The sequence below is a fragment of the Ruegeria sp. AD11(2025) genome, assembly GCF_056542405.1.
The window spans coordinates 111580-333110 of sequence record NZ_JBQFZU010000001.1 but is presented as its reverse complement, the minus strand read 5'-3'; the positions used below and the strand labels follow the sequence as shown (position 1 = coordinate 333110).

The 221531-nt window shown below is 58.9% G+C and carries 227 protein-coding genes and 6 tRNA genes (2 of these 233 only partly in view); 113 read left to right on the top strand and 120 right to left on the bottom strand.

The features are described 5' to 3' along the window. The 6 genes from argS to ACR1XY_RS01725 form a co-directional block, all read left to right on the top strand. Positions 1–1726: the 3' portion of an arginine--tRNA ligase gene (gene argS, locus ACR1XY_RS01750; protein WP_480589483.1), read on the top strand. Its footprint begins 20 nt before the window's first position; only the last 1726 of its 1746 coding nucleotides appear in the window; the start codon falls outside the window, past its left edge; its stop codon occupies positions 1724–1726. A 39-nt stretch (positions 1727–1765) separates the two neighbouring features. Further along, positions 1766–2878, top strand: a complete 1113-nt coding sequence (locus tag ACR1XY_RS01745) for an SPOR domain-containing protein (RefSeq protein WP_480589482.1) — start codon at positions 1766–1768, stop codon at positions 2876–2878. After that, entirely contained in the window at positions 2875–3882 is a 1008-nt protein-coding gene (gene nagZ / locus ACR1XY_RS01740; RefSeq protein ID WP_480589481.1) for a beta-N-acetylhexosaminidase, read from the top strand. The genes ACR1XY_RS01745 and nagZ overlap by 4 nt, the downstream gene beginning before the upstream one ends. Continuing rightward, on the top strand, positions 3872–4666 hold the full coding sequence (locus ACR1XY_RS01735; RefSeq protein WP_480589480.1) for a segregation and condensation protein A: 795 nt from the start codon (positions 3872–3874) through the stop codon (positions 4664–4666). Before nagZ ends, ACR1XY_RS01735 begins: the two co-directional genes overlap by 11 nt. Continuing rightward, positions 4659–5315 (top strand): SMC-Scp complex subunit ScpB, encoded by a 657-nt coding sequence (gene scpB / locus ACR1XY_RS01730; RefSeq protein WP_480589479.1) that lies wholly within the window; start codon positions 4659–4661, stop codon positions 5313–5315. The genes ACR1XY_RS01735 and scpB overlap by 8 nt, the downstream gene beginning before the upstream one ends. Positions 5316–5379: 64 nt before the next feature. Next, positions 5380–5604 (top strand): hypothetical protein, encoded by a 225-nt coding sequence (locus ACR1XY_RS01725; protein WP_480589478.1) that lies wholly within the window; start codon positions 5380–5382, stop codon positions 5602–5604. On the opposite strand, the gene ACR1XY_RS01720 is transcribed toward ACR1XY_RS01725, so the two are convergent. The 8 genes from ACR1XY_RS01720 to ACR1XY_RS01685 all read right to left on the bottom strand — a co-directional run bounded on the left by ACR1XY_RS01720 (position 5601) and on the right by ACR1XY_RS01685 (position 10973). Beyond that, positions 5601–6680: a 2'-deoxycytidine 5'-triphosphate deaminase gene (locus tag ACR1XY_RS01720; RefSeq protein ID WP_480589477.1), complete on the bottom strand. Its 1080-nt coding sequence runs from the start codon at positions 6678–6680 to the stop codon at positions 5601–5603. The genes ACR1XY_RS01725 and ACR1XY_RS01720 overlap by 4 nt on opposite strands. A 61-nt stretch (positions 6681–6741) precedes the next feature. Then, a tRNA-Pro gene (locus ACR1XY_RS01715) sits at positions 6742–6818 on the bottom strand. 61 nt (positions 6819–6879) lie between these two features. Next, entirely contained in the window at positions 6880–7500 is a 621-nt protein-coding gene (locus tag ACR1XY_RS01710) for a MerR family transcriptional regulator (protein WP_480589476.1), read from the bottom strand. An 18-nt stretch (positions 7501–7518) separates the two neighbouring features. Further along, entirely contained in the window at positions 7519–7821 is a 303-nt protein-coding gene (gene ihfA / locus ACR1XY_RS01705; protein WP_008755922.1) for an integration host factor subunit alpha, read from the bottom strand. A 96-nt stretch (positions 7822–7917) separates the two neighbouring features. Continuing rightward, positions 7918–8889: a beta-ketoacyl-ACP synthase III gene (locus ACR1XY_RS01700; protein ID WP_480589475.1), complete on the bottom strand. Its 972-nt coding sequence runs from the start codon at positions 8887–8889 to the stop codon at positions 7918–7920. A 21-nt stretch (positions 8890–8910) separates the two neighbouring features. Continuing rightward, positions 8911–9999, bottom strand: a complete 1089-nt coding sequence (plsX, locus tag ACR1XY_RS01695; RefSeq protein ID WP_480589474.1) for a phosphate acyltransferase PlsX — start codon at positions 9997–9999, stop codon at positions 8911–8913. Between the two features lie 24 nt (positions 10000–10023). Continuing rightward, a complete protein-coding gene (rpmF, locus tag ACR1XY_RS01690) occupies positions 10024–10230 on the bottom strand; it encodes a 50S ribosomal protein L32 (protein ID WP_008756996.1) in 207 nt (68 codons plus the stop codon). Positions 10231–10436: 206 nt separating this feature from the next. Continuing rightward, complete coding sequence (locus ACR1XY_RS01685; protein ID WP_480589473.1) at positions 10437–10973, bottom strand: YceD family protein; 537 nt, start codon at positions 10971–10973, stop codon at positions 10437–10439. Between the two features lie 85 nt (positions 10974–11058). Here ACR1XY_RS01685 and ACR1XY_RS01680 point away from each other — a divergent pair, with 85 nt between their 5' ends. The 3 genes from ACR1XY_RS01680 to ACR1XY_RS01670 all read left to right on the top strand — a co-directional run bounded on the left by ACR1XY_RS01680 (position 11059) and on the right by ACR1XY_RS01670 (position 14217). Continuing rightward, entirely contained in the window at positions 11059–11535 is a 477-nt protein-coding gene (locus ACR1XY_RS01680) for an outer membrane protein assembly factor BamE (protein WP_480589472.1), read from the top strand. A gap of 97 nt (positions 11536–11632) precedes the next feature. After that, positions 11633–12367, top strand: a complete 735-nt coding sequence (locus tag ACR1XY_RS01675) for a GNAT family N-acetyltransferase (protein WP_480589471.1) — start codon at positions 11633–11635, stop codon at positions 12365–12367. A 41-nt stretch (positions 12368–12408) separates the two neighbouring features. After that, on the top strand, positions 12409–14217 hold the full coding sequence (locus tag ACR1XY_RS01670) for an ABC-F family ATP-binding cassette domain-containing protein (protein ID WP_480589470.1): 1809 nt from the start codon (positions 12409–12411) through the stop codon (positions 14215–14217). On the opposite strand, the gene ACR1XY_RS01665 is transcribed toward ACR1XY_RS01670, so the two are convergent. Both ACR1XY_RS01665 and ACR1XY_RS01660 read right to left on the bottom strand, forming a co-directional pair. Continuing rightward, positions 14214–14765 (bottom strand): sugar O-acetyltransferase, encoded by a 552-nt coding sequence (locus ACR1XY_RS01665; protein ID WP_480589469.1) that lies wholly within the window; start codon positions 14763–14765, stop codon positions 14214–14216. The genes ACR1XY_RS01670 and ACR1XY_RS01665 overlap by 4 nt on opposite strands. A gap of 9 nt (positions 14766–14774) precedes the next feature. After that, positions 14775–15530, bottom strand: coding sequence for an SDR family NAD(P)-dependent oxidoreductase (locus ACR1XY_RS01660; RefSeq protein ID WP_480589468.1), 756 nt, complete (start codon positions 15528–15530; stop codon positions 14775–14777). Between the two features lie 209 nt (positions 15531–15739). On the opposite strand from ACR1XY_RS01660, the gene ACR1XY_RS01655 reads away from it, so the two are divergent. Then, entirely contained in the window at positions 15740–16582 is an 843-nt protein-coding gene (locus ACR1XY_RS01655) for a hypothetical protein (RefSeq protein ID WP_480589467.1), read from the top strand. Positions 16583–16668: 86 nt separating this feature from the next. On the opposite strand, the gene tyrS is transcribed toward ACR1XY_RS01655, so the two are convergent. Both tyrS and ACR1XY_RS01645 read right to left on the bottom strand, forming a co-directional pair. Continuing rightward, entirely contained in the window at positions 16669–17922 is a 1254-nt protein-coding gene (gene tyrS, locus ACR1XY_RS01650) for a tyrosine--tRNA ligase (RefSeq protein ID WP_480589466.1), read from the bottom strand. A 92-nt stretch (positions 17923–18014) separates the two neighbouring features. Further along, positions 18015–19280, bottom strand: coding sequence for an MFS transporter (locus tag ACR1XY_RS01645; protein ID WP_480589465.1), 1266 nt, complete (start codon positions 19278–19280; stop codon positions 18015–18017). A gap of 211 nt (positions 19281–19491) precedes the next feature. On the opposite strand from ACR1XY_RS01645, the gene ACR1XY_RS01640 reads away from it, so the two are divergent. Continuing rightward, entirely contained in the window at positions 19492–20595 is a 1104-nt protein-coding gene (locus tag ACR1XY_RS01640; protein WP_480589464.1) for an anhydro-N-acetylmuramic acid kinase, read from the top strand. Between the two features lie 490 nt (positions 20596–21085). Here ACR1XY_RS01640 and ACR1XY_RS01635 read toward each other — a convergent pair whose 3' ends face one another. Beyond that, on the bottom strand, positions 21086–21973 hold the full coding sequence (locus tag ACR1XY_RS01635) for a fatty acid desaturase (RefSeq protein WP_480589463.1): 888 nt from the start codon (positions 21971–21973) through the stop codon (positions 21086–21088). A 3-nt stretch (positions 21974–21976) separates the two neighbouring features. Beyond that, on the bottom strand, positions 21977–22396 hold the full coding sequence (locus tag ACR1XY_RS01630) for a cupin domain-containing protein (protein ID WP_480589462.1): 420 nt from the start codon (positions 22394–22396) through the stop codon (positions 21977–21979). Between the two features lie 87 nt (positions 22397–22483). Between ACR1XY_RS01630 and ACR1XY_RS01625 the strand changes: the two genes are divergently transcribed. The 9 genes from ACR1XY_RS01625 to ACR1XY_RS01585 all read left to right on the top strand — a co-directional run bounded on the left by ACR1XY_RS01625 (position 22484) and on the right by ACR1XY_RS01585 (position 30138). Beyond that, positions 22484–23902 (top strand): protein adenylyltransferase SelO, encoded by a 1419-nt coding sequence (locus ACR1XY_RS01625; protein WP_480589499.1) that lies wholly within the window; start codon positions 22484–22486, stop codon positions 23900–23902. Positions 23903–23981: 79 nt separating this feature from the next. Then, positions 23982–24821: an isocitrate lyase/PEP mutase family protein gene (locus tag ACR1XY_RS01620; RefSeq protein ID WP_480589461.1), complete on the top strand. Its 840-nt coding sequence runs from the start codon at positions 23982–23984 to the stop codon at positions 24819–24821. Positions 24822–25012: 191 nt separating this feature from the next. Continuing rightward, the gene (locus tag ACR1XY_RS01615; RefSeq protein ID WP_480589460.1) at positions 25013–25375 is read left to right on the top strand and encodes a cupin domain-containing protein; all 363 of its coding nucleotides are present in this window, start codon (positions 25013–25015) and stop codon (positions 25373–25375) included. Between the two features lie 47 nt (positions 25376–25422). Beyond that, a complete protein-coding gene (locus ACR1XY_RS01610) occupies positions 25423–26145 on the top strand; it encodes an endonuclease/exonuclease/phosphatase family protein (RefSeq protein ID WP_480589458.1) in 723 nt (240 codons plus the stop codon). Between the two features lie 55 nt (positions 26146–26200). Continuing rightward, positions 26201–26614, top strand: coding sequence for a Fur family transcriptional regulator (locus tag ACR1XY_RS01605; RefSeq protein ID WP_480589456.1), 414 nt, complete (start codon positions 26201–26203; stop codon positions 26612–26614). A 137-nt stretch (positions 26615–26751) separates the two neighbouring features. Then, on the top strand, positions 26752–27633 hold the full coding sequence (locus ACR1XY_RS01600; protein WP_480589454.1) for a DMT family transporter: 882 nt from the start codon (positions 26752–26754) through the stop codon (positions 27631–27633). Positions 27634–27778: 145 nt separating this feature from the next. Next, positions 27779–29056, top strand: coding sequence for a phosphopyruvate hydratase (gene eno / locus ACR1XY_RS01595; RefSeq protein ID WP_480589452.1), 1278 nt, complete (start codon positions 27779–27781; stop codon positions 29054–29056). A 59-nt stretch (positions 29057–29115) separates the two neighbouring features. Then, positions 29116–29793: a haloacid dehalogenase type II gene (locus ACR1XY_RS01590; RefSeq protein WP_480589450.1), complete on the top strand. Its 678-nt coding sequence runs from the start codon at positions 29116–29118 to the stop codon at positions 29791–29793. A 177-nt stretch (positions 29794–29970) separates the two neighbouring features. Beyond that, positions 29971–30138: a hypothetical protein gene (locus ACR1XY_RS01585; protein WP_480589448.1), complete on the top strand. Its 168-nt coding sequence runs from the start codon at positions 29971–29973 to the stop codon at positions 30136–30138. Positions 30139–30187: 49 nt separating this feature from the next. Here ACR1XY_RS01585 and ACR1XY_RS01580 read toward each other — a convergent pair whose 3' ends face one another. From ACR1XY_RS01580 to mazG, 3 genes are all read right to left on the bottom strand, one after another. Further along, entirely contained in the window at positions 30188–30637 is a 450-nt protein-coding gene (locus ACR1XY_RS01580; RefSeq protein WP_480589446.1) for a GNAT family N-acetyltransferase, read from the bottom strand. Next, entirely contained in the window at positions 30634–31575 is a 942-nt protein-coding gene (locus ACR1XY_RS01575) for a nucleoside hydrolase (RefSeq protein WP_480589444.1), read from the bottom strand. The genes ACR1XY_RS01580 and ACR1XY_RS01575 overlap by 4 nt, the downstream gene beginning before the upstream one ends. Before the next feature lie 63 nt (positions 31576–31638). Next, the gene (gene mazG / locus ACR1XY_RS01570; protein WP_480589442.1) at positions 31639–32496 is read right to left on the bottom strand and encodes a nucleoside triphosphate pyrophosphohydrolase; all 858 of its coding nucleotides are present in this window, start codon (positions 32494–32496) and stop codon (positions 31639–31641) included. Between the two features lie 66 nt (positions 32497–32562). On the opposite strand from mazG, the gene ACR1XY_RS01565 reads away from it, so the two are divergent. The 5 genes from ACR1XY_RS01565 (at position 32563) to ACR1XY_RS01545 (ending at position 36566) form a co-directional block, all read left to right on the top strand. After that, the gene (locus tag ACR1XY_RS01565) at positions 32563–33726 is read left to right on the top strand and encodes a M20 aminoacylase family protein (RefSeq protein ID WP_480589440.1); all 1164 of its coding nucleotides are present in this window, start codon (positions 32563–32565) and stop codon (positions 33724–33726) included. 12 nt (positions 33727–33738) lie between these two features. Next, positions 33739–34704, top strand: a complete 966-nt coding sequence (speB, locus tag ACR1XY_RS01560; RefSeq protein ID WP_480589438.1) for an agmatinase — start codon at positions 33739–33741, stop codon at positions 34702–34704. Positions 34705–34767: 63 nt separating this feature from the next. Next, complete coding sequence (gene speB / locus ACR1XY_RS01555; protein WP_480589436.1) at positions 34768–35715, top strand: agmatinase; 948 nt, start codon at positions 34768–34770, stop codon at positions 35713–35715. A 63-nt stretch (positions 35716–35778) separates the two neighbouring features. Further along, positions 35779–36183, top strand: a complete 405-nt coding sequence (locus ACR1XY_RS01550; RefSeq protein WP_480589434.1) for a DUF1499 domain-containing protein — start codon at positions 35779–35781, stop codon at positions 36181–36183. Between the two features lie 35 nt (positions 36184–36218). Beyond that, positions 36219–36566, top strand: coding sequence for a DUF6404 family protein (locus ACR1XY_RS01545; protein WP_480589432.1), 348 nt, complete (start codon positions 36219–36221; stop codon positions 36564–36566). A 3-nt stretch (positions 36567–36569) separates the two neighbouring features. Here ACR1XY_RS01545 and ACR1XY_RS01540 read toward each other — a convergent pair whose 3' ends face one another. Further along, a complete protein-coding gene (locus ACR1XY_RS01540; protein WP_480589430.1) occupies positions 36570–36860 on the bottom strand; it encodes a hypothetical protein in 291 nt (96 codons plus the stop codon). Between the two features lie 63 nt (positions 36861–36923). Here ACR1XY_RS01540 and prfA point away from each other — a divergent pair, with 63 nt between their 5' ends. The 3 genes from prfA to ACR1XY_RS01525 all read left to right on the top strand — a co-directional run bounded on the left by prfA (position 36924) and on the right by ACR1XY_RS01525 (position 39640). Further along, the gene (gene prfA / locus ACR1XY_RS01535) at positions 36924–37979 is read left to right on the top strand and encodes a peptide chain release factor 1 (RefSeq protein ID WP_480589428.1); all 1056 of its coding nucleotides are present in this window, start codon (positions 36924–36926) and stop codon (positions 37977–37979) included. Continuing rightward, positions 37976–38818 (top strand): peptide chain release factor N(5)-glutamine methyltransferase, encoded by an 843-nt coding sequence (gene prmC / locus ACR1XY_RS01530; protein WP_480589427.1) that lies wholly within the window; start codon positions 37976–37978, stop codon positions 38816–38818. Before prfA ends, prmC begins: the two co-directional genes overlap by 4 nt. A 243-nt stretch (positions 38819–39061) precedes the next feature. Continuing rightward, positions 39062–39640 (top strand): DUF4167 domain-containing protein, encoded by a 579-nt coding sequence (locus ACR1XY_RS01525; RefSeq protein ID WP_480589425.1) that lies wholly within the window; start codon positions 39062–39064, stop codon positions 39638–39640. A gap of 56 nt (positions 39641–39696) precedes the next feature. Here the strand turns inward: ACR1XY_RS01525 and rsmA are convergent, their stop codons facing one another. The 5 genes from rsmA to lptG all read right to left on the bottom strand — a co-directional run bounded on the left by rsmA (position 39697) and on the right by lptG (position 46092). Continuing rightward, the gene (gene rsmA / locus ACR1XY_RS01520; RefSeq protein WP_480589423.1) at positions 39697–40539 is read right to left on the bottom strand and encodes a 16S rRNA (adenine(1518)-N(6)/adenine(1519)-N(6))-dimethyltransferase RsmA; all 843 of its coding nucleotides are present in this window, start codon (positions 40537–40539) and stop codon (positions 39697–39699) included. 84 nt (positions 40540–40623) lie between these two features. Beyond that, the gene (gene pdxA / locus ACR1XY_RS01515; protein ID WP_480589421.1) at positions 40624–41589 is read right to left on the bottom strand and encodes a 4-hydroxythreonine-4-phosphate dehydrogenase PdxA; all 966 of its coding nucleotides are present in this window, start codon (positions 41587–41589) and stop codon (positions 40624–40626) included. Then, positions 41586–42839, bottom strand: coding sequence for a peptidylprolyl isomerase (locus ACR1XY_RS01510; protein ID WP_480589419.1), 1254 nt, complete (start codon positions 42837–42839; stop codon positions 41586–41588). The genes pdxA and ACR1XY_RS01510 overlap by 4 nt, the downstream gene beginning before the upstream one ends. After that, the gene (locus ACR1XY_RS01505) at positions 42830–44992 is read right to left on the bottom strand and encodes an LPS-assembly protein LptD (RefSeq protein ID WP_480589417.1); all 2163 of its coding nucleotides are present in this window, start codon (positions 44990–44992) and stop codon (positions 42830–42832) included. Before ACR1XY_RS01505 ends, ACR1XY_RS01510 begins: the two co-directional genes overlap by 10 nt. Continuing rightward, positions 44992–46092, bottom strand: coding sequence for an LPS export ABC transporter permease LptG (gene lptG / locus ACR1XY_RS01500; RefSeq protein ID WP_480589415.1), 1101 nt, complete (start codon positions 46090–46092; stop codon positions 44992–44994). The genes ACR1XY_RS01505 and lptG overlap by 1 nt, the downstream gene beginning before the upstream one ends. A 240-nt stretch (positions 46093–46332) precedes the next feature. Here lptG and ACR1XY_RS01495 point away from each other — a divergent pair, with 240 nt between their 5' ends. From ACR1XY_RS01495 to ACR1XY_RS01485, 3 genes are read left to right on the top strand one after another with little or no spacing between them, the layout of a single operon-like run. Beyond that, positions 46333–47799: a leucyl aminopeptidase gene (locus ACR1XY_RS01495; protein ID WP_480589413.1), complete on the top strand. Its 1467-nt coding sequence runs from the start codon at positions 46333–46335 to the stop codon at positions 47797–47799. A 4-nt stretch (positions 47800–47803) separates the two neighbouring features. Then, entirely contained in the window at positions 47804–48262 is a 459-nt protein-coding gene (locus ACR1XY_RS01490) for a DNA polymerase III subunit chi (RefSeq protein WP_480589411.1), read from the top strand. Positions 48263–48298: 36 nt separating this feature from the next. Further along, positions 48299–49345, top strand: coding sequence for an aldo/keto reductase (locus tag ACR1XY_RS01485; protein WP_480589409.1), 1047 nt, complete (start codon positions 48299–48301; stop codon positions 49343–49345). Between the two features lie 67 nt (positions 49346–49412). On the opposite strand, the gene ACR1XY_RS01480 is transcribed toward ACR1XY_RS01485, so the two are convergent. Then, positions 49413–50399 (bottom strand): GlxA family transcriptional regulator, encoded by a 987-nt coding sequence (locus tag ACR1XY_RS01480; protein WP_480589407.1) that lies wholly within the window; start codon positions 50397–50399, stop codon positions 49413–49415. Between the two features lie 131 nt (positions 50400–50530). Between ACR1XY_RS01480 and bcoG the strand changes: the two genes are divergently transcribed. From bcoG to ACR1XY_RS01465, 3 genes are all read left to right on the top strand, one after another. Further along, positions 50531–51442, top strand: a complete 912-nt coding sequence (gene bcoG, locus ACR1XY_RS01475) for a 3-dehydrocarnitine:acetyl-CoA trimethylamine transferase BcoG (RefSeq protein WP_480589405.1) — start codon at positions 50531–50533, stop codon at positions 51440–51442. Positions 51443–51680: 238 nt separating this feature from the next. Continuing rightward, positions 51681–53147, top strand: coding sequence for a carnitine 3-dehydrogenase (locus ACR1XY_RS01470; RefSeq protein WP_480589403.1), 1467 nt, complete (start codon positions 51681–51683; stop codon positions 53145–53147). Then, a complete protein-coding gene (locus tag ACR1XY_RS01465) occupies positions 53144–53905 on the top strand; it encodes an SDR family oxidoreductase (RefSeq protein WP_480589402.1) in 762 nt (253 codons plus the stop codon). Before ACR1XY_RS01470 ends, ACR1XY_RS01465 begins: the two co-directional genes overlap by 4 nt. A gap of 6 nt (positions 53906–53911) precedes the next feature. Here ACR1XY_RS01465 and ACR1XY_RS01460 read toward each other — a convergent pair whose 3' ends face one another. Together ACR1XY_RS01460 and ACR1XY_RS01455 are read right to left on the bottom strand one after the other, a co-directional pair. Continuing rightward, complete coding sequence (locus tag ACR1XY_RS01460) at positions 53912–54094, bottom strand: hypothetical protein (RefSeq protein ID WP_480589400.1); 183 nt, start codon at positions 54092–54094, stop codon at positions 53912–53914. Positions 54095–54177: 83 nt separating this feature from the next. Then, a complete protein-coding gene (locus ACR1XY_RS01455) occupies positions 54178–55053 on the bottom strand; it encodes a helix-turn-helix domain-containing protein (RefSeq protein WP_480589398.1) in 876 nt (291 codons plus the stop codon). 107 nt (positions 55054–55160) lie between these two features. Here ACR1XY_RS01455 and ACR1XY_RS01450 point away from each other — a divergent pair, with 107 nt between their 5' ends. Genes ACR1XY_RS01450 through ACR1XY_RS01440 form a run of 3 tightly spaced genes read left to right on the top strand, consistent with a single transcriptional unit; the run spans position 55161 to position 57153 of the window. Beyond that, positions 55161–55364 carry a DUF2061 domain-containing protein gene (locus ACR1XY_RS01450; protein ID WP_480589396.1) on the top strand — a complete coding sequence of 68 codons (204 nt, stop codon included), beginning with the start codon at positions 55161–55163 and terminating at the stop codon, positions 55362–55364. Continuing rightward, complete coding sequence (locus tag ACR1XY_RS01445) at positions 55357–56229, top strand: fatty acid desaturase (protein ID WP_480589394.1); 873 nt, start codon at positions 55357–55359, stop codon at positions 56227–56229. The genes ACR1XY_RS01450 and ACR1XY_RS01445 overlap by 8 nt, the downstream gene beginning before the upstream one ends. A 21-nt stretch (positions 56230–56250) precedes the next feature. After that, positions 56251–57153 (top strand): EamA family transporter, encoded by a 903-nt coding sequence (locus ACR1XY_RS01440; protein ID WP_480589392.1) that lies wholly within the window; start codon positions 56251–56253, stop codon positions 57151–57153. Positions 57154–57250: 97 nt separating this feature from the next. On the opposite strand, the gene ACR1XY_RS01435 is transcribed toward ACR1XY_RS01440, so the two are convergent. The 4 genes from ACR1XY_RS01435 to ACR1XY_RS01420 form a co-directional block, all read right to left on the bottom strand. After that, on the bottom strand, positions 57251–58609 hold the full coding sequence (locus ACR1XY_RS01435; protein WP_480589390.1) for a DEAD/DEAH box helicase: 1359 nt from the start codon (positions 58607–58609) through the stop codon (positions 57251–57253). Between the two features lie 183 nt (positions 58610–58792). Further along, positions 58793–59722: a glycosyltransferase family 2 protein gene (locus ACR1XY_RS01430; protein WP_480589388.1), complete on the bottom strand. Its 930-nt coding sequence runs from the start codon at positions 59720–59722 to the stop codon at positions 58793–58795. Then, complete coding sequence (locus tag ACR1XY_RS01425; protein WP_480589387.1) at positions 59719–60474, bottom strand: hypothetical protein; 756 nt, start codon at positions 60472–60474, stop codon at positions 59719–59721. The genes ACR1XY_RS01430 and ACR1XY_RS01425 overlap by 4 nt, the downstream gene beginning before the upstream one ends. Before the next feature lie 49 nt (positions 60475–60523). After that, positions 60524–62128, bottom strand: coding sequence for a peptide chain release factor 3 (locus ACR1XY_RS01420; protein ID WP_480589385.1), 1605 nt, complete (start codon positions 62126–62128; stop codon positions 60524–60526). A gap of 109 nt (positions 62129–62237) precedes the next feature. On the opposite strand from ACR1XY_RS01420, the gene ACR1XY_RS01415 reads away from it, so the two are divergent. The 9 genes from ACR1XY_RS01415 to ACR1XY_RS01375 all read left to right on the top strand — a co-directional run bounded on the left by ACR1XY_RS01415 (position 62238) and on the right by ACR1XY_RS01375 (position 70281). Further along, complete coding sequence (locus ACR1XY_RS01415) at positions 62238–62600, top strand: SnoaL-like domain-containing protein (protein WP_480589384.1); 363 nt, start codon at positions 62238–62240, stop codon at positions 62598–62600. Between the two features lie 163 nt (positions 62601–62763). After that, positions 62764–62892: a hypothetical protein gene (locus ACR1XY_RS01410; RefSeq protein WP_480589382.1), complete on the top strand. Its 129-nt coding sequence runs from the start codon at positions 62764–62766 to the stop codon at positions 62890–62892. Between the two features lie 397 nt (positions 62893–63289). Next, positions 63290–64069, top strand: coding sequence for an SDR family oxidoreductase (locus ACR1XY_RS01405; RefSeq protein WP_480589380.1), 780 nt, complete (start codon positions 63290–63292; stop codon positions 64067–64069). 2 nt (positions 64070–64071) lie between these two features. After that, positions 64072–65184, top strand: a complete 1113-nt coding sequence (locus ACR1XY_RS01400) for a DNA alkylation repair protein (protein ID WP_480589379.1) — start codon at positions 64072–64074, stop codon at positions 65182–65184. A 102-nt stretch (positions 65185–65286) separates the two neighbouring features. Then, the gene (locus ACR1XY_RS01395) at positions 65287–66333 is read left to right on the top strand and encodes a methyltransferase domain-containing protein (RefSeq protein ID WP_480589378.1); all 1047 of its coding nucleotides are present in this window, start codon (positions 65287–65289) and stop codon (positions 66331–66333) included. Positions 66334–66379: 46 nt separating this feature from the next. After that, the gene (locus ACR1XY_RS01390) at positions 66380–67501 is read left to right on the top strand and encodes an ABC transporter ATP-binding protein (protein ID WP_480589377.1); all 1122 of its coding nucleotides are present in this window, start codon (positions 66380–66382) and stop codon (positions 67499–67501) included. A 121-nt stretch (positions 67502–67622) separates the two neighbouring features. Next, positions 67623–68405, top strand: a complete 783-nt coding sequence (gene surE / locus ACR1XY_RS01385; RefSeq protein WP_480589376.1) for a 5'/3'-nucleotidase SurE — start codon at positions 67623–67625, stop codon at positions 68403–68405. After that, entirely contained in the window at positions 68402–69052 is a 651-nt protein-coding gene (locus ACR1XY_RS01380) for a protein-L-isoaspartate(D-aspartate) O-methyltransferase (protein WP_480589375.1), read from the top strand. The genes surE and ACR1XY_RS01380 overlap by 4 nt, the downstream gene beginning before the upstream one ends. A gap of 62 nt (positions 69053–69114) precedes the next feature. Then, positions 69115–70281: a peptidoglycan DD-metalloendopeptidase family protein gene (locus tag ACR1XY_RS01375; RefSeq protein ID WP_480589374.1), complete on the top strand. Its 1167-nt coding sequence runs from the start codon at positions 69115–69117 to the stop codon at positions 70279–70281. Between the two features lie 63 nt (positions 70282–70344). Here ACR1XY_RS01375 and ACR1XY_RS01370 read toward each other — a convergent pair whose 3' ends face one another. Next, positions 70345–71016, bottom strand: coding sequence for a helix-turn-helix transcriptional regulator (locus tag ACR1XY_RS01370; protein ID WP_480589372.1), 672 nt, complete (start codon positions 71014–71016; stop codon positions 70345–70347). Between the two features lie 21 nt (positions 71017–71037). Continuing rightward, positions 71038–71343: a hypothetical protein gene (locus tag ACR1XY_RS01365; protein ID WP_480589371.1), complete on the bottom strand. Its 306-nt coding sequence runs from the start codon at positions 71341–71343 to the stop codon at positions 71038–71040. A 219-nt stretch (positions 71344–71562) separates the two neighbouring features. Here ACR1XY_RS01365 and ACR1XY_RS01360 point away from each other — a divergent pair, with 219 nt between their 5' ends. From ACR1XY_RS01360 to ACR1XY_RS01345, 4 genes are all read left to right on the top strand, one after another. Beyond that, positions 71563–71778: a twin-arginine translocase TatA/TatE family subunit gene (locus ACR1XY_RS01360; protein WP_170325152.1), complete on the top strand. Its 216-nt coding sequence runs from the start codon at positions 71563–71565 to the stop codon at positions 71776–71778. A 6-nt stretch (positions 71779–71784) separates the two neighbouring features. Beyond that, positions 71785–72243: a Sec-independent protein translocase protein TatB gene (tatB, locus tag ACR1XY_RS01355; RefSeq protein ID WP_480589369.1), complete on the top strand. Its 459-nt coding sequence runs from the start codon at positions 71785–71787 to the stop codon at positions 72241–72243. Next, on the top strand, positions 72240–73118 hold the full coding sequence (tatC, locus tag ACR1XY_RS01350) for a twin-arginine translocase subunit TatC (RefSeq protein ID WP_170399418.1): 879 nt from the start codon (positions 72240–72242) through the stop codon (positions 73116–73118). Before tatB ends, tatC begins: the two co-directional genes overlap by 4 nt. Positions 73119–73235: 117 nt before the next feature. Beyond that, positions 73236–74078, top strand: a complete 843-nt coding sequence (locus ACR1XY_RS01345) for an ATP-binding protein (RefSeq protein ID WP_480589368.1) — start codon at positions 73236–73238, stop codon at positions 74076–74078. 61 nt (positions 74079–74139) lie between these two features. Here ACR1XY_RS01345 and ACR1XY_RS01340 read toward each other — a convergent pair whose 3' ends face one another. The 11 genes from ACR1XY_RS01340 to alr all read right to left on the bottom strand — a co-directional run bounded on the left by ACR1XY_RS01340 (position 74140) and on the right by alr (position 83968). Then, on the bottom strand, positions 74140–74784 hold the full coding sequence (locus tag ACR1XY_RS01340) for an SDR family NAD(P)-dependent oxidoreductase (RefSeq protein WP_480589367.1): 645 nt from the start codon (positions 74782–74784) through the stop codon (positions 74140–74142). A 41-nt stretch (positions 74785–74825) separates the two neighbouring features. Beyond that, positions 74826–75074, bottom strand: a complete 249-nt coding sequence (locus tag ACR1XY_RS01335) for a hypothetical protein (protein ID WP_480589366.1) — start codon at positions 75072–75074, stop codon at positions 74826–74828. A gap of 267 nt (positions 75075–75341) precedes the next feature. Next, positions 75342–76865 (bottom strand): amidophosphoribosyltransferase, encoded by a 1524-nt coding sequence (gene purF / locus ACR1XY_RS01330; protein WP_480589364.1) that lies wholly within the window; start codon positions 76863–76865, stop codon positions 75342–75344. A gap of 631 nt (positions 76866–77496) precedes the next feature. Beyond that, positions 77497–78096, bottom strand: a complete 600-nt coding sequence (locus ACR1XY_RS01325) for a CvpA family protein (RefSeq protein WP_480589363.1) — start codon at positions 78094–78096, stop codon at positions 77497–77499. Between the two features lie 41 nt (positions 78097–78137). Continuing rightward, positions 78138–79499, bottom strand: coding sequence for a DNA repair protein RadA (gene radA / locus ACR1XY_RS01320; protein ID WP_480589362.1), 1362 nt, complete (start codon positions 79497–79499; stop codon positions 78138–78140). Positions 79500–79622: 123 nt separating this feature from the next. Next, complete coding sequence (locus ACR1XY_RS01315) at positions 79623–80408, bottom strand: DNA repair protein (protein ID WP_480589361.1); 786 nt, start codon at positions 80406–80408, stop codon at positions 79623–79625. Between the two features lie 148 nt (positions 80409–80556). After that, on the bottom strand, positions 80557–81009 hold the full coding sequence (locus ACR1XY_RS01310) for a paraquat-inducible protein A (RefSeq protein ID WP_480589360.1): 453 nt from the start codon (positions 81007–81009) through the stop codon (positions 80557–80559). A gap of 10 nt (positions 81010–81019) precedes the next feature. Beyond that, positions 81020–81412, bottom strand: a complete 393-nt coding sequence (locus tag ACR1XY_RS01305; RefSeq protein ID WP_480589359.1) for a hypothetical protein — start codon at positions 81410–81412, stop codon at positions 81020–81022. Beyond that, positions 81412–82158, bottom strand: a complete 747-nt coding sequence (locus ACR1XY_RS01300; protein ID WP_480589357.1) for an ABC transporter ATP-binding protein — start codon at positions 82156–82158, stop codon at positions 81412–81414. Before ACR1XY_RS01300 ends, ACR1XY_RS01305 begins: the two co-directional genes overlap by 1 nt. After that, positions 82155–82937 carry an MlaE family ABC transporter permease gene (locus tag ACR1XY_RS01295; RefSeq protein WP_480589355.1) on the bottom strand — a complete coding sequence of 261 codons (783 nt, stop codon included), beginning with the start codon at positions 82935–82937 and terminating at the stop codon, positions 82155–82157. Before ACR1XY_RS01295 ends, ACR1XY_RS01300 begins: the two co-directional genes overlap by 4 nt. Further along, positions 82934–83968: an alanine racemase gene (alr, locus tag ACR1XY_RS01290; RefSeq protein ID WP_480589353.1), complete on the bottom strand. Its 1035-nt coding sequence runs from the start codon at positions 83966–83968 to the stop codon at positions 82934–82936. Before alr ends, ACR1XY_RS01295 begins: the two co-directional genes overlap by 4 nt. 216 nt (positions 83969–84184) lie before the next feature. On the opposite strand from alr, the gene ACR1XY_RS01285 reads away from it, so the two are divergent. Beyond that, positions 84185–84724 carry a GNAT family N-acetyltransferase gene (locus ACR1XY_RS01285; RefSeq protein WP_480589351.1) on the top strand — a complete coding sequence of 180 codons (540 nt, stop codon included), beginning with the start codon at positions 84185–84187 and terminating at the stop codon, positions 84722–84724. Between the two features lies 1 nt (position 84725). Here the strand turns inward: ACR1XY_RS01285 and ACR1XY_RS01280 are convergent, their stop codons facing one another. From ACR1XY_RS01280 to ACR1XY_RS01255, 6 genes are all read right to left on the bottom strand, one after another. Further along, positions 84726–86216, bottom strand: coding sequence for a replicative DNA helicase (locus ACR1XY_RS01280; RefSeq protein WP_480589348.1), 1491 nt, complete (start codon positions 86214–86216; stop codon positions 84726–84728). A 199-nt stretch (positions 86217–86415) separates the two neighbouring features. Next, on the bottom strand, positions 86416–87093 hold the full coding sequence (locus ACR1XY_RS01275) for an orotate phosphoribosyltransferase (protein ID WP_480589346.1): 678 nt from the start codon (positions 87091–87093) through the stop codon (positions 86416–86418). A gap of 143 nt (positions 87094–87236) precedes the next feature. Next, positions 87237–88418, bottom strand: a complete 1182-nt coding sequence (locus tag ACR1XY_RS01270; protein ID WP_480589343.1) for an ammonium transporter — start codon at positions 88416–88418, stop codon at positions 87237–87239. Positions 88419–88561: 143 nt separating this feature from the next. After that, positions 88562–89044: a CinA family protein gene (locus tag ACR1XY_RS01265; RefSeq protein ID WP_480589341.1), complete on the bottom strand. Its 483-nt coding sequence runs from the start codon at positions 89042–89044 to the stop codon at positions 88562–88564. Then, positions 89041–89538: a phosphatidylglycerophosphatase A family protein gene (locus ACR1XY_RS01260; protein WP_480589338.1), complete on the bottom strand. Its 498-nt coding sequence runs from the start codon at positions 89536–89538 to the stop codon at positions 89041–89043. Before ACR1XY_RS01260 ends, ACR1XY_RS01265 begins: the two co-directional genes overlap by 4 nt. After that, positions 89535–90665 (bottom strand): bifunctional 2-C-methyl-D-erythritol 4-phosphate cytidylyltransferase/2-C-methyl-D-erythritol 2,4-cyclodiphosphate synthase, encoded by a 1131-nt coding sequence (locus tag ACR1XY_RS01255; protein ID WP_480589335.1) that lies wholly within the window; start codon positions 90663–90665, stop codon positions 89535–89537. The genes ACR1XY_RS01260 and ACR1XY_RS01255 overlap by 4 nt, the downstream gene beginning before the upstream one ends. A 185-nt stretch (positions 90666–90850) precedes the next feature. Between ACR1XY_RS01255 and dusB the strand changes: the two genes are divergently transcribed. The 5 genes from dusB (at position 90851) to ntrX (ending at position 98098) form a co-directional block, all read left to right on the top strand. Further along, positions 90851–91834 carry a tRNA dihydrouridine synthase DusB gene (dusB, locus tag ACR1XY_RS01250; RefSeq protein ID WP_480589333.1) on the top strand — a complete coding sequence of 328 codons (984 nt, stop codon included), beginning with the start codon at positions 90851–90853 and terminating at the stop codon, positions 91832–91834. Further along, the gene (locus ACR1XY_RS01245; protein ID WP_480589330.1) at positions 91831–92898 is read left to right on the top strand and encodes a two-component system sensor histidine kinase NtrB; all 1068 of its coding nucleotides are present in this window, start codon (positions 91831–91833) and stop codon (positions 92896–92898) included. The genes dusB and ACR1XY_RS01245 overlap by 4 nt, the downstream gene beginning before the upstream one ends. 38 nt (positions 92899–92936) lie before the next feature. Further along, positions 92937–94304, top strand: a complete 1368-nt coding sequence (locus ACR1XY_RS01240; protein ID WP_480589327.1) for a response regulator — start codon at positions 92937–92939, stop codon at positions 94302–94304. 99 nt (positions 94305–94403) lie between these two features. Continuing rightward, positions 94404–96692, top strand: a complete 2289-nt coding sequence (locus tag ACR1XY_RS01235) for a sensor histidine kinase NtrY-like (protein WP_480589325.1) — start codon at positions 94404–94406, stop codon at positions 96690–96692. Then, positions 96689–98098, top strand: coding sequence for a nitrogen assimilation response regulator NtrX (gene ntrX / locus ACR1XY_RS01230; RefSeq protein WP_480589322.1), 1410 nt, complete (start codon positions 96689–96691; stop codon positions 98096–98098). Before ACR1XY_RS01235 ends, ntrX begins: the two co-directional genes overlap by 4 nt. A gap of 12 nt (positions 98099–98110) precedes the next feature. On the opposite strand, the gene ACR1XY_RS01225 is transcribed toward ntrX, so the two are convergent. Beyond that, a complete protein-coding gene (locus ACR1XY_RS01225; RefSeq protein ID WP_480589320.1) occupies positions 98111–98593 on the bottom strand; it encodes a hypothetical protein in 483 nt (160 codons plus the stop codon). Between the two features lie 96 nt (positions 98594–98689). Between ACR1XY_RS01225 and trkA the strand changes: the two genes are divergently transcribed. From trkA to hflX, 4 genes are all read left to right on the top strand, one after another. Next, the gene (gene trkA / locus ACR1XY_RS01220; protein WP_480589318.1) at positions 98690–100066 is read left to right on the top strand and encodes a Trk system potassium transporter TrkA; all 1377 of its coding nucleotides are present in this window, start codon (positions 98690–98692) and stop codon (positions 100064–100066) included. After that, on the top strand, positions 100066–101604 hold the full coding sequence (locus tag ACR1XY_RS01215; RefSeq protein WP_480589316.1) for a TrkH family potassium uptake protein: 1539 nt from the start codon (positions 100066–100068) through the stop codon (positions 101602–101604). Before trkA ends, ACR1XY_RS01215 begins: the two co-directional genes overlap by 1 nt. Positions 101605–101728: 124 nt before the next feature. Further along, positions 101729–101968: an RNA chaperone Hfq gene (gene hfq / locus ACR1XY_RS01210; protein WP_010440340.1), complete on the top strand. Its 240-nt coding sequence runs from the start codon at positions 101729–101731 to the stop codon at positions 101966–101968. After that, on the top strand, positions 101968–103239 hold the full coding sequence (hflX, locus tag ACR1XY_RS01205) for a GTPase HflX (protein WP_480589313.1): 1272 nt from the start codon (positions 101968–101970) through the stop codon (positions 103237–103239). Before hfq ends, hflX begins: the two co-directional genes overlap by 1 nt. Positions 103240–103242: 3 nt before the next feature. On the opposite strand, the gene ACR1XY_RS01200 is transcribed toward hflX, so the two are convergent. The 4 genes from ACR1XY_RS01200 to hemB all read right to left on the bottom strand — a co-directional run bounded on the left by ACR1XY_RS01200 (position 103243) and on the right by hemB (position 108095). Next, complete coding sequence (locus ACR1XY_RS01200) at positions 103243–103638, bottom strand: nuclear transport factor 2 family protein (protein ID WP_480589310.1); 396 nt, start codon at positions 103636–103638, stop codon at positions 103243–103245. A 108-nt stretch (positions 103639–103746) separates the two neighbouring features. Further along, positions 103747–106209, bottom strand: coding sequence for a penicillin acylase family protein (locus ACR1XY_RS01195; RefSeq protein ID WP_480589308.1), 2463 nt, complete (start codon positions 106207–106209; stop codon positions 103747–103749). A 174-nt stretch (positions 106210–106383) separates the two neighbouring features. Beyond that, positions 106384–106956: a lipid-binding SYLF domain-containing protein gene (locus ACR1XY_RS01190; RefSeq protein WP_480589306.1), complete on the bottom strand. Its 573-nt coding sequence runs from the start codon at positions 106954–106956 to the stop codon at positions 106384–106386. A 140-nt stretch (positions 106957–107096) separates the two neighbouring features. After that, complete coding sequence (hemB, locus tag ACR1XY_RS01185) at positions 107097–108095, bottom strand: porphobilinogen synthase (protein WP_480589303.1); 999 nt, start codon at positions 108093–108095, stop codon at positions 107097–107099. A gap of 120 nt (positions 108096–108215) precedes the next feature. Between hemB and ACR1XY_RS01180 the strand changes: the two genes are divergently transcribed. Together ACR1XY_RS01180 and mfd are read left to right on the top strand one after the other, a co-directional pair. Beyond that, positions 108216–108740, top strand: a complete 525-nt coding sequence (locus ACR1XY_RS01180; protein ID WP_480589301.1) for a component of SufBCD complex — start codon at positions 108216–108218, stop codon at positions 108738–108740. 21 nt (positions 108741–108761) lie between these two features. Next, positions 108762–112217, top strand: coding sequence for a transcription-repair coupling factor (gene mfd, locus ACR1XY_RS01175; protein WP_480589299.1), 3456 nt, complete (start codon positions 108762–108764; stop codon positions 112215–112217). On the opposite strand, the gene ACR1XY_RS01170 is transcribed toward mfd, so the two are convergent. The 5 genes from ACR1XY_RS01170 to ACR1XY_RS01150 form a co-directional block, all read right to left on the bottom strand. Continuing rightward, on the bottom strand, positions 112214–112888 hold the full coding sequence (locus tag ACR1XY_RS01170) for an SH3 domain-containing protein (RefSeq protein WP_480589297.1): 675 nt from the start codon (positions 112886–112888) through the stop codon (positions 112214–112216). The genes mfd and ACR1XY_RS01170 overlap by 4 nt on opposite strands. Then, positions 112885–114549 (bottom strand): hypothetical protein, encoded by a 1665-nt coding sequence (locus ACR1XY_RS01165; protein ID WP_480589295.1) that lies wholly within the window; start codon positions 114547–114549, stop codon positions 112885–112887. Before ACR1XY_RS01165 ends, ACR1XY_RS01170 begins: the two co-directional genes overlap by 4 nt. A 56-nt stretch (positions 114550–114605) precedes the next feature. After that, entirely contained in the window at positions 114606–115814 is a 1209-nt protein-coding gene (locus tag ACR1XY_RS01160; RefSeq protein ID WP_480589293.1) for a multidrug effflux MFS transporter, read from the bottom strand. Positions 115815–115889: 75 nt separating this feature from the next. Continuing rightward, positions 115890–116549, bottom strand: coding sequence for a DsbA family oxidoreductase (locus ACR1XY_RS01155; RefSeq protein WP_480589291.1), 660 nt, complete (start codon positions 116547–116549; stop codon positions 115890–115892). Further along, positions 116546–118063, bottom strand: a complete 1518-nt coding sequence (locus tag ACR1XY_RS01150) for a class I adenylate-forming enzyme family protein (RefSeq protein WP_480589289.1) — start codon at positions 118061–118063, stop codon at positions 116546–116548. The genes ACR1XY_RS01155 and ACR1XY_RS01150 overlap by 4 nt, the downstream gene beginning before the upstream one ends. 65 nt (positions 118064–118128) lie before the next feature. Here ACR1XY_RS01150 and ACR1XY_RS01145 point away from each other — a divergent pair, with 65 nt between their 5' ends. Continuing rightward, positions 118129–118752: a helix-turn-helix domain-containing protein gene (locus ACR1XY_RS01145; RefSeq protein WP_480589287.1), complete on the top strand. Its 624-nt coding sequence runs from the start codon at positions 118129–118131 to the stop codon at positions 118750–118752. Here ACR1XY_RS01145 and ACR1XY_RS01140 read toward each other — a convergent pair. Both ACR1XY_RS01140 and ACR1XY_RS01135 read right to left on the bottom strand, forming a co-directional pair. Continuing rightward, the gene (locus ACR1XY_RS01140) at positions 118741–118977 is read right to left on the bottom strand and encodes a hypothetical protein (protein WP_170325112.1); all 237 of its coding nucleotides are present in this window, start codon (positions 118975–118977) and stop codon (positions 118741–118743) included. The genes ACR1XY_RS01145 and ACR1XY_RS01140 overlap by 12 nt on opposite strands. Before the next feature lie 538 nt (positions 118978–119515). After that, on the bottom strand, positions 119516–121330 hold the full coding sequence (locus ACR1XY_RS01135) for an extracellular solute-binding protein (protein WP_480589285.1): 1815 nt from the start codon (positions 121328–121330) through the stop codon (positions 119516–119518). Positions 121331–121622: 292 nt separating this feature from the next. Between ACR1XY_RS01135 and ACR1XY_RS01130 the strand changes: the two genes are divergently transcribed. Genes ACR1XY_RS01130 through ACR1XY_RS01120 form a run of 3 tightly spaced genes read left to right on the top strand, consistent with a single transcriptional unit; the run spans position 121623 to position 123782 of the window. Then, the gene (locus ACR1XY_RS01130) at positions 121623–122396 is read left to right on the top strand and encodes a 3-hydroxybutyrate dehydrogenase (protein ID WP_480589283.1); all 774 of its coding nucleotides are present in this window, start codon (positions 121623–121625) and stop codon (positions 122394–122396) included. A 36-nt stretch (positions 122397–122432) separates the two neighbouring features. Further along, the gene (locus ACR1XY_RS01125) at positions 122433–122744 is read left to right on the top strand and encodes a hypothetical protein (protein WP_480589281.1); all 312 of its coding nucleotides are present in this window, start codon (positions 122433–122435) and stop codon (positions 122742–122744) included. 9 nt (positions 122745–122753) lie between these two features. Next, a complete protein-coding gene (locus tag ACR1XY_RS01120) occupies positions 122754–123782 on the top strand; it encodes a patatin-like phospholipase family protein (RefSeq protein WP_480589498.1) in 1029 nt (342 codons plus the stop codon). Here ACR1XY_RS01120 and ACR1XY_RS01115 read toward each other — a convergent pair whose 3' ends face one another. The 4 genes from ACR1XY_RS01115 to ACR1XY_RS01100 all read right to left on the bottom strand — a co-directional run bounded on the left by ACR1XY_RS01115 (position 123783) and on the right by ACR1XY_RS01100 (position 126990). Then, positions 123783–124460: a DUF502 domain-containing protein gene (locus ACR1XY_RS01115; protein ID WP_480589279.1), complete on the bottom strand. Its 678-nt coding sequence runs from the start codon at positions 124458–124460 to the stop codon at positions 123783–123785. A gap of 68 nt (positions 124461–124528) precedes the next feature. Beyond that, entirely contained in the window at positions 124529–125437 is a 909-nt protein-coding gene (locus ACR1XY_RS01110; RefSeq protein ID WP_480589277.1) for a pseudouridine-5'-phosphate glycosidase, read from the bottom strand. Continuing rightward, complete coding sequence (locus tag ACR1XY_RS01105; RefSeq protein ID WP_480589275.1) at positions 125434–126327, bottom strand: PfkB family carbohydrate kinase; 894 nt, start codon at positions 126325–126327, stop codon at positions 125434–125436. Before ACR1XY_RS01105 ends, ACR1XY_RS01110 begins: the two co-directional genes overlap by 4 nt. A 45-nt stretch (positions 126328–126372) precedes the next feature. Then, the gene (locus ACR1XY_RS01100) at positions 126373–126990 is read right to left on the bottom strand and encodes a thiamine phosphate synthase (protein ID WP_480589273.1); all 618 of its coding nucleotides are present in this window, start codon (positions 126988–126990) and stop codon (positions 126373–126375) included. Positions 126991–127143: 153 nt separating this feature from the next. On the opposite strand from ACR1XY_RS01100, the gene ACR1XY_RS01095 reads away from it, so the two are divergent. The 4 genes from ACR1XY_RS01095 (at position 127144) to ACR1XY_RS01080 (ending at position 131667) form a co-directional block, all read left to right on the top strand. Continuing rightward, positions 127144–127887, top strand: a complete 744-nt coding sequence (locus ACR1XY_RS01095; protein ID WP_480589271.1) for an RNA methyltransferase — start codon at positions 127144–127146, stop codon at positions 127885–127887. Between the two features lie 60 nt (positions 127888–127947). Continuing rightward, positions 127948–129093: a heme A synthase gene (gene ctaA, locus ACR1XY_RS01090; RefSeq protein WP_480589269.1), complete on the top strand. Its 1146-nt coding sequence runs from the start codon at positions 127948–127950 to the stop codon at positions 129091–129093. Positions 129094–129098: 5 nt separating this feature from the next. Then, positions 129099–130568: a carboxypeptidase M32 gene (locus tag ACR1XY_RS01085; protein WP_480589267.1), complete on the top strand. Its 1470-nt coding sequence runs from the start codon at positions 129099–129101 to the stop codon at positions 130566–130568. A 295-nt stretch (positions 130569–130863) separates the two neighbouring features. Next, on the top strand, positions 130864–131667 hold the full coding sequence (locus tag ACR1XY_RS01080) for a hypothetical protein (protein WP_480589265.1): 804 nt from the start codon (positions 130864–130866) through the stop codon (positions 131665–131667). A 248-nt stretch (positions 131668–131915) separates the two neighbouring features. On the opposite strand, the gene gyrA is transcribed toward ACR1XY_RS01080, so the two are convergent. Beyond that, entirely contained in the window at positions 131916–134639 is a 2724-nt protein-coding gene (gene gyrA / locus ACR1XY_RS01075; RefSeq protein ID WP_480589263.1) for a DNA gyrase subunit A, read from the bottom strand. A gap of 194 nt (positions 134640–134833) precedes the next feature. Here gyrA and ACR1XY_RS01070 point away from each other — a divergent pair, with 194 nt between their 5' ends. After that, the gene (locus ACR1XY_RS01070; protein ID WP_424833538.1) at positions 134834–135103 is read left to right on the top strand and encodes an usg protein; all 270 of its coding nucleotides are present in this window, start codon (positions 134834–134836) and stop codon (positions 135101–135103) included. A 104-nt stretch (positions 135104–135207) separates the two neighbouring features. Beyond that, positions 135208–135903 carry a lipid-binding SYLF domain-containing protein gene (locus ACR1XY_RS01065; RefSeq protein ID WP_480589261.1) on the top strand — a complete coding sequence of 232 codons (696 nt, stop codon included), beginning with the start codon at positions 135208–135210 and terminating at the stop codon, positions 135901–135903. On the opposite strand, the gene ACR1XY_RS01060 is transcribed toward ACR1XY_RS01065, so the two are convergent. Then, the gene (locus ACR1XY_RS01060) at positions 135904–136857 is read right to left on the bottom strand and encodes a radical SAM protein (RefSeq protein WP_480589259.1); all 954 of its coding nucleotides are present in this window, start codon (positions 136855–136857) and stop codon (positions 135904–135906) included. A gap of 163 nt (positions 136858–137020) precedes the next feature. Here ACR1XY_RS01060 and zwf point away from each other — a divergent pair, with 163 nt between their 5' ends. The 4 genes from zwf (at position 137021) to ACR1XY_RS01040 (ending at position 142554) form a co-directional block, all read left to right on the top strand. Beyond that, a complete protein-coding gene (zwf, locus tag ACR1XY_RS01055) occupies positions 137021–138469 on the top strand; it encodes a glucose-6-phosphate dehydrogenase (protein WP_480589257.1) in 1449 nt (482 codons plus the stop codon). Next, on the top strand, positions 138466–139137 hold the full coding sequence (pgl, locus tag ACR1XY_RS01050; protein ID WP_480589255.1) for a 6-phosphogluconolactonase: 672 nt from the start codon (positions 138466–138468) through the stop codon (positions 139135–139137). The genes zwf and pgl overlap by 4 nt, the downstream gene beginning before the upstream one ends. A 5-nt stretch (positions 139138–139142) precedes the next feature. Next, positions 139143–140753 carry a glucose-6-phosphate isomerase gene (gene pgi / locus ACR1XY_RS01045; protein WP_480589253.1) on the top strand — a complete coding sequence of 537 codons (1611 nt, stop codon included), beginning with the start codon at positions 139143–139145 and terminating at the stop codon, positions 140751–140753. Positions 140754–140934: 181 nt separating this feature from the next. After that, a complete protein-coding gene (locus tag ACR1XY_RS01040) occupies positions 140935–142554 on the top strand; it encodes a long-chain-fatty-acid--CoA ligase (RefSeq protein ID WP_480589251.1) in 1620 nt (539 codons plus the stop codon). Positions 142555–142573: 19 nt separating this feature from the next. Here the strand turns inward: ACR1XY_RS01040 and ACR1XY_RS01035 are convergent. After that, positions 142574–142648: transfer RNA gene (locus ACR1XY_RS01035), tRNA-Asn, on the bottom strand. Positions 142649–142999: 351 nt separating this feature from the next. Here ACR1XY_RS01035 and ACR1XY_RS01030 point away from each other — a divergent pair. After that, entirely contained in the window at positions 143000–143599 is a 600-nt protein-coding gene (locus ACR1XY_RS01030) for a hypothetical protein (RefSeq protein WP_480589249.1), read from the top strand. Positions 143600–143813: 214 nt separating this feature from the next. Here ACR1XY_RS01030 and ACR1XY_RS01025 read toward each other — a convergent pair. Further along, positions 143814–143888: transfer RNA gene (locus ACR1XY_RS01025), tRNA-Asn, on the bottom strand. Between the two features lie 77 nt (positions 143889–143965). Beyond that, entirely contained in the window at positions 143966–144880 is a 915-nt protein-coding gene (locus ACR1XY_RS01020) for an MBL fold metallo-hydrolase (RefSeq protein WP_480589246.1), read from the bottom strand. A gap of 44 nt (positions 144881–144924) precedes the next feature. On the opposite strand from ACR1XY_RS01020, the gene ACR1XY_RS01015 reads away from it, so the two are divergent. Beyond that, positions 144925–146244: an ATP-binding protein gene (locus ACR1XY_RS01015; protein WP_480589244.1), complete on the top strand. Its 1320-nt coding sequence runs from the start codon at positions 144925–144927 to the stop codon at positions 146242–146244. A gap of 11 nt (positions 146245–146255) precedes the next feature. Here the strand turns inward: ACR1XY_RS01015 and ACR1XY_RS01010 are convergent, their stop codons facing one another. From ACR1XY_RS01010 to ACR1XY_RS00980, 7 genes are all read right to left on the bottom strand, one after another. Further along, positions 146256–147182 (bottom strand): 3-hydroxyacyl-CoA dehydrogenase NAD-binding domain-containing protein, encoded by a 927-nt coding sequence (locus ACR1XY_RS01010; protein WP_480589242.1) that lies wholly within the window; start codon positions 147180–147182, stop codon positions 146256–146258. After that, entirely contained in the window at positions 147182–147922 is a 741-nt protein-coding gene (locus ACR1XY_RS01005) for an SDR family NAD(P)-dependent oxidoreductase (protein WP_480589240.1), read from the bottom strand. Before ACR1XY_RS01005 ends, ACR1XY_RS01010 begins: the two co-directional genes overlap by 1 nt. Beyond that, positions 147922–149340 (bottom strand): gamma-aminobutyraldehyde dehydrogenase, encoded by a 1419-nt coding sequence (locus ACR1XY_RS01000; RefSeq protein ID WP_480589238.1) that lies wholly within the window; start codon positions 149338–149340, stop codon positions 147922–147924. The genes ACR1XY_RS01005 and ACR1XY_RS01000 overlap by 1 nt, the downstream gene beginning before the upstream one ends. Positions 149341–149365: 25 nt before the next feature. Next, positions 149366–150157: an SDR family NAD(P)-dependent oxidoreductase gene (locus ACR1XY_RS00995; RefSeq protein ID WP_480589236.1), complete on the bottom strand. Its 792-nt coding sequence runs from the start codon at positions 150155–150157 to the stop codon at positions 149366–149368. Further along, positions 150154–151689, bottom strand: a complete 1536-nt coding sequence (betC, locus tag ACR1XY_RS00990) for a choline-sulfatase (protein WP_480589234.1) — start codon at positions 151687–151689, stop codon at positions 150154–150156. Before betC ends, ACR1XY_RS00995 begins: the two co-directional genes overlap by 4 nt. Next, complete coding sequence (locus tag ACR1XY_RS00985; protein WP_480589232.1) at positions 151686–152825, bottom strand: aromatic ring-hydroxylating oxygenase subunit alpha; 1140 nt, start codon at positions 152823–152825, stop codon at positions 151686–151688. The genes betC and ACR1XY_RS00985 overlap by 4 nt, the downstream gene beginning before the upstream one ends. A gap of 131 nt (positions 152826–152956) precedes the next feature. Continuing rightward, on the bottom strand, positions 152957–153973 hold the full coding sequence (locus ACR1XY_RS00980; protein ID WP_480589230.1) for a GlxA family transcriptional regulator: 1017 nt from the start codon (positions 153971–153973) through the stop codon (positions 152957–152959). 330 nt (positions 153974–154303) lie between these two features. Here ACR1XY_RS00980 and ACR1XY_RS00975 point away from each other — a divergent pair, with 330 nt between their 5' ends. Then, positions 154304–154489, top strand: a complete 186-nt coding sequence (locus ACR1XY_RS00975) for a hypothetical protein (RefSeq protein WP_480589228.1) — start codon at positions 154304–154306, stop codon at positions 154487–154489. Between the two features lie 568 nt (positions 154490–155057). Here ACR1XY_RS00975 and ACR1XY_RS00970 read toward each other — a convergent pair. From ACR1XY_RS00970 to ACR1XY_RS00960, 3 genes are all read right to left on the bottom strand, one after another. Further along, entirely contained in the window at positions 155058–155357 is a 300-nt protein-coding gene (locus tag ACR1XY_RS00970; RefSeq protein WP_480589226.1) for a hypothetical protein, read from the bottom strand. Between the two features lie 180 nt (positions 155358–155537). Continuing rightward, entirely contained in the window at positions 155538–155873 is a 336-nt protein-coding gene (locus tag ACR1XY_RS00965; RefSeq protein ID WP_480589224.1) for a hypothetical protein, read from the bottom strand. A gap of 492 nt (positions 155874–156365) precedes the next feature. Beyond that, positions 156366–158045 (bottom strand): BCCT family transporter, encoded by a 1680-nt coding sequence (locus ACR1XY_RS00960; RefSeq protein WP_480589222.1) that lies wholly within the window; start codon positions 158043–158045, stop codon positions 156366–156368. A 335-nt stretch (positions 158046–158380) separates the two neighbouring features. On the opposite strand from ACR1XY_RS00960, the gene ACR1XY_RS00955 reads away from it, so the two are divergent. Then, positions 158381–159313, top strand: a complete 933-nt coding sequence (locus tag ACR1XY_RS00955; RefSeq protein WP_480589220.1) for a LysR family transcriptional regulator — start codon at positions 158381–158383, stop codon at positions 159311–159313. Between the two features lie 288 nt (positions 159314–159601). Here the strand turns inward: ACR1XY_RS00955 and ACR1XY_RS00950 are convergent, their stop codons facing one another. Then, complete coding sequence (locus ACR1XY_RS00950) at positions 159602–160213, bottom strand: DUF1194 domain-containing protein (protein WP_480589218.1); 612 nt, start codon at positions 160211–160213, stop codon at positions 159602–159604. A 328-nt stretch (positions 160214–160541) separates the two neighbouring features. Here ACR1XY_RS00950 and ACR1XY_RS00945 point away from each other — a divergent pair, with 328 nt between their 5' ends. From ACR1XY_RS00945 to ACR1XY_RS00935, 3 genes are all read left to right on the top strand, one after another. Next, positions 160542–161036 (top strand): hypothetical protein, encoded by a 495-nt coding sequence (locus ACR1XY_RS00945; RefSeq protein WP_480589216.1) that lies wholly within the window; start codon positions 160542–160544, stop codon positions 161034–161036. Between the two features lie 761 nt (positions 161037–161797). After that, positions 161798–162211: a hypothetical protein gene (locus ACR1XY_RS00940; RefSeq protein WP_480589214.1), complete on the top strand. Its 414-nt coding sequence runs from the start codon at positions 161798–161800 to the stop codon at positions 162209–162211. 133 nt (positions 162212–162344) lie between these two features. After that, complete coding sequence (locus ACR1XY_RS00935) at positions 162345–162758, top strand: phage upper tail fiber protein (RefSeq protein WP_480589212.1); 414 nt, start codon at positions 162345–162347, stop codon at positions 162756–162758. A gap of 312 nt (positions 162759–163070) precedes the next feature. Here the strand turns inward: ACR1XY_RS00935 and ACR1XY_RS00930 are convergent. After that, positions 163071–163147: transfer RNA gene (locus tag ACR1XY_RS00930), tRNA-Ile, on the bottom strand. A 107-nt stretch (positions 163148–163254) separates the two neighbouring features. On the opposite strand from ACR1XY_RS00930, the gene purM reads away from it, so the two are divergent. The 3 genes from purM to rnd all read left to right on the top strand — a co-directional run bounded on the left by purM (position 163255) and on the right by rnd (position 166163). After that, positions 163255–164301, top strand: a complete 1047-nt coding sequence (gene purM, locus ACR1XY_RS00925) for a phosphoribosylformylglycinamidine cyclo-ligase (RefSeq protein WP_480589210.1) — start codon at positions 163255–163257, stop codon at positions 164299–164301. Then, positions 164298–164894, top strand: a complete 597-nt coding sequence (gene purN / locus ACR1XY_RS00920; protein WP_480589208.1) for a phosphoribosylglycinamide formyltransferase — start codon at positions 164298–164300, stop codon at positions 164892–164894. Before purM ends, purN begins: the two co-directional genes overlap by 4 nt. A gap of 111 nt (positions 164895–165005) precedes the next feature. Next, the gene (rnd, locus tag ACR1XY_RS00915) at positions 165006–166163 is read left to right on the top strand and encodes a ribonuclease D (RefSeq protein ID WP_480589206.1); all 1158 of its coding nucleotides are present in this window, start codon (positions 165006–165008) and stop codon (positions 166161–166163) included. A 6-nt stretch (positions 166164–166169) separates the two neighbouring features. Here rnd and ACR1XY_RS00910 read toward each other — a convergent pair whose 3' ends face one another. Then, positions 166170–166688: a hypothetical protein gene (locus ACR1XY_RS00910; RefSeq protein WP_480589204.1), complete on the bottom strand. Its 519-nt coding sequence runs from the start codon at positions 166686–166688 to the stop codon at positions 166170–166172. A 139-nt stretch (positions 166689–166827) separates the two neighbouring features. On the opposite strand from ACR1XY_RS00910, the gene ACR1XY_RS00905 reads away from it, so the two are divergent. After that, the gene (locus tag ACR1XY_RS00905; protein ID WP_480589202.1) at positions 166828–167238 is read left to right on the top strand and encodes a SufE family protein; all 411 of its coding nucleotides are present in this window, start codon (positions 166828–166830) and stop codon (positions 167236–167238) included. A gap of 6 nt (positions 167239–167244) precedes the next feature. Here ACR1XY_RS00905 and ACR1XY_RS00900 read toward each other — a convergent pair whose 3' ends face one another. Together ACR1XY_RS00900 and ACR1XY_RS00895 are read right to left on the bottom strand one after the other, a co-directional pair. Further along, entirely contained in the window at positions 167245–167910 is a 666-nt protein-coding gene (locus ACR1XY_RS00900) for a DUF1638 domain-containing protein (protein ID WP_480589200.1), read from the bottom strand. A 101-nt stretch (positions 167911–168011) separates the two neighbouring features. Next, a complete protein-coding gene (locus ACR1XY_RS00895) occupies positions 168012–168710 on the bottom strand; it encodes a corrinoid protein (RefSeq protein WP_480589198.1) in 699 nt (232 codons plus the stop codon). A gap of 301 nt (positions 168711–169011) precedes the next feature. Between ACR1XY_RS00895 and ACR1XY_RS00890 the strand changes: the two genes are divergently transcribed. Continuing rightward, complete coding sequence (locus ACR1XY_RS00890; protein ID WP_480589196.1) at positions 169012–170076, top strand: PA0069 family radical SAM protein; 1065 nt, start codon at positions 169012–169014, stop codon at positions 170074–170076. 49 nt (positions 170077–170125) lie between these two features. On the opposite strand, the gene gltA is transcribed toward ACR1XY_RS00890, so the two are convergent. After that, entirely contained in the window at positions 170126–171418 is a 1293-nt protein-coding gene (gene gltA, locus ACR1XY_RS00885; RefSeq protein WP_480589194.1) for a citrate synthase, read from the bottom strand. A 121-nt stretch (positions 171419–171539) separates the two neighbouring features. Next, on the bottom strand, positions 171540–172940 hold the full coding sequence (gene gltX / locus ACR1XY_RS00880; RefSeq protein ID WP_480589192.1) for a glutamate--tRNA ligase: 1401 nt from the start codon (positions 172938–172940) through the stop codon (positions 171540–171542). Positions 172941–173018: 78 nt separating this feature from the next. Here gltX and ACR1XY_RS00875 point away from each other — a divergent pair, with 78 nt between their 5' ends. Beyond that, positions 173019–175070 (top strand): ComEC/Rec2 family competence protein, encoded by a 2052-nt coding sequence (locus ACR1XY_RS00875; RefSeq protein WP_480589190.1) that lies wholly within the window; start codon positions 173019–173021, stop codon positions 175068–175070. Here the strand turns inward: ACR1XY_RS00875 and lexA are convergent. The 6 genes from lexA to ACR1XY_RS00845 form a co-directional block, all read right to left on the bottom strand. Further along, a complete protein-coding gene (gene lexA, locus ACR1XY_RS00870; RefSeq protein WP_480589188.1) occupies positions 175064–175762 on the bottom strand; it encodes a transcriptional repressor LexA in 699 nt (232 codons plus the stop codon). The genes ACR1XY_RS00875 and lexA overlap by 7 nt on opposite strands. Positions 175763–175840: 78 nt before the next feature. Continuing rightward, the gene (locus ACR1XY_RS00865; protein ID WP_480589186.1) at positions 175841–177013 is read right to left on the bottom strand and encodes a molybdopterin molybdotransferase MoeA; all 1173 of its coding nucleotides are present in this window, start codon (positions 177011–177013) and stop codon (positions 175841–175843) included. Beyond that, the gene (gene moaC, locus ACR1XY_RS00860; protein WP_480589184.1) at positions 177010–177483 is read right to left on the bottom strand and encodes a cyclic pyranopterin monophosphate synthase MoaC; all 474 of its coding nucleotides are present in this window, start codon (positions 177481–177483) and stop codon (positions 177010–177012) included. The genes ACR1XY_RS00865 and moaC overlap by 4 nt, the downstream gene beginning before the upstream one ends. Continuing rightward, entirely contained in the window at positions 177483–178295 is an 813-nt protein-coding gene (trpC, locus tag ACR1XY_RS00855; RefSeq protein ID WP_480589182.1) for an indole-3-glycerol phosphate synthase TrpC, read from the bottom strand. The genes moaC and trpC overlap by 1 nt, the downstream gene beginning before the upstream one ends. Further along, positions 178292–179311, bottom strand: coding sequence for an anthranilate phosphoribosyltransferase (trpD, locus tag ACR1XY_RS00850; RefSeq protein WP_480589180.1), 1020 nt, complete (start codon positions 179309–179311; stop codon positions 178292–178294). Before trpD ends, trpC begins: the two co-directional genes overlap by 4 nt. Continuing rightward, complete coding sequence (locus ACR1XY_RS00845; protein WP_480589178.1) at positions 179308–179889, bottom strand: anthranilate synthase component II; 582 nt, start codon at positions 179887–179889, stop codon at positions 179308–179310. Before ACR1XY_RS00845 ends, trpD begins: the two co-directional genes overlap by 4 nt. A 195-nt stretch (positions 179890–180084) precedes the next feature. Here ACR1XY_RS00845 and ACR1XY_RS00840 point away from each other — a divergent pair, with 195 nt between their 5' ends. Next, on the top strand, positions 180085–181578 hold the full coding sequence (locus tag ACR1XY_RS00840) for a divergent polysaccharide deacetylase family protein (protein WP_480589176.1): 1494 nt from the start codon (positions 180085–180087) through the stop codon (positions 181576–181578). Between the two features lie 44 nt (positions 181579–181622). Here ACR1XY_RS00840 and trpE read toward each other — a convergent pair whose 3' ends face one another. From trpE to fabI, 5 genes are all read right to left on the bottom strand, one after another. After that, positions 181623–183134 (bottom strand): anthranilate synthase component I, encoded by a 1512-nt coding sequence (gene trpE, locus ACR1XY_RS00835; protein WP_480589174.1) that lies wholly within the window; start codon positions 183132–183134, stop codon positions 181623–181625. Between the two features lie 12 nt (positions 183135–183146). Next, positions 183147–184988, bottom strand: a complete 1842-nt coding sequence (locus tag ACR1XY_RS00830) for a SurA N-terminal domain-containing protein (RefSeq protein WP_480589172.1) — start codon at positions 184986–184988, stop codon at positions 183147–183149. A 79-nt stretch (positions 184989–185067) separates the two neighbouring features. Then, entirely contained in the window at positions 185068–186243 is a 1176-nt protein-coding gene (locus tag ACR1XY_RS00825) for an aminotransferase (RefSeq protein ID WP_480589170.1), read from the bottom strand. Positions 186244–186270: 27 nt separating this feature from the next. Continuing rightward, positions 186271–186780: a xanthine phosphoribosyltransferase gene (gene gpt, locus ACR1XY_RS00820; protein ID WP_480589168.1), complete on the bottom strand. Its 510-nt coding sequence runs from the start codon at positions 186778–186780 to the stop codon at positions 186271–186273. Positions 186781–186785: 5 nt separating this feature from the next. Continuing rightward, positions 186786–187592 (bottom strand): enoyl-ACP reductase FabI, encoded by an 807-nt coding sequence (fabI, locus tag ACR1XY_RS00815; RefSeq protein ID WP_170325040.1) that lies wholly within the window; start codon positions 187590–187592, stop codon positions 186786–186788. Between the two features lie 135 nt (positions 187593–187727). Here fabI and pdxH point away from each other — a divergent pair, with 135 nt between their 5' ends. The 4 genes from pdxH (at position 187728) to ACR1XY_RS00795 (ending at position 189576) form a co-directional block, all read left to right on the top strand. After that, positions 187728–188333 carry a pyridoxamine 5'-phosphate oxidase gene (pdxH, locus tag ACR1XY_RS00810; protein WP_480589166.1) on the top strand — a complete coding sequence of 202 codons (606 nt, stop codon included), beginning with the start codon at positions 187728–187730 and terminating at the stop codon, positions 188331–188333. A gap of 142 nt (positions 188334–188475) precedes the next feature. Beyond that, the gene (locus tag ACR1XY_RS00805) at positions 188476–188982 is read left to right on the top strand and encodes a cold-shock protein (RefSeq protein WP_174822655.1); all 507 of its coding nucleotides are present in this window, start codon (positions 188476–188478) and stop codon (positions 188980–188982) included. A 6-nt stretch (positions 188983–188988) separates the two neighbouring features. Continuing rightward, a complete protein-coding gene (locus ACR1XY_RS00800; RefSeq protein WP_480589164.1) occupies positions 188989–189456 on the top strand; it encodes a DUF192 domain-containing protein in 468 nt (155 codons plus the stop codon). Positions 189457–189499: 43 nt separating this feature from the next. Further along, positions 189500–189576 (top strand) — tRNA-Pro (locus tag ACR1XY_RS00795). Positions 189577–189586: 10 nt separating this feature from the next. Here the strand turns inward: ACR1XY_RS00795 and ACR1XY_RS00790 are convergent. Beyond that, positions 189587–190021 (bottom strand): hypothetical protein, encoded by a 435-nt coding sequence (locus ACR1XY_RS00790; RefSeq protein ID WP_480589162.1) that lies wholly within the window; start codon positions 190019–190021, stop codon positions 189587–189589. Between the two features lie 534 nt (positions 190022–190555). Between ACR1XY_RS00790 and ACR1XY_RS00785 the strand changes: the two genes are divergently transcribed. Both ACR1XY_RS00785 and ACR1XY_RS00780 read left to right on the top strand, forming a co-directional pair. Continuing rightward, complete coding sequence (locus ACR1XY_RS00785) at positions 190556–194176, top strand: vitamin B12-dependent ribonucleotide reductase (protein WP_480589160.1); 3621 nt, start codon at positions 190556–190558, stop codon at positions 194174–194176. Between the two features lie 543 nt (positions 194177–194719). After that, positions 194720–194965, top strand: a complete 246-nt coding sequence (locus ACR1XY_RS00780) for an EF-hand domain-containing protein (protein WP_480589158.1) — start codon at positions 194720–194722, stop codon at positions 194963–194965. A gap of 52 nt (positions 194966–195017) precedes the next feature. On the opposite strand, the gene ACR1XY_RS00775 is transcribed toward ACR1XY_RS00780, so the two are convergent. Further along, entirely contained in the window at positions 195018–196559 is a 1542-nt protein-coding gene (locus ACR1XY_RS00775; protein ID WP_480589156.1) for a trimethylamine methyltransferase family protein, read from the bottom strand. Positions 196560–196978: 419 nt separating this feature from the next. On the opposite strand from ACR1XY_RS00775, the gene ACR1XY_RS00770 reads away from it, so the two are divergent. Next, positions 196979–197497 (top strand): outer membrane protein, encoded by a 519-nt coding sequence (locus tag ACR1XY_RS00770; RefSeq protein ID WP_480589154.1) that lies wholly within the window; start codon positions 196979–196981, stop codon positions 197495–197497. 6 nt (positions 197498–197503) lie between these two features. Here the strand turns inward: ACR1XY_RS00770 and ACR1XY_RS00765 are convergent, their stop codons facing one another. Then, on the bottom strand, positions 197504–198694 hold the full coding sequence (locus ACR1XY_RS00765) for a pyridoxal phosphate-dependent aminotransferase (protein WP_480589152.1): 1191 nt from the start codon (positions 198692–198694) through the stop codon (positions 197504–197506). A gap of 265 nt (positions 198695–198959) precedes the next feature. Here ACR1XY_RS00765 and cysS point away from each other — a divergent pair, with 265 nt between their 5' ends. From cysS to ACR1XY_RS00750, 3 genes are read left to right on the top strand one after another with little or no spacing between them, the layout of a single operon-like run. Further along, positions 198960–200357: a cysteine--tRNA ligase gene (gene cysS / locus ACR1XY_RS00760; protein WP_480589150.1), complete on the top strand. Its 1398-nt coding sequence runs from the start codon at positions 198960–198962 to the stop codon at positions 200355–200357. Continuing rightward, positions 200357–201991, top strand: a complete 1635-nt coding sequence (gene cimA, locus ACR1XY_RS00755; protein ID WP_480589148.1) for a citramalate synthase — start codon at positions 200357–200359, stop codon at positions 201989–201991. The genes cysS and cimA overlap by 1 nt, the downstream gene beginning before the upstream one ends. 2 nt (positions 201992–201993) lie before the next feature. Beyond that, the gene (locus ACR1XY_RS00750) at positions 201994–202770 is read left to right on the top strand and encodes a phytoene/squalene synthase family protein (RefSeq protein WP_480589497.1); all 777 of its coding nucleotides are present in this window, start codon (positions 201994–201996) and stop codon (positions 202768–202770) included. Between the two features lie 3 nt (positions 202771–202773). Here the strand turns inward: ACR1XY_RS00750 and ACR1XY_RS00745 are convergent, their stop codons facing one another. After that, positions 202774–204000 (bottom strand): MFS transporter, encoded by a 1227-nt coding sequence (locus ACR1XY_RS00745; RefSeq protein WP_480589146.1) that lies wholly within the window; start codon positions 203998–204000, stop codon positions 202774–202776. 98 nt (positions 204001–204098) lie between these two features. On the opposite strand from ACR1XY_RS00745, the gene ACR1XY_RS00740 reads away from it, so the two are divergent. The 4 genes from ACR1XY_RS00740 to ACR1XY_RS00725 are packed head-to-tail and all read left to right on the top strand — an operon-like array spanning position 204099 to position 206195. Next, positions 204099–204731 (top strand): DNA-3-methyladenine glycosylase family protein, encoded by a 633-nt coding sequence (locus ACR1XY_RS00740; RefSeq protein ID WP_480589144.1) that lies wholly within the window; start codon positions 204099–204101, stop codon positions 204729–204731. Further along, positions 204728–205393, top strand: a complete 666-nt coding sequence (locus ACR1XY_RS00735) for an alpha/beta hydrolase (protein ID WP_480589142.1) — start codon at positions 204728–204730, stop codon at positions 205391–205393. Before ACR1XY_RS00740 ends, ACR1XY_RS00735 begins: the two co-directional genes overlap by 4 nt. A gap of 2 nt (positions 205394–205395) precedes the next feature. Next, a complete protein-coding gene (locus ACR1XY_RS00730; RefSeq protein WP_480589140.1) occupies positions 205396–205899 on the top strand; it encodes an N-acetyltransferase family protein in 504 nt (167 codons plus the stop codon). After that, positions 205893–206195: a putative quinol monooxygenase gene (locus ACR1XY_RS00725; protein WP_480589138.1), complete on the top strand. Its 303-nt coding sequence runs from the start codon at positions 205893–205895 to the stop codon at positions 206193–206195. The genes ACR1XY_RS00730 and ACR1XY_RS00725 overlap by 7 nt, the downstream gene beginning before the upstream one ends. 4 nt (positions 206196–206199) lie before the next feature. Here the strand turns inward: ACR1XY_RS00725 and ACR1XY_RS00720 are convergent, their stop codons facing one another. Both ACR1XY_RS00720 and ACR1XY_RS00715 read right to left on the bottom strand, forming a co-directional pair. After that, the gene (locus ACR1XY_RS00720; protein ID WP_480589136.1) at positions 206200–206625 is read right to left on the bottom strand and encodes a VOC family protein; all 426 of its coding nucleotides are present in this window, start codon (positions 206623–206625) and stop codon (positions 206200–206202) included. Between the two features lie 31 nt (positions 206626–206656). After that, complete coding sequence (locus tag ACR1XY_RS00715; RefSeq protein ID WP_480589134.1) at positions 206657–207262, bottom strand: pseudouridine synthase; 606 nt, start codon at positions 207260–207262, stop codon at positions 206657–206659. 213 nt (positions 207263–207475) lie between these two features. Between ACR1XY_RS00715 and ACR1XY_RS00710 the strand changes: the two genes are divergently transcribed. Then, positions 207476–208063 carry an HNH endonuclease gene (locus tag ACR1XY_RS00710; RefSeq protein ID WP_480589132.1) on the top strand — a complete coding sequence of 196 codons (588 nt, stop codon included), beginning with the start codon at positions 207476–207478 and terminating at the stop codon, positions 208061–208063. On the opposite strand, the gene ACR1XY_RS00705 is transcribed toward ACR1XY_RS00710, so the two are convergent. Together ACR1XY_RS00705 and ACR1XY_RS00700 are read right to left on the bottom strand one after the other, a co-directional pair. Next, positions 208060–208527: a disulfide bond formation protein B gene (locus tag ACR1XY_RS00705; protein WP_480589130.1), complete on the bottom strand. Its 468-nt coding sequence runs from the start codon at positions 208525–208527 to the stop codon at positions 208060–208062. The two genes, ACR1XY_RS00710 and ACR1XY_RS00705, sit on opposite strands and share 4 nt — an antisense overlap. Continuing rightward, the gene (locus ACR1XY_RS00700) at positions 208524–209102 is read right to left on the bottom strand and encodes a YqaA family protein (RefSeq protein ID WP_480589128.1); all 579 of its coding nucleotides are present in this window, start codon (positions 209100–209102) and stop codon (positions 208524–208526) included. The genes ACR1XY_RS00705 and ACR1XY_RS00700 overlap by 4 nt, the downstream gene beginning before the upstream one ends. Positions 209103–209247: 145 nt before the next feature. Here ACR1XY_RS00700 and ACR1XY_RS00695 point away from each other — a divergent pair. Then, positions 209248–209333: transfer RNA gene (locus ACR1XY_RS00695), tRNA-Leu, on the top strand. Between the two features lie 76 nt (positions 209334–209409). Here the strand turns inward: ACR1XY_RS00695 and ACR1XY_RS00690 are convergent. The 7 genes from ACR1XY_RS00690 to ACR1XY_RS00660 all read right to left on the bottom strand — a co-directional run bounded on the left by ACR1XY_RS00690 (position 209410) and on the right by ACR1XY_RS00660 (position 213999). Beyond that, positions 209410–209706 carry a hypothetical protein gene (locus ACR1XY_RS00690; protein WP_480589126.1) on the bottom strand — a complete coding sequence of 99 codons (297 nt, stop codon included), beginning with the start codon at positions 209704–209706 and terminating at the stop codon, positions 209410–209412. 90 nt (positions 209707–209796) lie between these two features. Next, positions 209797–210207, bottom strand: a complete 411-nt coding sequence (locus ACR1XY_RS00685) for a hypothetical protein (RefSeq protein WP_480589124.1) — start codon at positions 210205–210207, stop codon at positions 209797–209799. After that, complete coding sequence (locus tag ACR1XY_RS00680; RefSeq protein WP_480589122.1) at positions 210197–210490, bottom strand: helix-turn-helix domain-containing protein; 294 nt, start codon at positions 210488–210490, stop codon at positions 210197–210199. Before ACR1XY_RS00680 ends, ACR1XY_RS00685 begins: the two co-directional genes overlap by 11 nt. Then, positions 210491–211303 carry a Lar family restriction alleviation protein gene (locus ACR1XY_RS00675; protein ID WP_480589120.1) on the bottom strand — a complete coding sequence of 271 codons (813 nt, stop codon included), beginning with the start codon at positions 211301–211303 and terminating at the stop codon, positions 210491–210493. Next, entirely contained in the window at positions 211300–211575 is a 276-nt protein-coding gene (locus tag ACR1XY_RS00670) for a hypothetical protein (RefSeq protein WP_480589118.1), read from the bottom strand. The genes ACR1XY_RS00675 and ACR1XY_RS00670 overlap by 4 nt, the downstream gene beginning before the upstream one ends. A 13-nt stretch (positions 211576–211588) precedes the next feature. Next, positions 211589–213769 (bottom strand): DNA cytosine methyltransferase, encoded by a 2181-nt coding sequence (locus ACR1XY_RS00665; protein ID WP_480589116.1) that lies wholly within the window; start codon positions 213767–213769, stop codon positions 211589–211591. After that, the gene (locus tag ACR1XY_RS00660; protein WP_480589114.1) at positions 213769–213999 is read right to left on the bottom strand and encodes a hypothetical protein; all 231 of its coding nucleotides are present in this window, start codon (positions 213997–213999) and stop codon (positions 213769–213771) included. The genes ACR1XY_RS00665 and ACR1XY_RS00660 overlap by 1 nt, the downstream gene beginning before the upstream one ends. Positions 214000–214217: 218 nt before the next feature. Between ACR1XY_RS00660 and ACR1XY_RS00655 the strand changes: the two genes are divergently transcribed. Then, on the top strand, positions 214218–214595 hold the full coding sequence (locus tag ACR1XY_RS00655; RefSeq protein WP_480589112.1) for a hypothetical protein: 378 nt from the start codon (positions 214218–214220) through the stop codon (positions 214593–214595). A 14-nt stretch (positions 214596–214609) separates the two neighbouring features. Here the strand turns inward: ACR1XY_RS00655 and ACR1XY_RS00650 are convergent, their stop codons facing one another. From ACR1XY_RS00650 to ACR1XY_RS00620, 7 genes are all read right to left on the bottom strand, one after another. After that, the gene (locus tag ACR1XY_RS00650) at positions 214610–214927 is read right to left on the bottom strand and encodes a hypothetical protein (RefSeq protein WP_480589110.1); all 318 of its coding nucleotides are present in this window, start codon (positions 214925–214927) and stop codon (positions 214610–214612) included. Between the two features lie 13 nt (positions 214928–214940). Continuing rightward, entirely contained in the window at positions 214941–215156 is a 216-nt protein-coding gene (locus tag ACR1XY_RS00645; RefSeq protein WP_480589108.1) for a hypothetical protein, read from the bottom strand. Next, complete coding sequence (locus tag ACR1XY_RS00640) at positions 215153–215902, bottom strand: methyltransferase (protein ID WP_480589106.1); 750 nt, start codon at positions 215900–215902, stop codon at positions 215153–215155. The genes ACR1XY_RS00645 and ACR1XY_RS00640 overlap by 4 nt, the downstream gene beginning before the upstream one ends. A 72-nt stretch (positions 215903–215974) precedes the next feature. Continuing rightward, positions 215975–216307, bottom strand: coding sequence for a hypothetical protein (locus ACR1XY_RS00635; RefSeq protein ID WP_480589104.1), 333 nt, complete (start codon positions 216305–216307; stop codon positions 215975–215977). Between the two features lie 104 nt (positions 216308–216411). Next, complete coding sequence (locus tag ACR1XY_RS00630) at positions 216412–216603, bottom strand: hypothetical protein (protein WP_480589102.1); 192 nt, start codon at positions 216601–216603, stop codon at positions 216412–216414. A 71-nt stretch (positions 216604–216674) separates the two neighbouring features. Continuing rightward, positions 216675–216986: a hypothetical protein gene (locus ACR1XY_RS00625; protein ID WP_480589100.1), complete on the bottom strand. Its 312-nt coding sequence runs from the start codon at positions 216984–216986 to the stop codon at positions 216675–216677. A 720-nt stretch (positions 216987–217706) separates the two neighbouring features. Further along, a complete protein-coding gene (locus ACR1XY_RS00620) occupies positions 217707–218162 on the bottom strand; it encodes a hypothetical protein (RefSeq protein ID WP_480589098.1) in 456 nt (151 codons plus the stop codon). Between ACR1XY_RS00620 and ACR1XY_RS00615 the strand changes: the two genes are divergently transcribed. From ACR1XY_RS00615 to ACR1XY_RS00590, 6 genes are all read left to right on the top strand, one after another. After that, positions 218155–218373, top strand: a complete 219-nt coding sequence (locus tag ACR1XY_RS00615; protein WP_480589096.1) for a hypothetical protein — start codon at positions 218155–218157, stop codon at positions 218371–218373. The two genes, ACR1XY_RS00620 and ACR1XY_RS00615, sit on opposite strands and share 8 nt — an antisense overlap. Before the next feature lie 195 nt (positions 218374–218568). Further along, positions 218569–219003: a hypothetical protein gene (locus tag ACR1XY_RS00610; protein WP_480589094.1), complete on the top strand. Its 435-nt coding sequence runs from the start codon at positions 218569–218571 to the stop codon at positions 219001–219003. Between the two features lie 232 nt (positions 219004–219235). Beyond that, positions 219236–219427, top strand: coding sequence for a hypothetical protein (locus ACR1XY_RS00605; RefSeq protein WP_480589092.1), 192 nt, complete (start codon positions 219236–219238; stop codon positions 219425–219427). Between the two features lie 2 nt (positions 219428–219429). Continuing rightward, positions 219430–219660, top strand: coding sequence for a hypothetical protein (locus tag ACR1XY_RS00600; protein ID WP_480589090.1), 231 nt, complete (start codon positions 219430–219432; stop codon positions 219658–219660). Further along, complete coding sequence (locus tag ACR1XY_RS00595) at positions 219657–220061, top strand: hypothetical protein (RefSeq protein ID WP_480589088.1); 405 nt, start codon at positions 219657–219659, stop codon at positions 220059–220061. Before ACR1XY_RS00600 ends, ACR1XY_RS00595 begins: the two co-directional genes overlap by 4 nt. After that, positions 220058–221531 carry the 5' portion of a DNA primase family protein gene (locus tag ACR1XY_RS00590; RefSeq protein WP_480589086.1) on the top strand. Its footprint extends 332 nt past the window's final position, so only the first 1474 of its 1806 coding nucleotides appear in the window; it begins with the start codon at positions 220058–220060; its stop codon lies beyond the right edge, outside the window. Before ACR1XY_RS00595 ends, ACR1XY_RS00590 begins: the two co-directional genes overlap by 4 nt.

Below are 221531 nucleotides of genomic sequence, written 5' to 3'. Positions count from 1 at the left end.
CCGCGGCCTTGTATTGGACGCGCTGGCACAGATGCAGTCTGAAGGCGCGCTGCCCGAGGGGCTGAGCTTTGACAACGTGGCGGTCGAACCGCCGCGCGACGCCGCGCATGGCGACATGGCAACCAACGCTGCGATGGTGCTGGCGAAACCGGCCAAGATGAAACCGCGCGACATTGCCGATGTGCTGGCCGGGAAGCTGGCGGCGGATGACCGGATCACCAGCGCCGAGGTGGCGGGGCCCGGCTTTTTGAACCTGCGGCTTGCGCCGTCGGTCTGGCAGGGTGTGCTGGCAGCGGTGCTGGGGAAGGGCACCGACTATGGCCGCTCGACCATGGGTCATGGCCAGAGGGTGAACGTGGAATATGTCTCGGCCAACCCGACCGGTCCGCTGCATGTGGGCCATACGCGGGGCGCTGTGTTCGGTGATGCTCTGGCGAGCCTGCTGGCCTATTCCGGCCATGACGTGACCCGCGAATACTACATCAACGACGGCGGCGCGCAGGTGGATGTGCTGGCGCGGTCAGCGTACGAACGATATCGCGAGGCCAATGGCCTAAGCCCTGAGATTGCCGAAGGTCTCTATCCCGGTGACTACCTGATCCCGATCGGTGAGGCGCTGAAAGAGAAATACGGCGACAGCCTGATCGACAAGCCCGAGGCCGAGTGGCTGGATGAACTGCGTGAGTTCTCGACCGACGCGATGATGGATCTGATCCGGGCCGACCTGAAGGCGCTGGGTGTCGAGATGGATGTGTTCTTCTCGGAGAAATCTCTTTATGGCACGGGCCGGATCGAGGCTGCGCTTCAGTCCCTGACCGAAAAGGGCCTGATTTACGAAGGCGTGCTGGAACCACCCAAAGGCAAAAAGCCCGAGGATTGGGAGCCGCGCGAGCAGACCCTTTTCAAGTCCACCGAGCATGGTGACGACGTCGATCGTCCGGTCAAGAAATCGGACGGCAGCTGGACCTATTTCGCGCCGGATATCGCCTATCACTATGACAAGGTGACCCGCGGATTTGATGCTTTGATCGACGTGTTTGGCGCGGATCACGGCGGCTATGTCAAACGGATGAAGGCAGCCGTTTCGGCTCTGTCTGATGGTAAGGTGCCGTTGGATATCAAGCTGACCCAGTTGGTGAAGCTGTGGAAAAATGGCGAGCCGTTCAAGATGTCCAAGCGGGCAGGGAACTTTGTTACCCTACGCGATGTGGTTGATGCGGTCGGACCAGACGTTACCCGCTTTGTCATGTTGACTCGTAAGAATGACGCGCCTCTGGATTTCGATTTTGACCAGGTACTAGCAGGCAACAACGAGAACCCAGTTTACTACGTGCAATACGCACACGCGCGAGTCATGAGTGTATTGAGAAAAGCAGAATCTGCATCAATTCCTGCGGATGATGCTACCTTGGCGTCCGCTGATCTCAGTCGTTTGTCTCACGATGCTGAACTGACGTTAACCAAGAAAATTGCAGAATGGCCTCGTTTAGTTGAGGCTGCCGCCAAAGCTAATGAGCCTCATCGAGTGGTCTTCTACCTCATCGAGTTGGTAAATGACTTTAGTTATCTGTACAATTTGGGCTTTGACGATGAATCTGTACGCTTCATCCAGGATGGCGATGTTGCCACAAGCCAGTCAAAAATCGCATTGGCCCGGGCTGTTTCTGTTGTGATTTCAGCGGGCTTGGATATTCTTGGCGTCACTCCGGCGCAGGAGATGCGGTAACTAACACCGCCCGAACCGCCGGAACGAGGCAGACAAGAAATGACCCGCGCGCCATGTTTTAAGGCGCTATCGGGCGGTGAGGCGGATATGGCAAGTTACGATTACTCGGGGCAGATGCGCCCCGAGCAGATGCATTACACGAATCAACCGAATCCTGAGGATGGGTACGAGTATTCCGACGACATGCACGGATATGAAGAGGCTCCGCGCGCAGCGGGGCTGAGCCGTATCGTCAATGCGATGGGCGCGGTTGCGTCCCTTGCTCTGGTCGCCGGGATCGGCGTTTGGGGCTACAAGTTGGTGATGCGCGATGTGTCCGGTGTGCCGGTCGTGCGGGCCATCGAGGGGCCGATGCGCGTTCAGCCCGATAACCCCGGCGGAACGCCTGCGGATCATCAGGGTCTGGCCGTCAACGCCGTGGCTGCGGTGGGAACCGCCGCACCGCCTGCGGACCGTCTGATCCTTGCGCCGCGCCCGGTGTCGCTGACCGATGAAGACACGCCAGTTGAACCGCTGAGGCCCACCCCGGCCGTGCATGTGGTTCAGGAAGAGATATCCAACCAAGAGGCCGCCGAGCTGCGTCAGGATACGGTGGATGCTCTGGTTTCCGAGCTGGCAGGGGACGCGGCCCAGATTGACGAACCGACGGAAGAAGGCGTGCAACTGGCTGCCTTGTCCTTGCTCGAAGAAGAGCCTGCAATCGATCCCACCGATCTGGCCGCACAACTGCCCGATCCAGAACTGGCTGCATTGCCTGGGGTCCGCCGGTCTTTGCGCCCGATCACGCGCCCGGCCCGCGCAACGCCCAGCCGCATCACTCCGAACAGCAGCACCGAAGACGCGATCAATGCCGCCGTCAAAGCGGCTGTTGGGGTGGATATTGATCCTGACACGCTGTCCAAAGGCACCCGCATGGCGCAGCTTGGCGCTTATGAAAGCTCGGACGTGGCGCGCGCAGAATGGGATCGACTGAATGGTCAGTTTGGGGATTATATGGATGGAAAACAGCGTGTTATCCAGAAAACCTCACGCGGCGGACGGACCTTTTATCGGTTGCGCGTTCTGGGGTTTGACGACCTGAGCGACTCGCGTCAGTTCTGTGCTGCGCTTGAGGCGAGCGGTGCCGATTGCATCCCGGTGGCCGCTCGGTGAGTTTTGGTGCGGCCATTACCGACGCCGAAGGCCTGCGCCTGACGCCACAGGAAAAGAGACTGTTTCGCGAGATGAACCCGTTCGGGTTCATTTTGTTTGCGCGCAATATCGACACTGCCGATCAGGTCCGGACCCTATGCGATGAATTCCGCGATGCCGTGGGCCGCAATTGCCCCATCACAATCGATCAGGAGGGCGGTCGGGTCCAGCGCCTGCGCGCACCACTGGCCCGCGAATGGCTGCCACCACTGGATCACGTTGCGCGGGCCGGGGAACAGGCCGAACGGGCGATGTATCTGCGGTATCGTCTGATCGCCGATGAGCTATTCGGGCTGGGCATTGACAGCAATTGCGCCCCGATGGTTGATCTGGCGCGGGACAATACGCACGCGTTTCTGAAAAACCGCTGCTATGGCTCTGATCCCAAACAGGTTTCGCGGCTGGGAAAGGCCGTTGCCAGGGGCCATCTGGATGGCGGCGTTTTGCCCGTCATCAAGCATATGCCGGGCCATGGTCTGTCCACGCTCGACAGTCACCACGACCTACCACACGTGGACCTGACACAGGACGCGCTGGAACAGGTCGATTTCGTTCCGTTCCGCGATCTGAACGATCTGCCGATGGGGATGACGGCGCACCTGGTCTATGACCGGATCGACCCGCAACCAGCGACGATCTCGCCGACTATGATCGGCCTGATCCGCGACAAGATCGGGTTCGACGGGTTGATTATGACCGACGATATCTCGATGAAGGCCCTGAGCGGTGCGCCCGAGGACATTGCCCGTCAGGCGCTGGACGCGGGGTGTGATGTGGTTTTGCACTGCAATGGCACGTTTGACGCGCGCGCCAAGGTGCTGGACGCGGCCGGACAAATGACCGAGCAGGCCGCGAAGCGCGCAGAAAAGGCGCTGACGATGCGGCAAAAGCCTGCGGAACTTGACATCCAGGCCGCCGAGGCGGAACTATCTGCCCTAATGGGCGGGCAGGTATATGAACGATAATCTTTTCAGAGAAGACCCGGTCTCGGTCGCGGATCGCCTTGCGGCCGAAGCACTGATCGTTGACGTCGACGGCTTCGAAGGCCCGCTGGACGTGCTGCTGACCCTGTCGCGCACACAAAAGGTTGACCTGCGGAAAATCTCGGTACTGGCGCTGGCGCAACAATATCTGGCCTTTGTCGAAAAGGCCCGAGCACTGCGGATTGAACTAGCGGCTGATTATCTGGTGATGGCGGCCTGGCTGGCTTTCCTGAAATCCCGTCTGTTGCTGCCGCCGGACCCGGATGACGAAGGCCCGTCGGGTGAGGAGCTGGCAGCGCACCTGGCCTTTCAGTTGGAACGCTTACAGGCTATGCGGGATGCCGCCGCCCGCCTGATGGCACGCGATCAGCTGGGCCGCGATTTTTTCAAACGCGGGCAGGGCGAGGACGTCACCCGCATCCGCACCGTGACTTATTCTGCCACTCTGCTGGACCTGATGCAGGGCTATGCCCGCATTCGCACGCGTGACGAATTCCGGCCTTTTGTCATGGACCGCGACGCCGTATTCACGATGGAACAGGCGCTGGAACGGATGCGCCCTCTGATCGGGTTTGCCGGTGCCTGGACGGATATGGAGACATATTTGCCCGAGGGTTGGGACGCCGACCCGGTCCGGCGCCGGTCGGCCACGGCGGCGACCTTTGCAGCCTCGCTGGAGTTGGTGAAAGAAGGACATATGGAAATCAAGCAAAGCGAAACCTTTGCCCCGATCCATCTGCGTAAGAGGACCGAAACTCGTGACTGACGCCCCCGAAGACGAAGGCACCGGCACCCTGTTCGAAGCTCCGCCCGTTGCGGAACAGGAACGTATGGTCGAAGCCGTGCTGTTCGCCAGTGCTGAACCGGTGACGGTTGGTGATCTTGAAGCCCGTATGCCCCATGGCAGCGATGCCGCACAAGCGGTTGAAATGCTTCAAAAACGCTATCAAGGGCGTGGCGTTCGCGTGGTCCGCGTGGGCGAGGCCTGGGCCATCCGCACAGCCCCCGATCTAGGCTTTCTGATGCAGAAGGAAACGGTTGAGACTCGAAAGTTGAGTCGGGCCGCCATCGAAACGCTGGCCATCGTTGCCTATCACCAGCCCTGCACCCGGGCTGAGATCGAGGAAATCCGCGGCGTTTCGGTTTCGCGCGGGACCATCGACCAATTATTGGAAATGGAGTGGATCCGGCTGGGCCGCCGCCGCATGACACCGGGCCGTCCGGTGACCTTTGTGGTGACACCGCATTTCCTCGACCATTTCGGGCTGGAGAACGCCCGCGATCTACCAGGCCTCAAGGAATTGCGCGCCGCAGGGTTGCTTGAAAACAGGCCACCGCCGGGCACTATTCCCTTGGGGGAAGGGCGTGAGGACGAAGAAGACGAGGATCAGACCGAATTGTTCGAGGAAGAGTGATCACATAGCCCTTTTGTTGTCACATGGGACCCCTATGTTGGACAACAGGAAACGGAGTTGAGCAATGAACGCCAATCGGATCATCGACATGATCGTACGTCAGGTCATGCGCCGCCTTGTCAGTAAGGGCGTGGACAAGGGCTTTGACATGGCCAGCCGTATGGGTGGAAAGTCGGATCAACAGCCTGACGATCCCAACCGCGCGAACAGCAGTGGCCCGCGACCATCGCAGAACCTGAGACAGGCACAGCGGATGACCCGCCAAATGCGCCGGTTCATGAAGTTCTAGCCAACAGCCTTGAAATGTTTGGACAGTTTCAGCCCCTGTCCCTGATAGTTTGACGCAATGCCCGCGCCGTATAGCTGCGTGGGCATTTCTGCCATCTTCTCATAGACAAGCCGCCCTACGACCTGGCCGTGCTCCAGCACGAAGGGCGCCTCGTGGCAGCGTACTTCCAGTACACCGCGCGACCCGGCACCGCCGGCTTCGGCGTGGCCGAAGCCGGGATCGAAGAAACCGGCATAATGCACCCGGAACTCACCGACCATCGCCAGATAGGGGGCCATTTCGGCGGCGTACGTCGGTGGGATGTGAACGGCCTCGCGGCTGACCAGAATGTAGAACGCACCGGGGTCCAGAATAATGCGGCCATCGCGGGTGCGTACCTCTTCCCAGTATTCCTGAGGGTCGTATTCGCCGATCCTGTCCAGATCGATGACGCCGGTATGCGGCTTGGCGCGGTAACCCACCAGATCGGTGTCGGGCAGTTGCAGGTCGACGGAAAAACCCAACCCATCCTGAATTACCGCCGGGCCATCGACCAGCGGCGACTCGTTGTGGAGCGCCATCAACTCTGCATCGCTGAGCACCGCCTGACCCTGCCGGAAGCGTATCTGATTCAACCGCATTCCCGGACGCACCAGAACCGAGAATGAGCGCGGACAAATTTCGGCATATAGCGGTCCGGAATAACCCGCCGGCACTCGGTCAAATTCCGTGCCACCATCGGTGATGGTGCGGGTCAGTAGGTCAAGCCGCCCGGTAGAGCTTTTGGCGTTGGCAACAGCGGTCACGCTGGCGGGCAAGGCCAGCGATTCCATAAGCGGCACCAGGTAAACGCAGCCTTTCTCAAGCACGGCACCGTCGGAAATGTCTATGCGGTGCATCTCGAACTCGGCCAGGCGGTCGGCGACCGAGCGCCCTTCGCCTGCCAGAAACGACGCGCGGACGCGGTAAGCTACTGTTCCCAGGCGTAAATCCAGGCTGGCCGGTTGAACCTGAGCAGGGATGATCTGAGGGCTGGAAGTGATTTCACCGCGTTCAATCATGCCTTCGATCTGTTGGTTTGGGCATACGCCAGTCATTCCGATCCCCCCTGATGCCAGAGCGGGATCTGGCCTGTCTGCCATAAACGTCGGTGTGATTTGGTCGGGCTAGCAGGACTCGAACCTGCGACCTTCCGTCCCCCAGACGGACGCGCTACCAGGCTGCGCCATAGCCCGACGTTGAGGTGTTCATAAAGACTTTCCCGGCGGGGGCAAGAGGAAATCATCGCCTTTTTTCTTATCCCGCCGATCGGTTTTCAATGCGGTTCAGAACGGCGCGCAGATCTTTAGCCACCGGTGCAATCTGTTTCAGCAACTGGTCGTCGAATTCGGTTCGATTCCACGCCTGCGTTGCGATTCCTCCCAGCAGGGGGCTTTCATCCAGATATTCAGGCGCGGCCATCGGGGTGGTTTGTTTCGGTGCTGGAGGACTGGGCGGCGGGGTCTCTGCTGTTTGCGGGGACGTAGGTTCGGGAGATGAGTCGCCCAAATCCAGATTGATCTGTTCGCTGGTCGGCGCAGAGTTTGAGTTGAAGGGTACGACAACGCTGTCGTTTTTCGGGGCTTCTGGCTCGGCCACCTCGTCCAGCCCCTGCGAAAGCGCCGCAACATATGCCACGCCCTGTTCGCGCAGGATTCGTTGAACGCCCTTGATGGTGATACCATCCTCGTGCAGCAGTTTTTTGATGCCACCCAGAAGGCGCATGTCGTTGGGCCGGTAATAGCGTCGACCCCCGGCGCGTTTCACCGGTTTGACCTGATTGAAACGACTTTCCCAGAATCGCAGGACATGAGCCTGAACGCCCAGCCAATCCGCAACTTCACTGATCGTGCGAAACGCGTCGGGGGACTTGCTCATAACCTTGCCGTCCTGATCTTATTTGCGGTTCCCTGCCGCGACGCGATCCTTCATCAGGTGCGACGGGCGGAAAGTCAGAACCCGGCGGGGCTGAATCGGAACCTCTTCGCCGGTTTTGGGGTTACGGCCGATCCGAGCGGTCTTGTCCCGAACGCTGAAAGTGCCAAAGGATGAAATCTTTACCTGTTCGCCACGCACCAGCGCATCGGACATGTGGTTCAGAACGCTTTCGACCAGTTGCGCGCTCTCGTTGCGTGACAGGCCAACTTCGCGAAAGACGGCCTCGCTCAGATCCATTCTGGTCAGTGTTTTATCGCCCATACCATTTCCCCTGTTGATACCAAAGAATATGGCGGAGGCAATTTCACTGTCAATATCAATGAATTGCAGGCCTGTGTGTAAGCCGTTTTGCGCCGGTTACCAGCGCAGGACAACCGCACCCCAGGCCAGACCGCCGCCAATGGCCTCGGTTACGATCAGATCGCCTTGCTTGATCTGGCCACGCTGTTTGCCCACCGACAGCGCCAGAGGAATCGACGCGGCTGAGGTGTTGCCGTGGTCCTGTACGGTGACGACCACGTTTTCCATCGGCAGGCCCATTTTCTTGGCAGTGCCCTGTATGATGCGGATATTGGCCTGATGCGGCACGATCCAGTCGACATCCGAATTGGCAAGGCCCGCGGTCTCCAGGGCGGTTTCCGCAGTTTTTGTCAGTTTTTCAACGGCATGGCGGAAAACCTGATTGCCCTGCATCCGCAAATGGCCGGTCGACTGAGTCGACACGCCGCCGTCCACATACAGCAGGTCCTTGTACCGGCCATCCGAGTTCAGGTCGGTGGCCAAAACACCGCGATCATCGGATGTGCCCGTGCCTTCTTGCAGCTCAAGAACCAGCGCACCGGCACCATCTCCGAACAGCACGCAGGTCGATCGGTCGGTCCAATCCATGATTCGCGAGAAAGTCTCGGCCCCGATGACCAGAACCCGTTTGGCCTGACCGGACAGGATCAGAGCGTTGGCGTTGCTGAGTGCAAAGACGAAACCAGCGCAGACGGCCTGAACGTCAAAGGCAAAGCCCTTGGTCATGCCCAGACGCGCCTGAACCATGGTTGCAGCAGACGGGAATGTCAGATCGGCAGTCGAGGTTGCCACAATGATCGCGTCGATGTCTTCCGCAGTCAGACCCGCATCGGCTAGCGCGGCCTCGGCGGCTTTGGTGGCCAGATCCGAAGTGGATTCATCATCGGCTGCAAAATGGCGGCGTTCGATCCCCGAGCGGGTCTTGATCCACTCATCCGTTGTATCGAGCGTCTTTTCAAACTCGGAATTCGGAACGACGCGCTCTGGCAAATAATGTCCGACACCTACGACAACTGAACGGCCTGCCATGCTTGGGTACTGCCTTTTTTGTTATTCGCCGGCCTTTGGCGGCGTGTGGGCGGCATCTTGTGCAAGCTCGGCTGTTGATGCAACCCGTGCCGCCAATTTTTCGGCGAAGCCAGACTGGGCGAGGGTAAAGGCCAGTTTGACTGCCGCTGAGACTCCGGTGGCATCGGCGCCACCATGCGACTTGACCACGATTCCGTTGAGGCCAAGGAATACCCCGCCATTCACACGGCGCGGGTCGATACGTTTTTTCAGACGGTTGAGCGATGTGATCGCCAGAACCGAGGCCAAGCGCGATAGGGGAGAGTATTTGAACGCCTGACGTAACAGGTCGCCAATCAGGCTGGCCGTGCCTTCGCCGGTCTTGATCGCGACGTTGCCGGTAAAGCCATCGGTTACAATGACATCTGCCTTGTCACCTGGAATGTCGCTGCCTTCGACGAAGCCGACAAATTCGAAATTCGCCTGCTCTGCGAACTCGGCGATCATTGCGTGGGCTTCTTTCAGCTCGGCCCGGCCCTTATGTTCTTCTGTGCCCACATTCAGCAGGCCTATGCGCGGACGTTCCAGCGCCATGCCGTTACGGGCATAAGACGCGCCCATCAGCGCGTATTGCAGCAGATCCTTGGCGTCGGCCCGCACATCCGCGCCCACATCCAGCATCACGTTGAACCCTTGCGGGTTGCGCGACGGCCACAGAATCGCAATTGCCGGGCGGTTCACGCCCGGCAATTTACGCAACCGCATCATCGACAATGCCATCAGCGCGCCGGTATTGCCGCAGGAGACGGCGCCATGGGCTTCGCCATTGCGCACCGAATCCAGCGTCGACCACATCGAGGTCTGCTTGCCGTTGCGGACAACCTGGCTGGGCTTGTCCTCCATCGTGACTACGTCGGGGCAATCACGAAAAACGACGCGCCCCTGCAGGACACGCCGTTTGGCGACAAGTTTGCGCAGCCTTTGCTCAGGCCCGTGCAGGATGAACGCGATGTCGGGGTTTATGTTTGCCGATTTGGCGATGCCCGCAACCACGGTTGCGGGCCCCGAATCTCCGCCCATAGCGTCAACCGAGATGGTAATCCGTCCGGCGTGCGTGGGCTGTTCAGTCATGCCTTGCCTTCGCTTTTAAAAGGCTTAGGCCGCGTCTTCGTCCAGATCGATTTCGTCGGCTTGTGCGACGACTTCACGATCATCGTAGTGACCGCAGGACGCGCACACGTGGTGCGGGCGCTTCAGCTCGCCGCAGTTCGGGCATTCGTTCGGGTTTGCAGCAACCAGAGCGTCGTGTGCGCGGCGGTTGTTGCGACGCGACTTGGAAACTTTGTTCTGTTGGACGGCCATGGTCTCAACCTTTGTCTAACTAAGGGCCGACAGATTCGCTGTGGCCGGGTTTCATTCTTCGTTTTTCTCGTGGTTTGACGCGCGTTTAGGGTACGAGCCCCACGTTGTCCAACCCAAATTCCGATGAGCGCGCGAAAATACTGCGATTCTCGGTATGTTCAAGCGATTTTTCTGAGCGCCTGCTATGACAGGAAAACAGACCTATGTCACTCGTCTTTTTTCAACGCATCGCGCAATCCTGCCAACCCGGCAAACGGCTTGACGTCTTCATCGGTCATCGCCTGTTTTCCCGGCTCGGTAAAGTCGGCCTGGCCCAGCTCGGCGCCTTCTTTGCGCGGGTATTGGGGCAGGGCCAGCGACAGCGCCTCGATCATCACAAGTGCCGGGTCGATCTCAGCGCCCAATTGTTCAGTCTCGTCATTTTCGGGGATTTCGAACTCGGGCTCTTCGGGATCAACCCAGTCGGCAATGAATACTCGGGTTACGGGGATGTCGATGCGGGTGGTCACCGGTTCCAGAGTCACCACGCAGGGCTGAACTACTGTAGCGCCCAATTTTGCATTCAGCGCCCAGTCGCGTTTGCCCTGTGCCCTTACGTCACCCACAAAGCTGAGTTTGCGCAGGCCAAGCAAGCCCAAGTCGTCCCTTATCGCCTCCAACGCCTTGTTGTCCGGGCGCAAGTCAAAAGGCGTGGCTGCGTTTTGGGGCAGGTCGGCCACCCGCAGAGATGTCTGGTTGCTCATTCGTGACCCTTTCCTGTGTTGAACCGGGGCTGCGGTTTGATGTAAGCGAATAGGGCCCGCAAAGGGCCAAGGCAAGAGGGTGTAAATGTTGAAGGTTGTGAACAGGTTGAAACCGGCGTCCAGAACGCTTGTCTTTGCGGCCTGTCTGGCGGCGGCCAGTGCATGTACTCCGGTCTTCAAGAATCACGGGTATATCCCGCCCCCTGAGGATCTTGCCGAGATCAAAGTGGGTGTCGACACCCGTGACAGTGTTCTCGAAACCGTTGGTGCGCCAAGCTCATCCGGAGTGGTGCGCGATTCCGGGTTCTATTACGTCCGGTCACGCGTTCGTCACTATGGCCCGAAAAAACCCGAAGTTGTCTCGCGTGAGCTGGTGGCAATCAGCTTTGATGACCGTGGCGTCGTTCGGAACATCGAGCGGTTCGGGCTTGAGGACGGTATCGTTGTTCCGCTGGATCGCCGCATTACCGAATCGACAATTCAGGGTCAGGGCTTTATTCGTCAGCTCTTGGGCAACATCGGCAACTTCAACCCAGCCAATATTCCCGGCGCGTCGCAGTAACGAATGCCATACCTTGCTATGGTCACATGGCAGTCACACATGATGTGATAGTGACACAGCAAGACGTAACGGGTCAGCAACCGCGGAGGATGCGACCATGGCACTATTGCTTGGTAAAGGCCGATATCGCGCGCGATTGGCGCAGACACCGCAGGATGTGACGGCTGCCCAGCGGTTGCGCACGATGGCTTTCGGATCCGATCAGACTGATCAGGACGCATTCGATTCGATCTGTGCCCATATCCTGGTCGAAGATATGCGAGAAGGCAGGCAGTTGGTCTGCTGTTTTCGTATGCTGACCATGGAAGACGGCTCCGAGATCACCCGCAGCTATTCGGCGCAGTTTTATGACCTTTCTGCCCTTCAAGGGTTCACAGGGCGGATGGTCGAGATGGGACGCTTCTGCATTCATCCCGACTGGACCGACCCGGACATTCTTCGCGTCGCATGGGGGGCAATGACGACCTATGTCGATCAGAACAACGTCGAGATGCTGTTTGGCTGTTCCTCTTTTGCAGGGACGGAAACAGCGGATTATCTTGATGCCTTTGCCATGCTGAAACAAAGGCATTTGGCGCCAAAACGCTGGCTGCCGCGGGTCAAGGCACCGGATGTGTTTCGCTTTGCCGCCCGTTTGCGCCGCCGCCCGGATGAGAAAATGGCAATGCTGCGGATGCCACCCTTGCTGCGCACTTATCTGATGATGGGCGGCTGGGTCAGTGATCATGCGGTGGTGGATCGCCACATGAACACACTGCATGTCTTCACCGGGCTCGAGATTGGCGCGATTCCGCCGGCCCGGAAACGTCTGCTGCGGGCAGTGGCCAGGTAATCCAAGTTGACGCTTCGGCCCTGCCGGTTTAGCTGGCAGGCATGGTGAGAATTCCTTTGTTGCAGATGTCCGGCATATCCCTGACTTTCGGGGGCGATCCGGTGTTTTCCGAACTTGATCTGGTGGTTCAACCGGGCGACCGCGTGGCGCTGGTCGGGCGGAACGGGTCCGGCAAATCCACATTGATGAAAGTGATGGCCGGTCTGGTTGAGCCTGATCGCGGCGATATCGTGGTGCCTCCGGGCAAATCCGTCGGATACATGGAGCAGGACCCCGGTATGGAGGGATTTACCACGCTGGGCGACTACGCCTCGAGCGGGTTGGAGCCGGGCGAGCTGTACAAAGTTGAACGCGCCGGCGAAGGACTAAAGTTCGATCCTTCGCGTCCGGTCGAAACCGCTTCGGGCGGTGAGCGGCGGCGGGCGGCACTGGCAAAGCTGATGGCCGAGGCGTCCGACTTGATGCTGCTGGACGAGCCGACCAACCATCTGGATATCGAGGCCATCGCTTGGCTGGAACGTGAATTGGGTGCAACGCGGACAGCCTATGTGCTGATCTCGCACGACCGCGCGTTTCTGCGCGCTTTGACCCGCGCAACGCTGTGGATCGACCGGGGCATGGTGCGGCGGCAAGAGCAGGGGTTCAGCGCCTTTGAGGCGTGGCGCGATAAGGTCTGGGAAGAAGAAGACCAGCAGCGCCATAAGCTGAACCGCCTGATCAAGTCCGAGGCCAAATGGGCCGTTGAGGGCATCAGCGCCCGTCGCAAACGCAATCAGGGCCGGGTGCGGGCACTGCAGGCGTTGCGGGCCGAGAAGGCGGCGCAGATCAAGCGGCAGGGTTCAGCGGCGATGACACTGGAGGCAGGGCCGAAATCCGGACGAAAGGTGATTGAGGCTAAAGGGTTGGCCAAGTCTTTTGACGCGCAGCAGATTGTTCGGAACTTTGATCTTTTGGTGCAGCGCGGCGACCGTGTAGCCTTTGTCGGCCCTAACGGTGTGGGTAAGACGACGCTGTTGAAGATGTTGTTGGGGCAGGAGCAACCGGATGAAGGCTCGGTGACACTGGGCACCAATCTCGAAATCGCGGTTTTCGACCAGACCCGTGCGCAGCTGGACCCCGAAATGAGCCTGTGGGACAGCCTGACCGGCGACCCCGAGATGCGAGTGTCGGGTAAGGCCGATCAGGTGATGGTCGGAGGGCAACCCAAACACGTGGTCGGCTACCTCAAGGAATTTCTGTTCGACGAACGGCAGGCAAGAGCGGCCGTTAAGTCTCTGTCAGGTGGCGAAAAAGCACGGTTATTACTGGCCAAGCTGATGGCAAAGTCCTCGAACCTGCTGGTGCTGGACGAACCGACCAACGATCTGGATGTCGAAACTCTGGACCTGCTGCAGGAACTGTTGGACGATTATGACGGTACCGTCCTGCTGGTCAGCCACGACCGGGACTTTCTGGATCGGGTCGCCACTACTACCATCGCGATGGAGGGCAATGGCCGCGCCACGGTCTATGCGGGCGGGTGGTCGGACTATATCGCGCAGAGGGGCGACCTTCTTCCGAAGAAGGAAGAAAAAACAAAGACCTCTAAGTCTAAGATAAAGCAGGAGAACCCGTCGAAATCGGGTCTGTCCTTCTCGGAGAAGCACCGGCTGGACAAGCTGCCCGCCGAGATCGAACGCCTTGAGGCCGAGATCGGCAAGCTGGAAGAACTCATGTCTGACCCCGAGCTGTTCACCCGCGAGCCGGTCAAGTTCCAGAAGGCGACCGAGGCATTGGTCGAGCGGCAGGAAAAACTGGCGGCGGCAGAGGAAGAGTGGTTGACGCTGGAAGAAAAGGCCGAGGGCGCTTAGGTTCGGGGCAGCGGTCGGGCAGGGTTGCCGACCACCGTTTCTCCGGCAGCGATGTCTTTGGTTACGATGCTGCCCGCGCCGATGGTCGCGTTGTCGCCGATGGTGACGCCGGGCATCAGGATAGCACCTCCGCCAACCCACACATTCCGGCCAATGGTCACAGGCAACCCAATTTCCAGACCCTGCGCCCGTTCGGCCGGGTCTTGAGCGTGCTGGGCGCAATAGATCTGGACGTGCGGGCCGAACATCGTGTCGTCACCGATGCGCACAGGTGCGGTGTCCAGAACCACGCAACCGGCATTGAAGTAAACCCGCGCGCCGAGGTGAATGTTGATCCCATAGGCGCAGTGGAACGGGGCCTCGAAAAAGCAATCCGGCCCGGTGCTGGCCAGCAGCGCCCGTAAGTCCGGTGCCATCGCACCGCGGCTATCCGGTGGACAGGTGTTATGCGCATGAACCACGCGACGGGCTTGCGCGCGCAGGGCGTCCAGTTCCGGGTCCAGACAGCAATACCACTGCCCGGTCTGCATCTTTTCCCGTTCGGTCATGCACCAGACTTACCGCATCCGCAGGGCACCGTCGATGCGGATGACCTCTCCGTTCAGGTAACCCATTTCGACGATGAACCCGGCCAGCCGTCCGTATTCACGCGGGTCACCCAAACGGGCCGGGTTGGGGACATCGGCGGCCAGTTGCTGCTGCACCTCTTCGGGAAGACCGGCCAGCATAGGGGTCATGAAGATGCCCGGCGCGATGGCCATCACCCGAATTCCGGTCGAGGCCAGATCACGCGCCATAGGCAGGGTCATTCCAACTACGCCCCCTTTCGAGGCCGCATAGGCCGACTGTCCCTTTTGCCCGTCAAACGCCGCGATCGAGGCGGTATTGATGATCACCCCGCGCGCGCCATCCGGTTCGGGGTCGTTCTTGGCCATCTCGACCGCTGCCAGGCGCGAGACGTTGAAGGTTCCGACCAGATTGATATCGATGGTGCGTTGGAACGCGTCCAGTGGGTGGGGGCCGTCTTTACCGACCGTCTTGATGCCATAGGCAATGCCGGCGCAGTTTACGGTAGCCGTGATCCGACCCATCCGATCCGCCGCCTGTGCAATCGCCGCCGCGACTGAGGTCTCATCAGTAACGTCCGTCTCCGCGAAATACCCACCGATTTCCGCGGCAACCTGAGTGCCGCGTTCTGCGTCACGGTCAAGGATGGTGACCTGTGCGCCCTGATCCGCGAAATGGCGGGCGGTGGCTTCACCCAGGCCTGAGGCACCGCCGGTGATGACCGCAGCTGTGGTCGACAATTGCATGAAAGATCCTTCCTTTCAGGATATGAACGTATGTTCATTTAATCCGACGGTTTAGATTTTGTCCATCATTTTGACGCCAATTTTCCGGGAAATCAGGCATTTCTCAAACCTTTCTCAGAAGACCTTTAACCATGCTTAATGCGCGGGTCTCACATCGATATCAGGCGAAATGACGCGTCCAAAGGGCGTCGTGCAAGGAGACAATCGTTATGGTTAAGAGTTTGAAGGTTGGAATTCCCGTGCTGGTGACAGCACCGTTTCTGACAATGATGGCGGCAGGCAGCGCCGCAGCAGCACCCGAGGTGTGCAACTGGAAAACGGCGCGGGACGCGGCAAATCGCGGGGACTATCAGGCGATGTGCGATTGCCAGCAGGTGACGCCCAGCTTTCTGAAACGTCTGCAAACGCGGCAGGATTTCCCAGTGACACTGCGCAACACAACCGCGCAGTGCCCGGGTTTGGCAGCATTGCTGACGGACCAGCCGACAGGCTCAATCAGTGCGTCGGAAAACCGGGGTGAGGCGCGGGGCAATGATCAGTTTGCGGGCTTCGACTCTGACAACGGAAATGACTCGGGTTCGGGCGGCGGAGGTGGGGGTGGTAACCCCGGTAACGGTGGTGGCGATCCCGGTGATGGCGGCGGTGACCCTGGCGATGGCGGAGGTGGTCCCGGTGATGGGGGTGGCAATCCCGGAAATGGCGGCGGCAACGGCGGCAACAACGGCGGCGGCAACGGCGGCAACAACGGCGGCGGCAACGGCGGCAACAACGGTGGTGGCAACGGCGGCAACAATGGTGGCGGAAACGGCGGCAACAATGGTGGTCCCGGCAACGGGAACGGAAACAACGGAAACTCTGGCAATGGCGGAGGAAACAACGGCGGATCCGGCCCCGGAACCGGCAACGGTGGGGGCAACAACGGTCACGGCAATGGCTCTGGCCAAGGCGGCGGGGGTCACGGCAACGGTGGCAGCAACGGCGATGGCAAAGGTGGCCACGGTGGCGGCAAAGGCGGCGACGGAAAAGGTGGCGGCAAAGGCGGCAAACGCTAAACCCGCGGATGTTTCAAGCTGAAGTGGTTAAAATAAAAACGGCCACCCGTTTTGGGTGGCCGATTTTTTGTGAGTTTCCGCGGGGATTAGCCTAGTTGCACAAGCGCGTGCCGTTTCTTACCCGCGCTGAGCTTGATCGGGGACGACAGCGCGCCTGCGTCGATCATCAGCCCGGCATCAGTCAGCGGAGCGTCATCCAGCTTGGCACCATTCTCGGCGATCAGGCGCTTAGCCTCTTTCCCCGACTTCGCCAGACCCGACTTAACGATAATCTGCACGATGGACATGCCGTCGCCCAGCTCAGCAGGGCTGAGGGTCAGGGTGGGAAGATCGCCCCCAACACCGCCTTTTTCGAACACTTCGCGCGCGGTCGCTTCGGCGGTCGCGGCGGCTGTGGTCCCGTGGGCGAGAGTGGTTACCTCGTTGGCAAGGCGGATTTTGGCCTCATTGATTTCGGACCCTTTCAGGGCGCCCAGACGGTCGCACTCATCCACCGGCATTTCGGTATAGAGCTTCAGGAACCGCCCGACATCCGCATCGGTGGTGTTGCGCCAGAACTGCCAGAATTCATAGGGCGAGCGCATGTCGGCGTTCAGCCACACCGCACCGTCCTGAGATTTGCCCATCTTCTTGCCGTCGCTGGTGGTCAGCAGGGGCGAGGTCAGGCCATAGATTTCGTGGTCCAACACGCGGCGGGTCAGGTCGATCCCGTTGACGATATTGCCCCACTGATCCGAGCCACCCATTTGCAGAACGCAGCCATAGCGGCGGTTCAGCTCAAGGAAGTCATAGGCCTGCAGGATCATGTAGTTGAACTCGAGAAAGCTCAGCGATTGTTCACGATCCAGCCGCGATTTCACGGACTCAAACGAAAGCATGCGGTTGACCGAGAAATGTCTCCCGATATCACGCAGGAAATCGAGGTAGTTCAGACCGTCCAGCCATTCGGCATTGTTCAGCATCAGCGCCTTGTTCTCGGCGTCGCTGTCATAGTCGATATAGGCCGAGAACACCTTTTTGATGCCCGCGATGTTTTCGTCGATCTGTTCGGGACCCAGCAGCGGACGCTCATCCGCGCGGAAGGACGGGTCGCCCACCTTGGTGGTGCCGCCTCCCATCAGGGTGATCGGCTGGTGGCCGGTTTTCTGGAACCAGCGCAGCATCATGATCTGGATCAGGCTGCCCACATGCAACGACTTGGCCGTTGCATCAAAGCCGATATAGGCTGGCTTGCATCCACTCATCAGCGCTTCGTCAAGGCCCTGATAATCGGTGCAGTCGGCAAGAAAGCCGCGCTCGATCATCGTGGCGATGAAATCCGATTTGGGATGGTAGGTCATAGCGTGCCCTTTGGGTAGAAGTTGCGGGGCACTGTATAGGCGGCGCGTTGGGTAAGGAAAAGGCACCTTTTCCAACATTACGCGGGCCTGTGTCAGCTTTTGGTTGGTGGCAAGCGGAAGGCATATAGCATTGCGATCAGATTCAGTACCGCCAGCGCAATGATCGGCGTCACTGGGTCGTGTAGATGTGCCACTGCACCAAGGATTGCGGCAAAGACCATCCCGACCAGACCGGCACTGACATCTCCGAGGGCAACCAGATACGGGCGTTCCTTTTCCGAGGTCATTTCGATGATGTAGAGGTAGCGTCCATAGATCACGCCGTTCCCGCCCAATGACAGCAGCAGGATGACCAGAGCATAGATCCAGACATTCTGCGCATAGCCCATGAAGGTGAAGGCCAGTGCCATGATGGCCGAAACCGCCGAGATCAGGCATCCCAGCCACATCACCGGCTTGACCGAGATCCGTCCGCTGAGCCAGCCCCAGATGATCGAGCCGAGCACCATCCCCAGACTGGCCGCCATGACGAAGTAACTCAGCGAGTGTTTGGTCCCTACATGGAACGTTGCCGCATGGATCGTGTAAAAGGGCATCGCCAGTTCAACCGAGACAAAGATCAGCCGGGCCGTCAGAAACTTTCGATACCACCCGTAGGCCATGCCGGTTTTGAACCCGGTCACTAGCTCGGCCAGCGGTTTTGGTTTTGCCTTCGGAGCAGGCGCGTGGACCTGTTCCTCTTCCAGCAGGCGGACACCGGCAAAGCTGACCCCGGCGGCGAACATCGCAATGACCCCACACCACAAAACGACGATATGGCGCTGCATCGGTAGGTCCGAGGCCAGAAGGTCCCGGGTCACCCAGACAACAAGGATGGCCAAAATGCCCGATATCGTAGCCTGCGCGAATACCATCCGGTTGCGTTTCTCATTGGGGACGGAAATGCCGTAAATCTGACTGGTGCCCAGACTGGTGATGCCTTGACACAAACCCATGACCAAAGCGGTCGTGAGGAACAGCAGAACTATCATTAAATTGGGCAGATTGGTCGCGAACAGGGCCACGATGGCCAGAATCCCAGCGGTCAGGATGTTGGGCACGTAAACTGCCAATTTCGCGCGGGTCACCCGATTGATGAATGGAGACATAAAAATCTCGGCGATCAGCCGCGACCCGGTCACGAAAGGCAACAGCAGTCCGGCGAAAAACGTTGGTGCGCCCAGGGCCAGATACAGGAACGGCAGTACCAGATTGGGATTCACCAACTGCCCGCCAATCGTCGCCAATGATCCGGACCAAAAGATCAACTGGTAATTGCGCCCCTCGGCGGGTTGCTTGGGTGTCTGTGTGTCCGTCATGGCAGTCCGTTTGAGATACAGTTAGGCTCAATGGTTACTCAGCCCGTGTCTTCGTGCAACTGTCCCGATGGGTGCGATGTGGTTGCAGGCGCGCAGGTTGCGTCAAAAATACACGCGAAAGGTGCATTCTGGCTTGCCTTGGACTGCCTGAAACGTGCAGGTTTGGCGCGCCGCGTCGTGCAGACGACGCCAATAAACACAAGAGGTGAGCGTGAACCGGGCCATCAGGAAAAGCGGGCCGATCAAGGCCCTGGGTGCGATGTCTGGAACTTCGCTGGACGGTGTGGACACGGCAGTGGTCGAAACCGACGGAAACAGGATCATCGGCTTTGGCCCCAGCGGCTATCGCGCCTATTCCGATGCCGAGCGCGCCGATCTGCGCGCCGCCCTTGGCCAATGGCACGGCCCGGCGGTGGACCGGGCGGCCGAGTTGGTGACCATTGCCCATGCCGAGGCGCTGTCGGAGTTTGAAGACGTCGACTTGATCGGTTTCCACGGCCAGACCCTTGCGCACGAACCAAGCGGACAGGGAACGTTGCAGGTGGGTGATGGCAAAGGTCTGGCGCAAGCGCTGGGCGTGCCAGTGGTCTGGGATTTCCGCAGCGATGACGTGGCGATGGGGGGCGAGGGCGCTCCGCTGGCGCCGTTCTTCCACTTTGCTTGTGCCAAGTGGATCGGCGCTGCCGAGCCGCTTTGTTTTCTGAACCTCGGTGGGGTCGGGAACCTGACCTATGTAGACCCCAGCTTTGACGGGCCCGAAAAGCCGGGCGCGCTGTTGGCCTTCGATACTGGCCCCGCAAATGCGCCTGTGGACGACCTGATGCAGGCCCGGCTTGGCCTGCCGATGGACCGCGACGGCGCAGTCGCGCGGGGCGGGACGGTTGAAACCGGGGCGCTGGAGCTGTTTCTGGCCGAGCCGTTCTTTACCCGGATGCCGCCAAAGTCGCTGGACCGCAACGATTTTGCCGAGATGATCGGACTGGTGCAGGAGCTTTCTGACGCCGATGCCGTGGCCACCCTGACGGGAATGTGTGCAGCCGGCGTGGTGCAGGGGATGGAGCACTGCCCAAAACCGCCTTCGCGCGTGCTGGTGACCGGCGGCGGACGCCACAATCCGGTGCTTATGGAAATGCTGCGGGTGTCGCTCGAGTGTCCGGTTGAACCGGTTGAGGCCGTGGGTCTGGACGGCGACATGCTCGAGGCGCAGGCATTTGCCTATCTGGCCGTGCGCGTGGCTAGGGGGCTGCCGACCTCTTGCCCGGGTACGACGGGGGTCAAGGCCCTGGTCGGAGGCGGGGTGTTGAGTGCGGTTTGAGGTTGAGAGATGAATTTCGACAGTGAACAGAGCGTTGTCGCAGACCTGAACCTCAGACCGCAGGACCGTTTCTCGAACCCAAAAGGTTATGCCATTGGGGTAGAGTATGATGTGCCCTATTGCTCGTTCAAGATCAACGCACCGAAAACCTCGGGGGTATACTGGATATTGGCAAATGATGCGGTTGTTTACATCGGCAGGGCAAAAAACCTGCACAACCGCCTCAGCGTCCAATACGGTACGGTTTCCCCACGGCATCCGTTTAAGGGCGGGCAACTGCAAAAGTGCCGAACCAACGCGAAGATAAATTCCAACTTTTCCGAAGGTGGATATGTTTCTTTCAGGTGGCGGGCTTGCAAGGACTATGTTGAACAGGAGCATGCGTTGTTAAAGTCACCTGAAGCCAGACCGGCTTGGAACCTGCGTGCGTAACTGTGGGCCCGACCGTTTCATGATGCCATCTTTGTGGGAAGGCATCCCAGGTAAAAAATCATCTGAGAGACTTTGCATACTCACCCGCGAATTTCGGGTACCCATCCGAGGTTGATTTCAGGTGTGCTCGTGTCCAGTCGTGCAAGGCCGGTAATTGGTGGAAAGGCACATTCGGAAAAGCATGGTGTTCCGCGTGATACGGCATGTTCCAGGCCAGAAATCGGACGATTCGGTTGGTGAAGGTCGTGCGCGAGTTTTCCAGCATGTTAGCGACCGGGGGGCATAACCCGTGCTCGGCCAACAGGTAGAGGCGCAGAAAAGGTTGCCCGATCAGGACCGGACAGAGCCACAACCAGAAAAAAAGCGGCGTGTAGAACAGGCTGAGACCTAAGAAGGTGTAGAGAGCCAACAATAGCCGTGCCTCGATCCGCATAGCACGGTGTTGGGAGGCGGGCAGGTAAGGCGCATCGATCTGGCCAAAGGCGTTTTGCGGCAGAGTCTTTGCCATTCCGGTCCAATAGGGCCAACCGCTGAGATAGATCAACAATTCGGGCCAGTTGTCTGGCCGCGGTTTACCCGCAAGCTCGGGGTCTTTTTCCGGGTGGTTGGTCCATTTGTGATGCGCCAGGTGGAAATATCGAAACCATTTGAAAGGCAGGGCAATGGGGATCGAGACCAGATGCCCGATTATGTCGTTCAGCCATCCATTGCGAAACGGTGTCTTGTGGGTGCATTCATGGCTGAGAGTGAAGAGGAAGACCAACAGCACCCCTTGGGGCACCAAGAACACAGACCAATACGGAATCTTGAGCGCGATCCAGGTCGTCGTAGCCGCCAGCACAGCGATGTAAAGCGCAAGATGCCGTAGCCCGGCTGTGTTCGAGCGACGCTGCAAGTTGTCTTTCGCCTCGGGCGGGATCGACGATATGAGTTCGCGGTGATCCATGCTTTAGCTGCGGGGAATATCAAAAACCGGCTCAGCCAGAACAAACCCGTCGAACTCGAACCCTGGAGAGACGGTGCAACTGACCAGAGTGAAGTCTCCGGTGGTTTGCGCCGATTGCCAGTGGTTCTTGGGCACGATGACCTGCGGTGCACCCTTGGTCAGGTCCGGGGTCAGCAGATGGTCGGTCGCGGGGCCGTCATCCGTTGGGCTGAGCGACAGGGTCAGCGGCGCACCGGCGTGGTACAGCCAGATCTCAGTCGCATCTACGCGGTGCCAGTGGCTGCGCTCACCTTTTGGCAGCAGGAAATAAATGCATGTGCCAGTGGCGCGGCCTTCGTTATCCGCGCGCCATGTTTCGCGGAACCAGCCCCCCTCGGGATGGCGGGACAGGTTCAGGTGATCGATGATTTCTTGCGCGGTCATTGGGGCCTCATTGTCATATGCGGTGATTATGCACGCGCAGGTGCGATCCGCTATGGTATTCGTGTGGTTCAGCAATATGTTTGCGACATGACCCTGACGATCCCGTTTGACAACAGCTACGCCCGGCTTCCCAACAGCTTCTATGCGCGGCAAGCGCCAATACCGGTGCGCGCGCCGCGTCTTGTGGCGTTCAACGAGGAATTGGCGCGTATTCTGCGTGTCACCCCTGGTGACGTGCACGAGATGGCCGAAACGTTCGCTGGAAACACGCTGCCCGAGGGGGCCGAGCCGATTGCGCAGCTTTACTCGGGGCATCAGTTTGGCAGCTATAACCCTCAGCTTGGCGACGGGCGCGCGGTTTTGTTGGGTGAGACGGTCGGAACGGATGGTATCCGGCGGGACATCCAGCTGAAGGGCTCTGGCCCGACGCCGTTCAGCCGCAGGGGGGATGGCCGGGCCTGGCTGGGGCCAGTGCTACGCGAATACGTGGTGTCCGAGGCGATGCACGCGCTGGGCATTCCGACCACCCGCGCCCTTGCGGCGGTTGAGTCCGGAGAGATCGTTTTCCGCGAAGGCCCGATGCCCGGCGCGGTGCTGACCCGCGTGGCGCAAAGCCATCTGCGTGTGGGGACGTTTCAGGTCTTCGCCGGACGCGGGCAGACTGAAAACCTGCGGAAACTGACCGATTACGCAATTGCCCGGCACTATCCGGGTGCCGAGGGACCAATGGGTCTGTTGCGCGGAGTGCGGGATGCGCAAGCGCGTTTGATCGCGCAGTGGATGAGCGTCGGGTTCATCCATGGAGTGATGAATACCGACAATTGCTCGATTGCCGGGGAAACCATCGATTATGGGCCCTGCGCCTTCATGGACAGTTATCATCCGAATACGGTCTACAGTTCGATCGACCAGATGGGGCGCTATGCCTATTCCAACCAGCCGGACATTGCGGTGTGGAATTTGGCGCAACTGGCCACCGCCCTGATCCAACAGGTCAATGAACCCGAGGCCGCCGTCGAAGAAGCCACCGAGATCGTGCACGCCATGCCGGGTCTGATCCATCAGGAATGGCTGGGGCGGTTCCGCGCCAAGGTCGGGCTGACCACCAAAGAGGAAAGCGACGAAGCCCTGATCTCCGATCTGCTGACCCGTATGGCCGAGAGCCGCGCCGATTTCACCAACACGTTCCGGGCGCTGGGGGGTGATAAGGCCCGCGATCAGTTCCTGAAGCCCGAGGCCTATGACGCATGGACTGTTGGCTGGCAAACACGACTGGAACGGGAACAGGACCCACAGGCGGTGATGAACGACGCCAACCCGGCTTTCATCCCGCGCAACCACCGGGTTGAACAGATGATACAGGCCGCCGTTCAGGGGGATTATGCCCCGTTTCTTCGTATGACTAAGGTTCTGGCGCAACCCTACAGCGATCAGCCCGAGGCGGTCGATCTGACCTATCCTCCGACCGAAAAGGAAGTGGTCCACGCGACATTCTGCGGGACGTGAGTAGGTCTTCAAGCGGCTGAGAAAAGGGTTCTCTGCTTGTTCCGGATAGATATACTTCCCGCTGCCAAGAGGATGCAAAGTGAACCAGGATACAAAATTCGAACGCTTCAAAGCGCTTCACGACAAGGACGAAGCGTTTGTTATTCCGAACCCTTGGGATGTGGGCTCTGCGCGGTTGCTGGCCAGCATGGGGTTCGACGCATTGGCAACAACAAGTGCCGGATACGCCTTTTCCAATGGTAAGCGGGATTCATTTGCCAGCCTTGGGCGAGAGGAAATTCTGTTAAATGCGGCCGCAATCGTTCGGGCGACGGATTTGCCAATCACTGCCGATTTGGAAGATGGGTTTGGCGCTGCTCCCGAAACCTGCGCAGAGACGATCGGGCAGGCGATCGAGGTCGGCTTGGTCGGTGGGTCCATCGAGGATGCGACGGGTGATGAAAGTGATCCGATCTACGCGCTACCCATTGCGGTCGACCGCATTCGTGCAGCTGCGGATGCTGTTCGGGGAAAACCATTTCTGTTGACCGCCCGGGCCGAGGGTTTTCTGTGGGGACAAAAAGACCTGTCAGAAACAATCAACCGCCTGCAGGCGTTCTCGGATGCTGGGGCCGATGTTTTATACGCGCCCGGTCTTCCGGATATCGACGCTATTCGAACGGTATGCAGCGCTGTGGACAAGCCCGTGAATGTCGTCATGGGGCTGCAGGCTCCGTCGTATACCGTGGCGCAACTGTCAGACGCCGGAGTGAGGCGGATCAGCGTGGGAGGGTCGTTCGCCCGCGCTGCGTTTGGGGCGTTACAGCGTGCCGCGCATGAGGTCAGGGTCAACGGAACCTTCACTTATGCCCGTGATGCGATGCCCGGAGATGAAATCAGCGCGGTGATGTCGCAACGCAAGTTATCGGATCGACGATGACTTCCTTTTGATACTCAACGGCAGAGAAGCCGAAATGTGGGAAGGAATGAGAGTTCCCCGTCGTACCTTGTGAACTGGGGGAAAACTGAAAGAAACACCAGATCCAACCGCCCTCCGACTTACCCTCAAAGAAGAATGCTGCATAATGGGTGTTTCGGGGGAAAACTCTAATTTGATTTAAGGAGCACATAATGCGCTACTCCTTGTTGTTGGAAGACGCAGAGGGCCTTTCGTATTTTGAAGACCGGGACATTGATCTGGAACTCAAGACCTTTGCCCCGCCCGCCGCGCCTTTCCACGTGTCCGGCGAGTTTGACGCCTCGCGCTTTGTCTTCCTCACATTGCCTGCAGGGTGGAAAGGAATACAGCACCGCTCTCCCAAGCGGCAGCTTGCGACGGTTCTGTCGGGGACGTTTCGCGTTCAGGCGGGGTCGGGTGAGGTTCGCGACTTTACGGCCGGTGATCTGTTCTGGGCAGAGGACATTACCGGAACGGGTCATGCCTCATCCGCCGAAGGGGGCGAACCCGTCAATTTAATGGTTACGCAGTTTTGAGAGAAACCGGTTGCCGCGCACTGTTACATGCCAATCACAGGACATCCATGATCCAATCCTCAACCCTGCGCATCGCCAGCTATAACATCCAGAAATGTGTTGGTCTGGATTTTCGGCGGCAACCGCAACGCATCATGCAGGTTATCGAAAGCATGAAGGCGGATATCGTGGTGCTGCAAGAAGCCGATAAACGCCTGCCGCCGCGTCCCGCCGCCTTGCCGCATTTCATGCTGGATGAGGCCGGGTGGCAGATTGTCGATCTGGGCGGCGCGGGCAGTCTGGGCTGGCACGGTAACGCCGTGATTTGGCGTGGGGACGCGATCCGGGTCCGGCAGGCCGGTCACCACGACCTGCCGGGGTTGGAGCCCCGGGGCGCGGTACGGGTAGAGTTCGACACACATATCGGGCCATTGCGGGTGATGGGAATGCATTTGGGGTTGTTGCCTGCGTCCCGGCGCCAGCAGATCACCCATATCCGTCGTTTTGACAATGATCTGGACCATATGCCCACCGTCTGGGCCGGCGATTTCAACGAATGGTCGCGACAACCGGTGCTGGATCACCTAGCCCCTGACATGCGCTTTTTACCGCCCGTTCCAAGCTTCCCGGCCGCGCAACCCTTGGGGGCACTGGACCGGATCGCGCTGGGCGTGGGGCTTGAGGCCGTGGTGCATGGCGTCCACGATGCGCGGCCAGCGCATATCGCCTCTGACCACCTGCCGATCTGGGCCGATTTGCGGGCGGCGCGGGAAACCGCAATTCCCCGGTAGCGCCAGCCGCCCAGACGTATTAAGACAGAAACCCGAACTACTCTGGGGATCACATATGTCCGACACGATCATCGCCCGATGCGAAGCCAAAGGCCTGCGCATGACCGGCCAGCGCCGCACGATCGCACAGGTTTTGCAACAAAGCGAAGATCATCCGGATGTCGAGGAGCTGTATTCCCGCGCCTCCAAGGTGGATTCGGGGATTTCCATCGCTACCGTCTATCGAACCGTGAAACTGTTCGAAGAGGCCGGGATTCTTGAGCGTCTGGAATTCGGTGACGGGCGCGCGCGCTATGAAGATGCCGAGCGGGACCACCACGACCACCTGATCGACATGCAATCGGGCGAGGTGATCGAATTCGTAGACCCCGAGATCGAAGCGCTGCAGGAAAAAATAGCCGCCAAACTGGGCTATAAGCTGAAGGGCCACCGGCTGGAACTGTACGGCGTGCCGCTGGACCAGGACTGATCCATCACCAAACACGAACGGCAGGCCCACGGGAAATCATGATTTCCCGTCGGATAATGCTTGCTTGAATGGGTGTCTTGCGTTTTGGGTGACATAAGGGGCGGCGAATAGGGCCGCAGAGATTTACGGAAATGACCATGAACAACGTAAACGGCATTTTGCTGGTCGTCGGCGCTATGGCGGCTTTTGCGCTTGAGGATATGTTCATCAAGCTGCTGTCGGTCACCGTGCCGACCGGTCAGATCATGGTTGTTCTGGGCGTTGTCTGTGGGATTCTGTTCGGTTTGTTGGCTGTGGTCACCCGCAAGCGCATCCTTGATCCTCTGGCCTGGCAGCCCTTGCCGCTGGCACGCGCTGCGACCGAGATGGTTGGGGCGCTGACCTTTGTTACCGCGCTGTCGCTGGTTGATCTGTCTACCGTGGCCGCCGTGTTTCAGGCGATGCCGCTGGCCGTCACCATGGGCGCGGCGCTGTTTCTGGGGGAAAAGGTCGGCTGGCGGCGTTGGAGCGCCGTCGGGCTGGGCTTCATCGGCGTTCTGATGATCATTCGGCCGGGATTTGAAGGGTTTCAACCCGACTCCCTGTTCGTGGTGGCAACCGTAATCGCCATCGCCGCGCGGGACCTGATCACCCGCAAGCTTGATCCGCGGATCGCGTCTTCGGTTGTGGCTCTGCAGGCCTATCTTGCAGTGGCCGTGTCGGGAGTGGCGCTGATGGTGTTTTCGGCGCAGCCCGTCATTCCGCTGCAATCGGCGCAACTCGGCCCTTATCTGGGCGCCGTCGGATTCGGTGTGCTTGGGTATTACGGCATCGTCACCGCCATGCGGATCGGCGAGGCTTCGGCCCTGATGCCTTTCCGCTATACCCGGCTGATCTTTTCGATCATGGCAGGGATGCTGATGTTCGGGGAGCGCCCTGATTTCCTGACCTTCGCCGGGGCGGCGTTGATCATGGGGTCGGGCATGTACACCTTTATCCGAGAGCGCAAGCTGGCCCGTGAACTGGCCGTCGCGGCCTGACGGATCGTCGCACGTTGGCGCAAACAGGAACCTGTTAGCCCTAAAGCTCCGATTATATACCTGTTAGCGATAACATGACCGGTTTACTTTTTACCCGGTGATGGTATGAGGCATGCAACTTATTGCAGCCACAGGGACGGGCCTCATGAGCACCATCATCGACATTCACGCACGCGAAATTCTGGATAGCCGGGGTAATCCGACGGTCGAAGTGGACGTGATCCTGGAAGACGGCACCATGGGCCGCGCCGCTGTGCCCTCGGGCGCGTCAACCGGTGCCTATGAGGCGGTGGAAAAGCGTGACGGTGACAAGGCCCGCTACATGGGCAAGGGCGTGCTGGAAGCTGTCGCCGCCGTGAACGGCGAGATCGCCGAAGAACTGGTGGGCTTCGACGCGACCGAACAGGTTGCTATCGACGAGGCGATGATCGAACTGGACGGGACCGAGAACAAGGGCCGACTGGGTGCCAACGCCATTTTGGGTGTCTCGCTGGCAACCGCCAAGGCGGCGGCGGATTTCACCACGCAGCCTTTGTATCGCTATGTCGGCGGCACCTCGGCCCGCGTTCTGCCTGTGCCGATGATGAACATCATCAATGGCGGCGAGCATGCGGACAACCCGATCGACATTCAGGAATTCATGATCATGCCGACCTCGGCCGCCAATATCCGCGAGGCGGTGCGCATGGGTTCGGAAGTCTTCCACACTCTGAAAAAGGAACTCTCGGCCGCTGGTCTGGCCACCGGCGTCGGTGACGAAGGCGGTTTTGCCCCGAACATCGCCAGCACCCGCGAAGCGTTGGATTTCATTCTGAAGTCCATCGAAAAGGCAGGCTACAAGCCGGGTGAGGAGATACATCTGGCGCTGGATTGCGCCGCGACCGAATACTTCAAGGACGGCAAGTACGTGCTGGCGGGCGAGGGGATCTCTCTGAGCTCGGAAGAGAATGCGGCATACCTGGCGGCGCTGGTCAATGACTATCCGATCATCTCGATCGAAGACGGCATGTCCGAGGATGACTGGGACGGCTGGAAGGCCTTGACCGATATGATCGGCGACAAGGTGCAGTTGGTGGGCGACGATCTGTTCGTGACCAACCCCGAGCGTCTGGCAGAGGGGATCGAGCGTGGCTGCGCGAATTCGATGCTGGTCAAGGTGAACCAGATCGGTTCGCTGACCGAGACCCTGCGCGCCGTCGATATGGCCCACCGTGCCCGTTATACCAACGTGATGTCGCACCGCTCGGGCGAGACCGAGGATGCCACCATTGCCGATCTGGCGGTGGCGACCAATTGCGGTCAGATCAAAACCGGCTCGCTGGCGCGGTCGGACCGGTTGGCGAAATACAACCAACTGATCCGCATCGAGGAATCGCTGGGCGAGGTTGCTGAATATGCCGGAGCCTCGATCCTTAAGCGGTAATCCGGCGAACACAGCCCTGCCTGAATCCGGGCAGGGCTTGTCAGGACGGGGACCAGGTCATGGTAGAAGCGTTGATCTTTGACGTATTTGGCACCTGCGTTGACTGGCGTAGTTCCATAGCGCGCGAAGTGGCTACGGTTTTGCCGGAACTGGACGCTCTGGAATTCGCCGATGCGTGGCGGGCGGAATACGATCCCTCCATGGCAGCCATCCGTGAAGGGGGCAGGGGCTATGTGCCCCTGGACGATCTGCACCGCGAAAACCTGGAACTCGTCGCAACCCGATTTGGTGTTACCGTCCCGAACCCCGCCGATCTGACGGCAGCATGGGAAAGACTGGACCCTTGGCCCGATGTGGTCGCCGGTCTGCTAGCGCTGAAACGCAATCGGATCGTCGCACCCTGTTCCAATGGCTCCATTGCGTTGATGACCCGACTTGCGAAGTATGGCGGACTGCCTTGGGACTGTATTCTTGGGGCCGAGATTGCGCGGGATTACAAACCCAAACCACAAGTGTATCAGGCGAGTTGTGCAGCGCTGCGTCTGAGCCCCGATCAGGTCATGATGGTCGCCGCGCATAACGATGACCTGTACGCGGCCCGGCAGGCCGGTTTGAAAACCGCTTTTGTGGCCCGCCCGACCGAGCACGGACCCTCCCAATCCCATGACCTGCAGGCCGAAGGGAATTGGGATATTGTCGCCAAAGATTTTGCAGATCTGGCCGACAGGCTTGGTTGAGAGTGGCTCGCGCCCAAAAAAACTAGAAAAACTTGATTGCGTAACGTCCTCAAAAGGCGGTTACTTTTTCCGAAAACGGACTTTTTACCGACATAAATCAGGTTATGTGTGAACTTTTTCCTATTTGTATCAAATTGAGCTGACATATTCTGCCGGCAGAACAGAAAGGAGAACACCATGACTGGTTCGAAATTCCTTCTCGTAGCCTCAGTGATCGGCACTGTATTCTTGGCGGCTTGCGCAGGGCCGGACACTTACCCGATTACCGGCGATCCGGTGTCTGCAAATGATCCGGTTCAGAAAATGGACACACCCACATATATCTTCCGCGGCGAGTCCCGCTAGGCGCTATTGAGCCAATCATGGATATTTGCGATCGTGATGGGGACGTTCGTCAGAGCTTTCTGGTCATCAGCATGTAACGCTCACGCGGTCTGAAGCCGGTGCGCAGATACAGGTTCTGAGTGGCTTCGTTGGTACGGTCGACTTCCAGATGCAGCGCGGTAAGGCCAGCCCCGGCCAAGGCTTTGGGCAGGTCCAGCAGAACTTCGCTCGCGATCCCGCGTCCGCGAACAGCGGGGCGGATGTATATCTCGTCGACAAACCCGTCCATGCCGCCGAATTCAACCGACCAACCGAAGGTCAGGACGATATAGCCCAGCGGTGCGCGGCCGGGTCCGATCAGGTAGATGCAGCCGTGGGGGATACCCTCAAGCAGAGGGGCCAATGCCTCGCGGCGTTGGTCGGCGTCCTGCTCAATTCCGGCCTCGGTGTGAAAGGCCGCGACCAGCCCCATCAGGCGATCCAGATCTTCGGGGCGGGCGAGTTTCAGTGCGGCGCTCATAGGCGGGCCAGCCTTTCTGTTAGCAGGTCAAAGAATCCGTCGGCGTCGATTTCGCCCATGAACATGGCGTTGGGCGGATGATCCGTGACACGCCACCAGTCCGCGACGGTCATCCCAAGTGTGAGATCGGATTGCGTTTCGATCTGAACGTTGATGTGGCGACCCGAGAAGAGCTCGGGTCGGATCAGATAGGCAGTCACGCAGGGATCGTGCAACGGCGCGCCCTCAGAGCCGTATTTTTCCTTATCGAACCGTTCGAAGAAATCTGTCATCTCGGCAACCGCATGGCCGACTTTTGAGTCCAGTGCGCGGAAGGCTTCGTTGCGGTGTTTGGTGACCAGGGCATCATGCGTGACATCCAACGGCATCACCACGATATGAACGCCGGATTTAAACACAATTTCAGCAGCTTCCGGATCAACGTAAATGTTGAACTCGGCGGTGGGAGTGATATTGCCGACCTGAAAATACGCCCCACCCATCAACACGATTTCCTGAACGCGATCGATGATGTCGGGCGCTTTCTGGAAAGCGGTGGCAATGTTGGTCAGCGGCCCAAGCGGACAGAGCGTTATCGTCCCGGGTTCATGCGCGCGCAGGGTGTCGATGATAAAGTCGACCGCGTGCCCATCGGTCAGTGGCATCTCGGGGTCGGGCAGCACAGGGCCGTCCAGCCCGGTCTTGCCGTGCACATGCTCGGCTGTCACCAAAGGCCGATTCAAAGGGCGATCACACCCGGCGTAAACAGGGATATCCGTGCGCCCGGCAAGTTCACAGACGATCCGCGCGTTCTTTGCGGTCAGCTCCAGCGGCACGTTTCCGGCCACAGCCGTGATGCCCAGAACATCAATCTCATCCGGGCTGGCCAGCGCCAACAGAATGGCGACGGCGTCGTCCTGTCCGGGGTCGGTGTCGATGATGATTTTGCGGGCTGCCATGCTCTGCCTCCGGGGTATTGAAGCGCGGACACTCGCAAGTGTCACCGCGCTTGTCCAGCGGTTTCAAGCCCCGGTCGTGGCGTCCACAGGCGGGAGTTTGCCGTTGGCGCGATGCTCTTCGGTTTTCACCTCGTCCCAGAGCGCGTCCATCTCGGCTAAATCGCTTTGAGACGGGGTTTTTCCCCGTGCAGCCAAACGTGTCTCGACCTGTTCGAACCGTCGCGTGAACTTGGCGTTGGTGCGGCGCAGGGCGGCCTCGGGCTCGATCCCCAGATGCCTACCCAAATTGACCATCACAAAGAGAAGATCACCGAACTCGTCCTCGAGCGCGTCCTGGTCCATACTGTTGCGCGCCTCTTCCAATTCGGCGGCCTCTTCGGTGATCTTGGCCAGCACATGGCTGGCATCGGGCCAGTCGAATCCGACGCGGGCCGCACGTTTCTGCAGTTTGTGGGCGCGCAAAAGGGCGGGCAGGTTTGCGGCCACCCCGTCCAGTGCGCCTTTCTGCTCTTTGCCTGCGCGCTCGGCGGCTTTGATGGTTTCCCAATCCACGGTCTGCTGTTCGGCGGATTTGTCACGGGATTCGTCGCCGAAGACATGCGGGTGGCGGGCAACCATCTTGTCCGACATCGTGCGTACCACGTCCTGAAAGCTGAAATGCCCTGCTTCTTCAGCCATTTGCGCGTGGAAGACGGATTGGAACAGCAGATCGCCCAACTCTCCCTTCAACTCGTCATAGGCGTTTCGTTCGATAGCGTCCGCGACCTCATAAGCCTCTTCGATCGTGTAGGGCGCGATGGTCGAGAAGTCCTGTTCGATGTCCCACGGGCAGCCGTTTTCTGGGTCGCGCAGGCGGCGCATGATTTCCAGCAAACGCTCGATACCCGCATCGCTGTCATGGATCAGAGGATTTTCGGCCATTGCGAACCCTTTCTTTCCGGTGTCAGATGCATCCATTCCGCAGTCAGGATCAGGAGTCCACCCCAGATGCCCGTCGTCAACCGAATTGCCGATTTCTCTGCCGATATGGCCGCGTGGCGGCAGCACCTGCATTCCATCCCCGAACTGGAGTTTGAATGTCATGAGACGGCAGCCTTTGTCGCAGAGCGCTTGCGTGAATTTGGCGTGGATGAAATGCACGATGGGATCGCCAAAACCGGTATTGTGGCAATCATCAACGGGCAGGCCGAAGGCCCGACCATCGGCTTGCGTGCCGATATGGATGCGTTGCCGATCCCCGAGGAGACCGGTGTCGAATATGCCTCGAAGAAGCCCGGCAAGATGCACGCCTGCGGCCACGACGGGCACACCGCGATGTTGCTGGGGGCCGCACGTTATCTGGCTGAGACACGGAACTTTGCGGGCCGCGTCGCGTTGATTTTTCAACCTGCCGAAGAAGATGGCGGCGGTGCCGGTGTAATGGTCGAAGAGGGGATCATGGACCGGTTCGACATTTCTGAGATCTATGCGCTGCACAATGCGCCGGGGATTCCTGTGGGAGATTTTCACACGACACCGGGTCCAATTATGGCAGCGGTGGACACGTTTCACGTTTATATTCAGGGGGTTGGTGGGCACGGGGCTATGCCGCATGAGACACGCGATCCTGTGATGGCCGCCTGTGGTATCGCGCAGGCGATCCAGACCATTGTCAGCCGAAACCACTATGCTTTGGATGATCTGGTCGTCTCGGTCACGCAAATCCACACCGGTACAGTTAATAACGTGATTCCGGATACGGCCTACATCAACGGTACCGTGCGTACCTTTGATCCGGCCGTTCAGAAAATGGTAATGGAACGGATGGAGCAGATCGTGCAGGGGCAGGCGGCCTCTTACGGGGTTGAGGCCCGGTTTGACTATGAGGTGAATTACCCAGCCACGATCAACGACGTTGAAAAGGCAGGTTTCGCCGCTGGCGTGGCCCGCGAAATCTCAGGCGCTGACCGCGTGACTGCCAATGCGGGTCGCGAGATGGGGGCCGAGGATTTCTCGTACATGCTGCAAGCTAGACCGGGCGCCTATCTGTTCCTTGGGCAGGGCGAGGGAGCTGGTCTGCACCATCCGAAATACAATTTCAACGACGAGATCGCGCCGGTGGGAGCTTCGTTCTTTGCACGGATCGTGGAAAAGGCGCAGCCGCTGGGTTGATAGGGGAAAGACATGGCACTGGAAGACGCAAAAAATCAGGTGGATGAGGCGTTCACCAACCCGGACCTCAAAGGGTTGTCATTCGAGAACACCTTTGGCGGCGCTACCTCGTTTCTGCGGCGGCTTTACACCAAGGATCTGAAGGGTGTCGATATTGCCGTGACCGGTGTTCCGTTCGACCAGGCGGTGACCAACCGCCCCGGCACCCGGCTGGGGCCCCGGGCCATCCGAGAGGCCAGCGCGCTGCAATCACCGGATGCGCCCTATGGCTGGCCATTTGATGCGCTCAGCGAGTTGGCTATCGTGGACTATGGGGATGTGGCCTATGACTACGCCAATATCCCGGCTTTTCCGGATACTCTGACCGATCACATCCGAACCATTCTGGAGGCCGACGTGGCCTCGGTTTCACTGGGTGGGGATCACTATATCAGCTTCCCGATCCTGAAAGCCTATGCCGAGAAATACGGCCCCATGTCTCTGCTGCAATTCGATGCGCATACGGATACCTGGGCCGATGACGACATGACCCGCGTGGATCACGGAACCATGTTCTACAAGGCGGTTAAGTCGGGGATCGTGGACCCGAAACGCTCGGTTCAGGTCGGTATCCGCACCACAAATGAGGACACGCTGGGCGTCAACATCATCGACGCGCGCGAGGTCTACGAATCCGGCCCCGCCGCCGTGGCGCAAAAGATCAAAGGCATTCTGGGCGACAGCCCAGTCTACCTGAGCTTTGACATCGACGGCCTGGACCCGGCCTTTGCCCCGGGCACCGGCACGCCGGTCTGGGGCGGGCTGAGTTCCATTCAGGCGCAGATCATCCTGCGTGATATCGCCGGGATCAACATAAAGGGCGGCGACGTGGTCGAGGTGTCTCCGCCCTATGACACATCCGGCGCGACGGCGATTGCGGGGGCCCATGTAGCGACGCAGATTATTTGCCTGTTGGGGTGGAACAAGCTGCGGCCTTAACCATTGGTTAGCCAACTTTCCGCTATCAGGTTAACCAAAAGGCCGGACGGGAGACATACGGGCATGACAGAGTTTAACCAACCCATCAGCGGCAATGATCTGGCGCGGTTTTCCGGGCCGAACACATTCATGCGCCTGCCACAGGCGGATACGCTGGCCGGGCTGGATGTGGCCGTTCTGGGCATTCCGATGGATATCGGCACTTCGTGGCGGTCGGGCACACGGTTCGGACCCAAACAGATCCGCAGTGAAAGCGCGATGATCCGGCCTTATAACATGGCCAACTCCGCGGCTCCGTTCGACAGCCTGCAAATCGCGGATATCGGCGATCTGGCGATCAATACGTTTTCGCTGGCCGATAGCCTCAAGATCATCAAGGAAAGCTATGACGCCATTCTGGCGCAGGGCGTGACACCTGTTGCGATGGGAGGGGACCACTCGATCACCCTGCCGATCCTGCGGGCGATTGCGGCCAAACACGGCCCGGTGGCGCTGGTGCATGTGGACGCCCATGCAGACGTGAATGACGAGATGTTCGGAGAAAAGGAAACCCACGGCACAGTGTTTCGCCGCGCCTGTGAGGAAGGGTTGATCGTCCCCGACAAAACCTTCCAGATCGGCATTCGCGGCTCGGGCTATGCTGCCAGCGATTTCACCGAGGCCAAGGGCTGGGGCTTCCGCCAGTTCCCGGCGTGGGAGCTGTGGCAGCAGAACCTGACCGAGATTGGTTCACAAATCCGTAAAACGGTCGGGGATCACCTGACCTATATTTCCTATGACATCGACAGCCTCGACCCGTCCTTTGCACCCGGCACCGGCACACCCGAGATCGGCGGCCTGACCACACCGCAGGCGCTGCAACTGATCCACGCGATGGCCGGCATGAATGTGGTGGGCTGCGATCTGGTCGAGGTTTCTCCGCCCTATGACCCCACTGGCAACACGGCGCTGACGGCCGCGAACCTGCTGTTCGAGATGCTGTGCATTCTTCCCGGCGTGACGCAACGGTAGGGGGATCGGTACCTTGTCCGACGTGCCTTTGCGAATAATGCTTGTCAAAAGAACGGTTTCGGGATGAAGAAAACGGTGTTTTGGCTGATCGTTGGTCTGGTGGTGCTAGTGGGTGCCTATATTCGTTTGGCCCCAGCCGATCCCGGGATTTGGCATGTTGCACCCGTTGTCGAGGCCGATCTCGACATGCAAGGCGGCGTCTTTCGGGTGATTGAGACCGGGCCGGATGGCTTGGCCCGGCTGGACTCGATTGCAAGGCGCGCGCCGCGCACCACCGTACTTGCCGGGTCGGTGGATGAGGGGATGGTCACCTATGTCACCCGCACCAAGGTGATCGGTTTTCCCGATTACACAACCGTTCAGCAGGACGGGGATACACTTCGAATCCACGCCCGCCTGAGGTTCGGCCGGAAGGATTTTGGCGTGAACAAAACCCGGGTCGATGGGTGGCTGGCGGTTCTTCAATAGGTTGAATTCACGTAATTTATTCCCATATGGGTAGTATGAGTGACTATGAAAGAAAGTATCAACGCGCAACTGCTGAGCTGGAGAGTGCGGGACTACAGGAAAGGGGTGTGACGCCGCCGATTACCCGTATTCTCAGGAAAATCGGGTTCGAGCCACGACCTCAGTATTACCGAACGACAGTATCTCGATTTGCCTATGATCCACTGATCCTTGGTGGTGTTTGGGGGCTGGCAATGTTCTTGGTGACCGATGTTCCCATGTGCTTGCTGGCGATGTTCGTTCTGATGTCCGCTGCATTCGGTTATTTTCTTACGGGATTGTCCGAAATCACGATCCTTCGGCAGCGCAAGCGGCAGAATTTAAGCAACTGGGAAGACTTTTAACACCTATAGGGCGCTAGCAGGATTATTGGGCGCGTCCGGGGTAGGCCTGTCAGTTTGTAAATTTGAAGACAGGCATCCCTCGGACACCTCGCGCCACATCGGCACATTCAGCGACATCTGGCACTGGGCGGTGAACATGCGTCCATCGACCTGCAGGCAGATCATCTCGCCCAACTCGATGCGCGATCCCGATTTATCGGTGCAATAACAGTCTTGTACCTTGCCTTTGGGGCCGACAACATCGGCCATGGCAGGGGTCGCGCACAGCAGGAATACAAGCGCCAAACGTGTCATACGCGTCAGCTTAGCACAGGGACGGCACTTGACCAAAGCTTCGGATTGATAGACACCGCGCGAATGATCCCCGAAGAACGCCTTGAACAGATAACCCAGCGATTCCAGTACCTCGAAGCGGCCATGGCAGACGGCGCCTCGGGCGGCGATATTGCGGCTTTGGCCAAGGAATACTCGGACCTCAAGCCGGTAGTTGATCAGATCATGGCCTGGCGGCAGCTGGTCGCCGATCTGGCCGAGGCCGAGGTGATGCTGGCCGACCCCGACATGAAAGAACTGGCCGAGGAGGAAATCCCCGACCTTCAGGCCCGCATCCCCCAGGCGGAACATGCTCTGCAACTGGCACTGCTGCCCCGGGATGAGGCCGATGCGCGACCCGCGATGCTGGAAATCCGTCCAGGCACCGGCGGGGATGAGGCCGCGCTGTTCGCGGGTGATTTGCTGCGCATGTATCAGCGCTATGCCGAAGCACGCGGATGGCAGTTCGAGATTATCGAGGAACAGGCGTCGGACTTGGGCGGGATCAAAGAAGTGGTGGCCCATATCAAGGGCGACAATGTCTTTGCCCGGTTGAAATACGAATCCGGAGTACACCGGGTGCAGCGCGTCCCGGAAACCGAAAGCGGCGGGCGCATCCATACATCGGCCGCCACCGTGGCGGTTCTGCCCGAGGCCGAGGATGTGGACATCCAGATTGATGCCAATGACATTCGCATCGACACCATGCGTAGTTCCGGCGCGGGCGGGCAGCACGTGAACACCACAGATTCGGCTGTGCGGATCACGCACCTACCGACCGGTCTGGTGGTGACCAGTTCCGAGAAGTCTCAGCATCGCAACCGCGAGATCGCGATGCAGGTGCTGAAAACGCGCCTGTATGATCTGGAGCGGCAACGCATCGACAGCGAACGCTCTGCGGATCGTGCCAGTCAGGTAGGTTCGGGCGACCGGTCCGAACGGATCAGAACCTATAACTTCCCGCAGGGCCGTATGACAGATCACCGCATTAATCTGACGCTGTATAAGCTGGATCAGGTCATGCAGGGCGATCTGGACGAGGTAATCGACGCGCTGACCGCCGACGATCAGGCGCGTTTGCTGGCGGAGATGGCGCAATGATCGCGGCTTTGACAGCAGCGCAGGCAATGGTCGTCGCCACCGCGCGCCTGCGTGCCGCAGGGGTGGCCGATCCGGCGCGGGACGCACGGGTATTGCTGGCCCATGCCGCACGGATCGAGGCCAGCCGTGTCACGCTGATCGCGCCCGAGGAACTCTCGCCCGAAATTGCCGAACGCTATGACCAGTTGATCTCGCTGCGGGCTATTCGGGTGCCGGTGTCGCATCTGTTGGGTGAGCGTGAATTCTATGGTCGCCAGTTTCGTGTCAGCCGTGACGTGCTGGATCCGCGGCCCGAAACCGAGACCCTGATCGAGGCGGCGCTAAGCGAACCGTTCGATCATGTGCTGGACCTGGGCACTGGCTCCGGCTGCATCCTGATCACGCTGCTGGCCGAGCGCACCAGCGCCAGTGGGATCGGTGCGGATTTGAGCGAATCCGCCTGTTTGCAAGCCAGCGCCAACGCGGTACAGCATCAGGTGCAGGGACGCGTTGAGATATTGCGCTCGGACTGGTTTGAGAACATTGAAGGCGAATTCGACCTGATTGTTTCAAATCCGCCGTATATTTCGCTTTCCGAAATGGACGACCTGTCGCCCGAAGTGCGTGAGCATGAGCCCCGGATGGCCCTGACGGATGAGGGCGACGGGCTTGGCGCGTACCGCTATATTGCGGCCGCAGCGCCGGATTTCCTGATGTCGGGTGGGCGGATTCTGGTAGAAATTGGCCCGACACAGGGTCAAAGCGTCGCATCCTTGTTTCAGGCGGCGGGATTGGCCGAAACGCGTATCATTCCCGATCTGGATGGCCGTGATCGTGTAGTTCTGGCCAGATTGCCGTAAATACGGTGTGAGGTGAGGCTGAAAAACGCCGATTAATGTAAAAAAGCTGCAAATTTTTGGACAAACCTCTTGTCTGCGCGCGCTGGACATGCTTACTCAGAGATAGTCGGAGAGGTTGACGCTGTTTCAGCGGGCCCCTGACGCCAAGCCCAAAAAAGTCGACATCGCGTGACGGCTAAAGCCATTGAGCAGTGCAGGACGCGACTTCATCGGCACCGAATGACAAGGCTGACGTAAAGTAAGATGAGATCTTCCAAATCCCGCTCGCGGGCCAAGAATAACCGCAATCGTCCTTCTGGCGGCAACGTTGTTAACCGGGTTTTTGACAGCTCGGGTCCTGAAGGCAAGGTGCGCGGTACGCCCCAGCAAATCATTGATAAATACAATCAGTTGGCGCGCGATGCACAGCTGTCGAATGACCGTGTGGCTGCCGAAAACTTTCAACAGCACGCAGAGCATTACCTGCGCCTTCTGAGTGAAGCGCAGCGCGAGATGGAAGCGCGTCGCGAGGAGCAGGAGCGCCAGAATCGCGAGCGGCAGGCCGAGCGTGACCGCGAACGCGCCGAACGCCAGGAACGCGAAGCGGCCCGCCAGGCCGACCCGGCCGATGCGCCGCAGCCCGACGTGATGGATTTCGGCGCGCCTGAGGCCGCACCCGAAAGCGGTTTGGTCGAGACGCCGGAAAACAAGGGGTCCGAGTCGGCCCCGGCGCCGGAGAAGAAGGAAAAACCTGCCCGTAAGCCCCGGGCTCGTAAACCCAAAGCACCACCTGCCGAGGATGCGCCCAAGACGGATGGGGACGCGCCGGAAGCAGCCGAGTAAGCGCTGGTACGGAAATTGCAGAAGCCCCGGGATTTCCGGGGCTTTTTCATTTGTACTCAGCCTTTTTTCATTTCGCGGGCGAGCGCGCAGAATGCCTCAAGCGGTACTTGCTCGGCCCGTTCCGTGGGCTGGATACCAGCCGCCAAAAGACGATCTTCAATATCCGAGGCGACGCCTTTCAATGAGGCGCGCAGCATCTTACGGCGCTGGTTGAAGGCTGCCGCGACGACGCGTGACAGGGTCGCGGCGTCGGCAGGATAGCGGGGCTCGGGCAGAGCAGTCAGGTGCACCACCGCGCTCGACACTTTTGGCGGCGGGGTGAAGGCACCGGGGGGCAGGGACATGGCGATACGCGCCTCGGCCCGCCATTGGGCGAGGATGGCGAGGCGGCCATAGGCCTTGCTGCCGGGCTGGGCGACGATACGCTCGGCGACCTCGCGCTGGAACATCAGGGTGAGGCTCTGCCAGAAGGGCGGCCATTCGGGTGGGGTCAGCCAGCGGACCAGCAACTCGGTGCCAACATTATAGGGCAGATTGGCCGCTATTCGTATCGGCGGGGTCAGGTGCGCCAGCGGGTCGATTTCCAATGCGTCACCATTGATCACCTTGAGCCGACCGGGATTGGCGGCGGCGATGTCGTTCAAGGCGGCGATGCAGCGGGTGTCTTTTTCGACCGCCACGACTTTGCGCGCGCCTTCGGATAGCAGCCCGCGGGTCAAACCTCCGGGACCGGGGCCGATTTCCAGCACGTCGCAGCTCGTCAGGTCTCCGGCCTGACGCGCGATCTTGGCGGTCAGGTTCAGGTCCAGCAGGAAGTTCTGGCCCAGCGACTTGCGGGCCGAGAGCTGGTGTGCTGCGATGACCTCGCGCAGAGGGGGGAGGTTGTCTATTGCGCTCATGATCCGGTTACCGTGGCGCGGGTTTCGGGTAATGCGCCAGAGATTTTTTGACTCTGGCGGGGATATTTGGAGCCAAGTGAAGGATCAAGAGCTTTGTGCCATGCGTTGCGCGAGTTTCAGGGCCTCAATCAGGCTGGTGGGTGTGGCGACGCCTTTTCCCGCGATATCAAGCGCGGTGCCGTGGTCGGGTGAGGTGCGAATGAAGGGCAGGCCCAGCGTCACGTTCACGCCGCGATCAAAATCCAGCGTCTTGATCGGGATCAGCGCCTGATCGTGATACATCGCGATCGCCGCGTCATAAGTCGCGCGAGCGGCGGCGTGGAACATCGTATCCGCGGGGTGCGGGCCGGTGACCGTGTAGCCGTCGGTGGTCAGTGTTTCAATCAGCGGGGTGATCCAGTCCAGCTCTTCCCGGCCCATCTTGCCGCCTTCGCCCGCATGAGGGTTCAGTCCCGCAACGGCGATGCGGGGATGTGAGATACCGAACTGGCGGCGCAGGCCGTCGGCAGTGATGGAGATGGTTTCGTACAGCAGATCCGGTGTCAGGGCCGAGGGTACTTGCGAAAGAGGGATATGAATGGTTGCGGGCACCACGCGCAATTGGTCGCTGGCCAACATCATCACCACGTGTTTACGATCCGCGAGGGCGGCCAGAAACTCTGTATGGCCGGGATAGCCAAACCCCGCCCCGTCGATCAGGGCCTTCTTGTGGATGGGCGCAGTGCATAGCGCCGAGGCCGCACCGGATCGTACCAGCGAGACACCCTGTTCAATAGCGTCGATGACGTAGGGCGCGTTGGCCGGGTCCGGCTGACCCGGAACGTTGGGGGCAGGAAACTCCAGATGCAGAGCCGGCAGGGCGTTGGCGCAGATATTCGCCGCCTCGGAAGGGTGCGTGATGCGCGCAACCGGTGTGTCGGACGGCAAATGGGTGGCGTCACCGATATAGAAAAACGGGCAGGTGTCGCGCAGTTCCGACCAGGCTTTGGCTGCGATTTCCGGACCTATACCGGCCGGGTCTCCGCAGCTGAGCGCGATCGGGGTTGTCATTGTTCGATTATGGTTGCTTCGGCGCGAAGCTGCGCCAGCAGGCTGTTCGCAAAGGCCTCGAGCCGTTGTTGGGTAAGCGCGTTTGCCACGTCTGTGCGCGTCGTCTCTTCGCCCAGGTCGCGGGTACGGGTGCAGAGCATCAGGAACATCAATGTCTGGCCGTTGTTTCGGGTCAGCGTTGTGGAGACTTCGTTCAGATCCAGCTTGGCAAGCTCCAGCGCCACATCGCGGGGGATCTCGCCAGGGCTGGCCTGAATACGCTGCAGCACTTCGGCGGGCTGATCCTTGGCAATGCCGTAGAGGTCATCGCAATTGTCGATCTCTTCCCTCAGCCGGGCCGCCTTGGCCAAGGTGTCGGCACTGCGGCCACCGGGCATGTTGTAGACTGCATAATCAATTTCGGAATAGCGGGTGGTGCCTGTCGCAACCTCGCGCAGGCCGCGCATCTGGAACAGAGCGATGGCATTGGGCAGGGTCAGTGGTTGGGTGATATCGCCGTTTTTCAGCCCGATGATCACCGGTTGCAGCGCCGGTGGCAGGCTCGAGAGGTTCAGCCAGTCCAACCGTCCGCCATTATCGCGCGTGGCAGCGGCCGAATATTGAGTCGCTGCAGCTGAAAAAGCATCAAAGCCTTCCAACTGGGAAATCTCCTCGGCCAGCAACTCGGCCTGTGCCACGGTCTGTTGGTTCACCGGGATGATGATTTCTGACAACAGGACCTGCAGGCCGCCGCTGTCGGTTTGTCCCAGCGCGCGGTTGATCTCGTCATCGGTCGGGCGCGCCTGCGACAGGAAACGCGCGCTGACATAGTCGCGCCAGGTAATTTGATCGGCGACGAAATCACGAACTGTTTCACGATCGACGCCCTGATCGGCCAGCAATTGCAGGAACTGATCGGTCGACAACTGTCCTCGCGCGGCAAATTCGTCGATGCCGACTTGAATGTCTTCGGGCGCGGCCTGAACTCCGGCGTCGCGCATGACCTGTTTGCGCAGCCGCTCGTCTATCAAAGTCTTGCGCACTGCGTCCTCAGACGCGCCGGGTGCACCCAGAGCGGTCAGGAACTGTTGCCGCTGGTCCAGCTCGTACCACGTGATGATATCCTGGTTGACCTTGATCGCCGGCGAAAACAGGCTTTGCGCATCGGCCTGAGGCGACGTCAAAGCCAGCATTGCCCCGACCAGCAAAGGGGTGACCGGTTTTAGCCAACCGGAGCGAAGGAAACTGGTGAAACCTGAAATCAACTGCATCTTCTCTTGTACTGTTGGCCGCCACTGTTAACGGAATAACCCGTCAGGGCTACGGTAAAGCCGAATTCTGTCGAAGGCTCAATACTTGATGACGAGGTATAGCGCCTGCTGACGTTCATGTTAACCTGCACACATTCATTCTGATACGTGACCCCCAACCCATAACGGATCGGTTCGGATTCGCTCAGGTCATAGCGTGCCAGGGCGGTTGTGTTCCAGTTCTGATCCACACGGTAACGTCCGGTCAACCAGACCTCGGAAATCTCGTCATCCACGTTTTCCGCCGGATCGGGCTCTTGCCAGACATAACTGCCGGTGACGCCCATTTCTGATTGCTGCCATGCGGCACGAAGTTCGGCCTTGGCAAAGCTTAAATCCCCGTTCAGAAGGCCGCGTCCGGCCAGAGACCAGCCATTTGGGGTCTGAATCTGACCGGCCAGCAACAGATCCGAGCTCGTGCCCTGCAAACCGGAGGTCAGGTTGAAATTTGGGTCCGCATCGGCGCGAAACACCTGGCCGATCGTGGCCAAAGCCCGCCAGTTGCCGGCAGAATAGCGCGACCAGTTGACGCCAATGACGCCGGTCAAGCCGTCTTCGCGCTGGTCCGGTGCCGGAAATCGGGACAATGACAACAGGTTACCCTGATCGAATTCCTGAAAGGTGCTTTCGTCGTTGGGGACATCGTCGTCGGTCACATGGGTCCAGCCAACCTGCGCAATCGGTTCAAGAATCTGGGTCGCTCCGGACGTTTCCCGTTTTCGCATCGGATAGCGCAGCGTCAGGGCCGCACGGGGCGTGGCCCGGGTCACCTGATCTGGGAAATCGCTGTCGTGGCGTATGTTGAACGTATCAACTGACGTGCCCACACGCGCCTCAGCCCGCAGACCTGACGCGTAGGTCCAGTTGCGCAGCCATTCCGCATCAAAGGTGGCGCGGGCGATATCGCGGCCGAGGACGTCTTCATCGCTGGTACGCTCATGCGCGTGCGTGATGAAGCTCAGCCGGACCTCGCCGCCCAGAGTCTTGGGGAACATGCGTTTCTGATGGTACAGGTCGAAGATCCGGGACGGGATTTCATCCTGGTTTTCGCTGTCGCGCAGGGTTTTGTAGTGGATAAAACTGGTGCGGAAGGCGGTGTCGCGCCTGATCCGCTCAAGGGCGACCTCGCTTCGCAGCCGGTCGAGATCAGGCAGGCCGTAGTCAGCCAGATAGGCGTCGTCGGACGTGGTTCTGACGTTGAACAGGAATCGGTATCCGTCGTTCAGGTTGAACCAGCCATTGGCAAACAGGTATCCCCGATCCTCGCCCTGTTGCAGGTCGTCGCGGGTATATGCGCCCTCAAGCTGGATGCGACCGTTCTTGAACGCCTGCCGATAGCGCAGTCCAAGCGTTTTGGTCTTGGACGAGACATAGGGGGTCAGCGTCAGGTCCTTGTGATCCCCCAGCTTGATGAAATAGGGCACCTGCACGCCGGTTCCCAGTTGTGACGTTGTCCGGACCGATGGCACCAGAAATCCGGTTGCGCGTTCCAGGGTCGGGTCCGGCAGCCGCAAATAGGGGAAATAGAACACAGGCACGTCCAGCACCCGCAGCTGCGCCCCTTCAAAATAGAGCTGACGCTCCAGTTGATCGTGCGTGACCTTTCGCGCGCGAATCTGCCAGATCGGTGGTTTGCCATTGGCGCAGACGTGGCACGAGGTGGCAGAGACCTTGCTGAACTGCGTGTATCTGCCCGCCGCGCGGGTGGCCTGAACCGAGGCGATTTGAACCTGCTGGTCAAACACCATCCGGGCACCGATCAGCAGGCCGTTCTGAATACTGTCATCCAGTTCCGCCGAATCTGCCAGGATCGTCGTCGCGCCGGCCTCATCGATCCGGATCGGACCCTCCAGCGACAGCGCACCGGTCTCGCGGTCATAAGTGATGCGGTCGGCAGTGATTTTGACATCGCCCTGAAAGGCCTCGACATTGCCTTCGGCCACCAGCACGCGTTCGGGCGTGATGAAAATCTCGTCCGCGACCAGCAGGGCGGGCTGGTCTTCCTGTTGGACATCCTGCGCCGGACCGGGAGTAGGTTGGGTTTGGCCCACGGCACCGGTTGGCAGTGCCAGCGCAACGGCGCCTGACAGCAGAAGATGGGATATGATCCGCATCAGCCGTCCTCCGCATGAAGCAGAAGGCCGAGGGACAGAAGAATGGCTGCAAAGGGCGGAGCCCAGGCCGCGACGACGATTGGCAATTGACCGTTTTCCCCGAGTATTTGGGCAAAGTTGCGAACGAAGTAGATGGCAAAGCCCAGTAGAACGGCGGACAGAACCGCTATGCCAGTGCCGCCAAAGCGCACATGGCGCATGGTGAAGGCCGCGCCGATCATTACCATCGCCATCAGAAATAAGGGCCGCGCAAGCTGTACCTGCAGCCAGACCTCATATTGTTTGGTGGAAAACCCAGCTTCGCGGAGGTCGCGGATCAGTTGAGGCAGGTCATAGACCGAGACCGAATCCTGCTGACCCAGCGTGTCCAGAATGCGTTGCCGTGTCAGGGTGGTCGGGATTTCGATCTGCGCGTGCGCCTCGGCGACGGCTTCGGGGTTCACGTCATCGGCCAGAGACCAGATTTTTGCGTTGGACAGAATCCACGAACCGTTTGACAGCCGCGCCCGATTGGCAACGATCTGCTGCGTCGGTTTGCCATCCGGCGAAAACGAGATGATTGTTACCCAGATCAGCTCCAGCGTATCAGCATTCGTGGTGCCGCGGGCATGAATAACTGATTGCCCATCTGCCGATCCCTGACGCAGCCAAAGCCCTTCGCTGGTGATGGACAGGGCGGAGTCGCCATTGTTCTTATAGGTGTCGGAGAGGCGCCGAAACTCCTCGGACGTGGCGGCGGTAATCGGGTTCAGCAAGGCGACTGCAAGAGCACCGATCACCAGCGCCAGTGTCACGGGCGCCAGCAGCGCCCGGATACCCGACCGCCCGATGGCGCGGGTCACCACCAGTTCCGAGCTGCGCGCCATCCCGACAAACAGTGCGATGGTAGACAAGATCACCAGCAACGGAAGCATTTCGCTGATTGCCGCTGGTGTATTCAGCAAGGTCAGGTGCAACAGTGCGCCGAAGGACAGGTTTTCCGAGTCGAACCGGCGGGCCTGTTCGACCAGGTCGATCAGAATCAGCAGGGTCAGGAAAATGCCGCCGATGACCAGAAAGCTTTGAATGAACCGGCGGGCGAAATAGCGGTCGAGGATCACGAATGTGCCTCCGCCCAGCGGGCATTCTTGGGGAAACGGGCGATCATCGGGCCGGATTCACCGTCGCCTGCGCGGATGCGCACCGGCTTATGCCTGCCCTGTCTCGCCAACTCGTTCTCCCCCGATCCTGCCGGAATTTTTCGGGGACTGTAATGCAATTGGTGCGCGGGGAAAACTGCTATCTGGTCAAGCCGCCCGGCGCGGGCTAGGTCTTGGGGAACAGATTTTGAGGAGTTTGCAATGAGCAGTCTTGTACCGATCCGGTTTCAAACCTTTGACGTGGACATAATGGCACAGGCGGAAGGGCGTGTGGTTGTGATCGTATCGCCCGAGGGCAAAATGAGCCCTGCGGTGCGTCGCGCCAATCGTCTGACCCGCGGTGCGGTTGCTCGGCTGATCGAAAGCGCCCGCTTCGAAAAGGTCAAATCGGGTGATGTGATCTCGCTGGCGTGGCCCGGCGGTATGGCGGCCGAGGCGCTGGACATCGTGGTTCTGCCGCGCCGTCCCGACACGGCCGAGGCGCGCAAGGCCGGTGCCGCGCTGGCCAAGCTGGCGGGAGGTAAAGCCCTGCTGGTGATGGCGGGCAATCAGGTGCGCACCGAGGACATCGCCATGGGCATCGCCCTGCGCAGCTATGAATTCGACGCGCACAAGACCAAGGAACAGGACGAGGTCGGAACCGTTACAATCAGCCACCAGAAGGCCGATGAGGTCGAGGCCGCCTTTGCCCCGCAATACGCTGTGGCCGACGGTGTGCGTATGACCCGCGACCTGACCAACGAACCCGCCAATATTCTGACCACCACCGAATTCGCCGACCGACTTGCTGAGATGGAGGCGCTGGGGCTCGAAGTTGAAGTGCTGGAAGAGGACAAACTGGCCGAACTTGGCATGCGTACGCTGCTGAGCGTGGGGCAGGGCTCGGTCAGCCCCTCGAAGGTTGTGGTGATGCAGTGGAACGGTGGCGATAAGGACGACGCACCGCTGGCCTTGGTCGGCAAGGGGGTTGTGTTCGATACCGGTGGTATCTCGCTCAAGCCCGCAAGCGGTATGGAAGACATGACCATGGACATGGGTGGCGCGGGTGTCGTCGCGGGCACCATGCGCGCGCTGGCCAAGCGCAAGGCCAAGGCCAATGTGGTCGGGCTGGTGGGTCTGGTCGAGAACATGCCCTCAGGCAACGCGACCCGTCCGGGTGACGTGGTCAAATCGATGAAGGGCGACACGGTCGAGATCATCAACACGGATGCCGAGGGCCGTTTGGTTCTGTGCGACGTGATGTGGTACGCGCAGGAGCGGTTCCAGCCCGTGGGCATGATTGATCTGGCAACGCTTACCGGTGCGATCATCATCGGTCTGGGGCATGAGAATGCGGGTGTTTTCTCGAACAACGACACGTTCTGCGATGCCTTCCTGAAATCGGCCAAGGTCGAGGACGAGGGTGCATGGCGTATGCCGCTGGGCGAGGCCTATGACAAGCAACTGAAATCGCGCATCGCGGACATGAAGAACGTGGGCGGTCGCCCGGCGGGCTCGATCACCGCCGCGCAGTTCCTGCAGCGGTTCGTGAAAGAGGAGACGCCGTGGATTCACCTCGATATCGCGGGTGTGGCGTCAGTGTCGTCCGAGACCTCTTATGCGCCCAAAGGGGCCACTGGCTGGGGCGTTCGCGCTCTGAGCAGACTGGTGCAGGACAATTTCGAGTAATCCTATGGGCGCCGTATATTTCTACCACCTGACCCGGCAACCGCTGGAACACACCTTGCCGGTTCTGTTGGATAAGGCGCGACAGGCCGGGTGGAAGATCGCCGTGCGGGGCACCGATCCCGCGCGGATGGACTGGCTGGATGAAAAGCTGTGGCTGGGACCTGACGAAGGGTTCCTGCCACATGGCCGCGAAGGTGGCGCGCATGACGCGGCGCAGCCCATTTTGCTGACAACCGGACCCGTGGCCGCCAATGAACCGGCCTGTGTCATGGCCGTGGACGGGGCACCGGTGGATCCGGATGAAGTGGCGGCGTTGGAACGGGTCTGTATCCTGTTCGACGGCAATGATGGCGAAGCCGTTCAGCAAGCGCGGGGACAATGGAAAGCCCTGACTGGCGCGGGCTGCGCGGCGCAATACTGGTCCGAGGAATCGGGCCGGTGGGAGAAAAAGGCCGAGGCATAAGTCGCGGGCTAAAAAAGAACCTCAGGAGAGCGACAGATGGAAATGAAGCCGTTGGGCCGCACCGGCATTATGGTGACCGACCTTTGTCTTGGCACGATGACCTTTGGCACGCAGACCTCTGAGGCCGATGCCCACACGCAAATGGACATGGTGCTGGAAGCCGGAATCAATTTCGTCGACACCGCAGAGATGTACCCGGTCAACCCAATCTCGAAAGAAACCGTGGGCCGTACCGAAGAGATCTTGGGCAATTGGAACGGCGCCAACCCGTCGCGGCGGGGCGACTACGTTCTGGCGACCAAGCATTCGGGCGCTGGATTCGCTCATGCCCGCGATGGTGCATGGATTTCGGGTGAAACCATTCCCGAGGCGATTGAAGGCTCACTGCGGCGCTTGCAGACGGATTGCATTGACCTCTACCAGTTTCACTGGCCGAACCGTGGCAGTTACATGTTCCGGCAAAACTGGAACTATTCGCCATCGGGACACAATACCAATGCCGTTCTGGACAACATGCAGGATTGCCTCGCGGCGCTGCAGGCGCAGGTCGACAAGGGTAACATTCGCGCCTTTGGCCTGTCGAACGAAAGCGCCTGGGGCACCGCGCAATGGTTGCGGATTGCCGAGCAGATGGGTGCGCCGCGGGTGGCTTCAGTGCAGAACGAATACTCACTGCTTTGCCGTCATTTCGATACGGATATGGCGGAACTCAGCGTACACGAGGGTGTAGGGCTGATGGCCTTTTCTCCACTGGGAGCGGGCTTCCTGACCGGCAAATATCAGGGTGGAGCAGTTCCCGAAGGCTCGCGAATGTCGTTGGTAGCCGAGATGGGCGGGAGGAAATCAAATCGGGTCTTTGATGCAGTTGCAGCCTATCTTGAGATCGCCGATCGGCATGGGCTGGACCCGGTTCACATGGCGCTGGCCTGGTGTCAGACGCGACCGTTCATGATGTCCGCTATTTTTGGAGCGACCACCGTGGCTCAGTTAGAGCATATTCTGGCTGGAAAAGACCAACGGTTGTCGGATGAGGTCGTGGCCGAGATTGGCCAGACGCACCGCGCGTATCCGATGCCGTATTAGGGGGATTGCCCCCGCTGCGTTGTAGGCAATCCGGGGGTATATTTCTGGCCTTTGTAAGAGGATTCCGTCAGTGATGGGTAGGCTGCGTGCGCTCTTGCCTCAGGTCGCGGGCCGAAAGGCCGTGGGCGGTGCGGAAGGCGCGGGCGAAGCTGGACTGCGAGGCGAACCCCGTAGCAAGCGCCACGTCCATCAGCGGTAAGTCGGTGTCGGTGACCAGACGGCGGGCTTCGGCCAGGCGCAATTGCAGGTAGTGATCCTGCGGCGTGGTATTCAGGCGCAGGCGGAATTGCTGTTGCAGGGTACGGGGGCTGGTGCCCAGGGTTTCGGCAATATCAGCCAGCGGAAGCGGCTCGTCGAGGGACGATTGCATCAGCGAATTCGCCTTGGAAGTCAGGGCGGTATGGCGATGAGGGGCTCCGGTCCGGCTTTGCGGTTTTGCGGGGTCCGGCATACCGTCATAAAGGAACAGGCCGGACACACGCGCGGCAAAACCTGCGCCGTGGCGGGCGGCGATGATGTGCAGCATCATTTCGACTGCCGGAATCGCACCACCTGACGTCAGGCGGTTACCAGACACGGTGAACCGGTCAGGTCGCACGTCCACTTGGGGGAAACGGGCCGCAAAATTGTCGAGGTCTTCCCAATGGGTCGTGGCGGTGTGGCCGTCGAGCAGTCCGGCCTCGGCGAGCAGCCAGGGCCCCCCGTCAATGCCGGCCATCGTCGCGCCGGTGCCCGCGATGCGGCGCAGGCCGGCCAGCAGGCTGGGTGTGGCGTGGCGCGCCAGTTGGAATCCGGCCACCACGATCATCAGATCACAACTTTGCAACCTTGCCAGGGGGATGCCCGGCACGCTCAGCGCGCTTGTCAGCATCGCTGGTTCTGCTTTTGCGGTCACATAGTCCCAATCGAATGCCGGACGGTCAGCCAACCGGTTGGCAGCGCGCATCGGATCAACAGCCGAGGCGAAGCTGAGCGTATTGCATTCGTCCAGCACCAGCACCGCCGTTTTCAGGGCGCGATGTTCGGGTTGGAGTATGTTTTTTGCGGATTTCATCAAGTTCGATTCGCATTCTGGCAAGTGTTTCTACAAGGCTGCGTCAGAGTTGAGGGTAACGCAATTCGGAATCCGGGGAGAAGCCTGGGGAAAACCCACGGTAAAACCGGGTATAACTTGGGGAAAACGTCATGCCTCTGGAAATGAACCGCGAAGTCTTCATCACCTGCGCCGTTACCGGCTCTGGTGGAACACAGGATCGCAGCCCGCACGTGCCGCGCTCGCCGCAGCAAATTGCCGATAGTGCTATTGCCGCGGCCAAGGCGGGGGCGGCCGTGGTGCATTGCCATGTGCGGGACCCCGAGACCGGTGCACCCAGCCGCCGTCTGGACCTGTATCGTGAGGTGACGGACCGTATTCGCGATGCCGAAGTGGACGTGGTACTGAACCTGACCGCCGGGATGGGCGGGGATATCGTGTTCGGTGGCGTCGAAAACCCATTTCCGGTCAACGAGGCGGGGACCGATATGATCGGGGCCTCGGAACGTGTCGCCCATATCGCCCAGTGTCTGCCCGAGATATGTACTCTGGACTGCGGCACCATGAACTTTGCCGAGGCCGATTATGTCATGACCAACACGCCCGGCGCACTGCGGGCGATGGGGCAAATGATGACCGACATGGGCGTGAAGCCCGAGATCGAGGCCTTTGACACCGGCCATCTGTGGTTTGCCAAGCAATTGGTGAAAGAAGGGATTCTGGAACCTAATGCTCTGGTCCAGCTGTGTATGGGAGTGCCGTGGGGCGCGCCGGATGATCTGAACACCTTCATGGCCATGGTAAACAATGTGCCGGACGACTGGACCTTCAGCGCGTTTTCATTGGGGCGTAACCAGATGGCCTTTGCGGCGGCCGCGGTCCTTGCGGGAGGCAATGTGCGCGTTGGTCTGGAAGACAATCTGTGGCTGGACAAGGGCGTGCTGGCTGAGAACTGGCAATTGGTAGAGCGTGCTGGAACCATCATCGAAAACATGGGCGCGCGGGTCATTGGTCCGCAGGAAGTGCGTGAGAAGCTGAGGCTGGTGAAACGGGCACCGAAGTGAAACTGAATGTGCTCTCGGGGTTGCTTCTGATTGTGGTGGCCTGTTCGCCAGCAGATGATCACGAGCAAATCTATGTCGAGCCTGATGGCTCACATGCTCTGAGCGTGGTCTGCGAAAACATAGCAAGTGACTATCGCACAGGCAGGAATGCAAGCCCTGATCTTTGTGTTGGCTACGATGTGAATGGTTGGCCCATAGAAGGCGCTGAGATTGCGCTACCAGAAAATTGGTGAATGAAATGACAAAAACAGCAGCTATCATTGGCGGTGGCGTGATCGGCGGCGGTTGGGCCGCTCGGTTTCTGCTGAATGGTTGGAATGTGCGGGTGTTCGACCCGGACCCCGAGGCCGAGCGCAAGATTGGTGAGGTTCTGGACAATGCGCGGCGGTCGCTGCCGGGGCTGAGCGATGTGCCCTTGCCGCCCGAAGGCGCGCTGACTTTCCACGATGACATGGCCGAAGCGGTGCAGGGTGCCGAGTGGATTCAGGAAAGCGTGCCCGAGCGGCTGGACCTGAAACTCAAGGTCTACAAGGACCTGCAAGAGGCATGTGACGCGCAGGCGATCATCGGGTCTTCGACCAGCGGCTTCAAACCCTCCGAATTGCAGGACGGCGCGCTGCGCCCTGAACAGATCGTGGTGACGCACCCGTTCAACCCGGTTTACTTGTTGCCGCTGATCGAATTGGTGCCTACGGACAAAAACGCACCCGAAATGATTGAACGCGCGCAGCAGCTACTGAAATCGGTCGGTTTCTTCCCGCTGCATGTCAAAAAGGAAATCGACGCGCATATCGCCGACCGTTTCCTTGAGGCCGTGTGGCGCGAGGCACTGTGGCTGGTCAAGGACGGCATCGCCACGACGGAAGAAATCGACGAAGCGATCCGCATGGGCTTTGGCATCCGCTGGGCGCAGATGGGCCTGTTCGAAACCTACCGCGTGGCGGGGGGCGAGGCCGGGATGCGGCATTTCATGGCACAGTTCGGGCCTGCGTTAAAATGGCCATGGACCAAGCTGATGGACGTGCCCGAGTTCACGGATGAGCTGGTCGACATGATTGCCGATCAGTCGGATGCGCAATCGGGGATGCATTCGATCCGCGAATTGGAGCGTATTCGTGACAACAACCTTGTTGGCATGATGCGGGCCCTGAAGGCGCAGAACTGGGGTGCGGGCGCGGTGCTGAACCAGCATGACGCGGCGCTGAAACCCGGCGCGTTGCCGACGATGGAGCAGGCTGATCTGAGCCAGCCGATCCTGACCGTTTCCCGCGCGGTGCCCTTGGACTGGACCGACTATAACGGTCACATGAACGAGGCGCGCTACCTTGAGGCCTTCGCGGACGCGACCGACCGGTTCATGGAGATCATCGGCTGTGACGCGGACTATATCGCCTCGGGCGGCAGCTATTTCACTGCCGAAAACCACATCCGTTACATCGATGAGGTTCACGCGGGAGCCAAGATCGAGATTCGCACGCAGATGCTGCTAGGGCAGGGCAAGAAGCTGCATGTCTTTCACAGCATGTATGAGGGCGACAAGCTGATCGCTACAGGAGAAAGCTTCCTGCTGCATGTCCGCCTTGAAACCCGTCGCCCCAGCGCTCCTTCAGCCGAAATCGAGGCCGCAATGGCACGTATCGCCGAAGCACAGGCCGGTTTGCCATATCCGGAAGGCGCCGGTGCCGCGATCCGGAAACCAGCATGAGCGGGCGCGTTCTGATCACCGCCGGTGCTTCGGGCGTTGGTCGGGCCATGGCTAAAGCCTTCGATGCAGCTGGCGCGCAGGTGTGGGTGGCGGATGTGGACAAGGCCGCGCTGGACGGTTGTCCTGGGCATTGGCAGCGCTCGGACGTGGACGTGGCGGACGAAACTGCCGTTTCCACGTTGTTCGCAGACATCGAAGCTTCGTGGGGCGGGTTGGATACGCTTTGTGCAAATGCAGGCGTTGCTGGCCCAACCGCTTTGGTCGAGGACGTGGCGCTGGATGAGTGGCGGTTCTGTCTAGCGGTCAACCTAGAGGGGGCGTTCCTGTGCGCGAAATACGCGGCACCGATCCTCAAACGGCAACGCGGCGGAGCGGTACTGATCACGTCATCCACCGCCGGGCAATACGGATACCCCAACCGCGCGCCCTATGCGGCGGCGAAATGGGGCGTGATCGGACTGGGCAAGACGCTGGCGATGGAGCTTGGGTCACACGGTGTGCGGTGCAACGTCATCTGCCCTGGTGCGGTTGAAGGCCCGCGGATGGAGGGCGTGCTGGCCCGCGAAGCGACCGCCAAGGGCATGACCCGGGATCAGGTCTATGACGGCTATGCTGCCGGCACATCGATGGGCCGGTTCGTCGAAGGGCAGGATATTGCCAATATGGCCGTGTTCCTCGCCTCGGACGCGGCGCGGTTGGTGTCGGGCCAGGTGATAGCCGTAGATGGTCATACGGTGAACCCTGACCCGAAAATCTAAACCGAATTAGCCCTGATTTGGCCCACGAAACTGGCGGATGGTCTGACGGACCGCCTGCCAGTCCTGCGCTTGCTGCATATTCCCGGCGGCTTCGCATTCGCGCATTTTCTTTGCAGCTTCCGCCTCGGCCTGATCACCATGAGCGGTATAGAGAGCTCGTGCGTATTGAGCGGTTTGTAGTGCGTCCATTCCTATCGTCCTCCCGTCTATGATCGGAATACCCGAAGGTTCGCGCCGAAGGACGATAGCACAAGAACGCCGCAGGTGCATCCTCAACTCTGGGGTGGGCTGGAAATCGCCGCGCGCAGCTGTCTGAGGTGGTCAGGAAAGTCGCGCGCGGTCAGGTCGGCCTCGCGTACCAGGCGGTCGAAATGACGTGTAAACATCTCGATCCGGTCGCGGTCGCGGAAGGCCATATAGTGGCTTCCTGCGTAGAACACACACAGAAGTGGGCCGAAAATGGTCACCGGGGCCGAATAGAGCCTTTTTGCATCAAAAAGATAAATGCGTAGACGGGGGTAGAGCTGTTCGCAAATCTCCAGCAGGTGGTCAATCTGTTCCAGCCTTATGTTGGGGCAGAGACCTTCGTTATAGCCCGAGGCGTAGGCGAAACTGTCGATCTCATACAGTGGCATGGCGATTTCATAATCCGACTGGGCACTGCGCATCCATGTCAGCCGGTCTGCCGAGGCACCGATGGCCTGATCCGCAGTCCGGCCAAGATGCGGCGCGTATTCCCATTCCAGCACGGCACGAGTTTTTAACATATCTGGCAAAGTCGCTGGAACGTAACGGATTTTATAGCCCGCAGCCTCCTGGTGCCATTCGAAAATACGCTCGTCCACCAGTGCGCGGGGAGCCTCGGTCATGGTCAGGGAACTGGCCAGCAATTCCGCCGCACTTTCCGGTCGATCTGAAAGGCTCAGCAGCCAGTCTGCAGACACCCCAAGGGCCGACGCGCAGCTACCAACCACATGCGCATTCGGCAGGCGCGCGCCCTCATCAGTCAAAAGCTGAGATACGGTCGAGCGATCCACACCGATTTGTCGCGCCAACGCACTTTGGCTGACGTGACGCTCTTCCATGGCCCGGGCAAGTCGCAGGCGGAACTGCGCTGCGCGGTCTCGTTTGTCGATTTTATCCTGCATTTGATGGAAAATATCACAGATGATGAGTTTTGTTAATCATATTCAGAATTTTCAACGGGCGCGGCAACCCGTAATTTTAAATACATAACAATAATATGGGTGACGGAATGGAAACACGACGAAGATCAGTCGTGAAAGCGGTGCTGTGGAATGTAATGGGCCTGATCGTGATGACGCTGGTGGGTTTGTTGGCCACCGGGTCGGCGGCGATTGGCGGCACGCTGGCGATTGTGAATACGGCCATCGGTCTGACCATGTACGTGATTTACGAACGTATCTGGTCGGGTATTTCGTGGGGCCGCAATGTTTAGGCCATCAACCCCCGAGTGGGGCACGTTGGCCCTGATCGTGGCGTGTTATGGCGCCTGGCTGGCTGTTGTGTTTCTGCTGCCGCTGTGGCTGGCGATTCCGATGATGGCAGTGGTGGCAGCGCTGCATTCTTCACTCACGCATGAGGCGTTGCATGGGCACCCGTTCCGTACAAAATGGCTGAACGAGATGCTGATGGTGCTGCCATTGACCCTGTTCATCCCGTATCAGAGATTCCGCGACCTGCATCTGGCGCATCACCGGGATGAAACGCTGACCGATCCCTATGACGACCCCGAATCCAACTATCTGGACCCGCAGGTCTGGAGCACCTTGCCCGGTTGGCAACGGCGGTTACTGAGTGTGAACAATACTCTGCTGGGGCGGATCGTGTTGGGTCCAGCCATCGGGCAGGCCGTTTTCATACGCAATGAGTTGCGTGGCGGTCGTGATGTACTGCAGGCTTGGGCACTTCATCTGCCCGGAGTCGTTGTGGTCCTGTGGATTGTCGCGCAGTCCCAAATGCCGATCTGGGCTTATGTGCTATCCGCTTATTTCGGATTGGGTCTAGTCAAAATCCGCACCTTTCTGGAGCACCGCGCGCATGAAAACTCCGGCGCCCGTACAGTGATCATCGAAGATCGTGGACCGCTGGCTTTTCTGTTTCTGAACAACAATCTGCACGTCGTTCATCATATGAAACCCGGCGCGCCTTGGTATCGGTTGCCCGCGCTGTACCGCGCTGAAAAAGAGCAGTATCAGGCCCGGAATGAGGCCTATGTTTACCGTTCATACGCGCAGATTTTCCGGTCATACTTCCTGAGATCGAAAGACCCAGTAGCGCATCCTCTATGGCCAAAGGGTTGATTTGACGACACAAGGGAATCCATGAGTTTATGGATTCCCGTCACAATCGCCGCCGCCGCATTCCAGACCGTGCGGTTCATGCTGCAAAAGTCGCTCAGCACCGTGAAACTGACTGCGGCTGGCGCGACCTTTGCCCGGTTTGCCTATTCGATGCCGCTGGCGCTGCTTGGGCTGTTTCTGGCGCTGCAGGTGACCGGGCTCAGCCTGCCGACTTTGACGGCAAATTTCTGGCTGTTTGCGGTGATCGGTGGAACGGCGCAAATTCTGGCGACCATCTGCGTGGTGGCCCTGTTCAAACAACGCAACTTTGCCGTCGGGATTACCTTTAAGAAAACCGAGGTGATCCAGACCGCCATTGTCGGTTTTCTGGTGCTCGGCGATCAGGTCTCGGCCGGGGCGCTGGCGGCGATTATTCTGGGTCTTATGGCGGTGCTGCTGCTGTCAAAATCACCCGGAGGTGACGGAGCATGGTGGAAGCACCTGACCAACCGCGCGTCGCGGCTGGGGCTGGGGTCGGGTGTGCTGTTCGCGTTTTCATCGGTCAGTTATCGCGGTGCTTCGCTGGAGCTTGGCGATATCGACGCGTGGTTCCGCGCGCTGGTTACGCTGGCTTTCGTAGTGACGTTCCAGTTTCTCAGCATGGGGATCTGGTTGTTATGGCGCGACCGATCAGAACTGATTGCAGTGTGGCAGACCCGCCGAACCAGCGTATTTGTTGGCCTGACCAGCCTCTGCGGCTCGTTCTGCTGGTTCTTTGCTTTCACGCTGCAGAACGCGGCCTATGTCAAAGCGCTGGGGCAGGTCGAACTGCTGCTCAGCCTGTTCGCTTCGCTGCTGTTTTTCCGTGAAACCATCACCCGGCGAGAGATTGCCGGGATGACGTTACTTGGCGCGTCGATACTGGCATTGGTGCTGGCAATTTAGGTCGTGTTTGATTTCAGGATCTCGGAACCACTGGAATTCTGCGTTGAAGCCGACAGGCGAGAGGCAGCGAAATCCGTTTCAATGCAATCAAACCCGGCTAGCCAGCGCGGCGTTCATCAAAGCTCAGCGCTATAAAACTGGGCAAGTGATCCCCCATGCCCACGATGGCGGGGCCGTTGTCATCGCGGCGACCGCGACCCTTGGACTCTTTGTCCTTCTTGCGGTCGCCTTTCTTGCTGTCGCTCTTTTTCTCGTCCGAAGATCTGGATCTTTTCTCAGGCTTCGGTTTTTCGTCCTTCGGCTCTTCCTTGACGGGATTATCAAGTCGCGGGATATCTTTCTGGATCAGTTTTTCGATCGCATCCAGGGCCTTTTCGTCCCGGCCAGAGCAGATTGTGATTGCCTTGCCCTCACGCCCGGCACGGCCAGTACGGCCGATGCGGTGAACGTAATCTTCGGCATGGCCAGGCACGTCGAAGTTGAACACGTGGCTGACCGACGGAATGTCCAGCCCGCGCGCGGCCACATCCGAGGCAACCAGCAGGCGCAGAGAGCCATCGCGGAATCCGTCCAGCGTTTTCATCCGTTGCGATTGGTCCAGATCACCATGGATGGCGGCGGCATTGTAGCCGTATTTCTTTAACGATTTGGCGCAGATATCCACATCCGTCTTACGGTTGCAGAAGATGATCGCGTTGGTGCATTTGTCGCCTTCGCCATCGATCAGCGCGCGCAGAACCTTGCGCTTGGCACTGGCTTCGCGGTCGCGGCGGCCACCTTTGAACATGACCACGCCCTGTTCGATGGTCTCGGATGCGGTGGCTTGACGGGCAACCTCGATCCGGGCCGGGGCGGACAGGAACGTGTCGGTGATCCGCTCAATCTCAGACGCCATGGTGGCCGAGAAGAACAGCGTCTGGCGGGTGAACGGCGTCAGTGAGAAGATGCGTTCGATGTCAGGGATGAAGCCCATATCCAGCATCCGGTCGGCCTCATCCACCACCATGATCTGAACGCCGGTCAGCAGCAGCTTGCCGCGTTCGAAATGGTCCAGCAGACGGCCCGGAGTGGCGATCAGCACGTCAACACCACGGTCGATCAGGGCGTCCTGTTCCTTGAAGCTGACACCGCCGATCAACAGCGCTTTGGTCAGTTTCACATTTTTGGCATATGTGTCGAAATTCTCGGCCACCTGCGCGGCCAATTCCCGCGTCGGGCACAAGACCAACGAGCGCGGCATCCTCGCACGGGCGCGGCCACGTGCCAGCAGTGTGATCATCGGCAGGGTAAAGCTGGCGGTCTTGCCAGTGCCGGTCTGGGCGATCCCCAAAACGTCCTTGCCCTCAAGCGCAGGCGGAATTGCTCCGGCCTGGATCGGGGTGGGGGTTTCGTATCCGGCTTCCTCAATGGCTTTGAGGACCTTCGGGTTCAGGTTCAGTTCGTTAAACTTTGTCATGTATGTCCGGTTTTTGCGGACACTTACCTGGCCCGCGCGTCAGAGGTTTGCCGGGCCCGGATGGCCATACGCGTCATTGCGAACTTCGGCTTGAGGGGGACATAACAAAAACGTTGATCGGGGTCAAATGAAGACCCCTTTAGGGTTTTCTGAGGCCCAGCGGTGCGGATTTCTCGCAACAATTCAGACACTTCCGGGAAAGTGTTTCCTGAGTTTATCTTCCAGATACAGCGGCCGGTGAAGGATCATGCCGTGGTCTTCCAGTCGGGCCCGCCCTTCGGGGTCCGCGCAGCTCATTTCATTGAAAAAAGCACGCAGTCCGTCCCAGCCTTCTTCCGCCTCGATCCAAGTGAGCAATTCATTCATGTTCATGCCGCCACGCTCGCGCGGGACATTGGGCGACATGCCCCTCTGGTACGAGCCGCGTTCCAGCCTGAACCGGTAGTGGGCCAGCCAATGGTCCCAATCGGGGGCGTGCCGGTGACACAGACCAACACCGGGCAATTCTGTCCTGCAAGGCATCCTCTCGCCATTCTGAAACAGGCTATGGATGCGGAAGTTGATCTGGGGCAGTCCTGTGCGTGCAAATACTTTGCCTTGCAGATGGCTCAGAAAGCCGCCCTTCACGAAGGCTCCGAAATTTGGATACAGAGCTTGCACGATGTCCACGCGGTCCGGACCGGACGGGATGTAGGCCTTGTACAGGTCTTCGCCACTGGCCAGAGCCTCGTCGGGACGGACACGAACAACGTTGATGTCATCCGGGACCTTGGCCAACAGCTGAGCAATCGGACGGTCCGGCCAGAAGAACTCGTCCAGATCGATGTGAGCCAACCAGTCCTCAACGGCCTTGCGATAGGTAAAGGTCGCGTTGGCGGTCTGACGGATCTGGTGTTTGTCTGGACGTTCGCGTTGTCGATAGGCCCAAAACCCGTCGTCGCAATTGCGCACTTCGACCTTTGGATGACGGTTCAGCGCGTTGAACGCCTTGGGATTGGGCTCGTCCAGATAGATATACATCCGGTCGACCTCAAGATCGAGGTGATAGGCCACGAAGCGTAGAATGTCCGATGCAGAGCCCCGAACCGTCGAAACAATACCCCAGCTTGTCATGCCCGAGACGTCTTGGCTGCGCGGGTCTCCCGCATGGTTTTCAACCTGCGCAAAACCCCGCCCGGATCATCGTTAAGGGATTGCAACAGATGATTGGCCAATGGAGCAATCGTTGGATCTGTCAGGGCTTTTTCCCAAATTGGTGCGATCAGGTTTATGTCCAGCCCCCCATGTTCAAGCGAAAATGACTCCATGCCCACAGGCAAAGGCGCATTAACTTTGCGTCTGAACCGGAACGGGGTTTCTGGTGTGAAACCTGAGAATAGGCGCTCGAATTCATAGAGTTTCATCATGCCAAAAAGCATACGCAATGCCTGACCAACCTCGCGTTGGGTGGCTGTTTGGCCGTGATCTGCGAAGGTTTGTATGGATGAGACTTGCCAGCGCAAATCCAGAGCCAGCAGTAGATGCCGGGACTGTTCGGACCATAGGCGCTGAAACAGCGACGGGGCATGTCGGGGGTACGACCGTTTACGCAGGTTCGATACCAACTGAGCGTTGAGAAAGGCCAGCTCTGAATTCCCAACGAATTCGGTGGCGATCCGGGCGCGTTTGCGCGCCCAGGAAGTACTCGGACCGTCGGCCGTGATCTGCGTCGCATTCTGATGCACGACTTGCAGAGCAAGCACATCGAGTTTCACATCCAGAGGAGGCAAAGCCTCGGGACCGAAATCGAAGGGGGCTCGCCGCCCCTCGAACCGGTCCAGCATTTGGGGCAAACCGCCTGGATAGGTTAATTCTTCGCTGCTCATTCACGCAAGATGGCATGGCTAAACTTGCCTGCGCAATCAAAGAGTTGCATTACGTCATCATCTCTTTCGTCGCCGTCAGGTTCAGCGCCGGATAGTCCCGCACAATCCGGTCGATATCCCATTGCAGGCGGGTCAGGTAAACGATGTCACCGTCGTGGTCGTGGGCGATATGTTGCTTGTTGGCGTTGACGAATTTTTCGACCTCAGCCTTTTCGCCGCTGACCCAGCGGGCCGAGGTGAACTGAGACGCCTCGAACCGGACAGGCAGGCCATATTCCATCTCAATCCGGCTGGCGAGCACTTCGAATTGCAACGCGCCGACAACGCCGACGACAAAACCCGAGCCGATCGAGGGTTTGAACACCTTGGCGGCACCTTCCTCGGCGAACTGCATCAGGGCTTTTTCGAGGTGCTTGGCTTTCATCGGATCGCCCGCGCGGACACCTTGCAGCAGTTCCGGTGCGAATGACGGAATGCCGGTGACGCGCAGCGCTTCACCCTCGGTCAGCGTATCACCGATTCGCAGCTGGCCGTGGTTGGGGATGCCGATGATGTCGCCGGCCCAGGCCTCTTCGGCCAGTTCGCGATCAGATGCCAGGAACAGAACCGGGTTGGAAATCGCCATCGGCTTCTTCGACCGCACATGGGTTAGTTTCATGCCGCGCTTGAAGTGCCCCGAAGCCATGCGGACAAAGGCCACCCGGTCACGGTGTTTGGGGTCCATGTTGGCCTGAACCTTAAAGACAAAACCCGCGACCTTTTTCTCATCCGGTGAAATCTGACGCGGTTCAGCGGACTGAACCTGCGGCTGCGGACCATACGCTCCGATGCCTTCCATCAACTCTTTTACGCCGAACGAGTTGATTGCCGACCCGAACCAGATCGGGGTCATGTGCCCTTCAAGTACCGCTTGCGGATCGAGTTTGGGCAGCAGTTCGCGCGCCATCTCAACCTCTTCCAGCAGTTTTTCCAACAGATGCTCGGGCACGTGCTCGGCAAGCTTTGGGTCGTCCAGACCGTCAATCTTGATGCTTTCGGCCACCTTGTTACGGTCGGCGCGGTCCATCAGCTCCAGCCGGTCGCGCAGCATGTCGTAGCAGCCAATGAAATCGCGGCCCACGCCAATCGGCCACGCGGCAGGCGTGACGTCGATAGCCAGCATTTCCTGAATCTCGTCGATGATCTCGAACGTATCGCGGCTTTCGCGGTCCATCTTGTTACAGAAGGTCAGGATCGGCAGATCACGCAGGCGGCAGACCTCGAACAGTTTTTGCGTCTGGCTTTCCACACCTTTCGCACCGTCGATTACCATGACGGCGGCGTCCACGGCGGTCAGTGTCCGATAAGTATCTTCCGAGAAATCGCTGTGACCGGGTGTGTCCACCAGATTGAACCGGAAATCGCCGTAATCAAACGACATCGCCGAGGCGGAAACCGAGATGCCCCGATCTTTTTCCATCTGCATGAAGTCGGATCGCGTCCGCCGCGCCTCACCCTTGGCGCGCACCTGACCAGCCATCTGGATCGCGCCCCCGTACAAGAGGAACTTTTCCGTCAAAGTCGTCTTGCCCGCATCCGGGTGCGAGATGATGGCGAATGTCCGGCGCCGGGCGATCTCGGGCGGCAGGGTGGGTTGGTTCGAAGTATCAAGCATATTCGCGCGTATAGGCGGGGAATCCTGCCGAGGCAAGACAAAGGGGCTGGTTCGAATCGTATGGCTGTGGCAATAAGAACATATAGTGAACAAAACATGGAGAGTATCAATGAATTTGAAAGAAATCGCAGCCGAATTGGTCGCCGGTTGTCGCGAGGACCGCGCCAAAGAGAACTTGCCGAAACTCTACGCGGCGGATGCCGTTTCAGTCGAAGCCCAGGACATGGACGGGATGGGGCGCGAGACCCACGGTGTCGACGGTATCCGTGGCAAGCACGAATGGTGGGAAGGCGCCCACGAAGTCGCAGGAGCGACGGTTAGCGACCCGTACCTGCACGGCGATGACCGCTTTGCCGTGATCTTCGAGGTTCAGGGCAAGGTGAAGGAAACAGGTGAGAGCTTCGATATGAAAGAGGTTGGTGTCTATCACGTTACCAATGGCAAGATCGTACGTGAGGAGTTCTTTTACTGATCGGCGTTGAAATCTGGTCGTCTCCCTCTGGCCGTTTCCGGGCATGCGGGTAACAACAGATGGAGAGGATCAGATTGAAGTCGTATGTATCTGTTTTTGCGATTTTTTTGCTTTTTCCAGTGCGCTAGTGACGGCACAGAACGCGGATGAACAGAATGCAAGTATGACGCCTTCGGGCGGTGTGCGCCCGATTCCGCTTATGGGGGGCATTCAGGATCCTGAGTTTCTGGAACTGGCTAAGCAGACCGAAGTAGTCTTTCTGATGCATTCTCCAAACCATGCAGAACCGTGAGACCGTGCTATTGCGCTCATTGCATTTATTGGGTCGGATTTAGTATCGGATGGTCAGTTTGTTGCCCCGGACGACGTTCATATTGCCAAGCAACACCTTGGGAGGGTGTCAGAGCGGGGATTCCCGATCGAGGGGTGTAGGGTTGATCGCTTGAGTTCTGAGGCCGAGCGAAGATTTCGCAGTGTAAATTGTTGACGCTTTTAGAGCCAACCACCGACTTAATTGGGCATTGCCTGTTGGTTGCGACAGCGACTGCTCGTGGATAGGACTTGCACAAGCAACCTTAATGGCAGTGGCGGAAATGCGCGAGCTTTTGCGCCAACATCAAGAATATGACAGGTAAATGCGGATGGCTTTAGAAGCACTCCGTGCTTGCAGAAAAATTGCGGAGGACTGAATGGATCTGGGAATACAGGGAAAACGCGCCCTAGTCTGTGCCAGCAGCAAAGGTCTGGGTCTGGGCTGCGCCGAGGCTTTGGCGCAGGCGGGCGTTAATCTGGTGATGAATGCGCGTGGGGCCGAAGTGCTGGAGGCCGAAGCCGCACGCTTGCGGTCCGAACACGGCGTGGATGTGCAGACGGTGGCTTGTGATGTGACCTCGGCTGAGGGGCAGGCGCAGGTGATCGATGCAGCTCGGGATGTTGATATTCTTGTGACAAATGCAGGTGGCCCACCGCCGGGCCAGTGGTCGGACTGGGAGCGTGACGATTTCATCAAAGCGCTGGACGCCAACATGCTGACGCCGATTGCCTTCATGAAGGCACTGTTGCCGGGGATGGTCGACAAGGGCTGGGGCCGGGTGGTGAACATCACTTCGCAATCCGTCCGTGCGCCGATTGCGGTGCTGGGCCTGTCGAATGCGGCACGCACCGGGCTGACCGGTTACGTGGCCGGGACATCACGACAGGTGGCGCCGTATGGTGTGACAATCAACAACCTGCTGCCGGGTATTCACGCCACTGATCGCGCAGATTCGCTGGATGGCGGTGTCGCGGCGCAGCAGGGCATTTCAATTGACGAAGCCCGCGCGAACCGCGCGGCGACGGTTCCGGTCCGGCGATATGGGTCGCGGCAGGAATTTGGTGCAACCTGTGCGTTCCTGTGTTCGCAGCATGCTGGCTTTATCGTAGGCCAGAACATCCTGTTGGACGGCGGGGCGACCAACTTGACGATGTGACGATGGCCGAGAACTTTTCGCTTAAAGATCAGTTATTCAATGCCGAAAAGACCCGCTATCTGGCGGGGCTCTTTGCCGGGGCTGTTCCGTCCTTTGATGTTGAGGCATTCCAGGCGCGCGTCATGTCCCGCCTGCTGGAGCTTGAACTGAAAGAACGCATGTCCTGGATCGCTATATGCCTGCAACAGGCCGTGCCCGGTGACTTGCCTGACATCGCGCCGACCCTGCTGCGCGCGCTGCCACCACCGCTGGACCCAACCAAGACTGATGATGATTTCGGCGATTTCATCTTTGCACCTTTGGGAGATTGGGTGGTCAGTGTTGGGTTGGATCATCCCGATCTGGCACTGGATGTACTCGAAGAACTGACGCAGCGGTTCTCGATGGAATGGGCCATCCGCCCCTTCCTCAACCGTTACCCGGATCAGGTGCTGGCGCGGATGGAGATATGGTGTGCCCATGACAGCTATCACGTGCGCCGATTGGTCAGTGAAGGCACACGACCGCGACTGCCATGGGGGCAGGCGGTTGTGCTGAACATGACCGACCCGCTGCCTTTGCTGGACAGGTTGCATGGGGACCCGACGCGCTTTGTCACGCGGTCGGTGGCGAACCACCTGAACGACATCTCTAAGAAAGACCCTGATCTGGTGCTGGCCCGATTGCAGAGCTGGGACTCGGCAAAGCAACAGGGCAAGGATGAATTGCGCTGGATGACCTCTCATACTCTGCGGGGGTTGGTGAAATCTGGCCACCCGGGCGCCATGAAAATGTTGGGCTATGATCCGGATGCCAAAGTCACGGCGGACGTACAGGTGACCGGTGACGCCCGGATCGGTGAGGCGCTGGAATTCGAAGTGACATTAAGCGGAGCCGGGAATCCTCCGGTTTTAGTGGATTATATCGTTCACTTTCAAAGGCCTGGAGGTAAAACCTCAGCGAAAGTGCATAAGCTGAAGCAGGCTGCGTTGCGGGATGGCACGCTGAAGCTGAGCAAGAAGCACAAGCTGAAGGGCAACGCGACCACGTTCAAGCTCGTCCCGGGTGCGCACCGGCTTGAGATTCAGGTGAACGGGAAGGTGCGTACAGGTGTCGATTTCGACCTGCTGGAGTAGCTCGGTCGTCTCACGCTTTCGTCAGATTCTATGGGTGCGGATTGCACGCGGGCCAACGCTGTATTAGCTGCGGTGCAGCCAGTAAGGAAAGGGATAGCCGCGATGAAGCATGAATCGGTGCAGAACTACTATGGCGAGGTGCTGCAAGGCAGCGCAGATTTGCAAACCAATGCGTGCTGCACGCCCGACGACATGCCGGATCATGTGAAAAAGATCCTCTCGCAAATCCATGACGATGTGCTGACCCGTTACTACGGCTGCGGCCTGATCGCGCCTCTGGATCTGGAAGGTATGAGCATCCTCGATCTGGGTTGCGGTGCGGGCCGTGACGTCTATGCCCTGTCGGCGATGGTGGGCGAAAACGGCCGTGTCGTCGGTGTCGATATGACGCCCGAGCAATTGGACGTTGCCCGCACGCATCAGGATTATCACGCGCGGGCCTTTGGCCACGCGACCAGCAATGTGGAATTCCACCACGGCTATATCGAAAAGCTGGACGAATTGGACCTGGAACCCGGATCCTTTGACATCATCGTTTCGAATTGCGTGATCAATCTGGCCACCGATAAAGAGGCTGTCCTGCGGGGCGCGCACCGCCTGTTGAAAGAGGGCGGCGAGATGTATTTCTCGGACGTCTATGCCGATCGCCGCATCCCGACCGCAATGGCCGAGGATGAGGTGCTGTATGGCGAGTGCTTGTCTGGCGCACTGTATTGGAACGATTTCCTGACGCTCTCGCGCAGGGCAGGTTTCGGCGATCCGCGCCGCGTCACGCACCGCCCGTTGACCATCGAAAACCCAGTGCTGGAACAGCGCGTTGCGCCGCTGAAATTCCTCTCGGCCACGTATCGTCTGTTCAAACTGCCAGAACTGGAACCGGCCTGCGAAGAATACGGGCAGGCGGTGATCTACAAAGGCACCATCCCCGACGCGCCGCATCTGTTCGAACTGGACGACCACCACGCGATTGAAACCGGCAAGGTGTTTCCGGTCTGCGGCAACACCTGGAGGATGCTGAAAGACACCCGTTTTGCCCGGCATTTCGACTTCATCGGTGATTTCTCGACCCACTATGGCATCTTTGAAGGTTGCGGTGGTGAAAGCCCGTTCGAAGCCACCGGTGAGGCCGCCTCGGGCGGGTGTTGCTGATCCCTTGCACCTAACGGGCGGGGTTGCTATCCCCGCCTGAAGCCCGATGAATTTCATCGGGAAAAGGCAATGGGGTCCATCGGTGACAGTTGACGCAACTCCTCCTCGTCTGGAAATCCGCAATCTGATCGCCCGGTACGAGGGGCGGGTCGTTGTGGACGACGTCTCTCTGACCGTTGAGGCGGGGAAGGTAACCTGTTTGCTGGGACCGTCGGGCTGCGGCAAGTCGACCACTCTGCGCATGATCGCGGGGGTCGAGATGCAGGAGTCGGGTGAAATCTATGTGGATGGCAAGCTGATCTGCGACACAGTCTTTCGCGTACCGCCCGAGCGCCGCGAGATCGGGCTGATGTTTCAGGACTTTGCGCTGTTCCCACATCTGAACGTCGCCGACAACGTGGCCTTTGGCCTGACGGGGCGCAAAGAGGAAAAGCGCGCTCGTGTCGAGGAACTACTGCGCAAGGTCGACCTGATCCATTTCATTGACAAGTTCCCGCACCACCTTTCCGGCGGTGAACAGCAACGGGTGGCATTGGCGCGCGCGCTGGCACCGCGCCCGCGTATCATGCTGATGGACGAGCCGTTCTCGGGTCTCGATAACCGTTTGCGCGACGGTATCCGCGATGAGACTTTGGCGATCCTCAAGGAAGAGGACGCCGCTGTTGTACTCGTGACGCACGAGCCCGAAGAGGCGATGCGCATGGCTGATGAGATTGCCCTGATGCGGCGCGGTAAGATCGTGCAGCAAGGTGCGCCTTACAACGTTTATACCCGTCCTGTCGACAAGGCTGCGGTAGCATTTTTCAGTGATGTCAACGTGGTACGTGGTCGAGTTGAAGGCGCCCTGACAAAAACTCCATTCGGTCAGTTCCTGGCGCCGGGCGTACCAGACGGCACGGATGTCGAGATTGTTTTTCGGCCTCAGCACGTCCGGCTGGATTTCGATCGCAACGGCAAGGGACCTTTGCCTACGGTGACCGACGGCGTCGCCGCCCGCGGCGTGGTCGAGCGGGCGCGGTTTCTGGGCAATGAAAGCCTGGTGGAGTTTCGGATGGATCATGATGGCTCGATCCTGCGGGCCACCGTGCCGAATGTCTTTGTGCCCAATCCGGGGCGGGTCATGTGGTTGACCGTTCGCCGGGATCGGTGCTTTGTTTTCCCGGATTAGGGTCTGAAATCACAGTTTGAGCCCAAGTGGTGCGCGAAAGCCGCAGATTGCGGGTTCGCATTGCTTGCCGCCACGCTGGGGCGGGTCTATCAAGGTCAAAACGCAGCGGTGGATGGGGCATATGCGTATTCTTTTGACCAATGATGACGGCATCAACGCTCCGGGCCTGATCGCATTGGAGGCGGTTGCAGCCGATCTGGCCGGGCCGGATGGAGAGGTGTGGGTTGTCGCACCTGCTTTCGAGCAATCGGGTGTCGGCCATTGCATCAGCTATACCCACCCGATGATGGTTGCCAAGCTGGGCGAGCGTCGCTTTGCCGCCGAAGGCTCGCCTGCCGATTGCGTGTTGGCCGGGCTGCATGACGTGATGAAGGACGCACGGCCTGATCTGGTGTTGTCAGGGGTGAATCGAGGCAACAACTCGGCGGAAAACACGCTCTATTCCGGTACCGTCGGTGGCGCGATGGAGGCCGCCTTGCAGGGCATCCCGGCCATCGCGCTTTCGCAGTACTTCGGCCCGCGCAACCTGGGATTGGATGACCCGTTCGAGGCTGCGACCCGATTTGGTGCCGATCTGGTGCGGAAAATCCTGCATGCGACTCCGACAGAGCAGGGCGACTATCAGCTGTTTTATAACGTAAATTTCCCTCCCGTGCCTGCGGATGAAGTGTTGGGCACGCGTGTGGCACCGCAAGGCTATCGCCGCGATACCCATTTCTCGGTCGAACCGCACAGCTCGCCTTCAGGGCGGCGGTTCCTGTGGATCAAGGGCGGCTATCAGCACAACCCGACCGCGCCCGGTACGGATGCGGCGGTCAATCTGGCGGGCTATATCTCGGTCACGCCGATGCGGGCCGATCTGACGGCGCATGATGCGCTTGAGGCACTGAAGACAATCGAATGACCGGACTGGATCCCGAAACGAAAATGCAGTTCCTGTTCGCCCTGCGGTCGCGGGGCGTGACGGATGCGCGCGTGCTGGCGGCGATGGAGCAGATTGACCGGGGCCGGTTCGTCAAAGGTCTGTTTGCCGAACGCGCCTATGAGGACACGCCGTTGCCGATTGCCTGTGGGCAGACGATCAGCCAGCCCTCGGTAGTGGGGTTGATGACGCAGGCGCTTGAGGTCAGCCCGCGGGATACGGTGCTAGAGGTTGGAACCGGCTCGGGCTATCAGGCTGCGATCCTGTCCAAGCTGGCACGACGGGTCTATACGGTGGAGCGTCACAAGCGTCTGGTGCGCGAAACCGGGCAGTTGTTTCGCGATTTGGGGCTGACCAATGTCACCGCGATGCTGTCGGACGGCTCTTTCGGTTTGTCCGAGCAGGCACCGTTTGATCGAATCATTGTGACCGCTGCGGCGGAAGACCCGCCCGGGCCGCTCTTGGCGCAGCTCAAAATCGGCGGTATCATGGTGTTGCCGGTGGGACAATCGGATGCGGTTCAGACCCTGATCCGGGTCCGGCGTACCGAAACCGGTCTGGACTATGACGAATTGTTGCCCGTTCGTTTCGTGCCCCTGTTAGAGGGGCTTGGCAGGGACGGGGCGTAAGTAAATATTCTGCAAAAGCGCCGGAACCCCGGAGAACAGGGGCAGGCGTTGAGGACAGTAAAATGAGAGCAGTTTCCAAATCAGCGATGCTTCGCTGCGCGACAGGGGTTGCGGTTGTGGCGTTCCTTGCCGGATGCGAGGGCCCGTTCGACTATGATCTGCGCGGGGAGGTCGGTGGATTTTCTACCGCCGACGCAGCGAGAGGCGTGACCGCTAATCGCCCAACGCCCGACGCGCGCGGAGTGATTACCTATCCTAACTACCAGGTGGCCGTTGCGCGCCGGGGTGACACGGTCAGTGATGTCGCCGCGCGTATCGGTCTGCCAGCGGGCGAGTTGGCCAGATTTAACGGGTTGCAACCGGCAGACCAATTGCGCGACGGCGAAGTGATTGCTCTGCCGCGCACCGTCAGTGCGGCCAGCACGGTGGATATCGCCACTATTGCCGGAACAGCGATTGACGAGGCTCCGGCGGATGGTTCGGTTCGGACATCGACGCTGGAACCTGCGCGACCCGTCGCGGCACCGGCGCCGACACCGCCTGTCGCCTCGGGGCCAGAGCCGGTTCGCCACAAGGTCAAACGTGGCGAGACGGCCTATACCATTGCGCGGCTCTATGATGTGCCGATTGATTCACTGGCAGAATGGAACGGGTTGGGACCGGACTTTACAGTGAGGGAAGATCAATTCCTGCTGATCCCGATCAAGAACCAACCAGCGCCGCAACAGGCCGCTGTGCCGGCCACCAATGTCACGCAGCCGGGGCAGGGATCGCCCACGCCGACACCGCCAAGCGCGACGCAACCTCTACCGGATGAGCAGATATCCCCGGCCGTGCCTGCGCCTGACGTGACCGCAGAAGCGCCGACCAGTCAGAGCAACTCGGCCCTTGGCCTGCCGGTCACAGGGACGATCATTCGGACTTATGCGAAGGGCAAGAACGAGGGGATTGATATTGCAGGTTCACCGGGCTCTGCCGTAAAGGCGGCCGAGGCCGGAACGGTTGCAGCCATCACCGCGGATGCCGATCAGGTGCCGATCATCGTGATCAAGCACAACAGCGACCTTCTGACGGTTTATGCGAATGTCGATAAAGCAACAGTCAAGAAAGGCGACCGCGTGCGCCGTGGGCAGCAGATCGCGTCCCTGCGCGGTGGGGATAACTCCTATGTTCATTTTGAAGTGCGCAAGGGATTCGAGTCAGTTGATCCTGAGCCTTACTTGAAGTGACGGAAAGGACCCGCTCCGGGCTATGCCGCGGGCGGGTATATCATTGGCCAGATGAAGAACGGGTCAGGTGTGTGGATCGAAGTCGTCCAGGCGTTTGCCGGGTTCGTCGGCGAAAATTTCCGGCAAGGGCTCGACCGCTTCGATCAGGTCGATTCGGAATACTCGGAATCCCTCGCGCAACTCGCACCAGGCGGTCAGGGTCCAGACACGGCCCCAGTATTCCATGTGTAGGGGTCGTATAGTGCGTTCCGTCAGGACACCGTCGATACGGCGGTAGGACAAACGCAGTTTCTGGCGTGATTTGATGGCGGCCCGGATCGGGGCCATATGCGCCAGCCCCCGCGCGGCGTCGGCAAAGGGGTAGACGGCGAATTTCCACGTGTCGGCCTCTGCCACGACCTGAGTGGGCAGCACCGCATCGATTTTGTCGGCCAGTGACTCGGCTGCTGCTTTGAGGTCCGGGTCGGCAGCTTCGGCGACGATTGCCATGCCGAGGTTCAGAGCTTCCAGCTCCGCCGGGGTCAGGTTCAGTGGGGGCAGGGTGATTTGCTCGCGCACCATATAGCCGACACCGCGTTCGCCTTCGACCGGGACGCCGGACGCGACCAGCGTATCCATGTCGCGATAGATCGTGCGGACCGACACCTCGAGCCGGTCCGCGATGTCCTGCGCGCGGTGCAGTTTGCCGTCGCGCAGGATCTGAATGATATCAAAAAGGCGGTCAGTACGGCGCATGACACGCCGTCCGAACCGCGTTTAGGCGGTCATGTTCCATAGCACATTCTCATGGCGCATCTGTACGCTGTCTGGCTGGATCGCGGCCATAAGGGCCGGGGCAAAATCCTGCCGCGGGAATTGCGCTGCTGCGTCACGCGCGGCCTTCATATCCGTCCAGATGACGTAGTCAGTCCAGCGACCATCTTCCCCCTGGCTCAGCTGACGGTGGGCAAATCCGGGGGCTGAACGGACGAACGCCTCGGACGCCTGACTAAGTCTCACAAACTCCTCCGTCGTTGTGCCATTGGCGAGGGTGAAAGTGACGATTTCTGCAACATGGGTCATTTTAATCTCCGTTGACCAGGTTTCGATGCCCTCTTCCTAGCCACCTACTACTGACATAAACCTGTCAGTAGAGGAAGGCCAGCCCGTAAAAAACGTACGATCCGTTCACAATTCGGCGCGGAATTGAATTGCGTCACTTTTGCGCGCGGGCTTGTGGGCGTAGACACGGGGCCAGACAACATTCCCGGCGCGAGGCGCCGACGTACAAGGAGAATAGACATGCTCAACAATATCGGCCTTCCCGGTCTTCTGCTGATCGCCGTTGTGGTGCTGGTGCTGTTTGGCCGCGGCAAAATCAGTTCGTTGATGGGCGAAGTGGGCAAGGGCATCACCTCGTTCAAGCGCGGCGTCAAGGAAGGCGCAGACGAGCTGGAGCAGGACGCAGCCGAAGTGGCCAAGGACGTCACTCCTGAGACCGACAAAGACAAGGCCTAAGTCCAGATGTTTGATCTGGGCTGGACCGAGCTTCTGGTCATAGGCGTTGTTGCCCTGATCGTTGTGGGGCCAAAGGACCTGCCGGTGCTGTTCCGCAATGTCGGGCGATTTGTCGGCAAGGCGCGTGGCATGGCACGCGAGTTCTCCAGCGCCATGAACGAGGCCGCCGATCAGGCGGGCGTGAATGAGATCAAGAAAGGTCTCAACGCGGCCACCAACCCTGTCGGAACTGCAATGGATGGCGTAAAAGAGGCCGCGCAGGATCTGGCGAAAAGCATCGACCCGACCAAGTTTGACCCTGACAGCGAGACCGGCAAGCTGGCCGCTGAACGGGCCGAGCAGGCCAAGAAGATCCAGGCCTCGACCGCGCGGGCCGCCGCCGAACGCAAGGCCAAGGAAGCTGCTGACGCGCTGGCCAAGGCTGAAGAGGCCGAAGCCGCGCTGAAAACCGAAAGCAAGACATGACCAAAACCGACGAGATCGAGGACAGCTCGGCCCCACTGATCGAGCACCTGGCGGAGCTGCGCACGCGGTTGATCCACTGCGTCGTGGCGTTTCTGGTCGGGATGATCATCTGTTTTACAGTGGCTACGCCCCTCTTTAATTTCCTGACCAACCCCCTGTGCAGTGTTCTGGCCGAACGGGGACAGGACTGCGGGTTGATCTTCATCTCTCCGCAAGAGGGCTTCTTTGTCGCCATCAAGGTCTCGCTGCTGGGCGGTTTCATTCTGGCCTTTCCGTATATCGGAATGCAGATGTGGCGGTTTGTGGCGCCGGGCTTGTACAAATCGGAGAAGAACGCGTTTTTGCCGTTTATGCTGGCCTCACCCTTCATGTTCCTGCTGGGGGCGAGCTTTGCGTTCTATGTGGTCACGCCGCTGGCCTATGACTTCTTCCTAGGCTTCCAGCAATTCGGAGCCGAAGGCGAAGCCGTGACCGAGGGCGCAACCTCTGCTCCGCTGAGCGTGGTGTTTCAGGGCTCGGCGCAGGAATACCTCAACCTGACGATCAAGTTTATTGTGGCCTTTGGACTTTGCTTCCAATTGCCGGTTCTGCTGACCCTGATGGGCAAGGCGGGACTGGTTACCGCCGAAGGGCTGGGCTCGGTACGCAAATACGCTGTGGTCGCCATTCTGGTGCTGGCCGCGCTGGTGACCCCGCCGGACGTGATCACACAGATCATCCTGTTTGTGGTGGTTTACGGGCTCTATGAGGTGTCGATCTTCCTCGTCGCTCGGGTCGAGAAAAAGCGCGAAGAGCAACTGCGCGCAGACGGCTACTATGACGACGAAGAAGAAGAGGCCGACGAAGAGATCATTCTGGAAGAAGACGGCAAGTAATCCTTTCGGTTGCTAACAATCAGGCGCGTCCTTACGGGCGCGCCTTTTTCGTGCCGCGCTCTTGTTGTGCCGGGCGGAACATGGTTTGAACCCCGCAAGACAAGACCGGAGGCCCCAATGGACGATCAAGCCCTGAACCGCATCGCCGACGCGCTGGAACGTATGGCGCCAGCCCCTCTGGCTGTGCCGGACTTTGCGGCAGCCCCGGCCTTTGTCTGGCATGTGGAGCCCGATCGGCTGGAGCCTGTTACGCAGGTCAACCGTGTCGATCTGGATCTGCTGGTCGGTATCAACCGATCCCGCGATACGTTGCTGGACAACACGCGCCGCTTCGCCGCTGGTTTCAAGGCCAACAATGCGTTGCTCTGGGGCGCGCGCGGGATGGGGAAATCCAGCCTTGTCAAAGCAGTGCATGGCTCCCTACAGGCCGAGCATCCGAACTTGAAGCTGGTCGAACTGCAGCGCGAGGACATGGGCTCGGTCGCGCGCCTGCTGAACCATCTGCGCGCCGCGCCACACCGATTTATACTGTTTTGCGATGACCTGTCGTTCAGCCACGATGATCAACACTACAAATCACTCAAGGCTGTGTTGGATGGCGGCATCGAAGGCCGCCCCGAAAACGTCGTCTTTTACGCCACATCGAACCGCCGCCACCTGATGCCGCGGGACATGATCGAGAACGAGCGTTCAAGCGCCATCAACCCGTCCGAGGCGGTCGAGGAAAAGGTTTCACTGTCTGATCGCTTCGGCCTGTGGCTGGGCTTCCATCCCTGCGATCAGGACGAGTATCTGGCCATGATCGACCGCTACTGCGCGGCCTACGGAGTGTCCGTCGCCCCCGAGACATTGCGCGCCGAAGCCATAGAATGGCAGGCCACACGCGGCGCACGCTCGGGCCGCGTGGCTTGGCAGTTTTTTGTCGATCTCGCCGGGCGCAACGGCGTTCACATCGCGTAACCCGCCCGCTTCATCTGGTCAAAAAAACCTTCGCCGGAGGCATGGCCCAATGGGCCATTCCTTACAGTAACGCCAGAATTCGCGCAGCCTCATCCGCCGTGCTGGTCAACGCATCCCGATCCTCGCCGGGATGGAACCGGGCGCGCACAGCTGTTGGCATCGGCTTGGGCTCGACAATTGTCACGCGTGGACCGGTCCGTTCGGTTTCCAGCGCCCAGCTGCGCGCAAGCGCCAACTGAGCGGCCTTGGTCGCACCATAGATGCCATAGAATTTTTCACCCGCTTTGGGATCGTCGAAAAACACCGCGTGGCCCGCCTCACCCAACAGGGGAGAGATATAGGGGATCAGGACCGACGTGGCCGTGGCGTTGGTGTTGACGGCTTTGGTCCATTCCTTCGGGTCGATGAAGTGCGTGGGTGTCAGGGCGGATGTGTGAACTGCGGTATGCAGCCACAGGTCCACCTTGCCCCAACGGTCGTGAATGCCCCGGCACAGGGTCGCCATGGCATTCGGATCAGCGATGTCCATGGGCGCAAGCGTCGCCGCACCGCCTTTGGCGCGGATGCGATCATCCAGCTCTTCCAGCCCGCCGGTGGTGCGGGCAACGGCGACGATGTGATATTCGGGTGCCAGTGCCTCGGCCAGGGCAGCGCCCAGCCCGCGAGAGGCCCCGGTGACGAGGGCAATTTTACTCTGATCGGTCATGACAGCGGTTTGAACCCCTGCGCGAAGGGCGTCAAGCCGGATTAGCTGCCGGGTATAACGATCCGCTTGGTCTGGCCGCTTTGTCGCAGCATCACACCTTTGTCATCAATGGCGACCACTGTGCCCGTTGAGACCCGGCTGCCCGGTTTGACCTCTTTCACGCGCCCCGAAGACATGCGCACCAGCGCGCGCATATCCGATTTCGACCCGAAGACCCCCAGAACGGACACAGAGCTTTTGTTCAGCGCACCCTTTTGCGTGGCTGCACTTGTGACGGTTGCGTTTGACATTAATTCCGGCCTGACCGCGGTGGCCCGACCCCTTGTTATGAGTGGTTGGTTGCCGGAGGCCTAGCAAACCGGAGCCACGACTAAAAGCCTGACCGAAGGACGAGAAAGCGGCTGGCGTCACAACCCCGCCGAAACCCTTGCGATTGCAATTTCTTCACCGAAGGGTTGTGCGCGAAAACCCACTCATGGACCTGAATTCCGGGCACAAATTGGCCCGCGTCACGTCAGCGAGGCGGGCCGAAAGCTGTATTGATTCGGTTTTAGAACTTATCCCGAAGCCAGTTTCGCTCCGTTCCACGACCCACCGGGCACCAGCATGTCCTCGCGCTTTTTGCTGACGCGGCTGCTGTTCTCCAGACTGTCCAGGTAGTCGTCGCTGACACTGCCGGTGATGTAGTTGCCATCAAAACAGGAGCAGTCGAAAGCCTCGATCTCGGGGTTGCCTTCCTTGGCGGCCCAGATCAGGTCTTCGAGGTTCTGGTAGAACAGGGCATCCGCCCCCAGCTCTTGCCTGATTTCTTCAATGTCTTTGCCATGAGCGACCAGTTCATGCTTGGTGGGCATGTCGATGCCATAGACATTGGGGAATTTCACCGGCGGCGAGGCGCTGGCGATATAGACTTTTTTCGCCCCGGCTTCGCGGCACATCTGCACGATCTTCTTGATCGTGTTGCCGCGCACGATCGAGTCGTCGATCAGCAGCACGTTGTGATCCTTGAACTCCAGCGGCACGGCGTTCAGCTTGCGACGCACTGATTTCTGACGCTCTTCCTGACCGGGCATGATGAAGGTCCGTCCGACATAGCGGTTCTTGACCAGACCTTCGCGGTAGGGGATGCCGATTGCCTTGGCGACTTCCAGCGCGACCGGGCGGGCGCTGTCGGGCACAGGAATGATACGATCGATATCTAGCCCTGCGTCCTCGATCTGCCGGGCCAGTGTCTGGCCCATGCGCATCTGGGTCTTGTAGACCGAAACACCGTCCAACAGCGAGTCAGGCCGTGCCAGATAGACATACTCAAAGATACAAGGTGTCAGTTTCCCTTGGACCGCCTGGAACGTGTGCATGTTCCCTTGCAGATCTATCAGGATCGCCTCACCGGGTTTGACGTCTCGCAATTTTTTAAAACCGTTGATACCGAATGCCACGTCCTCCGAGGCAAAGGCATAGTCGTCACCTTTGCCATCCACGTTGCGCTTGGCGACGGACAGCGGCCGAATGCCATAGGGGTCGCGGAAGGCCAACATGCCGACACCGGCAACCAGACAGATCACCGAATAGGCACCCTGAACCCGTTCCATCGTCATCTTCACGCCGGCAAAGAGATTGCGGATGGGCTCGGCATTGCCATTCACCTTGATCGCATCGGCCACTTTGTCGGCCAGCACGTTCAGCAGGATCTCGGAATCCGATGTCGTGCGTAGGTGGCGGCTGTATTTGGCGGTCACTTTCTCGCGCTGTTCGGCAGTGTTGGTGATGTTGCCGTTGTGGACCAGATAGATGCCGTAAGGCGCGTTCACAAAAAATGGCTGCGCTTCGGCTGCGCTGAGCGATCCCGCGGTGGGGTAGCGCACATGGCCCATCCCGATCTTGCCCAGCAGGGTCTCGGCGTCCTGCGCGTTGAACACGTCCTTGACCAGGCCGTTGGCTTTCTTCTCACGGAAGAACTCGCCGTTATAAGTGACGATGCCCGAGGCGTCCTGACCCCGGTGCTGCAGCATCAGCAGCCCGTCATAGATTTCCGCAAAGACATCATGCGTCCTGCTTGCGATCCCCAAAATCCCACACATGTACGGGCTCCAACTTCTACGACGTTTTGACTAGCGATGATGATCTGAACATCTGCATGGGTGTAACTGTTCGCCTTGCCGCCATCCCGGCTGTTGGTGCAGACGCGTCATCGTCACGAGGGCGAGCGCGAAAGTAAACAGGGTCAGCAAGATCGGTGGCTCCGATTCCATGTCAGTTCGGCATCCACATAATGCCTTACGGGGCCTGTGTCATCAAAGGATCACAATTGTTGTTTCCTGCGGGTGTATTTTGCCTGTCACGGCTTCAAAAGGTGACATGGGCGCAGGCTTGTGCTGTCATGACGAAAGTCATGAGTAGTTTCATAAAACTCGGTTCGACTGGGGCAGCGCCATGTGGCAACACAAGCAAGGAAAAAAAAAGGAAGAGCCTGTAAAGCGCCGGTGCCATCGATGCCGCGGTATGGGACGCGCGCCTTGCCCAATTTGCAATGGTGCGGGAGAGGTCCTCAAGAGCCGCGATATACACGGCAAACCTATCATGGGTCGCTGCGAAGGCTGCTTCGGTCTTAAAACCATCAGATGTACAGTCTGCTCGGGCGAGGGTTTTGTCAGCTAAACCCTGCCGCGCAGCAGCAAAAAACAACGCCCGGACAATGCCAGGCGATATTTCTTATTCGGTGGTGGCCGGTGCCGCCGGTTGTTCCGTAGTCTCGGTGCCACCGTTGCAGCTTGCCACAAGCTCCTCATATTGCCGAGTGACCCAGCCCAGAGCCTGTTCCGGGTTTTGTTCTTCGATCCGGTCGCTGAATTGTTCGAAAACTTTGGCCGAGCGGCTTTCGTCGACGATCGTGTAAGACTGACCGGTCATAACGGTGTCATAGACAAAGAAGGCGATGGCCACCAACAGGATGCCGCGCGCAATGCCGAAGAAGAAACCCAGTGCTTGGTCCAGTCCGCCAATGGCCGAGCGCTGTACGATCGACGAAAACAACGGTGTAAAGATGCTGACCACGATGAGCGCGATGGCAAATACTGCGGCAAAGCCGGTGATCACCGACAATTCGCAGCTGTCGCGCAGGAAATCTCCGACAACCGGGATCTCTTTCACCAGCGGCACGGCTTGGGGTGCAAAAATGAAGGCCAGAACAGCCGCCGCGACCCAGCCCGCGATGGCCAATACCTCACGTAAAAACCCGCGCGAATAGGCCAGCAGGCCCGACACGACGATGATCAGGGCAACCACCCCGTCGATTATTGTAAAACCTTCCATGGCCCTCGCCTGTATTTTTTTCTGCCCCTCAAGGCGTTACTTTAACCTGCTCCGAAGGTTTCGCCAACAAACCCCACCAAATCAGAGGGTCGGGTGAGTGTCAGACCTGCCACAGTGCCGGTTTTGCCGCCCGCCGGAGCGATCGCCGATGTGAAACCAAGTTTTTGGGCTTCTTTCAACCTGTTTTCTGTCTGTGGGGCCGGTCTAAGTGCCCCAGATAACGAGATTTCTCCGAAAACGACAGTATCTGCGGGCAGGGCTGTGTCTTCACGGGCACTTAGCAGGGCAGCAGCGACGGCGAGGTCGGCGGCGGGCTCGCTGACCTTCAGCCCTCCGGCCACGTTCAGATAGACATCGAGACCTGCGAAAGGGATACCGCAGCGGGCTTCAAGAACGGCCAGGATCATGGCCAGCCGCCCACTGTCCCATCCGACCACGGTACGGCGGGGTTGGGAATGAGGGGATGGTGCCACAAGTGCTTGTAATTCTACCAAAACAGGGCGTGTTCCTTCGATACCTGCGAACACGGCCGATCCGGGGCTGGGCGTGCCGCGTTCCGACAGGAACAGGGCCGAGGGGTTGGTCACCTGGGCCAACCCTTTGCCGGTCATTTCGAACACGCCGATCTCATCTGCGGGGCCAAAGCGGTTCTTGACCGCGCGCAGGATGCGGAACTGATGGCCGCGCTCGCCCTCGAAGTAAAGCACAGTATCGACCATATGCTCGACCACGCGAGGGCCTGCGATCTGGCCTTCCTTGGTGACGTGACCAACCATGATGATCGAAACACCGTGTCGTTTCGCAAACGTGGTCAATTCATGCGCTGCGGCCCGGACTTGTGACACCGAGCCGGGGGCGCTGTCCACATTGTCCGCCCACATGGTTTGAATCGAGTCGATGATGGCCAGGCCGGGCTTTTCCGCTTCGAGCGTCGTCAGGATGTTGCGCAGGTTTGTCTCGGCGGCCAGTTGGACCGGCGCATCCTCAAGACCAAGACGGCGCGCGCGCATGCGAACCTGCGCACTGGCTTCCTCGCCCGAAACATAGATGGTTTTAACGCCCGCGCGGGAAAACCGAGCAGCGGCCTGTAAAAGCAGAGTGGACTTGCCGATCCCGGGGTCTCCGCCCACCAACAGGGCAGAGGCGGGGACAAGTCCGCCGCCCAACACGCGATCCAGTTCCTCGACCCCGCAAAGGGTACGCGGCGGGGGCGTTTCTTCGGTCGACAGGTCGGTGAGAGCGATGGATTGACCGCGTTTGCCGCCCAAAGATTTCTTGGCCGGGCCAGCGGAAAGAGGGACGTCCTGCGATATGGTGTTCCATTCACCGCATCCGTCGCAACGCCCGGACCAGCGCGAATGTGCCGCGCCACAGGCCGAGCAGGAGAAAGTCGTCTTTGCCATGGGGCCTTGGTGCCCGAGGACAAGCGTTTCTTCAAGCCCTTACGGGCTTTCATCTCGGCCGGTGAGGGGCCGCGTCCTCAGGCCCCTAAACGGGACCATCGTCCGCGGCGGGTGCTGTCGCACCTATTCCGCGGCGCGGGGCGGTCGCGACATGGCAACAACGCTGGACGCTTTGGAGGTCTTGTCCTTCGGAGGGGTCTGCAACTGGGCCGACAACTCGGGCAGCAGTTCAAAGAGTTCATCGCGCAAACGGGATAGCTGCGATTTGGCGATGGATTCTTCCAACTCGACATCCCGCGTCCATTGGCGCAGTTCGCTCTGGATTACCCGGGCCTCTTCGAGCCGCTTCTGGAACAGCTCGATCTCTTCCTGGCGTTGCTGCAGGAAGGTTCGCGCGCGGTTGACCCGGACGTCGCCATAGGTCTCGGCCAGTTCGTGACTGATCTGGCTCATCTGAGCTGCAAGCTCCAGTATCTCAGGCTCAAGCGATTGAAGGTCAGGGTGCTGGCGCAAGAAGGCCATCCGCTCTTTGACAGCGTCGAATTCGGACGACATCATGAACAGTCCTTCGCGATCGGTCGCATGGGCCATCTGATAAGCCGACGAGATGTCATGCATGTTCAGCGCGAACTTTCGATGGTTGTTTTCCAACGCCATCATCCGCGCATTGGCTGGCAGGTAGAACGCCAGCATCAGAATCAGCGCGGTCAGGCCGATCTGAACGTACATCCCGGCGTCGGTTACCGTGCCGTCACCGAACCCGGCTTGAATCGAGAGCCAAGGTAAAACTCCCAAAGCGGACAGAAGTGTGGCTGAGACGAATAGCAAAGCGGTTGAGCATATCAGGAAAAAAGTCAGTCTTAAAAAGATATTCTGAAATTGCAATGTGATAGTGTGGAGGGCGGTCATGATTGACGAACTCCTTCTGGAACCGGTTAACACCAAGCCCAAGCGGAGACACCTAAAACACACAGAATGATCCGCTGCGGACCCGTAAACTACAAATTTTTGCTGCTCGAAATATAATAATGATACTCAGATAAATGTTTTCAATCAATTAGCTCTGAGAATTTCGTGATCTGCGTGTCATTTCGGTAATGTGGCCCAATGCGATTGAGGCCAGAATACAGGCCGTGAACAGGTAGAGGCCCCATGCGGTTTCAATAGTTGCGTAAGAGATTCCTTTGGCCAGCGTGATGTAGAGCGCGATCAGAAAGATGTCGGCCATGGCCAGTTTCCCGAGGATGTTGAGCGCGGGTTGGACGCGTGCGTCCAGCAAGTCCCATTGGATCAGAGCGGTGCCGATGGTTTTGATATAGGGTGCGAAGAGAGCGAAGATGGTGACGATCAGCGCCAGAAAGACGTCCGATTTCCATAGGGATTGCAGGCCGGTGATGACGCTGATTTCCGACAGGCCGAAGATCGGCAACAGGCCAGCGCGCATCAGTGGGGCGAACCACGCGATGGGGTAGAGGATCAGGAGAGAGAGTGTGGCGAGGCGGAGGGTCATTTATTCGGTGCTATGCAATCATTCTGTCAAAAGATACGACCCAGCCAATAATGTAAATGAGAGCGATGGCACCGACAGTGCCCTCCGCAGCGACCTTATTCGACACTTCGGTGTGAAGTTGCCTGTGTAAAATGTACCCTGAAACAACATAACCAGCCTCTGCAAACACAATGACGATTGGGCCGGTCAAGCCTAGCGCCTCCGACAAAAATATGGATATCAGAATTGATGGGAAGACGCCTTTTAATACAGAGAGCAATACAGGATAGAAAACCACCTCGGCTCTAAGTTCGCGCGGTATTCCTGATTTTTCGCCTAAAAAATGAATGACGAACCAAGCTGCTACCACCGACACAAAATAGGTGAACGGCAGTTGGTAAAAGATGAGTGAAACGGGCTCCACTACCGCACTGCCTCAATCGGGCCTTCCGCACTCCCACTGATGAACTGCTCGACATAGGGATCGCCCGAGGCATCCATCTGACTGACCGGGCCGGTCCACTGTATGACTCCTCCGTGCAGCATGGCCACGTTGTCCGCAATCGCACGAACGGAACTCATGTCATGGGTGATGGTCATCGCGGTGGCGCCCATCTCGGTCACGATCTCGCGGATCAGATCGTTGATGACGCCGGACATGATCGGGTCAAGTCCCGTGGTGGGTTCGTCGAAGAAAATGATCTCGGGCTCGGCAGCGATGGCGCGGGCGAGGCCGACGCGTTTCTGCATCCCACCGGACAACTCCGACGGAAACCGGTCGGCCACGTCGGATTTCAAACCCACGCGGCGCAGTTTCTCGATGGCGATCTCGCGGGCGTATTCCGGCGGGCGCTTCAACGGGCCGCGCAACAGGCGGAAGCTGACATTCTGCCAGACGGGCAGCGAGTCAAACAGGGCCGCGCCCTGAAACAGCATCCCGAAGCGAGCCAGAAACTTATCGCGGTCGCCCTTGGTCGCGTCCTTGCCGTTCACGTAGATCATGCCACTGTCGGGCTTGATCAGGCCCAGGATACATTTCAGCGCCACGGATTTACCGGTGCCAGAACCGCCGATGATGACCATCGAAGTGCCTTGGGGGATCTCAAGGTTCATGCCTTGCAGAACCTTATTATCGCCAAATGCCTTATGTACATTCTCCATCCGGATCATAGCGAGAAGAACACCCCTGTCAGAATGAAGTTGGCGGCCAGAATCATGATGGCGGCGGATTCGACCGAGGACTTGGTGGCGCGGCCCACACCCTGCGCGCCGCGGCCCGAATCCATACCGTAATAGCAGCCCATGATCGCTGCGATCAGGCCGAAAGCGGCCCCTTTGACCAGCGATGAAACGATGTCACGGGCTTCAAGGAAATTGACCGTGTTCGACAGGTAGTTTGCCGGATTGAAACCCAAATTCTGTGTCGCGACCGCATAGCCGCCTGCGATGCCGATGATGTCTCCGATCCCGACCAGCAGCGGAACGGTGATCAGCGCGGCCAGAACGCGCGGGGCGGTCAGGTATTTCATCGGGTGGGTGGACAGGGTGACCAGCGCGTCGATCTGCTCGGTCACTTTCATGGTGGCGATCTCGGCCGCGATGGAAGAGGTCACGCGTGCCGCGATCATCAGGCCGACCAGAACGGGCCCCAGTTCGCGTACCATTCCGATGGCGACGATTTGTGGTACCACGGCCTCCGCGTTGAAACGGGCGCCACCAGCGTAGATTTGCAGGGCCAGCGCGCCACCGGTGAAGATGGCGGTCATGCCAACAACCGGCAGCGACAGCCAGCCGATATTCATCAGCGCAACGACAAACTCTCGCGGGTAGTAAGGCGGGCGGAAGATGTGCGAGATCGCATCCACCGAAAACAGCGCGACTTTGCCAAAGGTGGCGAACAGCGCCAGGACCGCCCGGCCCAGACCGCCCAGCAGGTTGAGCGGGTTCATTCCACGTAACCCCTGGAAAAGCGCGCGCCAAGCGAGGTGAGGATTTCATATCCGATTGTGCCCGCGGCCTCGGCCAGATCATCGACAGTTTGGTGACCGTTCAGTATGCGCAGGCGTTCAGGGTCTTCGGGCAGGTCGGTAACGTCGACGGTGATCAGATCCATCGAGATCCGGCCAACCACTGGGCAGGGCTTGCCGCTAGCGAATGTGTCAATACCACCGCCTATGGCACGGTGCAGACCGTCTGCATAACCTGCTGCCACGGTCGCGATGCGCGATGGGCGACGGGCAATCCAGCTGTTGCCGTAGCCGACGGATTCTCCGACCTCGACTGCACGTACCTGAATGACGGGCAGATCGACTGTCACCACGGGCTTGGCGTCGGCAAAGGGCATGCCTCCGTAAAGGCCGACACCGGGGCGGCAGAAGTCGAAATGGAATTCGGGTCCCAACAACGTGCCGCCTGTGGCCGCCAGAGACCGGGGGGCGGTGACGCCGTCCGTCATCTCGTGGAAGGTTTTCAGTTGCTGGCGGTTCATCGGGTGGTCGGGTTCATCCGAACAGGCCAGGTGCGACATGACCACCGCCGGGTTCAACGGCTCGGCCTTGGGGCGCAGTTCGGCCCATTCTGCCGGTTCCAGACCCAGTCGGTTCATACCGCTGTCCAGCTGAATGCCAAAGGGGCGATCCGGCAGTGCTTGTTGGTGGCGCAGAAATTGTTCGGGTGAATTGATCAGCGGCGTCAGGTCATGAGCGCGCAGCAGGTCGGTGTCACCCTCCATATGGCCCGAGAACACGCCGATCATGGGGCCGGCGCCAATGGCCTTGCGCACGGCGACACCTTCTTCCGCAACGGCAACAAAAAACTTGCGAACGCCTTCCTCGGCAAGGGTCGCGGACACCGGCCCAGCCCCCAGGCCATAGGCATCGGCTTTGACCACGGCGCCGGTCTCGACATCCGTTTTTGCGTTGAGCGCCCGCCAGTTGCTGGCCAGCGCCTGAAGATTGATCGTCAAACGTGCGGTACTCATGGTGCTGTTCATGACATTGGAGCGCGGCAGGTCAAGGGGGAATACGGCAATTCTTGTGCATATCGTTGCGATACCGCGCAGCTTTTGGCCAGTGTCGCAAGGCCTTGGCGAAAAAAGGCCTTTATGGCCTTGCACTGAGTATCGCCATTGTGTTCGCGCTGTGATCAACTGCGGGCATTGAAGGGGACTGTCGATGTTGCTGAATTGGAGCGGAATATGTTGAACCTGACCGCTGACTACAAGGCCAGAGCCGCTGAGTTGCCGGGACTGTTTCGGGATGTCTTTACCGCGTCCGAGGGAGAGGACGAAGGGCGCGTGGTCGGAGCTTTGGCGGCAGATCTTTTGAACACGACCCCCGGGGAGGATCTGCTGGGCGTTCTGGCCGTGGACCGCGACGTGCTGGCCGGGTGTATCCTGTTTTCTCGGCTTCACTATGATCAGGACCCGCGACAGGTGTTCCTGATGTCTCCGGTGGCGGTGCGGACCGATCGGCAGAAAACAGGGGTCGGTCAAAAGCTGATCGGTTTCGGGCTAGAGCAGTTGCGCCTGCATGGTGTGGATTTTGTCGTGACTTACGGCGACCCGGCCTTCTACTGCAAAACCGGGTTTCAGCCGATGACCGAAGCGGACGCTCAACCGCCCATGCCGCTGAGTATGCCACATGGATGGATCGGGCAATCTTTGCGGGGTAATGAGACGCCAATTGAAGGCCCTTCGCGCTGTGTCAGCGCGTTCAACAGGCCCGAGTTGTGGTAGATCAGTAGCTCTCGATCTGGCCGTCCTGCTGCCAGGGTTTGACCAGATTGCCGAAGCGGGTGAACTGCGCCTCGAAGGACAGCTCGACCGTGCCGATGGGACCGTGACGCTGTTTGCCGACGATGACTTCGGCCTTGCCATGCAGGCGTTCCATGGCCTGCTTCCATTCTTCCATCTTTTCCAGTTCGTGATCACCGGGTTTTTCGCGTTCCTTGTAGTACTCTTCGCGGAATACGAACATCACCACGTCGGCATCCTGTTCGATCGAGCCGGATTCCCGCAGGTCTGATAGTTGCGGGCGCTTGTCATCGCGGTTTTCGACCTGACGCGACAGCTGGGACAGCGCGATGACCGGGATGTTCAGTTCCTTGGCGATGGCCTTCATGCCCATCGATATCTCGGCGATTTCGTTGACCCGATTATCGGCCATGCCACGGCAGAGCTGCAGGTAGTCGATCACCAGCAAGTCCAGCCCGTGGGTTCGCTTCAACCGCCGTGCGCGGGCGGCAAGCTGCGAGATCGGCAGGGCAGGGGTGTCGTCGATGAACAGAGGGCAGGCTTCCAATTCCTTGGCGGCGTCCACAAAACGGCGGAACTCGGCCTCGGTCATGTCTCCCTGCCGGATTTTGTGCGAGGAGATCTCGGAAGCCTCGGCCAGGACCCGGCCTGCCAACTGTTCGGCGCTCATTTCCAACGAAAAGAACCCGACTACGCCGCCGTCAATCGCGCCTTCGCTGCCGTCGGGCTTGGTGCCGCGCTTGTACGCCTTGGCCACGTTGAAGGCCACGTTGGTTGCAAGTGAGGTTTTCCCCATCGATGGGCGACCCGCCAGGATGATCAGATCAGACGGGTGCAGGCCACCCAACTGTTTGTCCAAGTCGGCCAGACCGGTAGAGATCCCCGCCATGCCACCGCCGCGCTGGTACGCTTCATTGGTGACGTTGACGGCTTCTGTGACCGCCTTGAGGAAGGATTGAAATCCCTGTTCGGTCTGGCCCTGCTCGGATAACTGATAAAGCTGCTGTTCGGCCTCGACGATTTGTTCTTTCGGCTCGCTGGACACATCGACCCGCGCCGCCTTGTCCGAGATATCCCGACCCAGGCGGATCAGCTCGCGCCGGATGGCGAGGTCATAGATCATCTGGGCGTAGTCGTGCACGGCAAAGGCACTGATCGAGGCACCGGCCAGTTTGACCAGATAGGCCGGTCCGCCCAGTTCCTTCAGGCCCTCATCCTCGGCCATAAAGGATTTCAGCGTCACCGGAGAGGCCAGCGCATTCTTGGCGATGCGATTGGCTGCAACCTCGTAGATGCGGGCGTGGACCGGGTCATAGAAATGTTCCGACCCGATGACCGAGGCCACCCGGTCATAGAGGTCGTTATTGGTCAGGATCGCACCCAGAAGCTGCTGCTCGGCTTCAATAGAATGCGGCATGGTTTCGGCATTTTGAATCTGCGCCGCTGCCTGCTCGATGCTGCTGATCTCGTTCATTGCTGCTCTCTATGCCTGTTGGGCACTGTCCATAACCGAGCCCCGTGAGTCGGGGCAAATTGTATGTTTCTGGGGATAGACTGTGCATATCTCCGGACCCCATCATGTTGAAACATGAATGGGACCGCCGTCAACATATTGTGTGGTTTTCACTGACCTGTCGGACGGTGCTTGACACTGCTCAACAGGTGCCGTCACGTCAGCTTTTGTTGGCTTCCTGCCATCCGCGCGGGTCGTTCAGGAAGGCCTCGACGCCATCAAGTGTCTCTTGGTCAAAGGCTTTCTGCGCCTTGGCCTCGGCCAGAACATCCCACCATGTGCACAGGTGATGCAGTTTTACACCATGATCGCCGAGGGTTTTTTCGGTCTCGGGGAAGATGCCGTAGTAGAAAATCACCGCTGTATGCCCGCAGGTCGCGCCGGTCTCGCGGATCGCATCCACAAAGGACAGTTTCGAGCCGCCATCGGTGGTCAGGTCTTCGACCAACAGGACACGCTCGCCTTCGCTCATCGCGCCTTCGATGCGGGCGTTGCGGCCGTAGCCCTTGGGCTTTTTGCGCACATAGGTCATCGGCAGAGCCATGCGCTCGGCGACCATAGCGGCAAAGGGGATGCCAGCAGTCTCCCCACCAGCGATATTGTCGAACGCCTCGAACCCCGCGTCACGCATCACGGTAACTGTCAGGAAGTCCATCAGGGTTGAGCGGATACGCGGGTAAGAGATCAGCTTGCGGCAGTCGATATAGGTCGGGCTGGGCAGGCCACTGGCCAATGTGAACGGATCGCGCGAATTGAAGTGAACGGCCTTGATCTCCAGCAGCATCCGCGCGGTCAGGCGGGCGATTTCGGTGCTATCGGGGAAGGAACTGGGGATCATGGTGCAACCTCGGGACAATATGACGTTGCGGGCTGATAGCCTGACCCTCGACCCAGAGTCGAGAGGCTTGCGCGCAAAAGAAAAGCGGACCCCTTCAAGAGGTCCGCTTTGGCCCTCGCGGGCAGGTGGCAGCCAAGGTGGGCTCAGCTGCTCATATCGTAGGCCCGCTCGCCATGTGCCGACAGATCGAGCCCGTTTGTTTCAGTCTCTGCGTCTACGCGAAGCGGCGTGATCAGCGCAACCACCTTGATCAACACAAATGTGACAACTGACGTAAAGGCACCTACGATCACCAGCCCGCCGAGTTGCGCGGTCCAAGCGCCCAGACCAAAGACGGCGATCATGATGGTACCGAAGATGCCACCTACACCGTGTACCGCGAACACGTCCAGCGTATCGTCGATGTTCAGCATGTTGCGGATAACGTTCACGGCTTCCTGACATAGGACGCCAGCCACAGCACCGATAATCAATGCCTGCACCGGATCGACATAGCCCGAGGCCGGGGTGATCGAGGCCAGACCCGCGATTGTACCGGTCACCAGACCCACCATCGAGGCCTTGCCATATTTGATGCGTTCATACAGCGCCCAGCTCAGAGAGGCGGTCGCGGCCGAGATATGTGTCACGGTCATCGCCATCGCAGCGCCGCCATCGGCCGCCAGTTGCGATCCGCCATTGAAGCCGAACCAGCCAACCCACAGCATCGCGGCGCCGATCATAACAAAACCGGGGTTGTGTGGAGGGGTGGTGCGGTTGCGGCGCGGCCCGAGGATGACGGCGATGATCAACGCGGCGAGACCGGCGGTTTCGTGCACTACGATGCCGCCTGCAAAGTCGCGGACACCGACCTCACCCAGGATACCGCCATCGGTCAGGATGCCGCCGCCCCAGATCCAGTGAACGACGGGCGCGTAGCACAAAAGCATCCAAAGAGCCGAGAACATCAGGACAAAGCCATAGCCCACGCGTTCCACATAGGCACCGACGATCAGGGCCGGGGTGATGATGGCAAAGGTCATCTGGAAGGCAAAGAACAGAACCTCGGGCAGGGTGCCGGACAGGCTGTCAGCATCGACACCGTTCAGGAAGGCCTTACCCAGACCGCCCCACAGGCCCGACCCGCCGTCGCCGAATGCGATGGAATATCCTGCGACCAGCCATAGGATGCTCATAAGGCAGGCGATGCTGAAGCAGTGCATAAAGACGCTCAGCACGTTGCGGGCCCGCACGAGGCCACCATAAAACAGGGCCAGTCCCGGCAGTGTCATGAACAGGACCAGGGCGGTTGCCACTATGATCCAGGCGGTATCGGCTCCATTCATCGGCCGGTCTCCTCTTCAGCTTGCGTGGTGCCATGAAGCGGAGAGAGGTCGGGGAAAAAAGAGGCAGACGCGATTGTTTGCGCCTGTTTTGGCGGCTTTTTGTTAACTGGTGATTAAATGCGCGCCATAATGTGTATGATGCCTTATTTTTGGGCGATAGTGAAAAGCCCTTTTGAAAGCAGCTCCAGCGCGTGATCCCGCGCCGCACGACGAACGTTGTCGCGGCCGAGCGCGCCGAACTCCACCGTTTCGATGCGGGTGGGTGTGCCTTCTGCAGCCAGGCCAAAGCAGACCCGACCCTCGGGCTTGAACTCCGACCCGCCGGGGCCTGCGATACCGGTGATCGAGACAGTGAGTTGCGCATCCGAGTTCCTCAGCGCGCCCTCGGCCATTTCGCCCGCGACCTGTTCCGAAACCGCGCCATGCGCGGCCAGCGTCGCGGGCCGAACACCCAGCATCTGCTGTTTGGCAGTGTTGGTGTAGGTGACAAAGCCGCGCTCGACCACGGCGGAACTGCCGGGGATATCGGTCAGCGCCGCGGCGACCATGCCGCCGGTGCAACTTTCGGCGGTGGCGATCATCACGCCTTGCGCCTTGGCGCGGTCAAGAAGCTCGGCGACGGTCACAGGCCCAGTACTCCGTGTGCGATACCGGCAAGGATCAGCACGCCGACCCCGGCAAAGACGCCTGCGATCACATCATCGAGCATCACGCCCATCGCATCGTTGCGACGGTCAGCCCAGCCGACCGGGCCGGGTTTGGTTATGTCGAACAGGCGGAACAGCAAGAATCCGGCTATCCAGCCGGGCCAGAGCTCCGTGATCTCGATCCCATGCGCCCAGGATGGATAGGATATCGCCCACAGAGCGGTGAATTGCCCGGCGACCTCGTCTATGACGATCTCGGACGGGTCGTGGTTGTCCTGGCCCGCGGTCATCACGCGGGTTGCCCAGAGGCCGCCGAAAAACACGGCCAAGGTCGCGATCACCAGTAACGGGAAGCCACCCAATACATGCAAGACCCAGGCCAAGGGCAGGGCGACCAAAGACCCCCATGTGCCCGGTGCCGGACGCAGATATCCAACGCCAAAGACGGTTCCGATCAAACGCGCGGCATTCATGATTTCACCAGACAGGCTGTGGCCAGCGAGGCAATTCCCTCACTGCGGCCGGTAAAGCCCAGACGTTCCGACGTGGTCGCCTTGACCGAGACCTGATCGGCACGCAGCCCCATGATCCGCGCCATCTCCTCCCGCATGGCAGGCGCGTGGGGGCCGATCTTGGGGTATTCACAGACCAGCGTGCAATCGACATTCGAAATCTGGTAGCCCATCTCCTCGGCCAGTTCGACCGCGTGACGCAGGAAAACCTCGCTGGCCGCGCCTTTCCATTGCGGATCTGAAGGCGGGAAGTGTTGACCGATATCGCCCTGCGCCAATGCGCCATAGATCGCGTCGGTCACCGCGTGCATCCCCACGTCGGCATCCGAATGCCCTTGCAGGCCGCGATCATGCGGCACTGTCACGCCGCAAAGGATCACGTGATCTCCGTCGCCAAACCGATGCACGTCGTACCCGTTTCCCAGCCTTACATCCATATCCGTTCCCAATAAGCGTTCCGCCCGGGCAAAATCCTCGGGCCGTGTGATTTTGATGTTATCCGCATCGCCCGGCACTATGGCCACGTCCAGACCGGCAGCGCGGGCGACCTCGACGTCATCGGCAGCCCCTCCGGGATGAGCATTATGTGCCGCAACGATTGCATCATAGTGAAAGCCTTGCGGTGTCTGCGCGGCGAACAGGCCCGAGCGATCCTGCGTACCTGTTACTACAGCGCCGTCCCCGGTCCAGAGCGCATCCGTCACCGGCGATCCCGGTGCCGCCGCGGAATGAGTTTTCAGTGTGACCAGAACGTGTTGAATGGTTTGCAATCCGACACAGGGGCGGGCGACGTCATGTATAAGGACATGATCGACCGCAAGCTCTGCAAGCGCAGCAAGGCCGTTGCGGACCGACCCCGCCCTGTCGCTGCCGCCACTGGCCAGAACCAGGTCGGTGTTTTCGAATTCAACCCACGCGGGGCTGTCATCTTCCGACAGGACCAGCACGATGTGGTCCACTTGGCCTCGAAACCGATCAATGGTCCAGTCTGCGACGCGCCGCCCGGCCAGCTGGCGCCATTGTTTGGGAATTCCCCCTCCGGCGCGCAGCCCGCGTCCTGCGGCAACAATGATGGCGGCGGTGGTCATGAGGGCATTTACTCCGGTGTTTCGAGGGCAATGTTTAGGGTGCGGTGAATGCAGAGGCAATCACCCGCGCTAACCTGCCTAAAAATTAGGCATGTGATGATTTTGCGGGCTTGATGACCGCCGTTTTGTTGTTCATATGCGCTGAATTCGATATCAAAGCCACAACTGCCCAAGGATTAAGCACGTTGACTCTTCAACTCGCCGACAAAGACCTGAACCCGCCGGTGCTGCTGGCTCCGATGGCCGGAATCACCGACCGGCCGTTCCGTGATCTGGTGATGCGCTTTGGCGCGGGCATGGTTGTCAGCGAGATGGTCGCCAGTCAGGAGATGGTGCAGGCCAAGCCCGGCGTGCGCGAGCGGGCCGAACTGTCGGCGGATGTGGAAAACACTGCTGTACAATTGGCGGGGCGCGAGGCGCATTGGATGGCCGAGGCTGCACGCCAAGTGGCGGATCGCGGCGCGCGGGTGATTGATATCAACATGGGCTGCCCGGCCAAGAAGGTGACCAATGGCTATTCCGGATCTGCCCTGTTGAAGACGCCGGATCACGCGCTAACCCTGATCGAAGCGGTGGTTAAGGCCGTCGATGTGCCGGTCACGCTGAAGACCCGTTTGGGCTGGGACGACACCCTGCTGAACGCGCCTGACGTGGCGCGCCGAGCGCAGGAGGCCGGTATCCGCATGGTCACAATCCATGGCCGCACCCGCTGTCAGTTTTACAAAGGGCACGCAGACTGGCGCGCAATTCGGGCAGTGAAAGAGGCGGTCTCGATCCCGGTCATCGCCAACGGGGACATTGTGGATACGGGCTCTGCGCGCATGGCTTTAGATCAGTCGGGGGCCGATGGGGTCATGGTTGGGCGCGGGGCGCAGGGCAAACCCTGGCTGCTGGCGCAAATCTGCTACGACCTGTACGGCGCCGAGGCTCCTGACATTCCCACGGGCGATGAACTAATCGATATGGTTCGCGCGCATTATCAGGCGATGCTCGAATTCTACGGCTCTGATCTGGGTCTGCGCGTCGCGCGCAAGCATCTCGGCTGGTACATGGAGGAGGCCGGAACGCCCCCCGCGCTGCGCCGCGCCGTTCTGACCTCGCGCGATACGGATGAAGTGTTGCGCTTGCTAGGCGACGCGTTGAGCGCCGATACTGAGGTGGCGGCATGATTTCGGATCAAAGCATCTGGACCTCGCTGCCGGTTCCGGCCTTCATCATCGACGCCGAGGACCGGATTGCCGACGTAAACTCGGCTGGTGAGGGGTTTCTGAACGCCTCGCGCAAGTCAGTGATCGGGCACCCGGTCTGGGACCAGATCGCCGTGGACGCGCCGTTGGAAGAAGCCTTCTTGCGCGCGCGGGCGCAGAGTACGCCACTGTTCGTCAACGACGTGGATGCCGGGTCGGGCAACCGTGCGCCGCTGCAATGCGCGTTGCAGATCGCGCCTTTGGTCGGGCATCCGGGCTCGATGATCATGATCATATCTCCGCGCGAACTGGCGGGGCGGATGACGCGAGGCAATACGGTCAAGTCCGCCGCTCAATCCGCTATTGGCATGGCCGAGATGCTGGCGCATGAGATCAAGAATCCATTGGCCGGGATCACCGGGGCGGCGCAGTTACTGAGCATGAATATCCCTCAGCAAGACCTTGAACTCACTGATCTTATCGTCGCCGAAAGTCGCCGTATCGTGAAGCTGTTGGAACAGGTCGAGCAGTTTGGTAACCTTTCTCAGCCCGATTTCAAGCCAGTCAACATACACGACGTTCTGGATCGTGCCCGACGCTCGGCGCTGCTGGGGTTTGGCGCGCACATGAAGATCATCGAGGATTACGACCCTTCGCTACCGTTGGCCTATGGCGACCCGGATCAGTTCTTGCAGGTGGTGCTGAACCTGCTCAAGAACGCCTCGGAAGCCGCTGATTCCAAAGGTGGCACCATTCGCTTGCGTACTTATTTCGAACACTCCTTTCGACTGCGCCGCAGCGACGGTTCCGGCCATTCGCTGCCGCTGCAGATCGAGATCATCGATGACGGCCCGGGCCTGCCCGAGAAGATTCGCAGCGATATCTTCGACCCGTTCGTGTCGGGCAAGGAAAACGGCACCGGCCTTGGGTTGGCGCTGGTGAGCAAGATCATCTCGGACCATGACGGCTGGATTTCCACCGACTCGGTGCCGGGCCGCACGGTGTTCCGCATCTCGCTGAGGCGAGCACCGAAAGACGCAACCTGATACAGCCGACAAGAGCAGCGATATAAGGAGAGCACCCGATGGATGGCACAGTACTGGTCGCAGATGACGATCGCACGATCCGCACCGTTCTGACTCAGGCCCTGACGCGGGCCGGGTGCAAGGTTCACGCCACATCCTCGTTGACTACGCTGATGCGCTGGGTTGGGGAAGGTAAGGGCGACGTGGTGATCTCGGACGTGGTCATGCCGGATGGCAACGGGTTAGAGATGCTGCCCAAGATTGCGCAGGACCGGCCCGGTTTGCCGGTCATCGTGATCTCGGCCCAAAACACGATCATGACGGCGATTCAGGCGGCGGAGGCCGATGCATACGACTATTTGCCCAAGCCGTTCGATCTGCCCGATCTTATGAAACGCACCGCGCGGGCGCTGGAGCAGAAACAGCGCGTACAGACCGAAGTGTTGGAAACTACTGATGACGGGCCGGAAGAACTGCCTCTGGTTGGGCGGACTCCGGTGATGCAGGCCCTGTATCGGCTTGTCGCAAGGGTGATGAATACCGATCTGTCGGTGATGATATCCGGTGAAAGTGGTACCGGTAAGTCTTTGATCGCACGTGCTATTCACGATTTCTCGGACCGACGCACATTGCCGTTTGTTACGGCCACCGCTGGTGATCTGCGTGATCTGGAAGGCCCTGCGCGGGTGATGGCACGGGTACGTGGCGGCACGCTGCTGATCGATGAGATCGCGGATATTGAGGACGAGTTGCAGGCTCGTATCGTCCGAATGATGGACACACCCGGCGATCACGTACCGCGTTTCATGGCCACCAGCCAGTCGGACCTGACCGAAGCGATGGAGAGCGGTCGGGTGCGGCAAGACCTTTACTACCGCTTGTGCGGCGCGACCGTGCATGTGCCAGCCCTGCGGGAGAGAGTCGACGATATCACCCTGCTGGCGGATCATTTTCTGGCGCGCGAAGAACGTGAGCACGGCGCCAAACGCTGGCTTAGCCCGGATGCGGTGGAACTGGTGCGGCGCTATTCTTGGCCGGGCAATGTGCGGCAGTTGGAAAACGCAATCCGCCGTCTGAGCCTGACCAGCCGCGCCGATGAAATCTCCAAGGCCGAGGTCGAGATGGTGCTGGGTAGCCAGCCCGAGGCCGAACCGGTTCTGGGCGATGGCGAACGCGAGAAACTGTCAGCTTCGGTAGCGCGCCATCTGCGTCGATATTTCGACCTGCACGGCAATTTGCTGCCGCCTCCGGGTCTGTATCAACGTATCCTGCGTGAGGTGGAGGCGCCGTTGATCGAACTGGCGCTGGACGCAACCGGCGGAAATCAGGCGAAATGTGCGGATTTGCTGGGGATCAATCGAAATACCCTGCGGAAAAAAATTACAGATCTCGATATTCAGGTGACACGTCGACGCAAACTGATGTAATATCGCCACACAAACCGTGGCATCCGGGTTCTCCCCCGGCAAGGACCACGACATATGGCGGTACGTCGCGCATGCGACACATCAGGATGAGGGCAGACGGTGGCAACCCGGGCACAGAGCGGGCCGATTCCGGCGATCAATCGGTGGCGGAAATCCCGAAAACTGCGCAATTTCGGCACCTTGGGGCTGGTTCTTCTAGGCCCTGCCTTGGCGCTTGCCACCTATCTTGTCATCGGTCCGTTTGATCTGGGGGCAACGGCCCCCACGCTGCGCCTGATCCTTCTTGCAGACCTTGTTTATGTGCTTGTCGTCGCTGCGCTGGTTCTGGGGCAGGTCGGCAGTCTGATCGCTGCCCGCCGAGCGAAATCGGCGGGTTCCCGTCTGCACCTTCGGCTGATCGGCGCATTCACGCTGTTAGCCCTGGTGCCGACCGTCACTGTTGCGATCTTTGCAGGCCTGACGGTGAATATCGGTCTCGAGGGATGGTTCTCGGACCGCGTACGAGAGGTTGTGGGTTCATCCCTGACAGCAGCCGAGGCCTATGAGCAGGAACACCGTGAGGGTTTGACGCAGGACGCGGTTGTACTGGCACGTTTCCTGGATGCAGCCCGTGCGCGGGACTACTATATTTCGGATGCCGAACTGCGAGAGGTTCTGGCTCAGGGGCAGGCGCAAATCCAGCGGGGGCTGCGTGAAGCCTATGTCATTGACAGCAGTGGGGAAATCCGATCACGTGGTGATCGTTCCTATCTGTTCAATTACGAGGCGCCCACACCCGAACAGATGGTCGAATCCACGGATAATGGCTTGCTGATAATTGCAGACTGGCAAAACAGCGAGTTTCGCGCGCTGGTACCATTGCAGGCCTATCTCGACCGGTATCTCTATGTTAGCCGCGAGGTGGATGGCCAGTTGCTGACGCTGCTGGACGACACCAAGGAGACGGTGCAGTTTTATCAGCAGCTTGAAAGTGAACGGGGCCGGGTGCTGTTCGAGTTCGGTCTGTTGTACCTGAGTTTTGCGGTGATCCTGATTCTGGCGGCGATGTCGCTGGGCATGTGGTTCGCCGAGCGCCTGTCGCGCCCAGTTGGGCGGCTGACCACGGCGGCGCAGCGCGTTGGCGCCGGTGACCTGAGTGTGCAGGTGATCGAAGAAGCCAGTGACGATGAGATCGCCATGTTGGGCCGTTATTTCAACCAGATGACCCGGCAACTTAAAGGCCAACGCGACACTCTGCTGGAAAACACCCGCCAGATCGAACGCCGTCGACGCCTGTTCGATTCGGTTCTCAGCTCGGTGACGTCTGGCGTGGTTGGGGTAGATCCGGATGGCTGCGTGACCTTCGTGAACCGCTCGGCCGAACGTCTGCTGGACTGGGCGCATGTGGACGAGAAGCTCTCGATTGGTATCGCAGTGCCAGAGTTTCTTCCACTGTTTGAAAGCCTCAAGGATAGCGGGCAGGAAGCAGTTCAGGGCGAGGTTAAAGTTACACGCAAAGGGCGGTTGGAAAACCTGCTGGTTCGGATGGCGACGCGACGCGGAGAGGATGGCGGGCTTGAAGGGTATGTGGTGGCGTTCGACGATGTGACCGATCTGGTCAGCGCGCAGCGTATGGCCGCGTGGGGGGATGTGGCGCGGCGCATCGCGCACGAGATCAAGAACCCGCTGACCCCGATCCAGCTGAGCGCCGAGCGGATCAAACGCAAATTCTCACGCAAACTGAATGAAGAGGATTGCGACAGCCTCGAATCCATGACCGACGTGATCGTGCGGCAGACCAATGACCTGCGGCGGATCGTGGATGAGTTCTCGAAGTTCGCACGGATGCCGGAGCCGGACCGGCGCGAAGAAGACGTCGTCGGACTGGTGCGCGAAGCGGTGTTGTTGCAACAAGCCGGGCAGCCGGATGTTCAGATCGACGCTACTCTGCCGGATTACCCGATCCTGGCGGATCTGGATGCGACGATGCTGAATCAGGCGCTGACCAACCTGATCAAGAACGCAGGTGAGGCCATTGAGACTTTGAAGAAAAAAGACCCACCAGACAATCTGAAACCACAGATCAAAGTGGACGTTACCAGCGACGATGCGGGGACGGTCATCACCATTGCAGACAACGGCATTGGCCTGCCCGAAGACCGGGCGCGCCTGTTCGAGCCGTATGTGACCACACGGGACGAGGGCACCGGGCTGGGCCTGCCCATCGTCAAGAAGATCATCGAAGAACATGGCGGAGCGCTCACCCTGGAAGATGCGCCCGTCTTTGACGGACAGGACCATTTCGGTGCGATGGCCGTGATCCGTTTGCCGGGGGGTAATCTCTCTCCGACCGCAGCGCCACAGAAGCAGGCAATTCATACAAACAAACTGAAAGCAGGCCAAAGATGAGCGACATTCTGATCGTAGATGACGAACGCGATATTCGCGAACTGGTGTCCGACATTCTGGAGGACGAAGGCTATTCAACCCGGCTGGCTGGCAACTCGGACGAGTGCATGGCCGAGATCAATTCCGAACCGCCGGGGCTGTTGATTCTGGATATCTGGCTGAAGGACAGCCGCATGGACGGGATCGACATTCTAAAAGCGGTGAAACGCGATAACCCGGATGTGCCGGTGGTGATCATTTCCGGCCACGGCAACATCGAAATTGCGGTAGCGGCAATCAAACAGGGCGCTTACGACTTTATCGAGAAACCCTTCAATATCGACCAACTGATGGTGGTGATCCGCCGGGCGATGGAAACCTCTCGCCTGCGTCGCGAGAATGCGTCGCTCAAGCGCAAAGAGGTCACCAGTTCCGACATGATTGGCAAATCTGCCGCTTTCCGCGCGATGCAGAGCCAGTTGGACAAGGTGACCAAGTCCAACGGCCGTGTGATGCTGAGCGGTCCGGCCGGGTCAGGCAAGGAAATCGCAGCGCGGTATATTCACGCTCATTCCAACCGCGCCAACGCGCCCTTCGTGACCGTGAACTGCGCCGGGATTGAACCTGAGCGCGTGGAAGAGGTGCTGTTCGGCCGCGAATCCTCGGAGCGCGGCATCGAATCCGGTCTGTTGGAGGAGGCCCATGGCGGTGTGGTTTACTTCGACGAGGTTGCGGATATGCCACTGGGCACCCAGTCCAAGATCCTGCGCGTGCTGGTTGACCAGCAGTTTCAACGTGTGGGCGGATCGGACAAGGTGCGGGTTGATCTGCGGGTGATCTCTTCCACCAACCGCGATCTGGAGCATGAGATCAGCGCTGACCGCTTCCGCGAGGAACTTTACCACCGCCTGAACGTGGTGCCGATAGCGGTGCCGTCGCTGGAAGAGCGGCGCGAGGATATCCCGGTTCTGGCACAGCATTTCATTGAAATGTGCAACGAATCTCAGGGGCTGGCCCTGCGCGAAATCTCGGAAGAGGCCGTGGCGTTGCTGCAGACCATGACCTGGCCCGGCAACGTACGTCAGCTCAAGAACCTGATCGAACGTGTTTTGATCCTTGGTGATGAATCAGGGCCGATTGAGGCCAAGGAACTGCCGGCAGAAGAGGAAAAGACCGACGATTCGGGCCGCGTGGTGCTTTCGGGGGCCCTTGCGACCTTGCCGCTGCGCGAAGCGCGCGAGGCGTTCGAACGAGAATACCTGTTGACCCAGATCAATCGCTTTGGCGGCAATATCAGCCGAACCGCCAGCTTTGTTGGGATGGAGCGCAGCGCGCTGCACCGCAAACTGAAATCGCTGGGTGTGGTGACCTCGAACAAATCCGGCGCACGGGTGGCGCAACTGGACGAACCGGAACCGGCGGAATAATTCGCCGGGTCCTTACCCGGCCTGACCGGGCGTTATGATCTGGAACGACCCGTTGTCGAATTTCACGTAACAGGACTGGGTGCTCAATGGCGGCAGTTTTGTTGTAGGCACCGCGGCGGTCTGTGATTTTACGTTCTGCTTGCAGGGCGGTAGGCTGACCGGGCGAAATCCCTTCTTGGCCATGCACTGCGTCTCGACCTGGTTGCGCAGCCCCTGGTTGACGTCGACGGTGTACACGCTCCCTGGTTGCCACCAGCCGGCCGAGCCGTAGCAGCGCCCCCGGCCATCGCAATAGGTGCGGCCGGGCCAGTAGGTAGGCGGGTTTTGCCGCACCTGATTAGCCACCGGCACGTCCTCAAGTGCCAGAACCTGACATTGCGTGGTTTCGGACTGCACACGCGATACGCTTTCGCCTTCGCGGTAATACAGCGAAAGCGGACCGCTACATGCGGACAAGGCAATCATTGGAACAAGCAGACGAAGCACTGTTTTCATAGGCTTATCTTGCCTTAGCTGCGCAGGTATGACAATTCAATTGACCGCTATGGGGGCATCTGTCATTCAAAGATTTCAGGCAGAAGGGCCAAAAACATGAAGGTCATAATTTGCGGTGCCGGTCAGGTTGGCTGGCAGATTGCACGGCACCTGTCGGGCGAACTCAACGACGTAACGGTGGTGGACAACAACTCCGATCTGGTGCGCCGCGCGACCGAGACTCTGGATGTGCAGGGGATCGCCGGGTTCGCCAGTTACCCGGATGTGCTGGAGCGAGCAGGAGCCCGCGACGCCGATATGATCATCGCCGCGACCCATTCGGACGAGGTGAATATGGTCACCTGTCAGATGGCGCATTCGGTGTTCTCGATCCAGCGCAAGATCGCACGCCTGCGGTCGAAATCCTACCTCGAGGCAATCCACTCGGATCTGTACCGCCGCGACCACCTGCCCATTGACGTGGTGATCAGCCCCGAGCGTGAAGTGGCCGCCGCCGCGATGCGCCGCCTGTCGGCGCCATCGGCCTTTGACACCGAGATGTTCATGGACAGCAAGGCGCAGCTGCTGGGCATCCGCATCGACGAAGACTGCCCGATCATAAACACGCCGCTGCGACAGTTGACGGATCTCTTTTCGACGCTCAGCTCGATTGTCGTTGGGGTTCGGCGCGACGGCAGCCTGTTCGCTCCGGAATCCGAGGATCAACTGTTTGTCGGTGACGAATGCTATGTCTTTACTAACGTAAAAGACGTTGACCGCACGATGGAGGTTTTCGGTAAAACCCAAAAGAAACAGGATCGCGTGGTGATCGTGGGGGGCGGCAACGTCGGACTGGAAGTCGCGCGAACGCTGGAGGAGCGTGAAAGCCGGGTGCGCGCCAAGATTATTGAGCGTGACCGTCACTGTGCTGAGCTGGCTGCCGAAGCGCTGGAGCGCACTATTGTTCTGAACGGTGACGGACTGGATGCTGCCTTGCTGCGCGAGGCTGGTATTGAACGCGCGGACGCGATGCTGGCGGTCACCGATGACGACCGCGCCAACATGCTGGCCGCCGTGCGGGCCAAGGCAGAAGGCTGCGCGCTGGCAATTGCGCTGATCAACGATCCTAGCATGGTGGCGCTGATGGGCCCGCTCGGGATCGACGCCTATATCAACCCACGCGCGACCACGGTCAGTTCGATTCTGCGCCACATCCGCCACGGGCGTGTACGGCAGGTCTATTCCATCGGCGATGCTGAGGCCGAAGTGATCGAGGCGGAGGTGCTGTCAACCTCTCCCATGGCCGGGCAAAGATTGCGCGACATCGACTTCCCCGAGGGCGTTCTGGTGGGGGCAGTCCTCAAAGGTGAAGAGTTGTTGCGCCCCACTGGCAGTCTGCGGATCGAGGAAAAAGATGTGGTGGCGATCTTTGCCATGGCCAAGGATGTCCCCGAGGTCGAGCGGCTGATGCAGGTTTCGATCGATTTCTTCTGATGATACGCGCGAGGACACAACGGATCGGGCTGGTGCGGCGCTTGCCGCTGTTTCTGCTGATCTGGGGCGTTTTCTCGCTGTCCATGTGGATACCCGCGATTTATGCGCTGGCGTTGGACAACCACGACACTTCGCGTTCGTTTTTTTATTCGGGTTTGTTGGGGTTGTTTGTCGTGGCAACGATTGCGATGGCAGCGTCCAGCCGGGTGCCGCGCCGCGGAACGCTGGGGCAGTTGGCGGTGCTATTGGGCTGTTTTACAGTCCTGCCGGTGTTCCTTGCCATCCCGCTGCATGATGCGTTGGGAAACACGACTTTCCTGAACGCTTATTTCGATATGGTCAGCGCACTGACGACCACGGGCGCCGACGTTTTCCCCGATCCCGACCGACTGACAGCGCCTCTGCATCTGTGGCGGGCGCTAGTGGGCTGGATGGGTGGTTTGCTGATGTGGATTTCGGCGGCGGCGATCCTGGCACCACTGTCGCTGGGCGGGTTCGAGGTGACCGCGCGGGGGCAGCCCGGCCGTCCGGTCTCGGGCGTGGCGCAAAGCGAAAAGGTCGACCCTCGCGGGCGTCTGATACGAGTGACACTGACGCTGACGCCGGTGTATGCGGGGCTGACGGCGGTGATCTGGCTGCTGTTGCTGATCGTGGGTGAGCAAGGGTTGACTGCCGTCTGCCATGCCATGTCAACCATGGCCACGTCCGGAATTTCGCCTGTGGGCGGGCTGGAAGGCGCGCAGGCCGGTATTACCGGCGAAGCGATCCTGTTCCTGTTTCTGTTTTTTGCTCTGTCGCGGCTGACCTTCTCCACCGATACCGCCACAACGGGGTATTCGCGGCTGGACAAGGACCCTGAATTCCGGATCGGCCTGGTGATCGTGATCGTCGTTGCCACACTGCTGTTCTTCGGCGTATGGGCCGGCGTCAACGAAATCGGCGGCACGCTGCACCCAATAGAAGCCGTGAAGGTGTTCTGGGGCATGGTATTCACGGTGCTGTCCTTCCTGACCACTGCCGGGTTCGAGAGCGCCAATTGGAATGACGCGCAGCAGCTTTCGGGGTTGGGTACGCCCGGGCTGATCTTGATGGGGCTGGCCCTGATCGGTGGTGGCGTTGCCACCACCGCCGGTGGGGTCAAACTGCTGCGGGTTTTCGCCCTATATCTGAACGGCGCGCGCGAGATTGACCGGCTGATCTATCCCTCGTCGGTCAGCGGCGAGGGCGGCGGTAACCGGCGCATTCAGAGCGACGGTGCCTTCATCGCGTGGATCTTCTTGATGATGTTCGCGCTGACGGCGGCGTTGTTCAACCTTCTGTTGGGGTTGATGGGAGCGGGGTTCGAACAGGCCATGGTGCTGACTGTCGCTTCGCTCAGCACCACGGGTCCGTTGATTGAATTGGCCACGGATTTCCCGATACGGATTGTGGACCTGTCTGCCGGGGCCAAGCTGACCATGTGCGCGGCGATGGTGATCGGACGGCTGGAAACGCTGGCGATCATTGCGCTGATTACGCCAAGTCTCTGGCGGGATTAACTTTCAACAGATTTGCTATGACTGATTTTTGATCTGGAAACTCGGTTAACTCCACTCCATACTCAGCCAGAGGGAGCGCGTTGGTCCGCAGCGCGTAGCAAGAACAATGGCGAGATAATAAAAAATGGCTTCGGACAGACAGAATCTTCAGGACGCGTTCCTGAACAATGTACGGAAAGCAAAGGTACCGGTCACAATTTTCCTGATCAACGGTGTGAAATTGCAGGGCGTGATCACTTGGTTCGACAATTTCTGCGTATTGTTGCGCCGCGACGGACAGTCGCAGCTGGTCTACAAGCACGCGATCTCGACCATCATGCCGTCGCAGCCGATCAGCCTGTATGAGGGCGAAGACGCCTCTTGATGGAACATGAAAGGACGCGCACCCGGGCCTGGGTGCTGCATCCGGAAATCAAATCAGATGAACAGCGCCGTGTCCCCGAACCGGCGCTGGAAGAGGCGGTGGCACTGGCCGCCGCTTTGCCCGATCTGGATGTGATCGGGTCCGAGATCGTGCGCCTGCAACGCGCCCAGCCGGGGTTGCTTTTCGGCAGCGGCAAGATCGAGGAACTGGCCCAGCGTCTGCACGAAAACGAGATTGAACTGGTGTTGATCGACGGCCCGGTTTCCCCAGTTCAGCAGCGCAACCTTGAGAAAGCGTGGAAGGTCAAGATCCTCGACCGGACCGGTTTGATCCTTGAGATTTTCAGCGACCGCGCCCGTACCCGTGAAGGTGTGCTGCAGGTCGAGATGGCCGCGCTTAGCTATCAACGCACGCGTCTGGTCCGGGCCTGGACTCACCTGGAACGGCAAAGGGGTGGACTGGGGTTTGTCGGTGGTCCCGGTGAAACTCAGATCGAGGCTGACCGCCGAGCGATCGATGAACAATTGGTCCGTCTGCGGCGTCAGTTGCAGAAAGTGGTGAAGACCCGCACGCTGCACCGCGCCGCGCGGGCCAAGGTGCCGTATCCGATTGTGGCCTTAGTGGGGTATACCAACGCCGGAAAATCCACATTGTTCAACCGCCTGACCGGGGCCGAGGTGATGGCCAAGGATATGCTGTTCGCCACGTTGGACCCAACCATGAGACGGGTTGAACTGCCCGATGGACCCGAGGTTATCCTGTCGGACACAGTAGGGTTCATCTCAAACCTGCCGACGGAACTGGTTGCGGCCTTCCGGGCAACGCTGGAAGAGGTTCTGGGTGCCGATATCGTCATCCATGTCCGTGACATCAGCCATGAGGAAACCGACGCGCAGGCGCAGGATGTCGAGGCGATCCTGACCTCTTTGGGCGTCGATGACGAACGGCCCCGGCTTGAGGTCTGGAACAAGATCGATCTGCTGAATGAAGACGAACGCGAAGCCACCTTCAAACGCGCGAATCGCGATCCATCGATCTTTGCTATCTCGGCGGTGACGGGAGAGGGTGTTGACCCTCTTCTGGCCGAGATCGCAACCAAATTGCAAGGCGCGCGCCACGAAGAGACCCTGATGCTGGGTTTCGCCCAAGGCAACAAGCGCGCCTGGCTGTTCAGGCAGGATGTTGTGCGATCCGAAAAGCAGACCGAGGACGGTTTTGAGATCACCGTGCTGTGGACCGACAAACAGGCGGCTCGGTTCGCGGCGCTTTAGAGATTAGGTCCTGCCAATCTGTCGTTGATGGTCGTCCGCGTCAAACCAGTCCGATGAGGACTGGATTTTGTGGTCCTGGGTCAGTTCCCATTCAGCCCAGCCGCGGGTGACCACAAGGTTGCCGGTTTCTGTGTGATGGCCTTCCAATGTCCAGACAAAGATCGCGTGTGAACCGGCCCATCGCAGCATATCGCATCTGAGTTCCAGATCGGGAAAGTCGGCAAAGAACTCGCGGGCCACGTCGGCTACTGCCCCGCGACCGATCATGGGCTCACCCTTGTTGATCGAAATCTGCCCTTCAGGCGCAAAGAATTCGGCCACCGCGTTCGGGTCACCCGAACTCCAGGCGATTGCGTAGTCGCGCGCGAGATTGTTCAGCCTATCCCGTATACTTGCCATTTGTGCCCCCCGGTCCCAACGTGTTGGCCTCCAGATCGTAGGCGAAAAGACAGGTCGGCGTCCACGGCACCCGGAAAAAGGGGCAAGGTCCTGCCGAAACAGGTGAAATCAGCGCGGGATCAGGTTCGTCACACCCACAGCCGCTGCACGGGCCAGATTGAGGTCCAGCGACATGGGGATATACTCTCCGCGTCGCCACAGCTGCGCCTGATCGTCGTAGTAGCGTGACAGGAAATGGCCGGACTGGCCGGTGGCGGTGATAAAGACCGAACTATCCGGGTCGGCAAAATCATAGACCCCGCGATAACCCGCACCGTGGACGTTCTGGAACGGATTTTTGCCTTCGCCCGAAGTGCGCCCGCGCAGCAGTGTATTATCGCCGCCACTGGTGGATTGGCGGATGTTGACAAAGAACCGCAACACAGGAACCGTGCCCAGAACCGGGTGGTCATGGGTGGCCTGATGAGCGTCACCCCAGCGCAGGGATTTCAGAGCGCTGCCATAGTTCTCGGAAATCCAGATCAGCGCGTCGTCCAGCGCCAGCCGTGCCATGTCGGTGCAGGTTTCGGTCGGGGCGCTCTGGCGTACGTTACACCAGACCGATGCACCATCGATATCGCGGTAGACGCGTTCGATGAACAGTGGCTCGACATGCTTAAATTCGGCAGCCAGCGGGCCGAGGTCATCCGAGATCAGCCGGATCTGCAACGCCCGCAACCATGCCGCATAGATCAATGGCTCGGGCAGATGCTCGTTCATCTCGCCATTCCACTCTGCCAGCAGGGACAGCGCGATCTGGCGCTGGCGTTCGGGCGTGCCCTCGGGGGCTGAGGCGCCGGTGAACCACAGGTCTGCGCCGATCAGCGGCAGCAAGGACCGGGCGGTGAAGCTGACGGTATCCAACTGTGCTTCGATAAAGCTGTCGCGGGTGTGGACCTCACGCGATTGCATCAGGCGTTCCCAGCGGTACACGCGCTGGGTGTCGCCCCATTCATAGGACACATGCTCGGGGAACGGGCGGTCGATGATCTTGTTGTTGGTATTTCCCAGGATGCCCCCCACTGGGGCTACGAATTCCGGGTTGTCGGCATAGGGCAGGCGGCCCTGCCAGAGGTTCTCGGCCAGCCAGCCGGGTGTCGGGATGCGGCCCCGGCTTTGATTTTGCAGGTCGCGTTTCGGCATCGCTCCGATCAGCTTGAGGCCGATCGTGTCCTTGTCCACCAGCGACAGGTTTTGCGAGGGTGCAATGAACAATTCGGCTGCATCGATGCCCTGCCGGACGCTGTCCGCGTTCATCAACGCCATTGACGCCGTCATCGACGTATCGCGCGGGCTTAGCGCCGTCCAGGACAAAGAGGCGACGTGACCGGGTGGTGTGATCGTCTCCAGATCATAGTGGCTGCCGGGCAGAACGGGGCCGTTATCTGTCCAGCGCAGGGTCAGGGTAATCGGGGCCTCGTCCTTGATCTCGATGATCGACGGGCGGGTGCGGAATGTTTTGTAGCCGTCCGGCGTCAGGTATTCCTCGGAGTTTTCCGGGTTCAGCTGCTCGATATGCACATCCTGATCATCCAGATACGAGGACGTCAGACCCCAGCCCAGCCGATCGCTGCGCCCGGTCATAATGGCGGGAATGCCGGGGATTGTCGCACCGATCACACCGCCCTTGGCCAGTTCCAGCCGGGCCAGATACCAGACGCCCGGCGCGGTGAAGCCCAGATGGGGGTCATTGGCCAGCAACGTGCCTCCGCTGGCCGAACGCGAAGGCGCGGCAGTCCAGGCGTTTGACGCGCCGGCCAACCCGCGTTTTGGGAAAGGCGACAGCGGGCTGTCGGGCATCGGTGTGCCGCGAGCATAGCGGGGCAGGCCGGGAAACAGCGCGGCGTATTCGGGCAGGGCCGCGATGCCCGCACCTGGAACGTTCGGCAGTATGTCGGCCAGCCGTGCGGGGTCGTTCAGCATCAGCGAAGTGCGGGCCCGCAGCACTTCGTCCTCAAGATGGCCGGACAGTTGCAGGCTCATTAGTTTGATCACCGCGATACTGTCGCCGGGCTGCCACGGGGAAACGGGCGCGTTGAACAGGAACATCTCGGGCGCGCCCCGACCAAGGGCGGCCTCGTTGATCTCATCCAGCCGCGCGTTTACTCCGGCGGCATACGCCCGCAACGCAGCTTTGGTGTAATCGTCCTGTACCTCGACCGAGCGGTGGGCCAGCCCGTACAGGTCCAGCCGGCGCAGCAGCTTGTCGATATGAACGGTGCGGGTGCCGAACACTTCGGACAGGCGGCCCTGAGCGGTGCGGCGCATAACGGTCATCTGCCACAGACGGTCCTGAGCATGGGCAAAACCAAGGCCAAAGAACACATCCGGATCGTTTTCGGCCAGAATATGGGGGACGTTGGCAGTGTCGCGGATGATCTCGACCGGGGCGGTTGGACCGGTGACTTCAACCGTCTGATTGTAGTCCGGCAGGGACTGGTTGGCCAGGAAATACACCAGCGCCACAGCGGCCAGAGCCAGCAGGACCAGACCCGTTGTAATACGCAACAGCCAGCGAAAAACGAAACCCATTTGTGGCCTTTAATCCCGATCCATTTCCGATTTCGGCAAGACTAGTGGATGGCCGGGCTGACCGAAAGAGGAACAGTCCGGGAATTTTTGTGTTTACAGAACTATACAAAGAAAAACCCCGCCACAGTGGGGCTGTTGGCGGGGACCGTTCGAGGGGCGCGTGGTAGCCCGGAGTTAAGGAATGATCCGCGTGTATTTGGTGCCTTCGACCGTGGCGCCGAATTTCAGGCCAGCCTGACCAAAGACCGCCGCCAAAACCGGAGAGCGCAGTGTGGTGGTATCGGTCGAAAGTGAGTCACCTGTTGCATCGACGACGTAGCCGATATCGGCCCCGGCGGTCCAACCATTGGAGCGGCGGAAATCGTTCAGCGCGTCCTGGGTCATGAAGAACAGCACGTGCGCGTATTGCTGCGCGCCGATCTGCAGGCCAGCACTGCCGGACACTGCGGAATAATAGTCAACCGTCGCGCCCTGGATGCGCAAGGCGCCCTGGCCATACGCGCCGCCAAAGATAAATCCGGCCTCGGTGATCAGCGGCATGACAAGCATACCGTTGGCCTTGTTGGCGATCTCAACCGTGTTGGGATAGCGCGCGTACATTTCGGTCAGCGTGGCATCGACACGGGCGTCGATGGTGGCGGCGTTGGAATTGCCGACGCCATTGCCGCAAGCTGCGGTTACCGTCAAACCGGCCATGCCAAAGGCAAAGCCACGACGGCTTAGTCGGGGTGCGTTGGAACTGCTCATGTTTTTTCTCTGTATAAGTGCCTGATATGTCGGGTGATCCCGATCTTGTGTGCAAGAGTACGCCGATTGCGGCTGCGTGTCACGGGAAAGCTGACCAGCGACCGATCACAATCGGCGAAAAATTGCGACAATTTGGGGTTTTAGCCCTGCAGGATGCGGGCAACCTCGGGCGCAAAGTAAGTAAGGATGCCGTCGCAGCCCGCACGCTTGAAGGCCAGCAGGCTTTCCAGCATCACCTTCTCACCATCGATCCAGCCGTTCTGCGCCGCGGCCTGGAGCATCGCGTATTCGCCCGACACCTGATAGGCATAGGTTGGCGCGCCAAAGGTGTCCTTAACCCTACGGCAGATATCCAGATAGGGCATCCCCGGCTTGATCATCACCATGTCGGCACCCTCGGTCAGGTCGCGTTCGATCAGGCGCAGGGCTTCGTTCGAATTGGCCGGATCCATCTGATAGGTCTTCTTGTCCCCGGTCAGCGCGCCCGAGGCGCCCACAGCATCGCGGAACGGGCCGTAAAAGGCGCTGGCGTATTTCGCGGCATAGCTGAGGATCATCACGTTCTGATGCCCCGCAGATTCCAGCGCCCGCCGCATTTCGCCGATGCGGCCATCCATCATGTCGGACGGGCCGATGATGTCGGCCCCAGCTTCGGCCTGCGCGAGCGTCATTTTGACCAGAGCTTCGACCGTCTGATCGTTCACAATTTCGCCATCGACGACGTAGCCGTCATGCCCGTTGATGTTGTAGGGGTCCAACGCCACGTCGGTCATCACTGCGATATCCGGGGCCGCGGCCTTGATGGCGCGGATGGCGCGGTTGGACAGGTTGTCGGGGTTCCAGGCCTCGGCGCAATCCTCGGTTTTCAGGTTGGCGTCGGTGTAGGGAAAGATGCAAATCGCCGGGATACCCAAGGCCTGCGCTTCAACCGCGGCCTTTGCGATCAGGTCGACCGAGCGGCGCATCACGCCGGGCATCGACGGCACAGGTTCTTCCACACCCTCGCCGTCACGTACGAAAACCGGCCAGATCAGGTCGTCGGTGGTCAGCGTGTTTTCCCGAACCAGGCCGCGCACGGACTGCGATTGGCGCGCCCGGCGAAAGCGGGTCAGGGGGTAGGGGGCGATGGTCGGCTTCATGTCGCGCTCTCCTTGAATATTTCCGCATTGGGTGGCATGAATTCCACGAGGTCTCAAGGGTAACGATGGTCGCGCCTGCGTAAAGAAGGCCCCTAAGGACAGTGAACAAAGGGCTGACGCTTGGACTTATACTCTTCGCTTTTCGAAATCATCGATATGCGCAGTTTTTCGAATCTGTGGTATTGGATCGTGCTGGCCGTGCTTTGGTCATCGGTAAGCCACTGGGCTATGGGCGTCCCGTTCGACCTGCTGGTGCGCGCCCGGCGTGTCGGAGGTCAGACCGAGCAGGACTTGCTGGATATCGTCCGGATCAACGGCAACCGCATTCTGTTTATCGTTGATAAATCCGGATTGATCATTCTGGGGCTGAGTTGTTTTTTCTTTACCGGGCTGGCGATGCTTGGCTTTTACTATGGGGTCGAGTTCGCCCAGGCTGTATTCTTACTGTTGTTTCCCATGTGCCTGGTGACGCTCATAAACATCAGGGCCGCACATAAATTGCGGCGCAGTGACGGATCGCTTGAGTTTGTCGGCAAGGTTTTGACCCGCTGCCGGATTTATACGCAGGTCATCGGTATGATCTCGATTTTGATCACGTCGCTTTGGGGTATGTATCAGAACTTCTCGATTGGGGTTCTGGGATAGGAAATTCGGAAAGGCTAGGCGATGACGGCTCCGAACCAGGTAACTGTTGGCGGCGCCCCCGAGGGGTTTGACGCGCAGCTTGTCCTGAACGAGATCGCGCGTTCCGGCGGGCCCGTGGCCCATGTCGCGCGTGATGACAAGCGGATGGAGGCTATGCGGGCCGCGCTGGCCTTCTTTGCGCCGGACATGCCTGTCTTTGTGTTCCCGGGCTGGGATTGTTTGCCTTATGATCGGGTGTCGCCCAATGCGGATATCGCAGCAGCCCGCGTAGCGACGCTGGCGGCGCTGGTGCATCAGATGCCGGACCGGTTCGTGCTGTTGACCACGCTGAACGCAGCCACCCAACGAGTGCCCGCGCGCGATGTGCTGCGAGAGGCTGCGTTTACCGCGCGCGTGGACCACCGCGTTGATGAAACCGCGCTGCGGAGCTTTCTGGTGCGGATGGGTTTCACGCAAAGCCCGACGGTGATGGAACCCGGTGATTATGCCATTCGGGGTGGGATTATCGACATCTTCCCGCCGGGCGAATCTGGTCCCGTGCGCCTGGATCTGTTCGGTGATGTTCTGGACGACGCGCGTCGGTTCGATCCTGTTTCTCAGCGCACGACCGAGAAACTGGACGTGGTGGAACTGGCTCCGGTCTCTGAGGTTATTCTGGATGAGGCAGCCATCACCCGTTTCCGACAGAATTACCGCATCGAATTTGGTGCTGCGGGCACGGATGATCCGCTATACGAGGCCGTCAGCGCGGGCCGCAAGCATCAGGGCATCGAGCACTGGCTGCCGTTCTTTCATGAGAAACTTGAAACCCTGTTCGATTACCTGCCGGATGCCACGATTACCGTTGACGATCAGGTCACGCCCGCTCGGCTTGTGCGCTGGGATACGATTGCCGATCAGTATGAAACCCGGCGGCTGGCACTGGAAAACCGGTCGCGCATGGATACTGTGTATAAGCCGACACCGCCCGGATTGCTGTATCTGGACGACGCCGCGTGGGAGCAGGCAGTGGGTGACCGGCGGGTGCTGCAGTTCAGCCCTCTGCCACAGGCCAGCGGTCCTGGAGTGATCGATGCGGGTGGCAGGATCGGACGAAACTTTGCGCCCGAGCGGCAACAGGAAAGCATCAGCCTGTTTGGTGCGCTGGCAAGCCATATTACCGACAAGATGGGCAAAGGACCGGTGTTGATCGCGTCCTACTCTGAGGGCGCGCGCGAACGTTTGACCGGTCTGATCGAGGATGAAGGTCTGGCCGAGGCAATCCCGGTTTCGGACGGCACCCGCATCGGCAAACGCGGGCTGCATCTGGCCGTCTGGGCGCTGGAGCATGGGTTCGAAACGCCTGACTTGACGGTCATCGCCGAGCAGGATGTGCTGGGCGACCGCCTGATCCGCCAGCCCAAGAAACGCCGCAAGGCCGAGAATTTCCTGACCGAAACCCAATCGCTCAGCCCCGGTGATCTGGTGGTGCATGTAGATCACGGCATCGGGCGCTATATGGGGATGGAGGTCGTCACCGCCGCAGGTGCTGCGCACGAATGCCTGCTGCTGGAATATGCCGAGCAGGCCAAACTGTACCTGCCGGTTGAAAACATAGAACTGCTGTCGAAATACGGCCATGACGAAGGTCTGCTGGACCGCTTGGGCGGCGGTGCATGGCAGGCCAAGAAGGCGAAGCTGAAAGAGCGCATCCGCGAGATGGCGGACAAGCTGATCCGCATCGCAGCTGAGCGTGCTTTGCGCAAGGCTCCGGTCATGGACCCGCCTCCGCACGCGTGGGAAGAGTTCAGCGCACGCTTCCCGTATCAGGAAACCGACGACCAGCTGCGCGCTATCGCAGAGGTGATAGAGGACATGCACTCTGGCGCGCCGATGGATCGTCTGATCTGCGGTGATGTGGGCTTTGGCAAAACCGAGGTTGCTATGCGTGCGGCCTTTGTCGCCGCCATGTCCGGCGTTCAGGTCGCGGTTGTAGCGCCGACCACGCTGTTGGCTCGACAGCACGCGGCATCATTCAAGGAACGGTTTCGGGGTTTCCCGCTGGAAGTGCGCCAGCTGTCGAGATTTGTCTCTGCCAAAGTGGCGCAGCAAACCCGCGACGGGCTGGCGCGCGGCACGGTCGATATCGTGATCGGCACCCATGCGCTGTTGGCTAAGGGGATACGGTTCAACAATCTGGGCCTGCTGATAATCGACGAGGAACAGCATTTCGGCGTCGGTCACAAGGAACGTCTGAAGCAGCTGCGTTCGGATGTTCACGTCCTGACCCTGACCGCCACGCCGATACCGCGGACGCTGCAATTGTCCCTGACTGGTGTGCGAGACCTGTCGATTATCGGCACACCGCCCATCGACCGCCTTGCCATTCGGACTTATGTCAGCGAGTTCGACGCAGTCACCATTCGCGAGGCTCTGCTGCGCGAGCATTATCGCGGCGGACAAAGTTTCTATGTGGTGCCGCGCATCTCGGATCTGCCCGAAATCGAGGAATTCCTGAAGGACCAACTGCCGGAACTCACCTATATGGTCGCGCATGGGCAGATGGCGGCGGGGGAACTCGACGACCGAATGAATGCTTTCTACGACGGCAAGTATGACGTGCTGCTGGCAACGACGATTGTGGAAAGCGGGCTGGACATCCCGACCGCCAACACGATGGTTGTGCACCGGGCGGATATGTTCGGTCTGGCGCAACTCTACCAGATACGTGGCCGGGTGGGGCGGTCGAAAACCCGCGCTTATGCCTATTTGACCACCAAGCCGCGCCAAAAGCTGACCGCCACAGCTGAGAAACGGCTGCGGGTTCTGGGCTCATTGGATACGCTTGGGGCCGGGTTCACGCTGGCATCGCAGGATCTGGATATTCGCGGAGCAGGCAACCTGCTGGGCGAGGAACAGTCGGGCCAGATGCGCGACGTGGGCTATGAACTCTACCAGTCGATGCTGGAAGAGGCGATTGCCAAGATCAAAGCCGGTGAGATGGAAGGGCTTTCCGACGCGGATGACCAATGGGCACCGCAGATCAATCTGGGTGTGCCGGTTCTGATCCCCGAGGACTACGTGCCCGATCTGGACGTGCGTCTGGGTCTCTATCGCCGCCTGTCGTCGCTTTCGACCAAAGTTGAGCTGGAAGGCTTTGCGGCCGAACTGATCGACCGCTTCGGTACCCTGCCGAAAGAGGTGAATACCCTGATGCTGGTCGTCCGCATCAAGGCCATGTGCAAGCGGGCGGGCATTGCCAAGCTGGACGGTGGGCCGAAAGGTGCAACGATCCAGTTCCACAATGACAAGTTCGCATCGCCTCAGGGGCTGGTCGAGTTTATCCAGAACCAGCGCGGACTGGCCAAGGTAAAGGACAACAAGATCGTCGTGCGCCGTGACTGGAAGAAGGACAGCGACAAGATCAAAGGGGCCTTCGCAATCGCTCGGGATCTGGCTGAAAAGCTGATGGCCGAGAAGAAAAAGGCCAAAGCCTAGTCTCCGCTGACAAAGGTGCACAACTGCCATGCGCCCGCGTCCGATTTCACGAACGCGGCGCGGTGGCCTGTCATCGGCCACAAGTAGTCACGGTGCATGTAGCCTTGGGTCCCATCGGTCAGCAGCACCCGTTGATAGTCCGAGCCGTCCTGAAAATCGCGGATGATCGCGACCTCGTGGCTGATGAGGCCCAAGGTCGGTGCGTCGCGATCAGCCGACTGCCGCAAGGCCACATCTGATCCAGTGACGAAATAGGCCATGAACGGGTCCAGTGAAACGGGCAGGGTGATTTGCCACTGATGCGGCATCCAGAACTCGCCCTCGTCATCGAAATAGCCGGGCTGGGAGAGGGTGTTTTCCAGATCCAACCAATAGGCTTCGCGTAAGGCATCCGCGTCTTTTCGGTTCTCTTCCGACAGGGTTTCCGGATCCAGGATCAGATTGGCGCGCAACTCTTCTGGACCACCATTTCCTCCGTGGCTCAGGTAGATGTCGGGACAGGCCGCCGCGACCACGGCATCGGTATCCCTTGCGGCCACCTCGGCCAGCAGCGCATCGCGGAAGGCCACCAGCGAGGAATCTCGCGCGGCCTGATCGACCGGAGGAAAGGATTGACGATCCGCAAGGGCGGGGCCGCAGAGCAGGGCCGTCAACAAAAAGGCGTTTCTCATTCGGCGGCCCTCATCGCCGCTTGGGCGCAGAAGCACGACGCACCCACCGCGCGATCTGCCCGGGCCAGTGCCAGGTCGAGCCGTTGTTTTACCTGCACAATCTCAACGGTGTCACCACGTGTTTTCAAACAGTCATGCAGGCCCTTGAGGCTCCAGACATTGTCCGGATGGATCGAGGCACGGCTGAGCATACCACCCAACCCCAGATCCTCACGATAGACCGCTTCGGCCTCGGCCACATGACCCTGTTCATACAGCAGTGCCCCCAGCGCGTGGCGGGTGGGCTGCATCCACCCCCACGGTTCGTCGTAGGGCAACGTGTCATCCAACTCGACCGAGCGGCGCAGGTGGGCATAGGCGATCTCATAGTTGCCTTTGCGATACTCGATCTCTCCGCGCAGCATTTCGCGGGCGATCTCCAGCAGATCAACAACACGATTATTGTGCAGCAGGCGTGTCTCGGGGACGCATTCCTTTGCGGAAAGGAACAGCTGTTCCTCGGCCTCTGCCTCGACGACCTGATCGGTGGCGGCATGGGCGATGGCGCGGGCATAGTGAATGGTCGCCGTCAGCGTGCGATAGAGGTTGGGGTCCGATGGTATCTCCAACGCCTTGGCCTCTTCCCACTGGCCAAAGCGGATCAGGATATGCGGGCCCATCGACATGTAGCTTTCGAAGTAATCCGCCATCGGAGGGCTTTCGACGCGCAGCATGTCTTCGGGTGTGGTGTCCCACATGCCCTGATTTGCGCGCAGGGCCGGTTCCATCTGCCCAAGGAACAATGCGCCGTAGATGACGAAGTGATAATCGTGCTGGCGGTAGCCGGTATAGATGTTGAAGGCGCCTTCGCGCTCGTAATACTTCAGATCGGCCTCGATGGCCTTTTCGTTCCAGTAAACGACGTTGTGGTAATGCCCGCACAGCACGTCAATATGGGTGGGCATATGCACCAAGTGACCCGCATCAGGAACCAGCGTGCGCAGCACATCCCCGGCCTTGAGCGCCTTTTCCGGGGTTGGCGACATCTCCATCAGATGCACATAGAGGTGCAGCAGGCCGGGATGAGACATCGCAGCGGGGTCGTCGGCCATCGCGTCTTCCAAGGCCTTCTGCGCCTCGTGCGTGGCGGCGCCTTGGGCAGGTTGGCCGGTTTTGAGGTCCCACATCTGCCAGGGTGTCAGATTCAGCAACGCCTCGACATAGATGGTGCGCAGATCCAGATGATCGGGTTGTTCGGCAAAGGCCGCGCGCATGGCATCGGCGAAATCGTGATCCCAGCTGTGCATATCCTTGACCGGGTCACGCTGCGGGTATCGGGCGGGCAGGGCTCGGATCAGGGCTTGCTCGACCGGGGTGCAGCTGTCAAGCAAAGCCAGCGCCTGTTGCGTCGCATCAAAGGCCTGCGCAAGCGCCTTTTGCTGCCCGCTTTCATCGAGCAAGTCCCAAGGCAGGTTGTAGTTTGGACCGGCCGAATAGGCGATCCCCCAATGGGCCATGGCGCAGTTTGGATCATGTTCAGCCGCGCGTTGGAAACAGACCACGGCTTCTTCATGGTTATAGCCGTAGGTCCAGACCAATCCCCGATCAAACCATAGCTGCGCCTCGGGCGAGGATGTGGTGACCGGACAGGAATGAGAACCCAGATCGTAATCGTAACGCATTGAAACCTCCTCTCGGATCAAGGGAAGGTTAGCGGGATTCGCGTAATCTGCACAGGTCAGGCGGGTAGTCTGTTTTCAATCCGGCCCATATGCAGCATCAGTCCAAAGCCGATCACGCTCATTGATAGAATGCCGGTGATCAAAGGGGTCAGCGACCCGTCGAACAATAACCCGACGGGGGCCGCAATAGCCGCAGCGAGAACCGTCGAGACCGCACCGATGACTGAGGCCGCCATGCCGGCGATATGACCCATCGGCTCCATAGCGATGGCGTTCAGGTTGCCCATCGTCATACCCGCCATGAAAAAGATCGAGGTCTGCCAAAAGACAAAAACCGCAAAGGACATATTCGGCGACAGGGGCATCGAGTTCAGAATAAAAACACTGGTCGTAATCGCGATCTGCGCACCCAAAGCCCAGGTTACCAGTCGCCGCATCCCCACGCGGATCACCAGGGCCGCGTTCAGCAGGCTGGCAGACCCCGAGATCAGGGCCACGAAACCAAACCAGAAGGGAAAACTGTCGGCGCTGTCATGGATCACGTCATAGACCGGTTGCACCATGGTCAGAGTGGTGAACAACATGCCCAGACAAAGGGTTTGCACGAAAATCGAAACCCGGACGGTGGGGTGCACGAACATCTCGCGCGCGGAAGAGACCATCAGGGGCAGGCGCAGCGGCCTGCGGTTCTGGGGTTTCAGAGGTTCCGGCAGGCGCAGGCCCATCCAGACCACGGTGATCGCTGAGAACAGGATGAACGAGACGAATATCCCGCGCCAGCCTGTGAGGGCGATCATGCCGGCCCCCAGCATCGGCGCCACAGCAGGAACCAGCGTGAAGATCATCATGGCGATGGACACGATTCGCGCCATTTCACGGCCCGAGTACAAATCCCGGATTATCGCCATGGCGACCACGCGTGGCGCGGCACAGCCGACCCCTTGCGCGACCCGGGCAATCAAAAGCAGTTCCAGCGAAGAACTGGCCCAAGCGACGGCAGCTGAAACGATGTACAATACCGAGCCGGCATAAATCACCGGCTTGCGACCAAACGCGTCCGACAGCGGACCCATGAAGAACGTGCCGATCCCCATGCCCAGCACGAATGAGGTCAGGATCAACTGTGCCCGGTTAATGTCCTCGGGGCTGAGCTGCGCGCCAATCTCGGGCAGGGCAGGCAGCATCGAGTCGATGGAAAACGCAATCGTCGCAAACATCATTGCGACAAGAGCGATGAACTCTCCTTTTGACATGCGATTGGTCATTGCGTCCTCCTGACCTGATCGCGCTATCACGACAGATTAGGTGGCGCTAGGGATCAAAGCGCACAGACCTCTGTGCTAATTTGCAGGAGAACCCTCAAGCTGAGACATGATCTCGCCAATCACTTTTTCCCACATTTCCGGCGGTTGCGCGCCCGGAACTGCGTGTTGATTGGCCACGATGAAGGTTGGAACAGATTGGATGCCCATCTGGCGGGAATGGGTATCGCGGTTGCGGATGTCCTCGCGGTCGGCATCGGACTTCAGCAGTTTCTGCACCACGGCGGCGTCCATGCCGATGCTGTCAGCGATATCGGCCAGCACTTCGTGGTCGCCGATGTCGCGGGCCTGCACGAAATAGGCATCGAACAGGGCATCCACGGCATCATTCTGCTTTCCCTCGATCCCGGCCCAGTGGATCAGGCGATGGGCGTCCAGGGTATTGGGGGTGCGTTTCATGCCCTCGAAGTCGATGCTGAGCCCGGCCTTCTCGGCGTGCTCAACCACCGGAGCATAAGCGCGCACGGCGCCGTCTTTGCCGCCGAATTTTCGCTCCAGATACTCACGCCGATCCATGCCTTCATCCGGCATGTCGGGGTTCAGCTGGAACGGATGCCACTCGATCACCATAGGGTGATCCGGAATCGCGGCCAGTGCTTTGTCCAGATGGGTTTTGCCGATATAGCACCATGGGCAGATCGGATCGGACATAATGTCGAGTTTGACGGTCTGGGTCATGGTGTGGTCGCCTTGAAATAGGCCGGCAGAGCCCGGCGCAGGAGTTTGCCATTACCACCGGTCGGAAGCTCGGGCAGGTGAATGAACGCGCGCGGCTGTTTATACCGCGCCAGATTTGCCTCCACATAGGTTTGCAGGGCAACGTCGTCCAGCTTTTCCGGCCCGGTATAGAAGGCTGCGATCACAAATGTGTCTTCTTTGACCTCAACAGCCGCCGCGCCAACCTGTGAGATCCCGGGGAATTTGGACAAGGTGGCCTCGACCTCGACCGGAGAAACGCGATAGCCGCCCGCATTCATCATGTCATCGTCGCGGCCCAGATAGGTGATCTGCCCGTCGACGGCCATGGCACCCTGATCGCCGGTCAGGAACCAATCGCCCTGCATCCGAGCCTCGGCTTCGTCCGGCGCGTTCAGATAGGTCAGCATCAGGCCGGGATCCGAGCGGTGAATGGCGATGGTGCCTTCCTGTCCCTGCGGCACCGGACCATCCGGCCCAAGGATCGCAATCCGTCTGCCCGGTTGTGGTTGTCCCAGCGACTCGCCCCGCGCCGGGTGGGCCGGGCTGGACGAGATGAAGGTGGAACATTCGGACATACCGTAGGCTTCGTAAAGCTCAGTCCCGGTCGCCTCGACCCATTGCGCGTGCAGGTGTCGAGACAGTTTCTCGCCGGCACAAAGGCCGTGGCGGAGCGTGGGCAGGTGCATGTCCTCTGACGTTTTCAGCAGCTTGCGATACACGCCAGGGGCGGCGGCAAAGATCGTCGCGCGGTGTCGCCGCAGCAAGGCAGGCAGGGCGTCCGGGTCGGTTCCCGGCTCTGGGATCAAAGCGGTCGCGCCGATAGTCCAGGGGTCCATCAATCCGGTGCCTAGTGTATAGGTCCAGTTAAATGCACCGGCATGACAGAGGCGATCCGTATCCCGCAGCCCGTACCAGCCATCCACCATCATCTGGCGCGCCCAGATTGCACGGTGCGCATGGGCCACTGCGCGCGGTTTGCCGGACGTGCCCGAGGTATAGACGACATAAGCCAGCCGCTCGGGGTCGCCCATTTGAAACTCGGCTGGGGGCAGGGGCCGCATCGCGGTCAATTCGGACAACGTGATCTGCAGTGGATGTGGATCGCAGGCAACGGCCGGGTCCCGCAAAATGGCGGCTGGTTGAAGATCCGCGATCATATGCGCCGTTTCCGGCTCGGTCAGTTGCGAGGATGTCGGGACAGGCACGATCCCCGCCGCAATCGCCCCGAGGTAGGCAATGGGGAAATCGACCGTGTTCCCCAACCGAATCAGCGCAATGTCACCCGGTTTTAACCCCGCGCGCAGCAACCCGGTGGCGGTGCCCAGAATGGCCGACTTGAGCGCGCGATAGCTCCAGTCCTCGGCGCCATCGGACCGCAGAACTGACAGCGCGATCTTATCGGGATCGTCATCCGTTCGGCGCAGCACATGTGCGGCCAGGTTGAAGGGCGCGGGGCAGGCCATGGGCGGCCCCTGATCAAAAACAGACAGCATGGCCACTGGCTACCTTGGTGCTTGGCGCGTTGCAAGCGAGACGGGCTGGGCCTATAGAGTTGCGCATGAGCACCAATGAACAACCTTCCCTGATCCGCATTGCGCGGAACTCGGGCAACCACGCCGAGCTTGAACCGCTTGATCTGGGTGCGCGCGTGCGCCAATTGCGCAAGGCGCGGAACTGGACGCTGGAACAGGCGGCCTCGCAGGCAGGGCTTGCGCGCTCGACCCTCAGCAAGATCGAAAACGGGCAGATGTCACCCACGTACGACGCGCTGAAAAAGCTGGCGATCGGGTTGGAGATTTCGGTGCCGCAACTGTTCACGCCGCCGCAGCGGGATCAGGTAATCGGGCGTATGTCCGTGACGCGGATGGGCGAAGGGGCCGCGCATCCCACGACGACGTATGAACATGAGCTGCTGGCCGAGAACCTGACGAAAAAGCAGATGCTTCCGTATCGCGCCCGCGTGCGCGCGCGGTCAATGGATGAGTTTGATGGCTGGGTGCGCCACGATGGCGAAGAGTTCCTTTATGTGCTAACAGGGGTTGTCCAGCTTTACACCGAGTTCTACGAACCCGTCGAAATGCGTCGGGGAGACAGCGCGTATTACGACGGTAGCATGGGACACAACGTGATTTCGGTCAGTGACGAAGATGCAACGATCCTCTGGGTCACATCACTTGCTTAAAGACCGGCTGAACTCTCGGTTCAAGCCTTCGGTAAACAGAAAATCCTCAAGCTCTTCGTGTGCTTCATTCACGGTCAGGTGGTGGCGTTCGGCCAAATACGCTTCGAACCCTTTGCGGTCTTTGCTCAGCCGCACCTTGTCCTGATCACGCAGGTTCGGAAAACGCCGTTTAGCACGAGAGTACATAGCGTCCCAGTCTTGCGTCAGGTCAGTCCAGTTCAACATTTGTCAGCTTCCGTAACTCGGGTTTCACGGCTGCTCGGCCCCCATATCAGCGTACGGAGGGCATAGGGGTCCAAGTGCATGACAAAATGTCGCACCTTATTTGGGCTTACGTAAGGTTAAAGAGGCCCGCCACACTGATCGCGCGACGGGCCTACGGACCTGAGGTGTGAGTGAGTGGAGGCCGGTCCGCAAAACTCGAGTCTGACGCGTCCAACGATCAGCTATCTAGCGAATTTTTCACAATTAATCCGATCAACCGGTGCGCCAAAACACGGGTAGGCTATATCGTTGGGGGGCGATCCGTAAAGCCCCTTGTGGTTATTTTTTGGGCATTAGCTGGAAATGGGTGTTTTCGCTATATGTAGACGGCTTCAGATATGTCTGCACGATATATGGGTGTATTTGGTGCGTGTGCCAAATTCCGCCGAAAGGTGCGACCATTTGGCATGACACAACTTAAGATACTAACCTGCAGATGTGAGCAATCCGCGCGTTGGAGGCTAAGGGGCCGATCGCGCCAACGATCCGGCCGATTTGGTCACTCTTCGTACCACCAAACCTGTGGCATATACTCCGGCCCATCACCATAAATTGGCACGGTCTGGGGCTGTTTCAGCTCTTTGGCATGAGCGATGCGTCCGACGTCGAAATTCCAGATCGGGATGACATAGCGCCCAGCGGTCAGAACCCGGTCCAGGGCGCGGGTGGCGGCCACGAAATCCTCGCGACTTTCCGATCCCAGCATCGCGTCGATCAACCCGTCCACCGCCGGAGAAGCAACACCCATCAGGTTGCGCGTGCCCGGAGTGTCGGCGTTTTCGCTGCCCCAATACAGGCGCTGTTCATTGCCCGGCGACAGGGACATGGCACGGCGGAAGAAGGTCATGTCGAAATCAAGTTCGGCATTACGACCGGTAAACTGGGCACTGTCCACTTGTTCGACGGCGACCTGAATCCCGAGCCTTTCAAGCGCACGGGTAAAAATTTCGATGGCCGTCTGGCCCTCGGTATCACCTTGTTGCAGCAGGACGGTGACGGTGAAGTCTTCGCCGTTCTGACTGCGCAGCACGCCGTCCTGGACGGTCCAGCCCGCCTCGGTCAACAGCTGGTTCGCCTTGCGGATATTGGTGCGGTTGCGGGCCGAGCCGTCGCCCACAGGCAGGGCATACCCTTCAAGTGCGCCGGGTGGCAGGTCGTCGGCATATGGCTGCAGCAACTCGGCAACGCGGCCGGTGGCGGGACCGGGCTGCATACCCAGATCAGAACCGGAAAAATATGAGGTGATCCGCGGTTGTGTGCCGCCGGTGATTGTATCGTTGATGTATTCGAAGTTGAACGCCAACATCAGCGCCTCGCGCACACGCCAATCGTCGAAGGGGGCTTTGCGGGTGTTCATGACGAACCCGGTCATGCCCGACGGCTTGCCGTGCGGGATCTCGGTCTTGATGACATCGCCGCGTTGCACGGCGGGGAAGTTGTACTGCGTGTCCCATTTGTCAGCATTGAATTCCCGTACCGCCGTCAGTTCGCCAGCCTTGAACGCCTCGAACAGGACTGTGCCGTCTCCGTAGAATTCGATCCGCATCTCATCGAGGTTCATGGTGCCGCGCCGGAAGGGGATATCGGCCCCCCAATAGTCGGGGTCGCGGCGCAGGGTCACATAGCGACCGGCCTCATAGTCATCGACCACATAAGGCCCCGATCCGACCGGGACATCATGCAGCGCCGCGTCGGCAAAACTCTTCCCCTCCCACTGCGCTTTCTGCAGAATCGGGCGGAGGCCGGTGATCAGGGCCAGTTCCCGATCCGGCTCGTTGAAGGTAATCCGTACCGAGCGCGGGCCGGTTTGTTCGATGCTGTCGATCTTGCCCCACAGCCCGCGATAACGAAGGTGCCCTTCGGTGCCCAGCATCTGATACGACCAGATAACATCGTCCACGGTTACCGGGGTGCCATCCGAAAACCTGGCGTTTTCGCGCAGGGTGAATTCGACCCAGGACCGGTCAGGAGCGGTCTCAACTGATTCGGCTAACAACCCGTAAAGAGTGAAAGGTTCGTCCCAGGATCGGCCCATCAGGCTTTCGTGCGTCCAGAAACGAAGCTGCCAGGGCACGGTGCCTTTTTGTACAAAGGGGTTCAGACTGTTAAAGCCGCCGGTATTGCCAAAAACAACTTTACCGCCTTTCGGCGCCTCGGGGTTGGCATAGGGCAGAGACACAAAATCCGGTGGTAGGGCAGGGTCACCGTACATAGCTATGCCATGGGCCGATTCTGCATAAGCAATTGTGGCGGCAAAAACAGAAGCGATTCCCGCAATCACAGGGCGAACGGGTCGTAGAAAATCGGGGCGCATTTTGGAAACAATCCTGCTCTGGCCTTATTTTGTTGGGATTCACCGTACCGATGATTTTTCTTGTTTTCAAACTTTTAGCTTGGACGAAGGCGGGGAATTGCGTATAAAGGGTGCACTGCTCGATAGGTTTCTTGCCTGTATGAAACCTGCCTCAATAACTTAACGCCCGCTTCGTGCGGGCGTTTTTTTTGGCATTTTTTTGTGTGGCTATAGAAGCCGGTTGTTTCCCCGTTTTCTTTGCAGATGCAGCATGGCACTGTGCGTGGGAAGCAGATTTTGAGGGAGAGAGCCCATGAACCTTTCGGGAAAAACAGCGATCATCACGGGGTCGAATTCGGGGATCGGTCTGGGCGTCGCGCGCGAGCTGGCGAAGGCCGGGGCCGACGTGGTTCTGAACTCGTTCACCGACCGGGATGAAGATCACGCGCTGGCCGCTGAGATTGCGCAAGAGACTGGCACCAAGGCGCGTTACATCAAAGCGGACATGTCCGTTGCCGGCGAATGCCGTGCGCTGATCGAAAAGGCAGGGGCTTGCGACATCCTGGTAAACAACGCGGGCATTCAGCACGTCGCGCCTATTGATCAGTTCCCGGTCGATAAATGGGACGCGATCATCGCGATCAACATGAACTCGGCCTTTCACACAATGGCGGCAGCGCTGCCGATGATGCGGGCGGCTGGTTGGGGGCGGATCGTGAATATCGCCTCGGCGCATGGGTTGACGGCGTCGCCCTATAAGGCGGCCTATATCGCGGCCAAGCACGGCGTCGTCGGGATGACCAAGACCGTGGCGCTGGAAACCGCGCAGGAGCCGATCACCTGCAATGCGATTTGCCCGGGTTATGTTTTGACGCCGCTGGTCGAGGCGCAGATCCCTGATACGATGAAAGAATACGACATGAGCCGCGAGGACGTGATCAAGAACGTCATGTTGGAACGTCAGCCCTCGAAAGAGTTTGCGACGGTTGAACAACTGGGCGGCACCACGGTGTTCCTGTGCTCGGACGCAGCGGCGCAGATTACCGGGACGACGATTTCGGTGGATGGTGGCTGGACGGCGTTGTGACGTTTGCCGTCTGATCTAAGGAAGGATTGCAAGCTAATGGCGAAGACTGTTTATCGCTACTTCAAACTTGTTGAGCCAAAAGCGCAAGACACACCGTGCTTGCAGTATTTTCGGTTCGCGGATGACGGGCGGATGTTGACTTGCATTAGCTACTACTGCCCTGTTTCAAAAGCGTCAAATAGGCTCCCAAGAATCCAAGAAGTCGATGATTCATATCTTTATGGCAATTTATCTATCGCACTCGAAACTCTGGATGAATTTGAAGAAGAATGGGAAGGTGGTTACACCGATGAAATCTCGAGAGACGAATTTGATCAAGCGCTAGAAGTTGCTTCCAAAAGCGAGTGAAGGAGGCCCATCGTGAAACGGATCAATCTGGCCTTGCAAGGCGGCGGCGCGCATGGCGCGTTCACATGGGGTGTTCTCGACCGGCTGCTGGATGAGGAGGATATCGAGGTTGCGGCGATCACCGGAACCTCAGCCGGGGCGCTCAATGGGGCGGCTTTCAAGTCCGGCATGGTCCGGGATGGGCGCGACGGTGCGCGCGCCAATCTGAATGGACTGTGGGAGCGGATGGGTGCTGTCGGTGACATGCGCCTTGCCAACTGGATGCAGGCCATAGAGCCGGCGCAGATTGCACAGGCGATGGAGTACTCTCTGCCGTTTTCGGTCGGAGACGCCTGGTCGCGGCTGGTGTCGCCCTATGCCTATGGTCCGTTCTACCGCAACCCGCTGGAGCCGGTGGTGGACCGGTTCAACTTTGATGAGATATGCGCCGACGAAGGCCCGCGTTTGCATGTCTGCGCGACTTGTGTGCGCAGCGGCAAGATTCGGGTGTTCACCGGAGATGAGATTTCGACAGATGCGATTTTGGCCTCGGCGTGCCTGCCAACACTGTTTCAGGCGGTTGAAATCTTCGATCCCAAATCGGGCCGGACCGAGGCTTATTGGGATGGCGGTTATACCGGCAATCCGGCGCTGTACCCGCTGTTTAACAATGATCTGCCAGATGACGTGGTGATCGTGAACATCAATCCGCTGGAGCGCGACGAGGCGCCGAAAACGCCGCAGCAAATCCAGAACCGGATCAACGAGATAAGCTTTAACTCCTCCCTCTTCCGCGAGTTGCGCGCGATCAGTTTCGTTCAGCGGCTGCTGGCCGAAGGGAAGCTGAAGGCCGGAGAAATGAGCCGCGTTCTGATCCACATGATTGCGGATGACGAATTGATGAACGATCTGTCGGTGGCGACTAAGACGGTGCCGAACCCGGTGGTCCTGCATAAGCTGAAAGAGGCAGGGCGCGCGGCGGCGCATCGGTTTATCAATGATCACAAGGCCGATCTTGGCGAGCGCAGCACAGTCAACCTGCCCGAAATGTTCGGCTGATCACTCAGGCGGCTGCGTCGGGTCTTTTTCGTTCGGATAGACAAGCCCGGCGGAAATCACCAGCTTCGCGGCCTCCTCGATCGACATGTCCAGCAGGATCACGTCCTCTTCGGGGAAGAACAGCAGAAAGCCCGAGGTCGGGTTGGGCGTGGTCGGGACAAAAATGCTCAGCAGCTCACCACCGGTTTCAGCGCGTTCGCTGACCTCGCCCTTGGCGGTGGTCGAGACGAAACCAATCGCCCAGATGCCGCGGCGAGGGTACTGGATCAGGCAGGCTTTCTCGAACGACCGTTCGGTCTGGGCAAACACCGTTTCCGAGATCTGCTTGATCCCGGAGTAGACCGAGCGGACTACGGGCATTCGGTTTACCAGGCTTTCAGCGAAATGGATCAGCGACCGACCCAGAATGCCTTTGGCGATCCAGCCCACCAGGACGGTAAATATCAGGAAGATGACCACCCCGACACCACGCAGGTTGATACCTACATATTCCTGTGGTTGGAACCGTTGCGGCACCAGCGGTAGAACTGCGCTGTCGATCCAACCGACTACCGACCAGATCAGCCAGATAGTCAGCCACACAGGTGCAATGACGACGATGCCCGTCAGGAACGACGCGCGCAGCCGGGAAAACAGGCCCGGACGGCGATGGGGTTCTTCGTCAAACGGTGTGTTCATTGCGATCCTGAGCGGTTTGCGGATTTAGTTAAGCAGTCCGGGGCCTTGGTACAATAGGCTTATGTCACTCAGTCTGCGTTCAGTGCCCGCGCGATCCCGGCGGCCAGTTTCGCGTTGTTGCGCACCAGTGCGATATTGGCGGTCAGCGAACGGCCCTCGGTTTGTTCGTAAATCCGCTGAAGAAGGTAGGGCGTGACGCCTTTGCCGGTGATCCGGTGAGTGTCGGCGTCGGCCTGGGCCGACGCAATGATGGGGGCCAGTTCCTCGGCTGGAATTTGGTCGGCGGCGGGGATCGGGTTGGCGATCAGCTGACCTCCGGGCAGGCCAAGCGCGCGGCGGGTGGCGTGCGCTTTGGCGATGTCCTCGGCCGTGTCCATGCGCAGGGGCGCGGCATAGGGCGATTGGGCAGACCAAAAGGCAGGAAATTCGTCCTGACCATGGGCGATAACCGGAACGCCTAGCGTTTCCAGAACTTCCAGCGTTTTCGCCAGATCAAGGATCGCTTTCGCGCCCGCCGCTACAACGGTTACCGGGGTTTGCGCCAGCTCGTGCAGGTCTGCGGAGATGTCGAACGTGGTTTCGGCCCCCTGATGCACGCCGCCAATGCCGCCAGTGGCAAAGACCTCGATCCCGGCAAAATGCGCCGCGATCATGGTCGCGGCCACCGTGGTGGCCCCGGTGCCACCGGTGGCGATACAGGCGGCCATGTCGGCGCGAGACAGTTTGGCAACACCTTGGGCCTGACCCAGTGCACTCAACTCGTCAGCTTCCAGGCCTACGTGCAGTTTGCCGTTAATCACCGCAATCGTGGCCGGAACAGCGCCCGCGTCGCGGATGTCCTGTTCAACCTGTGCCGCAACCTCGATGTTCTGCGGGTAGGGCATCCCGTGGGTGATGATAGTGCTTTCGAGCGCGACGATGGGTTGGCCTGAGTCTTTTGCGGCCCGGACCTCGGCGGAATATTGGATGTCGATCACAGTGGGGTTTCTCCGGATACGTATGTTGCGGCGGCGTTCAGAGCGCGGGTCAGGGCCTCCTCGTTAGATGCTCCGCCGGATTCTGATGCGATATGGGCAGCCATGAATGTGTCGCCTGCACCGGTCACACGGGTGACCAGAACCGACGGTGGTGTTTGAGTCAGGATTCCATCTGCGCTACCAATGGTGGCCGAGTTGCCGCCATCCGTGACCAGCACCCGCAACGCACCACGGCCCAGCAAACCTTTGGCGGCGCTCTCGGAATCCGTGAATTCACGCTGACACAGGATGCCTGCCTCTTCGAGGTTCACATAAAGCGTCGCGCGGGCGTGCTTCAGGAATGGCAACAGGCGTTCGGCCTTACCAGGTGAGGCCGGGGCCACACGCAGATCGGCCCGCGTAAATGCCGGGCTTTGGGCGATTTCTTCCAGCAGGGTCAGCGTCAGGTTGCCGTCCAAAGCGACGGGGCCTTCGAACGGCGCATTCTCATTGCCTAACGGACCATGCATCAAAGGGCGCAGAATCTTGGCCCCCGCAGCCTCCAAGGAATGCGCGTCGGCAATAGCGGCGATCAGGCCATTAGCGCCCTCGACCGCCATATAGCGATCGGTCGGCAAGTCCTGAGAGCGGTAGACATGGTCTGTTACCATTCCCAGTCGGGTGCAGGCGTTGACCAGCTCGTCGCCTTCGGGGTCGCGGCCAATGGCGGTCAGCAGGGTCGGGGTCATGCCGAAGCGCACCAACGTCATGGCAATGTTCATGGCCACGCCGCCGGGCAGGCGGGTGATCCGCCCCGGCACGTCTGAACCTTGCCGCATTGCGCTGGCCGAGCGTCCGATCACGTCCCACAGGACCGAGCCGATACACAGGATTTCGCTGTTCTGAGTCATGCCGAACTCTTGCCGCAGCCCCGACGCGGGCGCAAGGGTTAACGCTCACATCGCGTCGGTTAGGGTCTTCAGCTTGGCGACCGGGTCGCCCTGCGACCAGATTTCATCGCCGATGCCGAAGAAATCGGTATGGGGCGAGAGTTTGCGGATCAGGTCAGCGGTCAGGCCGCCTTCGGCGACAACCGGCACTTCGATCATCTCGGACCACCACTGGAACAGGTCCGTTTCAGCGGTGGTTCCATCGCCTAGGGTCGACGTACCGACCGGCCCGAAGGCCACATAATCTGCGCCCGCTTCACCGGCGGTCATGCCATCATGGCTGGACGCCCCGCAGAAGCTGCCGACGATGGCATCCGCGCCCAATTCCTTGCGCGCGGCCCGAACCGAGCGTGCACCGTCGTCCAGATGCACCCCGTCCAGCCCCAAACGCTGCGCCAGCAGAACGTGGTTCGAGATCACGATCGCCACGTCGCGCGCATGTGCCACCTCGCGGCAGGCATCGGCGGCGCGGGCGATGGTGTCTTCGTCATTGCCCGCCAAAGCCAGCCGGATACAGGCGATTTCGGTGCTGTCCAGCACGCGGCCCAACTGCTCGGGGAAAGTGCTGAGCGCAATGGCCGGAGGCGTAATCAGGTAAATCTGCGGCTGCTCAGGGGTGTCCATGGCGCGTCCTTCGTCTTTTGTCTTTGGCGCGGTTTAGCGGATTGCGCAGGGGAAGCAAACTTTTATGGCATTCGAGGGGTAAATTGCCACCTCAGCGCCTTGCCCTGTTGGGGTACGCCTATTACAGCATCCCGAAGTTTTCCGGAGACAGCCATGCCCAGCGACAAATCTCAGCCCTCCTTTGTGCTTGTGCGCCCGCAGATGGGCGAAAACATCGGTGCCGCCGCGCGGGCGATGTGGAATTTCGGGCTGGACCGGATGCGGATCGTGGCGCCGCGGGACGGGTGGCCGAATCCCAAGGCGGTGGCGATGTCCAGCGGCGCGGGGCGGTTGCTGGATGAGGCACAGCTGTTCGATGACCTGGGTGGTGCTTTGGCCGACAGTACCTTTGTCTTTGCCACGACGGCGCGGCAGCGTGGCCTGACCAAGCCGGTTTTCAGCCCGGAGCGCGCCATGCAGATCGCGGCCGAAAAGGTGGCGGCAGGCGAGAAGGTCTCGGTGCTCTTCGGCCCCGAACGGGCAGGGCTTGAGAATGAAGATATCGCCAAGGCCAACGCCATCATCTCGGTGCCGGTGAACCCGGAATATGCCTCGTTGAACCTTGGCCAATGCGTGCTGCTGACTGCCTATGAATGGATGCGCCAGACCGGAGACGTGGTGCATGAGGCCACCGATCTGGGCAAGGGCGACTGGGCCACTGGGATCGAGGTTGAAAAGCTGGTCGAACACTACGAAGACCGGCTGGAAGAGGCGGGCTTCTTTTATCCGCCGGAAAAGGCCGAAGGGATGAAGACCAACCTGCGCAATCTGTGGTCGCGGATGCGGATGACGCGGGCGGATGTACAGATGCTGCACGGGATCATGCGGCAGATGGTCCGCTGGAAGGAAAAGGGCTGAGGCTGGACCTATCTCCACTCAGGCCCTAGCTTGCGACGAAAATCAGGACATGAGGACGGCATGAGCGGTAAGCGCAGCATCTTCGAAGAGGTCTCGGACACCGAGAAACAACAGGCGGTGCAGCCCGGCATGATTGACCGGGGCCGGGGCGGCGCGCGCGGTGCGATCCGCGTCTGGCTGATGATCCTGTTCGCGCTGGTCGTTGTGATGATCGCGGTCGGCGGCCTGACGCGCTTGACCGACAGTGGCCTTTCGATCACCGAATGGCGACCGATCACCGGGGCCATCCCGCCGATGACCGAGGCCGACTGGCAAGCCGAGTTCGACAAGTACAAAGAGATCGACCAGTGGCGCATCCAGAACCAGTGGATGGAGCTCAGTGATTTCAAATCCATTTACTGGTGGGAATGGGGCCACCGCCAACTGGGCCGCGTGATCGGTCTGGTCTGGGCGCTTGGGTTCTTCGGCTTCCTCGTCGCGCGTAAAATCCCGACCGGGTGGACCGGCAAGCTGCTGATCCCCGGTGTCTTGGGCGGTGTTCAGGGTGCTGTCGGCTGGTGGATGGTGGCCTCGGGCGTGACACAGGGTGAGGGCATGATCGCCGTCGCCAGCTATCGCTTGGCGGTGCATCTGGGCTTGGCCTTCGTGATCCTTGGCTTCCTGGCGTGGTATATCTTTGTACTGGGCCGCGAAGAACGCGACTTGATGCAAGCCCGCCGCGCGAAAGAGGCAAAATTGTTCTCGCTGTCGACTGGCTTGATGCACTTTGCGTTTCTGCAAATTCTGATTGGCGCGTTGGTGGCCGGGATCGACGCGGGTCGGTCTTACACCGACTGGCCGCTGATCGGCGGGCAGCTGTTGCCGCCTGACGCTGCGATGCTGGAACCGATGTGGCGCAATTTCTTTGAAAGCCCCGGTCTGGTCCAGTTCATCCACCGCTGTGCGGGATACCTGCTGTTCATTTTCGCCATCTTCGTCTGGCGGCGTGGCGGCAACAGCGCGCATCCGCAGACGCGGTTCGCCTTCAACGCAGTCTTTGCGGCGCTGTCATTGCAGGTTGTGATCGGTATCCTGACCGTTGTCTACGCGGCCCCGTGGCAGCTTGCCATTTTCCACCAGTTCATGGCCGTCGTGGTTTGGACCTTGATCCTGCGCGCGCGGTTCCTGACCGCGTACCCCATAGCCACCTCAATCCGCGGAGCCTGACCCTGATGACCGCCTATGACGACCTGATGGCCTTTCAGCGCGAAACCTCGGCCCTCGGGCAGATTGCCGGGCGGCTGGGATGGGATCAGGAAACAGTAATGCCGCGCGGCGCAGCCCCGCAACGCGCCGAGGAGATGGCCGCGATCGAGGCGGTGCTGCACGCCCGCCGATCCGACCCGCGCGTGGCCGAGTGGCTGGAGCAGGCCGATCCACAAGACGATGTCGCCCGTGCCCAACTACGTGACATCCGCCGATCTTATGAACGGACGGTCAAAGTACCTGCCGATTTGGCCAAAGCCATTGCGCGTGTGACCTCGGCAGCGCAAGGCACCTGGGCGCAGGCCCGTGCGAATGAGGACGTGGCGGCGTTCTTGCCCGTGCTGCAAGAAGTCGTGGCGCTAAAACGAGAAGAGGGCGCGGCGTTGGCGCAAGGCGGCGATGTCTATGACGCCATGGTCGAGGATTACGAACCCTGCACAACAGGCGCACAGATTGCCGATATTTTCGACCAGATGCGCCCGCGTCTGGTGGCCCTGCGCGCGGCCGTTCTGGACAAACCATCACCGCAAGCTTTGACCGGAAGGTTCGACGAACTGGCCCAGATGCGTCTGTCGCAGAAGCTGGCGACCACCTTCGGCTATGATCTGAACACCGGTCGCGTCGACAAGGCGGTACATCCGTTCAGCTCGGGCAGCGGGCTGGACGTGCGCATTACCACCCGTACCAGCGAGCTCGACCCGTTCAACTGCTTCTATTCGACCATTCATGAAGTCGGCCACGCCGCCTATGAGCAGGGCATCGACCCGGATTTTCTGCTGACACCGCTGGGGCAGGGTGTTTCGATGGGCGTGCATGAAAGCCAAAGCCGGATTTACGAAAACCAGCTGGGCCGCTCACGCGCCTTCACCGGCTGGCTCTACAATCAGATGGTCGAAACGTTCGGCGATTTCGGGGTCGCGGATGCCGACGCTTTCTATGCCACGGTCAATGGTGTCCATAACGGCTATATCCGCACCGAGGCCGATGAGGTGCAATACAACCTGCACATCATGCTGCGCTTTGATCTGGAACGCGCCCTGATGGCCGGAGACCTGCAGGTCAGCGATCTGGAGGCCGCGTGGAACGACCGGTTCAAGGCCGATTTCGGTTATGCGGTCGATAAGCCCTCGAACGGGTGCCTGCAGGATGTGCATTGGTCGGTCGGGCTGTTCGGCTATTTCCCGACCTATTCGCTGGGCAATGTCTATGCTGGCTGCCTCTATCAGGCGCTGCGGGCTTCGGTGCCGGATCTGGATGGACAACTGGCCGCGGGTGATACATCCGGAGCAACAGGCTGGTTGCGCGAAAAGCTGCAGCGCCACGGCGGCCTATACGCCCCGTGCAAGACCATCCAGCGCGCCAGCGGAATGGAGCCGGGGCCAGAGCCGTTTTTGACGTATTTGGAGCAGAAGTTTGGGTCGCTATACGAACTTTAATGCTGCGGTTATTGCATGGCTCTGCGAGACCGTTTTAGTTCAAGGATCGACCCGGTTGAGAATTGCGCAATGTCTGATTAGAGCCCATTCTGCCCCTTGCAGGAGTTTGCGAATCTAGCTTTCAAAGCATCGCGGGTTCAACCTGCCGCCATATTTCGAAGATATTTGCAAAAAAAGCCTCAATTTGGAGCTGCCTGGTGAATCTGACAGGATTGAACAACTCAGAATTGACTAACTTACTGAGATGAGTGATGCCTGACCGCAGCTTTTTTGAGCTTTGTCGAGAGGATCAATTGTGACCACGAACACAATCAATATCAGGAATCTTTTTCAAGTTGTAAGCTTGGTTCTGTTCAGTGGCCCTCTGCATGCGGGCAGTTCCAATACAGGATCTGCCAACCCAACAAACCGATACACAGCAGAAAATCATGAGGTAGATATTCTAAGTCATTGGACCCGCGATATTGATATGGAGATCGTGGGTCAGACTACCTCTTCGGAAGCACTTTATGCCGCGTCTTTGGCAAGAGTGTATTCCGACTATGCCGGTGTGAAGTTTAAGATGAGCGGCGAGGTAAGTGATTGGTTTTCAGTAAAATCTGCAATCAGACAAAGCTCTAACTTTGTGGTCGTATTTGCCGATACAGAAGGCGCACACAACACCCGGAACGGCGGACTGTTCTTGGACCAAGATACGATAGATTTCAGCCGTACAGATCCTGCTACAAGACAAATCATAGAGCGCGGAATAACCGAGAGACTTCCGGGGTGCTTTGGTGATTGGTGGGCAAATGAAGACAACGAAATCAATGCGTTAGTATCTGTCGTTGATTCAAATCTTCCGGTCCAGGAACGGAATAAGTGTATCGATGAAATGGTCCCATCTTCCTTTGGTATTTTAACTACTCTTACGAAAATAACATACAGTGACATTCCTGGCGTGCCCGGTGAAAGGGCCTTAATCGATAAAAGTGAGATTCCTCAGCTACTTATTGCTTCATCCTTTTGTAGAAAAGAGTTGAAAAATAGTTCTTTCAAATGCCCTGCGGCTATTTTGCGAGATCTGAACAGAGTGCGCTCAAAAATGTTTCAAGAGTGAAACTGCATGACTTACGAGAATTTGTAGGGAAGATAGATTAACGGTTGATGCCGTCCGCGGTAATCCTGAAGATTCTGGCCCTGATTAGGGGATAGGAAATGGGTCCTGAGCCTAAGTGAGCAATGTCTGCTTTTGTGACAAGAAATGTCATTGGTTCAAGGCAGATGAAAGTCAGCTTTGTCCGGAGAACGATCGGAAAATCACACTAAACCCGAGGCGTAACCGCCTCAGGTTTCATGCACGATAAGTCACTCCTCGGTCTCTTCTTCGCCTTGATCGGCGATCCAGGCGACGCTGACGACCTCTTCGCCCTTGCCGGTGTTGAACACCTTCACGCCGCCTGCGCTGCGGGATCGGAAGGAAATGCCGTCCACCGGCACCCGGATCGACTGGCCCTTGGATGTGGCCAGCATGATCTGGTCGTCAATCTCGACCGGGAACGAGGCCACAAGCGCGCCGCCGCGCATTGCCTTGTCCATCGCCGCGACGCCCATACCACCGCGTCCGCGAACTGGATAATCGTGGCTGGAGCTGAGCTTGCCCGAGCCGCCCGTCGTGATCGTCAGGATCAGGTTTTCGGCGGCCGACATTTCGGCATAGCGCTCCTGCGTGATGGTGCCGGGGGTTGCTTCATCCTCATCGGTCTCACCATCATCGGCGATGCCAGCCACGGCGCGGCGCATCTTCAGGTAGGCGGCACGTTCATCCGGCCCGGCCTCAAAGTGGCGGATCACCGACATCGAAACGACGCGGTCGCCATTGGTTAGCCTGATCCCGCGCACACCGGTGGATTCGCGCGAGTTGAAGACGCGCACATCTGTGGTCCGGAAGCGGATCGCGCGGCCGGAATTGGTGACCAGCATCACGTCTTCATCCTCGGAACAGATGCGGGCATTTACCAGTTCCACATCCTCTGGCAGCTTCATCGCGATCTTGCCGTTGCGACGAACGTTGGTGAAGTCCGACAGACGGTTGCGCCGCACATCGCCCGCGCTGGTGGCGAAGACGATCTGCAGGTTCTCCCACTCTTCATCCGGCACATCCACGGGCATGATAGCCGCGATGGAAACTCCGGTCGGGATTGGCAGGATGTTAACGATGGCTTTGCCCTTACCGGTCCGGCCCGATTGCGGCAGGCGCCAGGTCTTGAGCTTGTAGACCATGCCGTCGGTTGTGAAGAACAGCAGCTGCGTGTGGGTGTTGGCCACGAAGAGGTTGGTAACTACATCCTCTTCCTTGGTCTGCATCCCAGACAGGCCCTTGCCGCCGCGTTTCTGGGCGCGGAAATCGGCCAGCGGCGTGCGCTTGATGTAACCGCCCGAGGTGACCGTCACGACCATATCTTCGCGTTCGATCAGATCTTCGTCTTCCATATCGCCGGACCAGTCGACGATCTCAGTGCGGCGGGGAACGGCAAACTGCTCACGCACGCTGCGCAGCTCATCACCGATGATCGACATGATGCGCTCGCGCGAGGATAGAATATCCAGATATTCCTTGATCTTAGCGGCCAATTCTTCCAGCTCGTCCGTGACCTCCTTGACGCCAATTTGGGTCAGACGCTGCAGGCGCAGGTCGAGGATGGCGCGGGCCTGAACCTCGGTCAGGTTATAGGTGCCGTCGTCGTTCATTTTGGACAGAGGGTCGTCGATCAGACGCAGATAGCCCTCGATCTCGGCGGCGGGCCAGCGGCGGGTCATCAGCTTTTCACGCGCTTGCGCCGCGTCGGCAGACGACCGGATGGTGGCGACCACTTCGTCGACGTTGGAAACGGCCACGGCCAGGCCGCACAGAATGTGGCTGCGCTCACGCGCTTTGCGCAGGTCATAGGCAGTGCGGCGCGCCACGACATCCTCGCGGAAGTCGATGAACGAGGTCAGGAACCGGCGCAGGGTCAGTTGCTCGGGACGGCCACCGTTCAGGGCCAGCATGTTGCAGCCAAAGGATGTCTGCATCGGCGAGAAACGATAGAGCTGGTTCAGCACCACTTCGGGCGTCGCATCGCGTTTCAGTTCGACGACGACGCGCACTCCGTTGCGGTCGGATTCGTCCTGAACATGGGCAACGCCTTCGATGCGCTTCTCGCGCACGGCTTCGGCGATCTTTTCGATCATCGATGCCTTGTTCACCTGATAGGGGATCTCATCCACGACGATGGCGTAGCGATCCTTGCGCAGTTCCTCGACACGGGTCTTGGCGCGGATGATGACGCTGCCGCGCCCTTCCAGATAGGCCTTGCGCGCGCCTGAACGGCCCAGCATCACGCCGCCGGTCGGAAAATCGGGGCCGGGGACGTATTCGATCAGTTGCTCGGACGTCAGGTCGGGGTCTTCGATCAGGGCCAGCGTAGCTTCGACAACTTCACCCAGATTGTGGGGCGGGATATTCGTGGCCATGCCGACGGCGATACCACCGGCACCGTTGACCAGCATGTTCGGATAGCGGGCCGGCAGCACGACAGGCTCACGATCCTTACCATCGTAGTTGTCCTGGAAATCAACCGTATCCTTGTCGATATCCACCAGCAGCGATTGGGCCACTTTCGCCATGCGGACTTCGGTATAACGCATCGCAGCGGGGTTATCGCCGTCCATCGAGCCAAAGTTGCCCTGCGGGTCAAGCAACGGCACGGACATCGAGAAATCCTGCGCCATCCGAACCAGCGCATCATAGATCGCGCTGTCGCCGTGCGGGTGATACTTACCCATCGCATCGGATACGGGCCGCACCGATTTCCGATAGGGTTTATCGTGCGTGTTTCCCGCCTCGTGCATGCCGTACAGAATCCGCCGGTGCACCGGTTTCAACCCGTCGCGCAGATCAGGGATCGCGCGGCTGACGATGACCGACATCGCGTAATCGAGGTACGATGTCCGCATTTCGGATTCGATGGAGACCGTCGGGCCGTCGTAAACGGGGCGCTCGGGCGGGGTTTCATCCATGTTTTCAGGAGTATCTGGCGTATCGCTCACGTAAACTGCCCGTGTATTGTTCTGGGTCTATATCTTGTGGATGTACCTTATCAGACCCGGCACATAAGGTGCAAGCAAGCAACCCTTTTAAGCACTAAAAACACCGGTAACACCAGAGTAACATATTGTTAACTAAGGATTAGGAGGTTTTTGTGCTACTATGAAGAGACCTTGCAACAAAATTGGAGGTCTGCATGGAGCAAAGCGAAACCGAATTGATGCTCAAGGGGTACGGGCTGACGACGGCAGAATTCTTCTACCACATGCCCGACTATATCCACGTTCTGAACACGTTCATCTGGCAGGATTACGATCTGGCACCGGACCATCCGAAGCTCTTCGAATTTGTCGAGTTCTGGCAGCGCGAGATTGAAGGCCCGCTACACTCGGTCCGGTTCACGCACCGCAAGATGATCGCGCCCGGAGAATGGCGCAATATGGTGGGTGAATTCAGGGTGAATTGAGTATCAGGCCATGTTTTTTGGCCAGTAACGATTGAGTCGCATTATTTTTTTAGTGCTTGGGTTATGGTGTCGACCAAATTGTTGGTCACATACGGATTCGCTTTATGTCCCGAGTATTGTTTTTTGCTGCCGCTTTGTTGATCGGTGGACCTGCCGCCTCCGAGGGCGTTCTGGACAAAATCAAAAAAGGTGCGGAAAACGCGGCCGATGCCATCGGGCACGGGGCCGAAGCGGTGGGTGACACCGTGGAAAAAGGCGCTGAAGTCGTCAGCGAGACTGTCAACTCGACCGCCGATCTGGTGACGAACGAGGCCACGCCGGAAGAGACCCGCGCCAAGTTGGACCTGATGGTCAGCGAGGTTCTGACCCAGCTACTGGCGGAAAACCCCGAGGCGGACGAGTTGTTCGGCATCAGCGCAGGCTATGCGGTGTTCGACTCGCGCAAGGTTACAGTGTTCCCGGTCTCGGCCGGGTATGGACGTGGGGTGGCGGTATCAAAAGACACAGGCCAACACACCTATATGAACATGGGGACGGGCGGCGTTGGCGCGGCTGTGGGCATCGGCGGGTTCGAGACCAAATTCGTGATCCTGTTCGAAACCCCGGCTGATCTGGAAAAATTCATTGAACACGGCTACGACGCGACCGCGGAAACCGGGGCTATGTACGGCGAAGACCGCAGCGGAGAGACCGTGCGGTTCACCGATGGCCGCTCGTTCTTTGTGTTGGGCAAGAAAGGCTGGCGGGTCTCGGCCGGAGCGTCCGGCACGAAATTCTGGAAATCCCCCGAACTGAATTGATCAACCCGAGCAGCTGGCTCCGCCCAGAACGCAGAATTTGGCGCAATGCGGGTGGTTCAGGTGCACGTCTGCTTCGGCCTCGGCCAGAGTATGACCCATCTCGAACTCAGGCGCGTAAGGCAGCAGGGTGCAAGCCAGAACCGCCGGACGGTTTGCGCCCCTGCGTTTCACGACCATTCGGGCGCTGGCGCACATCACGGCATCGGGTGACTTGTTCAAAATGCCCCAGCAGGCGGTGGTGATTTCAGGAACCTCGACAGCCTCGTCCATCTCGGGGAACAGAACGGTTTGACCGGGGTTTTGCGCGTCGATGTCCAAGCTGTGTTGCTTGAAGAACGCCTCATACCCGGCACGGCTTTCGGCATCGGTGTCGCCCCAGACGGTGCGCCCGGCGACGGTCATGTTGAAGCCATTGTCACGCAGCCATTCCATTCCAACCAGGGTTTTGGCGAAGCTGCCTTTGCCGCGTTCTTCGTCATGCAATTCGGGACGGTAATGATCGACCGAAATCCGCAGCGTCAGCTTGTCGCCAAAGTCACGTTTCAGGTTGAGCAGACCCTCGCGCATCTTGCGGCGCATCATCGGCTGCATTGCGTTTGTCAGGATCAACACTTCGTAGCCCCGATCCAGCGCGGCTTGGGTCATGGCAATCATTTCGGGATTCATGAAAGGCTCACCCCCGGTGAACCCGATCTCGCGAACCGGCCAGTTGCGGGCTTCGATCTGGTCCAGGTAATCCCGCACCTCATCGGCGGTGATATAGACCAGCGCATCATTGGTCGGGCTGCTTTCGATATAGCAGTTGAGGCATTCGATGTTGCACAAGGTACCGGTGTTGAACCAAAGCGTTTCCGGATTGCTGAGCGCAACGGAGGCCCGCGTTTGCCCGTCAGCTGTCACTAATTTGTCCTGAAACTTGCCGATATTGGCGCTCTGTGGGGCGTTGTCTTTCATTCCGGTATCCGGTTCTGTGCTGTCTAAGAAGTGACTTAGCCTTTCAGTACCGGTTAGTTAAGGGCATCGCGCCGCACCTGACAGAGTTTTGATGAGCAAAAAAATACCAAAAATGATTGCGCTAACATTAGACATGTCCGCAGGGGTAAGGTAGGGAAAACACATGGTTTCTCGTGTCATACCCGTTGACCCGTTCGATCTGGTCATTTTCGGCAGTACCGGCGATCTTGCACAGCGCAAGATCCTTCCGGCTCTGTTCCGGAGGTTTTGTGCGGGGCAATGGCCGGATAACGTGCAGATCATCGGTGCCGCTCGTGCCGTCTATGACCGGGATGCGTTCAGGGACATCGTCGCCGAATCGTTGCGCAGTCATGCGCCCCGGCAATGTCAGGATGTCGATGCGCTGAATTCTTTTCTGCAACGTGTCGACTATGTGCCGCTGGATGCACTGTCGGATGAGGGGTGGGACCTGCTGGCGGCAAAACTGACCGTCGAACGGGTGCGAGCCTTTTATTTCTCGGTCGGGCCGCGCTTGTTTGGTCCGTTGGCGGAAAGCATCAAATCACACAAGCTGGCGACGGAGCAAACGCGGATTGTTGTGGAAAAACCGTTCGGTCACGATCTGGAGAGTGCCCGAACCTTGAATGCGACGTTGGCCAGACACTTTTCCGAAGGACAGATTTACCGGATCGATCACTATCTGGGCAAGGAAACTGTTCAGAACCTGATGGCCGTACGGTTTGGCAATATGCTGTTCGAGCCGCTTTGGAACAGCCAGTATGTCGATCACATCCAGATCACGGTGGCCGAATCCGTTGGCATCGACGGGCGCGAGGAATACTATGATCGCGCGGGTGCCATGCGCGACATGATGCAGAACCACCTGATGCAGCTGCTCTGTCTGATCGCGATGGAGCCTCCGGCTAAGTTTGACCCGAATGCGGTGCGGGACGAAAAGCTGAAAGTGATTCGCGCGCTGGACCCGGTAGAGCCGCATCACATCGTGCGCGGCCAGTTCGAAGGCGACGGCCCGAGCTATCGTGAGGTCGTGGGCAATCCGCGCTCGACTACGGAAAGCTATGTAGCGCTGAAGGCGCATGTCAGCAATTGGCGGTGGGCGGGGACTCCGTTCTACTTGCGGACGGGCAAGCGACTGGTGGCGCGGTCCTCGGTTATCAATGTGATGTTCAAGGACGCGCCGCATTCGATCTTTGGTGCGGATGCCGGGCGGCACGCTAACGTGTTGTCGATCCGGCTGCAGCCGAACGAAGGCATCACGCTGAAGGTGACCATCAAAGAGCCGGGTCCGGGGGGGATGCGTCTGGTCGACGTGCCGCTGGACATGAGTTTTGCCGAGGCGCTGGGACCGGAAAACCAGGACCCGCCGGATGCTTATGAGCGGCTGGTGATGGACGTGATCCGCGGCAACCAGACCCTGTTCATGCGCGGCGACGAGGTCGAGGCTGCGTGGGCTTGGACCGACCCGATCGTCGCGGGCTGGCAGGCGCGTGGAGATGTCCCCAAACCCTATGAAAGTGGCAGCACTGGCCCGGGCGACGCCGAGCTGCTGATGAAACGAGACGGTCGCCGCTGGCAAGGGATAAACCCATGAAACTACAGGAATACGCCGACAGGGATATGCTGGCCATCGACGTTGCAAATGTGTTGGCGGGCGAACTGGAATCTGCCTTGCTGCATCATGACGTGGTCTCGATGGCGGTTCCGGGGGGCACCACGCCCGGCCCGGTTTTCGACGTTTTGTGCGCTGCAGACTTAGAGTGGGACCGGGTGCGAGTTCTGCCCACTGATGAACGCTGTGTACCCGGCGACCATGAGCGTTCGAACGAACGCCTGATCCGCGAGCGGCTGCTGACCAACCGCGCCTCGTCGGCGCAATACATCCCCCTTTACGTGCCCGGCGAAGAGCCCGAGGACGTGCTGCCGGAACTCGAAAGCCTGATAGCGCCGATCCGTCCCTTGTCGGTGTTGGTTCTAGGCATGGGACAGGACATGCATACTGCGTCTCTGTTCCCGGGCATGGATGGGCTTGAGGCCGCGCTTGACAGTCACGCGCCCCCGCTGGCGGTTGCGCGAACCGATGTGCAGCCTGAGCCCCGGATCACGCTGACCGCTCCGGTTCTGGACGGCGCCTTGTCCAAACACTTGATTATCTTTGGCGCGGCCAAGCGAGACGCGCTGGAACAGGCCATGTCCCTGCCGCCGGAAGAGGCGCCCATTGCGGCGGTCCTGGGCGGCATGACAGTTCATTGGGCGGAGTAAACGCGATGCAACTGGATAGACTCACCGCCTTGGCCAACGAACGGAAAGACCAGACCATCCTCGATCAGTTCGGCAAGGATGCAAACCGGGCCGGGGTGTTTTCGGCCTCGACCGGTGATCTGTTGTTCGATTACTCGAAAACCCAAATCGATGCAGAGATCCGGAATGCGCTGATCCAGTTATGCGACGCGGCCGGGCTGGCCGAGCGGCGCGAGGCGATGTTCTCGGGGGCAAAGATCAACGAAACCGAAGGGCGCGCGGTGTTGCACACGGCATTGCGTAACCTGGACGGTGGTCCGGTCGAGGTTGACGGTCTGGATGTGATGCCAGACGTGCTGGACACGCTACAGCGAATGCGGGTCTTTGCCGAACAGGTGCGCGGTGGTGCAATCACCGGGGCAGGGGGCAGTTTCACCGATGTGGTGAATATCGGCATTGGCGGTTCCGATCTGGGTCCGGTGATGGCGACACATGCGCTGTCACCGTATCACGACGGTCCAAGGTTGCACTATGTGTCCAATGTGGATGGTGCCCACATCGCCGATACGCTGCGACAGCTTGATCCGACGCGGACGCTGGTGATCGTGGCGTCCAAAACCTTTACCACTATCGAGACCATGACCAACGCCCGCACCGCGCGGGCTTGGATGGTGGACGGTGGGGGCGATCCGTCCAAGCAGTTTGCCGCTGTGTCCAGCGCCGTGGATAAGACCGAAGCCTTCGGCATCCCCGTAGATCGCGTGTTCGGCTTTGCCGATTGGGTCGGCGGGCGTTACTCGGTCTGGGGTCCGGTGGGCCTGCCAGTGATGATCGCTGTTGGCTCTAACGCCTTTGACGCTTTCCTGCGCGGAGGGCAAGCGATGGACGCGCATTTCCGGGCCGCGAACTGGGTGGAGAACATGCCGGTGATGCTGGCGCTTGTCGGCATCTGGCACCGGCAGGTTCTGGGCCACACCAGTCGAGCGGTTTTGCCTTATGATCAGCGCTTGCTGCGCCTGCCGGCCTACTTCCAGCAGCTCGAGATGGAATCAAACGGCAAGTCCGTTGCCATGGATGGCAGCTCGCTTACCTTGCCCTCTGGCCCGGTAGTCTGGGGCGAGCCCGGCACCAACGGCCAGCACGCGTTTTATCAACTGATCCATCAGGGAACCGACGTAATCCCCTGCGAGTTCATGGTCGCCGCCGAGGGGCATGAGCCCGAACTGGCCCACCACCACCGGTTGCTTTTGGCCAATTGCCTGGCCCAGTCCGAAGCGCTGATGCGCGGCCGGTCGCTGGATGAGGCGCGGCAGCGCATGGCCGACAAGGGATTGCAAGGCGACGAGTTGGAGCGTCAGGCCCGTCACCGCGTGTTCCCGGGCAATCGGCCGTCCACGACCCTGATCTATCCGAAGCTGACGCCTTTTGTGCTGGGCCAGATCATTGCACTTTACGAACACCGCGTCTTTGTCGAAGGGGTGCTGCTGGGGATCAACTCGTTTGACCAGTGGGGGGTGGAGTTGGGTAAGGAGCTGGCGACCTCGCTTGGGCCGATTGTGGATTGTGAGGCAAGCGCGGACGGCAAGGACGGTTCGACCGCCGCGCTGGTCGCCTATGCGATGCGCCACAGGGATTAAGTAAGCGTAACCTCGCAGGCTGTTGCTGCGGCGGGCTGCATTCTTTTGTTGTCAGAAAAATAAATAGTCGGCAGGATTCCCTCCCAAGCAAGAGCCATAACGCCCGGGCATTCGTAAGCTCCGGCGCAGGCAATAAATGGTTCCGCCACACAGAAGCGGGGCCACCAAAGGGAGGACGCCCATGCTGGGACAGATGATGACGCAGCCTTTGCTGATCTCGTCGCTGATCAATCATGCCGACAAATACCATGGTCAGACCGAGATCTATTCGGTTGAAACCGACGGTACGGTGACCGAGACAAACTGGACAGAAGTTGCGAACAACGCGCGAAAACTGGCGTCGGCGCTGACCGCATTGGGGTTAGAGCCACAGGCCCGGATCGGAACCCTGGCCTGGAACAACCGACGGCACCTGGAGATCTATTTTGCCACATCGGGCGCAGGTTTCGTTTGCCATACGGTAAATCCGCGCCTGTTTCCCGAGCAACTGACCTATATCATCAACCACGCGCAGGATCGGGTGCTGTTCTTTGACGCGACCTTCATTCCGCTTGTTGCTGCATTGCACGAGAATCTGACCGAAGTTCAACACTACGTCCTGATGGGGCCGCGGAATGACGACGCGGTCGCCCAGATCCCCGGCATCCAATTCTATGACGACCTGATCGAAACTGGCGATGCGGGCTTTGAATGGCCCAGCTTCGATGAAAACACCGCGTCCAGCCTGTGCTACACCTCAGGCACGACAGGGAACCCCAAGGGAGTGCTGTATTCGCATCGTTCGACCGTGCTGCACAGCTTTGGGTCGAACACCCGCGACGTGATCGGGTTCTCGGCGATGGACGTGGTGATGCCCGTGGTCCCGATGTTCCATGTGAATGCCTGGGGGTCGCCCTATGCCTGCGCGATGTCGGGTTCGCGCATGGTGCTGCCGGGGCCGGATTTGCATGGTGAGGCTTTGGTGAAGCTGATCGACAAATATGGTGTCACCCTGGCCTTGGGAGTGCCGACAATCTGGCAGGGATTGCTGGCCTATGCCGCGCAATCCGGTACTACGCTTGCCAGTCTTGAGCGCACGGTTATCGGCGGGGCCGCGTGCCCGCCGTCGATGATCGAAACCTTCCGCGAAACCTATGGCGTAGACACCGTCCACGCCTGGGGCATGAGCGAGATGAGCCCGCTGGGTACCGCAAACCACCCCTTGGCCAAACATCGAAACCTGCCGCTGGATGAGCAACACAGGCTCAGGGAAAGCCAGGGGCGGCCATGTTACGGCGTCGAGTTGAAGATCGTGGATGACGGTGGCAATGACCTGCCGCATGACGGCGAAACTCAGGGCGATCTTCTGGTGCGCGGGTATTGGGTGCTGGACAGCTATTTCCACATGCAGGATCAGGAGCTGTTGCAGGACGGTTGGTTCGCCACCGGAGATGTGGCCACGCTGGACCCCGACGGGTACATGTCCATCCGCGACCGCTCGAAAGACATCATCAAATCCGGGGGTGAGTGGATCAGTTCGGTTGAGTTGGAAAACATCGCCGTCGCACATCCCAAACTGGCGACGGCCGCCGTGGTAGGTGTACCGCATCCGAAATGGGACGAACGCCCCCTGTTGGTCGCGGTCAAAGCCGAAGGGGAAGAGCCGACCGAAGAAGAGATTCTGGCGTTCTACGACGGCAAGATCGCCAATTGGCAGGTGCCGGACAAGGTGGTGTTTGTCGATGCGTTGCCCTTGAACGCCACGGGGAAGGTTCTGAAACGAAATCTACGTGCGGATTTCGAGGGTGCCTTGACGGGCTGATCTTAAAAACATGGGGATTTGGCTCCGGCGGTAGGGATCGAACCTACGACCAATTGATTAACAGTCAACTGCTCTACCGCTGAGCTACGCCGGAACGGTTCGCGCCGTATAGCAACCTGTTTATGCGGCGTCCAGAGAGGTCCTCAAGATTTTTTTGGAAAAATCACCTAGTCGAAAATCTGCGACCTTGCAGCCACGTTCGAGATCATATTCGAAGAAAACGTTGATTAGAGTATTGGAATAACTCAACACCCCAGGAGGCTTTGACCGCTTCCTGTCAGGCCAGCAACCGCCTTGGCGCCAAGACACTCTGCATAGGCCTGAAAAACACTCCAGTTGCGTTCATTGTGGTGGGAGGACTTGCAATATAAATACACTAAAGGCTTGCCATTCGCTTAGCATTCCGGCGTCAGGTGTGAATTGCCAAGAAATACTGGAGAACGACTTGAAAACAGCCGAACTTGAAAAACCTGTTTTGACCATGCCTGAAGAGGCCCAACAAGCCCTTCGCGAACATTACGAGGGGGCTTCTGTCATCCTCGAATACGGGTCGGGCGGCTCAACCGTGGTGGCCGGAGAGATGGAGGCAAAAACTGTTTTTAGTGTCGAAAGCGACCGGAGATGGGCCCGCAAAATGCGACGTTGGTTCCAGGAAAACCCACCTAACTCAGGAACTGAGGTCAGTATTTCGTGGGTAAATATCGGCCAAACCAAAAAATGGGGTTTTCCCGCAAACCGTGATAGGGCGGATCTGTATCCAAGGTACCCTTTGTCAATTTGGCAAAGCGAAGGGTTCAAGCACCCTGATGTAGTTCTGGTCGATGGTCGTTTCCGAGTCGGTTGCGCCTTGGCTACAGCATTCAATATTATACGCCCCGTAACGCTTTTGTTTGACGACTACGGAGATCGTCCGCGAATGCAAGTTGCTGAGGAATTCCTTAATAAACCCGAACTTGTAGGTCGTATGGCGATATTCACAGTAGAACCTCTTCAGGTTCCGGCTGAAAAGTTGATCCATATTATTCGCTTACTATCAATGCCTTAGGTTTTTCAACTCAGGCTTTTTTTCTGAATTTGAATAGGTATTTCCAGTAAGCAGGCTATCGTGAAACGCACATGAGTGTCGCCAGTTGATTAGAGTGAACTCATACTCAAAATGCGTGAATCAGAGAAGGTCGGTTTACGGGTTGTTTCTCCAACAAACCCTGCGCAACACATTAGTGTTCTGCGCAAAAAACCGAGTCACCAATTGGGGATATTGGCTCCGGCGGTAGGGATCGAACCTACGACCAATTGATTAACAGTCAACTGCTCTACCGCTGAGCTACGCCGGAACTGAGGCGCATATAACAACCCGGTTTTTCGCCGTCCAGAGGGGAATGTGACGTTTTCCCAAAAAAGTTCCGCGCCCTCAGGATTGTCTGTGAAAACGGGTCGTGGCGGATAACGCTCCATTCGTGGCGACCATTGATTTTCCAAGCAGATCAATCAGATGCGCGAAAACGTTTCTTTCAGCAGCTGGCAACAGCGCGGCCGGAGTTTCCACATAGATGCGCTTGGCCAGATCACGTGCGGTGCCGGGTTGGTCATCGAGTGCCGACAGAATCTGTGTCTCGCGCGTCAGGCGGTGATTGATCAGCCAGTCCAGCCGAGCGGCGGGGTCGGGAATCGGGGCGCCGTGACCGGAGTGAAACACCGACCATTCGCGCGAGCGCAGGCGATGGCAGGCGGCCATGAAATCTGTCAGGTCTCCGTCCGGGGGTGAGACCAGTGAGCTGGACCAACCCATGACGTGATCGCCGGTGAAACAGACGTTGCCCCAGCCCAAAGCGATGTGGTTGCCCAGGTGCCCGGGGGTGTTAATTACCTCAAGCTGCCAGCCATCGCCGGTGATCTGCGCGCCGTCGGGCAGCTCGACATCCGGGCGGAAAGCGGTGTCGATACCTTCGCCGCCGCCCGCCAACCCGCCTTGGGCCAATTTGGTCATTACCGCGCTGCGACCGGCCTCGGGGCCTCCAAAGGCCAGAACAGGCGCGCCGGTGCGCTCTGCCAGTGGGCGCGCCAGCGGAGAGTGGTCCAGATGGCTGTGGGTGACGATGATATGACTGATGCGCTGGCGGGGCTGCACGGCATCCAGAATCGCCTCCAGATGCGCATCATTGAGCGGCCCAGGGTCTATCACCGCCAGATCGCCGGTTCCCAATAGATAGGTATTGGTCCCGCGATAGGTCATAGGAGACGGATTCGGGGCCAGAATGCGGCGCAAACCCGGTTGCAGTTCAACGGCTGGGCCGGCGGGTGGGTCGAAATCGTCTGGGGCCTGCATTCTGTGCTCTTTCTCTTGTCGTAACAGCCCGTTAGGTTTAGCGCATGTCCGCGCAATGGCTCAAACCCTATATGCCGCGCAGCCTGTATGCCCGTGCTGCGCTGATACTGGTTCTGCCAGTGGTCGTCCTGCTTTTGGTGGTAGGTGTCGCGTTCCTGCAAAAGCATCTTGAAGATGTCACTGCGCAAATGACCCGGGCGGCCTCGCGCGAGGTGATGCTGGTGGTTGATGAGGTGAATGCAACCGAAACGCAGCAACAAGCGTTGGCGGCTGTCCGACCCGATCTGCAGGCGCTGGATATGAAGGCGCGCTTTCTGGACATCAACGAAGAGCCGACAGTTGGGCGACGCCGCTGGTACGATTTCATCGCACCGCAGGTCGAAGCGGATCTGCGCGCCTTGTTGCCGGACCTTGCTGCGGTTGCTTTGCCCAGCGGGCAAGAGGCGCGCGTCTATATGCAAACCGACCTTGGCCAGTTGCAGTTGACCTTTGATCGCCGCCGCCTTTCCCCGGTGGCACCACATCAGTTGATCGTTACGATGCTGTTTTTTGCGATCATCATGACCTCAATTTCGTTCCTCTACATGCGCAATCAATTGCGTCCGATCACCCGTCTGGCCGAGGCCGCGCAGGCCTTTGGCCGGGGTCGGGTGGTGCCTTATTCACCGGGCGGCGCCATCGAAGTGCGCGCAGCGGGCAGTGCCTTTCTGGATATGCGCGCCCGTATCGAACGCCAGATGGAGCAACGCACCATGATGCTGTCAGGGGTGAGTCACGATCTCAGAACCCCGCTGACCCGTCTGAAACTGGGCCTGTCGATGCTGCCCGAGGATGAGGCCGCGCCCTTGCAACAGGATGTCGATGAGATGCAGTTGCTGCTGGACGCTTTCCTCGAGTTTTCGCGTGGGGCGGCAGAAGGATCGCCCGAAACCGTCGATCCCGAAGCCCTGTTGCGACAGATCGTCAAAGATGCGGGGCGGGCGGGGTACGCAGCTGATCTGATCTCGGTCGACGGGGAAGGAACGGCCATGTTGCGCCCTACCGCCATTCGGCGCGCGGTTGAGAACCTGATCGGGAACGCTGTGCGATACGGCAAGCGTGCCGATGTCAGCCTGTCGATTTCTCCGAAGTCCATACGTATTCGGGTCGAGGATGACGGGCCGGGCATTCCTCCAAGCCAGCGATCCGAGGCGGTGAAACCCTTTTCGCGCCTTGATCCGGCGCGCAATCAGAATCAGGGTACCGGTGTCGGGCTGGGCCTTGCCATCGTGTCGGATATCGCGCGCGCCCATGGCGGCGTGCTGCGCCTGAGCAAAAGCGAACGGCTGGGTGGCCTCTGTGCGGATATCATCATCGGACGTTGACGGCATGGCGGTCACCGCAATCCGGCAACCGATTTTTGCATGGCAACGATCAGGGCGTCCCTTGTCCTGGACAGTTCGGACGGGGACTTGCCCGCCGCTTCGGCCTCGACACCCTGTGTCAGAATGCGGGTGACCTCATCGGTCAGATAGATTTGGCCCAAATCATCCCACCAGCCGTTGAAGGTATCCGTGAAATGGTCGCAGAAAGCCTGTAACCCACCTTCTCCCGCCCCGAGGTTGAACAGCATGGTCGGTCCCATGGCCGCCCATCGCAGACCCGGTCCGGCCCAGACGGCCTTGTCCACGTCCTCGACCGAGGCGACGCCAGACACCACGAGGCTGATCGCCTCGCGCCAGATCGCGGCCTGAAGACGGTTGGCGACATGGCCGGGCACCTCTTTGTGCAGACGGATCGTGGTTTTGCCGACCGCCTGATAGAAGCGCTCAGCCGCATCAACTACACCATCGGCGGTATGCTCGTTGCCCAAAACCTCGACCAGAGGGATTAGATGCGGTGGGTTGAACGGGTGGCCCAGAACGAATCGCGCAGGGTCCTTCCACCCCGGCTGCATCTGGCTGAGTGTCAGCCCCGAGGCAGAGCTGGCGACAATGGCATCGGGGGCCAGAGCGGGTTCAATGTCGGCAAAGGTGGCGTGTTTGATCGGTAGGCGTTCGGGGACGTTTTCCTGCACGAAGGCCGCACCTTCGACCGCTTGGGCCGCGCTGGTGTGAAACGTGATGGCGTCGGGCATGCCTTGGGTAGCCAACCCAAGCTGAGTCATCGTGGGCCAGGCGGTTTCGATATAGGTCCGCACTTTCCGTTCGACGTCCGGGTCCGTGTCATACATCGCTACTGAGCGCCCCGAGGCAAGAAACAGCGATGCCCAACTGGCACCGATGGTGCCGCCACCCAAACAAGCCGTGTGTGGGAACTCCATCAGAACAGTCCCGGGTTGAGGGGAGAGGCGGCCGTCAGGCCCCCGTCCACAGTGAACAATTGGCCGGTGGCAAATCCGGCTTCGTCCGAGGACAGCCAGACCGCCATGCTGGCGATGTCCTCGGGCTTGCCGAAGCGGCGCGTGGCGTGGCGGGCCAAAGCATCCTGTCGCGCGGCCTCGGGATGGGTCGCCTGATCAAAACCAGCATCCAGCATCCCCGTTTCGATCCATCCGGGGCAGATCGCGTTGCAGCGTATCCTGGGGCCGTGGTCCACGGCAATCGAACGGGTCAGCCCATGCACAAACGCCTTGGACGCGTTGTACAGCGCCATCGACGGGTCGGCGACCTGACCTGAAATTGAGCCGATATTGATGATCGACGCACCTTCGGGCATTCGGGGGATGTAGGCGCGGCACATGTTGAACACGCCCCGGCAATTGGTGCCGATCACCACATCCCAATCGGCGTCCGTGCTGTCGGTGACGGACTTTTCAATCTGAACGCCTGCGTTGTTGACTAGGATATCTGTACCGTCTGTCGTGTTGGCCAGTTCTTCGACAGCGGCTGCGTCGGTGACGTCCAACGGATACCAGATCACGCTGTCCGCCAACCCATCGGGCCTTGGCCCACGTCCGCAGGTCGTGACGGCCGCACCTTCGCGCAGGAAGGCTTCGACAATCCCGCGCCCAATGCCCTGGCGGCCACCGGTCACCAGTGCTCTTTTCCCAACCAGCCGCATCAGTGCGCCACCATCACATGCCGCACGGATGTATAGGCATCCAGCGCATAAACCGACATGTCGCATCCGGTTCCCGAGCCCTTCATCGCGGCCCAAGGCATTTCCGCTGCTGGCATCCCGTGCGTGTTCACCCAGGTCATGCCATAGCGCAGCTGGGCGGTCATTTTCATCGCTGTCGACACATTCTTGGTCCAGACCGACGAGGCCAGACCATAGCGCCCGGCATTGGCGATCCGCAGGGCGTCTTCTGCTTCGGAGAAGCGCGACAGAGTGACGACGGGGCCAAAGACTTCGCTGCACGCGATCTCGGCGTCATTGTCGACATTGGCGACAACGGTCGGCTGGTAGAAAAATCCGGGGCCGTCTGCGGCCTGTCCACCGAACGCTATCTCGCAATTGCAGCGGGCGCGGTCAACGAACCCCGCAACGCGGTCCCTTTGGGCGGCCGATACGATGGGGCCCATTTCGGTGCCGTCGGCCTTGGGGGCGCCGATCCTGATCTGGCTGACCTGATCCGAGACGGCGGCGACAAGCTTGTCGTAAACCCTGTCCTGCACCATCACACGGCAGGGTTGGGCACAGTCCTGACCCGCATTGAAGAACGAGCCATAACGGATCGTTTCCGCCACCGCGTCGATATCGGCATCGTCGAACACGATGACCGGGGCTTTGCCTCCAAGCTCCAGATGCACATGGCGGATCTGGTTCGAGGCCGCCCGCATCGCCGCCATTCCGGTGGCGGGCGAGCCGGTGATCGAAATGCCCTCGATCTGCGGGTCGTTGATCAGCTTGTCCCCGACCGACGACCCCCGGCCATGCACAACATTCAGCACACCTTTGGGCAGCACATCGGCCAGCAGTTCGGCCAGCCGAAACGTTGCCAGAGGGGTAATCTCGGAGGGCTTCATGACGATGGTGCAGCCCGCGGCCAGTGGGGCCGCGATTTTCCACGCGGCCATCATCAGCGGATAGTTCCACGGCGCGATTGAGGCGACAGGACCAATCGGATCCTTGCGGATCATTGAGGTATGGCCCGCCGCATATTCCCCGGCCACCGATCCGGTCATGGTGCGCGCGGCACCGGCCATGAACCGAAACGTGTCGATGGTCAGCGGCATTTCCTCGTCCCGGGCCATCGGCCAGGGCTTGCCGACATCCAGCGTTTCCAGCTCGGCCAGTTCCTCGATGTTCTCTTCAATCACATCAGCAATCGCGTTGAGATACCCGGCCCGTTCAGAGGGAGTGCTCAGGCGATAGGTTTCAAATGCCTCGTGCGCCGCACGTGTTGCAGCCTCAACCTGTTCCGGCGTGGCTTCGGGCACCTGCGCGACGGTTTCTCCGGTCGTCGGATCCAAAACCGGGAAGGGGTCGCCATTGCCGGTGACCATCTCTCCGTTTATCAGCATATTTGTCTGCATGTCTTCCCCCATCGGCCCGGATTTCTCATAGCTTCATCTGCTGAACCTGCGCGCTCAGCCCGCCGTCCAAAACCCATAGCTGGCCGCTGGCGTAACGGGATTCGTCAGAGGCCAACCAGTTGACTAAGTTCGCTATGTCTTCCGGCGTTCCATACGTGCGCATTGGATGCACATCGCGCACGGCTTGCTGCAATTGATCGATGGTTTTGCCACCGCCACCCGAACCGTCGCCGGTAAAAAAGCTCTGCAACATTGGGGTATCGACATAGCCGGGGCAGATGGCGTTCACGCGAATCCCTTCGGGGCCGTGATCGCAGGCCATCGCTTTGGTCAACGCATGAACCGCCCCCTTGGTCGCGCAATAGGCGGCAAGGCCGGGGTCCGCGATAAAGCCGTCATAGCTGCCGAAATTGATGATCGAGGCCGTGCCGCCCTTAGCCGCCTTCCGCATCAACGGCAGCGCGTGTTTCGAAGTCAGAAACGTGCCGGTGACATTGACCGCAAAGGACAGGTTCCATTCTTCTAGTGTTGTTTCCTCGATCGTCTTCTCAATCTCGATCCCTGCTGCGTTGACCAGAATGTCCAATTGGCCCGCGTCCTGTGCGACCTGCTCCATAGCCGCAATAGCATCCGCTTCCAGTGTCACATCAAGTTTGACAAAGATGCTGCCGTCGTCGTCATGCGCGGCCAGAGACCCTTCAGGCTTCAGGTCGGCGGCATAGACCCGTGCCCCTTCGCGCAGAAACCGGGCGACGATAGCGCGGCCGATTCCACCGCGCCCGCCGGTGACCAGAGCGGTTTTGCCTTTCAGCATCATTCCTTGGCCTCCTTCAAAGGCGGGTAGCGATAGCGTGTCGCCGCAACCGTCCAGTCCATGTGGTTGCGTACGTAATCTTGCGAGGCGTCGCGTGGCGGGTTGTAGTCCCAGCTCTCAACCGGGTTGGCTTCCATAGCCGCATGCAGGGCGCGGCGGGATTTTTGTGTGGCAATCACATCCGCCCGCAGCTTCTCGCTATCCCAACGCTGTGAGACGCGCGCCGCAAACTGCGCCACTTGGTCGGCGTAATCCGGGTCTCGCGCCCGGTTCACTTTTTCCAGCGGATCAATGGCCAGATCATAGAGTTGCGGAGGGTCAGGATCGCAATGGATATATTTCAATGACCCGCTGCGGATCATGAATACCGGGTAGGGGGTCATCTCGGCGCAGTACTCGCCAATGGCTTCATCGATTGAGTCAGCCTCTCCGCGCGCCAACGGCATCAGGGAGCGACCGTCCACGGGCTCGCCGAACGCAGCGTCGCTGCCTCCGGCGATTTCCACGAAGGTCGGCAGCATGTCGATCAGAGAACAGGCGTTCGATGCGGTGCCCTGCGCGACACCCGGACCGGCCATGATCAGCGGCACGCGGGCAGAGTGTTCGAAAAAGTTCATCTTGTACCACAGCCCGCGCTCGCCCAGCATGTCGCCGTGGTCGGCAGTGACGATGACGATGGTGTTGTCCAGCTCTCCGATATCGCTCAGCGTCTTCACCATCGCGCCCAGCTTGCTGTCGAAATAGCTGACATTGGCCAGATAGGCGCGACGGGCGCGGCGGATTTCCTCTTCGGTCAGAGGGACATAACTTGCTTCGATCCCGTCCATTACCCGGCGCGAAAACGGGTCCTGTTCTTCGGGCGTCAGGGTGAATTCCGGCAACGGTACGTCGTCGTCTGAATAGAAGTTCCACCATTCCGGTTTGGCCACGTATGGATCATGCGGGTGGATGAAACTGGCGACCAGACAGAATGGCGATTCATCTCCGACGGCCCGGTCGCGCCCGCGATCGATCAACCAGCGGCGGGCGGCAAATTCGACCTCATCATCGTAATCGGTCTGGAAGGTGGCGATGGCCTCACCGCTTTCCTTGACCGTTTGCATGTTGTGATACCACTTGTCGATACGCTCGTCCGGGGCTTCCCAATCCGGAGTCCAGGCAAAATCCGAGGGGTAGATGTCGGTGGTCACCCGGTCCTGAAACCCGTGTTTCTGATCCGGGCCGATGAAATGCATCTTGCCTGACAAGCAGGTGCGATAGCCCAGGGCCTGAAGGTAATGCGCGAAGGTGGGGACCGAGGCGCGGAACTCGCAGGCATTGTCATAGGCCGCGATCCGGCTGATCAATTGTCCCGACATGAAGGCAAAGCGCGACGGTGCACAGAGCGGAGAATTGCAATAGGCGGCGTCGAACCGCATCCCGCGCGCGGCCAGTGCATCCATGTGGGGCGTTTTCACCGTCGGATGACCGTAAGCACCGCAGAAATGCGGTGCCAGTTGGTCGGCCATGACCACAACGATATTCGGTTGTGTCACGGTGCAGCCTGCGCGTAGGCGTCCAGTACCAGCCCGTGAAAGTGATGCACCGCGTGCTCTGATTTTCCCGATCCGTTCGGGTCATGCACAATGCGGCCTTGTGTAAATGCAGGTGTGCTCATGCCGCGCTGTACGCTTTCGACGATGTCGATATCCTCGCGTTGCAGAACCTCGTCGAGGTAGCGGACAGCCTCCAGCTCCATCTCATCGGGTTCCGGGGTTTCAAGAAAAAAGTCGTAGGTTTCCAGTGTACGATCAGGTCCAATCGGGATGATGTTCAGCACGATCATCGACGACCGTCCCGGATAGCGCATCAGGCATGTTGTGGGCCACAACCACCAGACTGCATGGGTACGCACGGTCGCGTTCGAAACGTCATAGGCTGTGTTTGCGCCTTTGCCTGCCTCGGCCATATGGCTGGAGTAGATGCCGTAGGTGGTCACCTTGTAGGTGTCCATGTCGACCAGATCGCAGAAGTCCTTATGCGCGGTCGGACAGTGATAGCATTCAAGGAAGTTATCGACGACGTTCTTCCAGTTCGACTTGATGTCATAGGTCAGTCGGTGGCCGAAGGTCAGGTTCTCGATATCCGGGGCCCAGTGCCGGATTTCGGTTTCCAAATTGCCCGAGACCTCGCGCAACGGCCGCGCGGTGGGGTCGAGGTTGACATAGATGAAGCCCGCAAATTCCTCGACCTGTACCTGATCCAGGCAGATGTCCTTGGTTTTGAAGTTGGTCAGGCTCTCGGTTTCGGGCGCGCGCACCAACTGACCGTCCAGCTTGTAAACCCACGCGTGGTAGGGGCACATTATGCGGGTTGTTTCACCCTCACCAGACAACAGATGATGGGCGCGGTGTTTGCAGACGTTGTAGAAGGCGCGCAGCGTGCCTTCGCGGTCGCGCACCACGGCAACGGGGCGGTTTGCGATTTCAGTCGTCACATAGGACCCCGGCGCGCGCAGCTTTTCGACATGGCAAACCCATTGCCATGTCTTGGCCAGGATTTCGTTCAGGTCCACCTGATGCCAGGCTGGGTCTACATAGGCCTCGGCCTTCAGGGATTGGGTGTTGAACGGGTCGGGGCTGAACCCGTCGGATATCCGGTCGAATTGCTCTTTGGACGGCAGCGCGCTCATTTTTGTGCTCCACGTAACGCGTCCGGGTTTGGCCCGGAGGGTTGGCTTGCTAAAGCTATGTTCCTCCAAACCGCGCAGGTAAGCTTAACTTTTTACGCCATCTAGTTAACTATTTACGCCACACGGTTGGTTCAGGTTTTGGGCTTCCGGTGCATCGGCCAAGCGCGGTATTCGAACGGAATACGACCTTCGGTCCGGTCCTGACTGGGCGATAGACCGAAGCGATCCTTGTAAGAGCGGCTGAAATGGACCTGGCTGGCAAAGCCTGACGCCATAGCGACCTGAGCAATCGGTAACTCGGTCTGGGTCACCAACCCACGCGCCCGGTCCAGCCGGATGTCGCGGTAATACAGGGCCGGTGTCTTCTTGATATAGGTGGCGAACAGCCGGTCGAGTTGGCGATGCGAGACAGCGGATTTTTCGCAAATTTCGGGTATCGGCAGGGGGTCTTCCAGATGCGACTCCATCACCTGAATGGCGGTCTTCAGGGTGGCTGGAACCTGCGCCCCCAGCGGCTCGCTGCCTTCGGGCTGCTGCATGGCGGCTGGGCCTCGGAGGCGGTCATGGAAGATATACCGCGCGGCGGCATTGGCCTGCGCGCTGCCATGGATTCCCTGAACAATCTGCAGCGCGAAATCCACCGAAGCTCCACCACCACAGCAGGTAATCCGGTTGCCATCCAGGGCATAGAGGTTTTCGACCACTTCAATGTCTGGGTAAAGCTCCTGAAAGGCGTCGATATGTTCGTAATGGACCGTCGCGCGTCGCCCGTTCAGTAACCCAGCCTGCGCCAGAACAAAGGCCCCCGTGTCTAACGCGCCCAACGTGGTGCCAGACCGCGCCCATTGGCGCAAAACGCTACCGAGTTTGTCAGTCAGATGCTTTTCAGGGTTCCAACTGGTCGAGATAATGGCAAGGTCGGGTGCGGCAGGGTCGAGATCGCGCAGCGCTTGCGTATCAATCCCAGCCCCATTGCTGGAAACACAAATCCCTCCGGTTTCCGATACGAATTCCCATCTGAAATAAGAGCGACCGTCCAGGTAATTGGCGGCGCGGAACGGATCAATAAATCCCATTGTGGCCGACATATTGAAGCTGGGGGCGACGAAGACAACAAGACGGGTCGCGGGCTGGTTTTTTCCTACCATGTCGATGTGACCTCACAATCAGCCTCGGGGATGCAGAAGAAAACGAATCCGGAAACGAAGCAAGGTGAGAAGTAGGTGTTTGGATGGACTGGCCGAAAGCAACGGATCGACATTGTTCGGAACAAGTCGGCTGGTGAGATGACTATCAGACCAAGTGGCTAAGCTCTTGTAGGTGACGGGCCGGGGTTGAAGTGCCAGAAAATGCAGGCAACGTGTGAACCTTGAAATAACGTAAGGCCAAGTAGGTGCCGGGAAGAAAAAACATATTTTTAACAAATTGCTAGCTATCAAAGGATCAACGTGAGATTTATTGCGGTAGGGGGGAGTAAGATGAGTGTTGCTTTTGCGGTTTTGTTGAAAATAGTCGCGCTTGGTTTAATCGGCGCATCGACGTTCCTCTCCTTCATCGCTGGCGTTCTTCATGAGCAGAAGCGGTCCGATACAAGTCCAGCAACGGCAGGACTGCTGGCATTGCTCGCAGCTTTATCTGCGTACCTCATCCTGATTTTGGTTTGACGTGCCCTAGGTAGGAGCGCGTGCCGCTTGGCTTTAGCTTTCTCCTATCCAGAAGCATGAGGCCGCAACCTGAGGAAAGGTCAGATTCCGTAGCCAAAACTAAAAAGGGGGGCTGTTTGCGCGGAATGGTCTGAGCACCAAGAACTGCCGGTGCCATTTCCACCGCCGGGGCAGCTTGAACCGGAATCGGGCAAAGACAATCGGAACCTCGGAGCATTTATCTTCAACTCCATTGGAAATCACAGCGGGGTTCTGAGAAGATTGTGCGCATTTTTTTTTTAGATCATTGCGGTTTTGGTACGCCCGTAGGGACTGCGAGCAGGTCAAAAAGAAATATAAAAACAAGGGGTTTTGGCGAGCATTAGGTAACTAGAACTTTCGGCATGGGGTAATTGTTTTCACCATTTGAGCCTCGACATGCACTTGCCAAGGCTTGATGCGATGGCTCTCCGCTCCGCTTCCTCTATGTAGAGCTTGGTTTCGTCGTTGCCCAACTCTTGGCCCTGCAACACGTCGATTTCATAGCTGGGTGCACCCAAGTGAGGCAGGATGGACGATGGGCCCTTTCTTACGCCGCGGAGCTAACCTTGCACCTTTGCCTCATCGAACCATCAGCCTGCCTCTCAGGCGTGGCGTCGATGTCGTTGTTGTTGACGATTGCCGCGCCGATCAGGTCGATCAGAACCGCGCGGGAATGATCGGGACCAGTACCAGCGGGATCCCCGGCGAGAAGCTCAACGAGATCGCGTCTTGCTTCCTTGGTAAGGTGCTGGCTCGTTCGTTCTTTCTGGCACCAACGAGCCGCCGTAGCATTGTTCGAACCGCCGCATTCTGAGCAAATTTTGTCGCTGTCATTAACTGTCAGCACGATTGGCTCCTTTGCTAACGAATCTTCACGCGTGGCTGCTGTTACAACTTCGGCTGCCTTATCAGCGGTTTCGAATACTCCGAGATGGACCTGCTTTTGACGTCCTTTGTTGTACTGATAGACATACGTGCGGCACTGTTCGCTCGGAGTCTCGGATACACCAGTCAGTACGTCTTTGCCTCAAATTACAGTTGCGTCTAACAGCCGGTCATCTGAGTTTTCTTTTGTGGTCGCCCAACGCAGGTGTTTCGGGTTCACGCGCAACCTGTTGTGAAAAACTACTGGCTCGTGTGCTGTGATGTGATCGGGCGATAGTGAGTTTCCTGATGTCATGATCAGAACCACTCTATGAGCCGTGGTTCCCTCACCTATGTTTTTGATGTGTCCGTAGCCATTGAGAAAGGTTGCGAACGGCCACTCGACACAATGGTCGACGTCCTGCCGAGCTGCCCATTCACAGAACTCAATCCTGCTGATGGGCAGTAGCTGTCCGAGGCTGTTATCGGGAGGTTTCATTCGTTCGTCTCCTTCAGTGTCACAGGGGGAAAGACTCATGGAAGAAACACCCATGCAGGACAAATTTAAAATGTTTTTCCTTGAAGAGGTGTTGAGAAGAAAAGAAATAGGCAACTTTCGATGTCATTGGGACACCGAGGTTGGCAGAAATTCCGATTCATCCTCGGAAAAGTCGGCCAAATTTGCCAGAGAATAACTTGCAAGAATGAGTGACGCGGTCGGGAAGGTTGCCAGAGTCGCTCCCCTTGAAACGGGTGCATTTAGCGACTGGCCGTCACGCCGCCATTCGCTGCGTTTGCAGCATCTACCATCATCGATTGCAGCTTTGCACAAAGCAGGCTTTGCAAACTTCGGTCCGCGGAACGTTTTCGACTATAATTTAGCCGTCAGTATGCCGCGCTTGAACTCGTATTTTCGGTAAATTTCTGCAAATGTCTTTATCCTATTCGTGACCCCAGTTTTGACCTGGGGTCACAGTTGGATACACGAAAATTATTCGGCTGGCATCGTCGATGTTTCTGGATCAATAGTTGATGCGACGCCGGCGGCTTCGCGGCGCCCATCGTTCCAGATCGCTTTGATCAACGCGATGCACATTAGCGCCATGACAATTGAGAATGGCAGCGCCCCGATGACCATCGCAGTTTGGATTGCTCCTGTTCCGCCTGAGATCAGCAAGCCACCAACCACCAATGCCAGAGCAGCACCCCAGAACATGATATGCGGACGAGCCTTGGGACCTTCGTCACCAGCCGCATTGATCGTATTCACGATTAGCACAGCCGAGTCAGCCGAGGTGACAAGGAACGTCATCAACAGGATCACGATCACTACCGCCATTGCCCATGCAAGGAACTCCGCTATCGGCGCGAGCATGTACGTGGTCATGGCAAAGATCTTGTCACCATTGGCTGCATCAAGGATCACACCATTCGCGTTTCCGTTCAGCTCAAGGTCGATGGCGGTGCCTCCAGCCCATGCGAACCAGACAAAGCACATCAGCGAGGGCACGATCATTGCGCCCAGAACAAACTCACGGATGGAACGACCGCGCGAGATACGCGCCAGGAACAGCCCCACGAACGGAGCAAACGCAATCCACCACGCCCAGTAAAACACTGGCCACCAGCCCTGCCATTGTGCCAGCAGGAAAGATTCGGACCCTTCGACGCCATCTGATGCATAGACGTTGAAGCTGAGCCAGGGCAAAGCAATCAGGTAATCCCAGATGCCGACAAAAAAGGCCTTGGCACCAAAGAATGTCGCCCCGAACAGGATGAAGAAACTCAAAAGGAAGATCGACAATGCCATGTTGATGTTCGAAAGCCACTTGATGCCCTTACCCACACCGGACAAAGCCGACATCGTCGAAGCCCCCATAATGACCAGTAGGGCGACTACGATGCCTAGAGTTGTGGCTGAACCGTCCGTATTTGCCAGACCGCCAATGCCGATACGTGTCAGACCCGCCACAAATTGCTCGACACCGAAGCCAAGTGTCTGCGCCACACCGAGGATCGTGGCAACAACGGCAACGATATCGATCAGGTGCCCAAGATTTCCCGAAAGTGCCTTGCCAAAAAGCGGTGTCAGGGATGAGCGGATCGTCAGCGGTAGCCCACGGCGATAGCTGAAGAACGCCAGTGCCAGACCTGCAATCGCGTAGCACGCCCAGGCGCCCAAGCCCCAATGCAAGTAGGACCAGACGTAAGCGGTACGCACGTTGTCTGCATCTAAGGCTGTGGTGACTCCCTGAATAACCGATGGGTTGTTCTTGAAATGCGCGACAGGTTCCGCAACGGCCCAGGTCAACATTCCAACACCGATACCTGCACCGAACATCATCGAAAACCATGAGAAATTTGAGAATTCCGGCTTTTCACCGTCAACACCCAGGTTCAAACGTCCTGCGGCTGGCCAGATGGCCAAACCAATACAGACGATAACAAACCCGGTTACGACCCAGATGTACCATGCAGCAAACTGAGCCAGAATGGCTGCGTTCCAGTCGCCGAGGATCCTGCCTGCCTGGGTTGGCCACACGATGCACCAGACTACCAGCAAACTGATGATGATCTTACTGATCACCGTGACGTTGACGCTGAACCCCCGATAAAAACCGTTATCAGCGGTCTTAATCGGAAGCTCTGAAAGAGGTGGCTTTATTGCCATAATCAACTTCTCCCTGTTTTTATTGTTTTCAGGCCGAGCAGTCTGTCTGTTTTGACCCGACCGCCCATATTCCCGGGAAACCAATGAGACCAACGATGCAAACAAGTTGCTTCGCCAATCTCATTGGGTCCGGGAGTTAAGATTTGCCGAAATTCTCAGCTTCTTAGAGCCAACGTATGCACGTGAATCTCGTTAATCGGATGTCTGTCCGCGCTTATGGCCGCGGCTTTGTTTGGTTATCATTGGCTCCCGTGTTTCTCTCACAGGGCTGCGTTCGCGCCCATTAGCACAGTTTTTGGTATATATTTTCTCTCTTTTGCAGTAGCTGAGTAGTTATGGATGACATTAGCAGAGTTAATACCAATCTAAGTCGCAACCTTGTGGCGCTTTATGCGTTCGAAATGGTTGCGAAACACGGGAACTTTACAAGTGCCGGAGACGCTCTCGGGCTGACCCAGTCCTCGATCTCGCAACGGATAAAAGGTTTGGAGGTTGATCTGGGCGTCGTCCTCTTCAAGAGAGAACACCGTGGCGTTTCACTGACATACGAGGGGTTGCGGCTTTTGAATGTTGTCAGACCCGCAATGACGCAGATGAACTATGCGGTAAATTCTTTGCTTGAACGCAAAACCAAACCCAGGGTTCGAATCTCAGCCGATTTTGCGTTCTCAACTTTCTGGTTGCTACCGCGTCTTGGTTACCTCCGAGAGGAAATTGGGGATGAAATCGAAATTCAGATTTTGGCCTCAACTGTGCCGCCCGGTTTGGATGATACCGATTGCGACATTCATATCCATGTTGCGCCGAAAGACCGGATCAAACCTGATGAAATATTACTCTTGGAAGAAGTCGTCGCCGCTGTTTGCAGCCCTCAGCTATTAGAGAAGATTGGACCAATCCAATATCCCGCGGACTTGCTGGATGTTCAACTTCTGAGCCTTTCAAAACCTGCAACCGCAGCCTGGCAAACCTGGCAAGGGTGGTTTGATAGCTTTGGCATAACTGGCGAAAGGAAGAAAAACTACATCAGTTTCAACAATTACGACATGGTCACTCAGGCTGCTTTGTCAGGCGATGGCGTCGCTTTGGGCTGGATTGGATTGATTGATGATTTGCTCAGCAAAGGCTCTCTGGTGACCGTTACGGACGATTTGGTCACTAGCGACGCTGGTTATGTAATGTCACGGAGCCATACCAGTTCGGGCCGGGGTCCCAGGCTTGTGTTCGATTGGATCGCGGATCAAGTTCTAGCAACATCTATGAAATAGCGCGTTGTCGGGCTGTTCGGTCGTCTCAACCACTAAGTCAGGTCAATTCGAAGAACGACTGCAATATAGCAACGCCTTGAAGCGACATTGAAAGCTCACCTTTTTAGCGCTTTTGGGAATTGCAATATCTGGTCGCGAATGTCCACCAGGAACTGGAGCGCGGGCCAATGTGAATGCGGCAAACCAGCCTCTCCGAAATGACCTGTTGGGGTTCAGAGCGGATATTCGAGAGTTCCAGCAAAGTGGCTTCCGGACGTCCGTCAGATCGTTTTCTACCAATGACTTTCGTTACGAAATTGGCTCACCACTAATTTCATGCAACAGCTTCAGGCGAATTGCCCAAGCGAAATCCGCATATGTGTCGACAACGATAACGAAACTGCCATGCCCACCAATCACAGCGTCTCTGAAATAGGCTTCCAGTTTAAAACTGTCATCGAGGATCGCCAGACCGTTGATCGTGATGCCCTGTTCCACAATAGCGTCGCGCACGTTCCGGGGATGCGGACCCTGGTTAGAGTGTTCATCCGACGTAATGTCGATCACCTTCCGTTTGCTTCGGAACGCGTTACGACCAAAAAGCTTTTCGCCGTAGGCAAGGGCACTGCCCGTAGCTGTGCCAAAGCTGACAACCTGACGCGCTTGGTGTTCAATCGCCTCGGCAAAAGCTTCTGCACTTTCCGCGTCATGAACTCTTCGCCAGGGTACAATATCGAATTGCTGGAATGTTGCGCTCCACTGGACAAACGTAATGGCAATTCCATTCCCGCCAAGATCCTCTATCGCCCGCACCACCTGCGGATCGCGGAAGGCCCGTGCATATCCTCCGATCTGTAGATCGAATTCATCTCCACGAATGCTCGATGATGCGTCGGCCAGCAATACCAGTTCCAGTTCCACATCCGTCTCAGCATTGGCAGACACGACTGTCACGACAGTCGCGAGAAGGAGAAAAAGCAGCCGTCTCAAAACCATACCTCCGGGGATTCAGGCGGAAATAGCAGCATTTCTGGTGATCGAACGTTATCAGATGCGGCTGCCGTTGGCGAAGGTTCTTCGTCCTCTCGCCAACAACACGCTCAAGCCGTCATCAATACCTGGCTCAGGCAAAACATTAAGATCAGGCCACATCACGCGTTGTGCTTGCGCCCACCTGTCCCTGAAGCTCCGTCGGTAACTGGAACGTGAATTGGAGGCTGGACGCCTTCCCGTAAGGCAGATGACAGGCATGTTGCAGTTCCAGCTTTCCGTCTCATCTTCACTCCTCAATGGTTCGGATGAGTCAGAAACCTTCCGTTATTCAAATTCTCTGACCAGTCCCGCAAGTGCTGATCTGAGGCACTCCGGGCGGCTGGAAACTACCATGTTGGTAACGTTGAATTCGCTCGAATGGGCTACGGCAACACTTTCGCACAGGAAACCGTCGACGGTGGCAAGCACGGGTCAGGGGGGCGGCGTTAATCCGGCGATGATTGAGGCCCGCCATATCGCGGACGTCGGGCAACGCTGTATGAAGGACTTTCCCATCATCCGCCATCACGCCAATGGTAAGAAATTCAAGGTGGGTGCGCGCAACGATACTCCTGTCCGCGATCTGGTCGATACGAACCGTATCTACGGGTACGAGATAATCGTAGTTGCCATACGGCTCGGTTGGTGGTCGCAGCGCAGCGCAGCGACACCAGATCAAGGTTCATACCTATACAGAAGTCCCGGAAGCTGAAAGCAACCTTGGTCGACGCGTTGTAAACCATAGTAGAAGCATTTCAGGAGGTCGGAATAGACGCCCGACGGATCAGCGTCGTGAAAGTGAGATAGGCGGCTAGAACGGTTAAACCAGAAGCGACATCCTCCCGGGAAAGCTCTGCGTCGAAACGAGCATGGAAATTCGGTGGAAGCGATCGATACCCAGCCAGGTTACCGCGCCGACAGCGCCCGCGGCAGGACCGGAAGCGAGATCCAAAAATCTTAGAGGATGATCACTCCATATCGGCGTTCGATGAAGCCCTTAACACTGCTGCTGATGTCGTGAGCAGGGAATATCACCGCAGGACATCGGCGAGAGCATCAACAGCAATCAAGGTCCCAATACATGGGGCGCGGCGATCAATATACTGGAGCGGTACATCAAAAAAATGCGGAAGATGGGAAATTGAGATCGAGAACGTAGGAACCGTATTTCTGCCAGAGTAGCTAAAGATTTTCTCTTCTGGTACATTGTTGGGCAATTTTTTGATTTGGTGAATTGTTATGGCGAGTTGTCCGACATGTAGCGGATCCGGTTCGATTTTAGACGGATACAAGTCTTGTATTAGGTGTGGTGGAAACGGGTACGTCGCATCCAATACTTCGGCCAGATGTTCGGCTTGTGGGGGTAGTGGTCAATCGACGCACGAAAACTGGGTTACGTGTTGGAACTGCGCGGGAAGAGGTTTACTCCCTGAAAGTCCGAAGCCAGCACCCCCTCCCAAAAAGAAAGCTCCTGTGACGGCAAAGCCAGAAGCACGCAATCAGGTAAATAGGAGTGAGTACACTCCCGCAAGTATCGTTTTTGGAGCCGGCGTCGGGTTGTTGTCCTTCGCCGTGCTAACTGAAAACTATGATTTTTCTGAGACTTGGTACCCCATAGCGATGGCTGCCGCCATAGGTCTCGTTGCAAATGCTCTATGGCCTTACATGGGGCGAGTACTAGTAGGTGCTGCCGCCGCAGGAATTGCCTTTGTGTTTCTTCCGTCATTCTTCGACTACAGTAGCGATCCGGGAGAGTTGGTGTTTCAATCTGCATTAATAGGAGTTGTTACCAGCTTTTTTTGGCGGGTTATTCTTACATTGGCATTCATTGCGCTAATGGTCCTTTTGTTTTTGTATTTTTCGAACCCTGAGGTTCTCGGCCTATAAGCGCTATAAGTCGTTTCGAAGAGGCGGTTGGCTTCCACTGTCTCAGGTGGAGGTTTACGGAGAGATCGGCCATATACCGGCCTTCTCGGACTGGGTGGCAGATCATCTGTAGATGTCAAAGTAAAGGATCTGCTTGGTAAAGGATCTGCTTGAGGCGCGTCTATCGGACGCGACCGCGCTGGTTGATACCTCTGAAACTCCTGCGGCCAATGACATTGCCCGATTTACCGATGTCGACACGGTCGAAGGTCATTCTGAGGTTGAGGTTCGCTCAGATCTGAACGTAGCTGATGGGACCGAGGCAAACACAATCGACAGCGATCCTACAGGCGTAGCCGGCGCAGATCAGACGGCCAACGCCAAGAGCCTGACACAGGCAGAATATGCTGCCATCGGAACGAAGAACTCCTCGACCACCTACACGGCTACGGACGCCAATGGCAACAAATGGACCCGAGCCGACATTGATCTGGACAACAGCATTGGTGGCGATGAGGGCGATAAAGAACTTGAAGACCGCCCGATCGGTGACTGGCAGTCCGCATAGCGCGACTGGGTAAAATTGCACGGAGTGAATCTCAAGATCCAGTGGTGGCGATAGCTTGAGAATGCCGTGACCGATCTGCATTCCGGCAGGTGCACCACCAAGACGCAGGATCATTGGGCAGCGATCACGGATTGGTAGGAACGCCACGACGTGCCGACGCCGGAAAAGCTACCGGGCGGCCAGAGGTGGATTCGGTTAGGTTTTGAATTTCGTGGGGTAGTCGACAACCTAAGTGTTTGATTCCATTGAGGGTGGAAGTCTTACCCCGTGAAGTAGTTAAGCTTAATAAAAACAATAAGTTGGCGGATTTTCTGGTAGGCCCGGAGGGACTCGAACCCCCAACCAAAGCGTTATGAGCGCTCTGCTCTAACCAATTGAGCTACAGGCCCGCCTGAGCGCTTTGCCTATCACGGTGAACGCCCGCGTCAAGCCTGACCGTTGCAACAGGACGCACAATCGAATAACCCGCGCGGGAACCATTCATGAGGGGCTGGCCATGACGACGGGCAAGAACGGAATCACCTATGCCGATGCAGGCGTTGATATTGATGCAGGGAACGCTCTGGTCGACCGGATCAAGCCCGCGGCCAAGCGGACCAACCGCTCGGGCGTGATGAGCGGGCTGGGCGGGTTTGGTGCCTTGTTCGATCTGAAGGATGCCGGGTATCAGGATCCGATTCTGGTGGGTGCGACCGACGGCGTTGGCACCAAGCTGCGGATCGCCATTGATACTGGTGTAGTCGATGGCGTGGGCATCGATCTGGTGGCAATGTGCGTCAACGACCTGATCTGCCAGGGTGCCGAGCCGCTGTTCTTCCTCGACTATTTCGCCACCGGCAAGCTGGATACCGACACCGCCGCGCGGATCATCGAAGGCATTGCCGAGGGCTGTGTGCAGTCTGGTTGCGCGCTGATCGGTGGTGAGACGGCTGAGATGCCCGGCATGTACCCCGACGGTGATTTCGATCTGGCCGGGTTCTCGGTCGGTGCGATGGAGCGTGGAGCGCATCTGCCCGCAGACGTTAAGCAGGGTGATGTTCTGCTGGGTCTGGCCTCGAACGGGGTGCACTCGAACGGCTATTCGCTGGTGCGCAAGCTGGTTGAAATGTCGGGTCTGGGCTGGGATGCCGCGTCGCCCTTTGGGGACGGCTCGCTGGGCGAGGTACTGCTGACGCCCACGCGGCTGTATGTGAAACCAGCGCTGCAGGTGATCCGGGCAGGGGGCGTGCACGCGCTGGCCCATATCACCGGCGGCGGTCTGACCGAGAACCTGCCGCGCGTTCTGCCCGAGGGGCTGGGCGCCGAGATCGACCTGAACGCCTGGGACCTGCCGCCCGTCTTCCGCTGGATGGCCGAAACTGGCGGTATCGCCGAGACCGAGATGCTGAAGACCTTCAACTGCGGCGTCGGTATGATCGTAGTCTGCGCCGAAGATCGCGCCGACGGGCTGACTGCGCTTTTGGCCAAGGCGGGTGAGACGGTTTCACGTCTTGGCACCGTCACCGGCACCCCCGGCATGAACTATTCGGGCAAGCTGCTGTGAGTGAAAAACGCGTCGCCATCCTGATTTCCGGGGGTGGTTCCAACATGGTGTCGCTGATCGACAGCATGATCGGAGACCACCCGGCGCGGCCCTGTCTGGTTCTGTCGAATGACGCCGAGGCAGGCGGGCTGAAAAAAGCGGCCGCGCGCGGCATCCCGACGGCGTCGATAGACCATCGCCCCTTCAAGGGCGACCGGGCCGCGTTTGAGGCCGAATTGTTGAAACCATTGGAACAGGCGCAACCCGATATTGTTTCCCTTGCCGGGTTCATGCGGGTACTGACCGGCGATTTCGTTTCACGCTTTCAGGGGCGGATGCTGAACATCCACCCTTCGCTGCTGCCGAAATACAAAGGGCTCAATACCCATGCCCGCGCAATTGAGGCCGGGGATGCCGAACATGGATGTTCGGTCCACGAGGTGACGGCGGCGCTGGATGATGGCCCGATCCTAGGGCAGGCACGGGTGAACATCGAACCTGGCGACACGCCTGAAGACCTGGCCGCCCGCGTGCTGGTGTGGGAGCACAAGCTTTATCCCGCAGTGTTGCGCCGTTACGCCAGTGGAGATCGGACTCCGGTGTTGCTGCCCTGAACGTCTCGGGGTGATTTACACATGTGTCATAATCAGCCTATGGTCTGCACTACGGCTGGGTACGGACAAGATGATCAGCCGAAGATAACAAGAGCAAGAATAGCATCGCGCATGAAAACCCTGACAACGACGCAAGAGCTGGCCGATTTCTGCAAGGCCGCGGCGGAATATGACTATGTCACCGTAGATACCGAGTTTCTGCGCGAGCGGACCTACTATTCGAAACTCTGCCTGATTCAGCTGGCAGTTCCGTCCGAGGGCGAAGACAGCGCGGTTCTAGTCGATCCGCTGGCGGACGGGTTGTCGCTGGACCCGCTGTATGAACTGTTTGGAAACGAGAACGTGGTCAAGGTCTTCCACGCTGCTCGTCAGGACCTTGAGATTTTCTGGGTAGAGGCGGGTGTCTTTCCCACGCCCTTGTTCGACACCCAGGTTGCCGCGATGGTCTGTGGCTTTGGCGAGCAGGTGGGCTATGAAACCCTGGTACGCAAGATCTGCAAGCAGGGGGTGGACAAGACGTCGCGCTTTACCGACTGGTCCCGGCGGCCATTGTCCGAGGCGCAAAAGACCTATGCGTTGGCCGACGTGACCCATCTGCGTCAGATCTACGAACACCTTGCAACCCAGCTGGAAAAATCGAAGCGCAGTCATTGGGTGGCCGAGGAGTTGCGAACACTGACCTTGCCCACGACTTATGATGTTCGCCCCGAAGATGCGTGGAAACGGGTAAAGACACGGACGAACTCGGCCAAGTTTCTAGCCGTGGTGCGCGCGCTGGCACAGTTCCGCGAGGCTTATGCGCAGGAAAACAACGTCCCGCGCAGCCGGGTGTTCAAGGATGATGCATTGATCGAGCTGGCCTCGACCAAACCCAAGTCTCCGTCCGATCTGGGCGGCTCGCGCCTGCTGCTGCGCGAGGCGCGAAAAGGTGCAATTGCCGAGGGTATATTAACGGCCGTCAAAGAAGGGGTGAACTGTCCCTCGGACCGATTGCCGCGCGTCGACAACAGCCGTGACAAATTGAAGGTGAACCCGGCGTTGGCGGATTTGCTGCGGGTGCTGTTGAAGTCTAAAACCGAAAGTTCGGGCGTGGCTGCCAAGCTGATCGCCACCAGTTCGGAACTGGACCAGATTGCAGCGGGCGAGCGGGAGTTGCCCTCCATGTCTGGCTGGCGATTCGAGGTGTTCGGCGAAGACGCCCTGAAACTTTGCGACGGCAAGATCGCGCTGGCTGCAAAGGGTCAGAACGTCGAGGTTGTATCGCTGTAACGCCGGTTACCGGCGACGGGATTCCAATGCGTTCTGCTGTCCTACGACCCGTACCAAACGCGTGCTCTCCAGGTCTTTCCTGCTGATGTTGATGGCGTCCGACACCATGCGTGATCGCTCGGTACCCTGATTGGTCGCCTTGGTTGGGTAATTCACGCGGAACGTGAATTCCAGAATGCCGTTCTTCTGGTTCTCGTCACTCACCGTGCGAACAAGCTGAGCGTTGTATGCTCCCTGGCGGGCTGCGGTTCCAGCTACATAGACAATTGCGCCGCCTGCGGTTGGGTCGATCCGCAATTCGTCAATTCTGGCAATCGGAACGCTGGTGTCCTCGGCCTCGGGGCGAGAGAACAGCCCGCCGCCTTCCTTTTTTTCCGGAACCAGAACATTGGCGTCATTTTCTGCCGGTTCAACCGGTGTGCCTGACCCGAACCAGTTGGACGGGTTGGCTCGCGAGTCCCTCCAGCTGCTGCAGCCAGAGACGGTCAGGGCGGCGACCAGAAGAACAGTAAACGTTTTTTGCATGGTGCAGGCGTCCAGAGCAGTAATTCCAGCAATGGGTTATCGCAAATTCCACGGTTTGAAAAGCCACGCTTGGGGGTGGACAGGCGCAGGTCGGCGGCATAGGTCACAATTGTGATCGCAACAAAAGGACCGCCGCAAAATGGCCACGCCTGCCTTTGAGGAAATTGTCGAGGATTTCGAATTTCTGGAGGACTGGGAAGACCGGTACCGCCATGTCATTGATCAGGGCAAAGCGATGGAGCCGCTCGACGACGCGCTCAAGGTGCCAGCCACAAAAGTTAACGGCTGCGCAAGTCAAGTTTGGCTGCACCCCATTATCGAAGGTGGTGTCTTTCGCTTTGACGGTGACAGTGACGCGCTGATTGTGCGGGGGCTGATCGCGGTATTGCGGTCGCTGTATAACGGGCTGCCGGTCAACGAGGTGCCCAAGGTGGACGCAGGTGGTGAACTGGCGCGTCTGGGTCTGAACGATCACCTGTCGGCGCAGCGTTCAAACGGGCTGCGTGCGATGATCGAACGCATCCGTGACGTCGCGCAGGAAAACGCCTGACGCGGTTCAATCTGCCGGTTTGCGGTTTGCCCAATCCGTCAGCGTGGATTCGAGATCGCCATAGCCGGTAAAGCGACGTTCGAACTCCAAACCCATCCGCGCGGCGCATTCACGGGCGCGGGCGGTCAGGTCAGGATCTTCGATCTGCGCCTGATAGACCAGCTTGGTGTAATTGCCGAAATACATGTCGCGCAGTTCCGGGTGCCGGTCGAGGCCGAGAGGTTTCCAGACAAAGGCATCGAACTGGCGCGCCAGAAAGTCAGTCAGGTAAAAGGCGGTGGTTTCATCCTCGCCCCGGGCCTCAAATGCTTGATTTCCTTCGAAGAAAGAATAGCAGTGGGGGCCTTTTACCATCTCAACGCCCAATTCCTTGCACGCTTTCTCCAGCAAGCCGCCAGTGCCGCAGTCAGCATAGACAACAAAGATCTGATCATAGTGATCGCGATGCTTTGCCACCGCCTCCTGAACCGCCTGAGTGATCTTTTCCGGGTGGATATGCAGAATCGCGGGCAGACAGGTCAGCGCCATGTGGTCCCAGCCGTTTCGGCGTTTTAAATCCAGAATCTCGCGCGCAAGTGCACCGCAGGCCAACAGCAGAATTTGCCCCTGCGTGTCAGCGGCGTAGCCCTTGGTTGTCAGGCTGGCATCGTCCGGCAATTTGTCCTTTTGCATCGGGCACCCCTCGGAAATCTATGCGACAGATAGTGCAGCTTGCGGAAACAAAAAAGGGCCGCCCGAAAACCGGACGACCCTTGAACACATAAATTGTCCGATCAGCCGGCCAGTTGGTTGTGCTTGCGCGAGACGAAATCCTTGGCCATTTCCACGGCCACAGCCGCGTCACGGCAGTAACCGTCTGCACCGATCGCTTTGCCGAACTCTTCGTTCAGCGGTGCGCCTCCAACCAGAACGATATATTCTTCGCGTAGGCCTTGTTCGACCAGCGTGTCGATCACAACCTTCATATAAGGCATGGTCGTGGTCAGCAGGGCCGACATGCCCAGAATGTCGGGCTGTTCGCTTTCCAGCGCTTCCAGATAGTTTTCGACCGGATTGTTGATGCCGATATCGACAACCTCGAAACCTGCACCTTCCATCATCATCGAAACCAGGTTCTTGCCGATGTCGTGGATGTCGCCCTTCACGGTGCCGATGACCATCTTGCCGACGCGCGGTGCGCCGGTTTCGGCCAGCAGCGGCTTGAGGATGGCCATGCCGCCTTTCATCGCGTTGGCAGCCAGCAGAACTTCGGGGACGAACAGGATGCCGTCGCGGAAGTCGTGGCCAACAACGGTCATACCACCGACCAGAGCCTTGGTCAGAATGTTATAAGGAGTCCATCCGCGTTCCAGCAGGATGTTTACACCTTCTTCGATTTCTTCTTTCAGACCGTCGTAAAGATCGTCGAACATCTGTTCGACAAGTTCTTCGTCGTTGAGTTCGGACAGGACGATGTCTTCTTCGTCGGACATGGGGCGCTTCCCTGAGCTGTGCGGACCATACGGCCCGTGGTGGCATTTTTGCCGTTTTGGCCAAAACGCCGCAGTTTGACTGTGACGATTGCGACCTCAGTAGTTTCGAGACCGACCTATACGTCAGATTCTTGCTCGGCTCGACAGAATTTTCTGCAAGATGATCCTGCATTCTGTTCAATTTCCTGCTTTCTGGTCTCGTCGGGATCAAGTGGCTGAAAAATCCTCGAAACTGTGCAGCCTGCTTGTCGGGTTCCATGAAAACCTATATAACCAAGAGGTGAACATAACGGGAACAAATATGGCTGCACCGCATATCCGAGGCCGGGGAGCCGCCTCAAACACAGCTGGTCGGTTCGAGCAGTTCGACACGGTGCCCTGTGACGACGGCTGGGAGATTGAAGAGGATATCCCGCCTTTACGGACAGATGTCAGAGATGAGGTCGCGCGCAGCCTGATTACGTATAACCGCTCGCCAGACCTGCCTTTTGACCGCTCGATCAACCCTTACCGCGGGTGCGAACATGGCTGCGTTTATTGCTTTGCCCGCCCGACTCACGCCTATCTGGGAATGTCTCCGGGTCTGGATTTTGAAACCCGCCTGATTGCCCGCCCGAATTCGGCGGATACCCTACGCAAAGAGCTATCTGCCAAGAGCTACAAAGTGGCGACCATCGCATTGGGAACAAATACGGACCCGTATCAGCCGATAGAGAAAAACCGCAAAATAACGAGAGATTGCCTCTCGGTTCTTCAGGAGTTCAACCATCCTGTCGGCATTGTCACCAAAGGGGCATTGATCGAGCGGGATTTGGATATTCTGGCACAGATGGCGACGAAGGGGTTGGTCCGGGTCGGGATTTCGCTGACCACACTGGATGCAGATTTGTCCCGCCGGATGGAGCCGCGCGCACCGTCACCACGGCGGCGGCTGGCCATCATTCGCCGACTGACCGAGGCGGGTGTACCGGTGCGGGTCATGACGTCTCCAGTGATTCCGGGGCTAACGGATCACGAACTGGAATACTTGCTTGAGGCGGGCAGGGACGCGGGCGCGGATGCCGCCAGCTGGATAATGTTGCGCCTGCCGCGCGAAGTTTCGGAACTTTGGCAGGGTTGGCTGAAGGATCACGAGCCAGCACGCGCCGAAAAGATCATGTCAAAGCTGCGTGAAATGCATGGGGGCAGGGACTATGACCCACGCTGGGGTCACCGGATGCGTGGTGAAGGGGAATACGCAGGACTGATTGCCAAGCGGTTCGCGCTGGCGGTCAAACGTCTGGGGCTGGCGACGCGCACACCACCTTTGCGATACGATTTGTTTGCCCGCCCGGCTCAGATTGGTGATCAATTGACCCTGCTATAGAAAAAAGCCCCGGATCCAGGTCCGGGGCTTTGGCATTCAATCGCGGCGATCAGCGGTTCTCGATGTCCACGTAATCGCGTTTGGTTTCGCCCAGATACAACTGGCGCGGACGACCGATCTTGTTCTGAGGATCGGCAATCATCTCTTTCCATTGGCTGACCCAGCCAACGGTGCGCGACAGCGCAAAGATCGGAGTGAACATCGAGGTCGGGAAACCCATCGCCTCGAGGATGATGCCCGAATAGAAATCCACGTTCGGGAACAGTTTCTTCTCGGAGAAATACGGATCTTCCAGCGCCTGTTTTTCAAGCGCCTTTGCAACCTGCAATTTCGGGTTGTTTTCGATGCCCAGCAGATCCAGCACTTCGTCTGCAGACTGCTTCATCACCTTGGCACGCGGGTCGAAGTTCTTGTAGACGCGGTGGCCAAAGCCCATCAGGCGGAACGGATCGTTCTTGTCCTTGGCGCGGGCGATATATTCGGGGATTCGATCGACCGAGCCGATTTCTTCCAGCATCTCCAGACAGGCCTGGTTTGCGCCGCCATGGGCAGGGCCCCAAAGGCAGGCAACGCCGGCAGCGATACAGGCGAACGGGTTCGCGCCGGAAGACGAGGCCAGACGCACGGTCGATGTCGATGCGTTCTGTTCGTGATCCGCGTGCAGAGTCAGAATCCGGTCCATCGCGCGGCTTAGGATCGGGTTGACCTCATAATCTTCAGCCGGAACGGCAAAGCACATGCTCAGGAAGTTCGACGCATAGTCCAGATCGTTGCGCGGATACACGAAGGGCTGACCGATGTGGTATTTAAACGCCCAGGCCGCAATGGTCGGCATCTTGGCGATCAGACGATGTGAGGCGACCTCGCGCTGATGCGGGTCCGAAATGTCGGTCGAGTCGTGGTAGAAGGCCGACATTGCGCCAACTACGCCAACCATGATCGCCATCGGATGCGCGTCACGGCGGAAACCGCGGTAGAAATACTGCATCTGCTCGTGCAGCATGGTGTGACGGGTGATGGTGGTTTCGAACTTTTCCAGATCCTTGGCGGCTGGCAACTCTCCGTACAGCAGCAGGTAGCAAACCTCGAGGAAGTGGGATTTCTCAGCCAGTTGGTCGATCGGGTAACCGCGGTGCAGAAGCTCGCCCTTTTCACCGTCGATATAGGTGATGGTGCTGTCGCAGCTGGCCGTCGACGTAAAGCCAGGATCATAGGTGAATACGCCAGCCTGGCCATAGAGCTTACGGATATCGATTACGTCAGGTCCTGCGGTTGGCGAATGAACCGGCAACTCGTAAGTTTGACCATGGACTTTTAGAGTGGCTGTTTTGTTGTCGGTCATTTTTGTCCCTTCCTCGTTCATGCGCGTGCCGAAAGAGTGATCGGCTGTGCGGTCGGCGGTCACGCACGGATGCGCTGACCGGGTCGTAGCGGAGCAGCGTTACCTGAATATGAACCCAGGATTAGTTTGCTGCGTCGGAAAGCCGCGCCAGAGTCTCATCGCGCCCCAGCACAAGCATCATGTCAAAAACCGAAGGTGTTACAGCGCGACCCGCCAGTATCGCCCTAAGAGGGCCGGCCAGTTTGCCAAACTTGATCCCCTGTGCCTCTGCAAAGGCGTTGAGGGCCTCCTCCAGTTCGTTTCGCGACCAGCTAGCATTTTGCAGGTGCGGCGTCAATTCTTTCAGTATACCGTCGGATACAGATTGCAGTGCCTTGGCTGCTTTTTCATCCGGGTTAATGGGGCGGGAAATCAGTGCAAAGTAAGCTTTTTCAAGCAGTTCCGGGAATGTACGCGCACGATCCTTAAGACAATACATCGCACGTTCAAGATCGCTTGATTGCTTCGCACTCAGACGGGGAAGTTCCGCTGCGTCCAGATAGGCTTCGATTTCTTGCCGCAGTGCAGCGTCATCCGAAACAGCAATATGTTGCCCGCAGAGATTTTCGAGCTTTTTCAAGTCGAAGCGGGCCGGGCTTTTACCAATTCCGTCAAGATCGAACCACTCCTTCGCCTGTTCGTCGGTGAAAAACTCGTCGTCGCCGTGGCTCCAGCCGAGACGGGCCAGATAGTTGCGCATACCTGCCGCAGGGTAGCCCATCGCCTGGTATTCCTGGGCGCCCAAGGCGCCGTGACGTTTCGACAGTTTCTTGCCGTCCGGTCCGTGAATCAGCGGGATATGTGCCCAGACTGGAACATCCCAGCCCATCGCCTCATAGATCATCATTTGGCGCGCGGCATTGTTCAGGTGATCGTCACCGCGGATCACATGGGTCACGCCCATATCGTGATCATCGACCACAACAGCCAGCATATAGACCGGTGTCCCGTCTGAGCGCAGCAAGATCATGTCGTCCAGCTGATCGTTGCGGATGGTCACGTCGCCCTGCACCTGATCGCGGATCACGGTTGTGCCGTCTTGAGGAGCCTTGATGCGGATCACGAAAGGCGCGTCCGGGTGGGTCGCCGGGTCGGCATCACGCCAAGGGCTGCGGAACAGTGTTGATTTGCCGTCGACCCGGGCCTGTTCGCGGAATTCGGCGATTTCGTCCTGAGTCGAAAAGCACTTGTATGCCTTGCCCTCGTCCAGCAGCTGATGGGCCACTTCGGCGTGACGCGCTGCCCCCTCGAACTGGCTGATGACGTCGCCATCATGGTCCAGTCCCAGCCATTCCATTCCCTGCAAGATCGCCGCAGTCGCCTCGGGGGTCGAGCGTTCACGGTCGGTGTCTTCGATCCGCAGCAGGAACTTGCCGCCGCGCCCACGGGCATAAAGCCAATTGAACAGCGCGGTACGGGCTCCGCCAATATGCAGAAAACCGGTGGGTGAAGGGGCAAAACGGGTGACGACCTGATCGGACATTGTTTGGATTAACCTTTTGGTAACCGTGTCTGGCATAGTTTGGCGTCTGTCTAACGAGCCCGAAGGACGGGGGCAACCATGCGTGTTCTGGCACGGGTCGAGGCCGCATTGCTGAACCAGACCGGGTATTTGTTTCAGTGGTCTCCGATATGTCTGGCCTTCGGCATTGGTCTGTACTTCAGTCTCCGGTTCGAACCGGGTTGGCAGGTTTATTCGTGCCTGTTGGCGCTGATGTTGGGCCTGGTCTGGGCCGGTCGCAAGATGCGAACCGGTTGGGCTGCGTTGGTAACGGGGGGCGCGCTGATCGCGGCTGGCTTTGTACTGGCCGGCGCGCGGGCCCACTCGGTCGCAGAGCCGGTTCTGTCTTGGCGTTATTACGGTCCGATCGAGGGGCGGGTCGTGGCCATGGATCGCTCTGCCTCGGACGCGTTGCGGGTGACGCTGGACCAGGTGCGCATAGGGGACGTGCCCGAGGACCGCCGCCCGCAGCGCGTCCGGCTTTCATTACATGGCGAACCGGCATCGCTGGCACCGGGCCAAAGGATTATGACCACGGGCCACCTGTCACCACCGCAAGGCCCGGTCGAGCCCGGAGGGTTCGATTTCCGCCGCCATGCCTGGTTTCAGCGTCTCGGCGCGGTTGGATACACCCGCGTTCCAGTGATGACAATTGCGCCGCCCGGAGGGGCGACCGAAGGGGTGCGCGTCACGGCGATGAGGATGGCCATCTCTGATCGGGTCCGTTCGATCCTGCCCGGTGAGATCGGTGGGTTCGCTGCTGCGGTTACCACAGGTGACCGCAGTGGGATGGGGCAGGAGACGCTGAAATCTTTGCGCGCATCAAACCTTGCGCATTTGCTGGCGATATCCGGCCTGCACATGGGGCTGCTGACCGGGTTCGTGTTTCTGGTCTGCCGACTGGCCCTGTCCGCTATTCCCGCCGTGGCCTTGCGTCTGCCTGTGCGTAAGCTGGCGGCACTCTGCGCACTTGTCGCAGCTGTCATCTATCTTATGCTGTCCGGTGGCAACGTCGCCACCGAGCGGGCCTTTGTCATGGCAAGCGTCATGCTTGGGGCAATACTGATCGACCGTCGCGCGATCTCTCTTCGGGTCGTTGCAGTGGCCGCTTTGATTGTCTTGGTGTTGCGCCCCGAATCTCTGCTGAGCCCAGGTTTTCAGATGTCTTTTGCAGCGACGACCGCGCTTGTGGCAGTGTTCGGGCAATTGCGGGATTATGGTCCATTGCCGGGGCCGAAATGGACGAAACCTGTTGCGGGGCTGGTACTGTCGTCAGCCATTGCCGGTCTGGCGACAGCTCCAATCGGGGCGGCGCATTTCAACACGATGTCTCATTACGGGCTGTTGGCTAATTTGCTCTCGGTGCCGGTGATGGGGACGGTTGTGGTGCCAGCGGCCTTTGTTGCGGCGCTGTTGGCCCCGTTCGGGTTGGAGGCACTGGCGCTACACGTCATGGGGATGGGGTTACAGTGGATTCTGATTGTCTCGGACAGGGTCTCCGGCCTGGAGGGCGCTCAAGGGTTTGTCGTTAGCCCGCCGCATTATGTTTTGCCGATGTTTGCCCTCGGCGCCTTGTGGCTGGCGCTGTGGCGCGGGCGGGCGAAGTGGATCGGAGTCGCGCCGGTAGCAGTGGCGTTTTTGCTTTGGGGGCAAGGGCAACGGCCCGAAGTTCTGATAGCGGATTCTGGCGGATTGGTGGGCGTCATGACCGAAAAGGGCCGGGCGCTCAGCAAGGAAAAGGGCAGTGGGTTTATTGCGACCGTTTGGCTTGAAAACGACGGCGATGGTGCGGACCAGACCAACGCCGCCCGCCGCTGGCCCGATACGTCCGGCGCGATCCAACGTTATGTCTGGCAGGGCAAGGAACTGGTCCACGTTACAGGAAAGCGCGCCGCTCAGGGCTTCGGGGAATGCCGGGAAAATCAGATTGTTGTTTCTGCCGTTCCCTTGGATATCGCTGGGGATTGCGGCCTCTTCGACCCGGACCGTCTGAAAGAGACCGGAAGTCTCGCTTTATCCAACGGTCGCATTACAACCAGTCGAGCGGTCATCGGCCATCGTTTGTGGTCCCCGGAGTTGACCGGGGACCGTTACTCAAAAAAGGCTCAGTAGCTGCGGATCAGCCCGACCAGCCGTCCCTGTACCTTAACCTTGTCCTCAGGCAGAACGCGTGTTTCATAGGCGGGGTTCGCGGCCTCAAGGGCAATAGCGTTGCCGCGGCGGAAAAACCGTTTCAGCGTAGCTTCCTGATCTTCGACCAAAGCAACCACGATGTCGCCGTTATCTGCCACTCTGGTTTCGCGGATGACCACAACGTCACCATCATTGATGCCCGCGTCGATCATCGAATCCCCGCGGACTTCCAACGCATAATGATCACCTTTGCCCGAAACCATGCTGCCCGGAACCGCAACGCGGTGCGACACGTGACTGATCGCTTCAATCGGAACACCTGCAGCGATGCGACCCATAACCGGCAGTTCCATGGCGTCCACGGTGACCGGTTCGAAATTCGCCGGGCGTGGCCCCTCGGGCTTGTCGCCTTCAATGACGCGCGGTTTGAAGGCGACCGTAGGTTCACCGCCCAGGCTTTCCGGCAACTTGACAATCTCAATCGCCCGGGCGCGGTGGGCGAGGCGGCGGATGAAGCCGCGTTCTTCCAGTGCCGTAATCAGGCGATGGATGCCGGATTTCGACCTCAGATCCAATGCAGCCTTCATTTCGTCGAAACTGGGCGGAACGCCGTCCGCCTGAACGCGTTTGTGGATGAATTCCAACAAATCCAACTGTTTCTTGGTCAGCATTGCTCACACCTCGTCGGTCATGCGTTTTCTTTTGTTCTACGCATGTTCACGTTTTGTGTCAACGGATTTGCACGCCTCTTAAATCGGCAGGTACAGCACCTCATCCCCGGCGGCGCGCGCGGGGTCATGCGGTTCGCGTACCAACAAGGCGTTGGCCTGCGCCAGAACGCTTAGCAGAGAACTGTCCTGATCGGTGCAGGCGCGAATGCCAGTGTCGTCCAATATCGCGCGCATATAGTGTTCACGCGGGCCGTTTTCGGTGATCGGTTCGGCAAGACGGGCACGCCGAAATGGCGTTAGAATCTGTTCAATACCCAACATGCGACGCACCATCGGGACCAGGAAGAGATAGCCGCAAACCATTGCGCTCACAGGATTTCCCGGCAGGCCGACCATCGCGGCATTGCCCAGCCGACCAGCCATCAGAGGTTTACCCGGCCGCATTCGGATTTTGTAGAACGACCGTTCCATCCCCAGCGATTGCGAAACATCGGCGACAAGATCGTATTCACCGACCGACGCGCCGCCGATAGTAACGACCAGATCGGCACCCTCTGCCAGCCCAAAGGCGGTTTCAAGCGAGGCGACGGTGTCGCGCGCAATCGGCAGGATACGCACCTGCGCGCCTGCGTTTTCCAGCAGGGCTTTCAGGCCAAAGGTATTCGAGGCGATGATCTGATCGGGCCCGGGGGTTTCGCCCGGCATGACCAGTTCGTCCCCGGTTGAGATCAACGCAACGACGGGTTTGCGCGTGACTGGCACCGCCGGAATGTTCATGGCCGCCATCAACGCAATGTCCTCGGGGCGCAGAACGCGCGGCGTCGAGATCTGCGTGCCGCTTTGAAAATCGATTCCGGCCGGGCGGATGTTGGACTTGGTGCCGGGCTCGTCGGTGATCGTCAGCAGGTCGCCGCGACGGTCGGTATCTTCTTGAATAACAACAAAATCTGCGCCATTTGGTATCGGAGCGCCGGTGAAGATGCGCACGGCCTGACCTGGCCCGACGGTGCCTTCGAAACGACGACCGGCGGCGGACTCACCGATGACTTTGAACATCGCGTGCAGTTCGACCTCGGCCGCCTTCAGTGCATAGCCATCCATTGAAGATGCGGAAAATGGCGGCTGATCGCGGGTGGCACTGACGTCTTGCGCCAGAACGCGTCCGGAGGCGTCGGCGAGCGAAACCGTTTCGGCATTGAGCGGGGAAACAAGATCAAACAGCAGCGCCCGGGCGTCTTCAACCGTAATCATCTTGCCTCGTAACGTCCTGATTTCCCACCGTCTTTCAGCAGAACCCGAATGCCGCCGATTTCCATCGCCTTATCGACAGCCTTGGTCATGTCATAGACGGTCAGCGCGGCGGTTGTGGCCGCGGTCAGGGCCTCCATCTCGACCCCGGTCTGGCCCGAGGTTTTGACGGTTGCCTCGATCTGAACACCGGGCAAATCAGGGTCCAGCGTCAGTTCAACGGCCACTTTGGTGACCGGCAGAGGGTGGCACAGCGGGATCAGTTCGGGCGTTTTTTTTGCACCCATGATGCCGGCCAACCGTGCAACGCCGAGAACGTCACCTTTCCTGGCGCGGCCCTCGGAAATCAGATCAAAGGTTTCCTTCGCCATTTTGATGTGGCCGGCTGCAACTGCCACCCTGTCAGTTACTGCCTTGTCGGATACATCGACCATGTGCGCCTGGCCCTGGGCATCAAAGTGGGTCAGTGGCATCACATCACTCCGGGGATCAGCGGGTTTGCCAGCAATTGACGCGTTGCAGCGGTGACATCGTCTTGACGCATCAGGCTTTCACCGATCAGGAAACAGCGCGCGCCATAGCGGGCGATGTCGGCCAGGTCTTCGGGCGTGCTCAGGCCGCTTTCGCATACGATGGTCCGGTCGCCCGGCACCAGTTTCGACAACCGGCGCGTGGTATCAAGCGAGGTCTCGAAGGTCTTGAGGTTGCGGTTGTTTATCCCGATCAGAGGGCTTTTCAATTGTGTCGCGCGTCCCAGTTCGGCCTCGTCATGGACCTCGATCAGGACGTCCATGCCCCAATCGAACGCTGTCTGTTCCAGTTCAGCCGCCTGACTGTCCTCGACCGAGGCCATGATGATCAGAATGCAGTCCGCACCTAATGCGCGCGCCTCGATAACCTGGTAGGGGTCGTACATGAAGTCCTTACGCAAGGCAGGCAGCGACGTGGCCGCGCGGGCTTGGGTCAGATACTCTTTGGCGCCCTGAAAGCTGGGTGTGTCGGTCAGCACTGACAAGCAGGCCGCACCGCCTTCTTCATAGGCTTTGGCCAGCACGGGCGGGTCAAAATCCGGGCGAATCAACCCTTTGGAAGGGCTGGCTTTTTTGACCTCGGCGATCAGACCATAGCCTTTGCGCGTGGCCGTCCGCAGGGCAGCAGCAAAGCCACGAACCTCAGGGGCGAACCTTGCTTCACTTTCCAGAACGTCCAGAGGTTTCTCAGCCTTGTCCGCGGCAACCTCCTCCAGTTTGTAGGCTTTGATCTTGTCCAGTACCGTCTCTGTCATGCGGCCTCCTGAGTCATGCGGGCCAGTGCGGCGATTTTTTCTTTGGCTTTTCCGCTGTCGATACTTTCGACGGCTTTGGCTACTCCGTCCTTCAGGTCGGCAGCAGCGTCCGCGACGACCAATGCGGCGGCTGAGTTCAGCAGCACCGCATCACGATAGGCCGAGGGCTGCCCATCCAGCAGGGCACGGAAGGCAACGGCGTTTTCTTCTGGCGTGCCGCCGAGGATATCCTCAAATGGGTGCACTGGAAGGCCTGCGTCCTCGGGGTGAAGCTCGACCTCTTTGACAACGCCGTCCTCAAGTGAGGCGACCCAGCTGATGCCGGTGATGGTCAGTTCATCGGTGCCATCGGACCCATGTACCAGCCAGGCATGGTCTGAACCCAAAAGGCCAAGTGTTTCTGCCATCGGGCGGATCAGATCGCGGCTGAAGGCTCCGGTCAGTTGGCGTTTAACACCGGCCGGGTTGGTGAGCGGGCCGAGGATGTTGAAAATCGTGCGGGTGCCGAGCTCTTGCCGAGAGGGCATGACATGGGCAATGGCCGGATGGTGCATCGGCGCCATCATGAAGCCGATGCCGACTTCTTCCAAAGCCTTTTCAACAGTTTCCGGGCCAACCATCACGTTGATTCCCAACTGCCCCAAGGCGTCCGCAGCGCCGGATTTCGAGCTGAGATTGCGATTGCCGTGCTTTGCCACGGTGACACCGGCGCCTGCCACTACAAAGGCCGTAGCGGTCGAGATGTTCAGTGTTCCCTTGCCGTCCCCCCCGGTGCCGACAATATCCATCGCACCGGTGGGCGCGCTGACCGCGTTGCACTTCGCGCGCATCACAGCGGCGGCAGCGGCGTATTCCTCGACCGTTTCACCTCGGGTGCGCATTGCCATCAACAGTCCGCCAATCTGGCTGGGGGTGGCTTCACCTTCAAACAGAATTGCGAAGGCTTGTTCGGCCTCGTCGCGGGTCAGAGACCGGTCGGCGGCGGCTCCGATCAGCGGTTTCAGAGCGTCGCTCATGCGGGAACTTTCATCTCGGACAGGAAATTCTTGAGCAGGGCGTGGCCGTGCTCGGAGGCGATAGATTCCGGGTGGAATTGAACGCCGTGGATGGGCAGCTCTTTGTGCTGCAGGCCCATGATGGTGCCGTCTTCCAGCTCGGCCGTGACGTCAAGGCAGTCGGGCAGCGTATTAGGATCAACCACCAAAGAATGATAGCGGGTCGCCTCAAAGGGCGAGGGCAGCCCGGCGAAGACACCTTTGCCGGTATGGTGCATCGTACCCATTTTGCCGTGTACGATTTCGTGGCAGCGGATCACGTCTCCCCCAAAAGCCTGCCCGATGGTCTGATGCCCGAGACAAACGCCCATAAGCGGCGTTTTCGTTTCAGCCGCTGCCTCGGTCAGGGCCAGGCATATGCCAGCCTGATCCGGGTCACACGGACCGGGGCTCAGCAGGATGCCCGCCGGGTTCATGGCCATGGCTTCCTGAACATCCAAAGCATCATTCCGCCGAATAACCATTTCGGCGCCAAGTTCGCCTAAATAGTGTACGAGGTTGTAAGTAAACGAGTCGTAGTTGTCGATCAGCAGCAGCATTTGGGCACTTGTCTCGGCTTGGGCATTTCGGGCTGGCGATACAGCCCCGGGCCACGGTATAATGTCGGGACATACATGCTCAGGCTTGCGCGGCAGCGTCAAGGGGACATCCGGTTCCTGGCGCCTCGGCAAGCAAATGCCGCAGCAGACGGCGAACATGCGATCGAAGCAGGACCAGGACGAGAGGCAATTGTGATGGGCGGATTTGTCGGTGGAATGATCGTGGGAACGGTCGTTGTTCTTGTATTGGGGGCAGTGTTGTCTCTGAACACGCCTCTGACGAAAAAACCAGAAGTGGCGGTGTCCGCTCCGGAACCCGCTGCGGCAGAGGTTCCCGAAACCACCGCTGAGGCGACCGACACCGTTGGCGATTCAGATGTGTTGGACCTGCCGCCAACCGAACCCGAATCCATCTTTGACCAAACCGACACACTGGCTGAATTGACGGATGTCGAGATCGAGCCTGAGGCCCAGCCCCAGGTGAATGAACACGCTGCGCAGGCCGATGAGCCCGTCGTGGCCCGTTCAACACCAGTTTCCGTGTCGACGGAGGCACCTGTTGCGCCGCAGGCACCGCCTTTGGTGCAGGGATCGCCCGACGCCGAGGCTTTGCCCGAGGTGTCGCTGGACGCGCCCGAAGCCCAATCTGAACCAGTCGTCGAAGTTGAACCCCGGCCAGAACCCGAAACTGCTAACGTTGAACCTCAACCCGTACCCGAAGTTGCGCCGGAAACCGAATCCGCCGTTACCGATATTGCGCCGGATGCCGAACCCGAGGTGGCCGACACCACTGCTCCAGAAGCAGAAACAAACCCCTTCGAGAATAGCCCGATTGCGGTCGAAGGAGACGAAGATGCATCACCGAGCGATTTGCCCCGGATAGCATCCGTTCCCCAGATCGGAGGTGAAGGTGAAGTCGCCGCAGCTCCCAGCGTTGGCAGACGTGTTTTGCCCCTGACCGAACGTGATGATGTAGAACAGGTTGCCGATACGGGCACTGATGTGGTTGTTCCGGGCAAGCCGATTGAGGCCTACGCTGCCGATTTTGAGAACCCCGAAGCCAAGCCTTTGATGTCAATCATCCTGATCGACGACGAGGGCGCTTTCGGCGCTGAAGCGTTGCAGGACTTCCCGTACCCGCTGACCTTTGCCGTCAACCCCTCTGATCCCGAAGCCGCCGAAAAGATGAACAAGCATCGCGATGCCGGTTTCGAAGTTCTGGCGCTGGCCGATCTACCCGAAGCCGCCAGCGCGCAAGACGCCGAGGTCTCTCTGGCCGTTTGGCTCGATACGCTGCCAGAGACGGTGGGTATCCTCGAGGGTGTGGACTCTGGCATTCAGGGCAATCGAAAACTGGCCGATCAGGTGGCTGCGATTGCCGCCGGTACTGGGCGGGGTTTGATCACGCAGGATAACGGGCTGAACACCGTGCAAAAGCTGGCGGCGCGGAATGGCGTGCCGTCGGGCGTGATCTTCCGCGATATAGACGGCGCACGTCAGGATCCCAAGATCATGCGCCGTTTCCTGGATCAGGCCGCGTTCCGAGCCGGGCAGGAGGGGACTGTTGTCATGCTCGGCCGCCTGCGCCCGGACACTATCTCAGCCCTCTTGCTATGGGGACTCGAAGACCGGGGCAACCGCGTCGCAATGGCCCCGATTTCCGCGGTGATGATGAAAGAGGTTCAGTAATCGCCAACCGCTAATTCGGCTGACCGCTTCGGCCAGCCGTACTTTTAGCTGTTGCCGGAACCGGTAAACCGGGCGGCATCGGCTGCCGCGCGGCGAATGGCGTTCGATTTGTGAACGGTCTCCATATATTCGTATTCTGGGTCGCTGTCATAAACGACACCGCCACCGGCCTGAATATACAATTTGTGATCCTTCACGATGGCTGTCCGCAGGGCGATACACATATCCATGTCGCCACCGGCGCTGAAATACCCCACACCGCCGCCATAGACGCCGCGTTTTTCGGGCTCTAACTCGTCGATGATCTCCATCGCGCGAACTTTCGGCGCGCCTGAGACGGTACCCGCTGGCATTCCTGCAAAAAACGCATCCAGCGCGTCCTTGTCTTCGGCCAGTTCTCCAACCACGTTCGAGACGATGTGCATCACATGGCTGTAGCGTTCGATGATGAACTCTTCGGTCGGGCGCACGGTACCAATTTTGGCCACGCGGCCCGTGTCATTGCGGCCCAGATCCAGCAACATCAGATGCTCGGCCAGCTCTTTCTTGTCGGCCAGCAGGTCGGCCTCGTTGGCCTTGTCTTCTTCGGGCGTCGCGCCACGAGGGCGGGTGCCGGCGATCGGGCGGATCGTGACCTCATCGCCAAAGACTCGCACCAGAATCTCGGGGCTGGCACCGACGACCTGAAAGCCACCGAAGTTGAAATAGAACATGAAAGGCGACGGGTTGGTGCGCCGAAGAGACCGATAAAGCGCAAAAGGCGGCAGCGGGAAGTCCTGCGTCCAGCGCTGCGCCGGGACAACCTGAAAGATGTCGCCTGCGCGGATGTATTCCTTGGCCTTTTCAACCGCTTCCATATAGCCGGACTTGGTAAAGTTCGACACCGGCGGCGCAATCTCGGACGCATCCCCCAGATCGCGGGTTTCAGCGGGCATGGCGCGTTCCAGATCGCGCACCGCGTCCATCACACGCTCGGCGGCCTGCGCATAGGCGGCCTTGGCCGTTTGCCCTTCGGCCACCCAGGCAGGGGAGACGACCGTGACCTCGCCTTTGACACCGTCCAGAACGGCAATAACCGATGGGCGCAGCATGATTGCATCGGGCAGGCCCAGCGGGTCGGGGTTCACGTCCGGCAGGTATTCGACCAACCGCACCATGTCATAGCCCAGATAGCCAAACAGACCCGCCGCAGCCTGTGGCAGGTCGTCGGGCAATGCGATGCGGCTTTCGGCCAGCAACGCACGCAGGTTGTCCATCGGGTTGCCGTCTTGCGGGTCGAACGCCTCGGCATCGAAGCGGGCCGAGCGGTTCAGTTCCGACGTTTCCCCGCGACACCGCCAGATCAGGTCCGGCTTCATGCCAATGATCGAATACCGCCCGCGGATCTCTCCACCAGTCACGGATTCCAACATGAACGCGTCTTTTTGCGCACCGGTCAGCTTGAGCATCAGCGACACGGGCGTGTCCAGATCAGCCGCCAGGCGGGTATAAACGACCTGGTTTTCGCCAGCCTCATAGGCGCGGGCGAAACTGTCAAACTCGGGGGTCAGGGCCATATTCGGTCTCTTCTAATAGCTCGACTGCACGGCGTTCAGCGCGCGCTGATCGATCACCGGGCGGGCGCGGGCCTGCGCGTCGCGCACATAGGCGTCAAAGATGTTCTGGGCCAGCGCCTGGTTCAACTGAGCCTCAAGCGCGGCCTGGGCCTGACGCAACTCGTCGGTTTCGGCCGGCGGCAGCAACTCTTCCAGACGGACGATGAACGCCGAACCATCACCGGGAACGGTCCGCAACTCGCCAGGTTCCATTTCGAACACCTGCACCATGAAATCTGCTGGCACATCATCCAGAAACGCGGTGCGGGTCAGGGCGTTTTCTACGCGGAACGGCAAGCCGGTGGTGGCGAAGTCGCCATCCTCTTCCAATTGCTTCAGGACCGCATTGGCCTGTTCCTCCAGTGCCTTATTTGTCTCAGCCTGCGTCCATGCAGCCACCACGCGGTCACGGGCGCTGTCCAGCGGTTCGGGGCGTTGGGGTAGAACCTCGTTCAGGCGCAGGGCAAAGATCGAACCGTCTTCAAGGAACGCGACTTCGGGGAAGTCGCCTTCGTTCACCGCTTCGGCGGCAATGCGGAATCCGTCATAGGCAGCAACGCCATCGTCGCTTTGACGGGTCCAGTCGATCTGGCCCAGTTCCATCTCGGTCTCTGAGGTTAACTCTTCCAGAGTGGCGCCGCCGGCCAGCATGTCGTTGATTCCTTCGGCCTGTGCTTCGATCTGGCGGCGGGCGCGATCGGCGGCCAGTTCCTCGCGCAGGGCGGGGGCTGCGTCTTCGAACAAGGTTTTGCTTTCAGCGAGCGAACCATTGATGCGGAACAACGCGGGGCCAAAGGTCGAGGGCAGTGGGCCTACCACAGTGTTTACATCGGCGGCAAAGACGGTATCGGCCGCTTCGCCCAGATCCTCGCGGGTCACGTCGCCAAGGTCGATATCGCTGAGTTCCAACTGGCGATCGCGTACCAATTGTTCAAACGTAGTGCCGCCGACCTCAAGCTGAGCCATCGCGGTTTTCGCGGCCTCCTCGCTGGGATAGGTCAGGCGTTCAACCAGACGACGTTCAGGCTGGTGGAACTCAGACGCGCGCTGATCGTAAAGGCGGCGCACCGAATCCTCATCAACCTCGACACTGTCCAGCAGCATTTCGGGCGACAGGATGGCATAGGTTAGTTGCTTGGTGCGAGGCAGGGTGAACTGATCCGTGTTCTCATCATAGTAGGCCTGAACCTGCTCATCCGAGGGCGCGGCGACAGGTGTGGTCAGGGCGTCCGGCCCGACTGTGGCCACGGTAAAGCTGCGGCGGGCACCGACATAATCGGTCAGGACTTGCGTCAGGACCGACGGCATTTCAACGCCGCTGACCACCGCGTTCTGCACGATGGTACGCGAGGATTCCTTGCGCAGATCCGATTCGAACTCGGTATCCGTCATCCCGACCTGTTCCAACTGAAACTGATAGGCGTCACGGTCAAACGTACCATCGACACCTTGAAAGGCCGGAATGGCAACGATTTCCTTTTGCAGGTTCTCGTCTCCAATCGAAATTCCCAACTCGCTAACTTCGTTGTCCAACGCGGCCAGAGCGGTCAGGCGCGACAAGGCCAATTGGTCCAGCCCGAACTCATGCGCCTGCGACATTTGCAGCGGCTGGCCAGTCTGGCTCTCGACCGCGCGGATTTCACGCTGCAGCTCACGGACATACTCGTTGATCGAAACCTCTTCGTTCCCCACCTGCGCAACAGTGCGCACGGTGCCGGTCAGGCTGGTTGCGCCAAAGCCCGCAAGGCCCAGCATCAATAGGCCCATGAGAATCCAGACAAAGGTCTTCGATAGGTTTTTCATGCCTGCGGCCATGGTGCCCTCTTATTCTGTGGCAAGTTACTGCCCTGTCGGTTGCGGCCCTGAATACGATGCACGTCGCCGGGGGGCAAGCTCAGAAGGACAAGGCCTGCAGCCGGTCAAACAATTGAGCGATTCCGGAACGGTCGAGATTGGCAAAGGCGATTCGGACCTGACGTTTTCCCTCTGGGTTATTTGCGGGCATGAACATCGTACCGGGGAGCAGCAGGATACCGGCTTCGGGCACCAGACGACGCGCCAGTTCGTCAGAGGGAATATCAAACGGGTGCTCGAAATAGGCGAAATAGGCCCCCAGCCCCAACAGGCGCCAACCCTTGCCGGCCAGACGGGGCAGCTCTTCCTGAATCGCGGCACGACGGTCAAGGATTTCTGCGCTTTCTCCGGCTACCCATTGCGACAGATTCTTCATCCCCCAGAGCGCTGCGAACTGGCCGATCTGGCTGGGGCAGATTGCTACCGTGTCCAGAAACTTCTCGATTTCCGCGAGAAGGTCCGCGCCGGTTGCAATCGCGCCAACGCGGTGACCGGTCAGGCGATAGGCTTTGGAAAACGAATAGAGATGGACCAGCGTCTCCTGCCAGCCCGGCTGGCTGAACAGATCATGCGGCGGACCGATGCGGCTGTCGAAGTCGCGATACGTTTCGTCTACCAACAGGCGGATACCGGTCTCGCGCGCCAGATCATAAAAGGCGCGCAACAAATCCGAGGGGTACTCCACGCCGCCGGGATTGTTCGGGGTGACCAATACAATGGCGCGCGTGTTGTCGGTGATCAAGGCGCGGGCCACATCGGGATCGGGCAGCAGATCATCACCGGTCTTCAGGTCGATAGCGTGCACGCCTGCCATATCCAGCCACATTTTGTGATTGAAATACCACGGGGTTGGCAGAATGACCTCGTCCCGTTCATCGGTAATGGCTGAGATCGCCGCCGCAAAAGCCTGATTGCAGCCCGAAGTGATGGCAACCTGATCCGCCGCGACCTCTGCGTTGTAATGCTGGCTGATCTGTGTCGCGAGTTCGGCACGCAGTTCGGGATTTCCCAGAACCGGCCCATACAAATGCGCGCTGTCCTCGGTCACTGCAAACTCGGCCATGGCTTGACGCAGCGCCAAAGGCGGCGGATCGACCGGTGCGGCCTGGCTGACATTGATCAGAGGCCTGTTCTCGAGAAAGACCACGCCCTCCAGCCAACGTCGCGCCTCCATCACCGGAGGGGCGAAAGTGGCGGCGGTACGTGTCCGGTTCATGCGTGGTCCTGGATGTTCAGCAGAAGATCAATCGGTGCCGCGATAAGGCTCGACATATTGCAGGGCCATATCCCACGGGAAAAAGATCCAGGTGTCCTGGCTGACCTCAGTGATGAACGTGTCCACCATCGGGCGCCCTTTGGGTTTGGCATAGACCGTTGCGAAATGTGCCTTGGGGTACATCGCGCGGACCAGTTCCAGGGTTTTACCGCTGTCGACCAGATCGTCGATTATCAGAATACCCTCACCGTCGCCCATCAGGTCTGCGTCGGGGGCTTTCAGCACTTCGGCTTCACCCTGCGCCTGATGGTGGTAAGAGCGTACGCTAACTGTATCAACGGTGCGGATATCCAATTCACGGCTGACGATCATCGCGGGCGCCATGCCGCCGCGTGTGATGGCGACAACGGCACGCCATGCGCCGTCATCCGGGCCTTGACCGTCCAGCCGCCACGCCAAAGCGCGCGAGTCGCGGTGAATCTGGTCCCAGCTGATGTGAAAGCCTTTTTCGTGGGGCAGGCGGTCTTTGGCGCTCATTTTTCTTAACCTTTTTCAACGTCCGGGGCGTCCACGGCCTTCATGCCGACGATGTGATAGCCCGAGTCTACGTGCAGATTCTCACCGGTAACGCCGCTGCTGAGATCGGACAGCAGATACAATGCCGACTTGCCTACATCGTCGATGGTCACGTTGCGGCGCAGGGGCGAGTTATATTCGTTCCACTTCATGATATAGCGGAAGTCGCCAATGCCGCTGGCGGCCAGTGTCTTGATCGGACCGGCCGAGATCGAGTTGACGCGGATGCCATCCTTGCCCAGGTCCTCGGCCAAGTATTTGACGGACGCTTCCAGCGCCGCCTTGGCCACACCCATCACGTTATAATGGGGCATTACCTGTTCGGCACCGTAGTAGGTCAGGGTAACGGCGCTGCTGCCTTCGGACATCATCTTCTCAGCCCGCTGCATTACAGCCGTGAACGAATAAACTGATACATCCATGGTCAGCTTGAAATTCGCCCGGCTGGTATCGACGTAACGGCCGCGCAACTCGTTCTTGTCTGAAAAGCCAATCGCGTGAACGATGAAGTCCAGCTTGCCCCATTTTTCTTCCAGTGACGAGAACAGCGCATCAATTGAAGCCTCATCGCTCACATCGCAGGGCAGGACGATCTCGCTGCCCAGTTGCGCCGCCAGCGGATCGACTCGTTTTTTTAGCGCATCTCCCTGATAGGAAAAGGCAAGTTCGGCTCCGGCTTCGGATAAAGCGCGGGCAATTCCCCATGCGATCGATTTATCATTGGCCAGTCCCATGATGAGGCCGCGTTTTCCGGCCATCAACTGATTTGACATGTTCGGTTCTCCGCCTGTCTTCGCGTCATGTTGAGTTGGTTTATGCCATTGGATGCGCTGCTTCAAGGCCACGAACTCTTGCCCACAGCGGGTTCTCGCCCTAGGGTGGTTAATAAAAGTTTCCGGGGGATGGAAATGACCGAGCGTGGTGGCATTTTTGCCGGCGCTGATCCGTTTCAAATTTCGGATCGGTGGCTGTCAGAGGCCAAAGACAGCGAATTGAATGATCCCAACGCCATAGCGTTGGCAACCGTGGACCCGGATGGCATGCCCAACGTGCGCATGGTGCTATTAAAAGAGATCGAATCCGATGCCTTCGTGTTTTACACCAATTACGAAAGCGCCAAAGCCACCGAGCTTGAATCAGCAGGCAAAGCGGCATTTGTTATGCATTGGAAATCATTGCGGCGGCAAATCCGGGTTCGTGGTACAGTCACAAGGGAAAACGGGCCGCAAGCTGATGAGTATTATGCGTCCCGCTCGCTGAAGAGTCGACTTGGGGCATGGGCCTCAAAGCAGTCCCAGCCCCTAAGCAGCCGATCTGCCCTAATGGCAGAGGTTGCCAAGGTGACCGCGAAACTGGGGCCGAACCCTCCGCGGCCACCGTTCTGGGGTGGATACAGGCTGGTACCGACCGAGATCGAATTTTGGGCCGATGGTGCCTTCCGGCTGCATGACAGGTTCCAGTGGCGTCGGGATCAAGTGGGCTCGGTGTGGGAAGTACAGAGGTTGAATCCATGACGTTCGCGTATCGTGAAATGCAACGAGCAGGAAACAAAGGGTTTTTTCAGCTTGAATTTGCGCGTCATTCCCATACACATCGGACCCTTAACGAACTGTTAAAATTCGCGATGGGAAAACCGTGCCAGAAGATCTGAACAACATGTACCGCGTCCGTGGACACGTAAAATGGTTCGACCCTGCCAAGGGGTACGGGTTCGTTGTGTCCGACGAAGGCGGTCCGGATATTCTGTTGCATGTAAATGTGTTACGTAATTTCGGGCAAAGTTCTGTCGCCGATGGCGCCGGGATCGAGATCATGACCCACCGCACCGACCGCGGTGTTCAGGCGGTCGAGGTTATCAGTGTCGATCCACCCGCACGGACCGACTCGATGATGCTGGCGGATTTTGCCGAGCTTGATCCCGTTGTGATCGCCGAAGCGCCGCTCGAGGCTGCACGGGTGAAATGGTTCGATAAGGGCAAGGGGTTCGGTTTCGCCAATGTTTTTGGCCGGAATGAAGATGTATTCCTGCATATCGAAGTGTTGCGCCGGTCCGGTCTTGCCGACCTGCAACCGGGCGAGGCGCTGGCGATGCGCGTCATCGATGGCAAACGCGGACGTATGGCGGCTCAGGTCCTGGCCTGGGAAGCCGCGTTGGACGACTGATTGTTCATGACCAGACTAATCGCGGTTCTTGCAAGTATAACAATGCTGTGGACCGGAGAGGGGCTGGCGGCGTGCCGGGACGACCGTGTCGGTCTGCGCAACGATAAGACACAAATTACCTTCAATGTTGAACTGGCGATGAGCCCGCAAGACAGGGCGCGCGGACTGATGTTTCGCGAGTCGCTGCCGCAGCGGTCCGGGATGTTGTTCGTGTTCGACCCGCCGCAGAGGGTCGCGTTCTGGATGAAGAATACTCTGATTCCCCTGGACCTCATTTTTCTGGACCGCACCGGAACCGTGACCCGCGTACACGAAAATGCGATTCCCGGCGATGAGACTCAGATTGAAGGCGGCGATTCGGTCTTTGCAGTTCTGGAAATCAATGCCGGGCTGGCGGCCCGCTACCTGATTACGCCGGGAACCCAGATGCAGCACGAAATTTTTTTGCAGGGCCCTGCAATTTGGCCCTGTTAGGGCTTTTCAAATCAGAACGGCACGTTTAGGAAGGCGCACGGTCCGGGGCGTGGCGCAGTCTGGTAGCGCACCTGTTTTGGGTACAGGGGGTCGTAGGTTCGAATCCTGCCGCCCCGACCACTTCTTTCCTTTACGTGGGTGATCCACCCATCACCTGGAACAGCGCGCCAAGCGCCTGATCCAGTGTTTTGCTTTCCACCGGAACTTTGACCGCAGGTCCAGTCTTCTGAGGCACATTAAAAAACAGCTCTGCATCTACGCGGTAACCCGAGGCGTTCTTGGTTGATGTCATACGCATGACGCTTTTGGGAAGGTTCTGCGGGTATCCATCATAGTTGAGAATCAGATATGCGGTTGTGTCGGGCGGCAGCAACTCGGTGCATTCGTAGACCCGATTCCCGATCTTCTGGAACCGCTCACCGGGTCCGGCACATTGCGTTTCGAACGTATCGAAAAGCCGTTTGGGATATGTGTCGAACTGCGCGCTGCGCGTTGGAGGGGGCACATCTTGTGGTGCGCAGGCCACGGTCAACGCCAATACGGGAAGCAAGCGATACACCAACATCGAACCTGACCTCCCTCGATCAACCGTTTTAAACTAAATGCACTTTGTCCACCCCACCGACGGGTGGCGTTCTGATTCTTGTTCAACCTAACTACCTTACTACCGGTTTATCAAATGCCGGTAACTGTGCCGAGAAACACAGTTAATTCCGCTGTGTGAGTTTCAGGCTACACCGGGCGGCCGGTGGATGAACCTGTGGAGGAATCGCAATCCGTCAGCAGACAGAGCCCCGAAACTACTGGGTCAATAAAAAAGATTTCGAAAATGACCGAAAAATGACATTGACGATCTATGGCCGAATACGTCAAGTTGTATGGGCCGAAAGGGATGCCACTAAATCTGGTAGGATAACCGGAAAAGGGCATAGGACGAGGGTCGGAAAGCACATCTATTAAACGTGCAACCGTACGAACGGTTTCGCGCTGTCGAAAACAGCGCCCGGTCGTTTGCGTCCAAAATTTCTGGCACGGCTGACGGATTGCTGAAAGGCTCCTGACGCCAACGGACAAGTTGATTGAATCTAGGGCTGCGGACATGAAGATTGACAGAAAATTCACCAAATCGGGACAGGACGCATACGCAGATCTGGACTTTGTCTCTGCGACATCGGAAATCCGGAACCCGGACGGCACCATTGTGTTTCGCCTCGACGAAATCGAAGTTCCCGCAAAGTGGAGCCAGGTGGCTAGCGACGTCATTGCGCAAAAGTACTTCCGCAAAGCCGGTGTTCCTTCGGCCCTGAAAAAGGTCAAGGAAAAGGACGTTCCCGAATTTCTGTGGCGCTCGGTTCCGGCTGAAGGCGCTGAATTCAGCGGAGAAACCTCTTCGAAGCAGGTCTTTGACCGACTGGCAGGTGCATGGGCTTACTGGGGCTGGAAGGGCGGCTATTTCTCGACCGAAGAAGACGCGCGCGCCTACTTTGACGAGATGCGCTATATGCTGGCGACCCAGCGTGCTGCGCCTAATAGCCCGCAGTGGTTCAACACCGGTTTGCACTGGGCTTACGGAATCGATGGCCCGGCACAGGGTCACCACTATGTCGATTACAAAACCGGTAAGTTGACCAAATCGAAATCCGCATACGAACATCCGCAGCCGCACGCGTGCTTCATTCAGTCCGTCGATGATGATCTGGTCAACGAAGGCGGTATCATGGACTTGTGGGTGCGCGAGGCGCGCCTGTTCAAATACGGCTCGGGTACCGGGACCAACTTCAGCCATCTGCGTGCAGAAGGCGAGGCGCTGTCAGGTGGCGGCAAGTCCTCGGGCCTCATGGGCTTTCTCAAGATCGGCGACCGCGCCGCAGGCGCGATCAAATCAGGCGGTACAACCCGTCGAGCAGCAAAGATGGTAATCGTCGATGCTGATCACCCTGACATCGAAAAATTCATCGAATGGAAGGTGATCGAAGAGCAGAAGGTGGCCTCGATCGTTGCCGGATCGAAGATGCACGAGAAGATGCTGAACGGCATTTTCGAGGCCATCCGCAGCTGGGACGGTGCGCAAGACGATGCGTATGATCCCAACAAGAATGACAGCTTGAAGAAAGCGGTTCGTGAAGCCAAAAAGGTCGCGATCCCAGAAACTTACATCAAGCGCGTTCTGGATTACGCTAAGCAGGGTCACGACAGTATCGAATTCCCAACCTACGATACGGACTGGGATTCGGACGCCTATAGCTCGGTTTCGGGCCAGAACTCGAACAACTCTATTCGCGTGACCAACGCGTTCCTGACTGCTGTCGAGAAAGACGCCGATTGGGAACTGATCAACCGCACTGATGGCAAGGTCTCCAAGACCGTCAAGGCGCGCGACCTGTGGGAAAAGGTTGGTCATGCCGCTTGGGCCTGTGCCGATCCGGGCATTCAGTTCCACGATACCGTCAACGAATGGCACACATGCCCCGAAGATGGTGCGATCCGCGGTTCGAACCCATGCTCGGAATACATGTTCCTCGATGACACGGCCTGTAACCTGGCGTCGATGAACCTGCTGACCTTCCTCAAGGATGGCGAGTTCCAGGCGGCGGATTATATGCACGCCTCGCGTCTGTGGACCCTGACGCTGGAAATCTCGGTGACGATGGCGCAGTTCCCGTCGAAGGAAATCGCGCAACTGTCCTATGACTTCCGCACGCTGGGTCTGGGCTATGCCAATATCGGCGGCCTGCTGATGAACATGGGCTACAGCTATGATTCGGACGAGGGCCGGGCGATCTGCGGCGCACTGACTGCGATCATGACCGGTGTGGCCTATGCAACCTCGGCAGAGATCGCCGGAGAGCTTGGCCCGTTCAAGGGTTACGAGCGCAACGCGGACCACATGCTGCGCGTCATCCGCAATCACCGCCGCGCGTCGCAGGGTGTGACCGAGGGGTACGAGAAACTGGCGGTCAAGCCGGTGCCTCTGGACCATGGCAACTGCCCCGACAAGCGCCTGATCGATCTGGCCATGTCGGCCTGGGACGAAGCGCTGAGCCTGGGTGAGCAGAACGGGTACCGCAACGCGCAGGCCACCGTGATTGCGCCCACCGGCACCATCGGTCTGGTGATGGATTGTGACACCACCGGGATTGAACCTGACTTTGCGCTGGTGAAATTCAAGAAGCTGGCCGGTGGCGGGTATTTCAAGATCATCAACCGCTCGGTCCCTGCGGCGCTGGAGAAGCAAGGCTATTCCTCGGCTCAGATCGAAGAGATCGTGTCTTACGCGGTCGGCCACGGCACCATTGGCAACGCACCGGGGATCAACCACACCTCGCTGACTGGCCATGGCTTTGGCCCCAATGAATTGGCCAAGGTGGACGCCGCGCTGGAAAGCGCGTTCGACATCCGGTTCGTGTTCAACCAGTGGACGCTGGGCGAGGATTTCTGCACCGGCGTGCTGGGCATCCCGGCGACCAAGCTAAATGACCCGACCTTCGACCTGCTGCGCCATCTGGGCTTTACCAAAGCGGATATCGACGCCGCCAACGACCACGTCTGCGGAACCATGACGCTGGAAGGCGCGCCGCATCTGAAGGAAGAGCACTATTCAATCTTCGATTGCGCAAACCCGTGCGGCAAGAAAGGCAAGCGTTTCCTGGGTGTTGACAGCCACATCACCATGATGGCGGCGGCGCAGAGCTTTATTTCGGGTGCGATCAGCAAAACGATCAACATGCCCAATGACGCCACCATCGAGGATTGCCAGAAAGCCTATGAGCTCAGCTGGTCGCTGGGTGTGAAGGCCAACGCGCTCTATCGTGACGGGTCGAAACTGTCGCAACCGTTGGCGGCGGCGCTGGTCGAGGACGACGATGAGGCGGCAGAAGTGCTGGAAAGCGGGACGCCTCAGGAAAAAGCCGTCGTTCTCGCCGAAAAGGTGATCGAGAAGGTTGTGGTCAAGGAAATCATCCGCAGCCACCGCGAAAAACTGCCGCATCGCCGCAAGGGATATACCCAAAAGGCGATCGTAGGCGGCCACAAAGTGTATCTGCGCACCGGTGAGTTCGAAGACGGTAAGCTGGGCGAGATCTTCATCGACATGCATAAGGAAGGTGCTGGCTTCCGGGCGATGATGAACAACTTTGCCATCGCTGTGTCGGTCGGCCTGCAATATGGTGTGCCGCTGGAAGAATTCGTCGATGCCTTTACCTTCACCAAGTTCGAACCGGCGGGAATGGTGCAGGGCAACGACTCGATCAAGAACGCGACGTCGATCCTGGATTACATCTTCCGTGAACTGGCCGTGTCTTATCTGGATCGCACCGATCTGGCCCATGTGAAACCCGAAGGCGCAACCTTCGACGATCTTGGGCGCGGCGAAGAGGACGGCTTGTCCAACGTGTCCGAGATCAGCGACAGCGCGGCCTCCAAGTCATTGGAAGTGCTGAAACAAATCAGCTCGACCGGGTATCTGCGCAAGCGTCTGCCGCAAGATCTGGTGGTCTTCAATGGCGGTCAGGCCGATTTGACCGGCATGGCCGAAACCGCGTCCGCCTTTGAAGCGCCTGCAGCTGAAACCGCTGTCGCGACCAGCATGGACGCACGGACCAAGGCCAAGATGCAGGGATACGAGGGCGATCCTTGTGGCGAATGCGGAAACTACACGCTGGTGCGCAACGGCACCTGCATGAAATGCAACACCTGCGGCGCGACCAGCGGGTGTAGCTAAGCCAACCGCCCCGGCACCCCGGGGCGCAGGGGTCGGAACGCTGCCCAAGTAACCGGCCCCGACGAATACGGAGCAAGGCGCTGAGACTTACCATCGATGCCTTGGTCCACTCGGCCGACATGCCCGTGTTGGCCGGGAACAGGGTGGGGCGGAATATATGCTCTTTCCCACTCTTTCACGGGGCGGGTGCGCTCGCCCCATGCGCAGTCCAGGCCGCAGGCAAAAAAACACCGGGCGGTCAACGAAATGAGCCTGGAAGGCGAAACTGACAGGGGGCTTCGGCCCCCTTTCTTTTTTGCAACGGCGTCGTCGGGAATTTGAGCAGAGCTTTGCCGGATTGTGCATGCCTCGTCGGGCAAGACCCGCCGAAAGCGGATTGACTAGTTTTCTCCGGCGGTTGACCGCAGACGCGACTCTGTCAAACACGCGGAGATTGGCGCGAAAAACGAAACAAACTTCAATGCAGGTGACACGGTATCCCGTTACGGTGTTTCTGATGCTGTCCGGACAAAAAACGCAAAAACTCTATCAGGAGGCATCACAATGAAACCGCAAATTCTGACCGCTATCTCTGTTCTCGCACTTGGACTGCCGACTCTGGCTGCCGCACAATCCTCGGCTGACGCCAACGGCGATGGTGTGCTGACAATCGAAGAAGTGCAGGCCGTACTGCCTGACGTTGACGCAGACGGTTTTTCGGCGATGGACGCAAACGGTGACGGCGCACTGGATGAGGCCGAGATCGCCGTGGCTCAGGAAGCCGGGTTGCTGCCGGCGACTGACGGCTAACCCCGAAATAGAAAGCGGCCAGAGATACTCTGGCCGCTTTTACAATATCTTATCAGGCGAGGTAAATGTTGAACTTCGCGCGAATCTCGGCATCCAGCAGCGGATCGAACCGGGCTGGAGACGGGGATGACAGAATTTCTTCTTTCCGCTTGACCGCTTTCTCGATCAGATCCGGTTTGCCAAGTTCCGCCCATTCTTTGGGCGACGTCCGGTCTCCGAAAGTCGGGTAGACATAGTCCGCCTGCATTCGGCTGAGCGTTGCGTCGGTACCCAGGTAGTGTCCGGGCCCGCCCATGCAGACCTCGGCGATCTGGTCCAAAGCCAAAGTTTCATCGGTGACCTCGATCCCACGCACACAGCGCTGCGCCTGACCGATTAGGTCGTCGCTGAGGATAAGGCTTTCCAAGCAGAATCCCAGCAACGAGGCGTGCATACCTGCCGCTTCGTAAACCATGTTCACGCCCGACAGTCCGGCCATGACGTTCGAGCACATTTGCTCCCATCCGGCCTGCATGTCAGGCATCTTCGAGTCGGAGGCTCCAGCGGCAGCACCGCCGGGCAGATCGTAGAATCGGTGCATCTGGGCGCAGCCTGCAGTCAGCAAAGCCTGTTCACCGGACCCGATCGACATGGCGCCGGTGCGCAGGTCCAGACCAAAAGGCCAAGTGCCAAAAATTGCTGGGGCACCGGGACTTACAGCGTTTACGTAAACCAGACCGGCCAGACATTCCGCCGTGGCCTGAGTGATCGCACCGGCGATTGTTGAAGGGGCGGTTGCGCCCGCCATCCCGGCCGAAAGCAGCAACACGGGCATTCCACCCTTTATGCAAAGCTCCATAACTTCGCAGCTTTCCGTAGCGAATTTCATCGGTGGCACGACAAAGCAGTTCGAATTCGAAACGAACGGACGCTCTCGGTACTTATCCTCACCACCGGCGATCATGTAGACCATCTCTAGTGCCGGGGGGACGTGGCTGGGTTCCGTGAAGGATGTACCTATATGTTTGAATGTGCCCGAGCAGCTGGCATAGATCGTGTTCAGATCCATTTCCAGGTTGTCGGGAATGTCGCGGCAGACCATCGGCCGCTGAACAAAGTGAATGTTGTCAAGCTGTTCACAGATGCGGGAAGCGTCATGAAGGTCCTGCACCGTTGAATCCCGATATGCATTGCCGTGAACATCAACCACGCTGACGGCCGCGCCCGCCGTGCCGTAGTGAACCTTGGTGCCGGACAGATCCAGATCGGTTTTGCCATCGCGGCTATACAATGTGACCGAGCGATTTGCTTTAGCGATGGTGTCCTCGACCAGGGCGCGGGGGAAGCGGATTCGGCCATCATCGCCCAATGTACAACCGGCGCCGACCAGGTAATCGATACCGCTTTGGGGCGCGTCGGCCAGGCCAATTGTTTCCAATGCAGTTAGCGCGGCCTCGTGGATGCGTTCGATCTGTGCCTGGGTCAGCACGTTGAGAACGCCGCCCTCCATACCGGGGCGGATAGGGCGCAGATGTTCGGGCAGTGCGGACGCACGGGCCGCACGGCGCGCGGCGCGTCCGCCGCTACGGGAGGAGTTACGGGTTTGATCGTTCATGGGTCTGTTTCCAATAGTGAAGGCGTCAGGAAAGGGGGGGGTATTACGCCTTTGAAGGTCGCCCGCGCGCCGCGCGCCCACGGTCGGCTCCAATGGTGCGGCTGATCAGCCGAATCTTCCAAACTTCGTTATGCATTTGGATCCTCACATATTGGCGATCAGTATTCCGATGTGGACCGGTGCTTTCTGTCCTGTTTGCGACCTGAGAGTTCAAAAGCGAAGCTGTGACGCATGTGTCACGGCGATTGCTTGGTTTTGAAAGAATTTTCGCCGTTAAGGCAGAAATCTGTTATAGTTCCTTAACTTATTTAAGAGTGGTTCGTGATCTCAATTGAATATTAATGATTGCAAACCAGGTTTCTAAGTTACGTTGACCCAAAAGACCAAAGTTCCGACGACAGGTTCTTTAGGAGAGTTTAATGAAAGCCCTTAAGGCCCTCTGTCTCATTTTGGTGGCGAGCATCGCAGCCCCCGCAATGGCTGAGGATTGGACCGGGGCTTATGCCGGATTCAGCTTTGGATATGCAGACGCCGACGGTCCGAACGGATCAAGCGGCAACGACACGGTCTTTGGCCCTCATATCGGCTATGATCAGGATTTCGGCAATTTTGTTCTGGGTGGCGAGTTGGAATACAATCGCCTGTCCCTGAATCTGGGCGACGGAGAGGGGAGTCTGGACAGCATGACGCGCCTGAAATTGCGTGGCGGCTATGATTTCGGCGGCGCCTTGGGGTACGTGGTGGTTGGCGCGGCCCGGTTGGATGCTTCGGTCGATAACGATACGGCCGCCGTCTATGGGATCGGTGTAGCTTATCCCATCAACGACCGCTTTGTGATCAGTGGAGAGGCCTTGCGGCAGGATTTTGACGATGTCACCCGGACCGATGGCGGTTTGGATTCGAGTGTGTTCAACCTGCGCACGTCCTTTCGATTCTGACACACCTCAGCCGACGGTGGCGTGACGTTCCGACAATTCCGATGCAAATGTGCAAATCGTCGAAAGGGCGGTTGTGAAACTGTCGTCGTCAATCGTCATCGCCACGCGGATATGACCTGCGGCTGCGGTCCCGAAGCTCTCACCCGGCATAACCGCAATTGCATGCGTATCCAGAAGGGCGTTGGCGAATCCGTTACCGCTGAGCCCGGTGGCGCGGATATCCAGCATCAGATACATCGCTCCCTGCGCCGGAACCAGCCCGATGGTGTTCTGCGCCTCGAGAATACCAATCGCAAGCGCGCGTCGCCTGCGGAAGGGTTCGGCGATCTGCTCTTCCAAGTCACTGCCCGCATTCAGCGCGAAACTGGCGGCGTCCTGGATAAAACCGGGGACACCGTAGGTTGTGTGCGTGGCGAGGTTGATCAGGTGAGACACCACCTGTTCGGGTCCAACGATCCATCCGCAACGCGACCCGGTCATCGCGTGGGATTTCGACATCGAGCCGACAACCAGCGTACGCTCAGCCATATCTGGCAGGGTACGTGGTGAGATATGTTTCCCTTCCCAGACCTGCGTGTCATAGACCTCGTCCGAAATCAGCCAGAGGTCATGCTTGCGGCACACCTCGGCAATCCCGTCGAGCGTCTGGCGGGAATACACAACACCGGTGGGGTTGTTCGGCGTGTTGACCAGCAAGGACACCGCTCCATCTAAAGCCGCGTTGATCTGCTCGGCGCGCGGCTGGAATGCGTCTTCGGCTGTGGTTTGAACTGATCGGGCCACGGCTCCAGCGCCGCGGATCGTACCGGGGTAGGTGGCATAATAGGGGTCGAGATACAGCCCCACATCACCGGGATCACAAACTGCGACATGGGCTGCAAACAACGCTGATTGACCGCCGGGCGTAATCAACACGTTGTTGCGCGTGGTGGGCACTCCGGTGCGTGCCTGCAGCCTAGCGGCCACCTTGTCGCGCAGGAGATCGGTGCCGGGAACCATGGCATAGCCAGTGTGACCCTGCCGGGCGGACAGGTCCATCGCCTCAAGGATCGACGCGTCGGTGCGGATGTCGTGTTCGCCGATGGTCAACTCAGTCACCGCATAGCCGTCGCCGATCATCTGGCGGGCGCGATAGAATACATCCCAGCCGTCACCGCTGCCCTCGACCAATTGCGTGATGCGTTGCGACAATTTCATGGCCCGTCTCCGTCTGGTGTCTTGCGCAGACTGGGACAGAGGCGTTCGGGATTGTCAATCAGCAACGCCGAGGCGCGGAACTCGGGGCTTGGCGCAGGCCGATCTGCGTGCTACTGGGACAGTATGAACCGGATGACCTGCATCATTATCTGCTGCATTACCTGCTGATTTATCAAGCGGGCCGGTTTCTTTCGTTTTCATCCCTGAGACAAGTTGCTAAGCCCGCGCTAACGCGAGAAGCCACGCTGTCTTTAGGAGCCGACCGATGACGACGATCAAACTGCACAACACCCGGACGCGGACGAAAGAGGATTTCGTACCGATCAGCGCCGACAATGTGCGGATGTATGTCTGTGGGCCTACGGTTTATGATCGCGCTCATCTGGGCAATGCGCGGCCTGTAGTGGTGTTTGACGTGCTTTATCGCTTGCTGCGGCATACCTTCGGCGCGGATCACGTGACCTATGTGCGCAACTTCACCGACGTGGACGACAAGATCAACGCAACCGCGCTGGCGCGGCAACAGGCTGGAGCTAAGGGCACGCTGGAGCAGTTGGTGCAGGAACGCTCGGACGAAACTATCGGCTGGTATCTGCACGACATGGGTGCCCTTGGGGCGCTGGAGCCCAATGAAATGCCGCGCGCCACGCAATACATTGCGCAGATGATTGCGATGATTGAGGATCTGATCGCCAAGGGCCATGCTTACGCGGCCGAAGGACACGTTCTGTTCGCCGTAGACAGTTGGAAAGAGCATTACGGCGAATTGTCCGGCCGGTCCGTCGATGACATGATCGCAGGCGCGCGGGTCGAAGTCGCGCCCTATAAGAAAAACCCGATGGATTTCGTGCTGTGGAAACCCTCGACCGATGAACTGCCGGGATGGGACAGCCCATGGGGTCGTGGCCGTCCGGGCTGGCACATCGAATGCTCGGCCATGAGTTATGAGCTGCTGGGCGACAGTTTTGACATTCACGGCGGCGGCAACGACCTGATGTTCCCGCATCATGAAAACGAGATCGCGCAAAGCAAGTGCGCCCATCCGCATGGCGAGTTCGCGCGGTATTGGCTGCACAACGAGATGTTGCAAGTGGAAGGCAAGAAGATGTCCAAGTCACTGGGCAACTTCTTCACGGTGCATGACTTGTTGGAGCAGGGCGTGCCCGGTGAGGTGATCCGCTTTGTCTTCCTGCAGACGCATTATCGCAAGCCGATGGACTGGACCGAGAAAAAGGCCCGCGAGGCTGAGGCAACGCTGCGCAAGTGGCGGGCGCTGACAGCGGGCATCGAGCCCGCCGCCAGCGCGGCCCCCGCCGTCGTCACTGCGCTAAGCGATGACCTGAACACAGCGGGCGCCCTGACAGAGTTGCACCGTTTGGCTGCAGATGGTGATGCGGCGGGATTGTTGGCGAGCGCGCAGGTGCTGGGTCTATTGTCATTGGAAATGGGAGCATGGGCTGACACAGCGTCGGTGGACCTGTCGTCTCACGCAGATCGGTTGGCCGATGCCCGCGCGAGCGCAATGCAGAACAAGGACTTCTCGGAGGTTGATCGCCTGAAAGCGGCCTATGTTGCAGCAGGGCTGGAAGTGCGCATGAGCAAGGACGGGGTCGAACTGGTTCCGGGTACAGGGTTCGATGCGACCAAGCTGGAGGGCGTTTGATGACCAAAGAACGTCTCTATCTCTACGACACCACCTTGCGCGACGGGCAGCAGACGCAGGGTGTCCAGTTCTCGACCGCCGAGAAAGTGCAAATCGCGCAGGCTTTGGATGAGTTGGGCGTGGACTATATCGAAGGTGGGTGGCCTGGGGCGAACCCGACGGATAGCGCGTTTTTCGAGGTTGCGCCGAAAACCGCGGCGCGATTGACCGCCTTTGGGATGACCAAGCGGTCAGGCCGGTCGGCTGACAATGACGACGTATTGGCCGCAGTGATGAACGCGGGCACGCAAGCGGTGTGTCTGGTCGGCAAGTCGCATGATTACCACGTCACCCACGCGCTTGGGATTTCGCTGGAGGAGAATGTCGAGAACGTCCGCGCTTCGGTCGCTCATATCGTGGCACAGGGGCGTGAGGCGTTGTTCGATGCCGAGCACTTTTTTGATGGCTATAAGGACAACCCTGACTATGCGGTCGACGTATGCCGGGCGGCGTTGGACGCCGGGGCGCGCTGGGTTGTGCTGTGCGATACCAATGGCGGAGCGCTGCCCGCCGAGGTGACGAAGATCGTGTCCGAGGTGATAGCAGCCGGATTACCGGGTGACCGCCTAGGCATCCACACCCACAATGATACCGAGAATGCGGTGGCTTGCTCATTGGCTGCTGTCGATGCGGGGGCGCGGCAGATTCAGGGCACGTTGAACGGATTGGGTGAGCGCTGTGGTAACGCCAACCTGACGGCGCTGATTCCGACACTGTTGATGAAAGAACCCTATGCTTCGGGCTTTGAGACAAGTGTCAGCTTGCAGGCTTTGGGCGGACTGACGCGCATCAGCCGGATGCTGGACGACATCCTGAACCGTGTGCCCAGCAAGCAATCGGCCTATGTCGGCGCTTCGGCCTTTGCGCATAAGGCGGGGCTGCATGCCAGCGCGATCGTCAAGGACCCGTCGACTTATGAGCATGTTGACCCGGCCTCGGTCGGGAATGCGCGGATCATTCCGATGTCGAACCAGGCGGGGCAGTCGAACCTGCGCAAACGCCTGACCGAGGCCGGTCTGGTCGTAGAAAAAAACGACCCGGCACTGGGGCGCATTCTGGATCGGATCAAACAGCGTGAGGCCGAGGGGTATTCCTATGACACCGCCCAGGCCAGTTTCGAGCTGCTGGCGCGGGATGAGCTGAGACAGTTGCCCGAGTTTTTCGAGGTCAAACGTTACAAGGTCACAGTCGAGCGTCGCAAGAACAAATACAACAAGATGGTCAGCCTGTCCGAAGCCGTGGTTGTTGTGAAGGTGGATGGGGAAAAGAAACTTTCGGTCAGTGAGTCCATGGATGAAAACGGCAGCGACCGGGGGCCTGTGAACGCACTGGCCAAGGCGCTGGCCAAGGATTTGGGGCAATATTCTCAGGTTCTGGCCGATATGAAGCTGGTCGATTTCAAGGTCCGCATAACGCAGGGCGGGACCGAGGCGGTGACTCGCGTGATCATCGACAGCGAGGACGGGCAGGGTCGGCGTTGGTCGACCGTGGGCGTCAGTGCGAACATAGTCGATGCATCGTTCGAGGCGCTGCTGGACGCGATCCAGTGGAAGTTGGTGCGCGATTGCGGATCGCGGACGGCGGTGGCTGAGTGACCGTGGAATTCGACGACGACGTTAAGGCTTGCGCGGAACTGGTGCATCGCGCCGATCCTGACCGGTTCATGGCAGCCATGGCAGCGCCGGTCTCGGTGCGACCGATGTTGTTTCCGCTTTATGCGCTGAATGTCGAGGTCGCTCGCGCGCCGTGGGTTACGCAAGAGGCGATGATTGCCGAGATGCGGCTGCAATGGTGGCGTGATGCGCTACAGGAGATCGCCGAAGGCAAGCCTGTGCGCAGGCACGAGGTCGTGACGCCGTTGAAACAGGTTCTGTCGCCGCATCTGGCCGCCATGCTGGATGAGTATGTGGCCGTGAGGCGTTGGGACATTTACCGCGATCCATTTGAGGATGAGGCGCATTTCGACGCTTATATAAACCATTCTGCGGGAACTCTGATGGTTGCGTCGGCGCAGGTATTGGGCGCTGCGGACGAGGCCGTGCTGCGCGACTTTGGCTATGGCGTCGGCGTGGCGAACTGGTTGCGTGCCATTCCCGATCTTGAGGCAAGGGGGCGTATTCCCTTGCTGGACGGCACTCCGGAAGGTGTCCGGGCAATTGCGCAGAAGGCTGTGGACAGGCTTCGGCGGGCGCGATCCAATGCCTCCGCTGTTTCTGCAGATGCCCGGCCCGCGCTTTACGCCGGGTGGCAGGCAGAGTGGGTTTTGCGTCAGGCCGTTGCCCGCCCGGATCGGGTGGCCGCGGGGGATCTATCGCAAGGTGAAATACGGCGCAGATTGTCACTGATGTGGACCGTGGCCAGCGGGCGCTGGTAGGGTTTAGATGGTTTCCGCTTCGGACGGTTTCAGCACCAGCCAAAGCAGCGCGCCGCCCGCCAATGTCAGAAGCGGGATCATGGCGAGGTTCACCGCCGTCCAGCCCTCGGCTGCCGAACCGCCCGAGCAGTTCATCAACCCGCCCGAGGCCAGCGACGCAAGTGTGACACCGCCAAACACCAACAGGTCGTTCAGCCCCTGCATCCGACCGCGTTCGTTCACATCATGCGAGGAGGCCAGCATGGTGGTCGCACCGATAAAGCCAAAGTTCCAGCCGACCCCCAGCAGGATCAGGGCGACGAAAAAATTTTCAAGTTCAACGCCTTGCAGGGCTACGACACCCGCTCCTGCCAGAATGGCCAGGCCTAGAGCTACGATCTTTTCCACACCGAAGCGGGCGATGAGCTGGCCGGTGAAAAAGCTGGGCACATACATTGCCAATACGTGGCTGGTGACGACGTCAGCTGCGTCATTCGCGCTGAACCCGCAGCCCACGACCGCCAGCGGGGTCGAGGTCATTACAAGGTTCATCAGCGCGTAAGACACCATCGCGCAGATGATGGCCACGGCGATGCGCGGGGTCCTGAGCATTTCCAGTCGGGTCCGCCCTTGGGGTGCGTTTTCCGTTGGTTTCTCGGGCGTCGGGATATCGAGAAAAAAGAACAGCACCGATCCAAAGACATTCAGCGCAATAACTGCCATATAGGTGCCGAGGAACGGGATCACATAGGCAGTCGAGGTCAGCTTGACGATCTGAGGCCCAATGATAGCCGCCGCCAGACCACCTGCCATGACATAAGAGATTGCCTTGGGGCGGAACGCGTCCGATGCGGTGTCGGCGGCAGCAAACCGATAGAACCCGTGGGCGCTCATGTAGATGCCGGTCAGAAGGCTGCCCAGCAGGAAGATCGGGAATGAGCCCAGATACAGCCCATACGCACCAACGAACCCGCCGCAGGCACCCGCGGTAGCACCCACCAGAAACCCGGCACGTCGACCCCAACGCTGCATGATAGCCGAAACCGGCGTGGCCGCCAGCATCGAGCCCAGAACGATAAGCGAAATGGGCAGGGTGGCCAGACAGGGATTGGTCGCCAGCGACTGCCCCGCTAGACCGCCGACAATGAAGATCATCGGCATCTGCGACCCCAGCACAGCTTGCGCCGCCACCAATACGGCGACGTTGCGTTTGGCCTGGCTGTTGTCCGGGTTGGCGGCGGTCAGTGTCATGGGCCATGCGTATCTCTGAAACGGAGGTCATACAAGCGGGTTGCATCTGCGACAAAGCAACCTAACGTGAGCGCAACGCGAACCACCCCGGAGCACCCATGTCCGTCGGACGCATCATCGAGACTCCCGACTGTGTTGCTGAGGGTGCCACATGGCTGGCCGAAGCCTGCCCGCGTATGGCTTGGGCGATGGAGCAAACCGGGTCTTTGCCCTTGCGCCGACGCCCGGACGGGTTTGCCCAGCTTCTCAGTGCGATTGTCAGCCAGCAAGTTAGCGTTGCCTCGGCCAATGCGATCTGGAAGAGATTGCAGGATGCGAAACTGACCGGACCGCGCAAGATCATGTGGGCCACCGATGATGATTTACGGGCCGTGGGGCTGAGCCGACAGAAAATCAGATACGCCCGCGCGCTGGCCGAAGCACGTATAGATTACAGGGCATTGCGCGATGTGCCTGATGCGGATGTTGTCGCCACATTGACCGAAGTGCCGGGCATTGGCGTTTGGACCGCCGAGATCTACGCGATGTTCTCGCTGGGCCGCGCCGACGTGATAGCTCCGGGTGATCTGGCGCTGCAAGAGGCCGCGCGCATCCTCTACGATTTGCCCAAACGTCCGACGGATAAGGAACTGCGAAAGATGGCTGTGGCTTGGTCGCCGTGGCGGTCGGTTGCGGCACGGGTGCTGTGGGCCTATTACCGGGTGGCAAAAGAACGAGAAGGTATCAGATGACACGGGTTTTGAATGCGCTCCGAAAAGAGCCGGTTTCGGGCGATACACGCTCGGTCGTGGTGTTCGTGCACGGGTATGGGGCCAATGGCGCCGATTTGCTTGGGCTGGCCGATCCGCTCGGTGAACATCTGCCGGACACGCTGTTCGTCGCCCCCGATGCGCCGGAACAGATCCCCGGAATGCCCAACGGGTTCCAGTGGTTCCCGATCCCGTGGATCGACGGCTCGTCCGAGGAGGAATCGCGGCGCGGCATGGAAATGGCCGCCGACGATTTCAACGCCTTCCTCGATGCGCTGATGGTGGACGAAGACGTGCTGCCTGAACAGGTTGTTCTGTTCGGGTTCTCGCAAGGCACGATGATGAGTTTGCATGTCGCCCCGCGTCGCGAGGATCCGGTTGCAGGAATCGTTGCCTTCTCGGGCCGGTTGTTGGAACCCGATCTGCTGCCCGATGAAACGGTCAGCCGGATGCCGATCCTGCTGGTGCACGGGGATTCCGACGACGTTGTGCCGCCGCAATCGCTGCCCGAAGCCGCCGAAGCCCTGCAAGCGGCGGATTTCAAGGAAATCTACGCGCATGTGATGAAGGGCACTGGCCACGGAATCGCGCCTGACGGCCTTAGCGTCGCGCTGGCTTTCATGCGCGACAAGCTGAGCCTGTAGCCATGATCGCGGTCCGCCCCATGATGCCCGAGGATTTAAGCGCGGCTTGCCGCATCCTCAACGATATCATCGAGATTGGAGGCTCGACCGCGTTTGAAATCCCGTTCTCCGAAGCCCTGTTTGCGCAGAGTTACCTAGGTGGAGCGGATGTGATTTGCTGCCACGTCGCCTTGGACGATCAGGGTGAGGTGGCAGGATTCCAATGGCTGGGGGCGCATGATGCGCTGCCCGAGGATTGCGCCGATATCGCAACTTTCACCCGCCGCGCGCCGGTGCTGAAAGGCGCCGGGCGTGCGCTGTTCGCGGAAACCGCCAAATATGCCGCCGGGGTTGGACTGAACGCAATCAGCGCAACAATTCGCGCCGATAATGGAATGGGGTTGGGATATTACGACAAGATGGGGTTCCGTGACTATTCGGTCGCCTATGGGGTGCCGTTGCGGGACGGGCGACCGGTCGACAGAATCACCAAAAGGTTTGATCTGAGAAAGGACATGCTGTGTTGATCGTGACCGGAACAGTGGAAATCTCGCCCGAAGGCGTTGAAAAAGCAGACAAAGCGGCGCAAGCGATGGTGGCCGAGACAGTGAAGGAGCCCGGCTGTCTGGTTTACGAGTTCAGCCGGATTCTGGGGCAACCCACACAGTTTCGCGTTTATGAGGAATGGCAGGATCAAGCCGCTTTGGAGGCTCATTTTGCCGCGCCGCACATGGCGGTGTTTCAGGCTGTTTTGGCTGAGGTCGGTGTCGTCTCAAGCGACATCTACCGCGTTGTCGGTGGAGAAAAGCAACCTCTGCGTTAACGCGTCAATCCCACAGATGGCCTTCGGCAAATTCGACGGAATTGCCGGACGGGTCGCGCACGTAAAGCGAACGCGCGCCGCCGGGCCAGTCGAATTCGGCATCCACCGGGACGTTCCAGTCCAGAAGATGTTTGCGCATCACGTCAATCTCATCGCGTGTCAGGATCAGGCAGACATGACCGGGACCGCGCGCGCCATGGGGCGGGACGGGCAGGTCGGGGTTTGTGGGTGGCTTCTCGGTTTCATCCGCATTGAACAACAACAGGACCGAGCCGCCAACACGGAAGAACACGTGCCGGTCTGCCACGCGTTGAATTTTCCGCAACGCCAGGATCTCGCCATAGAACCGCTCTGCCGCATCCAGGTCATCGACGTAAAGCGCGGCCTCGAGAACTCCGGTGGGCGCGGGTATGTCCGGTGTGACTTTCATTCCGTAAGTATATCACAATACGCGGTTTTTGTCACCGCCGCAGGCGCCGGTCCCGTTTCCGCTGTGGTGCTGAGTTCAACGCGGGAGTAGGCAAACTGTCCCATTGACCGGGTTCCAACCCCTCTAACGACCAGTCGCCAATTCGGGCGCGGATCAGACGTAAAGTCGGGTGTCCCACGGTCGCTGTCATCCGCCGGACCTGCCTGTTTTTCCCCTCGCGCAGGGTCAGTTCGATCCAGCAATCCGGAACTGTCTGACGTACCCGGATCGGTGGGGTGCGCGGCCAAAGCCCTTCAGGTTCGTCGATGAGGCGCGCTTTGGCGGGGCGAGTCAGGCCGTCTTTCAGTTCGACACCGTCACGCAGGGCTTTGAGGGTCGCAGCATCCGGCAGACCCTCAACCTGAACCCAGTAGGTTTTGGCCATCTTGTGCTTGGGGTCAGATATCTGAGCTTGCAGCCGCCCGTTGTCGGTCAGCAGCATCAGCCCTTCGCTATCCCGGTCCAGACGTCCGGCCGGGTAGACCCCGGGCAGGTCGATATAGTCAGACAGGGTGCTGCGCGGCGATTCTGCATTCGCGCGGTCGGTAAACTGCGGCAGCACGTCGAAGGGTTTGTTGAATCGAATGAACCAGCTCATGCTCCTCGCCATAGCCCGCAGGCCACGTTGGCGCAACCTGTGGATAACTGTCACGTCTTTGTTACGATTACGACATACCCAGTACCCGAGATATTGTGGAAACTCAGGGCTTGTCAGAGTTTTAACACGATATATAGTTAAGTTAAGGCCGGGGCGGGGGTTCCCCGCTCTGATGTCAAAAACGGGCAGAGCAGAGCGAGGAGCGATTCTGATATGGATGGAGATTTCAGAACCGAATTTGTCAGGGAACCCGGTGCGCTCAAGCATCATCCGGCATTGGTTTTGAACGCCGACTATCGCCCCTTGTCCTATTACCCGTTATCCCTGTGGCCGTGGCAAGAGGCGATAAAGGCGGCCTGGCTGGACAGGGTGGATATTGTGGCCGAGTACGACGAGGTCGTCCGAAGCCCGAGTACCGAGATACGAATACCGTCGGTCGTTGTCCTGAAAGATTATGTGAAACCCAGAAAGCGCGTGGCCTTCACGCGCTTTAATTTATTCCTACGGGACGAATTCTGTTGTCAGTACTGCGGCAGCCGTGGCGATCTGACCTTTGACCATGTGGTACCTCGGGCCGCAGGTGGCGTGACAAGCTGGCAAAACGTGGTTGCGGCCTGCAGCCCCTGTAACCTGAAAAAAGGGTCGAAGTCGCTTCGGCAGGCAGGGATGACATTGCGCAAGCCTCCGCGCCAGCCGGATGCAGAAGCCTTGCGGAACGTCGGGCGAAAGTTCCCGCCGAACCACCTGCATGACAGTTGGATCGATTTTCTTTATTGGGATGCGGAGTTGGACGAGCTTTAGCGGCCCACCCGCCACGCGGCGATCCAGACCAGCACCAGAACGCCCGACAGGATGGCGTTCCACCCGGCCATCGAAATACCCATCAATTGCCACGGGATGTCATCACAACGCACCAGCGGGGCGGACATGATCTGATCCATCAACTCCTGAGTCGACAAGCCGCCGATATCACCGGAGGTGCAGCTTGTGGGACCCTCCCACCATTTTTGCTCGACCCCGGCGTGGAACACGCCGATGGCTGCGGTTGTCAGTGCGGCGAGTGCGCCCAGCAGGGGCAGCAGATTTATACGGGGTAGCGCCAGCGCCACTGCACCGATTAAAATGGCCGCACCGTGCGGACACCGCTGCCAGATGCACATTTTGCACGGCGCCAGCCCGCCGAGATGCTGAAAACCCCATGCCCCAAGTAGAAGCGCCACGGAACCGCAGGTCGCGATCAGGACCAGAATGTTTTTGCGTGTCATAGGTATCTCACCACAAGGAACCCGCCGAACAGAAGCACAACGAACAAGGTGAACATAAGGCCAAGGCGCTTTTCAATGAAGGCCCGGATCGGCTCGCCGAAGCCCCAAAGCAGGCCAGCGACCACGAAAAAGCGCAGCGCGCGGGCAAGGATCGAAGTGGCGATAAAGGTGCCCAAAGGCATCCCGGTCCAGCCTGACATGATGGTGATGACCTTATAGGGGAAGGGCGTCACACCGGCACCCAGAACGGCCCAGAAGCCGAAATCGTTGAAGCGGGTGTTGAACTCTTCCATGGCGTGGGCCTTGCCCATGGATTCCAGAATCGGCTGGCCGATGCTCTCGTAAAAGAAAGCACCGATGGCATAGCCCAACAGGCCCCCCATAACCGAGGCGACTAGGGCGACCGTTGCAATCAACCACGCGCGCGACGGGCGGGCCAGGATCATTGGAATCATCAGCACATCCGGCGGGATCGGAAAGACCGAACTTTCGATAAAGGCGACAAAGGCCAGCGCCCACAGGGCGTGCGGATGTTCGGCCAGACGAATGGTCCAGTCATAAAGCGAGCGCAACATATGGTGCTAAATTCCTGTTCTAACGTTGCGCAAGCCAAACCATGCGTCCGGTGAGGCGTCAACCGTTGCAGCGAAAACAAACTGGATTTGGGTTGGTTTTTGCCTCTGGACCTTCCCGGTCATGGGCGCTAATCCAGTGTTCGTGGCCCAAGTGGCGGAATGGTAGACGCAGGGGATTCAAAATCCCCCGCCTTCACGGGCGTGAGAGTTCGAGTCTCTCCTTGGGCACCAAAACTTCCGCGTAAGTAATTGAAAATAAACAATCGGATTGTGTGTGTTGATCGTGGCCCCACATCTGGCCCCACAATCAAACCTTGCTATTTTGCATGAGTTCATCCATCTCAGACACCTTCAAAAGCGTCCGACCGCATGGTTTGTAGAAGGAAATCAGCCCTTCATCCTTGCGACGACGGATGGTTGATTCTGATAGACTGTAGCGAATTACAGCGTCAGGCAGCGTGATGTATTCCATTTGGGGTTCGTGTTTCGCTGTCACGTTTTTCCCTCCTGTGTCTCGTGCGGGGTGGGGGTCTGGCTGATAGAGGGCAATGGCCAAACGGATCGAGCGTCCATTGCGCCCCGAATATTCATCGTCCTTCCGCATTTTGTGCATTCATCCCAGCATCGAAAATTCGGGTCATAAAAGCATAATTGGCCGGTATTGCTTGTCCCCCATCTGTGCCTGCAGAGCATCCTACTTCCCCTCTTTCCCGGTGTTGTCCAAGGCGCGTGCCCCTTCCGGCCATGCTTGCCCATAGATGTGGGTCGCAGGATTCCACGTTCTTCCGGTGATTAGCTCTGCGAGCGCGGTGACTTCTTCCTGCCAGCGAATTGTTCGAATAAAAGCCGAGCGTTCAAAGGTGTCTGTGACCCACAACATCCAGCTTTCCGGGTCGCCCACATAGTCACCCTTCGAATTTTCCCACCCGCTTCTTTGAAGTTCTATTGATGTCGTCTCAATGAACCGAGAACCTGGCTGCTCTATGTTACAGGCCAGTTTCCAATGCTTGTTTGGCTGGCGATCACTCTGCCGCCACTTAAAGTCCACCGATGACAACCACTCATCCGTAATCGGTGTTCTGTCCCGCTCCGGCTTACCTGTCATGTGACTGCTCCTGTGCTTCGTCTAATCCAGCGCGTCTCAGCACACCGGCCTTCCCCGTAATCCAATCGACATATGGTTTGGCGCAGCGTTCAATGGATATATCCAAAGCGACCGCTAATTTGATCACTGTGGAGAAACCGGGGTCTTTAACCTTCCCTGTTTCGATCTGAGAAATCAGAGCATTTGACACGCCGCTTTTGCGTTCGAGTTCTCGAAGTGTAAGGCCGCGTAATTCCCTAGCCAGTGATAATATTTCACCAAGCGCTAAATTTCCTGCGATCATCTACTCGCCCCCCTGTGTGAGAGAGGAAAACTTGCCGATTGCTGCGATGGCCGTATCAACGCCGACATTGTGCGCTATTTCCTTTTCGGTTTTTGCGTCGTCAATGTGGGCAGTCAGTGCCAGATAGGCGCGAACCTCTGCCAGCAAACGCACTCGCGCGATATCGGCCTCGGCCACGGGATTGCCCGTCTGTTCGGTGGGGCAGACAGCGGACATGGTTTCTTTGTCACCATCCGTAATAATCAAGCTGCGACCATTGGCTGTTTTCACAACCCACATAGATGATCCTGTGGGTTCAGGTTTGGATACTGGCAGATAGTGGTAACCCTCCTGTTTCCAACAATCTGGTACTAGCTCGTCAATTTCCCGAATTTTAAGGGCGATTATGTTATTCAAAGAACCCGTATCATCTTCCGCCCGCAGTTCGTCGTCATACTTGGCAATCGTCATGGGGTCGGTGTTGCCTACAGGCGTATCAAGGGGGGTGAGGGCGGATAGGCGCTTTGCTACGATCGAGACAACGGCGTCAGCAATTTCGACACTGCCGTCCACGTCATTACCGCCAGTCATTGACCAGATCGTTTCGTCAATATCCCGCTTTGTTTCCCAATCGATCAGGTCGACCACCGCTTCCCGTCTGGGGGACAGGTCGGCGCGGGTGTTCCAATGATCTTGCGCTGATCTTTCGGGAAACGCTTCATCGTATCCGCCGGTTGCACCACAATTGCGGCACTCCATCCATTCGAAATCTCCGTCATCTTTGTTGTCAATGTCGGGGCAGCCGCAAAACGGGCAAGGTTTCAGTTCCGTCATTTCCCGTTCTCCTTCAACGCTTCGATGGCTAGCCCAACCTCGTATGTCGCTTGACGTGCGGCCTTGAATGGATCGGCGTCTAAGCTTCCGTGCTTCTCGGCTGGGTACTCAAATGCCAGTTTCGCCGCATCATCCAGCGCCTCGCCCCACACACGTTGACGCCACTCTGAGAGGGTGTAGGGGTCCATTCCCCGGCGGCGTGGCGCTTCGTATCGGGGGTCTCCGTCAGGTGCGAGATTGACCGGCGCTCCGCATGTTCCGCATTTGCTCATCTGTCCTACCTCTCTATGTTCCGCCGCGATGTGCGGTTTCTTCGGCGGATTGCTTTGCGCTTAGATGCTGGCAGTTGGCCTCAACCAGTGCGGCCGCCACGTCGGGGCACACGCTGTTGCCGCAGCAGGAGACTTGGACGTACTTGGGGAACGGGTGCCATGACCAATCCCCGTCCTGCTCTTTCCAGACACCCTCGATCACGTAGTCAGAGGGGAAGCCTTGGGCGTTGAACAGTTCGCGCGGCGTCAGCATTCGCATACCGATATCAACCACGACGAAGGTCTGCCCGTCGATTTCCAGCGTGACGAATTTGCGATCATCCCATTCGCCGTGGGCTTCGAGGAAGCGGGCCACCCGGTAGGCGGAATACTCCATTTCCTCTGTGAACTCGGGCGCGGCCAACTCGGCCTGCAGGTGGCCAAATCGGTCTTTGACTGTGACCGTGTGGCAAGGCTCATCCGTCCGAGCGCCGTTGTCGGCGGTGCCGTAGTATTTGGCGAACCAAGGGGCCACGACAGTCTGGTGCGAACCTGTGGCCGTCAGCGTCGATATCGGCGCGTCTACCGGGCGGCCCGGATTTACACCGGTCTTAGCCTTGTTGTGTTGGGCCAGAAATGCAGCGGCGGGCGCGTGTTTGATGCCACCAGCAACGACCGTGCCGAGCGGCGCGAAAGGATCGAGCGAGCGCGGGGCCTGACCTTGGCGTTCTCCGTAGCCGGTTTGCACCAGCAGGGGCGAGATAACCGCGTTCTGATCCTTCTTGCTGGCCGTGATGGTATGCGCCGGCACTTCGCAGCTGCGGTTGCTGCCGCCTTGCTGTGCATAGGTGAGGATAGGCAAGAACAGCGCGTGGGAGATTCCGCCCGACGTAACCGTGCCGTGAGGTTCTGTCAGCGGGTACTCCCGGCGCCCACCGCTATCACCGTGGGCCACGCTCAGCAGGGCCGGGGTGATCACCGCCGAATGCAAGCCACCGGCCAGAACGGTTGGGTGAGGCACACTGGCGGCGCTGTTGCGGCGCGCGGTGCCCTTGAGGCTCATCAAGTGCGGTGCGATCATTCCGAGCGGAGCCGCGCCACCTGGTTTCTTTACCCAGCTATTCGCCGTGACGGTAGGCATGGGCTCATCCATAGCCACGCTAGTTGCGCCGCTATTGAACCGGGTGATCGAGGGCGCGATGATTGCAGTCTTGCCGCCGCCGCCCGCTGTGATGGTACCGGCTGGCGTGGTAATCGACTGCCCCACCGACGCACCGAAGTGGCGCATCAGAGCGGGTGCGATAACCGCCTTTTCGCCTCGGTTGGCGCCGGTGATGGTCTTGAGCGGATCCGCTACATCCTCGACGCGGCCACCGTGTGTCAGGTTGACGACAAAGGGGCGGTTCGCGTTCAGGACATAGCGGCCCATGCCGCGCGCGATCCGGGCCAGCGTGTTTTTTGCCAGCGGACGCTGAGGCGGTTTGCAGTTGTTCGCCTTGCCGTAAGCAACGGCCTCTGCCTTGCTGAACATGAATATCGAGGGGCAAGGGATAGACCAATCGATGCATTCCGCAGCCGTACGCCATGGCAGCAGCTTGCCCTTTTTAACCGCGGCTGATTTCGGGTCGCCATGGGTCGGCTTGGGCCAGACGATCGGTCGACCATCGCGGCGAGCGACCCAGAAGGACCGCTTTCGGATGGTTGGAGCGCGGTAGTCGCATCCTCGTATGCTTTTGCGTTGAAGCTTGTAACCAGCCTTGCGGATGCGCTTCTTCCAGAGTTCATAGGTCATTCCAGAAAACTCTTTGATCGGGCTACCGTCCTCACCCACCGGTCCCCACGTCTGGAATTCTTCAACGTTTTCCATGATGATCACGTCGGGTTTGACCTTCTCGGCCCAATCCACGATCACCCACGCCAGATCTCGGATGTTGCGATCCTTGAGCACCTTTCCCGAGGCGCGGCTGAAATGCTTACAGTCGGGGGAGGCCCACAGCAGGCCGACTTTGCGGCCCTTGGCGATTTCCAGCGGGTCCACGTCCCAAATGTTGCTGTCCAGGTGCAGCGTGTCAGGGTGGTTCGCCTCGTGCAGCGCCAGCGCCGCCGTACTATGGTTGATCGCCACATCAGGGCTACGGCCCAAAGCCATTTCAATGCCGGTGCTGGCACCGCCGCCACCGGCAAAGCTGTCGATTATCATTGGCTGGTCAGTCATCAGTACATTGCCCCTTCCATGGCTTGGTTTTTGAGCTTGGCCCAGATGCGGGACAGCTTTGGCTCTTGAGAAAGGTCGCCCGCGTCCCTGCGCTTCACGCGTTTGCGGTAGATGGCGCGCAGTTTCTTCGACGTCATCGACCAGTGCTTCTGGCAGATGTGTTCCCGCAGACCGGGGCGCATGGCAGTGGTGCGGTTGCAGAAGGGGATGCAGCAGGACAGGCGGGTCATGGTGGCACTCCTCAAACAACGAGTCCGGGCCAATTCCGGTCCACGAACTTTTTCGTTTCTCTCGGAAGCTGCCATGCGCCTTGCTGTTTACAGTGGGGCAAGTAGCGCTTGATTAGGCGAACATGAGCATGAGCCAACCCTTCATTGCCTTCTGTGTAGATGTCGTGCCAGGCGAAATACCACTCGCGCCCGTTTAGGTCGAACTCGAAGGCATCAGCATGATGGATGGTGACGCGCGGGTTATCTCGAAACTGCGCGCCGAAATGATCGATGATGCCCCGATCGATTTCGACTACGTCAATGTGTTGGACATCTGGCTTTGTCAGGCACATGCGGATGAAGCAGCCAAATCCAAGGCCTGTTTTCAGCACCTTTCCTTTGGCGTGCTTGACGCCCTGAAGGTGCCTTTTGAGCTCGGTCTCGCTGTCATCCATCACGGTGTAGCCGCCGTATCCAACCAGCGGGAAATCAACCCGGTGCAAACCGTGCATACAGACATCAAACAGAAAGGCGTCACCCTCGGGCGACAGGCACGCGTTCAATTTCCGGCCCTTTCCCCACGGGAAAAGCTCTCGGGGCGTGCGCCCTGCTTCTAAAAGCGCATTCACATTCATTGGCGGAACGCCTTCCACTTCTTATCACCGGGCAGACCTTTGGTATCGCTGCGGATCAACCCGCCTTTTTCCAAGTGCTGCTGAATGCCGATTGAGAACTTGCCCCAAATCTCTTTCTTCGGACGCAGCCACAGAATGGCCGGCGTTCCCAAAATCTCCTGCGGGATCTTGTAGAACATGGATTTCGCCATGCACTCGCAGTTCAGGCAGGTTGTCATGAAGGGCGTCACGCCGTCGTCAACATCCATAGACACAAACCCATGCCCGCAGTCGTCGCAGATGTAGACGTTCTTTTTTCCCTGAAATCCGTTCATGTCTTTCTCCTGCTCAGTTAAAACCGTCGATCCAGTCCCTGACTGCAGCGGCTGCGTCATGACGTTGAGCCGCCATCATTCCGATCATCAGGAGGAAGCTTTCGGTATCCTTGGTTTCATCGTGCTTTCGGATGTCTGATGCGAATGAAGCGACGGCATCGGTGGGTGCGTGGGGCAAATAGGCGTGAGCCCGGTCCTTGCACCATTCAATGTGTTCGGCTCTGGTCATGCGGGCGCCTTGTCGATCACTAAGATCACGGTGTTGACGCTAGTTCCGCTTTCCTTGAACGAGTTCTCCGGCAGGTGTTCAACTGTGCCACCCATGCCTTCGACCCATTCCCGGAACATCATATGCTTGCGGTCATTGCGGAAGGTGAAACCGGGAGACATGATTGCAACCAGCCGCCCGCCCGGTTTCAGGAACTCATAGGCGTAGCGAACATGTTCAGTGTCCGCGCCCTTGGCGAATGGCGGGTTCATCACTACACGGTCGTATGACGGGTCGGTCTCTTCTTCGAGAAAATCTCCTATAGTGACCGTGGACGCGCGAGCATTGATCAGTTTTTCGGCACGCTTTGCGTCGATCTCGATGGCATCGACTAATGCGCCGCTATCCGCAGCCGCTTCGACTAGGCGGCCAATCCCCGCACTCGGTTCCAAAACTCTCATATTTGGATGAATGCTAGCCATCTCAGCAACACGGGCAGCGAGCGCCGTAGGCGTATCAAACTGTCCAAAGTCCTGTTTTGTGGTCGCATAGGAACCAGTCAGCAAAAGTGGCTCCATGGCGTCTTCTGCTTCACCGTCGAACACGTGGGCTTTCGCCTTTCGGTTCCACTTGCCGCCTGCGGCTGTCAGAACCTTGTTGGTGTCCGTGTACAGTTTTCGGTTAAGCTGTCCGGTCAGGCGCAAATGCGGACCTTCCATCTCAGCTGCACTAAGGACCGCCAAAACGTCTTCGGGGATATCTTTCATCCGTCTCTCTTCCTATTTCCCCCTTCCCGCCGCTCACCAACGGGAAGGGGCACCCGGCACCATGCTGGGCGTTCATTCTTGGTCGTCCAAAATTGGTGTGACGAGATCGTCGTTGATCACGGTGTCGATGATGCGCCGCGCAAGTTCATTGACGTTGATGCCACGCAGATCGGCGTGAGGTTTTAGCCGTTCCAGCACGTTGCTTGGGAGGACAATGGTTTGCGCGTTTCGTTCGGTCTGTCGCCGCTTCTGGGCGCGTTGTCCTGCGCTGTGCAGGGCAAAGACTGTGCCTGTGCCAATGCCAATCATCAAAGCAATTGTGTCAGCTGAGTAGCCCTTGGAGCGAAGCGCAAGCACAGCTTCGGTTCGACTAGGGTAACCTAGTGTTGGCTTTGCGGCTCCCATGGGATTCCTTTCGAAGGAACTTTACGGGACGCGCGGGTTGGTTTTTTGAGTGGTGGCTTTTCCCGCGCGTCCCGGCGGCCCGCCTGTAAGGCCGCTGTGTGTTCCTAGTCGGTTTGGGTGATGTCGCTCTGCAGCTGCTCAGCTGCATCGTGAACGCGATTGAAGGCAACGCGGGGCAGGGTGACTATCGCCGCCACGATCAGCATCACGACAGTGCCCAAAACCACAACGGTCTGCATTCTAGCGGTCGCCATATCGTCGTCATCCGCTTGATGGTATTTTTCCCAGTGGTCCATCTGAATTCCTTTGAAAAAGTGGCCGGGGAACCTGGGGGAGGACTTCCCCGGCCAGTTGGGGAGTGACGGTTTCATGCGCACTCATCAGGAGGGTCAGAGGGGGCGGGCAGTATCAAAGGGCGCGGGCCCGAGACGTTGAGTTCTTCGGCCCGCTTGCGGACACGGTCCCGGATACGGGCAAAGCGGCGCTTGATTTCGCAAGGCTCTGGTTCCGGGTCCGGATGGTGTGCGGCAACACGCTCCATGCGTTCAAGAGTCAGGGGGCAGCCCTGCATTTCCTTGGCTGTGATCCAGACACCGCTGGTCAAATCTCGGGGGTGATCCGGTTTGGGGTTGGCTATTACGCCAGCCAGAACCCTGAACTGTTCCTCAGCAGTCTGCATGTCCATCTCCTTCTGTGTCACAGGAAGAAGCGTAATGTGCCAAGTGGTACATTGCAAGATAAAAATGTGCCAAACAGCACATATCCTTGCAAACGTAGTGTGCAGAAATGCTAACTCCGGCGCAAAAAATGGCGAACTTTCTTATCTTTCACTGGGGGATATCGCTGCGTCCGGTCCCCCAAAAAACTGTTGCACCCAAGAAGTGAATGCTTCTGGTCAGCCTCTGCCATCCGTGGAGCCGAGATAATTGAAACATCACCCTAACGCTGACAAACGACCGAACATATTCTATAATAAGCACACATTAATGGGTTTAACCGGGTCGGTGGGGGGTATGACGATCTGGCAGAGTTAAGCGATGCAGAATCGAATCTGCGAATCCTTTTGCAGTTGAAAGAACACTACGGGGACCTGAATTGTGCCCTTGTGGGGGAATATCTTCGCGCTAACGGAGAAACTAATTTCTATAGAATTTCACAAGATGTTGGGCTTCATCGGAGCGTAGTGGTTCGTTGCATACAAGCATTGTCGGATTCCGACAGTTCTTGAAAATCTGATGTTTGCAATTTTGGCGTGTGACGCCGTATGGTATCACCGCGAGACAACCTTAGATTTGGGTGGCGAAGTGGTTGTTAGTATTGTGGTATTTTGGGGATACGTTTTAATAAATGAGCAGTATTGCAGAATTGACTAGCGCACTTACAGAGCAGGAAATAAAACTTATTCTGGAGCATTTGATCCAGGTTGTTTCAACTCGCTCAAGCGATGAGCGACGACGCCTTTTATCTGAGCCGCTAACAGATCGGCTTCCTCATCTGTCAGGATCTCAGCAAGAGCCGATATCTTCTCACGAGCGCTGACGGTTTGGCCGGATAGCATCTGTTCCACTGATTTTCCAAAAAAGCTGGCTAGAGCGATTGCGTCTTCGACAATTACCTTGTCGTTCTCTTCCCTAAGAAGTTTGTTAACCTTGCTTCTGGAAACACCTGTCTGATTTACAACGTCAACCACTCGGGCGCCCGAGTTCTTGAAGTGTTCATTAAAGGCTTCTCGGAAGGCAGTTTTCATACTGTGCCAAGTAGCACACGCACCTAAATCGTTAAACGTACCGATTGGCACTTGATAAAATGTGCCAAATGGTACATTACGGATGTTAGAGGTGCTACGCATGAACATTCAGAAAATCATCGACAAAGTAAAGTCCCACGCGGAAGACGCGGGCAGAACACCCAAGAGCGTCCTTCGTTCGGCTACTGGTAACGCGCACGCTTGGTCCCGTCTTTTGCGCATGAAAAAGAGGGCCGAAACAATTGACCGGCAAGTTGATGAACACATCAAGGCCGATACAGCATCCGACAATACCCAGATTTCCGAGGCTGCCGAATGATCGCCGCCGATCAAGACCCCTCGGCGCAAAAACCGGGACAGGGGTTGTGTAAACCCCTGTCCCTGCCGGAAGTGCGCGGGTTTTGGGGCAGCATGAGGTCCCACGCGGTAATGCTTTCGTACTCAAAAATTCACTCATCAACATGCGCTCAACATGCGGCAGGTTTGTTGTGGCGCCAAGGAAACGAGGGTGCCGATGGCTGATCTTCGCAAGGTTATTCGCGGGTTGATGAACTCGCTCATCTACGGTCAGCTCAATGATTTTGACGCTGCTGCGATGACGATCAATGCCCGAACAGACCAGCACGTTTGCAAGGGCACCATCTCAAAGCGGGACAATGGGCATTTGGGGTGGCCGGTCGATGACGTCATAGCCCTTGAGGACGCCTGTAAGTGCTACCCGGTCACCCGATACATGTATCAGCGCGTCGAGAATGCGGATGTTTCCAGTTTTGGCCCGCTGATTACACATGTCGGATCGATCAGCAAAGAGGTCGGCGAAGCGATCAACGCGGTCATCGCCGCGCATCAATCCAACTGCAAGGACGACAAGGCTCAGGCACTGGTGGAAATTGCCGAGGCAAAGGCGGCGCTGAGCCGTGCGGAAGCTGTTTTGGAGAACGATCAATGACCGTACTTTGTGCAAAGTCCCGGGCGCGGCTGGATGATGAGGTTGCACTCAATATCCTCTACTTGCGGGCTACCACTGATTTGAGCGCCGAGGATATAGGCCGCAGGGTTGGGAAAACGCGGGGCGCGGTGCTCGGCATAGAAAAACGCATTCGAGACGCCGGCGATTTACCCTGCCTGTGCACCTGTCCCAAAAACAGGGACGGGGGTATGCCTGCGCGATGGTGGATGCAATGAGTATCTTGCCAGCCGTGCGGGCCCAGTTGGAGCAGGCCGAGAGCAAGCTGCAAACAGCGTGTCAGCTTCTTAGAGAAAACGGATTCCCGGAAAATTCGGATGAGTTGGTGCGCAATCTCAAGTCGTTGCGCGTGTGGACGCAGAAAGATGGGTGGCTGGATCATCTGAGTACACCGGAGGGCGACTGACCATGGCGGATCTCTTCCAACACAACGTCGGGTCGTTTCAGCCGATCGCGAAAGCCAGCCAGAGATACATGTCCGAGGCGCAAAGGCAAGCCAAGCTGCGCATGATCCGGCGTTTGGAGGAAGGGGAGATATCGGGCTGGCTGAAGGCCCGTAAATTTGACGATCGGATCTGGTTTCCGGGTGAATTGGCCGCCTTGCGTGAAAGAGCGGGTGAGTTGGGGATGAGGATATGAGTGAAAGCCAACCAAAACGAGCACCGGAACCGTACATGGTCAGCGCAGTCGCTTTTCATCTGATCAACTTTCTTTCCGCGCTGGAAAGCAAGGCCGAGGTCAGGGCAGTGAACCAGATTGCGGCCGCTTGGCTGGATGAGAACGGGGCCGGAGTGCCGGACGTTCAGAGCCTGTTTGCGGAAATGCGCGAGGATGCGGCCTTTTGGGCTGATTGCGCAACGCCGCCCGAACTGGAGGCATATGTTGCGGCTGGATTGCGTCGCATCGAGCGAACCAACTTCTGTCAGGCAGCAACAAAACGCCTCTTTGTCGTATTTTGGGAGTGCATGTCTGCAACCGACAAACGTAAATTTCTCGCCCGTGTCGATGCCGAGGGCAAGTTCCTGAGGCGTGCTTCATGAGTGATGAACCCCATGAAGTAGAGGGCGAAGACCCGTTTTCCAATCTTGCGCCGGTTTCAGACGGTGATGATGGCGAAGGCTCAGATCAGGTTGAGTCTGCAGGCGATCGAGCTGAGATGGAAAAGGCCTTGTCCAGGGCCGCCATGCTTCCCCTAAACGATTACGGCAACGGCCAGCGGTTTGTAGAGCATTTCGGAAAAGACGTGATGTTTGTTCCGCGGGTGGGGTGGTTTGACTGGGATGGATGCTGCTGGATCAAAGACGACGACATGCTGGTTGTCAGGCGGCGTGCACAGCGCTTGACGGATCTGATCCTCAAGGAAATCCCTCATCTCGAGCTGTCTGAGTTCGACAGGTCCATGTTGGCCCAAAAATCTGACCTGATCGGACGGCGTCGGGATCTGGAGGCGATCAAGGGTGAAAAGTCCGAGGAGCAGGTCTCGGAACTGGGTGAGGTCCGAAACAAGCTTGATTCGATTGCTCAGGTCGAAAAGAGGTTGAAGGATCGCAGGGCCCGGCACCGCAGCTTTGCAACAACGACCGGCAATTCGGCCCGCATAGATAATTCTCTCAAGGAAGCTGGGGTTGAACTTGCGGTTGCCTATGAGGCTCTGGACGCCCGCCCGCTCGATGTGAACACCTTGTCTGGTGTTTTGCGCTTCTCGGTCGTGGATATGAGTGCCGACGGCGCTGGTAAGATTGCTGAAGTTGATCGAGTTGATCACGCGCGCGATCAGCGTCTGACGAAGATAATGCCAGTATACTTCGACAAGTCGGCATCTCGAAAACGCTTCGATGCCTTTCTGTCGCGCGTCCAGCCCGACAAGGAGATGCGTGACTTCATCCAGCGATGGTTTGGCCTCGGAATGACTGGATTGCCCCTGCAGCGCCTGGTTTTCTTCTATGGCGGCGGCGCGAACGGGAAATCGGTTCTGGTCGATATCATAGCCAGAATCCTTGGAAACTACGCGGCCACGGCGCGAATTGAATCCCTGACCGGAACAAGTCGACGTGGGGGTGGAGATGCCACGCCTGACCTGATCCCTCTTATGGGTGCACGAGCCGTGCGTACTTCGGAACCAGACGAAGGCCAAAGGCTTCAAGAGGGATTGATAAAGGAGTTGACGGGTGGCGAACCTATTCAGGTGCGCGCCCTTCACTCTGATTTCGTCGAGGTCCGGCCTGTCTTCAAATTGACGATGAGTGGCAACCACAAGCCGGAAATTCGGGGTACGGATGACGGTATCTGGCGGCGGGTGATGCTGGTCCCGTTTGATGTGCAGATCCCGGAGGATGAGCGAGATCCGGACCTGGTCAACAAGCTTTGGGAAGAGCGAGACGGGATATTCTCGTGGTTGGTCGAAGGCCTGTGCGATTTCCTTGAAGGCGGGCTCCGGCCGCCGGCTGCCGTTGATGAGGCCACAAAGGAGTATCGGGAAGAGAGCGACCCCATAGGGCTGTTCCTGACGA

What these genes read in the sequence shown, in the direction of transcription:
- trkA (WP_480589318.1), top strand. Translation starts at nt 98,690, where the DNA reads ATGAAGGTCATAATTTGCGGTGCCGGTCAGGTTGGCTGGCAGATTGCA.
- ACR1XY_RS01255 (WP_480589335.1), bottom strand. Translation starts at nt 90,665, where the DNA reads ATGACCACCGCCGCCATCATTGTTGCCGCAGGACGCGGGCTGCGCGCC.
- ACR1XY_RS01270 (WP_480589343.1), bottom strand. Translation starts at nt 88,418, where the DNA reads ATGAATGGAGCCGATACCGCCTGGATCATAGTGGCAACCGCCCTGGTC.
- ACR1XY_RS01720 (WP_480589477.1), bottom strand. Translation starts at nt 6,680, where the DNA reads ATGACTGGCGTATGCCCAAACCAACAGATCGAAGGCATGATTGAACGC.
- ACR1XY_RS01360 (WP_170325152.1), top strand. Translation starts at nt 71,563, where the DNA reads ATGCTCAACAATATCGGCCTTCCCGGTCTTCTGCTGATCGCCGTTGTG.
- ACR1XY_RS00740 (WP_480589144.1), top strand. Translation starts at nt 204,099, where the DNA reads ATGTCCGTCGGACGCATCATCGAGACTCCCGACTGTGTTGCTGAGGGT.
- ACR1XY_RS01600 (WP_480589454.1), top strand. Translation starts at nt 26,752, where the DNA reads ATGAACAACGTAAACGGCATTTTGCTGGTCGTCGGCGCTATGGCGGCT.
- trpD (WP_480589180.1), bottom strand. Translation starts at nt 179,311, where the DNA reads ATGAGCGACGCTCTGAAACCGCTGATCGGAGCCGCCGCCGACCGGTCT.
- ntrX (WP_480589322.1), top strand. Translation starts at nt 96,689, where the DNA reads ATGAGCGACATTCTGATCGTAGATGACGAACGCGATATTCGCGAACTG.
- rsmA (WP_480589423.1), bottom strand. Translation starts at nt 40,539, where the DNA reads ATGAGCGCAATAGACAACCTCCCCCCTCTGCGCGAGGTCATCGCAGCA.
- ACR1XY_RS01510 (WP_480589419.1), bottom strand. Translation starts at nt 42,839, where the DNA reads ATGCAGTTGATTTCAGGTTTCACCAGTTTCCTTCGCTCCGGTTGGCTA.
- ACR1XY_RS01170 (WP_480589297.1), bottom strand. Translation starts at nt 112,888, where the DNA reads ATGAGAAACGCCTTTTTGTTGACGGCCCTGCTCTGCGGCCCCGCCCTT.
- pgl (WP_480589255.1), top strand. Translation starts at nt 138,466, where the DNA reads ATGAAACTACAGGAATACGCCGACAGGGATATGCTGGCCATCGACGTT.
- ACR1XY_RS01070 (WP_424833538.1), top strand. Translation starts at nt 134,834, where the DNA reads ATGGAGCAAAGCGAAACCGAATTGATGCTCAAGGGGTACGGGCTGACG.
- ACR1XY_RS01525 (WP_480589425.1), top strand. Translation starts at nt 39,062, where the DNA reads ATGAGATCTTCCAAATCCCGCTCGCGGGCCAAGAATAACCGCAATCGT.
- tyrS (WP_480589466.1), bottom strand. Translation starts at nt 17,922, where the DNA reads ATGACCTACCATCCCAAATCGGATTTCATCGCCACGATGATCGAGCGC.
- ACR1XY_RS01195 (WP_480589308.1), bottom strand. Translation starts at nt 106,209, where the DNA reads ATGGGTTTCGTTTTTCGCTGGCTGTTGCGTATTACAACGGGTCTGGTC.
- purM (WP_480589210.1), top strand. Translation starts at nt 163,255, where the DNA reads ATGACGACGGGCAAGAACGGAATCACCTATGCCGATGCAGGCGTTGAT.
- tatC (WP_170399418.1), top strand. Translation starts at nt 72,240, where the DNA reads ATGACCAAAACCGACGAGATCGAGGACAGCTCGGCCCCACTGATCGAG.
- ACR1XY_RS01260 (WP_480589338.1), bottom strand. Translation starts at nt 89,538, where the DNA reads ATGAATGCCGCGCGTTTGATCGGAACCGTCTTTGGCGTTGGATATCTG.
- ACR1XY_RS00655 (WP_480589112.1), top strand. Translation starts at nt 214,218, where the DNA reads ATGATGGATGGTGACGCGCGGGTTATCTCGAAACTGCGCGCCGAAATG.
- ACR1XY_RS01745 (WP_480589482.1), top strand. Translation starts at nt 1,766, where the DNA reads ATGACCCGCGCGCCATGTTTTAAGGCGCTATCGGGCGGTGAGGCGGAT.
- ACR1XY_RS01370 (WP_480589372.1), bottom strand. Translation starts at nt 71,016, where the DNA reads ATGCGCCGTACTGACCGCCTTTTTGATATCATTCAGATCCTGCGCGAC.
- gltA (WP_480589194.1), bottom strand. Translation starts at nt 171,418, where the DNA reads ATGACCGACAACAAAACAGCCACTCTAAAAGTCCATGGTCAAACTTAC.
- ACR1XY_RS01340 (WP_480589367.1), bottom strand. Translation starts at nt 74,784, where the DNA reads ATGACCGATCAGAGTAAAATTGCCCTCGTCACCGGGGCCTCTCGCGGG.
- ACR1XY_RS00665 (WP_480589116.1), bottom strand. Translation starts at nt 213,769, where the DNA reads ATGACTGACCAGCCAATGATAATCGACAGCTTTGCCGGTGGCGGCGGT.
- ACR1XY_RS00660 (WP_480589114.1), bottom strand. Translation starts at nt 213,999, where the DNA reads ATGACCCGCCTGTCCTGCTGCATCCCCTTCTGCAACCGCACCACTGCC.
- ACR1XY_RS01615 (WP_480589460.1), top strand. Translation starts at nt 25,013, where the DNA reads ATGCGCTACTCCTTGTTGTTGGAAGACGCAGAGGGCCTTTCGTATTTT.
- ACR1XY_RS01550 (WP_480589434.1), top strand. Translation starts at nt 35,779, where the DNA reads ATGAAGAAAACGGTGTTTTGGCTGATCGTTGGTCTGGTGGTGCTAGTG.
- hflX (WP_480589313.1), top strand. Translation starts at nt 101,968, where the DNA reads ATGGAACATGAAAGGACGCGCACCCGGGCCTGGGTGCTGCATCCGGAA.
- ACR1XY_RS01465 (WP_480589402.1), top strand. Translation starts at nt 53,144, where the DNA reads ATGAGCGGGCGCGTTCTGATCACCGCCGGTGCTTCGGGCGTTGGTCGG.
- ACR1XY_RS00675 (WP_480589120.1), bottom strand. Translation starts at nt 211,303, where the DNA reads ATGACGGAACTGAAACCTTGCCCGTTTTGCGGCTGCCCCGACATTGAC.
- ACR1XY_RS01455 (WP_480589398.1), bottom strand. Translation starts at nt 55,053, where the DNA reads ATGCAGGATAAAATCGACAAACGAGACCGCGCAGCGCAGTTCCGCCTG.
- ACR1XY_RS01365 (WP_480589371.1), bottom strand. Translation starts at nt 71,343, where the DNA reads ATGACCCATGTTGCAGAAATCGTCACTTTCACCCTCGCCAATGGCACA.
- ACR1XY_RS01105 (WP_480589275.1), bottom strand. Translation starts at nt 126,327, where the DNA reads ATGACTCAGAACAGCGAAATCCTGTGTATCGGCTCGGTCCTGTGGGAC.
- ACR1XY_RS01130 (WP_480589283.1), top strand. Translation starts at nt 121,623, where the DNA reads ATGAACCTTTCGGGAAAAACAGCGATCATCACGGGGTCGAATTCGGGG.
- ACR1XY_RS00995 (WP_480589236.1), bottom strand. Translation starts at nt 150,157, where the DNA reads ATGATGCTGAAAGGCAAAACCGCTCTGGTCACCGGCGGGCGCGGTGGA.
- ACR1XY_RS01635 (WP_480589463.1), bottom strand. Translation starts at nt 21,973, where the DNA reads ATGGATCACCGCGAACTCATATCGTCGATCCCGCCCGAGGCGAAAGAC.
- ACR1XY_RS00595 (WP_480589088.1), top strand. Translation starts at nt 219,657, where the DNA reads ATGAGTGAAAGCCAACCAAAACGAGCACCGGAACCGTACATGGTCAGC.
- ACR1XY_RS01710 (WP_480589476.1), bottom strand. Translation starts at nt 7,500, where the DNA reads ATGAGCAAGTCCCCCGACGCGTTTCGCACGATCAGTGAAGTTGCGGAT.
- ACR1XY_RS01605 (WP_480589456.1), top strand. Translation starts at nt 26,201, where the DNA reads ATGTCCGACACGATCATCGCCCGATGCGAAGCCAAAGGCCTGCGCATG.
- ctaA (WP_480589269.1), top strand. Translation starts at nt 127,948, where the DNA reads ATGAGCGGTAAGCGCAGCATCTTCGAAGAGGTCTCGGACACCGAGAAA.
- ACR1XY_RS01700 (WP_480589475.1), bottom strand. Translation starts at nt 8,889, where the DNA reads ATGGCAGGCCGTTCAGTTGTCGTAGGTGTCGGACATTATTTGCCAGAG.
- prfA (WP_480589428.1), top strand. Translation starts at nt 36,924, where the DNA reads ATGATCCCCGAAGAACGCCTTGAACAGATAACCCAGCGATTCCAGTAC.
- ACR1XY_RS00615 (WP_480589096.1), top strand. Translation starts at nt 218,155, where the DNA reads ATGAACATTCAGAAAATCATCGACAAAGTAAAGTCCCACGCGGAAGAC.
- trpE (WP_480589174.1), bottom strand. Translation starts at nt 183,134, where the DNA reads ATGGCCCTGACCCCCGAGTTTGACAGTTTCGCCCGCGCCTATGAGGCT.
- ACR1XY_RS00600 (WP_480589090.1), top strand. Translation starts at nt 219,430, where the DNA reads ATGGCGGATCTCTTCCAACACAACGTCGGGTCGTTTCAGCCGATCGCG.
- eno (WP_480589452.1), top strand. Translation starts at nt 27,779, where the DNA reads ATGAGCACCATCATCGACATTCACGCACGCGAAATTCTGGATAGCCGG.
- ACR1XY_RS00630 (WP_480589102.1), bottom strand. Translation starts at nt 216,603, where the DNA reads ATGGACCACTGGGAAAAATACCATCAAGCGGATGACGACGATATGGCG.
- ACR1XY_RS01225 (WP_480589320.1), bottom strand. Translation starts at nt 98,593, where the DNA reads ATGAAAACAGTGCTTCGTCTGCTTGTTCCAATGATTGCCTTGTCCGCA.
- ACR1XY_RS01470 (WP_480589403.1), top strand. Translation starts at nt 51,681, where the DNA reads ATGACAAAAACAGCAGCTATCATTGGCGGTGGCGTGATCGGCGGCGGT.
- ACR1XY_RS00775 (WP_480589156.1), bottom strand. Translation starts at nt 196,559, where the DNA reads ATGAACGATCAAACCCGTAACTCCTCCCGTAGCGGCGGACGCGCCGCG.
- trpC (WP_480589182.1), bottom strand. Translation starts at nt 178,295, where the DNA reads ATGACAGAGACGGTACTGGACAAGATCAAAGCCTACAAACTGGAGGAG.
- ACR1XY_RS01300 (WP_480589357.1), bottom strand. Translation starts at nt 82,158, where the DNA reads ATGATCCGGATGGAGAATGTACATAAGGCATTTGGCGATAATAAGGTT.
- ACR1XY_RS01430 (WP_480589388.1), bottom strand. Translation starts at nt 59,722, where the DNA reads ATGACAAGCTGGGGTATTGTTTCGACGGTTCGGGGCTCTGCATCGGAC.
- ACR1XY_RS01670 (WP_480589470.1), top strand. Translation starts at nt 12,409, where the DNA reads ATGGTGAGAATTCCTTTGTTGCAGATGTCCGGCATATCCCTGACTTTC.
- ACR1XY_RS01445 (WP_480589394.1), top strand. Translation starts at nt 55,357, where the DNA reads ATGTTTAGGCCATCAACCCCCGAGTGGGGCACGTTGGCCCTGATCGTG.
- ACR1XY_RS00625 (WP_480589100.1), bottom strand. Translation starts at nt 216,986, where the DNA reads ATGCAGACTGCTGAGGAACAGTTCAGGGTTCTGGCTGGCGTAATAGCC.
- ACR1XY_RS00985 (WP_480589232.1), bottom strand. Translation starts at nt 152,825, where the DNA reads ATGAGCGCGCTGCCGTCCAAAGAGCAATTCGACCGGATATCCGACGGG.
- gpt (WP_480589168.1), bottom strand. Translation starts at nt 186,780, where the DNA reads ATGAGCGCCAAAGACCGCCTGCCCCACGAAAAAGGCTTTCACATCAGC.
- ACR1XY_RS01000 (WP_480589238.1), bottom strand. Translation starts at nt 149,340, where the DNA reads ATGCAGACAAATATGCTGATAAACGGAGAGATGGTCACCGGCAATGGC.
- ACR1XY_RS01435 (WP_480589390.1), bottom strand. Translation starts at nt 58,609, where the DNA reads ATGACAAAGTTTAACGAACTGAACCTGAACCCGAAGGTCCTCAAAGCC.
- pgi (WP_480589253.1), top strand. Translation starts at nt 139,143, where the DNA reads ATGCAACTGGATAGACTCACCGCCTTGGCCAACGAACGGAAAGACCAG.
- ACR1XY_RS00715 (WP_480589134.1), bottom strand. Translation starts at nt 207,262, where the DNA reads ATGAGCTGGTTCATTCGATTCAACAAACCCTTCGACGTGCTGCCGCAG.
- ACR1XY_RS01310 (WP_480589360.1), bottom strand. Translation starts at nt 81,009, where the DNA reads ATGACCCTCCGCCTCGCCACACTCTCTCTCCTGATCCTCTACCCCATC.
- speB (WP_480589438.1), top strand. Translation starts at nt 33,739, where the DNA reads ATGGCACTGGAAGACGCAAAAAATCAGGTGGATGAGGCGTTCACCAAC.
- ACR1XY_RS01590 (WP_480589450.1), top strand. Translation starts at nt 29,116, where the DNA reads ATGGTAGAAGCGTTGATCTTTGACGTATTTGGCACCTGCGTTGACTGG.
- ACR1XY_RS01540 (WP_480589430.1), bottom strand. Translation starts at nt 36,860, where the DNA reads ATGACACGTTTGGCGCTTGTATTCCTGCTGTGCGCGACCCCTGCCATG.
- ACR1XY_RS01675 (WP_480589471.1), top strand. Translation starts at nt 11,633, where the DNA reads ATGGCACTATTGCTTGGTAAAGGCCGATATCGCGCGCGATTGGCGCAG.
- ACR1XY_RS00730 (WP_480589140.1), top strand. Translation starts at nt 205,396, where the DNA reads ATGATCGCGGTCCGCCCCATGATGCCCGAGGATTTAAGCGCGGCTTGC.
- ACR1XY_RS01545 (WP_480589432.1), top strand. Translation starts at nt 36,219, where the DNA reads ATGAGTGACTATGAAAGAAAGTATCAACGCGCAACTGCTGAGCTGGAG.
- ACR1XY_RS01015 (WP_480589244.1), top strand. Translation starts at nt 144,925, where the DNA reads ATGTCCGCGCAATGGCTCAAACCCTATATGCCGCGCAGCCTGTATGCC.
- ACR1XY_RS01725 (WP_480589478.1), top strand. Translation starts at nt 5,380, where the DNA reads ATGAACGCCAATCGGATCATCGACATGATCGTACGTCAGGTCATGCGC.
- ACR1XY_RS01485 (WP_480589409.1), top strand. Translation starts at nt 48,299, where the DNA reads ATGGAAATGAAGCCGTTGGGCCGCACCGGCATTATGGTGACCGACCTT.
- ACR1XY_RS01295 (WP_480589355.1), bottom strand. Translation starts at nt 82,937, where the DNA reads ATGAACCCGCTCAACCTGCTGGGCGGTCTGGGCCGGGCGGTCCTGGCG.
- ACR1XY_RS01010 (WP_480589242.1), bottom strand. Translation starts at nt 147,182, where the DNA reads ATGGAGTTCCCACACACGGCTTGTTTGGGTGGCGGCACCATCGGTGCC.
- ACR1XY_RS01020 (WP_480589246.1), bottom strand. Translation starts at nt 144,880, where the DNA reads ATGCAGGCCCCAGACGATTTCGACCCACCCGCCGGCCCAGCCGTTGAA.
- rpmF (WP_008756996.1), bottom strand. Translation starts at nt 10,230, where the DNA reads ATGGCCGTCCAACAGAACAAAGTTTCCAAGTCGCGTCGCAACAACCGC.
- pdxA (WP_480589421.1), bottom strand. Translation starts at nt 41,589, where the DNA reads ATGACAACCCCGATCGCGCTCAGCTGCGGAGACCCGGCCGGTATAGGT.
- ACR1XY_RS01390 (WP_480589377.1), top strand. Translation starts at nt 66,380, where the DNA reads ATGAATTTCATCGGGAAAAGGCAATGGGGTCCATCGGTGACAGTTGAC.
- ACR1XY_RS01145 (WP_480589287.1), top strand. Translation starts at nt 118,129, where the DNA reads ATGAGCACCAATGAACAACCTTCCCTGATCCGCATTGCGCGGAACTCG.
- ACR1XY_RS00960 (WP_480589222.1), bottom strand. Translation starts at nt 158,045, where the DNA reads ATGGCAATAAAGCCACCTCTTTCAGAGCTTCCGATTAAGACCGCTGAT.
- prmC (WP_480589427.1), top strand. Translation starts at nt 37,976, where the DNA reads ATGATCGCGGCTTTGACAGCAGCGCAGGCAATGGTCGTCGCCACCGCG.
- ACR1XY_RS01490 (WP_480589411.1), top strand. Translation starts at nt 47,804, where the DNA reads ATGGGCGCCGTATATTTCTACCACCTGACCCGGCAACCGCTGGAACAC.
- purF (WP_480589364.1), bottom strand. Translation starts at nt 76,865, where the DNA reads ATGTGTGGGATTTTGGGGATCGCAAGCAGGACGCATGATGTCTTTGCG.
- speB (WP_480589436.1), top strand. Translation starts at nt 34,768, where the DNA reads ATGACAGAGTTTAACCAACCCATCAGCGGCAATGATCTGGCGCGGTTT.
- ACR1XY_RS01160 (WP_480589293.1), bottom strand. Translation starts at nt 115,814, where the DNA reads ATGACCAATCGCATGTCAAAAGGAGAGTTCATCGCTCTTGTCGCAATG.
- ACR1XY_RS00650 (WP_480589110.1), bottom strand. Translation starts at nt 214,927, where the DNA reads ATGAACGGATTTCAGGGAAAAAAGAACGTCTACATCTGCGACGACTGC.
- ACR1XY_RS01135 (WP_480589285.1), bottom strand. Translation starts at nt 121,330, where the DNA reads ATGCGCCCCGATTTTCTACGACCCGTTCGCCCTGTGATTGCGGGAATC.
- hemB (WP_480589303.1), bottom strand. Translation starts at nt 108,095, where the DNA reads ATGAAGCCGACCATCGCCCCCTACCCCCTGACCCGCTTTCGCCGGGCG.
- plsX (WP_480589474.1), bottom strand. Translation starts at nt 9,999, where the DNA reads ATGACTGAACAGCCCACGCACGCCGGACGGATTACCATCTCGGTTGAC.
- ACR1XY_RS01040 (WP_480589251.1), top strand. Translation starts at nt 140,935, where the DNA reads ATGCTGGGACAGATGATGACGCAGCCTTTGCTGATCTCGTCGCTGATC.
- ACR1XY_RS01005 (WP_480589240.1), bottom strand. Translation starts at nt 147,922, where the DNA reads ATGCGGCTGGTTGGGAAAAGAGCACTGGTGACCGGTGGCCGCCAGGGC.
- ACR1XY_RS00700 (WP_480589128.1), bottom strand. Translation starts at nt 209,102, where the DNA reads ATGTTGCGCTCGCTTTATGACTGGACCATTCGTCTGGCCGAACATCCG.
- ACR1XY_RS01450 (WP_480589396.1), top strand. Translation starts at nt 55,161, where the DNA reads ATGGAAACACGACGAAGATCAGTCGTGAAAGCGGTGCTGTGGAATGTA.
- ACR1XY_RS01065 (WP_480589261.1), top strand. Translation starts at nt 135,208, where the DNA reads ATGTCCCGAGTATTGTTTTTTGCTGCCGCTTTGTTGATCGGTGGACCT.
- ACR1XY_RS01440 (WP_480589392.1), top strand. Translation starts at nt 56,251, where the DNA reads ATGAGTTTATGGATTCCCGTCACAATCGCCGCCGCCGCATTCCAGACC.
- ACR1XY_RS01575 (WP_480589444.1), bottom strand. Translation starts at nt 31,575, where the DNA reads ATGGCAGCCCGCAAAATCATCATCGACACCGACCCCGGACAGGACGAC.
- ACR1XY_RS00890 (WP_480589196.1), top strand. Translation starts at nt 169,012, where the DNA reads ATGGCTGCACCGCATATCCGAGGCCGGGGAGCCGCCTCAAACACAGCT.
- ACR1XY_RS00720 (WP_480589136.1), bottom strand. Translation starts at nt 206,625, where the DNA reads ATGAAAGTCACACCGGACATACCCGCGCCCACCGGAGTTCTCGAGGCC.
- ACR1XY_RS01480 (WP_480589407.1), bottom strand. Translation starts at nt 50,399, where the DNA reads ATGAAATCCGCAAAAAACATACTCCAACCCGAACATCGCGCCCTGAAA.
- alr (WP_480589353.1), bottom strand. Translation starts at nt 83,968, where the DNA reads ATGAGTACCGCACGTTTGACGATCAATCTTCAGGCGCTGGCCAGCAAC.
- ACR1XY_RS01200 (WP_480589310.1), bottom strand. Translation starts at nt 103,638, where the DNA reads ATGGCAAGTATACGGGATAGGCTGAACAATCTCGCGCGCGACTACGCA.
- ACR1XY_RS00680 (WP_480589122.1), bottom strand. Translation starts at nt 210,490, where the DNA reads ATGATCGCAGGAAATTTAGCGCTTGGTGAAATATTATCACTGGCTAGG.
- ACR1XY_RS00980 (WP_480589230.1), bottom strand. Translation starts at nt 153,973, where the DNA reads ATGGTAGGAAAAAACCAGCCCGCGACCCGTCTTGTTGTCTTCGTCGCC.
- ACR1XY_RS01645 (WP_480589465.1), bottom strand. Translation starts at nt 19,280, where the DNA reads ATGACGGACACACAGACACCCAAGCAACCCGCCGAGGGGCGCAATTAC.
- rnd (WP_480589206.1), top strand. Translation starts at nt 165,006, where the DNA reads ATGAAAACCCTGACAACGACGCAAGAGCTGGCCGATTTCTGCAAGGCC.
- ACR1XY_RS01150 (WP_480589289.1), bottom strand. Translation starts at nt 118,063, where the DNA reads ATGCTGTCTGTTTTTGATCAGGGGCCGCCCATGGCCTGCCCCGCGCCC.
- gltX (WP_480589192.1), bottom strand. Translation starts at nt 172,940, where the DNA reads ATGTCCGATCAGGTCGTCACCCGTTTTGCCCCTTCACCCACCGGTTTT.
- ACR1XY_RS01125 (WP_480589281.1), top strand. Translation starts at nt 122,433, where the DNA reads ATGGCGAAGACTGTTTATCGCTACTTCAAACTTGTTGAGCCAAAAGCG.
- ihfA (WP_008755922.1), bottom strand. Translation starts at nt 7,821, where the DNA reads ATGGGCGATAAAACACTGACCAGAATGGATCTGAGCGAGGCCGTCTTT.
- ACR1XY_RS01425 (WP_480589387.1), bottom strand. Translation starts at nt 60,474, where the DNA reads ATGAGCAGCGAAGAATTAACCTATCCAGGCGGTTTGCCCCAAATGCTG.
- ACR1XY_RS01190 (WP_480589306.1), bottom strand. Translation starts at nt 106,956, where the DNA reads ATGAGCAGTTCCAACGCACCCCGACTAAGCCGTCGTGGCTTTGCCTTT.
- mazG (WP_480589442.1), bottom strand. Translation starts at nt 32,496, where the DNA reads ATGGCCGAAAATCCTCTGATCCATGACAGCGATGCGGGTATCGAGCGT.
- ACR1XY_RS01140 (WP_170325112.1), bottom strand. Translation starts at nt 118,977, where the DNA reads ATGTTGAACTGGACTGACCTGACGCAAGACTGGGACGCTATGTACTCT.
- ACR1XY_RS00640 (WP_480589106.1), bottom strand. Translation starts at nt 215,902, where the DNA reads ATGAAAGATATCCCCGAAGACGTTTTGGCGGTCCTTAGTGCAGCTGAG.
- ACR1XY_RS01315 (WP_480589361.1), bottom strand. Translation starts at nt 80,408, where the DNA reads ATGACCGCCCTCCACACTATCACATTGCAATTTCAGAATATCTTTTTA.
- ACR1XY_RS01245 (WP_480589330.1), top strand. Translation starts at nt 91,831, where the DNA reads ATGATTTCGGATCAAAGCATCTGGACCTCGCTGCCGGTTCCGGCCTTC.
- ACR1XY_RS01285 (WP_480589351.1), top strand. Translation starts at nt 84,185, where the DNA reads ATGTTGAACCTGACCGCTGACTACAAGGCCAGAGCCGCTGAGTTGCCG.
- pdxH (WP_480589166.1), top strand. Translation starts at nt 187,728, where the DNA reads ATGACCGAGCGTGGTGGCATTTTTGCCGGCGCTGATCCGTTTCAAATT.
- ACR1XY_RS01060 (WP_480589259.1), bottom strand. Translation starts at nt 136,857, where the DNA reads ATGAAAGACAACGCCCCACAGAGCGCCAATATCGGCAAGTTTCAGGAC.
- ACR1XY_RS01405 (WP_480589380.1), top strand. Translation starts at nt 63,290, where the DNA reads ATGGATCTGGGAATACAGGGAAAACGCGCCCTAGTCTGTGCCAGCAGC.
- ACR1XY_RS00735 (WP_480589142.1), top strand. Translation starts at nt 204,728, where the DNA reads ATGACACGGGTTTTGAATGCGCTCCGAAAAGAGCCGGTTTCGGGCGAT.
- ACR1XY_RS01275 (WP_480589346.1), bottom strand. Translation starts at nt 87,093, where the DNA reads ATGATCCCCAGTTCCTTCCCCGATAGCACCGAAATCGCCCGCCTGACC.
- ACR1XY_RS01335 (WP_480589366.1), bottom strand. Translation starts at nt 75,074, where the DNA reads ATGTCAAACGCAACCGTCACAAGTGCAGCCACGCAAAAGGGTGCGCTG.
- ACR1XY_RS00905 (WP_480589202.1), top strand. Translation starts at nt 166,828, where the DNA reads ATGGCCACGCCTGCCTTTGAGGAAATTGTCGAGGATTTCGAATTTCTG.
- ACR1XY_RS00635 (WP_480589104.1), bottom strand. Translation starts at nt 216,307, where the DNA reads ATGGGAGCCGCAAAGCCAACACTAGGTTACCCTAGTCGAACCGAAGCT.
- ACR1XY_RS00645 (WP_480589108.1), bottom strand. Translation starts at nt 215,156, where the DNA reads ATGACCAGAGCCGAACACATTGAATGGTGCAAGGACCGGGCTCACGCC.
- ACR1XY_RS01085 (WP_480589267.1), top strand. Translation starts at nt 129,099, where the DNA reads ATGACCGCCTATGACGACCTGATGGCCTTTCAGCGCGAAACCTCGGCC.
- ACR1XY_RS01100 (WP_480589273.1), bottom strand. Translation starts at nt 126,990, where the DNA reads ATGGACACCCCTGAGCAGCCGCAGATTTACCTGATTACGCCTCCGGCC.
- ACR1XY_RS01240 (WP_480589327.1), top strand. Translation starts at nt 92,937, where the DNA reads ATGGATGGCACAGTACTGGTCGCAGATGACGATCGCACGATCCGCACC.
- ACR1XY_RS00745 (WP_480589146.1), bottom strand. Translation starts at nt 204,000, where the DNA reads ATGACACTGACCGCCGCCAACCCGGACAACAGCCAGGCCAAACGCAAC.
- zwf (WP_480589257.1), top strand. Translation starts at nt 137,021, where the DNA reads ATGGTTTCTCGTGTCATACCCGTTGACCCGTTCGATCTGGTCATTTTC.
- ACR1XY_RS01685 (WP_480589473.1), bottom strand. Translation starts at nt 10,973, where the DNA reads ATGAGCAACCAGACATCTCTGCGGGTGGCCGACCTGCCCCAAAACGCA.
- ACR1XY_RS00805 (WP_174822655.1), top strand. Translation starts at nt 188,476, where the DNA reads ATGTACCGCGTCCGTGGACACGTAAAATGGTTCGACCCTGCCAAGGGG.
- ACR1XY_RS00825 (WP_480589170.1), bottom strand. Translation starts at nt 186,243, where the DNA reads ATGAACCGGACACGTACCGCCGCCACTTTCGCCCCTCCGGTGATGGAG.
- bcoG (WP_480589405.1), top strand. Translation starts at nt 50,531, where the DNA reads ATGCCTCTGGAAATGAACCGCGAAGTCTTCATCACCTGCGCCGTTACC.
- ACR1XY_RS00620 (WP_480589098.1), bottom strand. Translation starts at nt 218,162, where the DNA reads ATGTTCATGCGTAGCACCTCTAACATCCGTAATGTACCATTTGGCACA.
- ACR1XY_RS00800 (WP_480589164.1), top strand. Translation starts at nt 188,989, where the DNA reads ATGACCAGACTAATCGCGGTTCTTGCAAGTATAACAATGCTGTGGACC.
- ACR1XY_RS00840 (WP_480589176.1), top strand. Translation starts at nt 180,085, where the DNA reads ATGGGCGGATTTGTCGGTGGAATGATCGTGGGAACGGTCGTTGTTCTT.
- moaC (WP_480589184.1), bottom strand. Translation starts at nt 177,483, where the DNA reads ATGCCACTGACCCACTTTGATGCCCAGGGCCAGGCGCACATGGTCGAT.
- tatB (WP_480589369.1), top strand. Translation starts at nt 71,785, where the DNA reads ATGTTTGATCTGGGCTGGACCGAGCTTCTGGTCATAGGCGTTGTTGCC.
- ACR1XY_RS00670 (WP_480589118.1), bottom strand. Translation starts at nt 211,575, where the DNA reads ATGAGCAAATGCGGAACATGCGGAGCGCCGGTCAATCTCGCACCTGAC.
- cimA (WP_480589148.1), top strand. Translation starts at nt 200,357, where the DNA reads ATGACCAAAGAACGTCTCTATCTCTACGACACCACCTTGCGCGACGGG.
- ACR1XY_RS00785 (WP_480589160.1), top strand. Translation starts at nt 190,556, where the DNA reads ATGAAGATTGACAGAAAATTCACCAAATCGGGACAGGACGCATACGCA.
- ACR1XY_RS01495 (WP_480589413.1), top strand. Translation starts at nt 46,333, where the DNA reads ATGAGCAGTCTTGTACCGATCCGGTTTCAAACCTTTGACGTGGACATA.
- ACR1XY_RS01660 (WP_480589468.1), bottom strand. Translation starts at nt 15,530, where the DNA reads ATGCAATTGTCGACCACAGCTGCGGTCATCACCGGCGGTGCCTCAGGC.
- ACR1XY_RS01415 (WP_480589384.1), top strand. Translation starts at nt 62,238, where the DNA reads ATGAATTTGAAAGAAATCGCAGCCGAATTGGTCGCCGGTTGTCGCGAG.
- ACR1XY_RS00875 (WP_480589190.1), top strand. Translation starts at nt 173,019, where the DNA reads ATGCGTGTTCTGGCACGGGTCGAGGCCGCATTGCTGAACCAGACCGGG.
- ACR1XY_RS00780 (WP_480589158.1), top strand. Translation starts at nt 194,720, where the DNA reads ATGAAACCGCAAATTCTGACCGCTATCTCTGTTCTCGCACTTGGACTG.
- ACR1XY_RS01115 (WP_480589279.1), bottom strand. Translation starts at nt 124,460, where the DNA reads ATGAACACACCGTTTGACGAAGAACCCCATCGCCGTCCGGGCCTGTTT.
- ACR1XY_RS01165 (WP_480589295.1), bottom strand. Translation starts at nt 114,549, where the DNA reads ATGCGTTACGATTACGATCTGGGTTCTCATTCCTGTCCGGTCACCACA.
- ACR1XY_RS01375 (WP_480589374.1), top strand. Translation starts at nt 69,115, where the DNA reads ATGAGAGCAGTTTCCAAATCAGCGATGCTTCGCTGCGCGACAGGGGTT.
- cysS (WP_480589150.1), top strand. Translation starts at nt 198,960, where the DNA reads ATGACGACGATCAAACTGCACAACACCCGGACGCGGACGAAAGAGGAT.
- ACR1XY_RS01400 (WP_480589379.1), top strand. Translation starts at nt 64,072, where the DNA reads ATGGCCGAGAACTTTTCGCTTAAAGATCAGTTATTCAATGCCGAAAAG.
- ACR1XY_RS01410 (WP_480589382.1), top strand. Translation starts at nt 62,764, where the DNA reads ATGACGCCTTCGGGCGGTGTGCGCCCGATTCCGCTTATGGGGGGCATT.
- ACR1XY_RS01665 (WP_480589469.1), bottom strand. Translation starts at nt 14,765, where the DNA reads ATGACCGAACGGGAAAAGATGCAGACCGGGCAGTGGTATTGCTGTCTG.
- ACR1XY_RS00690 (WP_480589126.1), bottom strand. Translation starts at nt 209,706, where the DNA reads ATGCGGAAGGACGATGAATATTCGGGGCGCAATGGACGCTCGATCCGT.
- ACR1XY_RS00910 (WP_480589204.1), bottom strand. Translation starts at nt 166,688, where the DNA reads ATGCAAAAAACGTTTACTGTTCTTCTGGTCGCCGCCCTGACCGTCTCT.
- ACR1XY_RS01610 (WP_480589458.1), top strand. Translation starts at nt 25,423, where the DNA reads ATGATCCAATCCTCAACCCTGCGCATCGCCAGCTATAACATCCAGAAA.
- ACR1XY_RS01345 (WP_480589368.1), top strand. Translation starts at nt 73,236, where the DNA reads ATGGACGATCAAGCCCTGAACCGCATCGCCGACGCGCTGGAACGTATG.
- ACR1XY_RS00865 (WP_480589186.1), bottom strand. Translation starts at nt 177,013, where the DNA reads ATGATTACGGTTGAAGACGCCCGGGCGCTGCTGTTTGATCTTGTTTCC.
- ACR1XY_RS00830 (WP_480589172.1), bottom strand. Translation starts at nt 184,988, where the DNA reads ATGGCCGCAGGCATGAAAAACCTATCGAAGACCTTTGTCTGGATTCTC.
- ACR1XY_RS00605 (WP_480589092.1), top strand. Translation starts at nt 219,236, where the DNA reads ATGAGTATCTTGCCAGCCGTGCGGGCCCAGTTGGAGCAGGCCGAGAGC.
- ACR1XY_RS01680 (WP_480589472.1), top strand. Translation starts at nt 11,059, where the DNA reads ATGTTGAAGGTTGTGAACAGGTTGAAACCGGCGTCCAGAACGCTTGTC.
- ACR1XY_RS01095 (WP_480589271.1), top strand. Translation starts at nt 127,144, where the DNA reads ATGCCCAGCGACAAATCTCAGCCCTCCTTTGTGCTTGTGCGCCCGCAG.
- ACR1XY_RS01625 (WP_480589499.1), top strand. Translation starts at nt 22,484, where the DNA reads ATGACCCTGACGATCCCGTTTGACAACAGCTACGCCCGGCTTCCCAAC.
- ACR1XY_RS00975 (WP_480589228.1), top strand. Translation starts at nt 154,304, where the DNA reads ATGAGTGTTGCTTTTGCGGTTTTGTTGAAAATAGTCGCGCTTGGTTTA.
- ACR1XY_RS00965 (WP_480589224.1), bottom strand. Translation starts at nt 155,873, where the DNA reads ATGAAACCTCCCGATAACAGCCTCGGACAGCTACTGCCCATCAGCAGG.
- surE (WP_480589376.1), top strand. Translation starts at nt 67,623, where the DNA reads ATGCGTATTCTTTTGACCAATGATGACGGCATCAACGCTCCGGGCCTG.
- ACR1XY_RS01565 (WP_480589440.1), top strand. Translation starts at nt 32,563, where the DNA reads ATGCCCGTCGTCAACCGAATTGCCGATTTCTCTGCCGATATGGCCGCG.
- ACR1XY_RS01280 (WP_480589348.1), bottom strand. Translation starts at nt 86,216, where the DNA reads ATGAACGAGATCAGCAGCATCGAGCAGGCAGCGGCGCAGATTCAAAAT.
- ACR1XY_RS01735 (WP_480589480.1), top strand. Translation starts at nt 3,872, where the DNA reads ATGAACGATAATCTTTTCAGAGAAGACCCGGTCTCGGTCGCGGATCGC.
- hfq (WP_010440340.1), top strand. Translation starts at nt 101,729, where the DNA reads ATGGCTTCGGACAGACAGAATCTTCAGGACGCGTTCCTGAACAATGTA.
- ACR1XY_RS00945 (WP_480589216.1), top strand. Translation starts at nt 160,542, where the DNA reads ATGTTGCAGTTCCAGCTTTCCGTCTCATCTTCACTCCTCAATGGTTCG.
- ACR1XY_RS01380 (WP_480589375.1), top strand. Translation starts at nt 68,402, where the DNA reads ATGACCGGACTGGATCCCGAAACGAAAATGCAGTTCCTGTTCGCCCTG.
- ACR1XY_RS00955 (WP_480589220.1), top strand. Translation starts at nt 158,381, where the DNA reads ATGGATGACATTAGCAGAGTTAATACCAATCTAAGTCGCAACCTTGTG.
- ACR1XY_RS01420 (WP_480589385.1), bottom strand. Translation starts at nt 62,128, where the DNA reads ATGCTTGATACTTCGAACCAACCCACCCTGCCGCCCGAGATCGCCCGG.
- ACR1XY_RS01505 (WP_480589417.1), bottom strand. Translation starts at nt 44,992, where the DNA reads ATGCGGATCATATCCCATCTTCTGCTGTCAGGCGCCGTTGCGCTGGCA.
- ACR1XY_RS01580 (WP_480589446.1), bottom strand. Translation starts at nt 30,637, where the DNA reads ATGAGCGCCGCACTGAAACTCGCCCGCCCCGAAGATCTGGATCGCCTG.
- ACR1XY_RS00765 (WP_480589152.1), bottom strand. Translation starts at nt 198,694, where the DNA reads ATGAAATTGTCGCAACGCATCACGCAATTGGTCGAGGGCAGCGGTGAC.
- ACR1XY_RS00610 (WP_480589094.1), top strand. Translation starts at nt 218,569, where the DNA reads ATGGCTGATCTTCGCAAGGTTATTCGCGGGTTGATGAACTCGCTCATC.
- ACR1XY_RS00770 (WP_480589154.1), top strand. Translation starts at nt 196,979, where the DNA reads ATGAAAGCCCTTAAGGCCCTCTGTCTCATTTTGGTGGCGAGCATCGCA.
- ACR1XY_RS00710 (WP_480589132.1), top strand. Translation starts at nt 207,476, where the DNA reads ATGGATGGAGATTTCAGAACCGAATTTGTCAGGGAACCCGGTGCGCTC.
- ACR1XY_RS01325 (WP_480589363.1), bottom strand. Translation starts at nt 78,096, where the DNA reads ATGGAAGGTTTTACAATAATCGACGGGGTGGTTGCCCTGATCATCGTC.
- ACR1XY_RS01630 (WP_480589462.1), bottom strand. Translation starts at nt 22,396, where the DNA reads ATGACCGCGCAAGAAATCATCGATCACCTGAACCTGTCCCGCCATCCC.
- ACR1XY_RS01585 (WP_480589448.1), top strand. Translation starts at nt 29,971, where the DNA reads ATGACTGGTTCGAAATTCCTTCTCGTAGCCTCAGTGATCGGCACTGTA.
- ACR1XY_RS00895 (WP_480589198.1), bottom strand. Translation starts at nt 168,710, where the DNA reads ATGTCCGACGAAGAAGACATCGTCCTGTCCGAACTCAACGACGAAGAA.
- ACR1XY_RS01655 (WP_480589467.1), top strand. Translation starts at nt 15,740, where the DNA reads ATGGTTAAGAGTTTGAAGGTTGGAATTCCCGTGCTGGTGACAGCACCG.
- lexA (WP_480589188.1), bottom strand. Translation starts at nt 175,762, where the DNA reads ATGCTGACCAAGAAACAGTTGGATTTGTTGGAATTCATCCACAAACGC.
- fabI (WP_170325040.1), bottom strand. Translation starts at nt 187,592, where the DNA reads ATGTCAAATCAGTTGATGGCCGGAAAACGCGGCCTCATCATGGGACTG.
- ACR1XY_RS00900 (WP_480589200.1), bottom strand. Translation starts at nt 167,910, where the DNA reads ATGCAAAAGGACAAATTGCCGGACGATGCCAGCCTGACAACCAAGGGC.
- ACR1XY_RS01395 (WP_480589378.1), top strand. Translation starts at nt 65,287, where the DNA reads ATGAAGCATGAATCGGTGCAGAACTACTATGGCGAGGTGCTGCAAGGC.
- mfd (WP_480589299.1), top strand. Translation starts at nt 108,762, where the DNA reads ATGACGGCTCCGAACCAGGTAACTGTTGGCGGCGCCCCCGAGGGGTTT.
- ACR1XY_RS01155 (WP_480589291.1), bottom strand. Translation starts at nt 116,549, where the DNA reads ATGACCCAGACCGTCAAACTCGACATTATGTCCGATCCGATCTGCCCA.
- ACR1XY_RS01460 (WP_480589400.1), bottom strand. Translation starts at nt 54,094, where the DNA reads ATGGACGCACTACAAACCGCTCAATACGCACGAGCTCTCTATACCGCT.
- ACR1XY_RS00790 (WP_480589162.1), bottom strand. Translation starts at nt 190,021, where the DNA reads ATGTTGGTGTATCGCTTGCTTCCCGTATTGGCGTTGACCGTGGCCTGC.
- ACR1XY_RS00705 (WP_480589130.1), bottom strand. Translation starts at nt 208,527, where the DNA reads ATGACACGCAAAAACATTCTGGTCCTGATCGCGACCTGCGGTTCCGTG.
- ACR1XY_RS00685 (WP_480589124.1), bottom strand. Translation starts at nt 210,207, where the DNA reads ATGACAGGTAAGCCGGAGCGGGACAGAACACCGATTACGGATGAGTGG.
- ACR1XY_RS00845 (WP_480589178.1), bottom strand. Translation starts at nt 179,889, where the DNA reads ATGCTGCTGCTGATCGACAACTACGACTCGTTTACTTACAACCTCGTA.
- radA (WP_480589362.1), bottom strand. Translation starts at nt 79,499, where the DNA reads ATGGCAAAGACGACTTTCTCCTGCTCGGCCTGTGGCGCGGCACATTCG.
- ACR1XY_RS01215 (WP_480589316.1), top strand. Translation starts at nt 100,066, where the DNA reads ATGATACGCGCGAGGACACAACGGATCGGGCTGGTGCGGCGCTTGCCG.